The organism is Bartonella henselae str. Houston-1 (genome assembly GCF_000046705.1).
GTDB classification, from domain to species: domain Bacteria; phylum Pseudomonadota; class Alphaproteobacteria; order Rhizobiales; family Rhizobiaceae; genus Bartonella; species Bartonella henselae.
The window spans coordinates 748,286-978,971 of sequence record NC_005956.1 but is presented as its reverse complement, the minus strand read 5'-3'; the positions used below and the strand labels follow the sequence as shown (position 1 = coordinate 978,971).

Here is a 230,686-nt window from a genome sequence, read left to right as displayed (position 1 = left end):
ATTATGTTTTTCAATATTCCAAACAAATATCCAAGCTGCGGACGCCCTGGAACTTGTCAATTTGCGAACCATTGGTGATAGTAAGCGCACGCGTATTATTGCAGTTTTTAATGCTGAACCAAATGTTTTTTTGCAGATTTTTGATAATCCTGCACGTTTGGTTATCAATTTACCTATTGTTGATTTTTCAGTGCAAAACACATCTTTAAAGAAACAGAATAAATTATCGAGTATGCTCTCAGATGTGCGTTATAGTTTTTCTGATGTAAAAACTTCACGTATTATTTTGATAAGCAAAACAGCGTTTGTTGTTGAAAAAAGTACAGTACAAAAATTAGAGAATGGTTCATGGCAACTTTTGATTGATATTACCCAAAGCACACAAAAAAAGTTTGATGAGGTATTGAAAAAACAACAAAAAGCTGATTTCAATACGAAAATACAGAGAGATCTCCCCCGTAGTTTTCGTGTTGTACTTGATCCTGGACATGGTGGTATTGACGGTGGTGCACGGGGAGTTACTGGAATTTTAGAAAAAGATGTAACACTAGCCTTTGCACGTGCATTGCGAGATGAATTACAAAAAGGTTCCCACACCATTGTTGCGTTAACACGGGATTCTGATATCTTTCTAAGATTAAGCGAAAGAGTTAAAAAGGCACAGGAATTTGATGCTGATCTTTTTATATCTATTCATGCCGATACAATTGATGTACATTCTCTACGTGGTGCTACAGTATATACCATATCGGACGAGGCATCTGATGCAATTGCGAAGTCTTTAGCTGAAAGTGAAAATAAGGTTGATCTACTTGACGGTTTACCGAAAGAAGAATCGCTTGAATTAACAGATATTTTGCTCGATCTGACCCGACGTGAAACGCATGCATTTTCGATTAATTTTGCTAATAATGTTGTCTCAAATTTATCAAAGAGTCACATCAATTTGATAAATAATCCTCATCGATATGCTGATTTTCAAGTTTTAAAAGCTCCAGATGTTCCCTCTGTCTTGATAGAGATAGGTTATTTATCAAATAAAGAGGATGAAAAATTATTAAATAATCCCCAATGGAGAAAACAAATGGCTGCTTCTATCGCTTATTCTATTCGTCAATTCGCTGAGTATAGACAGAAAATTATGCAGCCTCTTTAAATGGGGGGGGAAATAGAGTATTAATATAATTTTATAGTATAAATATAGAGATGAAAAACAGTTTTTTCTCGCAGTAGTATTTCATGTCGCCTTTTTGTTGGTGAGGTGATGTGTTTTTTTTTCTCATTCTAAAGAAAGCGATAGCCGTTTTGATGATGATTTTTTTTAGATATCTTCTGAGTTTTGTTGTTATAATTGGGTTTTGGAGAGTAATGACGCAGGGAGCGATAGCAAAAAGTCAGACGAGTCCGCTTCCTGACTATGAAGTTCTTTCGCTCTATGAGCCACCTGTGATGACTCGCGTTCATGCTTCTGATGGAAGCCTTATGGCAGAATTTGCCACAAAACGTCGCCTCTATTTACCAATTCAGTCAATCCCAAAACTTCTTAAAGACGCTTTTATTTCAGCTGAAGACAAAAATTTTTATCATCATTTTGGTTTAGATCCCGAAGGGCTCGCTAGAGCTTTAATCAATAATATCCGCAATATTGGTTCTGGAAAACGTCCGGAGGGGGCATCAACCATTACACAACAAGTCGCTAAAAACTTTCTTTTAAGCTCAGACGCAACGTTGGAGCGTAAATTAAAGGAAGCTATCCTGGCAATGCGTATTGAGAAGACTTACTCGAAAGATCATATTCTCGAACTTTATCTCAATGAAATTTATCTTGGTCGTAGTACTTATGGTATCGCAGCAGCATCTTTGACCTATTTCAATAAATCCGTAAATGATCTTACCTTAGAGCAGTGCGCTTATTTGGCTGCTCTTCCCAAAGGTCCAGCAAATTATGATCCATTTAAGAATACACAACGGGCTATTAATCGGCGCAATTGGGTTATAGATAGGATGGTTGCAAATGGATATGTAACACATGAACAAGGTGAAGAAGCTAAAGCAAAACCGTTAGGGGTCACAATACGGGGAAGCGATAATTACGTTTTTGCTGCTGACTATTTTACTGAAGAAGTGCGACGTCGTCTAATGCACCGCTATGGAGCAAAAACACTTTACGAAGGTGGACTTTCAATTCGTACAACACTTGATCCGCATTTGCAACTTATTGCTAGGCGTGCTTTGCACAATGGATTAATTAAATTTGATCATTCACAAGGATGGCGCGGAGCTTATGGACATATTGATAAGAAAGATGATTGGGGTGTAGAACTTGCAAATATAGCTGGATTAAGTGACGTTCCTGAATGGCGTTTAGCTGTTGTTCTTTCTGCTAACGCTCATAAAGTAGAGATTGGTTTACAGCCACAGCGCGAAGCTTCAGGTTTATTATCAACAAAGCGGGAAATTGCTGTTTTGTCTGAAACCGATTCAAAATGGGCATTACATATTATTAAAGAAAATGGCTATCGAAAAACTGTTCGGGATTTATCTCATGTTCTGCAAGTTGGAGATGTTGTTTTTGTCGAAAAAACCTCAAATACAGACAATATTTATCGTTTACAACAAATCCCAAAGGTTGAGGGTGCAATTGTTGCTATGGAACCTCATACAGGGCGTGTTCTTGCGATGGTAGGAGGGTTTTCTTTTGCAGCATCTGAATTTAATCGTGCAACACAAGCCTATCGTCAGCCTGGTTCTGCTTTCAAGCCTTTTGTATATGCAGCCGCACTTGATAATGGATATACACCAGCATCCGTTGTTTTAGATGGTCCTATTGAAATTCGCCAATATAATGGTGAGGTTTGGCAACCTAAAAACTATGGTGGCACTTTTGCAGGACCTTCGACGTTGCGTTATGGCATTGAATATTCTCGTAATCTTATGACGATACGGCTTGCCAATGATATGGGAATGCCTCTTGTTGCTGAATATGCAGAGCGTTTTGGTATTGTAGATGAATTACAACCTTATCTTCCCATGGCTTTAGGGGCTGCTGAAACAACAGTTCTACGGATGGTTACAGCTTATTCAGTGATAGCCAATGGGGGACGCTCTATTAATCCTTCTTTAATAGACAGAATTCAAGATCGTTATGGGAAAACAATTTACCGTCATGATGATCGTTTTTGTGAAAATTGTAATGCTCAGTCATGGGATAATCAAAGTGAACCCACATTGATTGATGAGCGAGATCAAGTTCTTGATCCTATGACAGCTTATCAGATTACATCAATGATGGAAGGGGTTATTCAGCGCGGTACAGCTGGGCATTTGCGTTATCTCAATCGACATATTGCTGCTAAAACAGGAACAACGAATGACTCCAAAGATGTATGGTTTATGGGATTTACCCCTGATCTTGTTGTTGGTATTTTTGTCGGTTACGATCAACCAGCACCTTTAGGATACAATGGAACGGGAAGTTCATTGGCCGCGCCTATTTTTGGTGAGTTTATGGCAGCGGCTTTGAAAGGAAAGCCAGATGTACCATTTAAAATGCCGGAAGGTATGATTTTAATGCCTATTAATCGTAAGACGGGTATGCTTGCAGAAAGAGGAGAGCAAGATGTTATTATAGAAGCCTTTAAACCAGGAACTGGACCTGCTGATATATATCAGGTCATTGGAAGTACGAACTCTTTTCAAGAAGGTGTTCCTGTAATAACGACTTCTCCACAAGTCAACAAGGCTCTTGAAAGTGGTACAGGTGGGTTGTATTAATCGGTAAGAATCTTTTTTAGGTAACTGGCAGAGAGAAAGAATTTTTCTCTGTTTTTTGCAGTATAGCTACAGTCAAAGAGCTTAAGGAAGCTATGCTGGCTTCTTATTATGACCCTTGAATTTGTAAAAATGCTAAAATGCATAACTCTAAAGAATTTTAAAAAATAAAAATGATGGTGTTAAATTATGCGAGCGGAAATAGAAACATTAGTCGAGGAAATCCAACAAGCAATTAAGTTGCTAAGGGGGCATCTTTGACTGGGATCAATCACTCAAACGTCTCGAATATCTCAATCAAAAAGCAGAAGATCCAACACTTTGGGATAATGCACAACAAGCGCAAGATATGATGCGTGAGCGTCAGCGTCTTGATGATTCCATTAATGGCATTCGATCATTTACAAAAACACTTGAAGAGTGCATTGAGTTAATCGCAATGGGTGAAGAAGAAAGTGATATCGAAATTATCACGGATGCAGAAAATTCAATACGCAATCTTAAGAGTGAAATAGATAAAAGACAAATTGATGCGCTTCTTTCAGGAGAAGCCGACCAGAATGATACTTATCTAGAAGTGCATGCTGGTGCAGGAGGTACGGAAAGCCAAGATTGGGCTTCTATGCTGTTACGCATGTATATGCGCTGGGCTGAACAGCATAAAATGAAGGTTGAAATCTTAGAAATTCACGATGGAGAAGAAGCCGGAATAAAATCAGCGACTCTTCTTGTAAAAGGGCATAATGCGTATGGTATGTTGAAGACGGAATCAGGTGTGCATCGTTTGGTACGCATTTCGCCGTTTGATTCAAATGCAAAACGTCATACTTCTTTTGCAAGCATTTGGGTCTACCCAGTTATTGACGATAATATTGAAGTTGATGTTTCAGAAGCAGATGTGCGTATTGATACATATCGTGCGTCAGGAGCTGGAGGACAACATGTCAATACGACAGATTCTGCAGTGCGCATCACACATATAAAAACAGGTATTGTTGTTCAATGTCAAACAGAGCGTTCTCAGCATAAAAATCGAGCAATTGCCTGGTCTATGTTGCGTGCAAGACTTTATGAAGAAGAGCTCAAAAAGAGAGAAGAAGAAACAAATGCTGTTGAAGCTTCTAAAACAGAAATCGGATGGGGACATCAAATTAGATCATATGTTCTTCAGCCCTATCAACTTGTCAAAGATTTACGCACAGGTGTTGAAAATACGGATCCCCAATCCGTACTTAATGGCAATTTAGATTCCTTTATAGAAGCTGCACTTGCTCGACGCATCTACGGAAAAGACCCAGAAATTGAGGATATTGATTAATCAGATATAATCTTTTCAACTTTTATAGTGTGTTTGCTTAATCGGTTGTTCATTCCGTTCAACCAGTTTTTACCAATTAAAAACCAATTAGAGGAAGAGTGGCTTTCGTTTTTTATAGGAGGCATTGCGTTATTAAATTGATAAGCTTTTACGATATAAAAATGTAGCAGCAGCTAAAACATTTTCGGCGTGTCCAGATACGCTAACTTTGCGCCACTCTTCCACTATTGTTCCAGTTGGATCAATCAAAAAAGTGCTTCGTTCAACGCCCATATATTTGCGTCCATACATGCTTTTTTCAACCCAAACGCCATAAGCCTCAAGCGTTGTTTTTTCTTCATCAGAAACAAGGATGATATCAAGCGCGTGTTTTATTTTAAATTTTTCATGTTTTTTAACATTGTCTGGAGATATCCCAATAATAACAACCCCGATTTCATCAAACTTTGTCTTTAGTCGGGTAAAGTCAAGGGCTTCATTTGTGCAGCCACTGGTATCATCTTTCGGATAAAAATATAAAACAACCATTTTTCCTTGAAGATCAGAAAGACATAATTTATCCCCACCATCGCGCGGCAAATTGAAATCAGGTGCTGGAGTGCCTTTCATTTGTTTTGTCATTGTTGTGCCTTTCTTTTTTGTGTAAGCATTGCCTATGAGAATACATAGGACCATGGAGTATAGAGAATAAATCATAGACATCATTCTTCAACTCTCTCTAGAATATATAATTATTTTGGAGAATTGTTATCTATCGTAAAGAGCGCATTATAGCATAACGATTGAATTAAGAAAATGAGGTTAGCCATTAGAAGCACAAGCCTTGCGCATCAAACCAACGTAAAAAGTTATAAAATAAGATCAGAAAATCATAAAGAAAGAGATTAGAGTGGTTTTATCAAAACATGTTTTTTCTTACCGAAAGAAAGTTTAATGATTCCTTGTGCATTGATATCTTCTTCGCGAATAAGATGTGTTTCATCCTCAATAATGTGATCATTGACACGAACTCCTCCACCTTGAATATGTCGGCGTGCTTCACTGTTCGATTTAGAAAGTCCTGCTTGTACTAAAAGAATCAGCAATCCAGTACCCATTTTTAAATCATTGGCGTTAATTTCAAAAGTTGGAAGATTTTCTCCGAGAGTTCTTTCTTCAAAAGTTTTACGGGCAGTTTCTGCTACTGCATTTGCAAGATCGCGTCCGTGTAACATTGCTGTAATTTCTGTTGCAAGAATTTTCTTTGCTTCATTAATTTCAGTCCCTTGTAATGCAGAAAGTTTAAGAATCTCGTCCATTGGCAATGGTGTATAAAGCTTTAAAAATCGTGTAACATCAGCATCTTCTGTGTTTCGCCAATATTGCCAAAATTGATAAGGTGACAGCATATCAGCATTAAGCCAGACAGCTCCATTTAATGACTTACCCATTTTTGCACCGGAAGACGTTGTCAGTAATGGTGAAGTGAGAGCATATAATTGTGGTGTTCCTAAGCGATGTCCTAGTTCAATTCCGTTAATAATATTGCCCCATTGATCAGAGCCACCCATTTGCATACGGAGCCCATAACGCTTATAAAGTTCAACAAAATCATAAGCTTGTAGGATCATATAATTAAACTCTAAGAATGATAAAGAATGCTCGCGTTCAAGTCTGAGTCTGACAGAATCAAATGACAACATACGATTAACGGAAAAATGCTTTCCTATATCACGCAAAAATTCTAAGTAGTTTAAGGTGCACAGCCATTCAGCATTATTGACTATGCATGAATCGGTTTCTCTCTCACCGAATGTTAAATATCGAGCAAATACCTTTTTAATATCAGCAATGTTTGCAGCAATATCATCTTGTGTCAGAAGACGTCTCGCTTCATCCTTAAAGGAAGGATCACCGATTAATCCTGTTCCTCCTCCCATCAAAACAATGGGTCGATGACCGGTTTTTTGTAACCAATAAAGCATCATAATTTGAAGAAGACTGCCAGCATGGAGACTTGATGCTGTAGGATCAAATCCAATATAAGCGCTCACAACTTCTTTTGAAAAAAGAGCATCTAAGCCTTTTTCATCGGAAATTTGGTGGATAAAACCACGTTCGCTCATAATGTTTAAAAAATCAGATTTAAAGGCAAGCACAGATTTTATTTCCTGATGAATATCGCATTATTTATAGAATAAATCGTTTATGCACCTTTTCTAGCATAGATAATGCATATCTCACAAGAGAATGAAAAATATTACTGATAACACAGAGCCTATCTTGCTTTTATATTTTAGGGAGAAACAGTTTTCATTGAAAAAAAACGCATTCTTTTACCTTTAGAGACAAATAAAATAGGAAGAAAGCTTTGAAAAAACGCAACAAATAAACAGCATATCTGTTATCAGAATGTTTTTTTATTTCCAACATTTCTAAGTAAGTGAAAGTACTTCAGGTGGAGAAGTAAGGAGCTCACTTGCAATATGATTATCCAAATATTGTGCGCATTTTTCAATAAGTTCCTGATTGCACCCGCTAAAAAAGTGGTTAGCACCTTCCAGTATTTCTTGTGTAATAGTGATGCCTTTTTGCGTTTTTAATTTATCGACAAGTGTTTGAACATCTTTTGGGGGTGCGACCTTATCAATGTCACCGTGAATGATAAGCCCAGAGGAGGGACAAGGAGCAAGAAATGAAAAGTCGTAAATATTAGGTTGAGGAGCAACAGATATAAAGCTCTCTATTTCTGGTCTGCGCATTAAAAGTTGCATACCAATCCATGCACCAAATGAATATCCAGCGACCCAACAATTTTTAGAATCAGGATGTTGTGTTTGCACCCAATCAAGTGCAGCAGCGGCATCTGAAAGTTCTCCTATTCCATAATCAAATTCGCCCTGACTGCGACCAATACCACGAAAATTAAAACGCAACGTAGTAAAACCACGTTGTTGAAACATATAGAAGAGATCATAAACAATTTTATGATTCATTGTCCCACCAAATTGAGGATGAGGATGCAAAACAATCGCAATCGGTGCATTTTTTTGTTGTGAAGGTTGATAACGTCCTTCAAGCCGACCTGCGGGACCATTAAAAATAATTTCTGGCATTAAATGCTCCTTAAATGCTATAAAGGCTCTCATTGACCTTGGCTTGTTATTACTCTTCGTCTACTTTATATAATCATTTTATTTTCATGAACCGTTAGATATTCTGTTTTGGGTGTGTTTTTCAAGAAAATTGCGCCACTTTTTAAAAATCAATTCTTAAAGATTAATGATTACGATATAAAATGGTTGTAAAACGTCGATATTTTGATCATAACGCGACAACACCGCTTAAGAAGGCGGCAGAGGTAGCGTTACTGGAATCTTTAGAGATCTTTGGTAATCCCTCATCCGTTCATACGGAAGGACGTGCTGCTAAAGCTTTATTACAAAAGGCACGTCGACAAATTGCTAAAAGTCTTAACGCAAATCCAGATCATGTTGTATTCACGTCTGGTGCAAGTGAAGCAGCCATGACTTTATTAACACCCTTTTATAATATGGGAAGCTCTAAAGTTCAATTTTCCCATCTTTACATTGGGGCAACTGAACATCCATCTGTTGCAGAAGGTGGACGTTTTCCTAAAGAATTCATTAGTACAATTGCTGTTGATCAAGATGGACTTATTCAACAAGATAAATTGCTCTCTCTCTTAAGCTTTCATGATAAAACAAAGGGACTTCCTCTTGTTGCTATTCAAGCCGCAAATGGTGAAACGGGTGTTATGCAACAAATAAAAGAAATAGCCGCTATTGTTAGGAACTGTGGAGGTACTCTTATTGTTGATTTGACACAGTATATAGATAAAAATTTTGTTGATGTTCATCAGATGGAAGGAGATTTTTTTATATTGTCTGCGCATAAAATTGGTGGTCCTAAAGGGATTGGTGCTTTTGTTTCATGCGGAAACCTTTTGATGCCGTATCCTCTTATTGTTGGAGGAGGGCAAGAAAAAGGTTTGCGTGGAGGAACAGAAGCATTGCCACTTATTGCTGCTTTTGGGGCAGCAATGGCTGATTGCTATAACCAAGAAGAAATAAAGCAATTACTCTATTTACGCCATAAATTAGAAGATGGAATACAGAAAATATGTCATGATGTTGAAATCTTTGGCAAAAAAGTTCAGCGTTTACCAAACACAACTTATTTCACTGTGCGCAACATAAAAGCTGAAACTTTACAAATTAGTTTTGATTTGGCAGGATTTTCGGTATCAGCAGGCTCTGCTTGCTCTTCAGGAAAAGTAAAACAAAGCCGTGTTTTGGAGGCAATGGGATATGATGTTCCAAATGGTGCAATTCGTATTTCAACAGGACGGTGCACGACTTCCAAAGATATTGATGATTTTTTATTGTTTTTTTCTCAAATTATAAATAAGAAAAAAGCTGGAACTTTATAAAAACTAGAATTATTTTAAAAAATAAAATAAGCTTGATTGAAAATTTCCCACTTTGCATATAACCTAGTAAATGAATTGCTTTCTTCATTCTTTTAAAAGACAAGACCTTTAATCATCGATTCTTGATGCCCTCAAATGGAGAAGATTTATGCCGGCAGTACAAGAAACAATACGTCAAGTACGTGAAATAGATGTTGATCAATATAAATACGGCTTTGAAACCAAAATTAAAACAGATAAAGCTCCAAAGGGTTTAAATGAAGATATTATCAGATTTATTTCTGCTAAAAAATGTGAACCTGAATGGATGCTAAAATGGCGTTTACAAGCTTTTCGCCGTTGGCTGACAATGCAAGAGCCTGATTGGGCGCGTATTGAATATCCCAAAATTGATTTTCAGGAGCTTCATTATTATGCCGCTCCTAAAAATCATACAGGACCAAAATCTTTGGAAGAAGTGGATCCTGAGTTGTTGGCAACTTATGAAAAACTTGGCATTCCACTTAAGGAGCAAGAAATTTTAGCAGGAGTAAGAAAACAATCTGATCCTTCTACTTTTGATGAGAGTGTTTATGCGTCAGGGCAGGTAGCTGTTGATGCAGTCTTCGATTCTGTTTCTGTTGTGACGACATTTAAAAAAGAATTAGCGCGTGCTGGTGTTATTTTTTGCTCTATTTCAGAAGCAATTATCGAACATCCTGCTCTTATTAATCAATATTTAGGAACAGTTGTACCTGTAGGAGACAATTATTATGCTGCTTTAAATGCAGCTGTTTTTACAGATGGTTCATTTGTTTATATTCCCAAAGGAGTTCGTTGTCCTATGGAACTTTCAACTTATTTCAGGATTAATGAACGCAATACAGGACAATTTGAGAGAACATTGATTATTGCTGATGAAGATTCTTACGTTTCTTATCTTGAAGGATGTACGGCACCCCAACGTGATGAAAATCAACTCCATGCTGCTGTTGTTGAACTCGTTGCGCTCAAAAATGCAGAAATTAAATATTCTACAGTACAAAATTGGTATCCTGGCGATAAAGAGGGCAATGGTGGTATTTATAATTTTGTGACAAAGCGCGGAGACTGTCGGGGTGATAATTCCAAAATCTCATGGACACAAATCGAAACGGGTTCTGCAATTACTTGGAAATATCCCTCTTGCTTACTTCGTGGAGACAATTCACGTGGAGAATTTTATTCTATTGCTGTAGCAAATGGTCATCAACAAATTGATTCCGGTACAAAAATGATTCACTTGGGAAAAAATACATCCAGCCGTATTGTTTCCAAAGGTATTTCTGCTGGTTTTTCAAATAACACTTATCGAGGACAAGTCACCGCACATCGAAAAGCGCACAATGCACGTAATTTTACGCAATGTGATAGTTTGTTAATTGGAAATGATTGTGGTGCTCATACAGTACCTTATATTGAAGCAAAAAATGCGACAGCACAATTTGAACATGAAGCAACAACATCAAAAATTTCTGATGATCAGCTTTTTTATGTTATGCAGCGGGGAATTCCTGAAGAAGAAGCAATCGCATTAATTGTGAATGGTTTTGTAAAAGAAGTTATTCAGAAACTTCCTATGGAATTTGCTGTCGAAGCACAGAAGCTTATTGGTATCAGTCTTGAGGGTAGTGTGGGATAATTGTTTTAAGTAAAGAAGCACACTTTTAACATACAACAGCCAGAACAGGAATTAAATGATGTTAGAGATAAAAGGTTTACGTGCCCGTATTGTTGGGACCAATACAGAAGTTATTCGTGGTTTAAACTTGACTGTTGCAGATGGTGAAGTTGCTGCTATCATGGGACAGAATGGGGCTGGAAAGTCTACCTTGTCTTATTTACTTGCTGGTCGTGATGATTATGAAGTGATAGATGGCGATATTCTTTATAATGGACAATCACTTTTAGAAATGGATCCAGCAGAGCGTGCTGCATACGGTGTTTTTCTTGCATTTCAATATCCAATGGAAATACCTGGAGTAGCAACGATGGAATTTTTAAAAGTTGCGATGAATTCTCAACGCAAAGCGCGTGGTGATCAAGAACTCAAAATTCCTGAATTTATAAAATGTGTTAAGGAAATTTCTTCCAAACTTGAAATAAATATGGATATGCTCAAACGTCCGTTAAATGTAGGTTTTTCAGGTGGAGAAAAAAAACGTGCTGAAATTTTACAAATGGCGCTTCTTGAACCTAAACTTTGTATTTTAGATGAAACGGACTCTGGTTTAGATATTGATGCACTAAAAATTGTTGCAGATGGTGTCAATAAGCTCCGTGATCCAAAGCGTTCATTTTTGGTTATTACTCATTATCAACGCCTGCTTAATTATATTATTCCTGATACGGTACATGTTCTTTATAAAGGACGTATTATTAAAAGCGGAGATAAATCATTAGCGCTTTATCTAGAACAGAACGGATATGCTGATCTTATCAGAGAAGCAGCTTGAGGTCATCAAATATGAATGTAAATTCGCAGCAAGAATTGTTAACGGTTGAAGAAGATATACTCAAGAATTTCAATCAGTATGTGAGCAATTTACCTGGTGATAAGACGGTGCAAGTAATCCGCAAAAGAGCTATTGAATTGTTTAAAACCACAAGACTTCCTTCACGTAAAATTGAAAGTTGGCACTATACTAATTTGCGCACATTATTAAAATCTGTGAGTCATTTTTCACCAGAAAATAATGGACAATTGGTTGGCGGATTACTTTCAGAAAGTCAGGTATTTTCCATTGAAAACGGCAAAACACTTACACACCCAGAAATATCAGATGTTACAATAAAACGTCTTGCAGAGGAACTGGAAAAAGAAAGTGCAAAAATAGACTTCGTCACTTCTGATGAAGATTTTATTGGACAATTAAATATAGCTTTTGTTACGGATGGTTGGCTTTTTCATATTCCTGAAAATACAAAATTAAATGTTCCTATTGAGTTGCAAAATATTCAAATGGGTGGGCAATCTCATACTTTTTCAGATATAAAAATGGATAAAAACAGTCAAGCTGTGTTTGTTGAACATCAGACTGGCGATGATAAAGAGACCTTCATCAGTTCGATATTTTCATTAAATGTTGCAGCTTATGGTGAGGTTACATGGATTCTTATTCGCAATCGCGGTTTTAATTCTACACAGTTTGGTAAATTTCGCGCTGTCCTTGGACAAGGCGCTAAATTATCGCTTTATGTGATTAATATAGGCAGTCAACTTAATCGTCAGGAAATTGATGTTGAATTACAGGGGGAAGAGTCTGATTTTCAATTACGGGTTATAAATTTGCTCTCTGGACAAACACACAGCGATCTTACGATGACTGTTCGTCACATTGAAGAAAAATCAACCTCGACAGAAATTGTACGTAATGTAGTTACGGATAAGGCGGTTGGTGTATTTCAAGGGATAATACGTGTTGCTCAAAAAGCTCAAAAAACAGATGCTCGCATGGCTTGTAATAGTCTCATTCTTTCAGATGATGCAGAATTTAATGCAAAACCTGAACTGGAAATTTTCGCTGATGATGTTGTATGTGGCCATGGTGCGACGGTTGCTAATATTAATTGTGATCATCTTTTTTATCTCATGGCGCGCGGTATTCCTTTTAAAACTGCTCGTGCCCTTTTAATTAAAGGATTCGTTTCCGAACTCATTGATGATATCAAACAAGAGAATATCCAGACTATTTTGGAAAATATCACTGGCAAATGGTTAGAAAAAAATGTTTAAGGTAGAGAAGAAATGGAAAATAACGTACAAACATTAAGTTATAATGTAGAAGAAATTCGACGTGATTTTCCCCTTTTGCACCGTGATGTTTATGGAAAGCGATTAGCTTATCTTGACAGTGGTGCTTCTGCTCAAAAACCACAATCAGTGCTCAATGCAATGCATAATTGTTATCGACACAGTTACGCTAATGTGCATAGAGGAATATATTTTTTAGCGAATGCAGCAACACAATCTTATGAAAATGCCCGTGAAACAGTTCGTATTTTTTTAAATGCTCAAACAGCTAAAGAAATTGTTTTTACAAAAAATGCAACAGAAGCCATTAATACTGTTGCTTATGGTTGGGCTATGTCCAAATTAAAGGAAGGTGATGAGATTGTTTTGACTATCATGGAACATCATTCAAATATTATTCCTTGGCATTTTCTTCGTGAACAAAAAGGTGTTAAGCTTGTTTTTGTCCCTGTTGATGAAAATGGTGTTCTCCATATTGAAGATTTTGAAAAGGCTTTCAGCGAAAGAACGCGGCTTGTTACTCTTACTCATATGTCAAATATATTGGGAACTGTACCTCCTGTTAAAGAGATTATTAAACAAGCGCATCAAAATGGTATTCCTGTTCTTGTTGATGGTTCCCAAGGAGCTATACATTTAACAGTTGATGTGCAAGATCTTGATTGTGATTGGTATGTGTTTACTGGTCATAAGCTTTATGGTCCTACGGGTATTGGTGTTCTTTATGGTAAGGAACATAGGCTAGAAGAAATGCATCCTTTTCAAGGGGGAGGGGAAATGATCGAGGATGTGACAATTGATAAAGTTTCTTATAATGCTCCTCCTTACCGCTTTGAAGCGGGAACTCCTCCTATAGTTGAAGCTATTGGATTGGCCGCTGCTATTGATTATATGCAAAAGAAGGATCGAAAAGCAATTCATGCCCATGAAATGGCACTTTTAACTTATGCGCATGAAAAACTAAAAACGGTTGATTCATTACGTATTTATGGTCATTCTCCTCATAAAGGAGCAATTATATCATTTGCAATTGAAGGTATTCATGCACATGATATTGCGATGTTTTTGGATAGAAAAGGGGTTGCTATACGGGCAGGAACCCATTGTGCACAGCCTTTATTACAACGCTTTGGTTTAACATCTATTTGTCGTGCATCATTAGCTATGTATAATACTTGTGAAGATATTGATCAGTTAGTGGAAGCATTGAAAGAAACAAGGACATTTTTTAATGGCTGAACCAATTGAAGAGCGTCATTCTACAGAACCTGTTGAAACTGTAAGAGAAAATAAAAAATCTTACATATCAGCAATTCCGGCAGATGAAATTGATCGTATGACGAATGATATTATCGCTGCTCTCAAAACAGTTTATGATCCGGAGATTCCTGCTGATATTTATGAGTTAGGGTTGATTTATCGTATTGATATTGAAGATGATCGTTCGGTAAAAATTGAAATGACGCTCACTGCACCCGGATGTCCTGTTGCAGGTGAAATGCCGGGTTGGGTAGAAAATGCTGTAAGTGCAGTTGAGGGGGTCTTGCATGTTGAGGTCACTATGACATTTGATCCGCCATGGACACCTGATTGTATGTCAGAAGAAGCGCAAATTGCTGTCGGATGGTATTAAATGTTGTTTGGAGAGTTTAATTCAATGTATTTATGAATGCGTTTATTGAGTTTTTGTAAGCATTTAAATTTAAGAACATTAAATGGGTTATAATAAACAAAAATTAGAAACTCACTTGGATAGGAAAAGAAAGACGCCCAGACGCCCAAAACTTGAGCCCTGTATTTTATTGGAAGATCTTGAAAAATCTTATCATGCTCCGCATCAATTTTCTGTGAGCGATATTTTTGATAATAAACTCATTTTTTGTGATAATTTGCTTGCATTCAAAGCGCTTGAACAAAAATATACAGGTACGGTAAAGTGTTATCTATATTGATCCACCTTATAAATGGTTAATTTAAGTCTTATGAGAGATAGGCTAGAACTCCTCCATCATTTTCTTGTGGATGATGGAAGTATCTAGCTGATAGTAAATCACATTACGCTAAGGTTATATGCAATGAATTCTCTTCTACGCAGTGTTAAAAGAATTCCGAATGCTTTCAAATTTACATGGAATTGGATTTATAAGACTTGATAGGAAAAACTTTTCCGAGAGTCAGATTATGATTCCTACGAAAGAGCGTAATGAAATTGATTGGAATACCGTTAATAGATTATCAGAGAAAAAAAGACTTTTTTATTATTTAAACTCATCCGTCAATTTTATCAAACTGGCGAATTTCACCAGTTTGATTGGGATTATTTCTCAGAAGAATTTATTGTTTCAGGTTTCTCTCACTCTCAAACTTTTTAATTTATCTCTCACCACTCTTAATCGTACATTTTTCAGAGCAATAAAAATTAACATCTGAAGGGAAGAGCTTTTGGCTTTACTACCAAACATATTTTGTCTACAGTAAAGGATTATTAAAAACTTTGATTGCTTAAATAGAAACAAAATCTCTCATCGTTTAAAAAATATCAATAACTTTAAATAGCTTCTGATAGACTTACTCTTCAATAATACCACATGCTAAACGTGCACCACCCCCGCCAAGCGGTAATGGCTTATCTGACTGATTATCGCCTCCTATATGAATTATTACTGAATGGCCTTTAACTTCGGAAAGCTTTTTGAGTCGTGGAGCGATAACACTCATCGTCGCTCTTCCTTGTTCATCGACATACAGTGCTGGTAAGTCACCAAGATGACCGTTAATATTATAAGGTCCGAGATGTTTGTTGGTTTGGTAAGGATCATAATGACCACCTGCGGCACCACCAATTACACCATCTTTTGTATCACATGAAGGATTTACATGTACATGAAAACCATGAAAACCCTCTGGCAAGCTAGACAAATTCGGTGCAAAAATCAAACCGTATATATTTTCTTCAATTTCAATTGTACCAATAGGATTTTTCAGGTTATTTTCTTTTAGTTCATAAATCTTTACTTGCGTAGAATCTGCTAATACATTAGATATACAATTAAAAAATGCAACTTGAGCTAAAAATAAAAATATAAGTTTATTCATACAGCACCTTTTTTTGTAATTATATTAATAAATTTTATATTTCATAATAAAAAATATTCTTTAGATAATGATTTTCTACTTATTACGAAATTTGTAAGAAAAATAATTATTTATGATGTATATAAGTTTCCAATAAAATACAAAATATACCGACAAAAACACCCATTATTGATCCTATCATTGCACCAATTATCGTTCCGGCGAAAAGTGCTATACCTGTACTCATTGCGATAATTGGACCAAAGCCTGGAAGAGCAATATAACCACATGCTGCTAGGATTGCTGCGATTGCTCCTGATACGCTACCATTTAAACTTCCAATGAAAGCAGACCCTTTAATAGAATGATAAATCTTTTTTAAAAAATTTCTTTTCTCACTGTTATGAGAATCAATGTTGCTATAAGCTCTAAAATCAGTCACATTTCTTTCTTTCATTTTGAATGCTAACTATTCCAGAATAATCGACAGATACAAAAAAATGGCACTTTTTAAATTCTACTAAAGCGCGCCAAATACCTTTGTCATCTAAACGCAATCGTTTAATATTCCTAAAGCCATTTTGCAAGAGGCAATTTTTAATTTGCGAGGCAGTAAATGAATTTTGGCCTGGTTTAGTAATGTCTTTTTGAGAATCATATGCAAAGATTTGACAATAGGGGGCATGGAAAACTTCACTTATTGAAACTGTAACTATAGATGAGATACATATAATCAGCATAAAAAAAATACTTAATCTCAAATTTTTACTTAATCTCATCTTGTCACCATCTATTGAAACAATACTTTAATAACTTTTTTATTGATGACAGGTTCCAGAGAATAGCTTATTTTCAATTTTATATTTTTATATTTAATGACGTAAAATTTTTAAAATTTACGTTGATTAATTAAAAACGTTTTTCTTTTTTATACGACCGTGTATTTCTCTTTTCTTATTCAAACAGGCATTTTTATAGAATTCATATATTTAAGTAACTGATATAACTAAAAGTGTATTATAATAGATTCACGTCTACTTTTTATTGTGTGATTTACGCTTTGCTTCAGCAAACTGTTTTATCACTTTTGATTCCTATATATTCATATATTTGCCGCTTTGTTTTGATTATTGTTTTTTTGATGAAAATAGAATAGAGTAAGAATATAAAAATAAAGTTTGCGATTTTTATCGTCGATAAATCTGACTTTTCTGATTCACATTCATTGATAGGAGATGCCTGATTAACTTTTCATACCCCGAATTTTCCGAAAGCTTTTTTAAATGTAGCTTGTGAAAAAATTTTAGAATAAGCTACTCTTTGATATCATTTCACTGTCCCGATCTTTGACTAATACTGAAAAGAAAATGGAACTTTCCTGTTTATGTGATTTGATTGGAAATGTTTGCATAATTTTTTTAAATCCGTAACCGGGATATATTCCTTCTCTTGTAAATAAATTACGTAAAGGTGAGCAATTACGTAATAATCCAAGCCCAAAGCTTCGTATGATATGAACAGGTAACATATTAGAAAGTAAAGCAGAGTTGAACATATGAACAGATCCACTTCTGATCAATATATCAGGTTTCCGGCATTTGTTATAATGTGCAACGATCTTTTTAGAATTAAAATCAGATATTTTGTTGGGTAAAATATCGATCAAAGTTTGAATATCACGAAAACCTAAATTCAATCCTTGCGCTCCAATAGGAGGGAAAACATGGGCTGCTTCACCTACTAAAATCGTCCGATTAGCAGCAAAACGTTGAGAAATAAGTCCTGAAAGCGGCCATGCTTGAATTGGTGTTTCTAGTGTCAGCTTTCCAAGCATTGACTGCATCTGCTCTTCTATCACTTTTGCAATTACTTTTGATTCTAGACGCAATAACTCTTCAGCACGAGAAGGATTAACAACCCATACAAGACTGGATCTGTGTCCTGGTAGTGGAACCTGTGTAAAGGGACCACTTTCTGTATGAAATTCAGTCGATGTATTTTGGTGAGATAAATCATGAGAAAAATTAAGGACAAGTGCCGTTTGCGGATAATTCCATTTTTTAACACTTATATCTGCTGCCTCTCGTGTTCGAGAGTCCCGTCCATCAGCCGCAACAATAAGTGAGGCTTGAACAACTCCACCATCTGCAAGAGTAACGTGTATATGATTTGGTTGGTGATGAAAAAAATGTGCTGAAGAAAAAAATCGTTTGATATTAGGCGTATGTGCAACAGAAGCAACTAAAGCATTGTTTAACTCTACATTAGGGATGTTATAACCAAAAGCCTCTTCACCAATTTCAGCGGAAGAGAAATTTACAGTAGGAGCACGTATAATCCTAGAGGTTATATCTATGATTCTAATGAAAGATAAAGCTGCTGCATGACTTTTGACAATATTCCAAATATTGAGTTTTTGAAGCATATGAATTGCTGGCATCATAAGAGCTGTCGTGCGTAATTCATCTGTATCAACAGGTGGACCAATAAGACAAACAGAATAACCCTTATGTGCAAGGTTCAGTGCTGCTAACATACCAACCGGGCCTGCACCAATGACAGCAATATCTTTATGCTCGTTTTTTTCAAATGTCACAATTATTTGAGCCTTTCTTCATTTACCAAATATTTTAACCTTTCTAAATGAACAATCTCTTTTTATTTATAAAACATCACTATTATATTATGTAATAAAGAATGAAGTATAAAAAAGTAACCTTTTTATGTTTTTTTTACGATAAATCATAGCATAGAAAAAATACCGTGTTGGTAGATGAATGAAGATTTTAGAAACGAGGATAAGAAAACCTTGAAACGGAAGCTAACAAAAAAAATCAAAACGAATGCAGATCTTTTGCGCCATAAAAAAGTAACAATGCCACAAGCAAAGGCTTTTTCTGTTCATTTATTAACAGCTTCGGGTTCGTTTTTAGCATTTCTTTCTCTTATATCGGCCTCTCAAAAAGAATGGACTGCTATGTTTTGTTGGCTCGGACTTGCACTTCTCGTTGACGGTATCGATGGGCCAATTGCGCGCAAACTTGATGTTAAATATGTACTTCCAACATGGTCTGGAGAACTCCTGGATAATATCATTGATTATGTGACTTATGTCTTAATTCCAGCTTTTGCGCTTTATCAAAGTGGTTTTATGGGATCAGGATTATCATTTTTATTAAGTGCGATTATTGTCATTTCATCAGCGATTTATTACGCAGATACTGGAATGAAAACCAAAGAAAACTTTTTTAAAGGATTTCCTGTCGTTTGGAATATGATGGGTTTTACGCTTTTTGTCGTAAGACCAGGGGAGTGGATCACTTTTACCATTATTGTCTTATCAGCAATCATATCTTTTTTACCCATTTATTTCATCCATCCAGTAAGGGTCATCCGTTTGCGTAAGCTTAATTTTCCAATTTTTCTTTTATGGTGTTCCTTTGGTGTTGCTGCATTTTTTTACCAACTGAATGCCCCATTTTGGGTTAAGATGGGAATTTCAGTAACAGGTATTTATATGTATTCTATTGGTGCTATCATGCAAATATTTCCTCAATTAGGAATAAAAAAACAATTAGATAGATAGTTTTAGGAAGAGTATGAGATGCGAATTGACTTTGGGGCAGGTGATGAGATTTCTTTTATAAAAAAAGGGCATGCTGGTGTTATAAAGCTCGCACGCTCTTCAGCGTTAAACGCTCTTAATGGGCGAATGGTTTCAGCTTTAAAAAAAGCTCTGAGTGTATGGGAAACAGATGATGATGTTTCTTGTGTTTTAATTGAAGGGGAGGGACGTGCTTTTTGTGCTGGTGGGGATGTTGTAGAAATCTACCATATGGAAGAAAAGATTTCTTCTTACCAATATTTTAATGATGAATATCGCTTAAATGCTTATATTAAACATTTCCGAAAACCTTACATTTCTTTTTTAAATGGTATTTGGATGGGGGGAGGGGTAGGTATTTCTATATATGGTTCACACCGAATTGTGACAGAAAATACACTCTTTGCTATGCCAGAAAGTGCCATTGGATTTTTTCCAGATGTTGGTGCAAGCTTTTTCTTACCATCTCTTCCCGATCACTTTGGCATTTATCTTGCATTGACCGGCGCGCGCATAAAATGGGGAGATTGCTTAAACTTAGGGTTAGCAACACATGCTGTTCCTGAAATTGAATTAGAATGCATTAGAAAAGCTATTATTGAGCAGGGAAATCCTCAATTAGCTTTAGAAGAGCACGCCATCACAAAAGATTATGAAACAAGTCATGAGATACGCAGTGTTATAAATGCTTGTTTTGGTACACATACATTAGAAGAATGTATGGAACTCCTTTATAAAAAAAGTAATGAAGGACTTTTTTTTGCTAGAGAATGTTATGATATTTTGCAATCACGTTCTCCGACAAGTTTAAAAGTTATTTGGAAACAAATGAAACAAAATTCATCTCAAACTTTAGAAGAGTGTATGAAAATTGAAAACCGCATTGCACATCATATGATTAATTCACATGATTTTCGTGAAGGTGTACGTGCAATGTTAATTGATAAGGACAAAACACCAAAATGGCAGCCAGATAAACTGTCGAATATAACAGATGAAATGATAGATGCTTACTTCCAACCTGTTGAAAAAGAATTATTATTTTGACCAATAACTCCCAAAAAAAGATTTCAAAAATCAATTTAATTTATAACTGTTATTTAAGATTTTTGGCGCTTATCTGCTTAGGTTTAGGTGTTTTTTACTGGATACGTCTTGTTGGTGTATTTCCAGGAATTCTATGGCGTTTTGATCTTATGCCATGGCAATGGCAGTGTTTATCAGCTACATTAGCTATTGTTTATCCTATCGCATTGATTGGGCTTTGGATGTATTCGCCTTGGGGGATTGTTTTATGGTGCATTGCAGCCTGTAGCGAAACTTTAGCGATGATTTATTATTCTGACCATCAGCTATTTTTACCAATGTTTCATGGAATATTATTCTTAACTTTCATTACACTACAAATTATAAGACAGATACTTGGGCAAGCCAAGTAAAAAGGCATTACTCATTTTTAAGTTCCATAATATATATTATGCGATAAATGGTAATTTACACGCTTCATATGTGTGAGATAACTCAAACCTGTTGCCGCTAAAGCTACGTTTTTCTTCAGGAAATATTTGGTTCCCAGATCTCTTATGCATCTGCTTCAAAAATAAGCCCTTGATAAGCGGGTTTAACGTGCGGTGGGAGATAATTTATAACTTCGTTGTAGTCAAGCGATCTATCCATATGTGTGAGTATGGCTTGTTTTGGCTGTAAATATTTTATCCATTGTAATGCTTGATCAACGGAAAGATGACTTGGGTGAGATTTAAACTGAAGAGCTTCAATAATTAAAACATTCAAATTCATTAACTTTGGTAATGTTTTTTTAGGAAATTGACTAACATCTGTACAATAAGCAACGTTACCAATACGAAAACCTAAAGAATGGATACTGCCATGCAATTGTAAGTGCGTATTGACATGTATTGCTCCACCCTGCCCTTGGATTATAAATTGGCTATCTTCATTGATAAGATGTGCTTTTAAAATAGGTAAATAAGATGAACCTTTTGGTGTTTGAAAACAATATCCGAAAGCATTTTTCAAATGTCTTAGTGTAAAAGAATCAGCATAAATATCTATCAGACTTTTTTGTGCAAGTGCATAACTGCGTAAATCATCAATACCATGAATATGATCTGCGTGAGAATGTGTATAAAGTGCAGCATCAAGATGGTTTACGCATGCATCGATCATTTGTGATCGAAAATCTGGACCAGTATCAATAACGATCGTTGTTTTTTTTCCTGATTTATGAATACGTTCGACTAATAAAGAACTTCTATAGCGTTTATTTTTAGGATTATTGGGATTACACGCTCCCCAATCACCATTAGGACGTGGGACTCCGGGAGAGGAACCACATCCTAATATTGTAAAGCGGTATCGATCAGACATATCTTTTCCCTTATTTCATTTTGCTAAATAAACGAAAAGCATTTTGCGTTGTTATCTGCGTTATTTCTTCAATAGTTAAGCCAATTGTTTCAGCCAAAACAGCTGCTGTATAGCGCACAAAAGATGGCTCATTTGTTTTTCCTCGATGAGGAACAGGTGCTAAAAATGGTGCATCCGTTTCTATCAATAAATATTTATGAGGCACAATTTTTGCTATCTCACGGATTTCAAACGCATTTTTAAAAGTGAGAATACCTGAAAAAGAAATATATCCACCAAGCTCAATGCCAGCACGAGCAAGTTGCATCCCAGACGAATAACAATGCATTACAAATGGAAAAGTATTTTCTTTTATCTGTTTGCGTAATATTTTCTCCATATCTCCATCAGCATTGCGGGAATGTATAACAAGAGGGAGTTGTGTTTCTTGAGAAGCGATAATATGTTCTTGAAAAACTTTCTTTTGCTCTTCTGGTGAGGAATAATCATAATGATAATCAAGACCAACCTCCCCAAATGCAACAATTTTAGGGTGTTTTGAAAGATCAATGAGCTCTTTAGCTGTAATATTCTGTTCTTCATGAGCATGATTGGGATGCGTGCCAACAGAACAAAAAACTTGAGGATAGGCTTGTGTAATTGTTAAAAGTTTATCCAACTTACGAACATGCGTTGAAATCGTTATCATACGTTTAACATTAGCATCTAGCGCTCTTTGGATAACATCATCTAAATCTTGAGAAAAATCCTCAAAATCAAGATGACAATGCGTATCAATCAACATGGTGAATATCGTCTTTCTTAAGAATATAACGGGGAAAGATTGGTTCTGGTGGTGGAAGATCAAGACCTTCTTGAATTTTTGAATTGCTTATATGCTGCAATAATCGATCTTCTTGAGAAATCTTAAGGCTATCAAGAAGTTTTGCTGCTGATTGTGGCATAAAAGGCAACAGCATTATTCCTATTCGCCGTAAGATTTCTAAAGTTATGTAAAGAACTGTAGAAAACCTTTCTGGATTATTTTTCCTTAAACTCCAAGGTTGTTCGTTTGCAAAATAGCGGTTAGCATCTGCAACGACTGAAAAAATAGCTGAAAGTGCTAAATGTATTTCTTGAGAAGACATGGCTTTGCGCATAGTGTCAAGGGTTTGAAGAGATTTTTCCAAAAGTTGTTCATCTTGAACTAAAAATGCAGCTGGTAAAGGGACTTTTGCATCACAGTTTTTGGCAATCATAGATAAAGAGCGTTGCGCTAAATTACCAAGGTCATTGGCAAGATCTGCATTAATGCGATTCACAAAACTATCATGGCTATAACTACCATCTTGTCCAAACGGCACTTCACGAAGAAGAAAATAACGTACCTGATCAAGACCATAGTGATCAATCATTTCAAAAGGATCAACGACATTTCCAATGGACTTTGACATTTTTACACCATTATTGAGTAAAAAACCATGTGCAAAAATACGCTTAGGCAATGCAATGCCAGCAGACATTAAAAATGCTGGCCAATAAATTGCGTGAAAACGAATAATATCTTTACCAATGATATGAACACTTGCAGGCCAAAAAGCACGTTTTTTTGAATTTTCATCAAAAAAGCCAATAGCTGAAAGATAGTTCGTGAGTGCATCAACCCAGACATACATTACATGTTTTGAATCATTTGGAACACAAATTCCCCAATTAAAACTTGCACGTGAAATGGAAATATCTTTTAAACCCGACTTTATAAAACTTATAACTTCATTACGTCGTTCAGGTGGAGCAATAAAATCAGGATGTTTTTCATAATGTTCAAGAAGAGCTTTTTCATAACGGGAAAGTTTAAAAAAATAACTTTCTTCTTCGTTCCATTCAACTGGAGAACCTAATTCCTTTTCGCGACGGATATTATCTTCTCCAACTTCAGTATCCTTCTCTTCATAATAAGCTTCTTGGCGGACTGAATACCAACCCGTATACCGACTAAGATAAATATCACCATTTGCTTTCATTTTTTTCCAAATTTCTTGACAAGCTTGATAATGGCGCTTTTCTGTTGTACGAATAAAATCATTGTTAGAACAATTTAATGCTGCAAGCATTTTTTGAAATACAGCACTGTTGCGGTCTGTAAGTTGCTTAGGTGTAATGCCCAACGCTACGGCTGTTTGTTGCATCTTTAAACCGTGCTCATCCGTACCAGAGAGAAAAAATACATTTTTACCATCTAAGCGTTGAAAACGGGCCAAAACGTCACTTGCAATTGCACTATAGGCGTGTCCAATGTGTGGAGCACCATTAGGATAAAAAATTGGAGTTGTTATATAATATGTGTCAGGCATGTCATACTCGTTGTAAAACACAATAAAAGATACAATGACATAACGCCTGTTAATCAGATTGTCACGGAAAAAGCTCACTCTCACAAATGATCTTATGAACTCTAAAAAGCAAGTTGATAATGAATTGCTTTTTATCAAGATTAAATGATTGGATTTCTCCTATTTCTTGATGAATCTCCTGCCAGGCTTGTGCACATTTTTTTGAAAGAGCCAAATTCCCCCTTTCAGCAAGCATGATAGCTTTTTTTTGAATTTTATCAAGAATTTCATCACAAAATTGTTGAAATTGGATAACTGAAGAAAGAGAGGAAAGTGTTTGTGCAAGATTATGTACGATAGTTGGGTTGCAAACAGATTGCCCTAAAAGAGTATCAATGGTTTTAATAATTTCAAACCCTCCATGAATAAGTAAGGCTGCTTTTCGAGGATTTCCATTGGATTTTTGAATAATCATTCCAATATTTTCTTCATCAATCACATTTTGATTGGAAAACATATGTATAATGATTTTTTTCATCTCATCGTTATGCAATGGACGTAAAGAAATTTGTTGACACCTTGAGCGAATTGTTGGGAGTAATTTTCCTGAAAAGTGTGTGATAATGATGAATAACGTCTTTGCAGGAGGCTCTTCGAGTGTTTTGAGAATTGCATTCGCTGCATTTCTATTCATATCATCAGCAGGATCAATGATAACAATACGCCACCCACTATCTTTTGATGTTCGGTTTAAAAAATGTATAATATCGCGAATATCGTCAAAGAGTATACCTGTTTTAAACTTTTGCGTTTTTACATCAAAGCGACGTGAAATGTGCAAAAGACCAGGATGACTTCCCTGTGTGATTTGACGCCATATAACAGAATTATGCTCTGGTTGCTTGAAGCCATCCTTTTGAGAGCTTAAAATATTCCAAGCAAGGTGAAACGCTAATGTGGCCTTTCCAATCCCGTAGTCCCCTTCAAATAATATGGCATGAGGTAAACGTTCTTCCTTAAGAATTTGTGCTAAAAAATGACGAGCAGCTTCATGACCAAAGATAATATTATTCTGTGAAGGTGATGAAACTATATCGATATCATCATATTGGCGCAAAAAAATTACATCACTCATGGAAGTTGATCCAACATTACTTGATCACAAATATCTCTTATTTGTTGTGCAATAACTTCCACTGTATCTGTTCCATCAATCACACGAAACCGATGAGGTTCCTGTTTTGCCAATTGGAGAAAAGCCTGGCGCCTTTGTTCTTGAATCTTGAGTTCATCTTTTTCAAAATAATCAATTGTTTCTGCTTTTTCTCTTCGCAAATTTGCACGCTTCATACTACACCTTGCTGGTATATCTAACAAAAATGTTATCTGAGGCTTTATTTTATTGAGTGCAAGACATTCTAAAACAGCAAGAGTAGAGGAACTCACTTTATCATTAAGTCCTTGATAAACACGTGTAGAATCAATAAAACGGTCACATAAAACAACTTTACCTTTTTGCAAAGAAGGCATAATAACTTCACTAACATGATCGATACGCGCTGCTGTAAACAAAATCGCTTCAATCAAAGGTCCATAGTGTTGTTGTACCTGACCTGACAATAAAATATGGCGTATGACTTCTGCACCTGCCGTTCCTCCTGGTTCTCTTGTTGTAAGGACATCATAGCCTTTGCCGTAGAGATGCTGAGCAAGCAAAAAAATTTGCGTTGTTTTTCCTACGCCCTCCCCTCCCTCGAATGTAATAAAATAACCAGACACGTATGAACCTTAACTCTTAATTATTAGCATGTACTTATAGATATTTCCGTAACCATCCAATTGTTATTTCATAGAACGCATTTTTTATTTTTGCAAAAAAACTTCCTTCCTGAACATTGTTTCCAGCAAAAACCGGTTTTTCGAGAAGAACCTTTTTATCTTGTAAAATTTGAATGACACCAACTGGTTGCCCTAAAATAATGGGAGCTTTCAAGGGACCACGATATTTAATTTTTGCTTTAACATCCACTTTTTTTTCATTGGAAAGCATAAACCGTATCGGCCCTTTAACAATCAGTGGCACAGAGTTTTGCTCCCCACCATAAACAGAAGCATGACCAACCGTTTCTCCTTTTGTGAAAATTGTTTTAAGATCAAAAGCTGTCATTCCCCATTGAAGAATTCGTTCTATTTCTTTTGTGTGTCCTTTACCATTTTGCAAACCATTTATTGCTAAAAAAAGATGTCGATGATTTTTATAGGCGGCAACAACCATTGAAAAACCTTCTTCTTCACTGTAGCCAAAGCCGAAACCTTCTACACCAATTTCCTTAGAAATAAGAGGATTTTTGTTACGTTGAAAAATCTTATTCCAAGTAAAGTGAGGTTCACGGTAAAGTATATAATAATTGGGATAGGCACGAGCAATATGACGCGTTAATGTCATCATATCGCGTAATGTCACAAACTGTTCCTCTTCAGGAAGCCCGGTTGGATTAACAAAATAGCTATGTTCTAATCCAAGTGCTTTGGCTCGCTGATTCATCAATTTTGCGAAATCAGCCTCACTTCCCGATACTCCTTCAGCAAGGGTAATGGCAGCATCATTTCCATTAACAATAATTAAACCACGCAAAAGATCAGAAACACTGATTTCTGTCTTCACTTTTGCAAACATAGTGGTGGTACCGGAAGGCGCTCCACCCTTGCGCCAAGCATTCTCACTCACCTTAAATGTTTGTGTATTACTTAACAATCCTTCTTTTAATTGATGAAATATAACTTCTGCTGTCATCAGTTTTGCTAATGACGCAGGAAAAAAAGGAATATCACTTTGTTTTTCAAAAAGTACGGTATCTGTGTCATCATCTACTAACAGTAATTGCTGTGCAGAAGTTTGAAAATCTTCCGCTTTTCCCCTCCCATCCAATGTTAACATCCAAAATAAGGTAAAAAAAATCCTTAATACCGTACGCATAACTACCCCTCCCGTATCTCAAGAATCAGTATAGAGAATACTCTTGTACAAGAAAAGCTTTGTTCTTTTCTACAGATGAAAAATCACTTGCAAAAGAAGAAAAGATTTCACTATTTATTTAGCGTTACCAAAGCAAAATAAAAGCAAGATAATAGATTTATTTCTGGCTTAAGGACTTTAAACTTTTAAAGGCATGTGAAGCATAAATTTTTCACAGAATAATATTATTTATCTATGAGAAGAATTCATCACTTTGAAGCACAAATGGGTAAGGAGAAGCGTTTACATCATATATTAATTATTTAAAAGAGATTGTAGGATTGTAAAGACTAGATATTAGCATTTGCCTTTTTATGAACAACACACAATCTCATTTTTAGTGACAATCCTACTATACTCAACTTTTTTGATTATTTGCCGTTTAGAAGTTCTGCACGATCAAATTTTGCTCGACTTATTTTGGACTTATGAGAAAAAGACTATTTTATAGAAGCTATCTGATCGAACATCAGCGGTTTATTAACCAGCACAGGACCAATCTCTGGCAATTTTATTGAAACAGTTTTACTGAGTTGCTTTTGTTCAACAACAGCTTTGGTTAATTGTTTTTTGCTGTCTATATTTCTCTTCTCTAAAATAATGTTTTCTCTTTTTTGAAGAGTATCTGCTAATGCTAAAGAATATGAACCGATATTTCCAGGTATATAAGAAGCCATTAAATAAGCACCATCATAGTGGCCAACCGGTGCTTCAGCGATATACTCCACTTGAACATTTGTTACACCGGCATTTTCATAACCAAGTATTGCTGCGGCTTGTTTTGATAAATCAATGATTCTATCCTTCATAAAAGGACCACGATCATTTACTCTAACAATGAGCGAAGAACCGTTTTTCAAATTCGTAACACGAGCATAACTGGGTAAAGGCATTGTGGGGTGAGCAGCAGTCAAGAGATTCATATCATAGATTTCACCATTTGCTGTTAAACGCCCATGAAAGTCTGAACCATACCATGAGGCTTGTCCAACACGTTTATAGGTTGGATCATGTTGAGGATAATACCACTTTCCTTTTATTTTATAAGGCTTACCGACGATTGCCCGCCCACTTCTCTTTTCTTTCGATTGATTTTGTTTACTTGAAAATTTTTTAGGCAGAATAACAGTCTTTGCATCAGCTTTTTTATTATTACAGAAACTTTTTAATGTAAAATGCGATGTTTCGTTTGCACAGCAAGATACCAATAACTGAGAAACAGCCACTACAGAAACAAATTGAAACGTTGATTTAACAACGAAGGAAAAATTTTTTTTTCTGTTTAAAAGCATCTGAAAACCCGCTTATTTTTCAATATACTTATCGCAAAAAATACGTCACGCCTTTTGTATGCGATGGGAAAATTTATATAGTATAGGATGATTCCCCTCGCGCAGCGCATGATAGACTTAAAGTTTAGTTTTAATCAAGAAATTAATGTATTGTTAATTTTTTGTTATTTACCACAAAAAAAATAAAGGCACTTTTAAAGACATTAGAATGAATAAAAGTAATAAAAATCAATATAGTAAATGAAACATATACTCTCATAATATAAACTGTGAATAAATAGGGTTACTCTGTATAAAGAACAGTCAACCGCTAGAAAATAACCGTAAATACAGAAAAAACTGTAAATTAATAATTCAGTAATAACTTAAGAACGCTAACAGTCATACCTGTAATCAATGTAAATGTAAGAGTTATGATATCATAACTTAAAGCGCTTTTTGGCTGTATTAAAGACATCAGTGTTATCACTTTATACAAATTAGATCTTAATACCTAACAGTTTTCAGTGGGGAAAAGGGCAAGAAAACGACTGATAGAAGGAAAACTTGTAATAGAATCAATAAAAGAGCCTAAAAAGAACTAAAGAAATGATAATTCCCGAACTTTTGTAAATCTATTAACCCTATGCAATATGGTGAGCGCGCAGGGATTCGAACCCTGGACCTACTGATTAAAAGTCAGTTGCTCTACCAGCTGAGCTACGCGCTCCCAAACAAGCCCTCTTACTTGTCGAAAGTGAATGGAACATACGGTTGACTTTTGATTTGGTCAACACCTTTTGAAAAAAAAATTATTCTTTATTTTAGTTATCAATATTTTTCTGCTTTTTCTTCTTTTCTCATCGTTGTATAAAAAACCACTTTTCTCTTTTGAGATAGCTTAAAAAGTAATAATTGAAACATAAAATTCCTTATAGCTTCTAAAATGTAAAAGAGTGAAGATTTCGAAATTATAAGGAAGGGAATATACAGAAATACGATAAACTGGGTTAAATAAATAACCAAAATGAATAAGAAGAAAACCAACGATACACACTGTTGTTCATATCTGATAGAAAACGAAAAAAAACATCTTTATCAAAAATTATAAGTGTTGTTTTTTCTCATAAAGGTTCGCTATCCTATTTTCTTATATCTTTAATAACACATCCATAGGCGTGCGGTAATATTTTCTCTCGCTCCTTAATGTTGAGTAAAACTTCGGGTAATGCACGATATCTGTACACCGAAAGTCCATTAATATGCGGATGTGAATCAGAAACCTAGAATGGGTTGAAAAGATCTTTAAAAATACCGCTTATGAACATAAAAAATGATGTGTTCAAATATATTTCAACTGTAGAGAATTTTATTAAAAATAAAACAGCAAAAATAAAGTGAACTGATTCCAAATGTGCATTGAGTTATCATCCGTGCTAAATTGCAAGATATGCAAATATCTTCTATTTCTTTCTTATATCTTGCCAAAAATGTTTTAAAAAAATTATATTAATATAATTTTCTATTTAAAATAATAAAAATACAATTATATTAAATATATAATTTAATGTTAAATAAATTATATAATAATATCAAATATTAATTTCAATTATAAACTCAAAAATAGATATTATTCTTTTATAAAGATAAAAATTTTAGAATAATTACTTAAAATTATATTTTTTATTCTCTCTTTTTTAATTCTTTTGATTGGAACTTTAATGCTGACTTGTAAACAATATGAGCTACTTTTGTTTATTCATAATCATATGAAAGAAACAGGCGTCCCACCCTCCTTTGATGAAATGAAAACTGCATTGGAGCTTACTTCAAAATCTGGCATCCATAGACTTATTACAGCCTTAGAAGAGCGAGGCTTTATACGCCGTTTGCCAAATCGCGCCCGTGCAGTGGAAGTTATCCGACTTCCCGAAAAAATAACATTTAACCTTTCTTCAGCACGTAAAATTTCCCCTAGTGTAATAGAGAATAATAAAAGAAAAATATCAAAAAACTCTGACAATTTTGATTTGGAAGAAAAAAAAAACATTATTATTCCCATTATGGGCCGCATTGCTGCTGCTGTACCTATTTCCGCTATACAGCAACAAATAAATACGCTTTGTTTGCCACAAGATATGATTAGCTTGGGTGAACATTATGCCCTAGAGGTCAAAGATGATTCTATGATTGAGGCTGGAATTCTTGATAAAGATATTATAATTGTTAGACGTCAAAATACTGCAACATCAGGCGAAATTATTATTGCACTTATCGATAAAGAAGAAGTAACCTTTAAACGTTATCGACGCAAAGGAAACTCTATTACATTGGAAGCTGCAAATCCTCACTATGAAACACGTATATACAGACCAGAGCGTGTGCAGATACAAGGTAAGCTTATCGGACTTATTCGCAAATATTAAAAAACAAAAAAGTTACTGAAAAAAACCCTCTATTCAATGAATAGAGGGTTTAAGTATTTTTTTAGCATGTTATCTGCTACGCAGATCCATAAAATTTTGTAGAAAATCAAATAAGCTTATAATAAACGATGTTGCGTATGTAAAAAAATCAAGAGCATTTTTGTTTTTAATGAAATAAAAGTAGCATAAAATTCGATTGTTATAAATGTTACAAAGTTGCAGGAATTATCATGGCAGCACCTCGTATTAGTTTTGTTTCTCTTGGATGCCCCAAAGCACTTGTAGATTCTGAACGAATTATTACAAGCCTTCGATCCGAAGGGTATGAAATTTCGCGCAAACATCAAGGTGCTGATCTCGTTATTGTGAATACCTGTGGTTTTCTTGATTCTGCCCGAAATGAATCACTCGCCAATATTGATGAAGCCCTTAAAAAAAATGGAAAAGTTATTGTAACTGGGTGTCTTGGTGCTGATCCTGATGTTATTCGCCAAGTATATCCTAATGTATTGGCCATTACAGGACCACAAGCCTATGAAAGTGTTATACAAGCAGTTCATACGGCAATTCCTCCAGTTCATGATCCTTTTATAGATTTAGTTCCCCCTCAAGGGATTCGCTTAACACCTCGCCATTATGCTTATTTAAAGATTTCTGAAGGATGCTCTAATCGGTGTAGCTTTTGTATTATCCCTACTCTGCGCGGTAATCTTATGTCACGTCCTATCAGTGATGTTCTTCGTGAAGCTGAAAAACTTGTACAAGCAGGGGTAAAAGAGCTTTTGGTTATTTCACAAGATACAAGTGCTTACGGCATTGATCTTAAATATCTAGAAACGCCTTGGAAAGATCGCACAGTAAAAACGAAGTTTTTCGATCTTTGTCGCGAATTAGGCAATATGGGCATTTGGATACGCATGCACTATGTCTATCCTTATCCCCATGTCGATGACGTTATTGAATTTATGGCGGAAAAGAAAATTCTCCCTTATCTGGATATCCCTTTTCAGCATGCATCACCAACTGTTTTGCGCAACATGAAACGCCCTGCTCTTGTAAAAAAAATAAATCGTAGAATTGAAAAATGGCGAATAATTTGTCCAGATCTCACTTTGCGATCCACATTTATTGTTGGCTTTCCAGGTGAAACTCATGAAGATTTTAACATACTTCTTGAATGGTTAGACGAAGTAAAAATTGAACGCGCTGGCTGCTTTAAATATGAAGCAGTAAAAGGTGCTGTTGCAAATGATTTGGGATTAGAAAGTATTCCTGAAGAAGTGAAGGAAAACCGCTGGCATCGCTTTATGGCAAAACAACAAAAAATTTCTACTCATCTTTTAAAGAAAAAAGTTGGAAAAAGACTTCAAGTTCTTATCGATGAAAGTCAAGGCAAAATAGCTAAAGGTCGTAGTCAATATGATGCTCCAGAAATAGACGGCGTTGTGCATATATCGTCACGACGCCCTTTACGTGTTGGTGAATTTGTCACTGTTAAAATCGAACGATCAGATGCTTATGATCTCTATGGTATCGCAATTTGAAATTATCAATTTATGAAGATCGCGGTCAATATGATGAAAATAAACATTATTGCGTATATATCGTCACGACTGTCGTTTACATGAATATTTAATCTTTAGAATAAATTTTTAAAATCAAAAAATTTTTTATCAAGCAAATGGCTTGGACGGACATTTGTTAAAGCACGAATCATAGTGTCTTTACGACCCGGCATTTTTCTTTCAATATCTTTTAGCATTTCCTTCATTGCATTACGTTGTAAACCATCCTGGCTACCGCAAAGATTACAAGGAATAATAGGAAATTGCATTGCTTGAGAAAATTTTTCCATATCTTCCTCGGCAGCATAAACAAGAGGGCGCAAAACGAAAAGATCTCCTTCGTCGTTTATAAGCTTTCCTGGCATAGCTGCTAATCGACCACCATGAAACAAATTCATAAAAAATGTTTCTAAAACATCATCACGGTGATGCCCCAGAACTAATGCTGAACACCCCTCTTCACGTGCAATACGATATAAATTGCCACGTCGTAATCGAGAACAAAGAGAACAATATGTTTGCGTATGTACCAATTTATCTGTAACAATTGAGTAAGTATCCTGATATTCAATGCGATGTGGAATTTGATAAGAATTTAAAAAATCTGGAAGAATATGTTTTGGGAATCCTGGTTGTCCTTGATCAAGATTACAGGCCAAAATTTCAACAGGTAAAAGACCACGCCACTTTAAATCTAGAAGAAGTGCTAGTAAACCGTAAGAGTCCTTTCCGCCTGATAAAGCAACAAGCCACTTTTTCCCCGAGGAAAGCATAGAAAAATCATCAAATGCTTGCCTTATATGACGCAAAAGCCGTTTGCGTAATTTATTAAACTCTACAGTTGAAGGAGCAATCCGAAATATTGGATGGCAATCATCAGCTTCCCTAGCCAAAGACTCAGTTCTCTCTAAATTCTCTTCCATTTCCTGATATTCAACTGAAACATTATCGATAATACCATATTTTGCACAATAAGCGGTTTATTACACGAGAGTGACAGAGACAATAACAGATGTAAGGTAGCTTAAACTTATGCGTATTTGAGCTATAAGATGAGATATGCAAAAAAAGAAATGAGACTATACAAGTTTATTGCTATAAGAATAACAATAAACTTGATATAATACTACTCACAAAAACCACTCATCCACTTTAAAGCTTATAAAGCAACATAATATTTTTGAGCATGTAAAAAACAAAGAGAGCAATACTCCAGAGTAAACATTTATCGAGAATAAAACTCAACAACCAAATTGGGTTCCATTTGCACAGCATAAGGAACATCTGCAAAAGCAGGAATACGCGTAAATGTTGCTTTCATCTGATTATGATCAGCTTCAATATATTCAGGCACGTCACGTTCTACCAATTGAACAGATTCCAAAACCAAAACAAGCTGTTTTGATTTTTCACGAATCTCAATAACATCACCTGGTTTACAACGATATGATTGAATATTTGTACGCCGCCCATTCACATTGACATGACCATGATTGATAAATTGGCGAGAAGCAAAAATTGTCGGTACAAATTTTGCACGGTAGATGACGGCATCCAAACGCGATTCCAAAAGGCCGATAAGATTTTCACCCGTATCACCACGTCGACGAGCAGCTTCTTCATAAGTTTTACGGAATTGCTTTTCTGAAATGTCACCATAAAACCCTTTTAATTTCTGCTTAGCGCGTAATTGCACACCATAATCAGAAAGTTTACCTTTACGGCGTTGTCCATGCTGACCTGGACCATAGTCACGACGATTAACAGGAGATTTAGGACGACCCCAAATATTTTCTCCCATACGGCGGTCAATTTTATATTTCGTTGTTTCGCGTTTACTCATCGCATTTCCTTTAAATAAAACACAAGATCTCACGGTGAAATCTCAAGGAAACGCGCCCTCCTCTGCCTTAAAAAATAAAGACTGACAGAATATCTTAACACATAATATGCAAAGTTACCCACGGGACACGTCAATTAATGCCATTTTCTTAAAAGAAAAAGCTGAAATGACTGTATTGATCTCATACCTTAAAGTCAACTCCTTTTGTGATATTTAAGCTAAACTCTTTTAACAAACGCTTCGTTGAGGAAGTTATATTTTGCGATGTAAATAATGCAAAATCTTCATACTTCTTTACAGTTTGGTGATGTATTCTTTGCGGTAATAATGATCTTGTGCGTTTGGCTATAGCCTTTGAAGGGTCAATCCATTGGACGTGCCATAAGGCTTGTTCACGAAAGAAGTGAAGCAAAAAAGGATAATGTGTACATGCTAACACAATAATATCAGTGTGTTTGCCATTTTTCTTAACAAAGCATGGAAGGATTTCATTACGCAATTCTTCCAAATCAACAGATTGTCCACGCAAATAATTTTCAGCAAATCCAGCAAGTTTTTCACTTCCAACAAGCTGAACATGGCACTGACCTGCAAAGGAATTGATTAATTCATGTGTATATGTACGTTTAACAGTTCCAGGAGTAGCTAACACTGAAATAAAACCAGATTTCGTTTGTTCAGCTGCTAATTTAATTGCAGGAACCGTTCCTACAAAAAGAATATGGGGAAATCTCTCTCGTAAATCTGCTATCATCAGTGTAGAAACAGTATTGCAAGCGATTACACATAAAGCGGGATTATAAACTGTTAAAAGATTTGTAAAAATCTTTAAAATACGGTTTTTTAGAACATTTTCTTCCCAATTTCCATAAGGAAACCCAACATCATCAGCAACATAAATAAATTGCTTTTCAGGAATAAGAGAGCGCACTTCCCTCAACACTGTTAAACCACCAATGCCACTATCAAAAAAAAGAACAGGTCTTTCATCCATCAGTTTTCACACTTGTTTTTAATTTTTTACGATCACGATCTGCAGGAGCACCGCTTCCTCGCGGAAATTTAGGCGAAAAATGATCTAGTGAAGATATAATTCCCCGTAGAAAACGCACCTCAGATTCGCTAAAATTAGCACGCGTAAAAACAGAGCGCAGATTCGCAAGCATCACCTCTTTGCGTTCTCGGGGTCTAAAATATCCACGAATATCTAAAGCATCTTCTAACTGAGATAAAAAACCATGAAACGTTGCTTTATTCGCTGGTTCCATTTGTACTGCACGAAAAGCCGTATCGTTTGCATCTTCTAAACCTGATTTCATCCATTCATAAGACATAAGCAAAACCGCTTGTGCAATATTAAGTGAAGCAAAAGCAGGGTTCACTGGAAAAGTGATAATTTCATCAACAAGACTAATCTCATCATTTTCTAATCCCCACCGTTCTCTTCCAAAGACAATGCCTGTCCTCTGCTTAATATTCTCACGCTGACGTAATATAATCGCTGCTTCAACAGCACTTTTTACCGTTTTAAAACCACATCTTTCACGTGCTGTTGTGGCAAAAACGTAGTGCAAATCTGCGATCGCATCACGTAATGTATCAAAAATTACTGCATCGTTAATAACATGATCTGCTTTACTTGCTGCAGCTCTGGCTTTTTCATTTGGAAATTCTTCTCGAGGTTTGACTAACCGAAGCTTAGAGAGTCCAAAATTTGCCATCGCTCTTGCTACCATACCAATATTTTCAGGCAGCTGCGGCTCGACTAAAATAATAATTGGCCCATTTGTTAAATTTTTACGATTCTTATTGGTTCCAGCCATTATAATTATGGTCCTATCGCTGATTTTTTTAAACGCAACCTTCTTAAAATAACATATTCCATGAAATAATCTTTTAAAGAACAAATTATAGTCAATATTATCTTTTCACTCAAAAATTGCGAATTTAAAGAAATTAATAATAAATTGTAAAAGCAAAGAGTAAATTTTGCTTCTTGTAGCAGTTGAAATAAGTGTTTTCGCAACACTTTTGCACCAATATTGCTTTATTTAAACATGTTATAATAGTTACACTGATTATTTGAGTTGAATTATAAAATTATGCCTTTTAAGTTAAGGAATATGTTCTTTATTCATAAACTTTTTCCCGCAAAGCTTATTCGTCGTTATAAACGTTTTCTTGCTGATGTTAAACGTGAAGATCAACACATCTTCACCGTATCGGTTCCCAATACAGGATCGATGCTTGGATTAACAACTCCAAATTCTAATATTTGGCTTTCATATCACAATAATCCCAAACGAAGATACGCATATCAATTAGAGATTGTCGAAGCAAATAATACCTTAGTTGGAATCAATACAACTTTACCCAACAAACTTGCATTAGAAGCAATTCAAAATAATTTACTACCAGAATTAAACGGATACAAAACAATCTTGAAAGAACAACGTTATGGTATTCAATCACGAATTGACTTTCTTTTACGTGATGACATCCTACCTGACTGTTATCTAGAAATTAAAAATGTTCATTTTATTCGCCAAAAAGGACTAGCAGAATTTCCTGATACTGAGACAAAACGTGGCACACGTCATCTTGAAGAGCTTATAAAAATCGTGCAACAAGGAAAACGAGCTGTTATGCTTTATATAATTCAACGGGAAGATTGTTCAGCTTTTACAATCTGCCGTGATCTTGATCCAACCTATGGACGTAAATTTGATTTAGCATTAGAATCAGGGGTAGAATTTTATGCTATAAAATGTCAAGTAAGTGTAGAAGGTATTTTCCCAATTCAGCAAGTGAAAATAGAAAACAGAAAATGACTGATTATATTGAATATTATAAAATACCCTTGAAATTTAACGGACAAATCCGCATTTTTGATGATTACGCTTTTGATAAAATGCGGAAAGTTGGTCGTATTGCTGCGGAATGTCTCGATGCACTTACGGATATTATTAAACCTGGTATTACTACGCAAGAAATTGATGATTTTGTGTTTACTTTTGGTGCTGAGCGAGGAGCACTCCCTGCTGATCTGAATTATCATGGATATGGGCACTCATGCTGTACATCCATCAATCACGTTGTTTGTCATGGTATCCCCAATAAGAGACCCTTGCAAGAAGGCGATATTGTCAATGTTGATGTAACCTTTATTCTGGATGGCTGGCATGGTGATTCAAGCCGCATGTATCCTGTTGGAAAAATCAGACGTGCTGCAGAACGCTTGCTAAAGATAACCTATGAAAGCCTTATGAGAGGAATTGCCGCAGTCAAACCCGGAGCAACCACAGGTGATATTGGTGCAGCAATTCAGCGCTATGCGGAATCTGAACGGTGCTCAATTGTGAGAGACTTTTGTGGACATGGAATCGGTCAGCTTTTTCATGATGCTCCGAATATTCTGCATTATGGAAACCCTGGAGAAGGAATAGAACTCAAACAAGGTATGATGTTTACAATTGAACCGATGATTAATCTTGGTAAACCACAAGTTAAGATTTTATCTGATGGCTGGACTGCCGTTACACGTGATAGATCTCTTACTGCACAGTATGAACATACAATTGGTGTAACAAACGAAGGTTGCGAAATATTTACGCAATCTCCTAAAAATATTTTTTATATTTCAAATTCATATGTCTAAATAAATGTAGAAATGTCATGGCTAAAAAGTTAAGTAAAAAGGGAGATATTCAAAGAGATCATTTTGCATTAATCTCAAGTTTCCCACTTAATCAAACACCAGAAACAAAAAGTGAAAAACTTCAGAAAAATTTACTGCTTCATAAGTATTACCAGGGACATCGTGAACGTCTGCGTAGACGTTATTTAAAGTCAAAAGGAAATGCAATTGAAGATTATGAATATCTTGAATTATTGCTTTTTCGCACGATACCCAGAGCAAATACAAAACCAATAGCTAAGAGCTTAATAGCACATTTTGGCTCATTAGCCGATGTGTTGGGTGCTGATATTCATAGACTTCAAGAAGTCCAAGGGTGTGGTCCGGCAACTGCACTCGATTTAAAAATTATTTCAGATGTTGCAGGACGTCTTGCCCGTGCGCAATTATTTAAACGCGATATTTTTTCATCATGGGATCAAGTATTAGCTTATTGTAAAGCTGTCATGGCACACGAAACACGAGAACAATTTCGTGTGTTGTTTCTTGATAAGAAAAATGGTTTGCTTGCTGATGAAGTGCAACAAACTGGAACAATCGACCATACCCCTGTTTATCCTCGTGAAGTAATTTCTCGAGCTTTGCAATTGTCTGCATCGGGACTTATTTTGGTTCACAACCACCCTTCTGGCGATGCAACACCTTCTAAAGCAGATGTAACAATGACTTATAGATTAAAAGATGCGGCAAATGCATTAGGAATTACTGTTCATGACCACCTTATTATAGCACGAAATAATTACACAAGCTTTAAAGAATTAAAGTTCATATGAACCTCTTTGGATAAAGAAAAATTCATAAAATTAATGGTAACAAATCAATTTTCTAAATCAATATCTAATATGGCCATCGAGAAATTATAGGATAATTCATTCTCCTCTTCATCTCGATAGATAACACCTAAAAATTCATCCCCGATATAAACTTCACAAGAATCACCCTTTTTAGGCCGAGCTCTCACCTGTAATGCTGAATTTTGGAATGTGTTTTTTAAATAATTATCAAGTTTTTTTATTTCATCAGCATTCACTATGCTCTCCTGTCTTTCTAAATGATTCATTTAATTCTTTATAAGCAAATAAGATACTCCTAAGATTCTATAAAGATGGTAAAAAATCCTAGTCTTGATCTTTGGTTTGACCTATATTCAAAACACCATTATTTTTAACTTTTGCTTAATATCCTTTATTAAAAGGGTTTATCATTGTTAAATATACTCGTATAGATTACAAAAGTAAAAAAATAGGTAGAGAAAAGCGTAAATTTTTAATAGTTTTTACTTTATCCTCAATTTCAGTATCTGCGTTTACAAACATATTGGGGCAAAACATCGATCAACTAGTGTAATTTTTTCCCTTTTTACACAAAACAGAGCTTCATTAAACAAAAGCATTCTCTTTTTTTACAACTATTTTGTTTACCACAAAATCTTGTTGTATAATTAAAGAATAATTTTCTTTAACTACTTTCAGTAACGTACTCAATTTAATATATAAAAAAGAAATCATTCTTATAATAAATGATTTTTCAGAATTTTTATTGCTATTCTCTTTACCATTGCATAAAAACCTTCCCCCACAATAGCTAGATATTCTAAAATCTGTTGTTACCTTAAAGAGAGCATGCGAATAAATGATGTTGTAGGCTTTTAAACAGTGAATGATTCTCATACGATAGGATAACGAGAAAGAAAATCGATAACGCCTCTTTTATAGATCTTATCTCCCACAGCAAGCATATGATCTCGTCCAGGAATTTGCAATACTTCCCCAAGTGGCAACAAGGCTGCTAATGGCTCTGCTTCACCGCCAATTTCGTCTAATGAACCAACAGCGACAAGTGCAGGTTGCTTAATTTTGTAAACTTCAGCTGCTGTTAACTCTTGTTTTGATGTGATAATACAAGCAGCAAGAGCACGTCTATCACTTTTCGTTTGGTCTGCAAATTTACGAAACATTAAACCGCGTGGATTGGTAATAGTAGAAATGTCTTCTGCTAAAAGGGCCTCAGCAACAGGTTCCCAATTCCCTGCTCCTGTTACCATACCAATGCCTAAACCACCAAAAATGACACTGTGTACATATGTTGGATACAAAAGAGCCATAAATGCGCTAATTCTAGCCCCCATAGAATATCCCATGACATGCGCTTTAGATAATTCTAAATGCTGCAACAATCGCATCGCATCGCTAGCCATAGCTTGAGGTGTATAAAAAGAAGGATCGTAACTTTTAACAGAATCTCCATGTCCGCGGTTATCAAGAGCAATAACACGATATCCTGCTTCAGTAAGGGTACGAAACCAACCCGTTGCATACCAATTCACACGTGCAGAAGACCCAAAACCATGAACCAACAAAATAGGTGTACCCTGCCCTTCTTCTCTATAAGAAAAGCGCAAACCATCATATTCAAAAAAACGAATATTCTCCGCTATCATTTTTATCACCGTCACATTTGCCACAAATAGCGGGATGAATAACACGTTGTCCCTTTTTTATTTGTTTTTCAGAAACTTCACCAGCATTAACTTCAAGTGCAAAAGTTGCAGGCACTCCCGATGAAATAATATCTGTTGAAAATGGAGAAGTTCTTTCGACAATTGATACGATAATCCCTTCAGCGTTTAAGAAAATCATATCTAAGGGTAAAGGTGTATTTGCCATCCACATAAAAAGCTGTTGCTTATCCTTTAACTCCCTACTTCCATGTTGTCTAAAGAGCATTGCACGATCACGTGGAAAATCAGTGCGATACATTAAACCAGCTACCCCCTGGGACTGCGTAAAAGCAATCTCTACCTTGTAAGAAATTGTCCCTTGCTTTGTTTGTATCTCTAAAGGAATCGGATCAACTGGGAGTTCCAACGGCTTCTTAGCTATAGCTGAACTTATTGCTAATATAAAAGATACTGCCAACAGAACAGTACGTCCTCTTTTAAAAAAAATTAACATTTTTATCTTTTCACTCAAACAAATCTCTCGCTTTTTCATATAAAATAAAAAGCATCAGAATTAAAAAAATAAAAGAAAAATAAGACATTTACCTTCTTATCGCTCTCAATAAGCTATGAACAACCAGCTTCTTTTGATTGACAGTTTCATGAATATGTCTTCTCTCACACATATTCGTTTTAGAGCTATTTGCACTCACATACTACTGTCCTCTTAAAAAAGAGAGTATGTGGCTTCACTAGTGAAACTCAATGTGTAGCAAACGGAATATTTATATCTGGATAAATTTCTGCTGTCATCAAGCCTTTTTCCCCTTTACCAAAACGTACAAGAACAACTTGACCAGAACGAAGCTCTGCTAAACCGAAACGACGCAATGTTTCCATATGAACAAAAATATCTTCTGTTCCCTGTCCACGACTCAGAAAACCAAACCCCTTATCACGATTAAACCACTTAACAATTGCGCGCTCTAAACCACTTTCTGGAGTAACAACGACATGCGTTCGGGCTGGAGATTCTGCTGGGTGAATCGCTGATGAACAATCTATAGATTTTATCTGAACGCACTTCAATCCTCGTTCAGTTTTTTCTACCGCACAAACAACTTTAGCACCCTCCAAAACTGTTTGAAAGCCATCCCTGCGCATCACTGTAACGTGCAGTAATATATCGGGACAATTAGGTAAATCAGGCACAATAAATCCATACCCTTTACTCCCATCAAACCACTTAATGACACCACTGATCTCAATAATCTCACCACAAGCACCTATACTGTCTTTAGATAGGGAATAATCCTTTAATGCATCCTTACTCGCCATAATAAAACGTGATCCTGTAGGTATAAATTGCATGACATTGATTCTTTATGTTAAGTAAACATTGCGATTGTATCAACACGCAAGCCCCAAGATAAGATTTCCCCATATTGTCGTATTTTCTATGTTAACATCAACCCATAAATCCAAAAAATGTTTGATCATATGCTTAACGTATCTTAAGAGACATCTTTCACGAAAGAGAGATCATACAAAAGATTTTTCAAACAATGGTATTTTCATTAATGTGTAACTTGCATGATGAAAAAGTTCACGATAAAGTGTAAAAACTACAACTAATTAAGGAAGTTGCCCAATGCAATTGAGGAAAATTCTTGCTATAGTCACCGCTGTCATGACACTTACAGTAAATGTTTATGCGAATGAGCCCATTAAAATTGGTGTTTACCTTCCGTTAAGTGGTCAAAATGCATTTGGAGGCCAGCTTGAAATTAGAGGTATAGAATTGGCACATAAAAAAATCCCAGAAATATTGGGACGTAAGGTAGAACTTATTGTTGTTGATAATAAATCTGATAAAGTAGAAGCTGCCAATGCTGTTATGCGCTTAACCGCAAGTGATAAAGTAAATGGAATCATCGGGAGTTATGGCTCTTCACTCTCATTGGCTGGTGGAGAAATATCTGAAAAAGCGAAAACGCCAACTATTGCAACTTCCTCAACAAGTCCGCTTGTTACACAAGGCAAGAAATATTACTTTCGCGCTTGCTTCGTTGATTCTTACCAAGGTATAGGAGTTGCAACTTACGCAATTCAAACTTTACATGCAAAAAAAGCTGCTATACTCAAAGATATATCAAATGATTACGCCATTGGTCTTGCCAGTTATTTTGCGCGCTCTTTTAAAAAACTAGGTGGTGAGATTATCTCAAATTTAAACTATAATTCTGGAGATCAGGACTTTTCAGCTGTTCTCACACAGATTATAGCACAAAATCCCGATATCTTATTTATTCCGTCCTATTTTTCTGAAGGTGCCATCATCATGAAACAAGCGCGTGAATTAGGTGCAAAGTTCCGAATTATGGGCGGAGATGCCATGGATAATCCAGAAACCATTACAATTGCAGGAAAGGCTGCAGAAGGCTTTTTACATACAACACTCCCTTACAGCGAGGATATGCCAAATATGTCAGAAGCTGCAAAAGAATTCACAAAAGAATGGAAAGCAGCTTATCCTGACAAAGAACCCAATATCAATTCTGTTTTGGGATACACAAGTTATATGATGTTTATGAAAGCTATTGAAAATGCTGGCAGTGCCGATCGTGAAAAAATTACTATAGAACTTAGCAAATTAAAAGACTTTCAAACACCCTTTGGGGATATGTCTATGGATGAAAACCATAATCCTACGATTCCTATCGGTGTTATTGAAATAAAGGATGGAAAACGTATCTATTTAGATGAAGTCAAACCTGCTTTTTAAAAAAATAGAAAGTCTTACTAATCAAAATACGGGAATCGGTTGAGGATTGAGGTTCAATCAAATCGTCTTGTGGTTACTTCTTTCATTCTATATGAATTAATAAATGCGGAAGGATAAGAGATGAGCACTGAAATGTTCATCCAGTATTTTTTTAATGCACTTGCATTGGGGGCTCTTTATGGGCTTATCGCAATTGGTTACACCATGGTCTATGGTATTCTAAGACTCATTAATTTCGCTCATGGTGATATCTTTATGCTAGGGGCGTATTTTGTTTTCTTTTCCACAATCAGCTTTATGCCTGCTTGGGCTGCTGTTCTTCTTATATTATTGGCTCTTTTCATTTATTATTCAGTATTTATAGGGTTTAAAAAACGCCCTAAAATTTATTGGGTTGCTGTTTTTTTTGCTTTTATTTTAACGTTCATTTATTATTTTAAAATTGCTCCACAAGATTTTACACCGATTTGGATTTTAGCTCTCTGTTTTTCAATTTTTATCACAAGTGCAGTGGGTATTACTATTGACCAGTTTGCCTATAAACCACTGCGTCATGCTCCACGTATTTCAGCGCTTATTGGTGCAATAGGAGTTTCCTTTTTTATTGAAAATCTTGCTACTGTAATCTTTAGTGGTGTCCCAAAGGGTGTAAAACAGCCAGATTTTCTTGTCACACCATTCCTATGGCATTTAGGATCAGGGGAAAATGGAATTATTAGAATTGCTCCCATGTCTCTGATCGTTCCCATTGTTTCATTTATTCTTATCGTGTTATTGCTATGGATTATCCATAAGACAAAACCTGGTCTTGCTATGCGTGCAATTTCCCACGATATTGAAACGACTCGTTTGATGGGTGTTTCTGTCAATAAAGTCATCGCACTTACCTTTGGGATAGGCTCAGCACTTGCTGCTATTGCAGGCATCATGTGGGCTTTACGCTATCCTCAAGTTCAACCTTATATGGGTATTCTTCCTGGACTCAAAGCATTTATAGCAGCCGTTATCGGAGGCATTGGTTCAATTCCAGGAGCAATGTTGGGGGGGCTGTTACTAGGATTTATTGAAATTATGATTGTCGCATTCTTTCCTGCTCTATCCGGATATAGAGATGCTTTTGCCTTTATTTTATTAATTCTGATTTTATTAGTAATGCCCACTGGTTTAATGGGCAAAAAAAATCAGGAGAAAATCTAATGGCAAAATCAGCTTCAACTTTTTTATCATGTATCAGTATTCTTTTTTTTATCGGTTTTTTATTTTATGCTGATAACCATTTTAATGAGTACACACTTCGTGTCATCAACCTTATTGCTATCAATGCGATATTGGCAATTTCGCTTAATTTGATTTACGGTTTCACCGGGATGTTTTCTCTTGGACATGCTGGATTCATGGCTATTGGTGCTTATGTATGCGCGATTTTACTTCTTTCTCCTGAACAAAAAGAAATGATGTGGATTCTTGAACCTATAGCTGAGCCATTGCATGATCTACAGTTACCTTTTTTTGTAACTGTTGTTGTAAGTGGTCTGTGTGCTGCAGTTGTAGGTTTATTAATTGCTCTTCCTATCTTACGTCTTGGCGGAGATTATCTTGGAATTGCAACGTTGGGTTTTGCAGAAATTATTCGCATTGTTATTACAAACGCGACATCCGTAACAAATGGTTCTTTAGGAATCAAAGGAATACCTCAAAATGCGACATTATGGTGGAACTATAGTTGGTTAGTATTTACGGTTACCTTCATTATTCTCTTACTGCGAAGCAATACTGGTAATGTACTGCGCGCTATTCGTGATGATGAAATCGCTGCGAAAACAATGGGGATTAACGCTTTTTTCTACCGTAGCTTTTCCTTTACTGCAGGTGCATTCTTTGCAGGTGTCGGAGGAGCATTAATGGCCGCTCTTATTTCAACAATCGATCCAAAAATGTTCAACTTCCTTCTAACTTTTAATATTTTGATGATTGTTGTTGCTGGTGGTCTTGGTTCGATTACAGGTAGCATTATTGGCAGCATTATTATTACGGTCATGCTTGAATGGCTTCGCATTATCGAGAGTCCATTTGACTTAGGTTTTATACATATTCCAGAGACACCAGGGCTTAGGATGGTTATTTTTTCTCTTTTATTGCTCGTCATTATCTTATTTTGGAGAAGAGGTTTATTGGGACAACGTGAATTCTCATGGAGCGGGATTTATAGCTTTTTTACACGCAAAAAGTTCTCTAATACTGAGGAAAAGCTATGAACGACACTATTCTTTTACTCAATGATATCGTGATGCGTTTTGGCGGATTGGTTGCTGTCAATAATATTAATATGGCAATCAAGCGAGGAAAAATTACTGGATTAATTGGTCCTAATGGTGCTGGAAAAACAACCATTTTTAATATGATCTCCGGGTTTTATGCCCCCACAAGTGGAACCATTCTTTTTGATGGGAAAAAAGTTTCTGGAGCTCCTCCTTATATTATCTGTAGATACCATATTGCACGAACATTCCAAAATATTCGTCTTTTTTCAGGGTTAACAGTCTTGCAAAATGTTATGGTGGGGGCTCATGTTCGACAAAAGCATCCATGGTTTTCTTCAGCTTTGTTTTTTCCAAAAGCAATGAAAGAGAAAAGAGAAATTCATAAAAATGCGATGAAACTTCTTGAACAGCTACAACTTGATCACCTTGCCAATCAATCTGCAACGACTCTGCCCTATGGTGTACAAAGACGTTTAGAAATTGCGCGCGCTTTAGCAACAAAGCCAAAATTACTTCTTCTTGATGAACCTGTTGCCGGTATGGATCCACAGGAAAGTGAAGATCTTAGAAAATTCATAGCAAAAGTGCAAAAAGACTTTGATCTTACAATTCTGCTTATCGAACACGATATGAAAGTTGTTATGGGGCTTTGCCAATATATTTTGGTAATGGAGCATGGCTGCTGCATTGCCAATGGCACACCAGATGAAATTCGTAATAACCCTAAAGTTATTGAAGCTTATCTTGGCGGAGATGTTTATGGATATTCTTAAAATCAAAAATCTTCACGTTCATTATGGCGCCATTAAAGCTATCCAAAATCTTTCTATGTCTATAAAAAAAGGGAGTATAGTTACTTTAATAGGTGCCAATGGAGCAGGAAAAAGCAGCATTGTACGCTCTATTACAGGACTTAATAGATCTGTTTATGGAGAGATTAACTATAAAGGCGAATCAATTATTAAAAAATCACCAGAAAAAATTTTGCGATTAGGTATTGCTCTCAGTCCTGAAGGACGGCGCATTATGCCTCATCTCACTGTTTTAGAAAATCTTCATTTAGGTGCTTATATCCGCCATGATAAGTCAGGAATTTCTCGTGATATCGAATGGATATTTGATCTCTTTCCGCGTCTACGTGAAAGAGCAAAGCAGTTAGGAGGAACAATGTCAGGTGGTGAACAACAAATGCTCGCTGTGGGTCGTGCACTCATGAGTAATCCTGACATGGTAATATTAGATGAACCCTCGCTAGGGTTAGCACCGCTTCTTATTCGGGAAATTTTTTCGATTATCCGAAAAATTAATGATATGGGAAAAACTGTTCTTCTTATTGAACAAAACGCATTTGCAGCGCTTTCCATTGCGGACTATGCTTATATTCTGGAAGTTGGGCATGTTTTGTTTCATGGTGAAGGCAAAGCTATGCTTTCTGATCCCCGTGTTAAAGAAGCTTATCTTGGCGGATAGAAAATTACACGCAGTGATTAAGAAGAGAGAGTTTATTTTCTCGCGTATCTACTATGTTAAGAGAGATATCTTGTGGTTTTCAATTTTCACACACTCTTCTAAAGTTCGAAAGATTTTGTTTCATTTTTTTCTAAATAACTTTTAAACCTGTCGGAAAACGTGATTACAAAATACCACAACATTCTCTTTAGAAAACAAAAGTTATTCATAAATTCTTTATAAAGGAGATCTATACATTCCTCTAATGTATGTTTACCAATACAATCATTTATAACACATTGTATTTCATGGCTTATTTCATAATCTTTTATGATTGTTCGTTCTTTTAAAGCTAACCGATTGGTTTTCTTGCTCAATAATAGATTTTCTAGTGAAATCTTCATTCAACTTTAAAAATAGCATGGGTTGCTAATTCTAAATATAACTAAGTTGAAAGAAAATCTTTTTTCATAAAAAATTGAACTTTTTTATTATTATGTCCACCATTTTTCAGCACTAAACATTCCAGCTGCTTGTTCTATAATGTGAGCTATCTGAAAAATGACTTCTTCAGCAAAAGGTTTACCAATCAATTGCAATCCTAACGGTAAACCATTCGATGAGAGACCAGAAGGAACAGAAATTCCTGGTAAACCAGCCATATTAACCGGTACAGTAAAAATATCATTGAGATACATTGCCACAGTATCGTTTTTTATTTTTTCATCAGCGATACCAAAAGCTGGTGTTGGTGTTGCTGGCGTGAGAATAGCATCAACCCCAGAAGAAAAACATTGATCAAAATCACGCTTTACTAATGTTCGTACTTTCTGAGCTTTAAGATAATAGGCATCATAATAGCCCGATGAAAGAACATAAGTGCCAATCAAAATACGTCGTTTCACTTCATTACCAAAACCAACTGAGCGAGTATTTTCATACATTTCAATAACGTCTTTTCCCGGTATACGAAGACCAAAACGAACACCATCATAACGAGCCAAATTAGAAGATGCTTCTGCAGGAGCCACAATGTAGTAAGCAGGCAAAGCGTATTTTGTATGGGGTAATGAAATATTTTTTATTTCAGCCCCTGCTTCTTTTAGCCAATTTATTCCTTTTTGCCAAAGTTCAACGATTTCAGGAGACATTCCCTCAAGGTAATATTCTTTTGGAATACCAATTTTCATTCCTTTGATGGATTGACCAATATAACTTTCATAATCAGGCACTGGTAAATTAACTGAAGTAGAATCTTTTTCATCAAAGGAAGCCATTGATTTAAGTAAAATAGCACAATCTCGAACATTTCGCCCTATAGGTCCTGCTTGATCAAGTGATGAGGCAAAAGCGATGGTTCCCCACCGTGAACAACGTCCATAAGTTGGTTTTATCCCTACAGTACCAGTAAATGCTGCTGGCTGACGTATTGAGCCACCTGTATCTGTTGCGGTTGCACCCACACAAAGCCCTGCTGCAACAGCGGCCGCAGAACCACCTGAAGAACCACCTGGTACGAGTTTTTCATTAGAGTCTTTTTTTCGCCATGGACTAATAACTGGACCATAATATGACGTTTCATTAGAGGACCCCATAGCAAACTCATCCATATTAAGCTTCCCTAACATGACGGCTCCATCTCGCCATAAATTAGCAGTCACTGTTGATTCATAGTGCGGTTTAAAACCATCAAGAATATAGGAACAGGCTTGTGTATGAACATCTTGTGTCGCAAAAAGATCCTTAATTCCCAATGGAATTCCCTCTAAAATTCCTCCATGCCCTTTAGCCAAGCGGCTGTCTGATTTAGCAGCCATTTTCATTGCTTGTTCTGCTGTTATTGCAACATAAGTATTCAAGATTGGATTGGCCAATTCAATTGCCTTTAAATAAGCTTCTGTTAGTTCAGTTGCTTTAAGCTCTCTTTTTTTTAAAGCATCACGGGCTTGTGCAATTGTGAGGGTTGTTAAATCAGTCATATTGGTTCTCAAATTTTAAAAATATAAAAAGTTATTCGACGACTTTTGAGACAAGAAAAAAATTTTCTTCTGTAACAGGTGCATTTGCTACAATATCTGCTACTTTATCACCATCTGTGACACTATCTTCACGCATTCTTAAAGTCATTGGCATCACTGATGTTAATGGCTCAACTCCACTGACATCAACTTCACTCAATTGTTCCACAAAACCTAAAATGACATTAAGTTCTTTTGTCATAAGTTCTACTTCATCGTTATGAAGAGCAATGCGCGCTAAATGTGATACCCGCTTGACTGTTTCCTGATCAACAGACATATTACGCCTTTCTGCTTTTTTATTTTGATATTCATTTATTCATATTCTGGCTATACAAGTCTGCGTTTGCAAGCGCAAGAATATTGATAATCCAAATAAAGAATATAAGTATAAATCTAAAACAATAAAGAACTTAAATTATAAAGCATATGGCCATTATTAACATAAATGAAGTTATGATACATCTTTTGCCCGGGCAAATAATAGCAGGGTTGGATTTGGGTACGAAAACTATCGGAATTGCGGTTTCTGATAGAGGGCTAATTTTTTCAAATCCGCGTTCTGTACTCCAACGACAAAAATTTACGGTAGATGCTCAAACACTTATAAAAATTTTTGACCATGAAAATGTGGGCGTTATTATTATTGGGTTACCTCTTAACATGAATGGAAGCAGTGGCCCTCGTGCTCAAGCAACTAGAACTTTTGTCAGAAATATGGAAGCATATACAGAAATTCCATTTGTTTTTTGGGACGAACGCTTATCGACGATTGCTGCAGAACGCTCTCTTCTCGAAATGGATGTATCACGCGCTAAAAGAGCAACTCGGATTGATTCTGCTGCCGCCGCATTCATATTACAAGGTGCTCTCAATAGAATCCACAACCTTCATCATATAGAAGGATAAAGAACATTTAACAAAAGTCCTGCATTATATCGTGCAATCAGCATACCATAGGAAGATCTCCATTGTCCCCCAAGACGGCTTTCCATATAAGCACTTGCAACATGCTCTATATCTGTAGATCGTAACGATGCCGCTGCAACTGCATATGCCACTTGTTCAACAAAAAATCTCCCAGCTCCTTCATTTGCCGATGCCATTTCTGCAGCAGATTTAATAATCTCAATTGCTCTTGGCCCTGCTGGACCAATATCAAGAGCAGTTTTTTCTAACAATTTCTGAAATAATCCCGGTGCTTTTTCAGCTATGAGAATTGCATCTTTTACCAATTGATTAGCAGAAGTATTTCTCACAATCCGTGCAGGTCCATTACACAACATTTGCGATAGTGGATTGTCCTCTATAAAGCTTTCGATGCCAAGCTGGGCAATAATTTCACCAATAATAGGAACAACTAATTGGCTCACATGATAAGCAATAATAGGTGTCATAATTCGTGCAAAAGCTGCTTCAGAGCGATCATTTGCAGCATTGTCAAATGCTCGCGCTAGACGCAAAACCAATGCTTGTGCGGCAGCAATATCAAGTGCAATATCTGCAAAAATACGTTCTGTCAGTGGAGACAAAGGTTGATTTGGCATCTTTTGCCGAAAGAAATCTATAGCAAATTGAAGAGCAGCCCGCAGAACACCTGCTGATACGACAGATTGATCGAAACGCATCATCGTTTCGATATCCTTAATAACCTTAATGCCTTCTCCAGCATTTCCCAAAAGCCAACCACAACTGCCTTGAAACTCAACAATACCCTCTGGCGTTGAGGTTTCTCCGGAACGGAGTATCAAATGACGAATCGATATAGACCCATTTAATGCACCATTTTCCTGCATGCGTGGAACTAAAAAGCAACTTAAATGACCATCTAATTCTGCACTAACAAGATATCCATCAACTATAGGATTAATAACATTGGTTTTTACAACATTTAAACGATAGAGATCACGTCCCATTTTTTCATCAAAAGAAATTTTTTTAACACTTGGAAAATTGAAAGAGTGTTTTTCGTGTTTCTCAAAATCGTCAAAAGCACAAGTTAATGAAGCTGCTTTTTTACTATTAACAGGCTTGGATGACAAATCATATTGACGCGATAAGAGTGCATTTTGCCATTTTTTAAAAAGCTCAACATCACTAATTAAAACTGCAATAGCGGCACTTGTAATAATAACTTCATTCAAATGCCCCGTTTCTAGGCTGGCAGATAAGGCCAAGCGAATAGCACGTGCTTGATAGCGTATCCCATTTTCTGAACTGGTGTTTTCCCAAAGTGAAGTGACCAAACCAGCTTGTCTGGAATATTGTTGAAGAGCTTTGTAAGAAGAGTGTATCTCTAATTTTTCTGTTGGTTTCCCCCATTCGTCGTTATAACGTAACATTGGCCGATAACGATTCGCCAAAGAGGCAAGCTCCCATGCTTTACGGCTGGCTACAAAATCTCCTATTTCTTCAAAACTTGCTAACAAAAATGTAGGCAAAGTGGACGCAATGCGAAACATCAGCGTATCACTGAGAAATGCATTTTTTCGGCGGGAGTTTTGCGCAAGTACACCACTCATAGGCATATTCCTATTATTCAAATCATTCATATCATAGACTATTTGTTTTTTTGCAGTTAAAAAATATTTATCATATCCAAACAAATGCTTGTTTAATCTCTTTAGAGAGAGATAGAAAAGAATGCTATGACTCAAAATACTTTTTTTTCCCTTTTCCCCCACCAACATCTGTTAGGTATTAAAGATCTAAGTGTGCAAGACCTTACCATATTGCTTGATCGAGCAAATGCGAATGTTCCTTTCTTAAAAAAAAGTGATAAAAAACAATCCATATTGCATGGGCGTACGCAAATTAATCTCTTCTTTGAAGCTTCTACACGAACACAATCTTCATTTGAATTGGCCGGCAAACGGTTAGGAGCAGACGTGATGAGTATGGCTATTGGCAATTCATCTGTAAAAAAGGGGGAAACATTGGTTGATACAGCCACAACCCTCAATGCGATGAAGCCAGATATATTGGTCATTCGTCATAGTTGTGCCGGAGCAGCTGCTTTGTTAGCGCAAAAAGTTGACTGTTGTGTCATTAATGCAGGTGATGGTGCACATGAACATCCAACGCAGGCTTTATTAGATGCTCTGACCATTCAAAGAACAAAAGGCCGTATTGAAGGATTAACTGTTGCAATTTGTGGTGATATCTTGCATTCACGTGTCGCACGTTCCAACATCCTCAGTCTCAACGCTTTAGGAGCATGTGTTCGTGTTATCGCTCCTTCAACACTTTTACCAGCAAGCATCGCAGATATGAGCGTTGAAGTTTATAACACCATGAAAGAAGGTCTTAAAGGTGCTGATGTCATCATGATGCTGCGCTTACAACAAGAACGTATGACAGGTTCCTTTATTCCCTCCATTCGTGAATATTTTCATTATTTCGGCTTACATAAAGAGAATTTAGCTTATGCTAAAAGTGATTGTATTATTCTACATCCTGGCCCAATAAACCGTGGTGTAGAAATCGCATCTGATATCGCAGATGGACCACAAAGCATGATTCATACACAAGTCGAAATGGGCATTGCTGTGCGTATGGCTGTCATGGAAGCTTTATTAGATTCACGCCTTAAGGCAAGTGGAGAAAAAAAATGACAAAGCCAATTGTTTTTCAAAACGCTCGTATTATTGATCCTTCCCGTACAATCGATGAAATTGGTACCGTTATTGTTGAAAATGGACTGATTATAGCCGCTGGAAAAGAAGCCCTTAATCAAGGAATCCCCGAAGGGGCAGAAATTATTAATGCGCAAAATAAAGCAATTCTCCCTGGACTTGTTGATGCCCGCGTTTTTGTTGGAGAACCAGGAAATGAAAGCCGGGAAACGCTAGCTTCAGCAAGCCAATCTGCAGCAGCAGGAGGCATTACTTCCTTTCTTATGATGCCAAATACGAATCCAGTCATCGATAATATAGCGCTTGTTAAATTTATTACGCATACAGCACAGGAAATTTCATCAGTTAATATTTATCCCGTTGCTGCCATTACTCAAGGTTTCAACGGACAGGAAATAGCCGAATTTGGCTTGCTAAAGGATGCAGGAGCAGTTGCTTTTAGTGAAGGAAAAAAAACACTTCAAAATTCATCTGTTATGCGGCGTGCAATGACTTATGCACGCGACTTCGATGTCCCATTGATGCACGAAACACAAGACAAGGATCTCATAGGACAAGGCGTTATGAACGAAGGTCTTCTAGCCAGTTGGCTTGGACTTTCTGGAATACCGCGCGAAGCAGAAGTTATTCCACTCGAAAGAGATTTGCGCTTAGCAGCATTAACACAAACACGCTATCATGCCGCACAAATATCAACAGCACTGTCTGCTGACGCACTTCGTTTAAGCAAGCAACGGAGTGAGAAAATTTCAGCCGGTGTATCTATTAATCACTTATCTTTCAATGAAAATGATATTGGTGAATATCGCACCTCTTTTCGCCTCATACCTCCATTGCGTACAGAAGAAGATCGTATAGCAATGATTGAAGCAATAAAAGATGGAACAGTGGATATTATCGTTTCTTCTCATGATCCTCAAAGTCTTGATAAAAAAAATCTACCATTTAGTGAGGCAGCCATAGGTGCCATTGGCATGGAAACTTTATTGAGTGCAGCTTTACGCCTTTATCATAACGGAACCATTTCTCTTCTCCGATTAACTGAACTTTTGTCAACAACACCTGCAAAACTCTTTGATCTCAATGCGGGAACACTTAGAAAAGGCACTCATGCAGACCTTATTTTAGTTGACCTTGATGAACCATGGATAGTTTCTCCAGAGAAGCTGTATTCACGTTCAAAAAATACACCTTTTGAGAAGGCACACTTCCAAGGACGTGTTCTCCAAACCTTTGTTAAAGGACAATCAATTTTTAAACTTGATCAATAAACTTCATGGGGGTTTTTAATGAATGAAGGTGAAATACTTTTTCAATTTACTACATGGCTTATCTTTCTGATATCTTATCTCATTGGGTCTATCCCATTTGGCTTGCTTCTTACAAAATTAGCAAAACTTGGCGATGTAAGAACAATTGGTTCAGGAAATATTGGAGCTACAAATGTTTTACGAACAGGAAATAAAAAAGTTGCTGCTCTGACACTTCTTTGTGACATATTAAAAGGGACTCTTGTTATTCTTGTTATAAAATTTTTAACTGATCCGATAGAAAATAATATCTTTATTTCTCTTGCTGGTTTTTTTGCTTTTTTAGGACATCTTTTCCCTGTATGGCTTAAATTTAAAGGTGGTAAGGGTGTTGCTACCTATCTAGGTGTTTGCTTAGGATTATATTGGCCAGCAGCAATTGTTTTTATCACTGCGTGGATAGTGCTTTTTCTCATTACACGTTACTCTTCATTATCCGCACTCATTGCTGTTATTATCACTCCAATATTTGTTCATTTTTCCTATCCTTATCTCTATGCTCATTGTATACTAGTAATTATGAGCCTATTGGTGATGATAAAACATCATGCAAATATTGGTAGATTGTTAGTTGGGAAAGAAAGCAAAATTGGGACACAAAACGGGGGTAAATAAAGGAATCCTGCTCACTGATCGTCAACGTCTAAACTGGTTACGATTGTTGCGTAGCGAAAATATTGGAGCAGTGAGTTTTCGCAATCTCATTGATCATTATAAAACAGCAGAAAATGCTTTGGCAGCACTTCCTGAGCTTAGTAGAAAAGGTGGTCTTGCTACATCCATCCGAATAGCAACATTAGAAGACGCTGAAAAAGAAATGCAAGAAGCCGAAAAATTAGGTATTCGGTTTGTTGGTATAGGAGAACCGGATTATCCAACCTTTCTTAAAGTTACAGAAGCATCACCGCCGCTTATTGCTATCAAAGGCAATGTTTCAGTTTTTGAGAAAGCTTCTGTTGGAATTGTGGGATCTCGAAATGCTTCGGCGGCAGGCAAAAAACTGGCTGCTCAATTTGCTCATTTTCTTGGAAACGCCGATTTTACAATTATTTCCGGATTAGCACGTGGAATTGATAGCATTGCACATCAAGCGAGTCTACAAACGGGGACAGTTGCAGTAATGGCTGGTGGAATTGATCACATCTATCCCCCTGAAAACAAAAAGCTGCACGAAGATATTATCGCAAATGGTGGAGCAATTATCAGTGAAATGCCCATTGGATGGAAACCACGCGCTATCGATTTTCCAAGAAGAAACCGTATTATTGCAGGTCTCTCACTTGGATTATTGGTTGTAGAGGCTGCACTACAGTCAGGATCCCTTATTACTGCGCGTCAAGCTGCCGAAATGGGACGACTGACTTTTGCCATTCCCGGTTCTCCACTTGATCCAAGATCCGTTGGTACAAACAACCTCCTAAAGGATGGAGCCTTGCTAACCACACACCCTTCTGACATTATAGAAACACTGACACCATTAATTCCAACGCCTACAAATCACCAACTTAACTTCTTTGAAGAATTACCTTCTCTGCAACTTGAAAAGGACTGTTTTAATTCATCTGATAAAAAAACAAAGATTACCTCTTTTGTTGGAGATGAGAGAGAACGTCGTGCTGTTCTCTCTGCTCTCTCAACAACACCCATTGACTTAGACACACTGAGCACCAATTCAGGTGTCTCCCTCTCAAACCTCTACCTTTTATTGGTTGAACTCGAACTTGCTGGAAAGCTTATTCGACACTCTGGTGGTTATGTGTCATTGTCGAATTTTGATCTTCTCCAAGAGCCTCCGCACTATTAATAATACTCTGCCCTTCTTTAGCTGCCATATCCAAAAGTAATGCTAAAAGAGGACTTCGCGCTTGACGCGCCATCTGGTTCATTTGTTTTGACATATCTGTAATATATTGGATAATTTTTAAATGATTTATAAACATAATCTTCTATCCTTGAGTATTCTCCCCACCTCTCAATAGACGTTATCTTAGTATTTCGTCTTATGTTTTTATATTAACCGTGGAAATAAATCGTGTAATTCCATATAGGGTGTATTTTAACAATAACAATCACAAGCTGTATAATATTAATGTTTTTTTATGTGTTCTTAACCAATTGCCATTGGCTATTCCTGGAAAAGAAGTTTATAAAAAAATTTTTTATTTCAACATTCGGGTAAAATTATGAATATCGTTATCGTTGAATCTCCAGCAAAAGCAAAAACAATTAATAAATATCTTGGATCTCAATATAAAGTAGTAGCATCATTTGGACATGTTCGTGATTTGCCCGCAAAAGACGGCTCCGTTCTACCTGATCAAGATTTTTCTATGAAATGGGATGTAGATTCTGCTGCCGCTAAACGTTTAAATGAAATAGCAAAAGCAGTTAAAGAAGCCGATAGTCTTATCTTAGCGACAGACCCTGATCGTGAAGGGGAAGCTATTTCATGGCATATTCTAGATGTTCTTCGTCAAAAAAAAGTTTTAAAAGATAAACCTGTTAAGCGGGTTGTATTCAATGCCATTACCAAAAAGTCTGTACTTGATGCAATGAATAATCCACGTGATATTGATACATCACTTGTAAATGCTTATCTTGCACGTCGTGCTCTCGATTATCTTGTTGGTTTTACACTCTCACCTGTTTTATGGCGTAAACTCCCCGGAGCACGTTCGGCTGGTCGGGTTCAATCTGTTGCTCTGCGTATTATTTGTGATCGTGAATCAGAAATAGAACATTTTATCAAAGAGGATTATTGGTCTATTACAACAGACTTAAAAACCATCCGCAATGACGGCTTTCAAGCAAGATTAACAATGTTTAATCAAAAAAAGATTGGCAAGCTTGACATTCAATCTCAAGAACAAGCAGATCAAATTCGCCTTATGTTAGAGAAGGCAAAATATCATGCACTCAGTGTTGAAGCAAAGCCTACAAAGAGAAATCCTTTTCCTCCGTTTACAACATCTACTTTACAACAAGCGGCTTCTTCAAAACTGGGCTTTTCAGCTTCTCGTACCATGCAAATTGCTCAAAAGCTCTATGAAGGGATTGAAATTAATGGTGAAATGGCTGGGCTTATTACCTATATGCGTACTGATGGTGTACAAATAGCACCAGAAGCCATAGATTCAGCACGAAAAGTAATTCATGAATCTTTTGGTAGTGATTATATTCCTGAAAAACCACGTTTTTATTCAACAAAAGCAAAAAATGCACAGGAAGCACATGAAGCCATCCGTCCAACCGATTTTCAACGTATTCCTAATCAAGTACGGAATTTCCTCGATAGCGATCAGGCAAAACTCTATGAACTGATATGGAAACGCGCTGTTGCTAGCCAAATGCGTTCTGCTGAAATTGAACGCACAACTGTTGAAATTGAAGCACAGCAAGGGGAAAATTACGCAAATTTACGCGCAACAGGTTCTGTTATTCGTTTTGATGGCTTTCTTTCTCTCTACACTGATCAACGAGATGAAGAAAACAATGAAGAAAACGAAACAACACGTTTGCCACAAATTAATACTGGTGAAGAACTTACTAAAGAAAAGGTTGACGCCATACAACATACCACTGAACCCCCTCCTCGTTATTCTGAAGCTTCCCTAATTAAAAAGCTTGAAGAGCTAGGAATAGGTCGTCCTTCAACCTATGCATCCACATTGGCTACACTATCTGATCGTGGATATATCATAATTGATAAACGAAAGCTTATTCCCGATGTTAAAGGACGTATTGTTACAGCCTTTCTTGAAAATTTCTTTAATCGCTATGTAGAATACGGTTTCACGGCAGATCTTGAGGAAAAACTGGATCTTATATCGGATGGAAAGCTTTCTTGGAAAGATGTATTGCGCGATTTTTGGGATGGATTTAATGCTTCTATTACCAATATCCAAGAATTACGTATAACAAATGTTCTTGATGTTTTAAATGTAACATTAGCACCCCTTGCTTTTCCTGTGCGTGAAGATGGAAGTGATGTTCGTTCCTGTCCCTTATGTACAAACGGCCAGTTATCATTAAAACTCGGTCGTTATGGTGCATTTGTTGGCTGTTCTAATTATCCCGAATGCAAATATACACGCCAACTTGGCACAGATCCAGGAGAAGAGAATGAAGCCATACGGAATGATGAACCCGTTATACTTGGAGTTGACCCTAAAACAGGAAAAGATGTCACTCTTCGCAATGGTCGTTTTGGGCCCTATATTCAACTTGGTGAAAGCAAAGAAGCTAAGCGTGCAGGGTTACCAAAAGAATGGCAAGCAGAAAAAATCACTCTTGAAAAAGCTTTGTCTTTAATATCCTTGCCCCGTGAAATTGGTATTCATCCTGAAACCGGCAAAACAATCACTGCAACAATTGGCCGGTATGGCCCATACCTTACGCATGATGGAAAATATGCTCCCCTTCTCAATGTAGATGAAGTTTTTGATATTGGCATCAATCGCGCTGTTACAGTACTTGCCGAAAAACAAGAAAATAAAACAAAGCGAAGTAGAACAACAACTGCAGCGTTGGCAACATTAGGGAACCACCCAGATGGGGGAGTTGTCACCGTGCGCAACGGGCGTTATGGTCCCTATGTTAATTGGGGTAAAGTTAATGCAACATTGCCAAAAGATAAAGATCCAATTAATGTGACACTTTCAGAAGCATTAGAACTTATATCGGTTAAAGCATCCGGTAAAAAAACAACCTTAAAAAGAGCTTCTACTAAAACAAAAGAGACATAAATTTTGGCTAAAGGTGAAAAAAAAACACAATATTTTCAACCGCTGAACTTGGGACGGCTGCCTAATAAAGCAGAAATTCTCTCCTTTATTAATGAGAATCCTGGTCGATCAAGTAAACGTGAAATAGCAAAAGCTTTTAATTTAAAAAATGATTCTCGTATTTGGTTACGAGATATATTGCGTGATCTGAAAAATCAGAGCTTAGGAGCAAAGGAGCGTAAAAAGGCAAGAAATAAAGGACAATTACCAGCGGTTGCTATTTTAAAAATTACTGCACGTGATGAAGACGGTAGTTTTATTGCACAACCTCTTGAGTGGGAAGATGGTCCAAAACCAAAGATTGAAATACTCCCTTTTCATCGTACAAAAGGAATAAATGTTGGTGTTGGAGACCATATTCTTGTAAAAATTTTTCGAAATAAAGTGCCTCAAAGCCTCCCTTATACAGGGAAAATTATTCGTAAAATTGATGTATCACCAAAGAGCACATTTGGCATTGTACGAAAATTAGAAAATGGTCAATGGCGTCTTGATTCTGTTGAGCGCAAAACAAGCGAATTGATTATTGATACATCTTCAGAAATTCATGTACAATCCGGCGATTTTGTTGAAGTCGAAATTAAAAAAAATACTGGTTATGGGCTAAAGAGTGCACAAATAAAAAATGTTTTAGGACATATTGAGAGTGAAAAAACACTTTCAATGATTGCTCTTCTGTCAAAAGGAATTCCTTATATTTTTCCTGAAGATGTTCTTAAACAAGTCAAAAATGTAAAACCTGCCAGCATAGAAAATCGTGAAGATTGGCGGCAATTGCCACTCATTACGATTGATCCACCAGATGCAAAAGATCGTGATGATGCAGTTTATGCAACAAAAGACAAAGATCCTACAAATAGTGGCGGTTGGATTATTGTTGTCGCAATCGCAGATGTTTCTTACTATGTCAAAACCGGAAGTGCTATAGATAAAGAAGCATTGAAGCGAGGAAATTCTGTTTATTTTCCTGATACCGTTGTGCCTATGCTTCCAGAACGTATTTCTAATAATTTATGTTCTCTGCATGAAGGAAAAGAGAAACCCGCTTTAGCAGTTCGTATGATTTTTGATGCAAACGGTAATAAACGAAAACATAGTTTTCATCGTGTTATGGTACGTATAAGAGCTAACCTCTCTTATCAAGAAGTTCAGTCAGCAATTGAGGGAAATATAAATGAAAAAATAGCTCCTCTTTTCGAAAATGTCTTACAACCATTGTGGAAAGCTTATGAATGCCTTAAAATTACACGGGATCGTCGACAACCACTAGAATTAGAAATAGCAGAAAAAAAAATTATTCTTGATCAAAATGGATGCATTAAAGATGTTGAAATACAAACATACCTAGAAGCACATCGTTTGATTGAAGAACTCATGATACAAGCTAATATTGCAGCATCTGAAACATTAAAAGAACATCACCAGCCCCTCATCTATCGAATTCATGATAAACCCTCTCTTGCAAAACAAGAAATACTGCGGAGTTTTCTTCAAAGTTTGGGTTTATCACTCTCTCGAGGCGCAGAACTGACATCAGCCCGTCTTAATAGAATTTTAGAAAAGGTTATGAATACCCAGCAACAAGAATTAGTGAATCAGGTTATTTTGCGCACACAATCTCAAGCAGAATATAACCCCCAAAATATCGGCCATTTTGGTTTAAACTTACATAACTATACACATTTTACATCACCAATTCGTCGTTATGCTGATCTGGTTATTCATCGAGCACTCATTAAAGCTCTAAAGTTAGGGAATGACCAATTAACAGAGACACAAGAAAAAAATCTTGCAGAAATCGCCACACAAATTTCTCTCTATGAACGCCGAGCAATGATGGCTGAAAGAGAAACGATTGATAGGCTTGTCGCACATTATTTAACCAATAAAATCGGCTGCACTTTTACAGGTCGTGTTTCTGGAGTTACAAAAGCAGGTCTTTTTATTTCACTTGACACACTCAATATAGATGGTTTTGTGCATATTTCTACACTTAAAAATGATTATTATTATTTCGATGAAGTGCAACATACCCTTGTAGGAAAGCGTAGTCATAAAGGCTATCAACTCACTGATATAGTAAAAGTGAAGCTTATAAAAGTACAGCCCTTTGCTGGTGCTTTATGTTTTGAACTTTTAACAGATCCTCGCCCAATAGCTTTTTCATCTGCGTCCTACCATAAAAACAAATTTATAGCGAAAAAACAAAAGCGATATGCAAGAAACAATATCAGATAAAAACCAAGAAAATAGGTAAAAACGAAAATCATCACGATAATTTTATTATACTCTCAAAAGATAAAAAATCTTATGAGAGATAATTAGAGTGTTATTAATTTAAATAAAATATTATTATAAAATAATAAGATAGACATATTTTTAAAACTGAAATGTTATGTAAGATTCGTTGCATTGTATGATTTTCATTATGCTAATATCTCTCTTCCTTATGTGTGACCGTATATTTATTTCTGCTCAATAACAATCCTGTAAGAAATTGAAATAATTTCGAATATTAAGGGGTTAAAAAAATCTGCAATGGAGAAATTCACTTTCTCTTAACTTTAAAGTCAGCTTTTCTTAAGCTTCATGAAAAAAGTAAAATAAGCCATTCTCATAATAAAAAACTTTAGAAATCAAAACATTCTTTACGGAAATCATTGCGTTATTGGCTTTTTAAGTTTTCTAGGATCTATTTTTTCAAGCAATATGGGTTTGGTTTATTGTAAAATTTATATTGCATTTTACAATGATAATCTTGTTTATTCTGTCAAAATTTTAAATCAACAGTTGCGCATCACTTTAAAAATGTAGTCTGTTAATTGGTATTTGTGTTCTTATAGGAGCGCTTATGATTTGCGATAGATGCAATACTATACTGCTCGCAAAAATAAGAACCAAGAATTTAGAGATTTTTTCTCCTATACGTCTTTATTATGTTTGCTATCATGCCAATTTTGATGACTTGAAAATTAATCCTCAAATTAAAAAACAGCTCATATGTGCTATTTATCTTTATGTTTTCATTCCTATCTCAACCGATGGCAATATTTTTTTGTATCTGTCAATGGGAGCATTCACTGTTAATAATTCATTTTAATCCATTGCATATAATAAAAACAAGCCAGCCTTATTTTTGTGGCAACATCTGTGCTTGGTAATATTTATTCTTAATCTCTAACAGCAATGAATGATTACACAAAGGATCAGCACTCTTCCCATATGAGGTGCGTATTTTAAGCTTTACAAGAATGCAGAAAAAGGAATTTAAAACTTTTATAATACCATGACATTCAAACAGCAATGGATTTTGATTCTTCCTCTTTTTCTCCTCGCTCGCGTTTTTACTGACCGTTGTAGAATCAAGCTTGCAGCATGAGAAACGTAACCTTAAGAGTAAGAACTTTTTCCTGCTAATTCTGCTTTTATTTTTTTCTAGCAAATCAATGTGCTTGTTAGGAGAAGTACTATCAGCCAAACATGGATATCTTGAAACCAATTTTTTAACTGCAATAGCTTGTTTTTTTAGTTTATATATCATTTTGATACTTATTCAACACATGAGAAAATTAATCAAGCTCTTGACTTTTTGGACAACATCCGTAGTGTTGCCAAAAGTCTGATTGTATCAGAAATAGACTTTAATAGAGAAATGATATAATTTTCAATAAATAGGACTCTTAATTATGGCCAAGGCAGCAACCATTAAGATCAAGCTTTTATCAACTGCAGATACTGGCTTTTTCTATGTAACGAAGAAAAATAGCCGTACAATGACAGATAAAATGAGCAAGCGTAAATATGATCCAGTTGTAAAAAAGCACGTTGAATTTAAAGAAACGAAAATTAAATAACTAATTTACACTATTTCTCTTGTGAGTGCTGCAATCGAAAGCAGCGCAGTTTTAAATGCTGCTTATCGGGGGAAAAATAGAGTGAAGTGTGCCTGTTTGTTTCTATGTTTTTAGCTTAGAGCGCCATATATCCTTAAATGAGGTTGATTTATTTTTTTAATTCCTCTTCTGTATTTTGAGTAGTATCTTTGTGGTATTGGATCTGATTTTCTACGTAACCCAAGATGGGAAGTATGTTTAATAGAGCATTGAGTAATATACTTAATTTTATCGAAATAATTGGATTTTGTTGAAGACGTATAAGTCAATCCTTTCTAAATTAAGCTTGTTGTAATCATAGTTTTTTGATTTCATGAAAAAAAAAGTTCTCATTTTGGCCTAAACAGTTTCAATCTAAAGATTATGAGTTCCAGCATTTTTATTGCTGTTAGCATTTTTATCATTGTGATAGTTTACATTGAATATACTAAAAAATACCCTCAGAAGGCATCTTTAATTTCCAAACTCCCTATCGAGGGAAATGCATTAATTATTGATGGCGATTCACTTATGGTTTCCTCTATTATGATCCGGCTTGCAGGAATTGATGCTCCTGAGATGAAACAATTTTGTGGTACAAAGAAAGTACTCTATGCATGCGGACTTGAAGCAAAAAAATACTTAGAAAAACTCATAGCAAATCAGCCTGTTATATGTCATTGGTATAAAAAGGATAAATATGGCCGCATTCTTGCGACATGTAAAACAAAGCAAGTCAGGAACATCAATGCAACGATGGTACAGAATGGTTGGGCTGTAAGTTATTATGACTACCCTCAAGAGGAACAAGAAGCCAGAAAGAAAAGAAAAGGAATATGGCAATCAAATTTTCAATATCCGAGAAAATGGCGAAAAACGCATCCTCGAACAGAATAAAGAAAATATTTTTCTTTCCGTATAGTATTCTTTAATTTCTTATTTTCCAATGAAAAAACAACCAGATAATCAAATTACCAAACTTGAAAAAAAAATTTACTCCTGTCGTGTTTGTATCAAATATCCTCGTTATCTTCCTCCCCTTCCTCATGAACCAAAACCCGTAGTTTATTTATCTAATAGGGCTTTAATTGCAATTGCAGGGCAAGCACCAGGGCTACGTGTCCATGAAAGTTCTATTCCTTTTAATGATCGCTCTGGCGAAAGACTACGCAATTGGCTCGATGTCACAAGAGATGAATTTTATAATAGATCTCTCTTTGCTATTGTTCCTATGGGATTTTGTTTTCCAGGGTATGATCAAAACAAATCTGATTTACCGCCAAGGCGTGAATGTCAAGAAATATGGCATGAAAAGGTATTTCAAGCTATGCCACAAATAAAACTTGTCCTTGCTATTGGAAGTTATGCGCAAAAATGGCATATTGCAAAACTAAAACATAAAACTGTCTCAGCAACCGTTAGTGATTGGAAAAACATTCTTTCCATACGTCAACCTCGAGGCTATAATGTCATGCCTTTACCACATCCATCATGGCGAAATACTTCTTGGTTACAAAAAAATCCATGGTTTAATGATGAGCTTATTGTATCCTTACGCAGTTTAGTGCGTAAATTTTTATAAACTGAATACTGAGAAAAATATGGATCGTCTTGATCGAAAAATTTTATATCTTTTGCAAGAAAATGCGACACTCTCTGTCGCTGATATCGCTAAAAAAGTAGGACTTTCTACCACTCCTTGTTGGCGTAGAATTCAAAAACTTGAAGAAGATGGTGTTATTCAACGTCGTGTTGCTGTCCTCTCTCCAGAAAAAGTAAATGCACACGTCACTGTTTTTGTTTCTATTCGTACGAACACACACAGCCAAGAATGGCTTAAGCGCTTTTCAAAAATTGTGCAAGAATTTCGTGAAGTGATTGAATTTTATCGAATGAGTGGAGATATTGACTATTTATTGCGTGTCGTCGTTCCCAATATTGAAGCTTATGATCTTTTTTACAAAAAATTAATTGCTAAAATTGACATCCGTGATGTTTCATCTTCTTTCGCAATGGAACAAATTAAATACACCACGGAATTGCCACTCAATTATATAAAACTACACGACAAAACAAGTGAACAAAATTCTTAAAGATTTTTTGATCTTGATAAGATCACTATTATTCTTAAATGGTAAAATGCTCTTGTTCGCACACTACCATTTGGGCATGGGTTAAAACAGCAGCCTTAACAATACCAGCTGCCATAGCCGCACCTGTTCCTTCGCCAAGACGCATCCCTAGATCTAAGAGCGGCTCTTTGTCAATTTTTTGTAAAAGCCTGCGATGTGCTGGCTCAGAGGAAGCGTGCCCAACAAGGGTATGATCAAGAGCTCTTGGATTCATTTTATAAAGCACTGCTGCTGCTGCCGTTACCACAAAACCATCCAAAATAACCGGTATCTTTTCCATTCTAGCAGCTAAAATGGCACCTACGATCGCGGCAATTTCACGTCCTCCTAGACAACGCATTATTTCAAAAGGATCACTAAAACGATGCTTGTGTAAAGAAACAGCGGTTTCCACTGCGGCTATTTTTCGTTGATAAAATCTCTCATCAATTCCTGTGCTGTTCCCTGTCCATTCCTCCACTTCTCCACCAAACAATGCTAAACATAAAGCTGAAGCTATTGTTGTATTGCCAACTCCCATTTCACCGATACACAAGAGATCTGTTCCACCAGCGATGGATTCCATTCCAAATGCCATTGTAGCAGCAGCACTGCGCTCATCCATTGCTGCATCTTTGGTAATATTCATTGTTGGATATTCCAATGCTAGATCAAATATCTTCAATCCAAGATCATAAGCTATGCAAATTTGATTAATAGCACCACCACCAGCCGCAAAGTTTTGTACCATCTTTTGTGTCATAGATTGCGGAAATGGTGTAACGTTCTCCTCTATAACGCCATGATTCCCAGAAAAAATAGCCACTAAAGGTTGCGTTACGATAGGTTTCTCTGCCCCTCTCCATCCGGCATACCAAACCGCTATTTCTCCTAATTTTCCTAGCGCCTCTTGCTTCTTTATTAAACTTTTTTGCCGTTTTTTTGCCAAAATTATAGAAAACTCATCAGCAACTGGTAAACTTGTGAGTAAAGCACGAAAATTATCAAACGGACTAACAGTCATGAAGAAAGACACCTTTTCAAATTTATAATGTGTAATTTAAAATCTTGTCATATAAACAGGATGTGAATAATTTATTGTTTTTTTAAAGCTTTTTAAACATGTTAAATATTATGAACGAAACTTTTTGCACTAACTAACTGTTTTTGTTGATCTACAGATGTATAATCTTATTTTTATATGAGGACTTTAGCCTGTTTTTATATTGAGTGAACATTTTGGTCAGCATATAGTTTTTTCTAAAAAAGATCATAAGCTTCAAGCTTGGTAACAAAAACAGGAAATAGCCAAGATCTTCCCTCATCGGATAAAGTTCGATCACCTTACAAAATTTTTGCATAATGTTGAAAAGAGCTTAAATTATTGGTAGCTATGCGTATTCGTACGAATAGAAACAAAAACAACGAAGGGTAAACAGCTTTCTCTTTCAGTTGAGAATGGCATTAAAGTTCTCTCCACAATAAAGAAGATTAGCTTTCTGAAATCACAAGTTTGGAAGGAAAACTTTAGCAAATTTAAGCTTTGATATCTGTTTATCTGATAAAACTGTTGTTAAATAAGAGCAGAAAAAGCTTCTTTCAAAACATGGATGCCTGCATCTCTTCCTCTTGCATTATTTGATAATATTTGCCTCCATCGACGTGCGCCATTCCGACCATGAAATAAACCAATCATATGACGTGTTACATGAGAAAGTAGCCCCCCTGATGCGATATGTTGAGCAGCATAATCACACATGGCCTCAATGAGATCACTATCGCTAAGATTATTCTGCTGTTCACCATATATTTCAGAATCAATATACTTTAGTAAAGTTGGATCATGATAGACTTGTCGACCAACCATAGCAGCATCACACAGAATCAAATGCTCTTTTATCTCATAAATTGATTTAATTCCACCATTTATTCCAATGAATTTATTATGATATTTTCTTTTTAATTTATAAACTCTGTTATAATTAAGTGGAGGAATATCACGGTTTTCCTTTGGACTTAGTCCTTTTAACCATGCTTTACGTGCATGCACCCAGAGTGCATCACATCCAGCATTCCAAACTTTATCAGCTAAAAGATCTAAAGCTAATTCTTCATCCTGGTCATCTACCCCAACTCGACATTTGACAGTTACAGAGAGTGTAACCACTTTTTTTATTGCTTCTACAGCACTTGCCACAATGTCAGGATATAACATCAAACAAGCACCAAATGCACCAGATTGAACGCGATTTGATGGACAACCAACATTGAGATTTATCTCATCATAACCAAAATCTTCTGCAATTCGCGCAGCTTCTGCTAACTTTTGAGGATCTGATCCCCCTAATTGCAACGCAATTGGATGTTCTTTATGATTCAAAGCCAAAAGTTGTTCACGAACACCATGGATTACAGCATCAGCTACGATCATTTCTGTATAAAGGAGTGCCTTTTTGGTTAAAAGACGGTAAAAAAATCTGCAATGTCGATCTGTCCATCCCAACATTGGTGCTATTGCAAATTTTATTGATGAGGGAAAACTGTAAAATATCACAGCAGCACCCCTTTTCTCTTTTTTAAGAGTTCGCATTTGTACATATCAATATCTGCTTTTTTCTATTTTACAGAAAATTTTATTATCTTTTTGCCATCAATTGAAGGTAAAAAATGCTTTCTCCAATTGTTCTTTTCAATTGATCTAAAATCTTCTCAAAAACAATAAAAAAATTCTCTGAATGGTATTCCTCTCCACTCATCCTGTCTTTTTATTATTCAGCCCATTATCTAAGATATTTTTAATTTAAAGTGCCTCACAATTGATATCATCATAGTTTATAATGCGTAAGCGTTTTTGAATTTAATGCGCAAACAAATGCCACAATAAAACTCAATAAACTTTCTAAAGGCTACGTAATCATGAATTTTGTTCATTGTCTTGTATTTTTTGCATATAAGCAGTAAGAGCATTAATCTCTTTTTTATTAAATAAAAGACCAAGTTTTGAGCGGCGCCATAAAACATCTTCGCACGTTTTAGCCCATTCCTTTTCCATGAGCCATTTTACTTCTACTTCATAAAGTCCATGTCCAAAATTCTTTCCCTTGTCGGCTTTACCATTTGCAAATATCATCAACGCCTCGCAACCATAAGACCTTGCAAGTCTGCGATATGTAAAAGCATCTAAATCTGGAACTAAAAGAGCAATCTTATTTTCTATTGTATCCAGCTTATTATGTGGAAAATCGCCTCCAGGAAGCGTTGAGTTGATTGTCCATGGTTTTCCCTTTTTACCAAGCGCTTTTTCAACAAATTTCATCGCATCTTCAGCTAATTTGCGATAAGTTGTAATCTTACCACCATAAAGATTAAGGATTCTTGGTGTACTTTCTGTACCCATTTCCTTCAAAACATAATCACGCGTGATCTCTTGTGCTTTTGAAGCACCATCGTCATAGAGAGGACGGACACCAGAGTAAGTCCAGACAATGCTTTCACGCAATACCGGTTGCACAAAATATTCACTCGCTGCTGTGCAGATATAGTCAATCTCTGTATCGGTAATATGAACATCAGCTGGATCACCCTGATAACCACAATCTGTTGTTCCAAGCAATGTAAACTCTTCCTGATATGGAATGGAAAACAGAATACGCCCATCTCCGTTTTGGAAAATATAAGCACGATCATGAGCATAAAGCTTTGGAACTAGAATATGAGAACCTCTGACAAGTCGTACCGGTGGATTCTCTTTACAGTCTAATACATTTGACAAAATATGATTAATCCAAGGACCCGTCATATTTGCAACATAAGAAGCCGTAACGCAGGATTCTTTACCGCTTAATTTATCTCGAAGAATCACAACCCATTTTTTTTCTTCACTTTTTAAAGACAGAACTTCCGTTCGTACTTTTATTACAGCCCCCCACTTTTCTGCATCACGAGCATTTGCAATCACTAAACGAGCATCATCTACTCTTGCATCAGAATATTCAAAACCTTTATGATATTCTTCCTTAAGTATAGAGCAAAAACTCTTTGAAAAATTAACCGTTTTACTACGCCACAATTTTTGATTCCAGTTACCAAGATAATCATAAATGAAGAGCCCAAAACGCAACATCCAAGCAGGACGTAATTTTTTATGATAAGGGAGAAGAAAACGCAAAGGACGCACAATATGCGGAGCCATACGCCAAATGATCTCGCGTTCTTTCAGTGCTTCACGAACAAGTCTGAATTCATAATATTCAAGATAACGAAGACCGCCATGAATGAGCTTTGTTGATGCACTTGATGTACCGGATGCAAGATCATTCATTTCAGCCAATCCCACTTTAAATCCACGTCCTGCTGCGTCTCTTGCTAAGCCACATCCATTTATCCCTCCACCAATAATAAAAAGGTCATAATGCGTTGCAGTTTCCATAATTTCACTTTTCATCATTTAATTTAGTTTGTTCCACTGTGCTCAATAAAAGAATAGAAAAAAGTTAACACGAATGCTCTCAATTGAATTATTAAGGTACTTTTTTACAGTCAATATGCAAAAGATATCTCTGATAGCATCAAAGATGAAAACAACATTTAATAACAAAGAAGAAATTCAACTCTTCAAAAACATAATCATCGCAAAATATGCGTTACATAAAATCTTCTTACAGAAAAAACTGCTGTTTTATCAATAACCGATTAGATTTCCACTGTAGTTAAATGCTTTGTTGCACATAGGGAATATTTTTCATATAGTTCAAATAATGTCACAAGAGAAATATGAAGCCATATAGATGATCACTCAACCTCAATACCTAAAAACAAAGCGCATTACAAAATTTTTAATAACAGTTACATTGAGTATTTTGCTTTGTTCACCTTCTCTCTCGAACGAAAGATCAAGCGAAAAAACACTCCAAAACCTTAAAACACAACTTCTGGAAGATTCTAGCTTTTTATCTAAACTTAGAGAAAAAATTACACCACATATTGATGATCACGATATTCAAAAGATTATAAGAGATTATCTCCTTACTAATCCAGAAATTATAATTGAGATGCAGCTTATTCTTCAAGACAAGCTAGAAAAACAAAGTGCGCAAAATACCCAAAAACAAGCTTCAATTATCAACTCATTGAAAAAGCAAATTTTTCAGTCCCCTTATGATGCTGTTTTGGGAAATCCAAATGGTAAAAGAGTGCTAGTTGATTTTTTTGATTATAATTGTGGATATTGTAAAATTTCTTATCCATACATAGAAAACTTAATAAAAGAATACCCAGACCTACGGGTTATTATCAAAGATTTACCAATTTTGGGATCTGATTCCATGGCAGCACATATTGTTGCTTATGCTTTTCGAAAACAATTTCCAGAAAAATATCCTCAGTTTTATAAAGAGCTTTTAACGCATCAGAGTCGCGCAAACGAAATCAAAGCTATAAAAATAGCAGTTTCATTAGGAGCAGATGAAAAGAAACTGCGCAATGCAATCAAAGATTCTAGCTTGCAAAACGCCTTTAAAAAAAATATTCAAATTGCCTCTAGACTGAATATTACGGGAACACCTTCTTATATAATTGGTGATAAATTACTCATCGGAGCTGTGAGTGAAGAAATCCTCAAAGAAGCCATAGAAAATATGCAATGAATATTCTTTCTTTACTTCGTTATCTTTTAAAATACCCTAAATTAGATGATTTTATGCTTTCTCTTTTTTAACAACAGGCTTATAAGTGCAATTTTGCATAGCACACACAGGTATTAAATTACATAGAATGCTCAAAAAGGTCATCCGTAGTCTAGAGATATTCAGTCATAATTAAATAATGACGATCTTCATTGATCAAGGAGTTAGAAAAAAAATGGCAACAAAAAAAATGGACGCTGTAAAACAGACCGCAATTGATACAAAAATTATCCGTGACCTTGCTGAAATTTTGAATGATACCAATTTAACCAATATTGAGCTTGAACAGGGCGGACTGCGTATTTGTGTATCACGTCAAAACATCACAGCCGTTCCCGAACAAACGATTTATGCTCCTGTTTCTACTCCTACTGTTTCTGTAGCTTCTCCTCCAACACCAACAATTGAAACTCCTAAGCCAGAAGATAGATCAAAGAATGCAATAACATCTCCAATGGTTGGTACAGCCTATCTTGCACCTTCACCGGGTGCACAACCTTTTGTAGAGATAGGGCAAAATGTTTCTGAAGGACAAACTCTACTTATCATTGAAGCGATGAAAACAATGAATCAAATTCCGTCCCCACGTTCAGGCAAAGTGACTACTATTTTTGTTAAAGATGGCCAACCCGTTGAGTTTGGTGAACCGCTTATTGTTGTTGAATAAAGTGAGAAGTAGCTATGATTCGAAAAATCCTCATTGCTAATCGGGGAGAAATTGCTCTTCGCGTTTTGCGAGCCTGCAAAGAACTTGGAATAAAAACCGTAGCCGTTCACTCAACTGCTGACGCTGATGCAATGCACGTTCGTCTTGCTGACGAAAGTGTCTGTATTGGACCTCCCCCAGTTCGCGATTCTTATTTAAGTATTCAACAAATTATTGCTGCCTGTGAGATCACAGGTGCTGATGCGGTTCATCCGGGCTATGGTTTTCTTTCTGAGAATGCAAAATTTGCAGATGTTCTAGAAGCCCATAAGATTACATTCATTGGCCCAACGGCTGCGCATATTCGCATCATGGGTGATAAAATTGAAGCAAAAAAAACCGCTAAAAAACTTGGAATTCCTGTAGTCCCTGGTTCAGATGGGGCAATTACTGAAGAAGCAGAGGCTCTGCGTATTGCCCATGAAATTGGTTATCCCGTTATTATTAAAGCTTCTGCCGGCGGTGGCGGACGCGGTATGAAAGTGGTTCGTTCTGAACAAGAGTTTGCTATAGCTCTTGAAACAACACGTTCAGAAGCAGCAGCAGCTTTTGGTGATGATGCAGTTTATATCGAAAAATATTTAGAAAAGCCACGTCATATTGAAATTCAAGTTATAGGTGATGGAGCTGGGAATGCTATTCACTTAGGGGAACGCGATTGTTCACTTCAACGGCGTCATCAAAAAATATGGGAAGAAGCAACTTCACCTGCACTTAATGAAATTGAACGGAAAAAAATTGGCGATATTGTCGCAAATGCTTGTGCACAACTAGGATATCGTGGAGCGGGTACTATTGAATTTCTTTATGAAAATGGCAAATTCTATTTTATTGAAATGAATACGCGTTTACAAGTTGAACACCCTGTAACTGAAGCGATTACGGGCATAGATTTAGTCCATGAGCAAATTCATATTGCATCAGGTTGTAGGCTTTCAGTTGTACAAGAGGATATCTGCTTCTCTGGTCATGCTATTGAATGTCGTATTAATGCGGAAGATCCTATTAACTTTACACCATCACCGGGAACTATTACACATTTTCATACACCTGGAGGTTTAGGAATACGTGTCGATTCAGGTGCTTATTCAGGTTACTGTATTCCTCCTTATTACGATAGTATGATTGGAAAGCTTATTGTTCATGGACGTACCCGTTTAGAATGCATGATGCGTTTACGGCGTGCTTTAGATGAGTTTGTAGTTGATGGGATAAAAACTACATTACCTCTCTTTCGCGATCTCATTAACAATCAAGATATTGCAGATGGTAATTATAATATTCATTGGCTAGAAAAATATCTTTCTAGCCAATCAACTTCTTCAGACTCGTGATTCAGTAACAAAATGATGTGCTTTCATCAGCGGCTTCTATGAAGTGGTAATGTGGAAATAATATAAAACGTTGCTGTAAAAAATAGTAAGAAAGATGATTTTATAATTTGTGGTATAAGTTTTTTAAAAATATGTACAAAAACTAATAATTTTCTATTTTCCTTTTTATGAGTTTGTGCTAGTTCCTGTGTGGTTGTGCCCTTATAGCTCAGTTGGTAGAGCACCTGATTTGTAATCAGGGGGTCGGGAGTTCGAGTCTCTCTGGGGGCACCATATGTGCTTTTATTTCTCATGTGTCCTATTGATTTTATATACTTTTTTCAAGATAAGGGATGCATAAATAAAAAGTGAGGGAATAGGATTTCCCAACACAGATTTAAAAAGTGTATCCTTTTTTGCAAACTTTTTCTAACAATTCTTTGGATTTTGCTAAGTTCTGTTGTAAAAATTCTCTAAACTTCTAACGAACATGCCAACAATTTCATGGCTAAAGGAATCACAAGGCTTTACTGTAAAAACTATACGGCCGACATCAGCATTCCTTCTTAAATGATCTGCTGCTTCTCAGTTTAAAGCTTAGAGTTCAATGATCTTTTCTTCCATGCCAACGGGTACAGATTTTTTGCCAATTTCTACAGAAGATAAAAATGCTATAGAGATATCTAATTGCCATATCTAAGAGGTGTTCTGAGTGATCAATGCGAAGCTTGCGTAAGATTTTACCAAATGATGTAAGCATCTAAAAAGCCCTGTTAGAAGAAGAAATATTCTTGTGATTCTAACACAACTTTTCAGTTTCTCCTCTGCAATGATTACGAATAGCGCTATAATACTCTTCACTTATCTAAATAAGTCTGAATGTGCATCTGTCCTATCAAAATGGACACGCTCTTGGTCAAATATATAAACTAATAACCAATCTGGTTCTATATGAAGATCTCTACGAGGCTTCCAGTTTCCTTATAATGCATGATTATTTAATACAGCAGGCAATTGCTTTTTGTTAAGCAGAAAAAGTGTGTCTTTCTATCTCTCCTGTTTCTCTGAATTACGTTTATAATCGAACACTGTTTCTTCTCTTAACTCTTTGTGAACCACTTTTTTAGATGTGAGAAGATATTGTCGAGTGCGTCCATAAGGCGGGCAAAATCGATAACAAACATAAAGATGATGAATGCTACCCACTTCATACAACGAGACATCATCCTCACACCTTGGTAGGGTTTAATCATCTCGTGAAGCAGCTATTGTTCTGTTTTGGTGAGAGCTTTCTCTTGATACCTTCGCTTTCTTGTCATTTCTCCAACCACACAAGCGTTCACCCTGTTTGTTATGCTTCAAAATATCTCTTGCTAGATTCTGGCTAATCACACTAACATCTTGCCTATCCAAATAAATGGGTAACCAACCAATACAAGAAACAGGTTCATTTGTTGCGCAACCAGTTAAAGAGATCAGTACGCACATCAACATCACTTTTCTGATTAATCTCATTTTCTACCTCAAGCCGTGTTGTGGCTGTCTTTAAAGCATACTCTGTTTTCTTGTACTGTTCAGATTTCTTGCCAAGCTGAAAGGCTCTTGCTAAAACCATAAAAAAAACGGCTAAAGCCATCATCACAAGAAACAGATGTCATTATTTTATCTCTGATTTTCAAGACCGTTCACAACTGAAAGAATTAAATAGAAAAAACAATCCTACACAAGCATGGGAACACATGAATGTGGGGATTGTAGTTTCCACAAACAGCAATATTTAAGGTTGGCATTCATATTGTTCTGGATGCTTTTTACAAAAAGGGCTGTTTAAGCGCTTCTTGACACTGCGCTGTGGAATGACAGCGCCAGGACGACAAATCGGAAGGTTTTCGGCTTTATGGTTTCCACACCATCCCCCCCCCACATCATATTTATAGCGGAACCCTGCTTGAAGCATGCAAGCATCAATGGTTGCCATTTGATTGAAACTGCGATTATCGTTTTCTGGATCGCGATCATAAGGGGTTGGCATGCCACATTCTAACAAGGCTTTTCCTATCTCAGTAAAATCTGCTCCTGGCTTCTCCCATGCTCCTATAGATGATACGGGAGGTTGATTAAACTGACATCCGGTTATACCTAATAAAGTTACCGCACCTAATAGTCTTAGAGTTTGTTTCATTTTTTACTCCATGATTTAATTCAAGGTTTTTGTTTTAAATGAGATGAGCCATAAAGTGTGTTGCAAATAGCATTCGCATCTCCAAGGCAAGTATGGGGATTGTCAGGATCTGTAAACATTCTCCACCATTCTTTCCAAGCATTACTGTCTGAAGGAATTGTCTTGTAAGTATAGCTATTACCGCCAATCCATCGGCTGACAAAATCATATCTATGCCCATCAAAACCAACAGTGGTTTGTTTGCCGTCACTCACATAGCCTAACAGATCGGATGCAACTAAAACATTAAAGGCTGGTCCATAGAGATTGATAGTCGTGTTTTCGTTAGCTATCCCGTGCACACCTTGTTGTTGAAAAGAATACAGCATATTCCCCAATGTCATGCTACCGCGACTATGGGCATAAAGTTCTAACCCTGTATTACCATAGCGAGACATCAGATCTTTTGCTTCTTGTGTTGAATTGGTCAAACCCCAAAAGTTATTTTCCAGTAACTTCTGATACCCCGCTACCAGAAGTTCTGAGAGAGCCGTATCGGCTTGTGGAAACACCACAAAATAAAGCGGTTCATTTTTATTAACAGCATGTTGCTCGGCATAAACAGCAGCTTCCTCTGGGGGTGTAAACAGGCTCAAATTCCCAAGTAAATGCCTTATAGACTGATCCATCTTTTAAAGTTGCCGTACCATACGTTCCTTCTTTGCTATTCCAAAGTGGAGTATCTAAGAAAATTTTTACGTGCCCTTTAAAAGGTCCCGTATGACTTTGATGTTCGTGCCCCTTTCCCCAAAGATTGGGCCCATCTTGATATAACATCCCATCACTGAGTTGATCAGCCCCCTCTGGTCTTTGAAATGAAAGATCGCTATATTCCTTTTTTTCCTTCATTTCCGGTATGCTATCGGCTTCATTTTGCAATGTTTTGGTTTGGATGTTTAAGTTTTCACCTGCCTGAATCAAACCTGCTTTGTTGACAAGAGAAAGGCTCTTTCCTGTGCCCCCCAAATTGGTGAAAGATAAATCACCCTCTGCCACAATGGCACCCAAATCATTCAACAAAGCCCCATCAACTTTGAGCGCACCATTGCCCTTCACATAGATTAAACCCGTTTTGCTGTTGGTCGCATCACCTGTCACACTGAAGGCTAAATTCTGCCCCGCTGCCAATTGACCACTATTGTGAAGCTTCCCTGTTTTGATGGTAAAATCTCGTGCCGCTAAAACCGATGTTTCCTTATCCGTCATAATCCCTGGAGCTCTAAAAATAATATCTCCACTCCCCCCCTTATCTGTCACAGATTGCAACCGTGCATGCTGAATATCAAGGGCATTGGTGCTTTGAAAGTCTAAACCGCCATAAGTCAATTCGCTCCCCGAAACATCAATATGATCCCCCTTTAAATACAGCGTTTGAGGCGTGTAAATATGAGAACAATTCTTGCTTAAATCGAGAGTGTTTGCTGTCAACCTCACATCCCCCATGGCAGACAGCACATTCTCAACACTAATCCCTCCAGATCCCGATGTCAGTGTTGTGCTGCCATAGCCAATAACCTGATCATAATAAATGTCGTTGCCAGCAAAAAGGGCAATATTTTCACCACTGATAATATGTCCAACCTTTATCCCCCTTTGTGCCGTAATCGAAAGCGAGCCCTTCTCATGCAAAATAAGTTTGCCAAAAACACTCGATTGGACAAAATCTCCCCCTGTCATCAGTGTGCCAGCCTCAAGGTTCCTGACCTTTAAAACAGCATCTCCACCCGTCATCAGAGAAGAAAAATCAACCGCTCCACCATCAATATCTGCCCTTCCATAAGCAATCAGTTGTCCAAAATGAACTCCAGCATCCGGTTGGGTATGAATAGCAACATTATCATGAGATTGAAGAAATTGAGAAACCGAAATCCCCTGAGGAGAAACCAGAGTGATCTCTCCCGCTCCATAAATGCTTTCCGCAGCTATCACACCTCCCACACTTTGGAGATCAACACCCCCATGGCTGCCCAAAACAAGCTTCCCAGCAGCCCCCGTTGCTGCCATATCAACCCCACCGGCTAAAAGATGCGCCCTGATATCACCACCAGCATGTGCTTTTAAATTGCCCCCAGACAAAATAGTGCCACCAATGGTCAGATCACCGCCCGTTGCAAACGCTATATCAGCCCCTGCCCCTAGCCCAGAGACTTTGATGGCTTCGCGCGAAGACAGCTGCATGTTGCCTCCAGAGGTCGCTTGCCCGGCAATGGTTAAAAGCCCTTCTTGTGCCTCTGCTATAAAATGACCATCTGCCCCAATGGTTTCTAACGTCACATCTTTTTTTGCCGCAATCTCAATATGCTTTTTGGATGCAATGTGTTTTGCCAACACACTCTGGCTTTTTGATTTCAGAACAACACCCCTATGACCAAAGGCATTCTGTAGTGAGATTTTTCCATCCGCAGAAAGATGTAACTGCCCCGCATTGGCCGCCATATCATGGCGCATGCGAACCCCAACACCTTTTTCTGTCGCAACAAGTTTAATCTGATCCGCCTGGAGAGCCCCCAAAGCAGAACCATCTATCGCATATTCCGGCTTACCAGTAATATCGGTAAGTGCCTTCATTTGGCGAGAAGCATAATCAAAATTTCCCGTACCAGCCGCAACTCCAATTTCCCTGCCCGCAACAGGACCTTCAAAATGCACAGTGCGTGAAACAATATCGACAACATCAACCACCCCTTTGCCTGAAAAAAATTCCCAAAATGCACAGTGCGTGAAACAATATCGACAACATCAACCACCCCTTTGCCTGAAAAAAAATTCGCACCCCTTGCACCAAAAGTGATCTCCCCACCTTTCACCACAAAACCTTTCAAAAAACCAGAAACATCAATTTCTGGAACACCGGTGGTTAATGTCGCATGGGGCGTATTGATAAACCCACAACCATCACAGCTTATGCCATTGGGGTTGGCTATAATCACATCGGCTTGTTTTCCAAAAACTTCTCCTGGGCCATTCAACGCACTGCGTTTTCCGCTTGTTACTTCATTTAAAATAACCTTCGCTGAACCAGAAAAACGCAAATGTGGATTGCCAGGCATAATGCCCCCCAATTGCGATTGTCCCACTTCTTGCGCATGATTGTTCCAAATCACACCTACATGGCCAATATTAAAATCATCATATTTATTGTGCGATAAACCGCTGCTGTTGGGGGTAACAATATCAATGGAAGGAACCCCATTGGGGGCTGCCACAATATCTGGACGATGGGCAGAATTCGCCTTCGCATCAACAGAAATTTGCGCCTGTAACGCTGAAGGTGCTAACAAACAAGAAAAACCAAGCCCCCAAAATAAAACCTTCTTGAGCATCGTACTAGAGACTAAAACACCTAATAAAGTCGCTCTTTGTTCTCTCTTCTCATATCTCATGCTTGTATTCGCCATCACTATCCTTAAAGATCCATTGTTAATGTCATTAAAAACGTGCCTGACTTCTTGTGCTTAATCGTGCTCCAGAAAATACTGGAATAACTAGCATCAAGAGAAACCATCCCCCCTGAAAGCTTGACACCTGCTGTCCAACCAGCAAGCTGTTCATGCGTAAAACCATACAAAGCTTGCGGAAAAACACGACCATAGTCCAAACCAACAAAGGGGCGAAGTTCACCAAAAACCTTTTTGAGCGTCGCGTTATTGCTCCACCAAATGGTGCGCAGAAACAGCTCATTACGGATAAAAAAACCGTTATTGCCAAAAATCAAACTCTCGCGCATGCCTCGAACATTGGAAGCACCTCCCAACGAAATCTGCTCTGCACCCAATAAATTATGCGGTGAATATTGACCACTCAAAAGATTGCTCAATAGAAAATTCCACTCACCAACCTTAAAGGGTGTCATAACGCTGAGTGTGCCGGTAAATTTTGCAAATTGAGGCTCCGCATCCCCCGCTCCTGGAACATGTTTCTTTACAGATTGAAATAAAGGAAGTCCTTGCAAATAACTCACATCAAAGCTCCATGTGCCCCCAAACATCTGGCGAGTATGCAAAATGCCAAAATTAGCTACACTATATTGACGGCTCCCAACCTCTATCTTATTGCCAAGAAGGTAGTTGTTGCTCCTTTTATAGGAAAGACCCACATTCAAAATTGTCAGGGAAACACTATCACGATGAAAAACCCTGCTTGTACTGGCATGTAATTCACTCGAATCCCCCGTCGTCTCAATATCGGTAAAATTGCCAGGAAGAATACTTTGATAATTATAAGCATAGCCATTTAAACCAAAGCTCCAATAACCATAGGGAATGCTCACACTCGCTGAAATGTTATTGCTATGGCCCTCTTGTGTGCTCCCACCCCAATAATCTGATTGACTGCGTTGATAGCTAAAATTCCACGCATCATTGAAACCTAAAATATTTTCTAACGTTAAGCCCGCTTTATAACGCGCATAACCCGTGGAGGATTGTCCCATATTGTCATGAGAAATACCAACCTTGAAAGCTTTACTAGGCCGATTGTTAATATTCACAATGGTGCTACCATCTTCACGACCCGGGAGAAGTTCGCTTTGAGCGTGCCCCGAAAAAAGCCTGTTGATTTGATCAAGCCCCTGTTCAATATCGCGCATATTCAGAATATGCCCTTTCAAACCCGGAAAAGCACTCCAGACAACATAATTATGAGAAGAAGCTGGTAAACCATTGTAATAAATATCCGAAAGCTTGCCCTCAACCACAACAAGTTTGAGCGCCTTGCTGCTTTTGATATCCTGATCTGGGATATAAAAACGCGCCGTGATATAGCCTTGATCCAAATAAATCTTGGTTAACTGCTTGATTAAAAACTGGATATCAGAAAGACCTATACATCTTCCAACATAAGGACCTGTTACAGCTGCTATAGAACTCTTCTTGAGATGATAAACCCCATCAACAATAATATCATGAATTGGAAAGCAGTACCCACTCCCCCAAAGTGCTCTCGGCTTTCCTTCAAAAGGCCTTGTCATGCCTTTAGGCGTTAAAGCACGTAAATTCTCAATGCTTTCTAATTGCTGCTTCTCTGAATATCCGCGAGAAAAATTCTCCGTTGGAGAATGTGGGGATAAAACAGAAAAAGACCGACCATAAACCATTACGCCATGAAACAAGTCATATAACACTAAAATGGCAAGAAAAATTCTCAAAAGAGAACTTTGGCGTAAAAAGATGAATAACAATACAAATTGCCCCCGCTTTGCACCATTCATGAAGCATTGTTTAAAAGAACTTCATGAACCTCTAACAATACCACTCAAAACAGCCACGACCCTATGACGCTTTTAACAAAAGCACATGCCGTAACCAAAGAAAAGTGATACCCAAAAACTGCTTTATTTAAATTGCTGAAAGTTTCTCCCCCACATTCATATAAAAAGACCCCTAACCAAAACTGTTTAGCTCGTCAATGCTTAATACCTCAATATTCCCATAAATATAAAGGATAAATTTGCTAAATCATGTCCCCTTATTCATAGAGTGAACCTTCAAAGTACGCCTCATCTATGAGTTTTGAGGATTCCCTTTACCCCCCTTTATATATTTTTTTTCAATCAAAAAATAAAAGTCATTATATTTCAATAAGTTAATTTTTAAATAAACAACCTATATTAAAATGCAATCTGCAAATACAACTCATAGTATATTTTTGAAGGTATTTTGGAGGTTTGAGAAACCTTCAAAACCTAGCTGTAAAATGCTTCAAAATACTCATTCTGATATTAAAAAATACACACCGCATTTGTCTTGATTAACCCGTCAAACGAATAGCAAATTTCACTACTTTGCTGATTTGGAGCTCGATCATGGGCTGTCGATAAATAGCCTAAAAACCTTTTGAAAAAATTCTATCGGCTTTATTTGCTTTTTTCTGCATTTTTCACACTATTTATTCAAAATGGATTTAATAAGCTTCATTTGGATTCTTTTGAAGAGAATTAATCAGTAGAATATATTGTCATGGAGTTTATTTTATGCTTCGCCCTCATCATTCTGATAATGAACAAATCACTTTACGCTCTCTCTTACAATCCTATCGTGATCAAACAACCTCAAATGTTGTATGGGGAAAAATTTTTGAAGATTTTGTTACCAAATATCTTATGCATGACCCTCTGCATTATGGACGTTATGAAAAGGTTGAGAGCTATTATGAATGGGCAAAAGAGCGTAAGGATTGGAATAAAAATGATATCGGCATTGATCTGGTTGCCAAGCTTCGTCATCAAGAGAGCTATGTGGCTATTCAATGTAAGTTTTATAAAGCAGATCATCAGATCAGTAAAAAGGATATTGATAGCTTTATCGCAGAATCTGGAAAAAAGATCTTTAAATATCGCCTTCTCGTTGATAGCACTGAAGTGGAATTAAGTGATAATGTGAATGCAATGATTAAAGGACAAGCGATACCCATTTATCGTATTGACCTTCGTCATATGGAAAACAGTCGTATAGACTGGCAAACCTATGCAACAAAAAAAGAAGTTGTTCTTAAATCGATAAAAAAACCTCTTCCCCATCAAGAGCCCACCATGCGCCCACGCGCATGGATAAAAGCATTTTCTGCATTGGCTGTTGCTTCCTTCAAGTGATCAGGGGCAAACCACCCTTTAAAATGCTTTCGTGTTTGTTGTTGGAAATGCGCAACATCGCTACTGAAAACTTTTAAGTCTCGCTTGGCAGAAGCGATCCCCTCTTGCAGATGATTCACAAAACGCACAACAAGGGAAACATCCATGATCACATCTTATCCTAATTGGCTTTCATATTCTTGTTGTTTGAGGCGCGCTAATTCTTCCCGATAGGCAATCACATCAAGCCAATCCATCTGATTGATCTCTAAAGGAGACCAGTGGTAATAAAGGGCTAGCTCTGCTCCAAGTTGTCCAGTTGAGAGGATTGGCGTTGCGTAAAAAAGCAAAAAAAGCCTTAAACACTGCAACCATATCGATAACATCAAGACGATTAATCAATTCAACAGATTCACGAGACATATTGGCTAAAAGCACGGCTATTCCCTCCATAGCCTCATGGGTGAGCAATACCTCACAAAGCTTAAGAAAAAGAACATCATTGCACAGTGTTGTTGTATCCTCTCCTAAGGTAGGCAAAACAAAACGAGCTTTGCCAGCTGCAGTCTAATCAACACGGCTAATTGGTGTGCCTGCTTGAAGTTTGGACGATAAAAGGTCAATTTTTGCCGTGTCAACTCTTTGCCATCACTCTCCTTATAAACAGGGGAACTTGGAGCTCTACATCAAGGCTGGTTTGTAAACTTGTCATGATCAATTCCTATAAATTGAGAATAGAGCGGCGCCGTTCACCGATCTCTTGTCCATTGCGCACGAGCCAACCGCCTCGTTTAAAGAAAAAGCGGTGTAAAACAGAACCATCCGAAAATTCCGTATAGTCCCAAATATTTTTGATCTCGCAATCATAGCCTGTGGCCTTTCCAGCCGTTAAGCCTTCGCTATCGACTTTGACTAAGCACCCTGTGACATCAATGGAATGCTCAGCTCGCGCCCATCTTCTTCAGACACCACATGCTTTTTGCCGGTAAATTTATGACGAAGACCAGGAGGACCACCAAAAATACCGATGACCTCAGAGGTGTGACTGCGGATTTTCATTTGCAAATTTAATGCTTTGACACCAAGACCACTCACATCAATTTGCATATCAGAGCCCCCTGGTTGATAGGTTTCTGTGATTTCTTCTAACGTAGGCAATTTGAGGGTTTCAAGATCAAGATGGAGATTGACATCATCATCAACAATCAGGGTAAAACCACGAACAATTCTTAAAGTCATACATCACTCCTTGTTGCTTTGCGATAACCCTCAAGCGTATCGCCAAAAGTATGCGTCATTTTCTTTTAGATATCTTGCACCAGCCGATTAAAGTAAGCTCCATTGCGCCGGCTGCCAAAGCTTAAGTCTTCTAGAGGGAGCACTTCTTCTGCATCAAATTCCACCCGCAACTTGCCCAGTTGTAAATTACCGTTGGAATTCAAATCACGGTCAAACCAAATGCGTCCTCCCCAAACACAACTGAATTTAGTGGACCTAAATATCCTTCATTATAAGAGTAGATTGAAATAAAGAGAGTAGAAAATTATTTTCCTCTCATTGCATACACACTTATCAACAAAACTTTGTTTTTGTGTGACGAAAATTACTTAAGCTAATATATTGTTTTCTCAAAGAAAATCATTTATTTTTTTAGAATGTTGTTCTTATTTATATTTTAAAAATGTTAGAATAAAATTTTCAAATGCTTATCTCCAAGGTCATCTAAAACTTTCTCTCTCTCCATTGTTACCTCCAAAAAACAAGAGATTTCTAACTCAAAAGGCAGAAAGAGCTTACTCTGTTGCAATAATAATCAATATTTATATTACACAGTATAATTTATTATTTTATAAATGGGTATTTACAGAGGTATTTTTATTTAAATAGCAAGCAATCATTTAAGAATGATAAAAACTTATAAAGGTATAAATTTCTTCATGAAATATCTTTTACAAAATTCAAAATACTTTTTATAAAAAAGATACATCCTATATAATATATTGAAATAGTCGCGGAGATAGCTTTATGTTAAATGTACGAAATGCTTCAATTATATTTACTTATCCTATGCTTAAAATGTTAAGACGATTCTCAATCCCTATCCTCTTAGCGTTTTTAATACCATTTTTAAGTGGCTGTGGATTTAATACGATCCCAACCAATGAAGAAAAAGCACATGCAGCATGGAGTGAAGTGCTTAACCAATATCAACGCCGTGCAGACCTCATTCCTAATCTCGTGGAAACTGTCAAAGCCTATGCTACCCATGAACAAGCTGTTTTTACTAATGTTGTTGAAGCACGTGCAAAAGCAACACAAATAAACATTAATGCCGATATGTTGAATAACCCAGAAATTATGCAACAATATCTCAACGATCAAGCAAATTTATCAAGTGCACTTTCACGTCTTATGGCTGTTGTTGAAAATTATCCTGATCTTAAAGCAAATCAGAATTTCCTTGCTCTTCAATCACAATTAGAAGGAACTGAAAACAGGATTTCTGTTGCACGCCGTGATTATATTGAAACAGTACGTATCTACAATACTGCACTAAAAACAATGCCAACAATGCTTTGGGCAAAATTATGGTTTCGTGATGCTAAACCTATGCCAACATTCACGATTGATGACAATAGCCAACAAACACCGAAGGTTAATTTTAATTAATGAAATTCTTTCAATATTTTATGCAACGTAGTGTTTTTCAATATTTATTGGCTTTTATTGGATTTCTGTATTTGCTTACGGTATTGGGAGGGGGAGCTTGTTCGCAAATCAAGTTTCCTCCCTTAACTGGCTATGTTAACGATGTAGCTCATTTGCTCGATAATGCAACAAAGCAGAATTTAACAGAAAAATTGGCTGAACTCGAAGAGAAAACTGGAGATCAAATTGCTATTGTAACTCTTCCTACCCTTTCAGGGAACGATATAGAAACATATAGCAATTCTCTTTTCCGTAAATGGGGATTAGGTCAAAAACAGATCAATAATGGTGTATTACTTGTCATTGCACCGAATGAACGTGAAATGCGTATTGAAGTTGGCTACGGTTTGGAAGGAGTGCTAACAGACGCTCTTTCCGCAGTTATTATTAATAGCTTTGTTCTTCCTAATTTTCGTGAAGGCAATTATCAAAAAGGAATCGTTGAAGCAGTTCATGCAATTATCAACGTTATTACAGAAAGTGATTCTGATTTTTCTTTTCGAATCAAGGAAAAAGCTAAAATTGTTGAAGAACAACGTAAACAAGTTGAAAAAGAAGAAATGATAGCAAATACAATCGTATTTTTAATCTTTTTTATCATGTTTGTCCTGCCCATTCTTGCAATGATTTTTGGAAAAAAAGTAGGTCCCAAAAAATATCTCTGGATGGGGATCATTTTTACACCTTGGTTTTTAAATTTAAATGCCGGCAATAGACATTCTGGTGGAATCTATGGTAGTCATTCAGGAAGAGGAGAATTTAGAGGTGGTGGAGGATCATCTGGTGGTGGTGGTGCCACAGGACGATGGTAAAATGGGTATAAATTTTACAAGATAGCGAATTTTCTTAATAAAATTTATTACCGTATTACCCAATTTTAATGAAGAATTTCATATCTTACTCTATAATTCTTTTACTGATTACAAACACAAACTTGAACACCAATATAAATATTACTTATGACATTTGAATTGAAATATACTGACCGTAGTTATTTACCAGATCAGTTTAAAGCAATATCTGGAAATCCACCCGTTGAATGGAAAGTAACTAATAACTTGGTCGAATATCCCGAAGCGTTGCGTTATATGCAAGAGCGTGTAGAGAATATTTTGGCACAAAATGCACATGAACAAGTTTGGCTTCTTGAGCATCCTTCCCTTTATACAGCTGGTACAAGTGCGAAGAAAAAAGATCTTTTAACACCTCATTTATTTCCTGTTTATGAGGCAGGACGTGGTGGTGAATTTACATATCATGGTCCAGGACAACGTATTGCTTATATCATGCTTGATCTAAAACGCCGAAGACAAGACATTCGTGCTTTTATTAGTGCATTAGAAGAATGGATCATACAAATGCTTGCAAAATTTAATATTAAAGGTGAACGCCGCGAAGATCGCGTTGGGGTCTGGGTTCAAAGGCACAGTTGCCAATCAACACAAAACAGCCTTTATTCAGAAGATAAAATTGCAGCTATTGGTATTCGAGTGCGCAAATGGGTGAGTTTTCATGGCGTTTCTATCAATGTTGATCCTAATTTAGCCCATTATTCAGGAATTGTTCCCTGTGGTATCACAAATCACGGTGTAACAAGCTTTCTTGATCTAGGTTTACCTACAAAAATGCACGATATTGATATTGCTCTAAAACAATCCTTTGAACAAATTTTTGGACCAATAATTGATATTTCCTAAATGCATTGATTTTTAAATAAAAAACAGGCATAAAATTCACTTTTATTGAGATTTTATTTTCATGAGGTATATAATCAAACGCCATGAGCGATAAAAACAAAGATCTTTTTAGTATTTTAAATAATGCTCAGTTTAGCATAAATATAAAAGAAAAAAATCTTTCCCCCTCGCTGAGTTCAGAAGCAGCGAATTCGAGAAAAGATACGCAAGAAAACGACTATAACGCGCTATCTATTCGTGTGCTTGAGGGGCTAGAGCCCGTGCGTTTACGTCCTGGAATGTATATTGGTGGGACAGACAGCAAAGCACTTCATCATTTATTTGCCGAAATCATTGACAATGCAATGGATGAAGCAGTTGCTGGTTATGCGGACTTCATTGATGTGTCCTTAGAGAAAAACGGCTATTTAACAGTTACAGATAATGGACGCGGTATTCCTGTCGAAAATCATCCTCAAATGCCGGGAAAATCAACTCTTGAAGTCATTATGACACAACTCCATTCAGGTGGTAAATTTGATGGCAAAGCTTATCAAACAGCTGGTGGACTTCATGGTGTAGGAATTTCTGTTGTCAATGCTCTCTCTGACTATATGGAAGTTGAAGTAGCACGAGAACGCAAACTTTACCGACAACGCTTCTCGCGCGGTATTCCTCAATCTGGATTGGAAGATTTGGGTGATGTCTATAATCGTCGCGGCACGCGTGTTCGTTTTCACCCTGATAGTAAAATTTTTGGTGAAAAAGCAGCTTTCGATCCAGAAAAAATTTATAAAATGGCACGCTCCAAGGCTTATCTTTTTGGTGGTGTAAAAATTCGTTGGAATTGTGATCCTGTCTTACTTGAAAATACAAAAAATATTCCCGAAAAAGCTGTTTTTCATTTCCCAGATGGACTTAAAGATTATTTACTCTCATCATTGAAAGATGAATATCGGGTAACATCAGAAATTTTTTCTGGCAAAACAAAACACTCTAATGGTCATGGCTCTGTTGAATGGGCTATCGCCTGGCATGGTGGCGATTCCCATGTACAGTCTTACTGCAATACTATTCCCACCGGAGAAGGTGGAACACACGAAATGGGACTGCGTCAAGCTCTTTTGCGCGGATTGAAATCTTACGCTGAATTAATAGGAAATAAGCGCGCTGCTATCATTACGTCTGATGACGTTATGATTTCAACTTCTGCAATACTTTCAGTGTTTATTAAAGATCCCGAATTTGTCGGACAAACCAAAGATCGATTAGCGACAATCGAAGCTCAGCGTATCGTTGAGAATGCAATACGCGATCCTTTCGATCATTGGCTGACAAATTCTCCACAAGAATCAACAAAACTTCTTGATTGGGTTGTTGAACGTGCTGAGGAACGCGTTAGACGGCGCCAAGACAGAGAAATAAATCGAAAAACAGCTGTACGTAAATTACGTCTCCCCGGTAAACTAGCAGATTGTAGCCAAAACTGTGCTGCTGGTGCTGAATTATTCATTGTTGAAGGTGACTCTGCTGGTGGTTCGGCTAAACAAGCGCGCAATAGAGCAAACCAAGCAATTTTACCTCTTCGTGGAAAAATTTTAAATGTAGCCAGTGCTGCACACGAAAAAATGAACTCAAGCCAAACAATTGGTGATCTTATACTTGCTCTTGGATGTGGAACGCGCTCCAAATATCGCGAAAAAGATCTCAGATATGAACGTATTATCATTATGACAGATGCAGATGTTGATGGCGCTCATATTGCCTCACTGCTCATCACCTTCTTCTTTCAAGAGATGCCCGATCTTATTCGTCAGGGACATTTATACCTTGCTGTGCCTCCCCTTTACAGAATATCGCAAGGAGGGAAAGTCGCTTACGCACGTGATGACACTCATAAAGATGAATTATTAAAAACTGAATTCACTGGAAAAGCTAAAATTGAAATTGGACGTTTCAAAGGACTTGGTGAAATGCGTGCTGAACAGCTTAAAGAAACCACCATGCATCCTCAAAAACGTACACTGCTACGCGTCTCTATTAATGCAGAAGAAGTGCAAGAAACCAAAAACACTGTAGAAAGCTTAATGGGAACAAAACCAGAAGCACGGTTTCGATTCATACAGGAAAACTCTACTTTTGCTTCAAATCTAGATATCTGATAATTTCAGAAAATATTCTTCTCATATCACTGCAGCTGCATCAATAACGCGAAGTTGTGGACTGATATTTCCATTCCAATAATTTAAACTAATATTACCGGCCACATGGATCATTTCACCAACATTTCCAGAAAGAAAATAACCAAGCGATGTCCCTACAGCACGGAAAGCTATTCCTTGCAGCTTTTTTCCTTCCATATTAGACATAATAAAGCGGAGATGCCCTTTACCAACCTCACACAGATTCATTAATCGGTGAGAAGGCAGAACAAAAACAGGTGTCGTATTCCCCGAACCAAATGGTCCTGCTTTTTCAATCATATCAAAAAGCGCTTTATTGGCCCCAGAAGCAGAAAGGCAACCATCTATATTAAGAGACTTTTCAGCATGCAACTGTGAAACATTTAAAGAGACTCTCTCTTCCAGCCATTTTCGAAAAATTTCAATTTTTGTCGATTGGATTGTGATCCCTGCTGCCATACTATGCCCCCCCCCTTTTTCTAATAAATTTAACGTAACAGCTTCACGAACAAGTGCTCCTAAATCTATGCCACTAATTGAGCGTCCTGATCCTATGCCGCTTCCATTTTCTTTCAAAGCAATGGCAAAAACAGGACAAAAAAAACGCTCTTTTAAACGGGATGCAAGAAGACCAATGATTCCTGGATGCCATTCTTGATGGGCAATTACAAGCGATAGCGGTTTTTCTCGATCTTGATAAAGAGAATCAATATAAGATTCTGCTTGTGCTAATTGAATGGCCTCCATTTCCTGACGTTCTTGATTCAGTTGATTCAATTGTTCTGCTATTCTGTCAGCTTCCCCTTTATCCTCACAGCTCAACAAACGTGCTCCCAAAGCCTGATCGCCAATACGCCCTCCCGCATTAATTCTAGGACCTAACAAAAAACCTAAATGAAAACTATTAAGTGGCTCACCTATACGTGCAACCTTTGTTAAAGCCGCTATTCCAGGATTATGCATAGAATGCGCAACTTGGAGCCCTTTTACCACAAAAGCACGATTAACTCCTTGTAATGGAACGACATCACATATGGTCGCCAATGCAACAAGATCAAGCATACTGAGAAGATCAGGAAGTTCTTCTACAAATTTCTTCTTTCGCAATAAATGATGAACCCATGCTAACGTGACAAAGACAACGCCAGCAGCACACAAATGCCCCTGTCCAGAAAAATCATCTGGGCGATTAGGATTAACAAGAGCAACAGCTTCTTGATGAACCTCTGACATTTGATGATGATCTAAAACGACAACATCAGCACCTGCAAGCCTCGCTGCTTTTACTGCATCTGGACTGTTCGCACCACAATCAACTGTAATAATCAAATGAGCGCCTTGTTGTACCAACATCCTCATTGCTTGCTCATTCGGGCCATATCCTTCAACAATACGATCAGGAATATAAATTTTTACTTCGACACCAAAATAACGCAAAAAGCGCGCTATGAGTGCCGATGAACAAGCACCATCAACATCATAATCACCAAAAACTGCAACTTTCTCTTGCTTCAGAATAGCTTTCACGATGCGCTCTGCTGCGTATTGCATATCCGTAAAACTTTTTGGATCAGGCATAAGTGTGCGCAATGTTGGATTGATAAAAGCAACAGCTTCAGATTCATCCACATCTCTTGCCGAGAGAACACGGGCTAATTGATCTGGAAAACCAAATTTTTGAGAAATGGCGCGCGCATTATTTATCCCTTGAATATCAAGGGCATCTAACCAAGCCTGACCACACGCAGAAGACTGAACGTTGAGAAAATAACGAGACCGATGCATTAGTGCTCATTTTATAATGAAGGCAAATAAAATACAATCACGCATTCAAGATAAAATCGTCTTTTGCAGTATTCATTCTAACTTAAAATATACATAAGCACCTCCTAATATATGGTATCAAAATACCTCATTCATAAAGTGCTGTTTTATAAGTTTTTATTTTTCCTTGACGTAAATCAAAAGACATTATATCAGAACAGACAATATGCGTTAAATATTTCGCTATGATAACAATTTTCAACGCAAAACAACAAAAATGCCCTCGTTTAAAGGGCCCAATAAAGGATACTTCTATGGCAACTTTTTCACAAAAGCCAACTGAAGTGGTGAAAAAATGGGTTATTATTGACGCAGAGAACCTCGTTTTAGGTCGTCTTGCCGCATTTGTTGCTAACCGCTTACGTGGCAAACATAAAGCTACATTTACTCCACATGTTGATGATGGTGACAATGTTATTGTGATCAATGCAGACAAAATATCTCTCACCGGAAAGAAATATACAGATAAAAAATATTATTGGCATACAGGTTATATTGGTGGAATTAAGAAGCGTACAGCGCGGCAAATTCTTGAAGGACGTTTTCCTGAACGTGTTGTTGAAAAGGCTGTGGAACGTATGATTCCTCGTGGGCCTCTCGGTCGTCGCCAATTGAAGAATCTCCGTGTTTACGCTGGAAGCCAGCACCCGCATGCGGCACAACAACCCGAAGCTCTTGACGTTGGTGCTTTAAATCGCAAAAACAAAAGGATTGCTTGATTATGGCTGAAATTAATTCCCTTACTGAGCTTAGTGTCGTAACAAATACTGCAGAAACTCATGAAAATATCGCTCCTGTCCATGTGCAAAAGCTTGATTCACAAGGGCGTGCCTATGCAACAGGAAAACGTAAAGATGCTGTTGCGCGCGTATGGATCAAACCTGGCTCTGGAAAAATCACCATTAACAATAAAGAATTTGACAAATATTTTGCGCGTCCTGTTCTTAGGATGATTCTTCGTCAGCCAATTGTTGCAACAAACAGAGATACTCAATTTGATATTATTGCAACCGTTGCAGGCGGTGGTCTTTCTGGACAAGCCGGTGCAGTGCGCCATGGCATTTCCAAAGCTTTAACCTATTACGAACCAGAACTTCGCACAATCTTGAAAAAGGGGGGCTTTCTTACTCGTGATAGCCGTGTTGTTGAACGTAAAAAATACGGTAAAGCAAAAGCGCGTCGTTCTTTCCAATTCTCAAAGCGCTGATTTTAATTTTTGTGCAATTCATAAAGCCTCATTTCAACGGGGCTTTTTTTATCTGTTAAAACAGTTTTTTCGGAAACATAGTGATCAGTTTGTATCCATCAGGAGAAAATAAGAATGTTAAACGATTAATTTCTTTTTAGATAAAAAATAAGAATAAATCGACCAGAAAAACCCTAAAATCTCGACTTCAATTTTAGAATTTGCACTCTGGTAATTCAGACATATCTTCGTATTCGTTCACCAAAACATTTGTAATATAGCTTCAGTTATCTCACGAGATTCTCAGTATCTTTTCCATCATCATTTAACAAAATTTCATTCCAAAAAATTCTTTACCATTGTAATAAAATGAGGAACGGAAATAGGCTTTGACATATATTCCTCACATCCACTGGCACGAATTCTCTCTTCATCCCCTTTCATAGCAAAGGCTGTTACAGCAACAACGGGGATAGCTCTCAGTTCCTCATCTTTTTTTAATTGTTTAATAACGTCTATCCCTGATACCTCTGGTAACTGTATATCTACAAGGATAAGAGATGGCATTGATGAACGAGCCAAATCTAATGCCATAAGACCGTTACGTGTCTCAACGGTTTCATAGCCACTCGCTTCTACAAGATCACGGAATAACTTCATATTAAGTTCGTTATCTTCAACGATCATGACTTTTTTTGACATTAATATAACTCCACCCTTTTGAAATAAAATAGATAAAGAGAAGTTCATAAACACTCCCTTTTGGTCAAGATAAAATGATAAAAAAAATTGTAAACCACAAAGAAACGAAATGATGCCTGATAAAAGTATTTTTTCCCAAATATCTGTAATATTCATCAGTATGCTTCTTCAGTTCATAAAAATGAAATCACAATAACTATAAAATTATCGTGTATTTTTTGAATTGATATGCAAAGTTTATGAATACCAAATATGCTCGTACATCTTTTCATCGTAGAAAAAATACCAACTACAAAACTTAACTCAAATGCGTGTGTTAGATAGGAAAAATTTAAGTAACGTTGATATGAATAAATTGCGCGCTCAATAAGCAGTTATATTTTCTCTATTAAATCAGAGCATTCACTTATGATATTTATTATCTTAGGCACTCTTATGATCCATCAATACAAGGATTCAATAACAGCTTAAATATAGTTTCATTATAAGTTTTAAATGGAAATTTTAGAATTGATCATATATACGATAACTGAACTGTGAAATACAAAAGTAATTATAACACTAGAAAATGAAAAAATTATCACAAATGTTCACTATTCCTTCCACACTCATTTTTTCTCTGTATTATTTGTAAAGTCTTGTAAAAAGATACAATTTGCAGACAAAAATTCTTTCAGTCTTTTATAATCTATATATTATCAATCTCATTTTTTATCGCACATAACCGATAAGATCTGTATAATTCTAAGCTTATTGTGCAACGTCAAATTAAAATATCATTTTTGTTTATTGAAAGAAAAGCTGTGTGGTTTCTTTTAATTTTTGCTTTTGGGATGAAAAAAGCCTCGTCCAAGGCAATTTAATTGACATGCCTAATCTCCTTCCCTTTCATTACGTGTAAAGTTGCCAAAGCATCGGCTTCATTGTCATCACAAGACGCATGCCCTTTTGCACACACCACTTTAATTATTTCTTCTTTCGAGGCATTCCCCTTCCCTGTCATCTTTTTCTTAATCGTACCAACTGGAATGCCTTCATAAGGAATTTGGTGATATTCATACAAAGCTGTTAAGGTTGCTAACAAGCCGCCATACACATGCGCTGCATCGATCCTAATATGACGTCTCACCTCCTCAAAATACACCACGTCAATTGAGCCTGCTGTTATCTGTATTTCTGAAAGTCATTGTTTAAAGAGTAAATAATGCATCTCACCATCTTCAAAGCGGCGAGGTTGAAAATTAACGGTACCACTCATGATATGACCATCCACACCATATATCACCCAGCCTGTTTTCGTGCCTAGATCAAAACAAAGAATCGTGTCAGTCATCAAATCGTCCCCAATAACGATGAAGTCTGTTTTTGGAACACATTGCATCAGTCATTTTTCTTCCTAAGCGCATCTTCTAAATCCCATATCTTCTGGTTCTTTCTACTTACCTCGTCCCTAAGCTATTGTGTTAGTGTAAAAAAGTAACAAACTTGGTAGAGAAAATATAAATTGCTAGCTCTGAAAATAGCTGTAGAAACCATTTCCATCTTTACTATTCACCACTACCTTACTAATTTTTCTTCATATGATATGAGAATTTGCTTTTGCCTCTTCCTCGAGACGCTTAAGATCTTGTTGTAGTTTTTCAATTTCCTCGTCACGCACTTTAATCTCCGCATCATATCTTTTAAGATCCGCGGCACATTGATCAATAATCGCCTTAGTTTCTATTAAAACCTCACGTTTTCTCTCTTCGAGTTCATCTTTAAGATTTTTAGCCTGATGGCGATAATACAAAGCAAACAACATGACCCCGCTAAAAAGCAACAATACGACAAAAACTACCAATAAAGCTTCATTCCAACTCATTTAATTTGAATCTCCATTCATTATTCTGAGGACAATCATCACAACCTATCTTTTTAGCTTCGCACTCTATCAAAAAAAGAAGGCAACAAGCCGTATGTGCCAAATATGATAAATCACTCTCAACATCTTTATCTTCTCCACCAGCCTGATAATAAATGGCGCAAAGCAGCTACAATCCATCCCTTTACCCGAATTATTTGCACCAAACTCTAGAACACAACCAATTTCAATTAAGGCTAATGGCGGGATCAGATCACCACGGACTTCGCCTGCATCATTCTTGCTTGCTTCTTTTGCACCATCTTGTAATTTCCTATTTAAATGATCATTTCTCTTAATTCTCTTAAGGCTGTAAAGTTTCAGTATGCACACACGCCGCATGAACACCGGAACTTTCTAATAAGCACAACGTTGGAGGTGTTTGTTTCTCTTGCATCAATAATTGTAAGCGATCAGGATAAAAGAAATCATCAGGACGTAAATCTATGCCGTGTTCACGTGCATAGTTTAATATGCTAGCTTGGTGCTTTGCCGGTATACGATCATGCCACCTATAAATAGACGACACATCCCTTTCAACTATGGTTGCTACCATTTTGAAACCACCTAAATATTTTATAATCAATCTCGAAGGCATATCTATCTCCATAATGTTGTATAATTAATTGCACTTTTAGCATTTTTGCATTTTACGTATTTTTAGGGATAATGCTTAGATTATGAGTAACGATATTGAAAAAAGCATCCAACAATGGTTAGAGAAAAAACTGGAAGAACGTGGGCACGGTGCTCAAATAGAATTAGCCGCTTACTTAGGAATTCATCCATCTACTATAAGCAGAATGCTTAATCCTTACAAAAATGGGAAATCAAGAAGTATAAGTATTGGAGAATTAGTTAAAATAGCAGAGTTTTTTAAAGTTTCCCCCCCCCAAATTTCTTCACTGATGTTGATCAAGAATTCATGAGTTTTTATCGTGATCTCTCTGAAGAAAACAAGAGATCTGTGGTTTCATATATTGAGTTTTTAAAACAATCAAAAGATAAGTAATAATTTCTTTTTCTTCCTGGGAAAATCCTTCTAAAATACCGCAACACGATCGTAGTTTTTATTACGATAAGCTGTCCAGTCCATCATTTTAAATTTTCAGAAACTGTATAAAGAGAGCCAAATCTTGCAAACCAATACGGTGCTATCTCTCACTCCTTTAAAATCGTCAGATTTTTTTCAGCAAATTGAACGGTATGGTTAATATATTTTCTATCTTTGAAATCATACTTGAAATGCCCTATTATATTGTTAAGAATCCTAAAAAAGAAAAATAACTGCAATCTAAGTGCACTGTTTGCTATTAAACGGAAAATATTTTTATCAATGTGCCTGATTCAGAAAATCTTTTGTTTTTCGCTTTAGCATTCTTTTTCAAAGAGATGCGGACTTTCAACAATAAGCTTCTCTCTTGCCTTTTGTAACTGTTTAATAACTTCATCAATTTTTGACGGAGAATAAGAAGATTCTTGCTCACTTAATAAATATTGCCTCTCCTTACCTTCGTAAAAACACTGCATTTGAGATTGAAGCATTCTAATCTCTTGAAAGAAAAGGCGTCCAGTTTCTTTGAAACCATTATTAAGTGAGAAAAGTTGATCGGAAATTGATAGCAAAATTTGTTTTAAAAAACGCTCATTTTCTTGGCGTTTGCGGTATTCTAAAATAAGAGCATGACTTATCTCATCCAGCTGTTTTTTTGTGGAATCAATTTGACGTAATAAATTTGGTTCTCCCCCCATAGCCTCTTCTCTCACCTTTAATAGTATTGAATGAATATCTAACAACTTAATTGCGGAACGAGATAAATAATCAATTAATGTAGGCGTACTAACATAGGCCTTTTGTGCAACCATCATAAGCTCACCTAAGCAATGTTTTTTACATCATCCCACTATTTATTTTTGATTCTACAAAGCCATTCTAAAGAAAGTGCTAAAAAATATTATTCCCAATTTATTTATATTTTAGGGAAAACCTCCCTCTTTTTACACTTACTGTCGAGTTAGTGGAGATAAAAGACGTAAAGGTGTATAAAGAATAAGGTGCGTTGTTTTCTCCAATACACTGCTGCTATCAGCAAGAAGCGCCTGACTAGGCGATAGTTCTGTACCCTGCATAATTGTTGAAGCCAAAGACCCTTCTCGAGCAAGAGCCATCAACGTTGGTGAAGAAGCAAATACATTGTGTGCTCCTCCATCAACATTAGAGAAATCAAGAACAGCTATTCCATTTTTACGCAACATTTCAATATCTGAACCATCTCCCACACGATGATGTCCACCCGTAAGACGTCCCGAAACAGCGAGAGCTTTATCTGCACGAGATACCAAAATAGCCGTTGGTTGAGGTAATTTCTTAATATCATTGAGTTGACGTTCAAACACATCAATATCAATGTCTGGCGCTGCCATTAAAAAACTTGTAATACGTTGGATAGGTTTATATTTTCCTTGCAATGCTAGAGTTCTAAATGCTTCCATTATGACAAAATTGCCCATAGAATGTGCAATAACGGAAATCTGATCAGCTTTTGTTTCACTGATAAGTGTCAAGAGCTCTATCAATCCATCACGTGCAAAATTGGCACTATCACGGTCATAAATATAAAGAGGGACTGATCCTGCCGATGGCCACGAATAGTGCACAGTAACCACATTTAAGGAATAATCGTATGTAAACTGAGCTGTACGAAATGTGCCATCTGCAAAATTATTATTATAACCATGAATAAAAAGAAAAATTTCTCTTTTTCCTGGTGTTTTTTTTTCTAAATCCGCATTTAATTGCTGTTTAAACTGTTCCTTATTATCGTATTTTTGCAACGCTACTGCTGCAAAATACTTATCATGTGTGGGTTTATACGCGTTTGTTTCGACAACACCCTTTACGTGTTTTTGAGGAATTCCTACGTCTACGCGATTATAGTGCACTTTATTTGATCGTTCTGCCCCATAAGGTTGAGAATAGTTGTTTTGTATCATACGACTTGTTGCAACATACACTGGAACAATAGCTTTTGGAGGTATCGATCTACTTTCCACCGCCCTTTGCACTGCAATCATAGATGGTGTTGCGTGAATCCCATGCCAAAGTACAGCCCGCGATGTACTACATGCTGTTAATAAAGAAACGCAAATAAAGAGTTTTAAATACTTGAAAAATATTTTGATTCTCACTTCAACTCCAACCCGTCCTCTTTTAAAAGATCAATATTTCAAATTTATAGCTAAAAGGACAACACCTCCACGGACTTGAAATGAAATTATTATTAAAAATGTAATAAATAATACGCTAAAGAATCCCTCTCTAATACGTACTATTTTCTCCTTTATTCATCTGTAGCAACAACTGAAAACACAAAATGGTGCGGTCGAGAAGACTCGAACTTCCACGGGGTGCCCCACAGCGACCTCAACGCTGCGCGTCTACCAATTCCGCCACGACCGCACGTGGTGAGCCAAAATATCCACTTCGCTGGATTTAACAAATCACAAAGCAAGGTACAAGCCCATTTTTACTTTCTGATGATTTATTTTATCCGAACTAGTTATAAGCAGATCTAAATTATGAGAACAACAGGTTTTAAGATGATCTACGCACTATCATCATAAAATGAGCCTGTGCAACTTGATCCTTTTCATAAGAGCCATGAAAACTTGTCGTAATCGTTTTAGCTCCTTGTTTTTGTACTCCTCTCATAGTCATACACATGTGTTCAGCCTCAATTAACACTGCAACACCACGAGGTTTTAGATGTGTTTCCAAAGCATTAGCTATTTGAGCTGTCATAGCTTCTTGTGTCTGTAACCGACGCGAAAAAACGTTTACCACCCGTGCAATTTTTGAAAGACCAACAATCTTTTCATCAGGAAAATAAGCGATATGAGCTTTACCAACAATTGGGATCATATGATGTTCACAATGTGAATAAAAAGAGAGATCTTTCATGATTACTGGTTCATTGTAGCCTGAAACCTCTTCAAAAACCGTTCCCAAGATTTCTTCAACCGACTCGTCATACCCGGTAAAAAGATCACGATATGCCTTAGCGACCCGCCCTGGAGTGTCTAAAAGCCCTTCTCGGTTTGGATTTTCCCCTATCCATAACAAAAATGTACGAATCGCCGCTTCCACTTCTTCAAAAGGAGGGCGCTTCCTCCCAGATAAAAAAGGGTTTTTAGTACCTACTTTAATATTATGCATTTAAAAACTCCAAGCCTACCATTTACAAAGCGTTTGCTCTATATCCATTTCATCCTGTATAATCTCTATATAATCGAATTAAAAGCTTAAACAATCACGGCTTTCGAAATTTCAGGCAATAGGTCATGATTGATAATATCTACAGTGATAAAATACTTGAATATGCTGCCAATATAAGCAAAATTGGACGTCTTAATAAACCGGATGCAACATCAAAAAAACATGCACGACTTTGCGGCTCAACAATCACTGTAGATCTAAAAATAGAAAATGATATTGTTACAGATTTTGCTCATGAAGTACGTGCATGTGTACTAGGACAAGCTGCTGCTTCACTTTTAGCATATCATATCATCGGCCAAACAACACAAAATCTTAAAATGTTACGTGAAATTATCTATCATATGCTGACAGAAGATGGACCTCCTCCTCCAGCTCCATTTGAAGCATTTTCCTGTTTGCAGCCCATTAAAAACTATAAAGCACGCCACACATCAACGTTGCTCATTTTTGATGCCGTTATAGATTGTATTCAACAAATTGAAGAAAAATAAATGTTTAATCCATATCCTCAGAAAAAAAAGAGACAAACTCGCAATTATACAGGCCCTTGGCGAAAAACACCAGGACGATTACTTGGTCTTCTATTGATACGTTTTTATCAAATAACACTTTCCGGTTTTATAGGAAATCAGTGTCGTCACCTACCAACCTGTTCAGAATATACTTATGAGGCAATCGCACGCCATGGATTGTGGGCTGGAGCATGGATGGGATTTTTTCGTATCATACGCTGCGGTCCATTTGGAACACATGGATTTGAACCAGTACCCACATCTCTTGGAAACTCTTACTGTTTTTATAAACCTTGGTGCTACTGGAAAATTTCTACCAAACACAATAAATAATTCTTTCCTTTTTTCATACGTATTGCTAAAAAATGAGCCTAATTGGCCTTAATTGCTTATTACTAAGTTTTCACGAAGCCATCCGCAATCGTTCGCGGAATTGGATTAAAGGGGTGTGTTTTATGTCTTGCTCTGTTTCTCTTTCTTTTCCCGATGGTTCGAAGCGTGATTACCACTCCGAAATGACTGGTTTAGAATTGGCTGAATCTATTTCTAAATCACTTGCAAAAAAAGCACTCGCCTATAGCCTTAACGGAATCATCCGCGATCTATCCGATCCAATAAAACAATCTGGTCAGATAGAAATCATTACCCGCGAAGATACACGTGCTCTTGAGCTCATACGCCATGATTGTGCGCATGTCCTAGCCGAAGCAGTACAGGAGCTCTTTCCTGGAACGCAAGTGACAATTGGCCCTGTTATTGAAAATGGTTTTTATTATGATTTTGCACGTCAACAACCTTTTACATTGGATGATCTTACTATCATTGAAAAGAAAATGCGTGAAATTATCCAACGCAATAAACCTTTTAGAAAAGAAGTTTGGTCTCGTAAAAAAGCCAGAGAAATTTTTTCTGAAAAAGGTGAACTTTATAAGGTTGAGCTTATCGATAGCATCCCCGATAATCAAGATTTGAAAGTCTATTATCAAGGTGATTGGTTTGATCTTTGCCGTGGTCCACATATGCAATCTACTGGACAAATTGGGAATGCTTTCAAACTGATGAAAGTTGCAGGAGCTTATTGGCGTGGAGATGCCAATAATCCAATGCTAACGAGAATTTATGGTACAGCATTTGCAAACGAAAATGATTTAAAAGCCTATCTACACATGCTAGAAGAAGCTGAAAAACGTGATCATCGGCGCTTGGGACGTGAAATGAACTTATTTCATTTTCAAGAAGAAGGACCAGGCATGATTTTTTGGCACAAAAAAGGCTGGAAAATGTTTCAAAATTTGATCAACTATATGCGAAGACGTCTCGATGATCATCAATATGCCGAAGTTAATGCACCGCAAGTTCTCGATAGATCACTATGGGAAATATCTGGTCATTGGGAATGGTACAAGGAAAATATGTTCAAAGCAATTCCCGCAGCTGAAGATTGGGATAATGAAAATGTTTACGCTCTTAAACCAATGAATTGTCCTGGTCATGTGCAGATTTTTAAACATGGTTTAAAATCTTACCGCGATTTGCCAACAAGAATCGCTGAATTTGGTGTTGTTCATCGTTATGAACCCTCAGGTTCTCTTCATGGTCTTATGCGTGTACGGTGCTTTACACAAGATGATGCGCATATTTTTTGTACTGATGAACAATTAGCTGATGAATGTCTTAATATTAATGATCTGATCTTATCAACTTATGCTGATTTTGGTTTTAAAGAAATCAGTCTTAAACTTTCAACACGCCCAGAAAAGCGTGTCGGATCTGACGCATTATGGGATCATGCAGAAAATATTATGGAATCTGTTCTTAAAACTATTGAGACAAAATCCGCAGGGCAAATCAAAACAAGTATTCTTCCAGGTGAAGGTGCATTTTATGGACCAAAGTTCGAATATACATTGAAAGATGCTATCGGTCGTGAATGGCAATGTGGAACAACGCAACTAGATTTTAATCTTCCCGAACGCTTCAATGCATTTTATATTGATAAAGACTCAGAAAAGCGTCAGCCAGTTATGATTCATCGTGCCATTTTTGGATCAATGGAGCGTTTTCTTGGTATATTAATCGAAAATTTTTCTGGACATATGCCGCTTTGGTTTGCACCTGAACAAATTGTTGTAGCAACAATTACATCCGAAGCAAATGAATATGCAAAAAAATTAACAGCAAAGCTTAAATCCGTTGGATTATCTACAACATTAGATCTTCGCAATGAAAAAATTAACTATAAAATACGTGAGCACTCTTTACAAAAAGTTCCTGTAATTTTGGTATGTGGTAAACGTGAATCTGAAACCAATAGCGTGAATATGCGCCGTTTAGGAAGTACAGAGCAAATCTTCTTGTCTGTAGAAGAAGTGATTGAGCAACTTAAGAATGAGGCAACCCCTCCGGATTTGCGCCGCGTAATAAATGCCTAAATGTTCTAAAAAATGAAAAAAACGATAAAGAGAGAAGAGAGACGTCGTTATCGTGCTCTGTCAAGTACGCGCTTGCATTCAATTAACTCAAATAGTATTTCTTGCAACAATGCTTTATCGGTTTTATCTTTATAAACATTAACAGAACCGATAGATGTTTCCACCTCATTCCTCATAAAACTCAAAAGTCCAAAAGAAGACTTTTTAGGCTTACTGCTGGTGACTTCAGAAGTTTGTTCTCCATGTTTTTTTTCTATTACAACATTCATGGCATCAAGATCACCATTACCAAATGCAGTAACAAAAGCAACACCGTTCTCTTTCAAAAGACGTTGTACACCTTTTATTGTATAACCCTGATCATACAGTAATTGTTTAATACCATTAAGCAAATCAATATCAACCGGGCGGTAATAGCGCCTTCCACCACCACGCTTCATAGGTTTAATTTGCTTAAAACGCGTTTCCCAGAACCTTAAGACATGTTGTGGAAGCTCCAATAACTCGGCTACTTCGCTAATTGTGCGAAAAGCATCAGAGCTTTTATCCATTTTGCAACACCTTATCTCAAACTCTACAAATGATTCTATAACAACTCAATAATCTTTAGTTTTTCAACCAGATTGGTCAAAAATAGGATCATACTTGATTATATTTAGACTAATAAAGCTTTTTCCTTAAAACAGAAAGAAAAATTCTATTTTATAAAATTTAAAAAAAATACCAACCATTGTAACAGCGTTTATTCATGTGATATTATTTTTTGTCTTGCACGATGCGAATCTAGAATTCTTTGTTTAAGTACATTTGCAGCCTTAAATGTTACTACACGTCGCGGTAGGATAGGCGCTTCAACACCAGTTTTTGGATTACGTCCAACCCGTTCATTTTTCTTGCGAACTTGAAAAGTCGCAAAAGAGGATAACTTAACAGCTTCACCTCTTACAAGTGAATTACAAATTTCATTCAAAACCAATTCAACCAAAGCTGCCGATTCCGTATGTGACAAGCCCACTTTTCTACAAACTACGCTTGCTAAATCTGCGCGCGTTACTGTCTTACTTGTCATTCTAACCACCTATTCAAATATTAAAAATTACAAAATGATTTATACGTTTTATTCAAATATGGTCAAGCGACTATAATCTACCAACGAATAAGAATTGCACCCCATGTAAACCCTCCTCCCATAGCTTCTAACATGACAAGATCTCCTTTTTTAATTTTTCCATCGCAAATAGCCATTGTTAAAGCCAATGGCACAGATGCTGCAGACGTATTACCGTGTCGATCAACGGTGATTACCACTTTATCTATAGAAATTCCTAGTTTTTTAGCTGACGCTTCAATAATACGTTTATTGGCCTGATGAGGTACAAACCAATCTAATTGTGAAGAATCCATACCTGCAGCTGCAAAACACTCATCAACTACATCGGTTATCATACCAACTGCATATTTAAAAACTTCTCGTCCTTCCATACGTAAATAGCCAGTTTTTTGCGTTGTTGAAGGACCACCATCAACATAAAGTTTATCCATATACGCACCATTAGAGCGCAATTTTGTAGATAAAATGCCATGATCAGAAGCAACGCCTCTCTCAATTTCTTGTGCTTCTAAAACAGCAGCACCCGCACCATCACCGAACAAAACACATGTCGTACGATCTTGCCAATCTAAAATTCGAGAAAATGTGTCAGATCCGATAACCAAAATCCTTTTGGCTGTTCCACAGCGTAAATAAGCATCTCCTGTTGTTAAAGCAAAAATAAAACCCGAGCAAACAGCCTGAATATCAAACGCAAATCCATGGCTCATTCCCAAAGCATGTTGAATTTCGACAGCAGAAGCGGGAAAAGTGTGATTTGGTGTTGATGTCGCCAAAATAATACAATCAATATCTTTAATTGTTAAACCAGCATTTATAAGTGCAGCTTGTGCAGCTTCTACTCCCAAAGAAACTGTTGTTTCCTTTTCATTGGCAATGTAGCGTTGGCGTATTCCCGTACGCTGAACAATCCAAGAATCTGATGTTTCAACAAACTTCGCAATATCATCATTCGATAAGCTTTTTTTGGGTAAGGCACCTCCTATACCACGCACAACAGATCGAATCATTCGCCGCTAACCTTTTCCTGAAACTTTTCATTTATATTAGCAATTTTTATCATATAATCTTCTCATTCTCCGTAGCTTTATCTTCTTTATAAAAAAGTGTTTGCTTATTCTGATGAAAACGGCGCAAATCAGCAGTTATTTTTTTCAAAAGTCCATTATGAACCATTGTATAACCAATGCGGATAGCAGAAGCAAAACCATCAGCATTAGCGCTCCCATGACTTTTTATAACAATACCATTCAAACCTAAAAGCACTCCACCATTCACCCTATCTGGATCCATTTTGTGCTTCAATGTACGAAAAGCACCTCGTGACAAAAAATAACCAAGGGATGAGAAAAAAGAGCTGCGCATAGCGCTGTTTAAGATCTCGCCTATCTGCCGTGCAGTCCCTTCTGCGGTTTTTAAAGCAATATTACCAGAAAATCCTTCCGTTACAACAACATCTACTGTTCCCTTTCCAATATCATTGCCTTCAACAAATCCTTTATACTCTAGCCCCTCTAATTGCACTTCACGTAATATCATTCCAGCTTTTTTGATTGCATAGAGACCTTTAACCTCTTCAACACCCACATTTAAAAGCCCAACACTTGGTTTTTCAGTGTGATAGAGGGCGCGAAACATCCCCGCTCCCATAACGGCAAAATCAACCAATTGGTTAGCAGATGCACCAATTGTTGCACCAATGTCTAAAACAATACTCTCGCTACGAAGTGTTGGCCAAATACCCGCAATTCCAGGACGTTCAGCTTCTGCCATCATTTTTAAACAAAAATAAGACATTGCCATGAGTGCACCAGTATTACCAGCAGAAATGCAAACATCAGCTTCACCATTTTTTACTGCTTCAATTGCGTGCCACATTGATGATTTGCCGCGCCCATTGCGAAGTGCTTGGCTTGGCTTTTCATCCATACGTGTATAACTTTCTGTGGGACAAAAGCACGATATAGAAGCTAAACAAGGGTATTTTTTTAAAACTGGCTTAACAGTTTCCTCTAGCCCATAAAACAAAAAATAAATATTTGGCAAATATTCTGTTACCCTTGCTGCTCCTGCAATAGTTGCTTCCGGACCATAATCACCACCCATGACATCTATAGAAATTCTAATCACGCCTGCCTATCCCACATTTTTTCATTCACGCTTTTAAACTTATATTGCAATTTTTTGCTACTACCCCGCCCCGAAGCATATTGGGCAAAATAGCTTCGCAGAAAATACCGTTTTTATAATAGTATACAATAGATATTTTTTTTACGTTTTTACAATCACTTCTAACTTTTCAAAACAGAAAATGGCGATAATTTTTGCTCATCTTCTTCTAAATTTTCAATCACACTCATGTGTGCTCCTTCTTTGCGCGGATAATGATTAATGGACAACTCAAAAAATTCTTCCATAACTGCACCAATATCAATTTTATCGCCATAAAACACTTCTGGTGTATCTAGTCCCTCTGCATCTAAAAACAATTCACCTGTATCCTCTGATGTTTTTGGCTTCATCAAATTTGAATCTTCAGGAACAAAAACAATCTCAATATTTTCATGGAGAGTATTTTCTAGTGGTTCTAATGTAATAACGCATAATTGAACTATACGCGCCTGCAATAAACCTTTTACGCGTACCCCGCGCTTTTTCCACGGTAAAACATGGAATTCTCCCTCACAAAATTTTACTTCAATTAAATCATGATTCTTAGCTAAATGTGCGCACTCTTGCTGATCTGCACAGATATGAATTCTTATACCTTTATTAGGTAATGACCGTACTGAAATTGGATAAGCCAAAGCAAATGTCATTCGAAAATTATTTTGAACATTCATTGGCAACTCTCAAATATGAAGGGATATAAATATTGTGTTTTCATTTAACCAAAATACACTTCATTCATTTTTTTCTTTTCTAAAGAAATTCTATATGGCATAATTTACTTTATAACAGGCAAACTCAATGTAAGCTATGGTAGATTAAGCTAAAATAAGAAAAAACTTGAGGTTGCCTTCTTGTTATACGTCTAACTATAAACTTATACCTAAGTATAAAAGGGAGATATCGTTGTTGCAAGTGTCCCACAGAATACCTTTAATCAAACATAAGTTATTGATTGGTCTGTTAATAGCAAGCATAGTAGCAATTGGCGGTTGTAGTCTTGTTGATTCCTCAGGCTCAAGCCAAATATATAAAGAAGGTTATATTCTTGATAAAAATGCTCTTGATTCCATTTCTATTGGATCAAGTCAGGAGCAAGTTATTTTAGCTTTAGGAACCCCATCTCTAAAAACAAAATATGATAATGAGGTCTTTTATTATATCTCACAAACTCGTTACCGTGGGATGCAGTTTATGAAAACAAAAATTATTGATCGTAAAGTTTTAGCCATTTATTTCAATAAAAATGATCAGGTTACTAAAATAGCTAACTATGGACTACAAGATGGTCAAGTGTTTGATTTTATCGCGCAAACAACTCCAACTGCGACTAAGGAACAACCTCTCTTGATCCAGATTATTAAAGGTCCTGCAAATCTACCGGCCCATGACTAAGTTTATAACAGTCTACATGAAGTAGTGATAATGTCAGGCCTGCTAATGTTGGGCCTAAGAATTTCGCAATTTTAACGCTATTTTAAAAGGCGAATTTTTTTTGCCATACTATCAAGAATCGCATTGACAAGTTTTGGCTCATCACCTTCAAAAAATGCCTTTGCTATATCAACATATTCACTCATCACAACAGCAATAGGAACATCTTGACGGTTAATTAACTCCCATAAACCTGCACGTAAAATTGCACGCAGTATAGAATCAAGACGTGAAAGTGACCACTCTGCAGAAAGCTGTTGATTCAGCATAGGATCAAGCTGTTTTTGATCTTTTACAACACCAGTTATAATAGCCAAAAACCATTGAAAATCAGCATCAAGATACTGATCTCCATCAATATCTTTTCCTAAACGATAAGCCTCATATTCAGCTGCCGTTTCCATCACTCCAGAACCAACTATATCCATTTGATAAAGCGCTTGAACTGCAGCGAGTCTTGCTGCTCCGCGTTTATTGGCTAAACGGGGAGAATATTTGCCTTCTACATCAACCATATTTAATGATTTCCCCAAATCTCTTTTTTAGAGCGATCATACATAAAGCAGCCTGAGCAGCAAAACCACCTTTATTTTTTTCATCCTGTTTTGCACGTGCCCATGCTTGTTTTTCATTTTCAACGGTCAAAATGCCATTTCCAATAGCCAAATGCTTATGGATTGTTAAATCCATCAAGGCACGACAAGAATCATTTGCAACAATTTCAAAATGATAAGTTTCACCCCGAATAACACAACCAAGTGCTACATAACCATCATAATATATCTTACTATTTTTTTCGGCAAAAGCTATTGCACCTGGTATTTCTAATGCTCCTGGAACTGTCACAATATCGTAGGTTGCTTCAGCTTTTTGCAAAGTACTTACTGCACCTGTAAGAAGCGCATCGGAAATCCCATCATAAAAACGCGCTTCAACAATCAATACATGCAGTTTTTTACATATTTCTATTGTCATAATGGGAATCCCATAAAAAATTAATGAAAGAATTTAAAATTATAAAATACAAAATTTAAAAAAATATAAGTAACTTTTAGCTTATTCATCTTTTATTCTAAAGCCAGAAAGTTTTGCAACATAACGGGCAAGTTGATCAATTTCTAAATTGACCAGATCTCCAATTTTAGCTTGTCTCCAGGTTGTCATTTCAAGTGTATGGCGAATAATAAGAACATCGAAAATATGCTCTTCAACACAATTAACGGTCAAAGATGTTCCATTAAGTGCGATAGAACCTTTATTTACAATAAAAGGTATAAAACGCTTTGGTACTTGTAGGAAAAAACGAACTGCATCACCTTCGCTTTTCTGATCAATAATCTCAGCCAAACCATCAATATGACCAGAAACCAAATGCCCACCCATTTCATCACCCAATCGTAGCGAACGTTCTAAATTAATAAATGTTCCTTTCGTCCATTGTGTAAGATTAGTCAAACGCAACGCTTCTTCCCACGCTTCTACAGCAAACCAATTGATCTTCGCTTGTTGTTTTGATCCTCGCTCAACAATTGTTAGACAAACTCCTGAACACGCAATTGATGCACCAATTTCTAAGTTTTCGATACTATAACGTGTAGAAATATTAAATCGCATCCCCTGCTTTAAGGATTGAATATCTTCAACACAACCGATATCCGTTACAATTCCTGTGAACATAATGTCTTACGCCTCCATTTATAAAAACGGTCTTTCCCAAACATTCTTGTCTCCACTTCATGAAATTGCGAGAGATAATTCCCAAAATGAGGGGCTTTAATACGGTCTTTTCCTAAAATAACGGGTGCATAAAAGCATATCAAATGATCTACACAACCAGCATTTAAAAAAATTTCTCCCGTCTTTACGCCTCCCTCAAGTAAAACGCTATTGATTCCGCGTTGATAAAGCAGCTGTAAAATAGTAAGGGGCGGCATGTAACCATTGCTCACTTCTACCGAATAAACAGACACTCCATACTGTTCCAGAGCGATTTTTTTGCTTTTCTTTGAAAAGTTTACATCACAAATAACCCATGTAGGAATTATTTTTGCTGTTTGAACAACTTTTGCATTGAGTGGAATGCATAAATTTGCATCCAAAATAATACGTATAGGCGAATGCATTTCCATTCCTGGCAAACGGCAATTTAATTGTGGATCATCCGCTAATATAGTACCAATACCAACAAGAATAGCATTGTTTTGAGCACGGAGAATATGAGTCTGGGCATGAGAAGTCGTTCCACTAATTTTTATTCCGCCTTGCCCCTTTTTCCCAACACCATTATCAGCAGAAATTGCCATTTTTAAAGTGACTGCACAACGTTGCTGCTTCCTTATACACCAGTAGTTACACAAGGATTCAAAAGCTTCTTTAGCCAAAACCCCCTCAATAACCTCAATCCCAGCCGCACGCAAAAGGGCAATACCGCGACCATTAACCCTCTTGTCTAAATCAGTAAGAGCAATAACAACCCGCGAAATACCGGATTTGAGGAGAGTATTTACACACGGCGAAGTTTTGCCATAATGCGAACAAGGTTCTAAAGTAACATAAGCAGTGGCACCGTGGGCCAAAGAGCCAGCCATTTGTAGAGCTTGCACCTCAGCATGAGGCCTTCCCTGAATGGCTGTTACACCATAACCAACAATATATACTCCAACATTTTCGTCGTTTCGTGCGATTATTGTACCAACAGATGGGTTTTCACCAGTAAGTCCGACATGACGTTCTGCCAAACGGATAGCTGCAGCCATAAACCTCTCATCTTGCGCCTTTTTATTCATCAAAACAAGATTCTGTATCCGTTATACCCTTTGACAACTCTTCTATAACATCGTGAAAATCACTTGCGTTACGAAAATCTCGATAGACGGAAGCAAAACGAATATAGGCAATATCATCAATGCTTTTCAACGCTTTCATCACAAGAAGCCCAATTTTTTCAGAACTAATCTCTGGTTCTCCTAAGCTCTCGAGTTGACGTACAATACCAGAAATAACGCGTTCAATATAGTCAGGATCAATACCGCGTTTACGCACAGCTATCTCAACTGATCGCATCAACTTATCACGGTCAAATGGCTCATATCGACCACTTTTTTTTAAAACCAAAAGCTCACGCAACTGAACACGTTCAAAAGTTGTAAAACGACCACCGCACACGGAACATATACGCCGACGACGAATGACTGTTCCTTCTTCTGAAGGACGCGAATCCTTAACCTGTGTATCTTCGTATTGGCAATAAGGACAGCGCATCTTTTTATATCCCTAACAAGTGTGAAGGTAAGAGTAAAGAGGAAATTTATTTGTCATATCTTCCACCTTTTTCCTAACAACCATTTCAACGGCACTATTGTCTTCATCACTTTTTGCCATACCGAGATTATCAAGAATCTCCGAAATCATATGAGCAATTTCAATAAATTCATTTTCTGCAAAACCACGTGTCGTCGCAGCAGGTGAACCAAGACGAATTCCAGATGTTATAAATGGTGTTTCAAGATCAAAAGGAATACTATTTTTATTGCAGGTAATATGAGCACGCCCTAAAGCCAATTCGGCACATTTTCCTGTCACTTTTTTTGAACGCAAATCAACCAACAATAAATGATTGTCCGTACCGCCAGAAACAATATCAAAACCGTTGCTCTGTAGTGTTTTTGCTAAGGTTTTTGCATTAGCAACAACATTGGCACTATAATCTTTGAAAACAGGTTGCAAAGCTTCCTCAAATGCAACAGCTTTAGCTGCAATCACGTGCATTAAAGGACCACCCTGAAGACCAGGGAAAATCGCTGAGTTAATTTTTTTGGCTAAAATTTCATCATTTGTTAAAATTAAACCACCACGAGGACCTCTCAGTGATTTATGCGTTGTCGTTGTCACAATGTGCGCATGTGGAACAGGTGAAGGATGAACACCACCAGCAACTAAACCAGCAATATGAGACATATCAACGAGGAGATAAGCACCAATCTCATCTGCAATTTCACGAAATTTTTTCCAATCCCATAAGCGAGAATAAGCCGATCCACCTGCTATAATAAGTTTGGGTTTATGTTCCTTTGCAAGGCGTTCAACAGCCTCCATATCAAGAAGCTGATCTTCTTTACGTACACCATAGGAAATAGATTTAAACCATTTTCCTGACATATTAACGGATGAACCATGTGTAAGATGACCCCCGGAATTTAAATCCAACCCCATAAATGTATCACCCGGCTTTAGTAAAGCTAAAAACACAGCCTGATTCATTTGGCTACCAGAATTAGCCTGAACGTTTGCAAAATCAGCACCAAAAAGCTTTTTAGCTCGTTCAATTGCTAAATTTTCAATCACATCAACAAATTGACAACCTCCATAATAGCGCTTTCCTGGATAACCTTCTGCATATTTATTGGTCAAAACTGATCCTTGAGCTTCAAGGACTGCCCTTGAAACAATATTCTCTGACGCAATCAACTCAATTTCATGTTGTTGACGCTCAAACTCTCCCCTGATCGCATCAAAGATTGCAACATCAACTGTTTGTAAATTATCATTAAAAAAACGCTTTTGTGTATCATTTCCTTGCTTGGTCATAAAATACGTTCCTAAAATTAAAAAATAAAGTAACGAACGATAACATAGCAAGCCATGCAGACCAAATATTTTAAATTTTTTTTATTTAAAATATAGCAAATATTAGCCTTATTTTTTTGCAATCTGCTCGTTTTTTCGCCGTTTAAAAATAAAATTCTAGTTTTGAAAAAATAAATAATGCAAGATAGATTCGACGTTTATCTTAACATATTCTTATTACAGAATTTTTTACAAGAAAGAAACCGCCACCTTAAGAAATTCAATCGTCTATGCTGATTTATAACGCAACAAGCTATATAAGACAGAAAAATTAATTCAAGGCAAAAAGAATGGCAACGAAAGTTTTTATTGATGGTGAACATGGAACAACTGGTTTACAGATACAAAAGCGACTAGCGAAGCGTTCAGATGTAGAATTACTCTCTCTTCCTCATAGAGATCGGTATAATATTGATATTCGAAAAGATTATTTTAATCAAACTGATATTGCTATTTTGTGTCTTCCAGATGAAGCCGCGCGCGAAACAGTTCACTGGCTTAAAAAAAATAAAAAAATTAGAATTATTGATAGCTCAACAGCCCACCGTGTTGCACCAAACTGGGTCTATGGTTTTCCTGAAATGACAGCTGGCCAAAAAGAACGTATCCAAGCAGCACACTACGTAACCAATCCCGGATGTTACCCTACCGGTGCAATTAGCTTGATTCGCCCCCTACGTGAAGCAGGCCTGCTAGACGCTTATTATCCAATATCAATTAACGCAATATCTGGTTATACTGGTGGCGGTAGAAAATTAATTGCACAAATGGAAAATCAATCTCGACAAGATGACGTTCGAGAAAATTATTTCATCTATGGCCTCAACCTTAAACACAAACATGTGCCAGAAATTAAAATCCATGGGCAAATCAGCCACACACCCATTTTTGTACCAAGTGTTGGTCGTTTTCCTCAAGGAATGATTGTAAATATTCCACTGCATCGCCATTTATTTACAAAATCAGCAAATTCTTCTGATATACACGAAATTCTTGCAAATCATTACGATGGACAAAACATGATTTCAATTGCGTCACAAAAAGAAACTGATTCGCTTAATAAACTCAATCCAGAATGCTTAGCGCATAAAGATGGTATGAAACTGTTTGTTTTTGGCAATGACAGCGAAGGAATTTTCAATCTCTGTGCCATATTCGACAATTTAGGGAAAGGTGCCTCAGCAGCTGCAATCCAAAATCTCGATTTAATGCTGTCACAGAGCTAAACTTCTCTAAGTTTAGACTTTTATTCAATAGCACGATACGCCCCTTTTGTTGCTCGCCAGTGTGCAACCGAAAAACACAATATCGCTAACGCAACACTTTGATGAATGAGCCCCAAACTTATTGGGACTTCCTGTAAAAGCGTAATAATACCTAAAAGTGCCTGAACAGCTATCATAACACATATAAAAAATGCACGGCGAGCATGGATCGAGTGTGGAATATTCTTTTGTACATAGAAAGCGTGAATGATCGCTACAAAAAACAAAATATAAGCAAAAAAACGGTGAACAAATTGAACCGTCAAAGGATTTTCAAATAAGTTGAGCCAAATAGGATCATGCTGTAACAATCCATCTGGTATGAACTGACCATCCATAAGTGGCCATGTATTATAAACTTTCCCGGCATGCAGCCCTGCAACCAAAGCACCAAAATAAACCTCAATCAAAATTAAAACAACAAGCCAACCCGCAAAATACTGAACCCTGTGACTTGCTGGTTTTTCAGAATATTCTGCAAGCCCTTGAGATAAATAAGTAACAAAAATAATAACAAAACATGCTGTTATAAGATGAAATGCCAAACGATATTGGCTCACGCTTGTCAAATTACTTTGGCCAATACCTGAAGCCACCATCCACCAACCAACAACCCCTTGAAATGCGATAAGAATGGGTACAATGATAAGTTGGAGCAAAACATTTTTTTCAATATGTTTGATTGCCCAAAACCAAATTAAACCTAATAAAGCAACAAGCCCAACAAGACGTCCGAGAACACGATGCGCCCATTCCCACCAGAAGATGACCTTAAATGCGCTTAACGTCATATCACGATTAAGCATCTTGTATTGTGCTATCTGTTGATATTTTAAAAATTCCTCTTGCCATTGTTCCACACCAATCGGTGGAATGACACCGTGAATTGGCTTCCATTCGGTTATCGATAAACCTGATCCCGTCAAGCGAGTAGCTCCTCCTACTAAAACAATTGCTAAACAAAGCAATAAAATAGAATAAAGCCATACTTGAATTTGTTTTCGATTTTTCTTTTGTAATGGTGTTAAAATGCTATTACTCAAACTCTTTACCGCCATATCTCTGATTGCCCCACGTCTCTCTCCAATCACAACTCATTTGAAAATTTAAACGCTAAATCTTAGCTCTTTATAAGATGTACTGCAACTTTAATACAAAGCAAACATACAGCTATAACATGCAATAAACATTCCTATTTTATGACATTTATGATGCAACCACACGGTAAACAATCTTGGGAAACTTGTTCACCATCTGCAGCATCCAATCCTGTTTGTTAAGAACAATACTACAAATGTAATAATCTGTTAGCTCTGCAAATTGCTCAAATCCATATTTAGGTTCATTCGCCATTTCTAAAATGATAAAATCATACTCTTTTTTTAATTCTTGTAATAAATGAGAGATATTATTTGAAAAATCTTGTGCATAAACGGCATTTGTTAACCCCTGCGGAAGAATATCAACGCCCGTGTCATAATCATGATAAATAACATCATGTAACTGAGCACTCCCTATCAAAATATCACTCAAGCCCCGATGTGGACCAATGACTTTCTCTATTTGTTCACCAGAAATATCCACTAACAAAATTGTTTTGCGCTCTTTTATGAGATGAAGAGAGAGTTTTGCTGCCGTCCGCGCAGCCTCTGGACCAATGATTGAAATAATTGTTGAAGCGCGGCCTTTTAAAAAATCAGATAATCCCTCTATTGTAATACAAGCCTCAAGATTTCTTATTTTCTTAGATAATAAAAAGCTCTCATCCTTTTTTAAACCCTCTTCTTCCAGTTTGTCTTTTTTGCTTCCAAAGCAGTGATAAAACAAAAAGACCCCTCCCAAAAGAGTCATCAAGCTTGCAAATACACTAACAAGAACATTTTTTCCGTAAAGAGTCATAAAAGAAATTGGCGCTAACGTTGTTGGTACGACCACATGAACTTTTGTATTTTGTAAGAGAGAAGTATCCTTTCTCATCTCTTTGTTTTGCGCATCTACCTCTGCTCTTATTTTATTTTCTAGCTCGTCAAACATTTGATTCAAAGATCGGGATTGATCTTTTGCAAAGGAGCTAATCTTTTTTTTGAGCTGTCCTTCAAAGTCCCTTGCAATAACCTCATCTGAATGAATTTGATGAGCAATCTGCAGAATTTTATTTTCTAATTGATGAGAAAGCGCCTCTAATTCTGCGGTCATTGCCTTAATTTGAGGATGCGTCCAGCCTAATTGTGTAACCATATGCGCTCTTTGCGTTTCCAAAAGATTACGCTTGGATTCTAATGCAGCAATCACTGGATTGTTTGCAATAAATGATAAAGATAGTAAAGACCGTCCATTTTCGCGCATCATTTTAATGGTTGCATTCAAACTCGTTAAATGAATACGCTTTAAAGTTGCTTGCGTTAATTGAACAGAAAGATCATTAAGCTCTGTTTGTTTTGCATTGTGGTGAAGAAAAGAATTAATAGATGAACGAAATCGCTGCACTATATTGAGTACCGCATGAGCATCATATTGTTGCTCAAATTGCTGCTCCGTTAATAATAATTTTTGTTTCTGTTTTACAATCGCTTCTGAAAATACCGAAAACCAGGTTTCCAATCCTTGTTGAGCAGCTTCAAGTGTTGCAGCTTCAAAAGTAAGTTTGATGAGATCACCATCGCGGGATAAACGAATATTTTCATGAAACTCTTTCTTGAAAAAAGGATTAGAAGAAAAATTTTGCAAGCTTGAATCATTTAAAAAGGCGGTCTGTGAAAATAAAAAAGTGATAACATTCTTTTGTTTATCGACTGGTAGAGATTTTCCTACAGAATCAGATAAAGAAAATGTTAAAGTTGCCTGATAGCCGCGCGGCTGAAAAAAATAATATAACCAAATAAAAAATGCACAGAACACTGCTAACAAAAAAACAAGCAAAACGTTTTGCATTACTGTGCATACCAACAGTTTTTTATTGCATTTAAGATTCATCTTGATTTAAACCGGCAAAATACTTCATACTTTTTTATTAAGAGAAAGTAGTAACTATCCTCTTAACTTGGATTCATATTATTTTGAGATAAGAAAAAACTAAAATTTAAGTAAAAATATTTAAAAATAGATTTTTAAAACTTTAATTCATAGTTTGTTTGATATGATCTAGTCGTTTTTTTGCTTCAGAAGTAAGCATAGCTCGAATGGTAACAGAACCATCATTATGCCCTTCTTGCATTATTTCACCAGAATTTTCATAAAACCAACTAATAAGTGACATTTCATGAGGCCTTAAAAGACATTCAATGCTTTGCATTTCTCCAAAAACTCGCTTTTCAATTGCTGTTAATAATTGATCTAGTCCATCGCTCATGAGTGCTGATACCATTACTGCGGGATTTAACCTTGTTCTGGCGCTTGTTTGCAAAACATTCAATGCATGTTCATCCAATATATCGATTTTATTCCAAACTTCTATGATATGCTCTGTATCATCAATATCGATACCAAGATCTGCAAGCACTTCTAAAACGTCTTGCCCATGCGCACGATGATCAAGATCTGACATATCTCTCACATGAAGAATCAAATCAGCTTCAACCACTTCTTCAAGAGTTGCTCTAAAAGCTGCAATCAAATGCGTTGGTAAGTGAGAGATAAAACCGACAGTATCAGATAAAAGGATAGTCTTTCCATGGGGAAGAACCACTTTGCGCAAAGTTGGATCAAGTGTAGCAAACAACATATCCTTTGCTAATACATTTGCACCGCTTAAACGGTTAAAAAGAGTTGACTTTCCTGTATTAGTATATCCTACCAAAGCAACAATAGGATGGGATGTTTTTTTTCTTTTGGCTCTATGAAGAGCCCGTGTTTTAATGACCTTTTCTAATTCGCGGCGAATACGTATAATTTTCTCTTGCAAAAGGCGCCTATCCGCTTCAATCTGGGTTTCACCAGGTCCACCTAAAAAACCATGACCACCACGTTGTCTTTCCAAATGTGTCCAGCTACGTACAAGCCTACTTTTTTGATAAGATAAATGCGCCAATTCGACTTGTAAAACTCCTTCTTTCGTTCGTGCACGATCTCCAAAAATTTCAAGAATCAAAGCTGTTCTATCGATAACTTTGCAATTCCATAATTTTTCTAAATTACGCTGCTGTACTGGTGTCAAAAAATGATCTACAATTACAAGCTCGATATCATATTCACTTATATAATGAGTAAGTGCTTTTACTTTACCCGTTCCAAATAAAGTCGCAGGACGTGGTATATTGATATTAACCGTTTCATAATAAACGACTTCTAATCTTATAGCCTGAGCCAGCCCCAATACCTCCTGGACCCGAGAAGAGACTGAACATACAGGTGAAGCATTTTCACTTTTATTTTCTTGGCAAATTGGCACCAAAACAAGTGTACGCACCTGCTCTACAACACGTGAAAAAAATCCCTCAAATCTCTCATTCTCATTGTTCATAGTAATTAAAGCATTTTAAAACGGGATAAGAGATCTATAATATAAAGTAGCTTGTTTATTCAGAGCTTTCACCTTCAAACATTTGTACAGGTTGTCCCGGCATAATTGTAGAAATAGCATGTTTATAAACCAATTGCGCATGTCCATCACGACGCAAAAGGACACAAAAATTATCAAATGAAGTTACAATACCTGTTAGTTTAACGCCATTTACAAGAAAAATTGTAAGAGAAATTTTTTGCTTGCGCACTGTATTTAAAAATACATCTTGCAGGTGTTGTGATCTTTCTACCATTATTCTTACACCTTCGTCTCAAATTGTATAAAATATTTGTGGACGCATATCGACTGAAAAATACTAAATTGTCAACGCAGAAGCTTTAAAATTTAGAAAAAGTTAATTTGAATCTCTATACCGTTAGTGAAGAGTGAAAAAACACTCTTTGTAAGGCAATGAACATCATAAACCATAAGAACCAATCACCCAAATGTTTATTTTTTATAAATTACTTTATAAAGAGAGCTTTTTATTTTACTAAAAAACATTGCACAATAAGATAAATGCTGCAATGGCATAATTCATCAATTTGTCATCGATAAAAGCACTCTAACAAACTGCATAGATACAAACTTAAACTCAAAACACAGATATCTTTAACACACTGTGCATAACTATTATTAAATTACCCTTAATTGAAATAAAGCAATCTCATAATTTTGCTTATAATCTAACATTGTAAATATTATAAGCTAAAGTTTTAAACAGTATTTTTATTCTGTTTGTAATTAAATAATAATTTGTTTTTATTAAATTTTTTATCATTTTCAAATAGGATAAAAGAGCTACGTTAACTTTATCTTGATAAGTTTTCAAAATTTTGCCCTGAACATATTCCTTTCTAAATAATTAACGGCTAGTATGCTGAAATATTATGAGGAGGACATATCCCTTTTCCATCTGTAAGAGTACGAGGCGAGTATGGCACGCAGAACAAAATTACAAACATTTGAAGTTGAAGTTGAAGAAGCTCTCACAAAAGCTATGAACTTTAACTTTGATGACACTGCAATTGAAATGATATCCTCCAATAATTCTGAAAATGTTGTTAATGTAGATGATTTGATTCAAAAGATTGCAATAGCAGAAGAAGAAACTCTCGCTGAAAATGGTACTTCGATTCTTGCTTCGAATATTCACGATAATGCTGTTGTTGATGAATCCGTTGTTGAACAACTTTTTGCCCCAAAACCAACGCGTGAACTTTCAGGTGGAACTGTTCATAACACAGTATTGTCTACAAAACTTCTTCCTGCTAATGATGATATAACAACCCCTTTAAATTTTGAATTATTAAAGCAGAATTCTGTCTCTCGAATCTATTGGTGTACGACGGCGCTCAGTGCACTATGGGCAGCAGGAGGTGCTTTTATTGCTCATAGGTTAGCTCCTTTTGAACTAAGTTCCTTATCAAATATTACGACTTTTTTTACATCGCCAACTGGATTAGCTGTAGCAGCGGGAACAACAATTCCTATTCTTATGTCTTGGGGATTTGCTCAATTAACAAAACGCTCAAATGAATTGCACAATATTGCCGTTCTTATGACAAATGCTGCACAGCGCCTCAGTGAACCACAACATATCTCTGAAAAACAAGCTGTCGCTATAGGACAAACCATTCGTGAAGAAGTAGCAGCAATGAACGAGGGAATTGAACGTACCCTTGAACGCGCTGTTGAGCTTGAAGCTATTATCCAAGGTGAAGTTTATCATCTAGAACAAGCCTATGCTGAAAATGAATCGCGCATTCATACATTAATTAAAGAATTGAGTAATGAACGCATAGCCATTTTGAATCATGCGGACCGTGTACAATCAACAATTAAAGGAACACAGGAACAACTCAGTGATGAATTTGGCTTGGCTACCTCCAACATTGTCAGGAATGTTGAAAAGCTTGCACAAACTCTTTCGCAGACTTTACAAAAACAGGGTGAAGATCTTGTTGCAAAACTTTCCCATACAGGTGATGGTGTAACAAATCAGCTTATTGAAAAATTTAGTGAAACGACAAAACAGATTCAGCAAAAAAACACGGAATTTTTCCACGAATTGGGAGAAAACTTTGATGATTTCTCAAAACGTTTTGATAATAATGAAAAACAAATAGAGAAAACCTTTAATGAAGCAGCTTCTAAAGCTGAAATGCATATTGCTAAAATTACAACACATATACAAGCAGCAACAGATCAGACTCTATACAATATTGATGAAAAATTTAAAACACTGGATGAAACAATTACTAATCGCAATAAGCAATCTCTCCAGAATTTTGATGAAAAAATCATGCAATTCGATGAGCAAGCAGACAAACTCTCTTCTAAATTTGATAACGTAACTTCAGAAGCAATTGAAACTTTTGAAAACCGTTTAGCAACTGTTGATCTGTCTCTAAAAGAATATAGTGATTCCATTATTGAATCCTTTATTTCTCGCAGTCAAACTCTAGAAGATAATGCAAAAAAGCTTGGTGAATTCTTAGAAACGCATGTCTTAAAAATTAATGAAGGTCTCCAAGAAAGAACAGCTGATATCACCAACGCATTCACAAATGGACATGAAATTATTCTTTCAGCAATCGACAAAAGCAAAGAAAGTCTAAGAGAAGAAATTCAACATGTCGATAGTGCAATTTTTGATATTATACAAGAACGTTCGCAGGATTTTAAATTACAACTTTCTGATCAAAGAGCTTTAATGGCAGATATGCTGGATAACGAAAAGAATAAAATCGCTGATACCTTAAAAAATCAGACTGATATCTTAGCTCAAAATGCTTCAAATATTGAAAAGGTTTTGATTGATAATATTCAAATCGTTGATCAACATGCTGAAAATCATGTTGCCAATATGGTTCAATGCACAGAGAAATTACAAGAAGTCATCGCGCAGAGCTGCAATACAACGAAAGATGCTTTAGAAGCGCAGGCTAGAAATATTGATATACGCGCTGATGCTCTGCGCGACTCTTTGGCTATTAATAGTTTTTCTCTTAATGAAGTTCTTGCAGATCAGGCACGCACGCTTGAACAACGGATGGAAACAATCTATAATCTCATCGCAAAAAGTGATATACACGTTGATGTTGCTTTAAAGAAACAGATAGATCTAGTTGAGAACGCAATTATTGCTAATAATAAGAGCATAACTGAAACTGTGCAAGGCCATATCAAAAATCTTGAAGGCCATACCGAAATTCTAAAGAATACTCTCTCTCAATCCAACGGTAAATTTTTTGAAAACCTTGAAACACAAATGGGTTCGTTCGACGCAAATTTAGAAGTTCGTGCACGTAAGATTTTTGAATGTGCAGCTACACTAGAGGAAAAATTATCCGAAAAAATTGGAGAAGTATGTGAAACTATCCAAACACAAACCTCTGCTTTTGCAGAACGTTCTGATACATTACAAACATCTATCATCCTGAATAATCAACAAAGCCAAGCAATGCAACAGGCATTGGAAACAAGCGTAGATAATATACGCGCCACATTAGAGGATTCTGTTAACACAGTTACAAATAACCTACACGATAAAATTATAAAAGCTTCTGATGTTCTTTCTTCTACGGGTGAACAGATATTTTCGTCTGTTTCCAACGTTGCTGTACAAGCAGAAAATATTCTCTTGGAGTCTGGTAATCGTATTGTATCAAACGTTAAACAAACAGTTTATGATACCAGTGAAAAAGTTCTTTCTGCTCTGTCTGAGCAAACAGCTCATACTATGGAAGCCTTCACAACGGCGAGTTATAATGCACAAACATTGTTAAATGAAACAATCCATACTTCAGCAACAGCGATTGAAGAAGTCCTCAATAAACGCTGCAATATTCTTCATGACTCTATGCAAAACCTTAAAACTAAGCTAGGAGATCAACTTTCTAACGTAAGTAATCATTTGGAAGAAGCAAGCAATCAAACAGCCACTCAAATTTCAGGTCATGTTGGAAAACTCACAGAGTTGACAAATCATTTAAACCAAGCTGCGCAGAATACAACTGATTCAATTAATCATTTAACACAGCATATCAGTGAGCAACTCTCTCTCTCAACACAAGATGCTGAACAAAGAATTTATGCGCAAAATGAATCTTTGGTGAATAGCTTAACACAAACTAACTCTGAAACTCTTCAAACTGTAACTGTTATGAAAGAAGATCTTGTCAAAAATATCTCCTCCATCGTTGCACAATTAAATCAATCAATTTATAATTTCTCTGAAAACAATAATATTTTACTCTCAGCAGTTCAAAATATTGATGGTAAGTTTAGTGAGACTGCGAATAATTTTTTCCGCAAGACTCATCAAGCAGCAGAGCATTTATCAGCTTCTCATCAAGCGCTTAATAGCAGTGTGGAAGTTTTAGAAGGACTTTCACAAAACACATTTGAAAAAATTAGTCATATAACAAGCAGTTTTAGTGAACATGCTAAAACTCTTTCTGAAACAATTCACGTTCTCGAACAGTCTGAAAACTCATTCAATACAACACTTGAAGAAAAACACAACACGCTCTCTGCATTAAGCAATGCTCTTATTTTAAAATCTAATGAAATCAATCAACTAATTGAACATTATGAAAACACTCTCAGTTTGGCATTTAAACGTGCTGACGAAAATACGCGTAATTCCACATATTCATTCCAACAATCACTTAATCATCTTATTAATGAAGCCTCAACACGTTTTTTAGGAGCAACAGAAGATATACGTCGTTCGGCTGATGAAATTCGTTCAGAACTTTCAAAAATTAATAATGATCTTAATGAGAGTGTTCAAAAATTGCCAGAAAAGACAAAAGAAACAACGCAAACAATCCGCCATGCTTTGAATGAACAGATTACAGCATTAAAGGATTTAGTAAGCGTTATACAAAAAAATGATCAAAAGAATGTAAAGGAACAGTTAATACCGACAATTTCGTCATCATCAACGCTTAATAAACCTGATATTGCCTCTCCTGAAGTCATCAAGAAGATAGTGCCACCTAAACCTATTTTGCAACAAGACCAAAGCAAAAAAAGGCAAAATAAATGGGTATCGAATCTTTTAGAAAGAGCTTCGCGTGAAGAGGCCTTGTATGATGAAATGCATAATGATGCTGTTTTTACATCAGTACAAACAAAATCGCGTCCTGTAAGCAGCTCTCTTAACTCATTAGCAGCTGGTATAGTACAGGCCATTAAACACAATGCTATCGTTGAGCTTTGGGATCATTATCGGCATGGACAAGAAAATATTGTGATAGACCACCTTTATACTATGAATGGGAGAGCAATATTTGAAACAATTAAGAAAAAATATATAAGCGATGTGAATTTTAAAAATTCCGTTAATCAGTATATTGTGGATTTTGAAAAACTCTTACGTGATGTATCCCGCAATTCTGGTTCCTCCAATTCAGTTCGAAAATATCTGATATCAGACACTGGAAAAGTCTATACTATGCTTGCTCATGCAAGTGGTCGCATCCAATAGACAACAAAAAAGTGGAAAAGAATTTTTTCCACTTTTTCTTTTTCCGATTATATTCATCGCTCATCTTTATGATAAAATGCGCTGATTAAAAATATATTTACATCAAAGGTTGAATAGAGGGTTGAATTCGGTTTTAAATAGTGTGATCAATTGCCAAACAGCATAGCATTTCATAGGATAAGCACTACTCTCGCCATATTTCTCACGTCAGCTCCCTTTTTTATCTCACATCTCGTATAAAGATTCTGTAAAAATTAACTTCATTTATAAAATGCTCACTCGCAGTTTTTTTCACTAAATCTTTGTTCATTGAAACACACACATATTGCTGACATACCTACAATACAACTCATTTCAACCGTATCAAATTTCGTTTTATGAGCATATTTTATAACATTGAATACAAGCTTCAATCCTAAAGAAATTCCTTTTCCCTCTATTCAATAATAAAAAATAAAACTTCCACTCTTCAGTTTGCAAAGCCTCTTTAAAAAAGATACGAACAGTTTAAGATATTGCAAGTGTTGGTTTCAATTCTTAAAATCACTTATAAAAGTATAAATAAAGCATATATTTAAAGAAAACAGGTTAAATTAATAGAAAACTCTTCTGTTTTTCCTTTTTGCGAGCATTGCAAAAAAAATAACCGCTTGGTAATGTGATTATCAGTAATATTTTACTTGTTTTTTTAATGACTAACTTCTGTGATTTTTTAAGGGGAGAAGACTGATTATGCTGATGTCAATAAAATTGTTAACGAGTGCAAACGAAAAGAATCAGCAAACTAATTTAATGTTCTAGAAGAGTTTGCTCATACCTGTAGATTTTTGTATTCAGAGAAATTAGAATCTATCAGTGTACAAGGCCTTATGGTAGATGGATCCCCATATATAAACATATACTAACCTGGATATCATAAAAATGTCTACAGAACGAAATAATGATTTCAGTTCACAAAAAACTGAACTTGACAGTGCCGCACTTTTTTATCATCAACATCCAAAGCCTGGAAAATTAGAAATCCAAGCTACAACACCTCTTGATAATCAACGTGATTTAGCTCTTGCTTATTCTCCAGGTGTTGCTGCACCATGTCTTGCAATTCATAAAGATCCAAATCTTGCTGCACAATATACTTCTCGTTCTAATTTAGTTGCCGTTATATCAAATGGAACTGCTGTTCTTGGATTAGGAAATATTGGTCCCCTCGCCTCAAAACCGGTTATGGAAGGAAAAGCCGTTTTATTCAAAAAATTTGCGAATATCGATGTTTTTGATATTGAAATTGATGCATCTGATATTGAACAAATGGTAAAAACCGTATCTGCCTTAGAACCTACATTTGGTGGTATAAATCTTGAAGATATTAAGGCTCCTGAATGTTTCGAAATCGAAGAAAAACTTCGCACTAAGATGAATATTCCAGTTTTCCATGATGACCAACATGGAACTGCTATTATTGTTTCTGCAGCGGTATTAAATGCATTAAGTCTTGCAGGAAAAAAAATTGAAAATGTAAAAATAGTTTCTTCAGGCGCGGGGGCAGCAGCTCTCGCTTGTATCAACCTTTTGGTCCGTCTTGGAGCAAAAGTTGAAAATATTTGGCTTAGTGACTTAGAGGGGGTTGTTTATGAAGGTCGCAAGACACTTATGGATCGTTGGAAAATCAGTTATGCACAAAAAACTGATGCACGCACTTTATCTGAAATTATTGATGATGCAGATATCTTTTTAGGTGTTTCAGCAGGTGGCGTTTTAAAACCTGAATATCTGAAAAAAATGGCTCAAAATCCCTTAATTTTGGCCCTTGCTAATCCAACACCAGAAATTATGCCAGAAGAAGCACGTTCTGTGCGACCAGATGCAATGATCTGCACAGGACGCTCTGATTATCCCAATCAAGTAAACAATGTCCTTTGTTTTCCTTATATCTTCCGTGGTGCATTAGATGTTGGTGCAACCGCAATCAATGAAGAAATGAAAATAGCCGCAGTTCATGCAATTGCTGCCCTCGCCCGCGAAGAAACTTCAGATATTGCAGCACGTGCATATTCAAAGAAACCACCTAGTTTTGGTCCAGATTATCTTATTCCCTCTCCCTTCGATCCACGCTTAATACTACGCATTGCTCCTGCCGTGGCTAAAGCAGCAATGGAAACAGAGGTAGCGATTCGGCCAATTGAAGATATGGAAGCTTATCATGATATCCTTAACCGATTCGTATTTCGTTCTGGATTAACAATGAAGCCCGTTTTTGCAGCAGCAAAAACAGCAAAACGTAAACGCGTCATTTATGCCAATGGTGAAGATGAACGCGTTCTTCGAGCAGCGCAAATTGTGCTTGAAGAACAAACAGCAATTCCACTCCTCATCGGCCGTCCTCATGTAGTGGAGACGAGACTAAAACGCTTTGGTTTAAAAATTCGCCCTGGCATAGATTTTGAACTTACAAATCCAGAAGATGATCCACGTTTTCGTGATTATGTTAGCTTATTTCTCCGTTATACAGGAAGACGTGGTGTTTCACCCGAAGTTGCAAAAACAATCGTGAGAACCTCAACAACAGCGATTGCTGCCCTCGCAGTTATGCGTGAAGAAGCTGATGCAATGATTTGCGGTTTAGAAGGACGTTTTGAACGTCACCTTGAATTAATTGAACAAGTTATTGGACTTGATTCAAATACTCGTCATTTTTCTGCTGTGAGTTTGCTTATTTCTCCACGCCGCACCCTTTTTTTAACAGATACTTATGTTAATGAAGATCCTTCTGCAGAAGAAATAGCAGAAATGACAGTACTGGCTGCAAAAGAAATTGAAGCATTTGGTATAACACCCAAAGCAGCATTATTATCACACTCAAACTTTGGCTCCAAAAATACAGAAAGTGCGCGTAAAATGCGCCGTGCAACTGAAATTCTTGCTCAATTATACCCAAATTTAGAAGCCGATGGAGAAATGCACGGAGATGCTGCTCTTTCTAAAGTTTTTCGTGATCGTGTTTTTCCTGATTCACGTCTTAAAGGTGAAGCAAATTTGCTTGTCTTCCCAACACTTGATGCCGCTAATATAACACTCAATCTCGTAAAAAATCTCACCAATGCACTTCATGTAGGACCTATTTTAATCGGAGCCTCACGTCCTGCACACATCTTAACACCTTCAGTAACTTCACGAGGAGTGGTTAATATGACAGCTCTTGCTGTGCTTGCTGCAAATAGAAAAAAATTGCATAATGAAAATAAATAAAGTCACAATAAAACATCAATTTTTTTCAAAACCTTGATGTATGATATTTCATGTCCTATAAACTTATTTTCCATAGTTAAGTCTTTTGTTAAAAACTAAAAGAATTTATACTAAATAATACTTAAATTATCTTCTGAAGCCATCAAACATAATAAGGAATTATACATTGTCCTCTACATTTGATAAAGTTGCTGATATTATCGCAGAAATCAGTGAAGTTGATCGCAATATGATTACATATGAAAGTCATACAATCGATGATTTAGGGATTGATAGTCTTGACTTTCTTGATATTGTTTTTGCCATTGACAAGACTTTTGGAATTAAAATTCCGCTAGAACAATGGACACAAGAAGTTAATGAAGGTACAGTTGCAACTGAAGAATACTTTGTTCTTAAAAATCTTTGCGCAAAAATTGATGAACTCGTTGCTTTAAAACAAGAGAATTAATTTCTTTTATCATGCATGATCAAACAGTATTCATCACTGGTATAGGATTGATAACCTCTTTGGGTGAAGGGGTTGAGCATCATTGGGATATATTGAATAACACAACCCTTACACCAAATCTTGATTGTACAACTTTCTCCCCCTACACTATCCATAAATTGCCCGAAATCAACTGGGGTTTGCAAATTCCAAAACGAAGCGATCAACGGCAAATGGGAACGTGGCAACGTCTTGGGACTTATGCAGCGGGCCTTGCTCTTGATGATGCAGGTATAAAGAATAATGAACAATTAACGTCAACAATGGATATGATTGTTGCAGCAGGTGGAGGAGAACGTGACATTGATGTTGACACACAAATTCTTTCCAAAGCACGTATAGGAGCTGATCATGCTTCTATGTTAAATTCAATCCTTTCAACTGAACTTCGTCCAACTCTGTTTTTAGCACAACTTTCAAATCTTTTAGCTGGAAATATTTCAATTGTTCATAAAGTAACCGGATCTTCTCGTACCTTCATGGGAGAAGAAGGGTGTGGGCTTTCTGCATTTCAAATTGCTGTAGCTCGTATTCGATCAGGACAAAGTACACATGTATTGGTAGGAAGCTCTTATAATGCACAAGGCTATGATATGCTGTTAGCGCATGAACTTGGAGGTCTCTTATCACGCAGTGGATGGTCGCCAGTATGGGATCGTAAAAATTGCCTTGGTGGTGGTATTATAACGGGTTCTGGTGGTATCTTTCTAGTCCTTGAAAATGGGAAACATGCGAAAAAACGTAATGCACGTGCTTATGCTGAAATTAGCCAGATCATCACGGATCAAACAGACAGAACAAATATTCCACTTGAAAAATCCATTGCAACACTGTTGAAAACAGTAGGAGCTAAAAATTCTTTAGTCATTTCAGCGGCTTCAGGATTTCATGAAGTGACCAAAGCAGAACAAAATGCTCTTGAGGCTAATGATATGTTTTACCGCGGTATCACAACATTATTTGGTTATATGCGGGAAGCACAATTTCCTTTAGCTCTCGCACTTGCTGCACTTTCTATTGAAAAAAAACGCTGTTTTCCAGCATTCAGTGCTCATGAAAAACCTTTTCCTAAAGAAATACGTGAAGCATTTGTTACAACCATTGGTATCAAAAGAGCTGAAGGTATAGCACAGCTAACTGCTGTATAAGGGGATTTCTACAATGCAATATAACGATCATTTTGGACGTCCAATTGTAGCAATAACTGGAGCAGGAATTGTAACATCACTGGGGAAAGGTAAACACGAAAATTGGCAAAAATTAACAAGTGGTGTTAGCGGTATCCATAAAATAACGCGCTTTCCTGTTGATGAATTAAAAACACGTATTGCTGGAACAGTCGATTTTCTTAAAGAAAGCACGTATGGTGCTTCTGCTCTTTCTGAAAAACTTGCTAATCTTGCAGCAGAGGAAGCTTTAGAGCAAGCAGATCTTGGTAAAACGAATTTTAATGGACCACTCTTTTTAGCAGCTCCTCCTGTTGAGCTTGAATGGAAAGCGCGTCTTACTCTTGATCAAGAAGGAGAATTAAATAGTGCGCCTTCCTATGTGCATCTTCTTGAAATCTGCAGCCATAAACTCCACGAGACGCTGTTTGAAACCACACAATTTGGTGCAATTGCAGAAAATCTTCAGAAAAAATTTGGCACAAAAGGACTTCCTATTACACTTTCCACTGCTTGTGCATCTGGTGCAACAGCCATTCAATTAGGTGTTGAAGCTATTCGACGGGGAGAAACAAATCGTGCACTCACAATTGCTACAGATGGTTCAGTTTCAGCAGAATCCCTTATACGCTTTTCATTATTATCTGCTCTTTCAACCCAAAATGATCCTGCAGAAAAAGCAGCAAAACCCTTTAGCCGTGACCGAGATGGTTTTGTTATGGCAGAAGGATCAGGTGCTCTTGTTCTTGAATCCCTCAAAAGCGCACTAGATCGTAATGCGATAATTTTAGGAATTTTAGCTGGCTGTGGAGAAACAGCAGATGATTTTCACCGTACGCGTTCAAAACCTGATGCATCTCCAGCAATTGAAGCCGTTCGCAAAGCTTTAGAGGATGCGAATATAACCATCAATGAAATTGATTATATTAATGCACATGGCACCTCAACACCCGAAAATGAAAAGATGGAGTATCTCGCATTATCAACAGTCTTCGGTGATAGACTAGAACATATTCCTGTTTCTTCTAATAAATCAATGATTGGCCACACATTAACTGCTGCCGGTGCAATAGAGGCTGTTTTTTCGCTTTTAACGATTCAATCGGGAATACTTCCTCCTACAATCAATTATGATGATCCTGATCCTGCTATCCCTTTAGATGTTGTTCCTAACCATAGCCGTAAGGCCTGTGTCAATGCGGTTTTGTCCAACTCATTTGGATTCGGCGGTCAAAATATGAGTCTTGTTATCACAGCCTATAAAGGATAATCCTTTTAATACTGATCAAATTTTGTCATACTTAATCTAAAAGTCATATATTTGAGGGGGAATAATAATGCGTGCACTGCAACTATTCAATGAACGCCAACTTGAAATCACCACTATTGCCCCACCACCACCACCTAACCCCGATGAAGTAACAGTACGTATAAAAGCTGTTGCTCTTAATCATCTTGATGTATGGGGCTGGCGTGGTATGGCCTTTGCTAAAAGAAAAATGCCCCTTGTCATTGGCGCAGAAGCTTCCGGTGAAGTTACTCAGCTGGGAAGTAACGTTAAAAATTTACAACTTGGACAAATTGTCTCAATTTATGGTGCACAAACCTGCGGAATATGCCAAGCTTGCCGTGAAGGACGTGATAATCTTTGCAATGATGTAAAGGGCGTCTACGGTTTTCATCTTGACGGTTTTGCCCGCGAACTTGTTAATTTGCCAGTACGTCTATTGGTCTCCGCCCCTGCAAAATGTGATGAACTGCAAGCAGCTGTTGCTCCAATCACTTTTGGTACTGTAGAACATATGCTTTTCGATAATGCAAAACTACAAACAGGCGAAACAATCCTGATACAGGCAGGTGGTTCCGGTATTGGCTCAGCAGCCATTCAACTCGCAAAACAAAAAGGGTGTACAGTTATCACGACTGTCGGTTCAGATGAAAAAATTGCAAAAGCACAATCTCTTGGTGCGGATCATGTTATTAATTACCGTAAAGATCGTTTTGAAGGTGTTGTGCGCAAATTAACCAAAAAAAAAGGTGTCGATGTTGTTTTTGAACACGTAGGTGCAGAGACATGGAGCGGTTCTCTGTTGTGTATGAAACCAGGAGCACGCTTGGTAACTTGTGGTTCTACCTCTGGTATTTCAACATCATTCAATCTCATGCAATTGTTTCAGCAACAACTTAAGATATTCGGTTCATTTGGCTGCCGTATAGAAAATATGCAAAACGCCATGCAGAAAATGGCACAAGGCGTTGTACACCCTGTCATTGATACAATTGTTCAATTTAATGAAATTGATACAGCTTTAAAGCGAATGGAAAGTCGTGACGTTTTTGGTAAAATTATTCTTAAAATCGATTAAATTATGATGAAATTCTATATTAAAAATTTTGTATATCATATTAAAATTATAGCAAAAAAATCATTTCACTTTTTATGGGGATATCTGCTCATTAGTTCTTTACTTATTTTAAAATATTTTCCTGCCAACATTGGATTTGTTTTTTTTTCCTGGTTAGCAAAAACATTTGGTCCCCTTGTAAACCGTCATCAAATAGCTCTTGCAAATCTTAGAGCAGCCTATCCAGAAAAAACAGAAGAAGAGCTCCGTGCAATTGCAGTAGAAATGTGGGAGAATATAGGACAGTTTTTGGCTGAATATATTTTTCTTGATAAAATTTTTGATTTTGATCCTCATGCGGATCAGCCAGGTCTTATTGAAGTTAAAGGTGCAGAAATATTTGAGCGATTAAAAAATGAAAAAAAACCGCATATTTTTTTCACAGCGCATACCGGAAATTTCGAACTTCTTCCTATATGCGCACAAAGTTTTGGTCTGAATGTTACAGTGTTATTTAGACCACCAAATAATCCCTATATTGCAAAACGAGTCCTTAAAGCCAGACAAACTTCCATGGGACACCTTGTTCCCTCCAAGGCTGGTGCTGCTTGGGCATTAGCAGCCAAATTAGCAGAGGGAGAGAATGTTGGCATGCTTGTTGATCAAAAATTTCGCCGAGGTGTTTGGGGAACATTTTTCAACAGACCACTTAAAACGAACCCCTTAATTATAAAACTTGCTCGCCAATATGATTGTGATATCTATCCAGCACGCTGTATCCGTCTAGCTGGAAGGCGACATCGTTTAGAGTTGTATGAACGTGTAAAACTTCCACTTGATGAAAAAAATGAAATTGATATAGCTGCTTCCACGCAGAAATTAAACGATATTGTTGAAAGTTGGGTACGTGAATATCCAGGGCAATGGACTTGGTTACACAGACGTTGGGATAGTTGACTATATCCATAACATTTATAGGAGAGATATAAGTGTTTGCGTCAAAAGATATCAATGATCTTATCGCAATTGTTGCAGGATTACGAAATCGTGAGAGCGGCTGTATCTGGAATATAAAACAAACATTTGAATCCCTCATACCTTATATGCTTGAAGAAGTTTACGAAGTTATTGATGCTATTGAACGGAAAAACCGAACAGATCTTTGTGACGAACTCGGTGATCTTCTTTTACAGGTCGTCTATCATGCTACAATTGCTCAAGAAGAAGGTAGCTTTACTTTTGAAGATGTTGTTTACGCGATTACCTCAAAAATGATTCGTCGCCATCCTCACGTTTTTGGCAATGCAGAACAGAAAAAACGCGGTTTTATAGAAGATGAATGGGAGCGAATCAAAAAAACAGAACGGGCTGAACAAAATAAGTGCTACGAGGCAGTAAATTTACCAACTAATTCCACAACAAGTATTCTTGAAAAAATAAAAAAGCTTCAACCAGCACACCAAGAAGCACTTGCTTTACAAAAAGCAGCGGCTACAGTGGGATTTAATTGGCATGAAAGCCATAAATTTTTTGCAAAAATTGAAGAAGAAATTAATGAACTCAAAGATGCAATAAAAAATGACAAAACATCAGATATAGAAGCAGAATTCGGTGATCTTTATTTTTCTCTGCTGAATCTCGCGCTTCACTTGAATATTGATTCACAAAAAGCATTAAAAAAAACAAATACAAAATTTCGAAATCGTTTTACCTATATTGAAGAAAGCCTATACACACAATCTAAAACACTAGCTAATACATCCTTGAAAGAAATGGAATCTCTTTGGAATAAGGCTAAGAATAAAAAGTAAGAAAAATATTAGATTTTATCAATCTAAAAAAGCTCCCCACCTCACTCAGTTCAACTAGCTTGGTACGTTTCATTTAGTTGAGTTTGCGAAGCGGGACGAAGTTCTACCGATTCACCACATCCACATGCTGAAACTTGATTAGGATTTTTAAATACAAAACCGGAACGAAGTGTTGTCACTTCATAATCTACCTGCGTTCCTAATAAAAATAAGACTGCATCATGTGCTATAAAAACACGGGCACCATTAAATTCAACAACATCTGCATCCAAAATTTCTTCTTTGACAAGAGTAATGGTATATTCCATCCCTGCGCAGCCGCCTTTTTTGATACCAATAAGAATACCCCGCGCATCTTTTGTATTCATAATCTCTTTAACACGATCCACTGCGGCTTCTGTCAAATTTACTACCGAAAAACGACTCATCGTTTACTCTTTTCTTGTTAAATAAAGACTTTAATATTTTATCTATGACATTTTATTTATCTGGTATATACTAAACAATAAGACATAAATTGAAATGTTTTGATCTTTTCTCATCGCGATAAAAATCTCATATCCAACAATTTCCTATTTTTGATTTTGCAATCTAGAGTTTCTATTTTTGCTGTTTCTGCTGTTTATATGAAATATCCCTTCTCCAAAAGTAAAAAACAGAGCAAAAGCCCTTCAACACCATGCATCCTTTATGATATTTGTATAAACATTCACCCTTTTGTCAAATTCTCGATGAGTAAATAGAAATATGAAACGAATATTATTTTTCTCTCGTATTTATCAGGTTTACCCCCCCAAATACATGGCATTTAGAAACACAAAAATCTTATCTCACTTTAAATATGTACTTATAATCAACAACAATCAAGAGTTTGACAATTTAATTATTTCTCCTAGAATAGTAAGGGAACCTCAAAGTTCAGAATTTCACTTTTATTGGAATAAGCTCTTTTTAAAATGGGAAAGATACTTTAGGTTTTGTTCTTCTTATTTTTCTCTTGCCTTTAAAGAAACAGTCGTTTAGTCGTTTTTCACGGTTCGGAGCGTAGCGCAGCCTGGTAGCGCACTTGACTGGGGGTCAAGGGGTCGTGGGTTCGAATCCCGCCGCTCCGACCATTTTCTTCCCCCAAATATATTAAGTTTAGCTGTAGTGTAGCTTGTCAGCAGATTTTGTATATTTTGACACCAGGTTTATTTTTTTTTAATGATTTTTAAGGGGTTCTCAAAGGGTCTTCAAAGCTAGTTTTCTGGGCTTTCACAAACTTTTTAAAAATCTTTAAAGGATTTTTAAAGACCTTTCAAAGTTTTCTGTCATCTTTATCATTGAGCCGCACTTTTTTCCGATTTTCGCTCTTTTTTGCAATTTCAGGTGTCAAAATCCAATTTGAAAAAATTCGCATTTAATGATAGAAATTATACATAAAAACAATAAATTATCACGTATTCCTATCTAACCCCACCTCTTCCCACTTATTACAAAACCTATTGTACAACTACACTCAAAGGGTCTTCACAAACCTTTCAAAGGTCATTTAAAGTTCCTTTAATAAATCTTTTTATCTTCTCTTAAAAGTCGCAATTGGTAATGATCAGTTCCTTTGCCGGAATCACGTTATTTGATGAATTATAAGAAGAAGTTGTTCTCACCTCTTTTCGGGTAAACTGGCTGAAAATTTTTCGTATCTCTGGCACATCATTGAAAGAAAGAAGAAACTTCCCCTTTAATTGCGCAAGCAGCGCAAATATCGTCTGGTAATCTTCCTGCTTAAACAAGTCCTTTCCATAGTAATCCTCAACACCAAAATAAGGGGGATCAAGATAAAACAAAGTATTTGGACGGACTTTTCTTTATTTGCAAAAACCGCAACCCTGTAAATTTTATGCTGTATATGACTAAAAGTTTTTTTAATATATCAATTAGTTTTCAATAATTTTTGAGCTTTCTACTGATTTTATCTATGAGAAATTTATAGTTGATAACAATCTTGGGGGCCGCACCACCAGAAATCCACGCTTTCACGTGTAGTTTGATATTGAAGTCGACATTCTCAGGTATGTCATGGTATTGACCTCCATTGAACGTTTCATATTCTCTCTTAACATCCTGATATTCATAAAGGTTATGAAAATACTAAACTATCCCTACCCCCATGAAGCAGCCTCACCGCCGTTGCAACAAAATTTTTTGCACTAGTTGTTTACGGTTTATTAAGAATAGATATTTTAGTATCGCTACATTAATCCATAATTTTACCTATGGGATTTTTCCCTAGATTTAACCGTACAGAGCACTTTTTAACTAACGTGTGGAAGATTTCATCAAAAACACCAAAGCGCTCTGTACGGTGCTTTTTTTATGGATTTAAATGTATATCTTATCCACAAATTCACTATCTTTCTACCTTTTAATGTTTTTCATTACTCCTTGTGTGAACTGAAATATGTGAGTTTGAAAAACCACTGGCTAACTTTGACATTAAGTTTTATTTCTTTAATTCTTTAAATGAAGACGATTTTCCTGACAAAATTCTAAAAGAGATTGATGCCCTATTAAGCTGGCATGCAAAAGTAACAGAGAAAACAGCCCACAAATTGCGTAATTATAAAATAGCAGTACAATTTTTGTATCGATTATGAACAGGTAGACCATGAAGCGCTTAGAAAGCATGGTGCCAAATTTTCTCATAACTCTTCTTATTGTAAAGTGGCTGATACTGCATTAACCATAATTTTGGAGGTTTGCAAGCAAGGATCCAGACAGAATGATTTAACAAAAAAATATGATGAAACATAGTAAGAAAATAATCCTAAAACATTCCATCCAAAACATAAAAACATTGAATTGATAGACCTAGGTAAAATAGAAAAAGCAACGCTAGAAAGATTAAGACCTTTTGGATTCAAACTACTTGTCTATGATCCATATATTAATAAAAATCTAGCAAAATCACTCAAATTCAAACTTCTAGAAAGACATGAATTATCTTCTAGAAGAGTCTGATGTGCTATCACTGCACTAGCCATCTTACAAAAAAACATAGAAATAATTAATTCAGAATTCTTCAAAAAGATGAAGAAAAACGGTATCTTAGTGAACACAGCAAGAAGTAAACTTGAGTGATTCTGGTTGTTTAGAAAAGCATCTAAGAAAAAATCGTGAGTTTTACGTGCTCCTTATGTTTTACCTGTGGAGGCCACCACATCGCCCCCTCTCATGAGAGCTTGGAAAGGTAATGCTAACTGACTGGCTATTATCAAGATTAAGTTATTAATCCATGCAATGCATATTTTTTAGAAAGCTCACATATTGAAATGTTGTTTCCACAGTTATATCTTGCTTGTACAAAAAGAAAATGAAAAACTTAGTGGCCCCCTATGATGAATGATATTTATTGTATTGGACGCAATTATGTGGAGCACGCACATGAACTTGGCAATGTTGTTGAAGATAAATCCTTTATATTCAGCAAGCCGAACAATTCACTCATGTTAGGAAATCAAATTTTTCTTCCTGACTTTTCTTAAGAAATACATTTTAAAACTGAAATTGTGCTGAGAGTCTCAAAGGACACTTTTATAGTCTATGAAGTAGAAGCTGAAGAATATTACGATGCAGTGGTAGTGGGGCTTGATCTAATAGCTAGAGATTTACAAACAAAACTGAAAGAAAAAAAGCTTCCTTGGCTTTTGTCTAAAGGACTTAAAGAATCCGCATACGTCTCTGACTTCATAAGCAAGGAAAAAATAAACCACTCAATAACTTTTTAAATGAAGCTAAATGGTGAAACGAAGCAACTTGGTAATACCAGAGATATGATTTTTAGCTTTGAAAAATAATATCATTCTTAAGTCGCTACATTCAGTTAAAAAAGTGATGATATATATACAGGTACTCCACAAGGAGTAGGTAAAATTTCCTCATTTGATGAAATAGACTTATATCTTGAAGATAAATTAATTTCAGAGATAAAGGTCAAATGAATCATCAAATATAGTCTCATTTTTTTAGTGATATCTCCTGATCCAAACATGGCTCTTATCATCGGTAATGCTAAGAGACTGGGAAAAAAGAATGCGCTCGCTAATGTTGTTGGCGTGTGTACAGCAACATATGCACATGGAGCGTTTTCCATATTAGGGTGTATCAGCGATTATTCTCAACAATAAAACGCTCTTTTTTAGTAAAACTCATGGGTGGATGCTATTTATTATATATGAGAGTTAAATCACTTAAATCTGGCATCGATAGCTTAAATTCAAAAGCCCCCATATCAAAGAATGAAAATAATACTAAGGGTCAAGTAAAGATTTTTACCAGCTAAATGGATGATTTTATGACACAAATACTAAACCCCAAAGCATCAATATTCTATATATCGCAGCCTTTCCAAAATTCTTGTCTTCTGGGGGTGGCATTAAAAAAGGATTTGAACGTGTAACCATACATTCTTTTAACATATTTGCATAGTTTACTCTGATGGCTATTTTTATATCGTTTGCTAATGCGACTTAAAAAAAACAAAAAATAAGAAGCTCTATTAATATAGCAACAGGAACGGTTTTATCTCTTGCTACTAATATCGATATTTAGATCCCCACTAAAGCTTATAGTATTATCAATTTTCCCTCGTTTTTTCTGTAGAGTAAAACTATAAGTTAACCGATAAAGTGCACTTCGAATTTTAATAAATTAAAATTAAGGATGGTCTCTTTAGCAAAAGTTTTAGCTATTCCCTTGACCTCACTATCAGAGATACCACAAATCACAAGTTATAGAATCTGAAAAGCTCATTGCAGACTTGCAGTGCTGCTATATTAAGCCATCCTTGGCGAATAACCTGTAAACACCCATTTGCGGATTTTTTGAACAGAGTGTATTTACGGCTTAAGCTATAGTCAGTCGACACAAATTTCTTTGTTTTCTCAGTGTTCAGATTGACAGAATCTGCTAATCAGTCCAACGTTTAGACTTTTAGCTACCAGCCAACAATTTTCCAATGACTATGATTTTATTTTTGCAGATTAGACCTAAAAAACCTAAAATCGAATTAGCAAAACGCTAAAAAGAAATAAAAATTTCTCTTAGCTTCAAGGAATGTAAACAATTTGCAAAACATTTTGATATTCCTGAAACAACTATTTGCAATTACAAAAGAGGTTTGCAAAAATCCCCCTGCATCTATGCTACGGACATATATCGTTTCGAAATATCTATAGATTGGTTTTTCACTAGTAAAGATAAAATATTTACAAACGCAGCAAAAGCGAAAGCAGAAAATTTTAAGGTGCCTATTATTCCTGCTAAACTGATAAAAAGCTTGGACGGATAGCCTACACGACCTATCGTGATGCAAAAATAAAATTCCTCTCTGAACATATAGTAGCGGAAGCAGCTGCAAAGCTTTATGAAAAACTGCAAGAACTTATTTAAAATACCAACGATAGCGAAGAAGTTGCAGCGACTTTACTCTTTTTTAAACTTCACTTAAGGCGTCAAATCAAAACTAAAAAACCCACTTAAAAACGATACAAAATGCAACTTAACATTTATCTAAAATGAATTGTCACCTATTCCTAGCTTTTCCTATTTAGTACAAAATCTAGTATTAAACTACAATACCTGTTTTTTTTAATCAAATAATTGTTCTACAATATATACAAAACATTTTTAAAATTCACTCCATTTCCCTCAATGTAGAGCCATATACGAAACTTCACCACCTGAGTTTGGAACAAATAGTTTTTATTCAAACAGCCTATTATTTAATAAAACATAAAAACGCGAGACTTTTGTCTCGCGTTTTTCTATTTTTTAAAAAAGTTTTAATTATTCAGTTCTCTCATTTTCTAAACTTACTTTACGCACAGCATGATCGTTACCATTTTTTACAGCAGATGATGATGCTTGCACAACTATCTTTTTTGGCTTTAGTTCAGCCGGCATTTCTCTTTTAAGCTGAATATGAAGAAGACCATCGCCAAGTTCTGCTCCAATAACCTTAACATGATCAGCTAAATGAAAACGCCGTTCAAAAGCACGCGAAGCAATACCTCGGTAAAGAAACTCTCGTTCTTCATCGTCATTTTCAGGTTTTCTCTCACCCCTAACGATCAGCTGATTGCAATGTGTTTCAATATCAATCTCATCCTGAGAAAAACCAGCAACAGCCATAGAAATTCTATAAGAATCCTCACTTAAACGCTCAATATTGTATGGTGGATAAGAAGAAACATCGTCAGGTTGTGTTCTGGAATCAAACCAATTAAAAAGGTGATCAAAACCTACAGTTGAACGATAAAATGGTGAAAAATCTACTTGACGCATAATATTGCCCTCCTTTAGAGCGACTATAATTGATTCACAAAGTTCCCAAATGGCAAACCTGCCCGCGAACCAACGGTCCCAGAGTGGCGACCGCACTATTTATCTGGTAATTGTTCCATTCTATTTCAACTCTTTTGTGCTTCAATTCGTAAAAATATACAAAAACAATATAACCGTTTCTTAACCCTTCATCATCATTATATTAAAAATATAAGAATATGCGTTCTCTTCTCATCTAACTTTGCAGTAAATTGCAACAATACACCACAAAGGATGTCAATTGGAAAGATCTCTTTATTCCCCAGACTTGAGAATTCCTCCTGCCAATATCCATAATAACCACCTTAAAATAGACACTGATCGCAAAATTCGTTTTGCGATAACACATCCCGAAATAAAAAAAGCCAAAGGAACAATTGTTATTCTTGAAAGCTATGCAAATGCTTTAGAAGAATATTTTTTACCAATGAATGAAATTTCCAACCGCGGTTTTTACACAGCAATATTTGATTGGTTTGGTCGAGAAGAATCGCAACCCGATAAACAAAAACAGAGTCGATATAATTATTTTAATATTAACAATGATATTAATGACTTAAATGAGTTTCTTAAAAATATTGTTTATTGTAATTGTCCACCACCTTACTACATGCTAACTTATGGCATGGGGGGACTGATAGCACTTAGCGGATTGGATCTCATTAACCATAAGTTTAATAAAATGCTCTGCATTTCTCCCCTTTTTGCTCCATTTGGCAATAAAACAAATAGCTTTCAACATAAATTAACACAACTTCTTTCTGATATCGGTCTTGGATTTTTACCAGCGAAAGGTGGGGAAAAATTAAAACAAAAAAGTACGCAATTTATGCGCATCAATGAAGCAGCTTTATCCTCTGATTTTCTTATAAAACGTCCGACATCTCGATGGATGGCATCAGTACTCAATGCAATTGATAGCGTGAAAAAAAATATCCTTAATGGGCATTTAGAAATTCCAACATTGTTTATTCTTGCCAACCAAAACAATATAGCCAATAACATTGAAATACGACAATTATGCCAATATACGCATCTGACAGACAGTATTACAATTACAGGTGCCGAACTTGATACCATCATGCATGAAGAAAGTTACCAAAAACAATTTTGGATTGCATTTGATGCATTTATTCGTGGATGAAATGCCCATAAGATCACACCTTTTAACAAGACCGTAATTTAGGACCATAAAGGGAAATAGAAAAATACATGAAAAAAATCTTAAAATAATTAAGCGTTATAAGCCTATTAATTATAAAAAGATGTTATTTAGAGACATGCTCCCTGAACGGCTAAACGAAAAAGTTAGGCATAAAATATAATTTTGATAAGAAAAGATCTCTTAGAATCTGGAATACCAATTCCTTATGATATTGCCTCAAAATCAAACATCTAAGCTTAACTAAATATTTCCTATTGAATCTTGTAGAACTCAGGTGATTTCCTATGATAAAAAGGGCGAATTGATAAAATCAAAAAATTTCCTTTTTATCAGCCTAATGCTTTCATTCCCAGATGGAAGTACCAAAAAGCGCTTAATAAGCTTTTATAAGAAAGAAAGTAACCTAAATGCTGATTTTAGGATTTTATGCTGATCATCAAACAACAATCTTCATATTCTGTTTTCTTTTGCATAATCGTGCGAGATTATTTTATAGTGTAAAATAAAGGACTTACCTCAATTTAAAGTAAAAATACACATACAATCTTTTATTTGATAGCAGCTGTACAACTCTTATATTCATGGAAAATCTTTTCACGAAACGTCAATCACGTTTTCAAAAACTCAAGAATAGCTCACTTCAATTTTAAAAAATCAACCGATTACCTATTTCAAAACGCAAATGTAATAGTTCGATAAAGTTAATCTCCATTTGCAAAAATAACAATGATCGATAGAGCAATCTTAATACAACATAATACAGCTATCCAAATCAAAAGAGAAAAAACTCTATTCCTGATCTATTACAAAAAAATTATGTTATCTCATAGAAAAACTATAGTTTAACAGACGGACCTGTAAACTAAACTCATTATGTTTACAATATAGATTGACAAAAATATATAAAAAATGAACAGCTATAAAAACTCCGTCTTGCTTATTAACTTCTCAAAAACAGCAAATCAATATAGCACCATCCTAATTTTCCATAGAGACAATCTCTAAAACGAAGATTTCTAAAAGGTGTTTCGTGGAATGCTGGTCAGAATGAAAGAAACCTAAAAGAAACAGAGCGGAGATTAAGATGCTTATACATTAGCCTTTGATTTCAACATCAAATACATTTCGAATTTAACTAATAAACAACTAATATTGTGTATTACTAGACAAATAGATAAGAATTAACCATTTTGCCATTCATTCCAATTATGAGCATTTTATCACTTTTTTTATAAATACTCTATATTGTATAATCAATGAGGCAAAAACTCTGACGAATGGAGTAATTGGAACATAATCATGAAAAGAATCCTGCTCGCAGAAGATGATAACGATATGCGCCGTTTTCTAGCAAAAGCTCTAGAACGTGCCGGCTACGAAGTGGCCGATTTCGATAATGGTGCTAGCGCCTATGAACGTTTACAAGAAGAAGCATTTTCTCTTCTCCTTACTGATATTGTGATGCCAGAAATGGATGGAATCGAACTAGCACGACGCGCTACTGAAATTGATCCTGATTTACGAGTAATGTTCATTACAGGCTTTGCAGCAGTTGCACTCAATTCAAATAGCGATGCCCCTCCAGATGCAAAAGTGCTTTCTAAACCCTTTCACTTACGTGATCTTGTGAATGAGGTTGAAAAAATACTTATAGCTGCTTAGAGGCGATATTTTTCTAAATTATTCGTGACTGATTAAAGAAAAAATTAAATTAGGCATTGACGTTTGTAATTCTATGTGGTGTATGCAACTTCATTGAGTGGGCGTGTAGCTCAGCGGGAGAGCACTACGTTGACATCGTAGGGGTCACAGGTTCAATCCCTGTCACGCCCACCATATGCTTTTATTTCTCTTGTAACTTTTTGATTTTATGTATGTTTTTTTAAGGTGCGGGATGTATAAATAAAGGTGCGGGAATAGGATTTTCCAACATGCCTGTAGCTTGTCATCGGGTTTTGCACAATTTGACAGCAGGTTTTGCAGCAATTTATTTTTTTTCAAAGGGTTTTTAAGGGGTTCTCAAAAGGTCTTCAAAGACCTTTCAAAGGCTGTTTTAAGATTCGTAATTTTGAATGTGAATCTATTGGATTTTGCTCCTCTACATCTTTTATCCTACAAAGCATGATAATCACTCCTATTCTCTGAGACGTTCCCATTGTCTGCTAGATCGCTAAAGCGTGTAAAATCGGATTGAAAGGCAAGAAAAACTATTCCTGTTGGACCATGGCGTTGTTTGGCTATAATAACCACAGCTTTGCCCTTGGCTTTCTCCATTGTCTCTTGCCATTTTCTATACTTGGCGCTACTTCCTTTTTGAGATAATATTCTTCGCGATAAACAAACAGCACAATATCGGCATCTTGTTCAATGGAACCTGATTCTCGTAGATCTGCAAGCTGTGGACGTTTATCTGTTTGGTTTTCAACTTGGTGTGAGAATTGTGAAAGAGCAATGATGGGAATATTAAGTTCTTTTGCCAAAGCTTTAAGACCTATGGTAATCGCTGTCATTTCTTGAATGTGGTTTTCTGAAGAACGTTTTGAATGGGTTGTCATGAGTTGGATATAATCAATCATCAAGACATCCAAACCATGTTGACGTTTGAAGCGCCTTGCACGGGCGGCTAATAGTGACGCGGCATAAAAAAACTTGTCACGTAAGGACGGACAAGGCTTTCTCAAACTCATCACCCTAAAGATAGCAAAATCCATCCTATGACGCAAATTAACAGGATTACGAAGTGTATTCCCTACGTTAACTGCTTCACATACAGTGTTGAGACGATTGGTTGAGGGAACAATCCACCATTCCAAGCGCAAGCAAGGATGGTGTAGTGTTGATTATCAGAAACAGCAATATTTAAAATATTTAAGGTTGGCATTTACGGCTATTTTTATATTTTTTACAAAAAGGGCTGTTCAAGCGCTTCTTGACACTGCGCTGTGGGATGACAGCGCCAGGACGACAAATCGGAAGGTTTTCGGCTCTAAAAGTGTAACACCACCCACCCTCATGTTCATTTTCATAATGAAAACCTGATTGAACCATACAAGCATAAACTGTTGCCATTTGATTGAAACTGCGATTATCGTTTTCTGGATCGCGATCATAAGGGGTTGGCATGCCACATTCTAACAAGGCTTTTCCTATCTCAGTAAAATCTGCTCCTGGCTTCTCCCACATCCCTATAGATGATGTAGGAGGTCCTCCTAAATGACATCCGGCTATACCGAACAAAGTTACCGCACCTAATAGTCTTAGAGTTTGTTTCATTTTTTACTCCATGATTTAATTCAAGGTTTTTGTTTTAAATGAGATGAACCATACATACTAATACAATTAAGATTTGCATCTCCAAGACAAGTATGAGGATTGTCAGGATCTGTAAACATTCTCCACCATTCTTTCCAAGCATTACTGTCTGAAGGAATTGTCTTGTAAGTATAGCTATTACCGCCAATCCATCGGCTGACAAAATCATATCTATGCCCATCAAAACCAACAGTGGTTTGTTTGCCGTCACTCACATAGCCTAACAGATCGGATGCAACTAAAACATTAAAGGCTGGTCCATAGAGATTGATAGTCGTGTTTTTGTTAGCTATCCCGTGCACACCTTGTTGTTGAAAAGAATACAGCATATTCCCCAATGTCATGCTACCGCGACTATGGGCATAAAGTTCTAACCCTGTATTACCATAGCGAGACATCAGATCTTTTGCTTCTTGTGTTGAATTGGTCAAACCCCAAAAGTTATTTTCCAGTAACTTCTGATACCCCGCTACCAGAAGTTCTGAGAGAGCCGTATCGGCTTGTGGAAACACCACAAAATAAAGCGGTTCATTTTTATTAACAGCATGTTGCTCGGCATAAACAGCAGCTTCCTCTGGGGGTGTAAAGATGCCATTGAACGACACATGCACCTTGCCATCAGAACCGGCTTGCAAATGTTCCTTCTCCTCAGCCGTTAAAGAATGAGATTTCGGAATATTTTGTCCACGAGCGTTTTCTATAGGCTCCCCATTTGCATCTGTTTCATAGATGATATGTCCCTGTTCATCACGGTCGACCACGGCGATGGGATGTTCTTTGATAAACATGGTTTTGTAAGCTTCATTGCTAACTTTAAACCCTTCTTCCAGCAATTGTGTCGCCATTTCACGGTTTTCATGGACAATTTGTTCCAGCTTGGCAACATCAAGCTGTTGTACCCCCTTATGGGCGTTGGCAGTATCGCGGTTAAGGGAGGCGATTGCTTGTTCCACATCTTGCCCTGTCAATGCCTTTTGCTCAACCTCATCTGTCAGGATGATGGTGCCATTGCTGATAGCAGCTTTGGTTTGCCCTTCCTGTGAATCTTTGGCTTTTGCATGATCTAAGACATTTTTGGCGATGTTTTTCGCAAGACCGTATTTGCCCTGAGACATGGGACCACCCGTAGCAAGGCTTAAACCCTGGCTGCTGGCTTGCGCTTTAGCACTGTTGGCAATATCACTCGTGGTGATGGTTCCGGTGGTCAGTTTGTTTTTGTCGGCTGATGCGCTGCTGTCGATAATCCCCCCGGTCAGGGTTGTTGCACCTGCCACTGTAATATCAAAGCCGCCATCACCCGCTTTGATGCCGGAGTGTTCCACAACACTGTGATAATCGCTAAAGGTTTTATCCTTGTTCAAGGCAAGATTGGTTGTCGCCGCATCATCCTTTTTTCCACCATTAAAGCCAACAGAAACAGAGTTTTGCTTGCTGGAACTTTGTCCCGTATCACTGTGGCTTGTAATGGTGAAATCACCACCAACACCCATCTCTACACGGTTTGCAGAAACCACACCCCCCGCTAGTGTGGTGTTTCCCCCACTGTTGCTATGAACAGTGCCCGTGCCTATAATATGGCTGTTCTTCTGGTGTACCTGTTCACTGGAGCCTCTTCCTTTTCCAAAAGAAGCATTGCCCCTCCAGCCTGAACCGCCACTCCCATAACCGTAGCCAACACTCATTGAAGCACTTTGCAAATGCTGTTGGTTGTTAGGGTTGGCACTCTGGTTTATTTTTATATTTTTGACAATAAGCGCTCTTTAAACGTCTCTCAACACTTCGCTTCGGAATAACAGAACCAGGAACACATATAGGAAGATCTTCGGCATTATAATTATGACACCTGTCTCGCAATCCAACCTTAAAAAGTTTATGATAAAATCCTGCTTTCACAAGACACATATTAACCGCAGCATTTGCATTCATGCTTAAATCTTTTGAGTTCATACTATCATTGTAAGGGCTTGGCATGCCACATTCCAAAAGGGCTTTTTTGACCTCAAGTTGATCTGCTCCTGGCTTTGCCCACATATCCAAAGCCAATTGCTCATCGAACATATTACATCCCGCCACAATAAGCAAAGCTATACAGCTCAATAATTGTAAAGTTTTCTTCATTTTTTCCCCTCTTTGAATGGATTTCTTTTTAATGAAATGGCTTGAAAGCCTGTTGATATTTTCTGTCACCGCTGTTTAAAATAACGGTGAACAATATTGAGATGATTGATCAAGAAAACACCCCCGCCATCCCAAACAAAAAGAGATGGCGGAGTGTTAATGGTTATCGTTGTAAAGATTTTTTTGTTTTCTGGCGTTTCTTCTCCTTTTCAATACGAAGCATAAGCTCTCTTTCATGTTTCGTTGAATTGCTCACACCAAAGCTGTCATTCTCCATAAACTGCTGATATCCTGCTACCATTAAATTGCTGAGGAACGAGCCACTTTTCGCAGACGGTGAAAAATAGATCCCTTTTGAATCTTGCAATTTATACCGAAAACCGGCTTTTTTCATGCACTCATAAACGGAGGCAAATTCGCTGGCATAGGAATTCATGTCGTCAGAAGAAGCATAGACTGGTTTCCAACCACATTTTGTCAAGGCTTGTTGGGTCATCGCTTTATCGGCACCTGGTTTTTCCCACAATGCTAAAGTAGATGGAGGTGGTTGATTAAGACATCCAGCTATAGTTAAGACAACTACACAGCTTAATAGTTTCAAGATTTTTTTCATTCTTTCTCCTCTTTGAATGGACTTCTTTTTAATGCAATGGCTTGAAAGCCTGTTGATATTTTCTGCCATCGCTGTTTAAAACAACGGTGAACAATATTGAGATGGTGGATGAAGAGAACAATCCCACACAGGCATGGGAACACATGAATGTGGGGATTGTAGTTTCCACAAACAGCAATATTTAAGGATAGCATTCATATTGTTCTGGATGCTTTTTACAAAAAGGGCTGTTCAAGCGCTTTTTGACACTGCGCTTTGGGATGACAGCGCCAGGACGACAAATCGGAAGATTTTCGACTTTATGATTCTCACACCAACTCCCCCCTCCCACTTTATCACGAAAACCAGCTTGAACCATACAGGCATCAATAGTTGCCCATGCATTGTAGCTGAGTTTTCTGTTTTCTGAATCGGCATCAATAAGGCTTGGCATGCCACATTCTAACAAGGCTTTTCCTACCTCAGTAAAATCAGTAACACCATTTTTCTCCCACGTAGCCACCTCTCCTAGAGGAGGTTTGTTAAATTGACATCCTGTTATGATAAACAAAATTACCGCACCTAATAGCTTTAGAGTTTTCTTCATTTTTCCCCTCTTTGAATGGACTTCTTTTTAATGCAATGGCTTGAAAGCCTGTTGATATTTTCTGCCACCGCTGTTTCAAACAACGGTGAACAATATTGAGATGGTGGATGAAGAGAACAATCCCACACAAGCATGGGAACACATGAATGTGGGGATTGTAGTTTCCACAAACAGAAAAATTTAAGGTTGGCATTCAGGTGCATTTTTATATTTTTTACAAAAAGGGCTGTTCAAGCGCTTTTTGACACTGCGCTTTGGGATGACAGCGCCAGGACGACAAATCGGAAGATTTTCGGCTCTAAAAGTGTAACATGGCCCTCCCGCTCTTGCTACCTCTTCATCTTTATAGCGGAATCCTGCTTGAACCATGCAAGCATCAATGGAGACCATATCATTAGGACTTAGCTTTTGGTTTTCTGGATCGGTATAATAAGGGGTTGGCATGCCACATTCTAACAAGGCTTTTCCTACCTCAGTAAAATCTGCTCCTGGCTTCTCCCATGCTCCTATAGATGATGTGGGAGTTTTATTAAACTGACATCCTGCAATACCTAATAAAGTTACAGCACCTAATAGTCTTAGAGTTTGTTTCATTTTTCCCCTCTTTGAATGGATTTCTTTTTAATGCAATGGCTTGAAAGCCTGTTGATATTTTCTGCCACCGCTGTTTCAAACAACGGTGAACAATATTGAGATGGTGGATGAAGAGAACAATCCCACACAAGCATGGGAACACATGAATGTGGGGATTGTAGTTTCCACAAACAGCAATATTTAAGGTTGGCATTCAGGTGCATTTTTATATTTTTTACAAAAAGGGCTGTTCAAGCGCTTCTTGACACTGCGCTTTGGGATGACAGCGCCAGGACGACAAATCGGAAGATTTTCGGCTCTAAAAGTGTAACATGGCCCTCCCGCTCTTGCTACCTCTTCATCTTTATAGCGGAATCCTGATTGGATCATGCAAGCATAAATTGTTGCTTTTGCATTAATGCTATTCTTTATGTTTTCTGAATCGGCATCAATAAGGCTTGGCATGCCACATTCTAACAAGGCTTTTCCTACCTCAGTAAAATCAGTAACACCATTTTTCTCCCACGCAGTCAAGTATCCTGGAGGAGGTTTATTAAACTGACATCCTGCAATACTTAACAGAGCTAAGCCACCTAATAGTCTTAGAGTTTGTTTCATTTTTTCCCCTCTTTGAATGGATTTCTTTTTAATGCAATGGCTTGAAAGCCTGTTGATATTTTCTGCCACCGCTGTTTCAAACAACGGTGAACAATATTGAGATGGTGGATGAAGAGAACAATCCCACACAGGCATGGGAACACATGAATGTGGGGATTGTAGTTTCCACAAACAGCAATATTTAAGGTTGGCATTCAGGTGCATTTTTATATTTTTTACAAAAAGGGCTGTTCAAGCGCTTTTTGACACTGCGCTGTGGGAAGACAACGCCAGGACGACAATTTGGAAGGTTTTCGGCTCTAAAAGTATAACACCACCCTCCCGCTCTTTCTACCTCTTCATCTTTATAGCGGAATCCTGATTGAACCATGCAAGCATCAATGGAGACCATATCATTAGGACTTAGCTTTTGGTTTTCTGGATCGCGATCATAAGGGGTTGGCATGCCACATTCTAACAAGGCTTTTCCTACCTCAGTAAAATCAGTAACACCATTTTTCTCCCACATAGCGATGTACCCTGGAGGAGGTTTGTTAAACTGACATCCTGTTATGATAAACAAAATTACCGCACCTAATAGCTTTAGAGTTTTTTTCATTTTTTACTCCTTGTTTTACTTAAAGGAAATTGTTCACGATGAGATGAGCCATAGCGCTTTTTACACGCGTCACTCGCATCTCCAAGACAGGTATGGGAACTTATGGGATTTGTAACCACTCTCCACCATTCTTTCCAAGCATTACTGTCTGCAAGAATTGTCTTGTAAGTATAGCTATTACCGCCAATCCATCGGCTGACAAAATCATATCTATGCCCATCAAAACCAACAGTGGTTTGTTTGCCGTCACTCACATAGCCTAACAGATCGGATGCAACTAAAACATTAAAGGCTGGTCCATAGAGATTGATAGTCGTGTTTTTGTTAGCTATCCCGTGCACACCTTGTTGTTGAAAAGAATACAGCATATTCCCCAATGTCATGCTACCGCGACTATGGGCATAAAGTTCTAACCCTGTATTACCATAGCGAGACATCAGATCTTTTGCTTCTTGTGTTGAATTGGTCAAACCCCAAAAGTTATTTTCCAGAAACTTCTGATACCCCGCTACCAGAAGTTCTGAGAGAGCCGTATCGGCTTGTGGAAACACCACAAAATAAAGCGGTTCATTTTTATTAACAGCATGTTGCTCGGCATAAACAGCAGCTTCCTCTGGTGGTATAAAGATACCATTGAACGACACATGCACCTTGCCATCAGAACCAGCTTGCAAATGTTCCTTCTCCTCAGCCGTTAAAGAATGAGATTTCGGAATTTTTTGTCCACGAGCGTCTCTTATAGGTACCCCATTTTCATCTGTCTTATAGATGATATGTCCCTGTTCATCACGCTCCACCACGGCGATGGGATGTTCTTTGATAAACATGGTTTTGTAAGCTTCATTGCTAACTTTAAACCCTTCTTCCAGCAATTGTGTCGCCATTTCACGGTTTTCATGGACAATTTGTTCCAGCTTGGTAACATCAAGCTGTTGTACCCCCTTATGGGCGTTGGCAGTATCGCGGTTAAGGGAGGCGATTACTTGTTCCACATCTTGTCCTGTCAATGCCTTTTGCTCAACCTCATCTGTCAGGATGATGGTGCCATTGCTGATAGCAGCTTTGGTTTGCCCTTCCTGTGAATCTTTGGCTTTTGCATGATCTAAGACATTTTTGGCGATGTTTTTCGCAAGACCGTATTTGCCCTGAGACATGGGACCACCCGTAGCAAGGCTTAAACCCTGGCTGCTGGCTTGCGCTTTAGCACTGTTGGCAATATCACTCGTGGTGATGGTTCCGGTGGTCAGTTTGTTTTTGTCGGCTGATGCACTGCTGTCGATAATCCCCCCGGTCAGGGTTGTTGTATCTTTAACGTTGATCTCAAAACCGCCATCACCCGCTTTGATGCCGGAGTGTTCCACAACACTGTGATAATCGCTAGAGGTTTTATCCTTGTTCAAGGCAAGATTGGTTGTCGCCGCATCATCCTTTTTTCCACCATTAAAGCCAACAGAAACAGAGTTTTGCTTGCTGGAACTTTGTCCCGTATCACTGTGGCTTGTAATGGTGAAATCACCACCAACACCCATCTCTACACGGTTTGCAGAAACCACACCCCCCGCTAGTGTGGTGTTTCCCCCACTGTTGCTATGAACAGTGCCCGTGCCTATAATATGGCTGTTCTTCTGGTGTACCTGTTCACTGGAGCCTTTTCCTTTTCCAAAAGAAGCATTGCCCCTCCAGCCTGAACCGCCACTCCCATAACCGTAGCCAACACCAACATTTACAGAAATATTTTGCGAATGGTTTTGCGTGTTTTGCCTATTTTGCGCACTTTCAAAGGTGATATCTTGTCCTGCTTCCAAATTAATATTTCCGCTCTGTTCATCATTGTTCAGAGAGTTTGTGCCAGCGATAAGATCAGCACCAATACCATGGATGCTGCCTTTGTTGGCATGTATGTTAATGGCACGCCCTGCTTCTATGCTATCTGTTACTGCGGTGAAGGTGTGAGAAAATGCCTCTGCCTTTTCAGCTTTAAAGTCTACCGTAATGCTGGTTGAAACATCCGCCATATTAAGAAGGTCATCTTTGGTTGCTCCACCCTGCATCCCATTGTAAAGACCTTTGCCTTTGTTATAGAGATCATAACCTTTTAAACCGCCAAGCAAACCATTAATAATGTGGTGTTTGTTATCCTTATTTTTAGCTCGCTTTACTGCATCCCTTATATCTTGTACCGTACCAAGAATACCAACATTGACAGAACCTGTCACACCAGCAAAGGATTTTTCATGCTTTTCTTCTGCCTTAGAGATATCATAGCTTGTCTCAAGCGTGATATTATTGCCAGCATCAATGTTGACATCACGATTTGCCGAAACATTTGTCGCTTGTAAATTCACATCATTGCCGGCATTGATCTGCACATCTCTGCCCGCTTTGAAATTGGATGGTGTATTGGACTTTTCCCATTGATCGCCCGTATCTTTGGCGCTCGCAACCCCCACACCCACAGAGGCACCACTGCGGTTCTTTTCAAACTGAAAGCCAAAACCTGAGCGTTCTTCCTGTGTGCTCGCGCTATGACTCTTATGACCAGGCAAAACATTCACATTATGGACTGCCGAAAGCTTAATATCTTCCCCTGCGCTAAAGTCAGAACCCACCACATTCACATCTTCTTTTTTGGCGGTGATGGTGATATTTTTCCCATTGAGCGAAGAGCCTTGATGTTCAAAACTTTCTTCATTCTCTGTCTTTGATTCACTCCCGTAGATCGAAACAAAACCCTTGCCTGATCCCACACCAAAACCCGTTTCATGGGTTTCTGAATGGCTGCTATGGTGATCTGTCATGCCATCAATCGTCACGCTTTGTCCTGCCACGTTAATATCTTCATTGGCAATCATATGAGAAGCCGTGAGGGTGGCATCCCCTTGTGCGTCTAACACAATATTGCCCGTCGCTCCAAGGATAGAGGAAACCGTTGTAGTGTGCGCTTCAGAATTATCGGAAGATTTCTCATGCAAAACACTGCTTGTCGACGATTGTTGTTGCTGGTTGTATTTTTCTTGCGCCCCTTTGATGAGAATATTTCCACCAGAGTGAATGGTCATATCAGCTTTGGCCTGCTCTTCTGGCGTTTTCTCCCCTGGCTTACCGGCTGTGAATATCGAGGCTACAATCTCCGTGTTGTTTGCTGAGTCAAGAGCAACACCTTTGCCCCCAGATATGAGTGAGCCCACAACTTGAGCCGCATCAATCTTGTTATGCTGGGATTTGCTGCTACTGAACACCCCACCCTTTTTATGATACGACATCTCATACTGTAAGCTATTTTCCGCATTGGTGATGAGAATAGCATTGCTGGCTTTCAGCTCTACCTTGCCATCAGCCGTAACAGCACTGCCCGTGATGGTGAGATCATGTGGTGTGCCATCTTGGCCTGCAATAGCAGTAAAATCACCCCCAGCATTGATCGAAGAGCCAACGGCTCGCGAGGCTTGCATATCCACTTTAAGATTTGTACCCTGAAGATGATACTCCATCTCATCAGATTTGGTATCTATCGTGATATTCCCTTGAGCACCAAGAGCAACATTGCCCTTCGCATCGATATCGGACGCAAAAACACGGATATCTTTTCCAGAGAGAACAGTGGTCTCTTTTCCAGAACTTAAATAAGAGCCATTATGCACAGCAACATGGGAGGTGTGATCCCCCCGATAGCTATTGGCACTGTTGCGCGTGGCATCAAGCGAAACAGTGTCTTTTGCTTGTAAGAAAAGATTATCCTTCGTTTGAACTTCAGAGCCCAGAATATTCAGATCCTTTCCAGAGGAAAGCGTTGTTGAGCCTCCAGAATTAACTTCTGATTGTTGATGCATGGATGCATTACCCTGCGCATCATGGTCGGTAGTTTTTATGGCACCGATTGTCAAATTGCCCTGCTCTGTGGCCATGGCAAGATCACCCCCTGTGCTGATCTTTACCCCAGAGGCTGTCATATCTTTCTTAGCAAGAACTGTCGCATTGCCCCCAGCAGAAAGCGCATTGGTGTTTAAAACAGTTTCCACACCGTCAACCATTGTGCGCCCTGCATCCAAATGAATATTGTTCTCCGCAAGCAAAACAGCATCACTCCCCGCAGCAAAATGCCCTCCTTGACTGAGAATATCCCCGCCATGCACATGCAACTGGTGATTTGCTGCAATACGCCCTGAATTGGTAACCGTTGAAGTGCTTGTATTTTGGCTGGTGATATTGACATCATCGCCCATGATCAAAGCCCCAGCAGAAACAAAGGAGGCGCTATCTTTTTCAGGGATGTAAAGAACGGGAGCATAAACATCCATGCCCTTTATTCTTTGACGCACATAAATCACCATGGGCGCTTCTAAACTTGCCAATTGTTCTTCACTTAAAGCTTCTCCAAAGACAAGATTGTTGGCTTTTACATAGTCTGCCCCTACATCTAGCAAGGTTTTGACTTGTTCAATGGCATCACTTCCTGGAATAAAGGAGCCTTTGCCTAAACCTTGACCCACAAGATCACGCATTTGTTTTTCTACCAATTGCTTTTCAAAATAAGCATCCCCTAAGAAAAAAATCTCCCTATCAGGATTGTAGCCAATTCTGTTCAAGAAATAGGCTGATCCATAAAATTTACCAACATCAAGGAATTCCGCCCGCGTTTCATAAAGGAAATTCTGTTGAGGTAGCGTGCCCCCAACACCGCCCGATTGGGGCTTTGGCAAAGGAAGCCCCTCAGAAGGTTCCCCTGAATTATTGAGATCCACTTTTGGTGTAAAGAGAGCACCAGCCCCGGTCAAACCACTCAGCGCCTCCAGCGGATTACCTCCAACCGCTTTGGCTTCAAAATGCGCATCTCCCGTAATGGACCCTTCGGCTGCCGTATTGTTGAGGGTATTGACCACTAGATTTAAAGTGCCACCCGCTTGAACAAGACCAGAAACCGTATCGAGAACTTCTGAGCCAGTCTGACGAAACGTGCCATTGGCTATATCTAAAGAAACATCACGGCTACCATCGGCTTTATAGCCATAACAATAAGCATCCGTATGGACCTTACAACCAAGATAAGTATTTTTATAGGCTGTTGCCCCTACATTGGTCAGCACACTCACATAGATATCCGCATTGCCCCCAGCTCTCATGATGCTATAGTTATTCTCAATGTTATCAGCGTGAATAATAAGATCACCCGTAGACTGAATCATCCCCTGAACCGCCGGTTTATGCGAAAACGCCTGCGTGACAGTCTCCTCTGTCATATGCGACCAGTTATCCCATCGATACCGTTTTACAGACTTTTGATCATAGACAGGCTCAAATTCCCAAGTAAATGCCTTATAGACTGATCCATCTTTTAAAGTTGCCGTACCATACGTTCCTTCTTTGCTATTCCAAAGTGGAGTATCTAAGAAAATTTTTACGTGCCCTTTAAAAGGTCCCGTATGACTTTGATGTTCGTGCCCCTTTCCCCAAAGATTGGGCCCATCTTGATATAACATCCCATCACTGAGTTGATCAGCCCCCTCTGGTCTTTGAAATGAAAGATCGCTATATTCCTTTTTTTCCTTCATTTCCGGTATGCTATCGGCTTCATTTTGCAATGTTTTGGTTTGGATGTTTAAGTTTCCACCTGCCTGAATCAAACCTGCTTTGTTGACAAGAGAAAGGCTCTTTCCTGTGCCCCCCAAATTGGTGAAAGATAAATCACCCTCTGCCACAATGGCACCAAAATCATTCAACAAAGCCCCATCAACTTTGAGCGCACCATTGCCCTTCACATAGACTAAACCCGTTTTGCTGTTGGTCGCATCACCTGTCACACTGAAGGCTAAATTCTGCCCCGCTGCCAATTGACCACTATTGTGAAGCTTCCCTGTTTTGATGGTAAAATCTCGTGCCGCTAAAACCGATGTTTCCTTATCCGTCATAATCCCTGGAGCTCTAAAAACAATATCTCCACTCCCCCCCTTATCTGTCACTGCTTGCAGCCGTGCATGCTGAATATCAAGGGCATTGGTGCTTTGAAAGTCTAAACCGCCATAAGTCAATTCGCTCCCCGAAACATCAATATGATCCCCCTTTAAATACAGCGTTTGAGGCGTGTAAATATGAGAACAATTCTTGCTTAAATCGAGAGTGTTTGCTGTCAACCTCACATCCCCCATGGCAGACAGCACATTCTCAACACTAATCCCTCCAGATCCCGATGTCAGTGTTGTGCTGCCATAGCCGATAACCTGATCATAATAAATGTCGTTGCCAGCAAAAAGGGCAATATTTTCACCACTGATAATATGTCCAACCTTTATCCCCCTTTGTGCCGTAATCGAAAGCGAGCCCTTCTCATGCAAAATAAGTTTGCCAAAAACACTCGATTGGACAAAATCTCCCCCTGTCATCAGTGTGCCAGCCTCAAGGTTCCTGACCTTTAAAACAGCATCTCCACCCGTCATCAGAGAAGAAAAATCAACCGCTCCACCATCAATGTCTGCCCTTCCATAAGCAATCAGTTGTCCAAAATGAACTCCAGCATCCGGTTGGGTATGAATAGCAACATTATCATGAGATTGAAGAAATTGAGAAACCGAAACCCCGTTATGAGAAACCAGGGTGATCTCTCCCGCTCCATAAATGCTTTCCGCATCAATAATGCCTCCCACACTTTGGAGATCAACACCCCCATGGCTGCCCAAAACAAGCTTCCCAGCAGCCCCCGTTGCTGCCATATCAACCCCACCGGCTAAAAGATGCGCCCTGATATCACCACCAGCATGTGCTTTTAAATTGCCCCCAGACAAAATAGTGCCACCAATGGTCAGATCACCGCCCGTTGCAAACGCTATATCAGCCCCTGCCCCTAGCCCAGAGACTTTGATGGCTTCGCGCGAAGACAGCTGCATATTGCCTCCAGAGGTCGCTTGCCCGGCAATGGTTAAAAGCCCTTCTTGTGCCTCTGCTATAAAATGACCATCTGCCCCAATGGTTTCTAACGTCACATCTTTTTTTGCCGCAATCTCAATATGCTTTTTGGATGCAATGTGTTTTGCCAACACACTCTGGCTTTTTGATTTCAGAACAACACCCCTATGACCAAAGGCATTCTGTAGTGAGATTTTTCCATCCGCAGAAAGATGTAACTGCCCCGCATTGGCCGCCATATCATGGCGCATGCGAACCCCAACACCTTTTTCTGTCGCAACAAGTTTAATCTGATCCGCCTGGAGAGCCCCCAAAGCAGAACCATCTATCGCATATTCCGGCTTACCAGTAATATCGGTAAGTGCCTTCATTTGGCGAGAAGCATAATCAAAATTTCCCGTACCAGCCGCAACTCCAATTTCCCTGCCCGCAACAGGACCTTCAAAATGCACAGTGCGTGAAACAATATCGACAACATCAACCACCCCTTTGCCTGAAAAAAAATTCGCACCCCTTGCACCAAAAGTGATCTCCCCACCTTTCACCACAAAACCTTTCAAAAAACCAGAAACATCAATTTCTGGAACACCGGTGGTTAATGTCGCATGGGGCGTATTGATAAACCCACAACCATCACAGCTTATGCCATTGGGGTTGGCTATAATCACATCGGCTTGTTTTCCAAAAACTTCTCCTGGGCCATTCAACGCACTGCGTTTTCCGCTTGTTACTTCATTTAAAATAACCTTCGCTGAACCAGAAAAACGCAAATGTGGATTGCCAGGCATAATGCCCCCCAATTGCGATTGTCCCACTTCTTGCGCATGATTGTTCCAAATCACACCTACATGGCCAATATTAAAATCATCATATTTATTGTGCGATAAACCGCTGCTGTTGGGGGTAACAATATCAATGGAAGGAACCCCATTGGGGGCTGCCACAATATCTGGACGATGGGCAGAATTCGCCTTCGCATCAACAGAAATTTGCGCCTGTAACGCTGAAGGTGCTAACAAACAAGAAAAACCAAGCCCCCAAAATAAAACCTTCTTGAGCATCGTACTAGAGACTAAAACACCTAATAAAGTCGCTCTTTGTTCTCTCTTCTCATATCTCATGCTTGTATTCGCCATCACTATCCTTAAAGATCCATTGTTAATGTCATTAAAAACGTGCCTGACTTCTTGTGCTTAATCGTGCTCCAGAAAATACTGGAATAACTAGCATCAAGAGAAACCATCCCCCCTGAAAGCTTGACACCTGCTGTCCAACCAGCAAGCTGTTCATGCGTAAAACCATACAAAGCTTGCGGAAAAACACGACCATAGTCCAAACCAACAAAGGGGCGAAGTTCACCAAAAACCTTTTTGAGCGTCGCGTTATTGCTCCACCAAATGGTGCGCAGAAACAGCTCATTACGGATAAAAAAACCGTTATTGCCAAAAATCAAACTCTCGCGCGTGCCTCGAACATTGGAAGCACCTCCCAACGAAATCTGCTCTGCACCCAATAAATTATGCGGTGAATATTGACCACTCAAAAGATTGCTCAATAGAAAATTCCACTCACCAACCTTAAAGGGTGTCATAACGCTGAGTGTGCCGGTAAATTTTGCAAATTGAGGCTCCGCATCCCCCGCTCCTGGAACATGTTTCTTTACAGATTGAAATAAAGGAAGTCCTTGCAAATAACTCACATCAAAGCTCCATGTGCCCCCAAACATCTGGCGAGTATGCAAAATGCCAAAATTAGCTACACTATATTGACGGCTCCCAACCTCTATCTTATTGCCAAGAAGGTAGTTGTTGCTCCTTTTATAGGAAAGACCCACATTCAAAATTGTCAGGGAAACACTATCACGATGAAAAACCCTGCTTGTACTGGCATGTAATTCACTCGAATCCCCCGTCGTCTCAATATCGGTAAAATTGCCAGGAAGAATACTTTGATAATTATAAGCATAGCCATTTAAACCAAAGCTCCAATAACCATAGGGAATGCTCACACTCGCTGAAATGTTATTGCTATGGCCCTCTTGTGTGCTCCCACCCCAATAATCTGATTGACTGCGTTGATAGCTAAAATTCCACGCATCATTGAAACCTAAAATATTTTCTAACGTTAAGCCCGCTTTATAACGCGCATAACCCGTGGAGGATTGTCCCATATTGTCATGAGAAACACCAACCTTGAAAGCTTTACTAGGCCGATTGTTAATATTCACAATGGTGCTACCATCTTCACGACCCGGGAGAAGTTCGCTTTGAGCGTGCCCCGAAAAAAGCCTGTTGATTTGATCAAGCCCCTGTTCAATATCGCGCATATTCAGAATATGCCCTTCCAAACCCGGAAAAGCACTCCAGACAACATAATTATGAGAAGAAGCTGGTAAACCATTGTAATAAATATCCGAAAGCTTGCCCTCAACCACAACAAGTTTGAGCGCCTTGCTGCTTTTGATATCCTGATCTGGGATATAAAAACGCGCCGTGATATAGCCTTGATCCAAATAAATCTGGGTTAACTGCTTGATTAAAAACTGGATATCAGAAAGACCTATACATCTTCCAACATAAGGACCTGTTACAGCTGCTATAGAACTCTTCTTGAGATGATAAACCCCATCAACAATAATATCATGAATTGGAAAGCAGTACCCACTCCCCCAAAGTGCTCTCGGCTTTCCTTCAAAAGGCCTTGTCATGCCTTTAGGCGTTAAAGCACGTAAATTCTCAATGCTTTCCAATTGCTGCTTCTCTGAATATCCGCGAGAAAAATTCTCCGTTGGAGAATGTGGGGATAAAACAGAAAAAGACCGACCATAAACCATTACGCCATGAAACAAGTCAAATAACACTAAAATGGCAAGAAAAATTCTCAAAAGAGAACTTTGGCGTAAAAAGATGAATAACAATACAAATTGCCCCCGCTTTGCACCATTCATGAAGCATTGTTTAAAAGAACTTCATGAACCTCTAACAATACCACTCAAAACAGCCACGACCCTATGACGCTTTTAACAAAAGCACATGCCGTAACCAAAGAAAAGTGATACCCAAAAACTGCTTTATTTAAATTGCTGAAAGTTTCTCCCCCACATTCATATAAAAGACCCCTAACCAAAACTGTTTAGCTCGTTAATGCTTAATACCTCAATATTCCCATAAATATAAAGGATAAATTTGCTAAATCATGTCCCCTTATTCATAGAGTGAACCTTCAAAGTACGCCTCATCTATGAGTTTTGAGGATTCCCTTTATCCCCCTTTATATATTTTTTTCAATCAAAAAATAAAAGTCATTATATTTCAATAAGTTAATTTTTAAATAAACAACCTATATTAAAATGCAATCTGCAAATACAACTCATAGTATATTTTGAAGGTATTTTGGAGGTTTGAGAAACCTTCAAAACCTATCTGTAAAATGCTTCAAAATACTCATTCTGATATTAAAAAATACACACCGCATTTGTCTTGATTAACCCGTCAAACGAATAGCAAATTTCACTACTTTGCTGATTTGGAACTCGATCATGGGCTGTCGATAAATAGCCTAAAAACCTTTTGAAAAAATTCTATCGGCTTTATTTGCTTTTTATGGTCTATTCATACATGCCAATCTTATATAAAAAATGGTCAAATGAATCATGCATAAAAGGATGGATTCTTAAGTGGATCCATATAAAATAATTAAATACAAGCTATTGACTTTATTAGTTTTTTATGCATAATACGGTCGTCTCTTCATGAAACCAAACAGAGGGTAAAATACGCCGCACCGCCTCGATCCGCATCTTGACAGCACCAGCCCCTTGATGAGGGATCACTTGCGTTTCAAAGCCCGCATCATTTAACGCACTCTCAAAACTCACATTATGTACACGGTCCTTTGTTGCGCCATCATGGGGAAGAACCATCAATGCCTTCTCATAGCCATTGCGACGTAACCAGCCTATATGCTCGGATAACGGCTGCCCTTGTGCTTCGTAATAATCCAAAACACGGATCTCTCTGCCAACAAATTGCGCTATCCATATCGCCGTCGCATCTGCCTTGGCACCCGTGCCCCCAATATCCCAAAAGGCACGCATCTGCATTAAAGGATCACGTGCAACACGCCCTATCCGTCCCTCCTGCTCGGCTGCTAACATTTCCTTTTGATAGTAAGCGCCTTGAATAGCGGTAAGATAAGCCCCCTCCCATATATGTTTATAGGTCTCTGGACGATTCTTCAGATCATCAAGCCGCGCTTCATTCAAGATCTTGGGAAATTTCGGATTGTCTGACCAGTTGATCTCTACACGCTTAATGGCTTCATTGTTTGAAAAGCGAAACCGCCTTTCAACCGGTGCATTATCTCGTAAGGGGTTCCACGTTACCCATAACTCTGCTCTCCACCCCTCACCTTCTTCACGTAAAGTCGGTATAAGCGTTTGCCAAGCTGTCTCTGTCACAGGCTCTGCCTCATCAACCCAACAGAGCAAAATGCGCCCCATGGATTTGATACTGGCTATATTACGATCTAGTCCCGAAAACTGAAAAGCAATACGACCATCAATCGACTTAATCGAAGATTCTCCAACCTTATAGTAGTCCTTTAAAAAGTCATGACCTTCAATGGCCCGTTTAATCTCCTCTAAAGAACTCTCTGCGAGAGAATTTTGAAACTGACGTGCGCAAAGGATAGTGCCTGATATTCCTCCCATGCCAAATTGATAGCCTTTTAAAGCCGCCATCAAAGCAAAGGATCTTGTCTTTCCAGACCCTCGTCCTCCCCAAGCAGCACGCACCGCCGCCTTACCTGTAAAAATCGCTATAAGCTTTGGGACAATCTTAATCTGTCGTGTTGTCATGACCCAAAGGCGCGATTTCCACGCGCCCTATCATCTTAATCGCCCCGCCATCCTCCCCTGTCACTTGCAATGGCAACACCTTACCAAGCAACGCTAAATAAGCGGCGGGGCATTTAAGTGCCTGTTTTTCCAGATAAGAGATTAATCCTTCTTTACCATATTTACTGCCTGCTCGTTTAGCAGCTTCAATGACTGACTCTTTCAAAAGGCTCGTTGTTTTATTGGGTACGCCTTTTACCCGCCCTTTTCCTGCATTGGGTGGCAATTTTTTTGGGTGCAAAGTCATCTCTGTATTTTCTGCTGTCATAAAATACTTTCTCCCAATAACAAAAAGCCCCGCAAAACACAGGGCTCTCAGTAATCATGTCAATTTAATAAAAGAAGTTGAGGGGGAATTATCTACTGTAATTTTAGACGCAATTCGACCACTACAGCAGCTCTATAAAACACCATTATTCACGCCATGTCAACAAAAAAATCACGATATTGTATATTTTTTATTTTCTTGCCTAAATATAGTGTCTTTAGCACCAAGCAACACCTCACAATTGTATCCTCTAAAAGAATCAATTATATGACTGATAATTAATAAATGGGGGGAAACAATGCGTGATATTGTCATAGTAATAGTGGGTATACTCATACTATGGAGTATAGTCTCTGACATGTGGGAAGAAGCAGAAAATGGTCGGAATACAGAATTTCAAGGTACTCTTTTATTAGTCATAGTACTCGGTGTGCTTTGGTATCTTGAATTTTCAAGAAACTTTTTATTAATAGTGGCAATTTTGCTGTTTGCTTGGAGAAATTACCTAGGAATAATAGCAAATTCTGAACATGATCGCTTAGTCGAATACTCTCAGATGGCATTTGATTATGAGAATGAAAAAATTAATAAAGCGATTATACAACGAAACGAAGCGGTTAAGGAAAATAGTAGGATGGTCGATAGACACTACAAAGCGATTAAGGAGCGAGACAAAACAATTGAAGAATTATCCGAAAAGCTTTGGCAACAACAAAAACAGATAATGATAATGGAGAAACAAAATGAATCTGGTTGAGAAAAAAATCAATTAAAGGTTCAATACTATGACTGATAATTAATAAAAAGGAGAAATTTTAGTGTTATTTTTCAAAATAAGCAGCTCTATTAGCCATAGTGATCAATGGGCTTTTTCTTTCTGATTATACCAATAGTGAACTCCCTATTCATTATCAATCTGCTAATATTGATCAAAGTTTATATGAAAGAATTAAAGTTTTACAAAAGCAGTACAAAGCAGAACAGCATCCAAAAAAGATTTTATCAGATAGTGGAATTAATCAATATAACATTTCGTTTTCCACTGTCTCTGATTATGAAAAACCTCAACGACGTATAACATTCGATGATTTAATAATTGTAATAGAAGTACTCGTATTTATTAGTATAATGTCCATCATCATTAACTTACTTTGGCGCTTTAAATTGAAAATTCCTGCTTATTTCTTTTTATTAACAACCGCTCTAATTAGTTGCGCCGTATTACTCCTTTTAATCTTTGATTAAAGATCAAAATATTTTATAAAAGATTTACCTTAACCTTTATATATATTTTTTCTATGTCCAACAGCCAAAACTAATACGACAAGCTCCTTATCATAGAGTTCACAAAGTATCCTGTAATCTCCTACACGATATCTCCATAAACCTGAGAATTGTCCTTTTAAGGGCTTACCTATTACACGCACATCTTCAAGAGGAGCAACGTGTTGATCTAAAAAATCAACAATCCGCCGTGCTTCTTTTTTATCGCATTTTTTTAAAAAACTAAGAGCTTTTTTTTCATATCTAATCGTCCAAGCCAAGCTCTTTCCTCACCTCTTCAGAGCTATAAAAAGTACCCTCTCCCCTTCGAACGCGCTCTCTTACTTGTGAGGCTAAATAATAATCCTCTGCTTCCTCTATGCCACGTTCAATAATCTCGCGTAAATAAAAAGACTTTGTACGTCCTGTCTTAGCAGCTAAATTATTCAAACGTGTTTCGAGATCACTTGGCAACCGAATAGATATCGTCATGATGGAATCCTCATATTTGTATTCACTGTAATACAAATACAACGCATTGTACAGAAAAACGTTTCATCTCATGTTGCTTACTTTAACATCCTTCAAGTGCGAAGAAACTATGTGAGAAATGTTGATAGCTTAGCAAGAACTTCATTCATAATTATGGGGGGAACTGTTTCCATTTTCTTACCCTGACGCGCTGCTATATCCAGAGCACGTGGCTGGTCACAACGTATCACACCTGTTGTATGCAATCCTGTTCCTACCAATGAGACAGCGAAACCTGCGGTTCGAGAAAAATTTCCTCCACTTGTAATGGGTAAGACAATGGGTGTTTTCGTGACACGATTAAACGCCTCTGGTGATACAATCAATACAGGACGCGTTCCTTTTTGTTCATAGCCTGAAGTTGGGTCAAGAGATACAAGCCAAATTTCGCCCCGCTTCATCACAAGAGCTCTCTACCAACAGGTTTAGCATCAAACCACTCCATATCCTCATTCGCAAAAACATCTGAAGGATTACATTGAGCTAACAATTCATCAAAAGTGTAAACTTGAAATTGTCTGTGGCTTCACAACCAATTGTCCATTATCAACAGCCAAACCAACTTGCGTGTTCTCAGTAAGATGAAGAACATCAAGCAATGCCGGCGGTATAGAGAGCATAACAGACCCTCCAACTTTACGTAATTTTGTTGTGTGCATTAAACGCCCTTTCCAATATTATATAAAAATATAATATTTTATCATCTATTCTTCAAGAGCTTTTCATAACAATAAAACATTTCCCATTTACTTTTTGGGTCAAAATATTTCTGGAGAGTATTCAGAGCGATACGCAATGCATTCACAAGATGTGGCAATTCTTGATCTTCCATAACAAGGTACTGTAACGCAGCATAAAGGTTATGCTGTCTATAAAGGCACTGTGCTTCTTTAAGGACCTTTTGCGTATTACAAAACTGTTCTGTTGCACGTTCAACCCACTTCTCTCTTGCTTTGTCATCAGAAGATGATGGTTTTTCATCATAAACAGCGCTTGGTAAACCTTTTGCACACGAATAGTCATTTCTCACTTCAAGATATTTTTGCGTAGCGTCATACTGGTCTTGAGTAAGCACGCCTTGCAAACAAAGCCGCCCAACATAAGACCCCGCAAGTGGATTTTTAGCCTCTTCTATGGTCAAACCAAAGCGTTTAGCACGCATTTCAACTGCCAATTGATTAACAGGGTCTTGACGTACTTTCACTTGTGAAATGTAGGCATCTTTCTTTCTCATACATCCCCCGTATCTGTGGAAATCCACATTCTTATTTTTGCTCTATTTTTTAATCAAAATGGCATGCTGTCATGAGCAGATATGCCATAATCATCAGCACCTGAAGCGATAGCATAACTTTGAGAAGTGACAGACGAAGAGGACGCAGATTGCTCTTTCTTTGCATCAAGTAAATGCAACTCGCCTTTATATTGTGGCAGGACAATTTCTGTTGTGTAACGGTCATGTCCATTTTTATCTTGCCATTTACGGGTTTGTAATTTGCCTTCTATGTAAACCTTTGAACCTTTGTGTAGATACTGAAGTGCTATTTTTGCAAAATGCGGATTAAAAACCACTACGGAATGCCATTCTGTTTTTTCTACTTTTTGGTGCGTATTTTTATTCATATAGCTTTCAAAGGTTGCCATACGAAAATTGACCACCTCAGCACCAGAAGTCATCGTTTTGCTCTCAGGATCATCTCCTAAATAGCCAATTAACATCACTTTATTGAGCATGTTTTCACTTACCTTATATTTGCGCTATCTATAATAGATATTTTATAATATTTATTTTTTATTTTCAATAAGATAATATTATTTATTAAAGTATATAATTAAGAATTTAAAATGGTAAGATATTCATAGCTTTTGTTTCTAACTACTACTATTGTACATGCACTAAAATGTGTTATATTATAATTACATTGTAACATATTAATGGTGTAAAATGGCTGAAACAACATTTACCTTTCGCGTTGATGATGCATTAAAAAGTGAATTTTCTCAGGCTGCAAAAGCATGTGATCGATCTGCTGCACAGCTCTTACGGGATTACATGCGTGATATTGTAAAAGAACAAAAAGAAAAGATAGCGCATGAATTATGGTTTCAGGAACAAGTCCAACTTGGATTAAATTCTGCCAACGCAGGTGATGTAATACCTTTTGAAGAAATTGAAACAGAAGCACAAGCATGGCGCTTTGAAATACAACGCAAGCTGAAGACATCAGATTCATGAAGCTCGTTTGGACACGGATAGCGCATTACGATCGTCAAAAGATACGGGAATATATCGCGCAAGAAAATCCTTCTGCTGCATTAGTATTCGACAAGCTTTTATCTAAAAAAGTAGAAAGACTCATTAGCTTTCCTAATCTTGGTCGTGTTGGCCGAATTAGGAATACGCGCGAGCTTATTGTGCGTAAGAATTATATTATGATTTATGATGTTTCTAATGGCACTATACGGGTTTTGCGCATACTTCACGCAAAACAAAAGTGGCCATAGCAAACTATATTTTTTGGTTTATCCGACATGCTGTTACGCTGTAAATTTCCTCTCCGTCTAAAAACAGGGCAGATGAGTCATGTTTTAAGTTAAGCTGCTTCCGATAGTTTTTGATCTTTTTGTTATTTTTGTATCTGCCTAACTGCTTATCAAGCGCTTCTTCTAGCTGTCTGTCTATCTCACCACCAGCTTGTGAACGCTGTTTGATATTTTCATTCATCTCGTCTATTAAAGCCTCATAACTCAAAACACTTTTAGGTACCGCACCCCCATAAATCCACGCTTTTACTTGCGCTTTGGTGCTAAAGTCCGCATTCTCAGGTATTTTGTAATACTGACCGCCATCAAATTTTTCACACTCTCTTGTACCGTCTTCATATTCGTAGAGATTATAAAAATACTCAGCGGCTCCATCTCCCCACGGCACATATCCAACAGCGGTTGCAACAAATTTTTTTTGCATGGGCTGTTTACGGTTTTTTAAGAGCAAATGTTTTAAAATGGGCATGTTTTCATCCTATATTTTACCAATAGCGTTATTTGTCTCAAATTTGACCGTATGGTGCGTTTTATGTTCCTAATGTGGTTTGTATCAAAAAAGTTCTAAATCGCGCTGTACGGTGCCTTTTTGTCGATTTAAATGCATGTCTAATCCAAAAGATCAGCACTTCTCACTATTTTGCTGTTTTTAGGCTGCTTTTGAACTCAAGTTGCCATGAAGCTCTTCACAAGGCTTTCCTATTCTCATAAATGAGATGCGCTTGCCTCCTAAGGCTAGGTTACGACTATTTTCAACAGCTATAAACACTTTCTCAGCAGTTCCAGAAAGCCTGTTTTCTAAATCGCGACAATACTGCGCAAGATCAGCACAAGAGGGCACAAAGGTTGTTGACATGCCTTTGGCTTCTCCACGCACAAGATTTTTAACAGCCTGCAACAAAGCCCATAGCGAAATGCCGTTAAGAGCTGTGATATAAGCCTTTGCACGTGCCTCTGCATTCGAAACTTTTTGCATTGTCAAACCACCTTCAAGCACATCAAGAGCCTCTGCAATATCTTCAACAGACGCTTTCAAGGTAAGTAAGTTTTGGACTGTTTGATAAGTTGCAAAAGCTTGTTCCTCTAGAGCTGGTGTCAATTTCACGCCATCGATTAAGGTCAATGGATACTCCCTTGTGACGTATTGCGCCATCTGTTGTGCAATGTCTTGAAGTGGATTCACTAAATCCTGCTTTACGGATAAGATTACGGATTGTCTCTCCGGTACCACCACAAGTTCTTTGATCTTTTGAAAAGTTTCCATTGTTTCCACCATTGTTGTTCGTGTTTTTTGTTTTTTCTAAATCCTCGATAGCCTTTCGCACCCAGTTACGCCAGGTTGCTTGCCAATCGATTTTGGTAGCGTTTGCTCCAGATTTTGAACGCCAGTAATCTCGAAATTTTGCGATTTCAACTTTCACACGCTCTGAAGGCAAGCCCTCTGCAATGGCAAAATCGTAATCGGGTTCAAAATCCTCAGGCAATCGACAACCGCGATTAGCTTTCGCTCGTTTTGCTTTTTTCGGAATGCTTTCTTGCTCGTGACGGGGTGATTGATCTTGGGATGCGGTTTCGATTGGCTCTGATTGGCTCTCGAGATCATGAACCTCGATTGGCTCTTCAACCAAATCGTTCGTTTCTAAATTTTCAAAATCAGTTTCTTTTTTTGCTAATACGATAGTATTAGTTTTTTTATTATTACTGTTAATGTTAGTGTTATTGTTTATGTTATATATATAGGCATCATTAAGCATGTCGTAAGCATCATGCTTAGCATCCTTAAGCATACTGTTAGCATCATGCTTAACCGTTTTAGCATCATTAAGCATTGCTTTAGCATCGTTTTTATCATTGTTTTCAGTGAGTTGAGCATCATCACAAGCATCATTTGTATGTTTATCCCATCTTGCCTGCGCTGCTTTCTTTGCTCTCTCCGATAATTTCTTTGACCGAGATGCCTTCGATACCTTATCTAAGCTTTCATTAGAGTTATTGAGTTCTTCTTCAACTTTTAAACTCCATAAGCGACCATCTGCTAAACGTGTAATATGATCAGTACTCTGTAAAACATCTAATGCTTTCATAAACGTTTTTACTGAACAGCCCGTGTAATTAGCCCAGACCTTAAGATTATTCAAAAGGGGCTTTCCAGTGTAAAGCATTTGCAAACGTAACTTGATATAAACATTGCATTCAATGGGAGATAAACAAGCAAGATCAATAATCCATCTATCTGCAAACAGTCTCGTCCATGGTAATTTACTGGACATACACACCCCCTTCTTTCATTAGATATAAAATTGCCAAAGCATCTGCTTCGTTGTCATCTTTAGGTGCGTGCCCTTTTGCACACACCGCTTTAATCATCTCTTCTTTTGAGGCATTTCCTTTTCCTGTCGTTTCTTTCTTAATCGTCCCAACGGGAATGCCTTCATAAGGAATTTGGTGATGTTCACACCACGCCGTTAAGGTTGCTAACAAGCCGCCATAAACATGCGCTGCATCCGTCCCTACATGACGGCGCACTTCTTCAAAATACACCGCATCAATTCTCCTTGCTGTCATCTTCATTTCAGTAAGCCATTGTTTAAAACGTAAATAACGCATCCCACCGCCTTCAAAACGACGGGGCTGAAAATTCATGACGCCACTGAATATATGACCATCCGCACCACATATCGCCCAGCCCGTCTTGCTTCCTAGATCAAGACAGAGAATAGTTTGTGCATGAGTGATCATAATCCCCCCTTAAGGCTCTACGTATTTATATGTGTGCTATGACAGAGCGTGTAGTCATAAGTTTAAAAAAGTGGACTAACTTAATTCAGAAATACACCGCATACTTCAAACTTCACAAAACTAAGAGAAACAAATCTCACTTACTTTTTTTCTGATTTGTAGATCGCATGCATTTCTGCAAACTATCTACGAAATGTTTTTTGAAACCGTATGCATTGCTATATGCCTTTATAGACAGTGATGGTCCTAAAGCACTTTGAATTATCAAATTATCATTTTCATCAAGAGAAAAATTCCAATCAGAATTATTAAAGACAACTGTGCTGCCGTCTGGAAAATGCATTTCTTTTGTTGAATCTTCTAAAATATGAAAAGTATAATATGAACTTTGCAACACCTTTGTAGAGCTTTGTATTTTTTTATAAGAGACATAAAAACAAAGAAACATGATTATATTGGCAATAAAAAGCACAATAATCATTGCGAAATTGTCCATCTTTATTTTCTTTCTTCATATTGAGACTGCAACATTTCATTTTGTTCGCACGATTTCACCCGAAAAGTAGAACCGTTGACAAAAGAAGACGGTGGAGATAATTTTTCTTTACTCATCAAATTTTGCAAACGTTCAGAATAGAAAAAATCTTCGGGGCGCAAATCAATGTTGTGTTTACGAGCATAGTTTAAAAGCATCACTTGATATTTAGCCGGAATGATTCCGCCCTTACCTTCACGTTTTTCAAGAGAATAAGCCCATTTTCTAACCACAATAACATTACGATTAATGATATTTGCAACCTTATGATGTCCACCAAGATATGTAATTATAAGTTTCGCTGTTTCTGTATATGCTTTTATCATAGCCAATAAAATACGATATAAGGAATATTTAGTCAATACGATAAACGTATTTTTATGTTTTTTAATATTGTAAGGTTTTAAAAAATGATAAATAACTCAAGTATGGTTAAACAAAGAGAGCTAAAAATTTGGATAAAGCAAGAACTCGATAAAATGGGCCGTGGCAGTCAAGCAAAACTTGCGGCCCATCTTGGAGTACGCAGACCAGCTATATCTAATATTGTCAATCTTGATCCTAATAAGGAAATGAGAGATGTTAAAGCTGATGAGCTTGTGAAAATTATGGATTTTTTTAAAGATTCTTCACCTTTTTCCGGATTTTGTTCTGATGATTTCCTTTATTTGTATTCTCAAGCAAATGATTCTGAAAAAAAGATTGTCGAGGATCTTTTAAAATCTCTGCTCGCAGCACGAAATCTATAAAAGCTATTTTTTCACTTTCAGTTAATTTATTTAGCATTACAGTTAGTTGTTTGTTTCTTTCACGATCCAACATAAATTCCCCATTTAAATTTTAAGATAATAAATAATTATGTGGATTATAAATACACATAAATACGTTTATCGTAATTTTTTTCTTGACAATTAATTACGATAAACGTATTTTATTTTTATAAACCACAAACACACAATCGCCAAGAGGCGTTAGGGAGGGGAAATCATGGAAAAGCCAATTTTTATTCATTCCGATGAAATTTTATTAGTTGTGTATGATGATGATCAACACATTGGTCAGTCAGGACCACTTGATGCAAGCCAAGTTCAAGCAATTATTGATGAGGCAGATGATGCAATCCAAATCCTTCGCGTAAATCCTTCTGAGAAGAGTTGTGAAGATATCTCTGAAGAGATCGCAGAAGCATATGTAGAAGAAAATATTGAACGTCTCAATGAGGATAGTGAAGTCCATTACTTTATACGTGAAAGTGATGCCTACAATAGACTTTTAGATGATTTAGCAAAAGAAAAATATAATGATGAGGTCTACGGTACTTACGAACAACAACACCGTTTGCGTCCTTGTGATGTACTTTAAAATTCTTAAGGGCGTTTGAAAAAGCGCCCCCTTTTCCCATCAATAATTGATTAGAGTAATCTTATGAACACACATGATAATGATAGTGAAGGATATCTCATACCTGAAAACGAGGCAGACAACAAAATCGGTTATGCCAAAATGGTCAAAGCCCATGTAATGCATAGGCACTTACATTTGAAACAAGATTTTTCCACTTGGTTTAACGATTGTGTTGAAAAGTTTGATCTAAAAGAAGGCGTGGATTTTGTTTTTACAAAACAAGAATGGAACAGACAGAAGATTTGTCCAAAATCTGAAATAGAAACAGATAAAACCGATAATCATTACTTCAAAATTCACGTAGCAAAGAAAATCGCTCAAGCAGAGCGCCATAGAAACTATGGCAGAATATTATACCAAGACTTGTGTTTTCATTAATTTAGGAAGTGATGATGCGAAACTTTATTACAACATCTGAAAACAATTTTCAAAACACAACAGTCCAAACTATGTCTAGCCGTGAAATTGCAGAGTTATGCGGTAAAAGACATGACCATGTTATGCGTGATATCAAGAAAATGCTTGAAGAACTTAACGCCCCCAAATTTGGGGTGGTTGATTTTAGTGGTTATTATCTTGATAGCAAAGGTGAAAGCCGCCCTTGTTATAACCTCCCCAAACGTGAATGTTTAATTCTCGTATCTGGTTACAGCACTGCTTTACGCGCAAAAATAATTGACCGCTGGCAAGAATTGGAAAAGCAAGCAATAACACCACAAATCGACTATTCAAGTCCAAAAGCTATGATTGGCTTTTTGAATTACCTACAAGGTCAAATAGATCAAAAAGACACCATCATTGAAGATTTAACACCAAAAGCCATGGCTCTTGAAAGCTTACAGCGCCATGATGGGCTCTTCGGTCTTACAGAAGCTGCTAAAATACTCGAGATGCAACCAAAACAATTCATTCAATTTTTACAGCAAAAAGGTTGGGTTTACAGACGTGCAGCAGGTGGAAATTTGCTTCCGTATCAAGACAAAATCCAAAAGCAACTGATGGATTGTCCAACCATCACGCTTCAAACCGCAAGTGGAATAGAAAAAGTCATTCCTTGCGCAAAAATCACCACAAAAGGCATTGGTGTGTTGTCTGAAGAAATCAAAAAACAAAGCATGCATTAAAAGGCAATAAGCATGGAAAAGAAATACGAACTGACTGATGAAACCACCGATATTGTAAGTTGCCATACATTGTACCGCATTCGTGCTTTAAGAGATTTTGATGATGTTAAGGCTGGCGACCTTGGGGGCTTTATAGAAAATGAAAGCAATCTCTCTCATGATGGCAATTGCTGGGTCTATGATAATGCTTGTGTTACTTGGGGTTCAAAAATTTATGACAATGCAAAAATTTATAATAACGCCCGAGTATATGGTGGTGGTCGCATTTTTGAAAACGCACAGATTTACGGAAATGCAATTGTTTATCCCAATGCAAGAATTTATGGCGACGCAAAAATTTACGGAGATTCAGAGATCTGCGGAGAAAGTCGTATCACAACAAACGAGAAAAAATAAATCATGTATAAATATGAAATTAAACCTACCTTATGTGCACAGTTAGTTGTGAGAAATACTCACAATCTAGGTGAACTTTGTATCACTATCTCTGGGTATAAAGACGAGCCTTATGTAGATACCATAATTTCTGAAGACATAATGCATGATTTTTTAGGTGAGGATAATTTTAAAACAATGATGTCATCAAATGGCTTATTGGGATTTACATATTCATATGAATGCATAGCATTTATGTGTACTGGATTTAAAATGGTCCCCCCCTATGCTAACAAAATCCTTATTTCACTTATGTATCATAACTTACGCGCACATACAGCAATATTACAAACTGATGACATCATACAGCCTATAAAATCCAAACTCTAACAACCAAACCAACTTTTAACAGATGCGTGATTCACGCCACGGGGGAATTGCGCTTCAATGGAGGAAATCAAGATGAGTGAACTCAGTATCACGCAAACTGAATTAGTGGAAAAAACAAAAGATTGTGCAATCAAAGCAACGGCTATGGATCGCATTTTAACCAGAGCTTTAGAAAACGATGTCGATATGGACCGTCTCGAGCGTCTGATCGCATTGCGGGAAAAGGAAATAGAACGACAAAACTATCAAAGCTTTGTTGCTGACCTTTCCGCTATGCAAAGGGAATATCAAAAAATACAAAAAAACGCTACAAATACCCATACCAATAGCCAATATGCTACGCTTGATCAGTACATTGATGCCATCAAGGAGACCCTTTCAAAATACCACTTTGCTTTGTTTTCTCGTATCAAGGAACAGAGTTCAGACAGCATAAGCGTAGAAATGACTTTGACGCATCCGTCTGGAAATAAAATAGCAACAGAAGGAAAATTTCCTCATGATACGAAAGGATGTAAATCAAACATACAAGCGGTTGGCTCTGCTATCACCTATGCACGCAGATATCTTTTAGGCATGCTTCTTAATGTTGTAAGTGCAGATGATGATACGGATGGGAACGTGCCTCTCACAAGTGCATTTCCGCAGCAGATCAGTGAGATCAGAACACTCATGGCACAAACCCAAACAGAAGAAACCAAGATACTTGCTTATGCCAAAGTCAACAATCTTGCCGATATGTCTGATGGACAGGCTCAAACGGTATTGCATCTTTTGAAAGATAAACGAAACAAACAAATAGCAAAAGCAGAGCAATCTCTCTCACAACAAGAACAGCAAACGGCGGTGTAACATGGAGCAAAGAACAGCAGAGTGGTTTCAAGCAAGATTAGGCAAAGTCACTGCTTCAAACATTTACAATGTGCTCAGTAAAACAGCCAAAGGAACACCTACTAGCAAATATGAGGAGTACAAAATCAAACTCATGACAGAGCGATTAACAGAGGAAATAAGCCAATCTTATCTAACACCAGCTATGCAATGGGGCATTGAGCATGAAGAGGATGCACTAAAAGAATATGCCATCATTTATGACACAGAGGTCATAAAATGTGGTTTCATTCAACATCCCACCATAGAAATGGCTGGAGCAAGCCCTGATGGATTGATTGGGGAGGAGGGTTTAGTTGAAGTCAAATGCCCACACTCCACCAAGCATCTACGCTTTTATATGGATGGCACTATCAAGCCTGAATATAAGGCACAAATGCAATTCCAAATGGCATGTACAGGACGTCAATGGTGTGATTTTGTCAGCTATGATCCGCATTTTGTAGGCAGATCCCTTCGTTTGCGCATGAAAATTAAACGTATCCACCGTGATGAGAAACAAATTGAACAGATCAATCAAGCAGTTGAGATATTCTTAGAGGAAATAGAGCAAGAGATGAAACAGATCTTGACACAAGCCGCTTGACGTTATGGGGGTGCTCTCTCCTCCCAGCACCCCCACCTTTCCTAACAACTTTTAATAAATGCGTAATTCACGCCATAGGTGAATTGCATCCAAATATAAGGAGAATAGACATGGCACATCATCCACCTACCATAACCCAACCAACCATTGCACGTGCTTTAAGAGAAGCGAAAAAACAAGGATGTGAACTCATAGAAATTAAGCCCACAGGAGAATTATTTATTCATATCAATAAAAGCATAGCATCAACAACGATAGGGAATGTTTATAGCATTGAAGATTTTCCACCGCTTGAAGATGAGAAAGAAGAATATACTACTAACCACTCCTGCCCTTCTGTTGATGGCATAAAGTTTTAGCCATGCCAAAGCGCCGTCCCCCTCATCTTGTCAAAGAAACAACACGCCATGGTAAAGTTGTGTGGTATGTCCGGATTGGTCATGGACCACGGTATCGAATTGAAGGAACCTATGGAACACAAGAGTTTGTTGACAGTTACACACTTGCCATTAAACAAGCGCAAAATGGCACCCCAAAAAGAATGACACAAACACGACTTACAGAAGGCTCGTTTGATTGGTTATTGCATCAGTATTTACAAAGCATGCAATGGCATAATCAATCAGAATCTACTAAAAAAGTGAAGTATAGAATTTTAAATAATGTATCCAAACATATAGGTAATCACGCTTATAAAAGCATAGAAAAGCGCCATATTCTTGATGCTGTAGACAGAAGGCGCGCTACTCCCGCAGCAGCAAAACATTTTTTAACTTCTTTAAACGGTCTCTTTAATTGGGCAGTTGATAATGCTCTTTTAAATAGAAATCCTGCCCTTAATATAAAAGCACCAAAATCTCTTAACAGTGAGGGGTTACAACCATGGCTAGAAGAGGACATAGATAAATACTACCATCATTGGTCACATGGTAGCCATGAACGCGTCTGGATTGATGTTCTTCTTTACACGGGGTTGCGCCGTGGTGACGCAGTTCGTATCGGCTGGAAAGACGTTAAAGATAATATCATCCATCTTAAAACAGAAAAGAGCCAATTTAAAACGGATGTTTTTCTCCCTATTTTACCAGAACTTACAGAAACTCTTCAAATTGGTCCTATAGGAGATGAAACATTCATTTGTGGTAAAAGTGGAAATAAGCTCGTGAAAGAAAGTTTTGGCAACCTATTTCGTGAAGCCTGTAATGCTGCAGGTATAAAAAAGTCAGCACATGGCTTGCGAAAATTAGCAGCAACACGTGCCGCCAATGCTGGTGCTACAGTTTCACAAATGAAAGCGCTTTTTGGCTGGACAGAAGATAAAATGGCATCTCTTTATACCAAAACAGCCGATCGGAAACGCTTAGCTATCGAAGCAATTAAAAAACTACAAAAAGGTTAGAGCAATGTGCGGCGACTAAAAAACTAACCAAAGCACCAAAAAAATTATGAACGAAATCAAAGCGACGTTTGTGGTGAATCAGAAACCAGAGGAGAAATAGGTGGTTGTGCCTGTTGCATTGTTTTCCATAAATTGTAGTTTGTTTGCATATCCAACCAAAATTTCGCTTTACTAAAACCAGCCAATTCTAATTTAATAGCAAGCTCGGTACTCATAGAAGCATGTCCGTTAATCACTCTTGAGAGAGAAGCTCTTGTCATATGGAGATGATCAGCTAACTTTTGTATTGTGAGTCCCATTTCTTCCAAGAAAGCTACTTTTAGAACTTCGCCCGGATGTGCAGGATTATGCATCATTTGTTTTCGTTCCTTTCATCAATGGTAGTCTTGATAATCAACAAGCTCCACATCTGTTCCTATAAAGCGAAAAGTAACACGCCAATTTCCATTCACCCATATAGAATAGTATCCTGTAAGTTCACCTTTAAGAGGATGCATTTTAAAGGCAGGTGCTTTTAACATTTCAGGGCATGTAGCACTCGTTAAAGCTGTTAAGATAACGCGTAATTTTTTTACGTGATCTGGTCGAATAGCTTTTGTAGAACCCGTTGTATAAAATAATTTTAAGCCCTTATGTTTGAAACTCACAATTGCCATTCGCATCCCTTATCGTATACTATTACCATACGGTCAATAAAAATAAGTGTCAAGCGTCATACTGGAAAATCTGGTTATATATTTGGTAAAATGATTGAGAATAAGCTTTTAAAAAAGTTTGGCATAAACAGAAAATAAGTTAATAAAATCACCGGAATCAAAATTCCCTCACCTTTATATAATTTATTGGTTTTATATAAGTATAACGCCCCCACCCCCTCCGCCACAGCACTTTTATCACGCTATAACTTATTGATTTTATGTATGTTTTTTTAAGGTGCGGGATGTATAAATAAAGGTGCGGGAATAGGATTTTCCAACATGCCTGTAGTTTGACAGTAGGTTTTGCAGCAATTTATTTTTTTTCAAAGGGTTTTTAAGGGGTTCTCAAAAGGTCTTCAAAGACCTTTCAAAGGCTGTTTTAAGATTCGTAATTTTGAATGTGAATCTATTGGATTTTTCTCCTCTACATTTTTTATCCTACAAAGCATGATAATCACTCCTATTCTCTGAGACGTTCCCATTGTCTGCTAGATCGCTAAAGCGTGTAAAATCGGATTGAAAGGCAAGAGAAACTATTCCTGTTGGACCATGGCGTTGTTTGGCTATAATAACCACAGCTTTGCCCTTGGCTTTCTCCATTGTCTCTTGCCATTTTCTATACTTGGCGCTACTTCCTTTTTGAGATAATATTCTTCGCGATAAACAAACAGCACAATATCGGCATCTTGTTCAATGGAACCTGATTCTCGTAGATCTGCAAGCTGTGGACGTTTATCTGTTTGGTTTTCAACTTGGTGTGAGAATTGTGAAAGAGCAATGAGGGGAATATTAAGTTCTTTTGCCAAAGCTTTAAGACCTATGGTAATCGCTGTCATTTCTTGAACGCGGTTTTCTGAAGAACGTTTTGAATGGGTTGTCATGAGTTGAATATAATCAATCATCAAGACATCCAAACCATGTTGACGTTTGAAGCGCCTTGCACGGGCGGCTAATAGTGACGCGGCATAAAAAAACTTGTCACGTAAGGACGGACAAGGCTTTCTCAAACTCATCACCCTAAAGATAGCAAAATCTATCCTATGACGTAAATAACAGGATTACAAAGTGTATTCCCTACGTTAACTGCTTCACATACAGTGTTGAGACGATTGGTTGAGGGAACAATCCACCATTCCAAGCGCAAGCAAGGATGGTGTAGTGTTGATTATCAGAAACAGCAATATTTAAAATATTTAAGGTTGGCATTTACGGCTATTTTTATATTTTTTACAAAAAGGGCTGTTCAAGCGCTTCTTGACACTGCGCTTTGGGATGACAGCGCCAGGACGACAAATCGGAAGATTTTCGGCTTTATGATTTCCACACCATCCCCCCCCCCACATCATATTTATAGCGGAACCCTGCTTGAAGCATGCAAGCATCAATGGTTGCCATTTGATTGAAACTGCGATTATCGTTTTCTGGATCGCGATCATAAGGGGTTGGCATGCCACATTCTAACAAGGCTTTTCCTATCTCAGTAAAATCTGCTCCTGGCTTCTCCCATGCTCCTATAGATGATACGGGAGGTTGATTAAACTGACATCCGGTTATACCTAATAAAGTTACCGCACCTAATAGTCTTAGAGTTTGTTTCATTTTTTCTCCTCTTTGAATGGACTTCTTTTTAATGCAATGGCTTGAAAGCCTGTTGATATTTTCTGCCACCGCTGTTTCAAACAACGGTGAACAATATTGAGATGGTGGATGAAGAGAACAATTCCACACAAGCATGGGAACACATGAATGTGGGGATTGTAGTTTCCACAAACAGCAATATTTAAGGTTGGCATTCAGGTGCATTTTTATATTTTTTACAAAAAGGGCTGTTCAAGCGCTTCTTGACACTGCGCTGTGGAATGACAGCGCCAGGACGACAAATCGGAAGGTTTTCGGCTTTATGGTTTCCACACCATCCCCCCCCACATCATATTTATAGCGGAACCCTGCTTGAAGCATGCAAGCATCAATGGTTGCATTTGCATTGTAGCTGAGATTTCTATTTTCTGTATCAGCATCAATAAGGCTTGGCAGACCACATTCTAACAAGGCTTTTCCTACCTCAGTAAAATCAGTAACACCATTTTTCTCCCACGCAGCCACATCTCCTGGAGGAAGTTTGTTAAACTGACATCCTGTTATGATAAACAAAATTACCGCACCTAATAGCTTTAGAGTTTGTTTCATTTTTTCCCCTCTTTGAATGGATTTCTTTTTAATGCAATGGCTTGAAAGCCTGTTGATATTTTCTGCCACCGCTGTTTCAAACAACGGTGAACAATATTGAGATGGTGGATGAAGAGAACAATCCCACACAGGCATGGGAACACATGAATGTGGGGATTGTAGTTTCCACAAACAGCAATATTTAAGGTTGGCATTCATATTGTTCTGGATGCTTTTTACAAAAAGGGCTGTTTAAGCGCTTCTTGACACTGCGCTGTGGAATGACAGCGCCAGGACGACAAATCGGAAGGTTTTCGACTTTATGATTCTCACACCAAGTCCCCCCTCCCACTTTATCACGAAAACCAGCTTGAATCATACAAGCTTCTATGGTTGCCCATGCATTGTTGCTTAAATTTCTGTTTTCTGGAAATACATCATAAGGGGTTGGCATGCCACATTCTAATAAGGCTTTTCCTACCTCAGTAAAATCAGTAACACCATTTTTCTCCCACGCAGTCAAGTATCCTGCAGGAGGTTTATTAAACTGACACCCTGCAATACTTAACAGAGCTAAGCCACCTAATAGTCTTAGAGTTTGTTTCATTTTTTCTCCTCTTTGAATGGACTTCTTTTTAATGCAATGGCTTGAAAGCCTGTTGATATTTTCTGCCACCGCTGTTTCAAACAACGGTGAACAATATTGAGATGGTGGATGAAGAGAACAATCCCACACAAGCATGGGAACACATGAATGTGGGGATTGTAGTTTCCACAAACAGCAATATTTAAGGTTGGCATTTACGGCTATTTTTATATTTTTTACAAAAAGGGCTGTTCAAGCGCTTTTTGACACTGCGCTGTGGGAAGACAACGCCAGGACGACAATTTGGAAGGTTTTCGGCTCTAAAAGTATAACACCACCCTCCCGCTCTTTCTACCTCTTCATCTTTATAGCGGAATCCTGATTGAACCATGCAAGCATCAATGGAGACCATATCATTAGGACTTAGCTTTTGGTTTTCTGGATCGCGATCATAAGGGGTTGGCATGCCACATTCTAACAAGGCTTTTCCTATCTCAGTAAAATCTGCTCCTGGCTTCTCCCACATCCCTATAGATGATGTAGGAGGTCCTCCTAAATGACATCCGGCTATACCGAACAAAGTTACAGCACCTAATAGTCTTAGAGTTTGTTTCATTTTTTACTCCATGATTTAATTCAAGGTTTTTGTTTTAAATGAGATGAACCATACATACTAATACAATTAAGATTTGCATCTCCAAGACAAGTATGAGGATTGTCAGGATCTGTAACCACTCTCCACCATTCTTTCCAAGCATTACTGTCTGAAGGAATTGTCTTGTAAGTATAGCTATTACCGCCAATCCATCGGCTGACAAAATCATATCTATGCCCATCAAAACCAACAGTGGTTTGTTTGCCGTCACTCACATAGCCTAACAGATCGGATGCAACTAAAACATTAAAGGCTGGTCCATAGAGATTGATAGTCGTGTTTTTGTTAGCTATCCCGTGCACACCTTGTTGTTGAAAAGAATACAGCATATTCCCCAATGTCATGCTACCGCGACTATGGGCATAAAGTTCTAACCCTGTATTACCATAGCGAGACATCAGATCTTTTGCTTCTTGTGTTGAATTGGTCAAACCCCAAAAGTTATTTTCCAGTAACTTCTGATACCCCGCTACCAGAAGTTCTGAGAGAGCCGTATCGGCTTGTGGAAACACCACAAAATAAAGCGGTTCATTTTTATTAACAGCATGTTGCTCGGCATAAACAGCAGCTTCCTCTGGGGGTGTAAAGATACCATTGAACGACACATGCACCTTGCCATCAGAACCAGCTTGCAAATGTTCCTTCTCCTCAGCCGTTAAAGAATGAAACTTAGGGATTGGTTGTCCACGAGCGTTTTCTATAGGCTCCCCATTTGCATCTGTTTCATAGATGATATGTCCCTGTTCATCACGGTCGACCACGGCGATGGGGTGTTCTTTGATAAACATGGTTTTGTAAGCTTCATTGCTAACTTTAAACCCTTCTTCCAGCAATTGTGTCGCCATTTCACGGTTTTCATGGACGATTTGTTCCAGCTTGGCAACATCAAGCTGTTGTACCCCCTTATGGGCGTTGGCAGTATCACGGTTAAGGGAGGCGATTGCTTGTTCCACATCTTGCCCTGTCAATGCCTTTTGCTCAACCTCATCTGTCAGGATGATGGTGCCATTGCTGATAGCAGCTTTGGTTTGCCCTTCCTGTGAATCTTTGGCTTTTGTATGATCTAAGACATTTTTGGCGATGTTTTTCGCAAGACCGTATTTGCCCTGAGACATGGGACCACCCGTAGCAAGGCTTAAACCCTGGCTGCTGGCTTGAGCTTTAGCACTGTTGGCAATATCACTCATGATAATGGTTCCGGTGGTCAGTTTATTTTTGTCGGCTGATGCACTGCTGTCGATAATCCCCCCGGTCAGGGTTGTTGTATCTTTAACGTTGATCTCAAAGCCGCCATCACCCGCTTTGATGCCGGAGTGTTCCACAACACTGTGATAATCGCTAGAGGTTTTATCCTTGTTCAAGGCAAGATTGGTTGTCGCCGCATCATCCTTTTTTCCACCATTAAAGCCAACAGAAACAGAGTTTTGCTTGCTGGAACTTTGTCCCGTATCACTGTGGCTTGTAATGGTGAAATCACCACCAACACCCATCTCTACACGGTTTGCAGAAACCACACCCCCCGCTAGTGTGGTGTTTCCCCCACTGTTGCTATGAACAGTGCCCGTGCCTATAATATGGCTGTTCTTCTGGTGTACCTGTTCACTGGAGCCTCTTCCTTTTCCAAAAGAAGCATTGCCCCTCCAGCCTGAACCGCCACTCCCATAACCGTAGCCAACACTCATTGAAGCACTTTGCAAATGCTGTTGGTTGTTAGGGTTGGCACTCTGGTTTATTTCTATATTTTTGACAATAAGCGCTCTTTAAACGTCTCTCAACACTTCGCTTCGGAATAACAGAACCAGGAACACATATAGGAAGATCTTCGGCATTATAATTATGACACCTGTCTCGCAATCCAACCTTAAAAAGTTTATGATAAAATCCTGCTTTCACAAGACACATATTAACCGCAGCATTTGCATTCATGCTTAAATCTTTTGAGTTCATACTATCATTGTAAGGGCTTGGCATGCCACATTCCAAAAGGGCTTTTTTGACCTCAAGTTGATCTGCTCCTGGCTTTGCCCACATATCCAAAGCCAATTGCTCATCGAACATATTACATCCCGCCACAATAAGCAAAGCTATACAGCTCAATAATTGTAAAGTTTTCTTCATTTTTTCCCCTCTTTGAATGGATTTCTTTTTAATGCAATGGCTTGAAAGCCTGTTGATATTTTCTGTCACCGCTGTTTCAAACAACGGTGAACAATATTGAGATGATTGATCAAGAAAACACCCCCGCCATCCCAAACGAAAAGAGATGGCGGAGTGTTAATGATTATCGTTGTAAAGATTTTTTTGTTTTCTGGCGTTTCTTCTCCTTTTCAATACGAAGCATAAGCTCTCTTTCATGTTTCGTTGAATTGCTCACACCAAAGCTTTCATTCTCCATAAACTGCTGATATCCTGCTACCATTAAATTGCTGAGGAACGAGCTACTTTTCGCAGGCGGTGAAAAATAGATCCCTTTTGAATCTTGCAATTTATACCGAAAACCGGCTTTTTTCATGCACTCATAAACGGAGGCAAATTCGCTGGCATAGGAATTCATGTCGTCAGGAGAAGCATAGACTGGTTTCCAACCACATTTTGTCAAGGCTTGTTGGGTCATCGCTTTATCGGCACCTGGTTTTTCCCACAATGCTAAAGTAGATGGAGGTGGTTGATTAAGACATCCAGCTATAGTTAAGACAACTATACAGCTTAATAGTTTCAAGATTTTTTTCATTTTTTCTCCTCTTTGAATGGACTTCTTTTTAATGCAATGGCTTGAAAGCCTGTTGATATTTTCTGCCACCGCTGTTTCAAACAACGGTGAACAATATTGAGATGGTGGATGAAGAGAACAATCCCACACAAGCATGGGAACACATGAATGTGGGGATTGTAGTTTCCACAAACAGCAATATTTAAGGTTGGCATTTACGGCTATTTTTATATTTTTTACAAAAAGGGCTGTTCAAGCGCTTCTTGACACTGCGCTGTGGGATGACAGCGCCAGGACGACAAATCGGAAGGTTTTCGACTTTATGATTCTCACACATAGTCCCCCCCCCTACTTTATCACGAAATCCCGATTGAAGCATGCAAGCTTCTATGCTTCCTATTGCATTGTTGCTTAACTTTCTATTTTCTGGATCGCGATCATAAGGGGTTGGCATGCCACATTCTAACAAGGCTTTTCCTACCTCAGTAAAATCAGTAACACCATTTTTCTCCCACACACTCAAATATCCGCCAGGAGGTTTATTAAACTGACACCCTGCAATACCTAATAAAGTTACCGCACCTAATAGCTTTAGAGTTTGTTTCATTTTTCCCCTCTTTGAATGGACTTCTTTTTAATGCAATGGCTTGAAAGCCTGTTGATATTTTCTGCCACCGCTGTTTCAAACAACGGTGAACAATATTGAGATGGTGGATGAAGAGAACAATCCCACACAGGCATGGGAACACATGAATGTGGGGATTGTAGTTTCCACAAACAGCAGTGTTTAAGGTTTGCATTCATATTGTTCTGGATGCTTTTTACAAAAAGGGCTGTTCAAGCGCTTTTTGACACTGCGCTGTGGAATGACAGCGCCAGGACGACAAATCGGAAGATTTTCGACTTTATGATTCTCACACCAAGTCCCCCCTCCCACTTTATCACGAAAACCAGCTTGAACCATACAAGCATAAACTGTTGCCTTTTGATTGAAGCTACGATTATCGTTTTCTGAATCGGCATCAATAAGGCTTGGCATGCCACATTCTAACAAGGCTTTTCCTACCTCAGTAAAATCAGTAACACCATTTTTCTCCCACGTAGCCACCTCTCCTAGAGGAGGTTTGTTAAATTGACATCCTGCAATACCTAATAAAGTTACAACACCTAATAGCTTTAGAGTTTGTTTCATTTTTCCCCTCTTTGAATGGATTTCTTTTTAATGCAATGGCTTGAAAGCCTGTTGATATTTTCTGCCACCGCTGTTTCAAACAACGGTGAACAATATTGAGATGGTGGATGAAGAGAACAATCCCACACAAGCATGGGAACACATGAATGTGGGGATTGTAGTTTCCACAAACAGCAATATTTAAGGATAGCATTCATATTGTTCTGGATGCTTTTTACAAAAAGGGCTGTTCAAGCGCTTTTTGACACTGCGCTGTGGGAAGACAACGCCAGGACGACAATTTGGAAGGTTTTCGGCTCTAAAAGTATAACACCACCCTCCCGCTCTTTCTACCTCTTCATCTTTATAGCGGAATCCTGCTTGAACCATGCAAGCATCAATGGAGACCATATCATTAGGACTTAGCTTTTGGTTTTCTGGATCGCGATCATAAGGGGTTGGCATGCCACATTCTAACAAGGCTTTTCCTACCTCAGTAAAATCAGTAACACCATTTTTCTCCCACGCAGTCAAGTATCCTGCAGGAGGTTTATTAAACTGACACCCTGCAATACCTAATAAAGTTACCGCACTGAATAATTTTAGAGTTTGTTTCATTTTTTCTCCATGATCTAATTCAAGGTTTTTGTTTTAAATGAGATGAACCATACCGCTTTTGGCATTTTGGACCCGCATCTCCAAGGCAAGTATGAGGATTGTCAGGATCTGTAAACATTCTCCACCATTCTTTCCAAGCATTACTGTCTGAAAGAATTGTCTTGTAAGTATAGCTATTACCGCCAATCCATCGGCTGACAAAATCATATCTATGCCCATCAAAACCAACAGTGGTTTGTTTGCCGTCACTCACATAGCCTAACAGATCGGATGCAACTAAAACATTAAAGGCTGGTCCATAGAGATTGATAGTCGTGTTTTCGTTAGCTATCCCGTGCACACCTTGTTGTTGAAAAGAATACAGCATATTCCCCAATGTCATGCTACCGCGACTATGGGCATAAAGTTCTAACCCTGTATTACCATAGCGAGACATCAGATCTTTTGCTTCTTGTGTTGAATTGGTCAAACCCCAAAAGTTATTTTCCAGTAACTTCTGATACCCCGCTACCAGAAGTTCTGAGAGAGCCGTATCGGCTTGTGGAAACACCACAAAATAAAGCGGTTCATTTTTATTAACAGCATGTTGCTCGGCATAAACAGCAGCTTCCTCTGGGGGTGTAAAGATACCATTGAACGACACATGCACCTTGCCATCAGAACCGGCTTGCAAATGTTCCTTCTCCTCAGCCGTTAAAGAATGAGATTTCGGAATTTTTTGTCCACGAGCGTTTTTGATATACTGTCCATTTTTATCTGTCTTATAGATGATATGTCCCTGTTCATCACGCTCCACCACGGCGATGGGATGTTTTTTGATAAACATGGTTTTGTAAGCTTCATTGCTAACTTTAAACCCTTCTTCCAGCAATTGTGTCGCCATTTCACGGTTTTCATGGACAATTTGTTCCAGCTTGGCAACATCAAGCTGTTGTACCCCCTTATGGGCGTTGGCAGTATCGCGGTTAAGGGAGGCGATTACTTGTTCCACATCTTGCCCTGTCAATGCCTTTTGCTCAACCTCATCTGTCAGGATGATGGTGCCATTGCTGATAGCAGCTTTGGTTTGCCCTTCCTGTGAATCTTTGGCTTTTGCATGATCTAAGACATTTTTGGCGATGTTTTTCGCAAGACCGTATTTGCCCTGAGACATGGGACCACCCGTAGCAAGGCTTAAACCCTGGCTGCTGGCTTGCGCTTTAGCACTGTTGGCAATATCACTCGTGGTGATGGTTCCGGTGGTCAGTTTGTTTTTGTCGGCTGATGCGCTGCTGTCGATAATCCCCCCGGTCAGGGTTGTTGCACCTGCCACTGTAATATCAAAGCCGCCATCACCCGCTTTGATGCCGGAGTGTTCCACAACACTGTGATAATCGCTAAAGGTTTTATCCTTGTTCAAGGCAAGATTGGTTGTCGCCGCATCATCCTTTTTTCCACCATTAAAGCCAACAGAAACAGAGTTTTGCTTGCTGGAACTTTGTCCCGTATCACTGTGGCTTGTAATGGTGAAATCACCACCAACACCCATCTCTACACGGTTTGCAGAAACCACACCCCCCGCTAGTGTGGTGTTTCCCCCACTGTTGCTATGAACAGTGCCCGTGCCTATAATATGGCTGTTCTTCTGGTGTACCTGTTCACTGGAGCCTTTTCCTTTTCCAAAAGAAGCATTGCCCCTCCAGCCTGAACCGCCACTCCCATAACCGTAGCCAACACCAACATTTACAGAAATATTTTGCGAATGGTTTTGCGTGTTTTGCCTATTTTGCGCACTTTCAAAGGTGATATCTTGTCCTGCTTCCAAATTAATATTTCCGCTCTGTTCATCATTGTTCAGAGAGTTTGTGCCAGCGATAAGATCAGCACCAATACCATGGATGCTGCCTTTGTTGGCATGCATGTTAATGGCACGCCCTGCTTCTATGCTATCTGTTACTGCGGTGGAGGTGTGAGAAAATGCCTCTGCCTTTTCAGCTTTAAAGTCTACCGTAATGCTGGTTGAAACATCCGCCATATTAAGAAGGTCATCTTTGGTTGCTCCACCCTGCATCCCATTGTAAAGACCTTTGCCTTTGTTATAGAGATCATAACCTTTTAAACCGCCAAGCAAACCATTAATAATGTGGTGTTTGTTATCCTTATTTTTAGCTCGCTTTACTGCATCCCTTATATCTTGTACCGTACCAAGAATACCAACATTGACAGAACCTGTCACACCAGCAAAGGATTTTTCATGCTTTTCTTCTGCCTTAGAGATATCATAGCTTGTCTCAAGCGTGATATTATTGCCAGCATCAATGTTGACATCACGATTTGCCGAAACATTTGTCGCTTGTAAATTCACATCATTGCCGGCATTGATCTGCACATCTCTGCCCGCTTTGAAATTGGATGGTGTATTGGACTTTTCCCATTGATCGCCCGTATCTTTGGCGCTCGCAACCCCCACACCCACAGAGGCACCACTGCGGTTCTTTTCAAACTGAAAGCCAAAACCTGAGCGTTCTTCCTGTGTGCTCGCGCTATGACTCTTATGACCAGGCAAAACATTCACATTATGGACTGCCGAAAGCTTAATATCTTCCCCTGCGCTAAAGTCAGAACCCACCACATTCACATCTTCTTTTTTGGCGGTGATGGTGATATTTTTCCCATTGAGCGAAGAGCCTTGATGTTCAAAACTTTCTTCATTCTCTGTCTTTGATTCACTCCCGTAGATCGAAACAAAACCCTTGCCTGATCCCACACCAAAACCCGTTTCATGGGTTTCTGAATGGCTGCTATGGTGATCTGTCATGCCATCAATCGTCACGCTTTGTCCTGCCACATTGATATCTTCATTGGCAATCATATGAGAAGCCGTGAGGGTGGCATCCCCTTGTGCGTCTAACACAATATTGCCCGTCGCTCCAAGGATAGAGGAAACCGTTGTAGTGTGCGCTTCAGAATTATCGGAAGATTTCTCATGCAAAACACTGCTTGTCGACGATTGTTGTTGCTGGTTGTATTTTTCTTGCGCCCCTTTGATGAGAATATTTCCACCAGAGTGAATGGTCATATCGGCTTTGGCCTGCTCTTCTGGCGTTTTCTCCCCTGGCTTACCGGCTGTGAGTATCGAGGCTACAATCTCCGTGTTGTTTGCTGAGTCAAGAGCAACACCTTTGCCCCCAGATATGAGTGAGCCCACAACTTGAGCCGCATCAATCTTGTTATGCTGGGATTTGCTGCTACTGAACACCTCACCCTTTTTATGATACGACATCTCATACTGTAAGCTATTTTCCGCATTGGTGATGAGAATAGCATTGCTGGCTTTCAGCTCTACCTTGCCATCAGCCGTAACAGCACTGCCCGTGATGATGAGATCATGTGGTTTGCCATCTTGGCCTGCAATAGCAGTAAAATCACCCCCAGCATTGATCGAAGAGCCAACGGCTCGCGAGGCTTGCATATCCACTTTAAGATTTGTACCCTGAAGATGATACTCCATCTCATCAGATTTGGTATCTATCGTGATATTCCCTTGAGCACCAAGAGCAACATTGCCCTTCGCATCGATATCGGACGCAAAAACACGGATATCTTTTCCAGAGAGAACAGTGGTCTCTTTTCCAGAACTTAAATAAGAGCCATTATGCACAGCAACATGGGAGGTGTGATCCCCCCGATAGCTATTGGCACTGTTGCGCGTGGCATCAAGCGAAACAGTGTCTTTTGCTTGTAAGAAAAGATTATCCTTCGTTTGAACTTCAGAGCCCAGAATATTCAGATCCTTTCCAGAGGAAAGCGTTGTTGAGCCTCCAGAATTAACTTCTGATTGTTGATGCATGGATGCATTACCCTGCGCATCATGGTCGGTAGTTTTTATGGCACCGATTGTCAAATTGCCCTGCTCTGTGGCCATGGCAAGATCACCCCCTGTGCTGATCTTTACCCCAGAGGCTGTCATATCTTTCTTAGCAAGAACTGTCGCATTGCCCCCAGCAGAAAGCGCATTGGTGTTTAAAACAGTTTCCACACCGTCAACCATTGTGCGCCCTGCATCCAAATGAATATTGTTCTCCGCAAGCAAAACAGCATCACTCCCCGCAGCAAAATGCCCTCCTTGACTGAGAATATCCCCGCCATGCACATGCAACTGGTGATTTGCTGCAATACGCCCTGAATTGGTAACCGTTGAAGTGCTTGTATTTTGGCTGGTGATATTGACATCATCGCCCATGATCAAAGCCCCAGCAGAAACAAAGGAGGCTCTATCTTTTTCAGGGATGTAAAGAACGGGAGCATAAACATCCATGCCCTTTATTCTTTGACGCACATAAATCACCATGGGCGCTTCTAAACTTGCCAATTGTTCTTCACTTAAAGCTTCTCCAAAGACAAGATTGTTGGCTTTTACATAGTCTGCCCCTACATCTAGCAAGGTTTTGACTTGTTCAATGGCATCACTTCCTGGAATAAAGGAGCCTTTGCCTAAACCTTGACCCACAAGATCACGCATTTGTTTTTCTACCAATTGCTTTTCAAAATAAGCATCCCCTAAGAAAAAAATCTCCCTATCAGGATTGTAGCCAATTCTGTTCAAGAAATAGGCTGATCCATAAAATTTACCAACATCAAGGAATTCCGCCCGCGTTTCATAAAGGAAATTCTGTTGAGGTAGCGTGCCCCCAACACCGCCCGATTGGGGCTTTGGCAAAGGAAGCCCCTCAGAAGGTTCCCCTGAATTATTGAGATCCACTTTTGGTGTAAAGAGAGCACCAGCCCCGGTCAAACCACTCAGCGCCTCCAGCGGATTACCTCCAGCCGCTTTGGCTTCAAAATGCGCATCCCCCGTAATGGACCCTTCGGCTGCCGTATTGTTGAGGGTATTGACCACTAGATTTAAAGTGCCACCCGCTTGAACAAGACCAGAAACCGTATCGAGAACTTCTGAGCCAGTCTGACGAAACGTGCCATTGGCTATATCTAAAGAAACATCACGGCTGCCATCGGCTTTATAGCCATAACAATAAGCATCCGTATGGACCTTACAACCAAGATAAGTATTTTTATAGGCTGTTGCCCCTACATTGGTCAGCACACTCACATAGATATCCGCATTGCCCCCAGCTCTCATGATGCTATAATGATTCTCAATGTTATCAGCGTGAATAATAAGATCACCCGTAGACTGAATCATCCCCTGAACCGCCGGTTTATAAGAAAACGCCTGCGTGACAGTCTTCTCTGTCATATAAGACTGATCATTCCATATATACGTCTGTGTGCGATCTTTGCCATTTTCAGCTGCGATTTGCCACGTAAATGCTTTGTAGACTATTCCACTGTTCAAGGTTATTTTGCCATAGGTTTTTTCTTTGCTATCCCAAAGCTCTTTTTCCAAAATAAATTCTCTGTGCTCAAGAAAAGGGGTATCAATGTACCCTTTGCTCCAGCGATTGGATGTTATTTTGTTCAATAAACCTTCTTTGTAGAGCAAATCGTAATTGTCTGGTCTTTGAAATGAAAGATCGCTATATTCCTTTTTTTCCTTCATTTCCGGTATGCTATCGGCTTCATTTTGCAATGTTTTGGTTTGGATGCTTAAGTTTCCACCTGCCTGAATCAAACCTGCTTTGTTGACAAGAGAAAGGCTCTTTCCTGTGCCCCCCAAATTGGTGAAAGATAAATCACCCTCTGCCACAATGGCACCCAAATCATTCAACAGAGCCCCATCAACTTTGAGCGCACCATTGCCCTTCACATAGACTAAACCCGTTTTGCTGTTGGTCGCATCACCTGTCACACTGAAGGCTAAATTCTGCCCCGCTGCCAATTGACCACTATTGTGAAGCTTCCCTGTTTTGATGGTAAAATCTCGTGCCGCTAAAACCGATGTTTCCTTATCCGTCATAATCCCTGGAGCTCTAAAAACAATATCTCCACTCCCCCCCTTATCTGTCACTGCTTGCAGCCGTGCATGCTGAATATCAAGGGCATTGGTGCTTTGAAAGTCTAAACCGCCATAAGTCAATTCGCTCCCCGAAACATCAATATGATCCCCCTTTAAATACAGCGTTTGAGGCGTGTAAATATGAGAACAATTCTTGCTTAAATCGAGAGTGTTTGCTGTCAACCTCACATCCCCCATGGCAGACAGCACATTCTCAACACTAATCCCTCCAGATCCCGATGTCAGTGTTGTGCTGCCATAGCCGATAACCTGATCATAATAAATGTCGTTGCCAGCAAAAAGGGCAATATTTTCACCACTGATAATATGTCCAACCTTTATCCCCCTTTGTGCCGTAATCGAAAGCGAGCCCTTCTCATGCAAAATAAGTTTGCCAAAAACACTCGATTGGACAAAATCTCCCCCTGTCATCAGTGTGCCAGCCTCAAGGTTCCTGACCTTTAAAACAGCATCTCCACCCGTCATCAGAGAAGAAAAATCAACCGCTCCACCATCAATGTCTGCCCTTCCATAAGCAATCAGTTGTCCAAAATGAACTCCAGCATCCGGTTGGGTATGAATAGCAACATTATCATGAGATTGAAGAAATTGAGAAACCGAAACCCCGTTATGAGAAACCAGGGTGATCTCTCCCGCTCCATAAATGCTTTCCGCATCAATAATGCCTCCCACACTTTGGAGATCAACACCCCCATGGCTGCCCAAAACAAGCTTCCCAGCAGCCCCCGTTGCTGCCATATCAACCCCACCGGCTAAAAGATGCGCCCTGATATCACCACCAGCATGTGCTTTTAAATTGCCCCCAGACAAAATAGTGCCACCAATGGTCAGATCACCGCCCGTTGCAAACGCTATATCAGCCCCTGCCCCTAGCCCAGAGACTTTGATGGCTTCGCGCGAAGACAGCTGCATATTGCCTCCAGAGGTCGCTTGCCCGGCAATGGTTAAAAGCCCTTCTTGTGCCTCTGCTATAAAATGACCATCTGCCCCAATGGTTTCTAACGTCACATTTTTTTTTGCCGCAATCTCAATATGCTTTTTGGATGCAATGTGTTTTGCCAACACACTCTGGCTTTTTGATTTCAGAACAACACCCCTATGACCAAAGGCATTCTGTAGTGAGATTTTTCCATCCGCAGAAAGATGTAACTGCCCCGCATTGGCCGCCATATCATGGCGCATGCGAACCCCAACACCTTTTTCTGTCGCAACAAGTTTAATCTGATCCGCCTGGAGAGCCCCCAAAGCAGAACCATCTATCGCATATTCCGGCTTACCAGTAATATCGGTAAGTGCCTTCATTTGGCGAGAAGCATAATCAAAATTTCCCGTACCAGCCGCAACTCCAATTTCCCTGCCCGCAACAGGACCTTCAAAATGCACAGTGCGTGAAACAATATCGACAACATCAACCACCCCTTTGCCTGAAAAAAAATTCGCACCCCTTGCACCAAAAGTGATCTCCCCACCTTTCACCACAAAACCTTTCAAAAAACCAGAAACATCAATTTCTGGAACACCGGTGGTTAATGTCGCATGGGGCGTATTGATAAACCCACAACCATCACAGCTTATGCCATTGGGGTTGGCTATAATCACATCGGCTTGTTTTCCAAAAACTTCTCCTGGGCCATTCAACGCACTGCGTTTTCCGCTTGTTACTTCATTTAAAATAACCTTCGCTGAACCAGAAAAACGCAAATGTGGATTGCCAGGTATAATGCCCCCCAATTGCGATTGTCCCACTTCTTGCGCATGATTGTTCCAAATCACACCTACATGGCCAATATTAAAATCATCATATTTATTGTGCGATAAACCGCTGCTGTTGGGGGTAACAATATCAATGGAAGGAACCCCATTGGGGGCTGCCACAATATCTGGACGATGGGCAGAATTCGCCTTCGCATCAACAGAAATTTGCGCCTGTAACGCTGAAGGTGCTAACAAACAAGAAAAACCAAGCCCCCAAAATAAAACCTTCTTGAGCATCGTACTAGAGACTAAAACACCTAATAAAGTCGCTCTTTGGTCTCTCTTCTCATATCTCATGCTTGTATTCGCCATCACTATCCTTAAAGATCCATTGTTAATGTCATTAAAAACGTGCCTGACTTCTTGTGCTTAATCGTGCTCCAGAAAATACTGGAATAACTAGCATCAAGAGAAACCATCCCCCCTGAAAGCTTGACACCTGCTGTCCAACCAGCAAGCTGTTCATGCGTAAAACCATACAAAGCTTGCGGAAAAACACGACCATAGTCCAAACCAACAAAGGGGCGAAGTTCACCAAAAACCTTTTTGAGCGTCGCGTTATTGCTCCACCAAATGGTGCGCAGAAACAGCTCATTACGGATAAAAAAACCGTTATTGCCAAAAATCAAACTCTCGCGCATGCCTCGAACATTGGAAGCACCTCCCAACGAAATCTGCTCTGCACCCAATAAATTATGCGGTGAATATTGACCACTCAAAAGATTGCTCAATAGAAAATTCCACTCACCAACCTTAAAGGGTGTCATAACGCTGAGTGTGCCGGTAAATTTTGCAAATTGAGGCTCCGCATCCCCCGCTCCTGGAACATGTTTCTTTACAGATTGAAATAAAGGAAGTCCTTGCAAATAACTCACATCAAAGCTCCATGTGCCCCCAAACATCTGGCGAGTATGCAAAATGCCAAAATTAGCTACACTATATTGACGGCTCCCAACCTCTATCTTATTGCCAAGAAGGTAGTTGTTGCTCCTTTTATAGGAAAGACCCACATTCAAAATTGTCAGGGAAACACTATCACGATGAAAAACCCTGCTTGTACTGGCATGTAATTCACTCGAATCCCCCGTCGTCTCAATATCGGTAAAATTGCCAGGAAGAATACTTTGATAATTATAAGCATAGCCATTTAAACCAAAGCTCCAATAACCATAGGGAATGCTCACACTCGCTGAAATGTTATTGCTATGGCCCTCTTGTGTGCTCCCACCCCAATAATCTGATTGACTGCGTTGATAGCTAAAATTCCACGCATCATTGAAACCTAAAATATTTTCTAACGTTAAGCCCGCTTTATAACGCGCATAACCCGTGGAGGATTGTCCCATATTGTCATGAGAAACACCAACCTTGAAAGCTTTACTAGGCCGATTGTTAATATTCACAATGGTGCTACCATCTTCACGACCCGGGAGAAGTTCGCTTTGAGCGTGCCCCGAAAAAAGCCTGTTGATTTGATCAAGCCCCTGTTCAATATCGCGCATATTCAGAATATGCCCTTCCAAACCCGGAAAAGCACTCCAGACAACATAATTATGAGAAGAAGCTGGTAAACCATTGTAATAAATATCCGAAAGCTTGCCCTCAACCACAACAAGTTTGAGCGCCTTGCTGCTTTTGATATCCTGATCTGGGATATAAAAACGCGCCGTGATATAGCCTTGATCCAAATAAATCTGGGTTAACTGCTTGATTAAAAACTGGATATCAGAAAGACCTATACATCTTCCAACATAAGGACCTGTTACAGCTGCTATAGAACTCTTCTTGAGATGATAAACCCCATCAACAATAATATCATGAATTGGAAAGCAGTACCCACTCCCCCAAAGTGCTCTCGGCTTTCCTTCAAAAGGCCTTGTCATGCCTTTAGGCGTTAAAGCACGTAAATTCTCAATGCTTTCCAATTGCTGCTTCTCTGAATATCCGCGAGAAAAATTCTCCGTTGGAGAATGTGGGGATAAAACAGAAAAAGACCGACCATAAACCATTACGCCATGAAACAAGTCAAATAACACTAAAATGGCAAGAAAAATTCTCAAAAGAGAACTTTGGCGTAAAAAGATGAATAACAATACAAATTGCCCCCGCTTTGCACCATTCATGAAGCATTGTTTAAAAGAACTTCATGAACCTCTAACAATACCACTCAAAACAGCCACGACCCTATGACGCTTTTAACAAAAGCACATGCCGTAACCAAAGAAAAGTGATACCCAAAAACTGCTTTATTTAAATTGCTGAAAGTTTCTCCCCCACATTCATATAAAAGACCCCTAACCAAAACTGTTTAGCTCGTTAATGCTTAATACCTCAATATTCCCATAAATATAAAGGATAAATTTGCTAAATCATGTCCCCTTATTCATAGAGTGAACCTTCAAAGTACGCCTCATCTATGAGTTTTGAGGATTCCCTTTATCCCCCTTTATATATTTTTTTCAATCAAAAAATAAAAGTCATTATATTTCAATAAGTTAATTTTTAAATAAACAACCTATATTAAAATGCAATCTGCAAATACAACTCATAGTATATTTTGAAGGTATTTTGGAGGTTTGAGAAACCTTCAAAACCTATCTGTAAAATGCTTCAAAATACTCATTCTGATATTAAAAAATACACACCGCATTTGTCTTGATTAACCCGTCAAACGAATAGCAAATTTCACTACTTTGCTGATTTGGAACTCGATCATGGGCTGTCGATAAATAGCCTAAAAACCTTTTGAAAAAATTCTATCGGCTTTATTTGCTTTTTATGGGCTATTCATACATGCCAATCTTATATAAAAAATGGTCAAATGAATCATGCATAAAAGGATGGATTCTTAAGTGGATCCATATAAAATAATTAAATACAAGCTATTGACTTTATTAGTTTTTTATGCATAATACGGTCGTCTCTTCATGAAACCAAACAGAGGGTAAAATACGCCGCACCGCCTCGATCCGCATCTTGACAGCACCAGCCCCTTGATGAGGGATCACTTGCGTTTCAAAGCCCGCATCATTTAACGCACTCTCAAAACTCACATTATGTACACGGTCCTTTGTTGCGCCATCATGGGGAAGAACCATCAATGCCTTCTCATAGCCATTGCGACGTAACCAGCCTATATGCTCGGATAACGGCTGCCCTTGTGCTTCGTAATAATCCAAAACACGGATCTCTCTGCCAACAAATTGCGCTATCCATATCGCCGTCGCATCTGCCTTGGCACCCGTGCCCCCAATATCCCAAAAGGCACGCATCTGCATTAAAGGATCACGTGCAACACGCCCTATCCGTCCCTCCTGCTCGGCTGCTAACATTTCCTTTTGATAGTAAGCGCCTTGAATAGCGGTAAGATAAGCCCCCTCCCATATATGTTTATAGGTCTCTGGACGATTCTTCAGATCATCAAGCCGCGCTTCATTCAAGATCTTGGGAAATTTCGGATTGTCTGACCAGTTGATCTCTACACGCTTAATGGCTTCATTGTTTGAAAAGCGAAACCGCCTTTCAACCGGTGCATTATCTCGTAAGGGGTTCCACGTTACCCATAACTCTGCTCTCCACCCCTCACCTTCTTCACGTAAAGTCGGTATAAGCGTTTGCCAAGCTGTCTCTGTCACAGGCTCTGCCTCATCAACCCAACAGAGCAAAATGCGCCCCATGGATTTGATACTGGCTATATTACGATCTAGTCCCGAAAACTGAAAAGCAATACGACCATCAATCGACTTAATCGAAGATTCTCCAACCTTATAGTAGTCCTTTAAAAAGTCATGACCTTCAATGGCCCGTTTAATCTCCTCTAAAGAACTCTCTGCGAGAGAATTTTGAAACTGACGTGCGCAAAGGATAGTGCCTGATATTCCTCCCATGCCAAATTGATAGCCTTTTAAAGCCGCCATCAAAGCAAAGGATCTTGTCTTTCCAGACCCTCGTCCTCCCCAAGCAGCACGCACCGCCGCCTTACCTGTAAAAATCGCTATAAGCTTTGGGACAATCTTAATCTGTCGTGTTGTCATGACCCAAAGGCGCGATTTCCACGCGCCCTATCATCTTAATCGCCCCGCCATCCTCCCCTGTCACTTGCAATGGCAACACCTTACCAAGCAACGCTAAATAAGCGGCGGGGCATTTAAGTGCCTGTTTTTCCAGATAAGAGATTAATCCTTCTTTACCATATTTACTGCCTGCTCGTTTAGCAGCTTCAATGACTGACTCTTTCAAAAGGCTCGTTGTTTTATTGGGTACGCCTTTTACCCGCCCTTTTCCTGCATTGGGTGGCAATTTTTTTGGGTGCAAAGTCATCTCTGTATTTTCTGCTGTCATAAAATACTTTCTCCCAATAACAAAAAGCCCCGTAAATCCGGGGTTTTTAAACTCCACAACGCCATATTCAGATACAATGCGACCAACTACAGTAATATTATTAAATACGGTTTGCTACACAGTGTCAATAAGAAAATAGCAAATATTGATTTTATGTAAACTGTTTATTGACATATAGAGCTTCCTATATTAGATAGCATATTATATGATTAAGACGTTTAAAAGCAAAGCATTAGCCGAATTATATGAAACAGGAAGTTCATCCAAAACTGATAAAAAGCTTTTTAAGCGGATCATTGTTCGTCTTGATCGTTTAAATGTTGCGGAAAAACCAGAAGAAATGAACCTTCCAGGATTTAATTTTCATGCTTTGATAGGCTTCCATCCCATCCGTTACACCGTACATATAAATGGACCATGGTGCATTACATTTGAATTTGACTCATGTAACGCTTATCGGGTTGACCTTGAACAATACCACTAAGGATAAAATCATGAATGATATTCCAGTTCAACACAATAAAAACCGCTGTCCTTCTCATCCAGGCGATCTATTAGCAGAAATCATTCCAGCAACTGGCAAAACAAAATTAGAAATTGCACAGATGCTTGGTATATCAAGACAACATCTTTATGCGATCTTAAGAGCGAAAAAGCCAATTTCCCCTTCTGTTTCCGCGCGTTTAGGCAAATTATTTGGAGATGGAGCCGCTGTTTGGTTACGTATGCAAGCAGCCTATGACGCTTGGCATGCCGAGCATGAAACAGATGTTAGTCAAATTCCAACTCTCCATGTTGTCTAAAAACGATATTATCAACACAAAAATCTATACTGTATCTTATATTTTTCTTGTTTTGTATCAATATTTTATAATAACCAAAATCTTCACAAAGAGTATTCAGCATAAAAAAATTAGAGGCTTTGAGTTCACTCTCCATATTTTTGGAAAAGCTGTTACAATTGGCATTAAAGATGACGCTTGAAACTTATACATTGTATACGCTTTTGTGAAAAATGCTTCTGGAGAACATCAAGAACGGCACATAATGAATTCACAAGATAGGATAGAGAGCCGTCTTCTAAAAAAGCGAAAGAAGCAGCAAGTGACCCCTTCGCACCTGATCCCTTTACAAAAAGAGAGCGATCACTGCTTTATTCACAGCGCCATGTCTAATGTAAATAGACATCCTTTAAACGTTGTTTCCAAACTCTGGTAATTGAGTATCTTTTGGAAAATCACACCAAAGGATTTGTTGAATACGCGGAGCTGATTTTAAGCGTGGTTTCAAATGTGGTGGTTGTATCCCTTGCATAACTGATTTTCATTCATTATCAAAAAATCTTATATTCCTATGACGCCAATATTCACCAAGAGCATTTAGAATAATACGTAAAGAATCAATGAGATATGATAATGACTGATCTTCCACAACAAGATATTATAATGCAGCATAAAGATTATGCTGTCTATAAAGACAGTGTGCTTCTTTTATAACCTCTTGCATGTTCAAAAACTGTTCCGTTGCAAACGCAACCCACTTCTCTCTTGCAACTTCATCAGAAGATGAGGGCATTTCATCATAAACAGCACTAGGCAATCCCTTTGCACATGAGTAGTTGTTTCTTCTCTGGAGATACTGTTGCGCAGCATCATATTGCTCTTGAGTAAGTTTGCTTTGCAAAAAAAAACCGTCCAATATAAGTACCGGAAAGCGGGTTTTTTGCCTCTTGTACGGTTAAGCCAAAGCGGTTGGTACGTATTTCTATGGCCACTACATGGGCTTTTTTAGATGAAAAAATCATCAATCTATGCTTGAAACGGGAGAACTTTTGCCAAATGCCGATTGGAAGAAAGGAAAATATATGTTGGCTCATCGATTTTGTAGCACCCTATGGGTATGTTGTTTGTATTATACACAATATGCAGTGGTATGTATTTCTTCATCAGTATTATTGTTATGCTATACGACGAAATCAAGATGGAGGGATACGAAAAATCGCTTGCTGGTGTTGTTATAGAGCACAAAACCCATCTGAAGAGCTTTTGTAAACCAAGTGATCTATAAATCATTTAAGAACTCTCCCCGCACATGCTCTCATAATAGATTTGCTTAGATTTAACTTTTTTCCAAGCTCATTTTAAAAACGATAACGCAATCCACCAGAAAAATGAATTCCGCTAAAACCAGCTTTGGTAAGCTTATGCTGATACATCAGATCACTGTGCAATATAAGCTTTGAAGACAACTGCGAATAAACACCCACTCCAGCTTCTAGGGAAGAACCAAAAGCACTCAACTGAAAGGCATCTTTAAAATACACAGATTGTTTCCCTCTAAAACCATGAGAAACATGAAGCTTGCCATAAAAAGAAACGATACGATCCTTTTCAAATGCCGCAAGCATCTTAGTCAGACGCCCACCAATACGCATTGCCCATTGATCCAATTTTCCCATCTCAACATCAAATCTGTCAATATCGTGTGCTTTATGAAACTGAAGATGTTGATAAATAAGCTGAATCTGTGGATCAAAAATAAAACCTTCATCCCCTGTTGTAAATGCTTTACCAGCAGACAACGAAACGTTCAGAGGATTTCCTTTTAATGTTGCTGTCTTGCCCCGTACAAAAGTGAGAACATCACCTTCAAACAAACCATAGGATAAAAGACCATCTACATAAAAACCAGCGTTACTTTCCAAACTACCATATGCTGTCACTAACCATTTATGAAATATACTTTTTTGACTGTTTTCAACATCCTGAGGTCGCAAAGAAAGTCTCCCGTAGGTTGCCATAATCCCAAAAGACGTTGTACTGTGTGTCCCCTCAATTGTTTTGAGCAAAATATCTACCTCTAGAGCCTTATAACCAAGGTCACCTCCATAACCATATTCAAGTTTAGAAAGATCTGAGACATAACGATAGTTTCCGCTATAACCATGGACAGATAAAACAGGACTTCCTTCGACTTTTAAAAGTTTACTGGAAACAGATCGCATAACTTTTAACTGCTTGTTTTGACTTTCGATATCCATCAATCCAACATGAAACAAAGCATTTGGTAAAAAAAGATAAGTTGGAACTTGTGGAACAACATTCCTCACCATTAGTTGAGAATCAGGTACTATGGATATATTGGGAGTAAGCTGAACATATTTACTTTCAAGGCGAAAATCCCAAAAGTCCCCATCCCCTTTAACTAACCTTTGAGAAATTTTTGCTTTTCCAAGAGAAGAACTTGGACCATATGCATGGAGATAATATTGATAAGGCAAGCCTTCCAAAACAATATAAGCACTACTCAACTGAAAAGAATCTTCTGCTGCTTTTCCAGAAACTTGAACAATGGAAATGCTTTTAGCATTTCCATTGCCCAATGCCTCAGCCTGATTTCCTGCAATAAATTGCACATGAACTGTCGTTTTTCCAGCTACATCACCATCAATCAAAAGGCGGTCAGTTTTTTGATTATTCAATAATCCATCACCATTGAGATGCGTATTAAGGTAAATATGTGCATTACCCTGCGCACTATAAACTTCTTCCCCTCCCTTTCCAATATAAAGTGTCTGATATTCTTGAAGAGTTGGAGTTTCGAAGATAAGAGAACTATCAGAAAGTTTTACAAATGAAATGGATGAAACGAGGTTCGAGACTTGTTGATTTATTTCTTTACTTTTTGTCAAAACCCATTTTGATCCTCCTGTCAAATACAGCTCAGCAATAGAATCATCAGCAACGCGGGTGCCCCCTGTAAGGGAAGAAGAATCCACCAAAATTGCCACAGAAGACTCCTTCTCAGCTGTTAATAATAAATCACCGGAGATTTTTGTGCCTTCTGTTACACCAATATAACCACTACTCTTATAGCTATGAATAGCCGTACCATCTGGAACTTCAAAAGTCGTTTTCTTCAAAAAGACAAAACCCTTTTGGTATTCATTGTCTTCTTTGTCCATATCAAAGTGCATACCATGTTTGTTACCTGATACTATAATTTTTGAATCTTCAATATTCACCCGAGAAACTGAAATATTCGCTTCCTGGCCCATACTTGATTGTGCATTAGCATCTAATCCAATCCACAAAGCACGAACACCGGTAGCAATAACATTGGTATTCTTTAAAGAAATAGCACCATGCTGATTCACATTTAAAACTGCATAAGCAACACCATCTTCTTTATTTGCATTTTCTTTATCCATCTCTTGCTGGCTTTTTGAAGTAATGGTAACGCCATCTAAAGTTGCACTCCCCCTTACCCCTAAATAAAGAGCTGCTGCATCCGTAACATCAATTGATCCGCCCTTCATCTTAATAACCGCATCGTTACCACTGAAAAGGGCTGCTTTTTGACCGATATCCTGACTTTCCACTTTAATTTCTGCATTCGTTAAAAGTACAGATGTTCCCTGCTTCTCTGCATAAATACCTACCTGAGTAGCTTTAACCAATCCACGATTTACCTCAATCGTTCCACTCTCAGCTCTAAGACCTGTTGAGACATCCTTCAAAGTTGAATCGCTCAAAACAACTTTTCCCCCTTGCGATGCAATGACACCATAAGTATCTTCTACACCCTCAATACCACTGATTTGCACACGATTTGCTTGAATAATTGTATTTGACTGCTGTGCCACTATGACAGCAGATGATGTAAGAGAAATGTCTTGTCCATTTTCTTCCTTAGAGGATTTAACAAGCTGATATACTTTATCACTAATTGTATGTTTTGCACCATCACTGCATTTATAAGGTAATTTGCTCTCATCACACGAAAGTGACACAGATGAACGAGAACGCGCCTCAACATCTATGTTTGATAAAAAAGAAAAAATAGCTGCTGTAAAAACCCACGAATATAAGCAATTTTTGAACAATCTGACCACCCTTCTTCTTCAAATTTTCTTTTTCTCAGCAAAAACAAAATACAACTTAAAGAACAATAAGTATAAAATAAACAGGAATAAATCACTTCTTATCTAACTAACTATAGCAAGTATAATTCGTTTTGTATTTTATGTAAAGCGAGAATGAAAAATAAAAACCATAATTTATACCTGCAACCCTTTATAAAATTGTGCTCCTAAACACTGTTGAAATCATAACGAAAAACACAAAAAAAGAAAATATATAAATTGTTTTTATATAAAACTACAAAAAGATAAAATGCATGAGAAATCGGCTACCAAGCCTCTCTTTTACAGCCACAAAAAACCTAGATAAATTGTTACTAATATACAGCAACTGATGTATCTATTTTAATTCTGATATCAAAACTATCAATACTTAAAATAAAAATTCCGATCAATAAACAAAACCTTGAATCAAAAAAGGCTTCCTAACGCGCTATCATAGATGCTTCACCATTGGTCAAAGGGTTTCAGAAGATTCTTCTTTAAAATTGCAATTTTGCCTTATCCAAAAATGAAGATATTATTCTAAATAGATTACAAGGTAAAAGATTATTAAGGTAAAAATTACTTACCTAAAACTATGAATATTCAGAGAGAAACATAAGATAAAATGGGAATTATTCACCATTCTAAACTTAAAAGGTCATCAAAGTAAAATATCTCACTAAAATCAATTTTACTGATGACAAATCATCGTGATTTAGTAAAAGTATTTTTATATCGAATAAGTTTTAATAAACAATAACAAACGAGAATATCTATACAGTTTAGACCATATTCATGATACCACTGCCGGTTTATATCCTACTCAGCGTCAACTGTATTGTGGTTAAAGGAACTATTTTTTGGCTTCCTTTCCTGTTAGTGTGTTTTAGCTAATTATTTCTTTAAGGATTCATGCGTCGATGATGACTGCTTTTTTAAAGTTTTTTCATTTTCTGATGTTTTCTTTCATTCTCAAAACGCGTTCTTTTTTTGTTGCATTCGTCACAAAAAAGGTTTCATTATCCATAAACTGCTGAGATATCCCGCTATCATGAGATTGGCTAAAAATGAGTTGCTCCGAGGTGCTTATGAAACGTAAATTCCATTGGAAGCCTGCAACTTATACCGATATCCTGCTTTGCTTATGCATTCATAAATTCATGCAAACTCACTCATACGTGAATCCATATCTTCAGGGGGAAAATAGACTGGTTTCCAACCACATTTTGTCAAGGCTTGTTGGGTCATCACTTTATCGGCACCTGGTTTTTCCCACAATGCTAAAGTAGATGGAGGTGGTTGATTAAGACATCCAGCTATAGTTAAGACAACTATACAGCTTAATAGTTTCAAGATTTTTTTCATTTTTCCCCTCTTTGAATGGATTTCTTTTTAATGAAATGGCTTGAAAGCCTGTTGATATTTTCTGCCACCGCTGTTTAAAACAACGGTGAACAATATTGAGATGGTGGATGAAGAGAACAATCCCACACAGGCATGGGAACATATGAATGTGGGGATTGTAGTTTCCACAAACAGAAAAATTTAAGGTTGGCATTTACGGCTATTTTTGTACTTTTTACAAAAAGGGCTGTTCAAGCGCTTTTTGACACTGCGCTGTGGGAAGACAACGCCAGGACGACAATTTGGAAGATTGTCTTCTTTAAAAGTATAACACCAATTACTTCTCCCTTTATAACGAAAACCTGCTTGAACCATGCAAGCATCAATGGAGACCATATCATTAGGACTTAGCTTTTGGTTTTCTGGATCGACATCATAAGGGGTTGGCATGCCACATTCTAACAAGGCTTTTCCTACCTCAGTAAAATCAGTAACACTATTTTTCTCCCACATAGCGATGTACCCTGGAGGAGGTTTACCTAAGTTACATCCAACCATGCTTAACAAAACGAACCCGCTTAATAGTTTTAAAATTTGTTTCATTTTTTACTCCATGATTTACTTGAAGGAATTTGTATACTGTGAGGTAGCCCATAATCGTTTTGACATGCTAGATCCGCATGTCCATAACAAGCATGAACATTGGGATAACTCAAAAACATTTTCCATGCTTCTTTCCAAGCATTGCTACCAGGGGGTCTCTTATAAAAAGTAGCAGGATTGCCACCAATCATAATACCAACAAAATCATCTGCATGGTTTTCCAACTCAATAGTAGTTTGTTTGCCATCACTCGCATAACCTAACAGACCAGCTGTAGCTGAAGCATTAGCCGCTGGACCAAAAAATTTGATATTTGTGTTTTTGGCTACCCCATGGACACCTTGTTGTTTAAAAGAATTCAGCGCATTAAAGCCTGTCATACTGCCACGACTATGCGCATCAATATGCAATCCTGTATTACCATAGCGAGACATCAGATCTTTTGCTTCTTGTGTTGAATTGGTCAAACCCCAAAAGTTATTTTCCAGTAACTTCTGATACCCCGCTACCAGAAGTTCTGAGAGAGCCGTATCGGCTTGTGGAAACACCACAAAATAAAGCGGTTCATTTTTATTAACAGCATGTTGCTCGGCATAAACAGCAGCTTCCTCTGGGGGTGTAAAGATACCATTGAACGACACATGCACCTTGCCATCAGAACCAGCTTGCAAATGTTCCTTCTCCTCAGCCGTTAAAGAATGAGATTTCGGAATTTTTTGTCCACGGCTGTCTCTTATAAGATTTCCATTTTCATCTTTGAGATAAATAATATTGCCCTTTTCATCACGCTCCACCACAGCGATGGGATGTTCTTTGATAAACATAGTTTTATAGGCTTCATCACTATACTTAAACCCCTCTTCCAGTAATTGTGTTGCCATTTCACGGTTTTCATGGACTATACGTTCCAACTTTTCTATATCTATTTTTGATACAGCATGATGGGCTGTGGCAGTATCACGATTAAGAGAAGCGATGGTTTGTTCCACATCTTGTCCTGTCAACGCCTTTTGCCCAACCTCATCTGTCAGGATGATGGTGCCATTGCTGATAGCAGCTTTGGTTTGCCCTTCCGCTGAATCCTGCTCTTTTGCGTGATCCAAAACATTTTTAGCGATGTTTTTCGCAAGACCGTATTTGCCCTGATACATTGGGCCACCCGTAGCAAGGCTTAAACCCTGGCTGCTGGCTTGAGCTTTAGCATTGTTGACAATATCACTCGTGGTGATGGTTCCTGTAGTCAAGCTGTTTTTCTCTGCCAAGGCACTACTTTCAATGATGCCATCGGTCAGCGTTGTTTTGTCTTTTACAGTGATCTCAAAGCCTTGCTCATCGGCTTTGATGCCTGATTGTTCTACAACGCTCTTATAATCGCTAGAGGATTTATTCTTTTGGAAAGACATATTGTTTGTAGCTGCATCAGTCTTTTCTTCACCATTATAACCGATAGAAAGGGATTGCTGCTTGCTAGAAATTTGTTCCCTATCACTGCGGCTGGCAATGGTGAGATCACTGCCTACATCCATTTTGGCATGTTTTCCAGAAATCACAGCACCTTCTAGTGCGGTGTTTGCCCCACTGCTGATCTGAACATCGCTTGTACTCACAACATGGCTGTTCTTCTGCTTTACCTCATCACTGGAACCTTTTCCTTTCCTAACAGAAGCATTTCCTATCCACCCTGAGTCATTGGAACTAAAGTTGTAACCAACACTCACCGAACTATTTTGCGAGTTTCTTTGTGTTTTTTTTGTGTTTTGCGCACTTTCAAGCTTGATATCTTGACCCGCTTTTAAGGTGATATTCTCGCTCTGTTCATTATTACTGAGTTGGTAAACTGGATTACTGCCAGCGATGATATCAGCTCCAATACCATAGATACTTCCTTTATCCGCTTGCATGTTCACAGCACGCCCTGCTTTTATGGTATCTGTTACTGCGGTGGAGGTGTGAGAAGAGGCCTCTGCCTTCTTAGAATTAAAGACGGCTGTAATGCTAGTGGAAACATCGGCACCTTGAAGAAGGGCATCTTTTGTTGCTCCACCCTTTACCCCATTGTAAGAATCTTTACCTTTGTTATCGAGATCATAAGTTTTCTTTTCAGCAACAATGCTGTTGCTAACTTTATGTTTTCTATCCCCATTTGTGAAGCATTTTGTTGCATCATTCACGTTCTCTACCGTGCCAACATCAAAAGAAGTTTTAACATTTGCAAAAGACTTTTGATGCATTTCATCTGCCTTGGAGACATCATGACTTTCTGAGATTTTTACATCATGACCAGCATGAATGTTCACATCATGCTCTGCTAAAACATCTGCCGCTTGCACACGCACATCATGATCCGCACTGATCTGCACATCTCTTCCCCCCATGAGATGGGACTGAACCGTGGAATTTTCTCCTTGATTCTTCTTGTCTTTTGCGTAGACAATACCCAAAGTAGGGTCGTTGTGTTTTTTAGTCAACTGAATGGCAAGACCGAAACGTTTTTCTTGAGAATTCGATGAATGATTATTACGGCCATCTTTAACATTGACATTATGGGAAGCTGAAAGGTGCAGTTCCTCACGTGCTGTAAGGTCAGAGCCCATTACATGTACATTGGATTTTTTAGCAGCGATTTTTATATTGCCATCAGCATTCAGAGAAGATCCTTTATATTCAATTATTTCATCGCTTTTTGTTTTGGATTCTTTTCCCCCGATAAACATGAAATTAGAAGTTGAGCCTACACCAAAACCAGACTCATGCTCTTGTGAATGGCTGTTATGATGTTCGCTCATACCATCAATAGAAACACTCTCTCCTATCACACTCACGCCTTTTTTAGTGAATAGTTGAGAGCCTGAAATCACTATATTACCTTGTGATTCAATTACAATGTCACCCTCTGCCTCAAAAGTGGACGAGATGGGTGTTTTATGCACATCAGATTTATGTGAGCGTTTTTTATTTAAAAATGCTTTTTTTATCCACTGTTGTTGTTGATTAAACTTCTCTTCGGCTCCTTTTATGATAATATTATCACCAGATTTAAGAAAAATATTTGCTTTTACCTGATCTTTTGTTTCATGTGCTATATTAGCAAGGAGGGTTGATTCAACAATTTGTATATTTTTTCCAGATTCAAGAGCAACCCCTTCGCCCCCAGATATGTTTGAACCCATAACGTCGCTAACTTCAATATTGTTATGAACTGATTTATCACTACCAAAAAAACCACCCTTTGTGTGGCCTGATATCTTAATTCGTAAACTATTTTCTATATTGGTGATCAGGATATCGTTGCTGGCTTTCATCCCCACCTTACCATCAACGGTAATGGAGCTACCAAGTATGCTAAGGTTATGCGGCTTTCCATCCTGTCCTGCAAAAGCAATGAAATCCCCTTCGCCCTTAATAGATGCCCCAACAGAAACTGATACATGCCTGTCGATTTGAGTGCCTTTACTCTGCAAATGGTATTCCACTTTATCAGCTTTTGCTATTACATTTATTGCCCCTTGTGCACCAAGAGCAATATTACCCTTTGCTTCCATATCGGAAGCAGAAACACGAATATCGCGCCCCGATGTGATAGCCATGCCTTTTCCAGCACTTAAATGAGAGCATTTATGCAACATGAAGCGTGATGTTTGACCATGAGTATAATGATTGATGCTATTGTACGTTGCATCTATAGAAACGTTTCTCTCGGTTTTTAAATAAAGATTATCGTGGGCTTGAACACGAGAGCCTGCAACATTCAAATCTTTAGCTGCTGAAAACGTTATAGAGCCACCAGAGTGTACTTCCGATTGATGCTGTATGACGAAGATATTTTGTCCCATAGAGTTTGTATTAGCAGCAGATACTATAGACAAAATGCCCTCCACTGCTGACAATACCAATGCTCTTCCTGTTGTAATCCGCACCCCGGAGGCTATGACATCTTGCTTGGCTATAACAGCCGCATTGCCACCAACAGAAAGCGCATGAGTGTTTAATACTGTCTCCACGCCTTCAACACTCGTCCGTCCTGATTCAAAACAAATATTGTTATCCGCAAGCAAAACAGCATCATTACCAGCAACAAAATGCCCCCCTTGACCTAGAAGTTGGCTGCTCTTCATCTGCAAGTGATGTGTGGCATTTATCCGCCCTGAATTGGTGATATTTTTAGCAGTGATATTGACATTCTCACCCATGATTAAAGCACTTGCAAAAACAAAGGAAGCTCTGTCTTTTTCGGGGATGTAAAGAACGGGAGCATAAACATCCATGCCCTTTACGCTTTGGCGCACATAAATCACCATGGGTGTTTCGAGAGAAGCCAATTTTTGTTCGCTCAAAGCTTCTCCAAAGGGAAGATTGTTGGCTTTTACATAGTCTGCCCCTACATCTAGCAAGGTTTTCATTTGTTCAACAGCATCCTTACCAGGAATTAAGACCCCTCCTTTGCCTAAACCTTGACCAACCAGATCACGCAATTGCTCTTCAACCAATTGCTTTTCAAAATAAGCATCCCCTAAGAAAAAAATCTCCCTATCAGGATTGTAGCCAATTCTGTTCAAGAAATAGGCTGATCCATAAAATTTACCAACATCAAGGAATTCCGCCCGAGTTTTATAAAGGAAATTTTGTTTGGGCAAGATGTCACCAACACTATCCAATTGAGGTTTTGACAAAGGCAAAGCGCTCCCCTCAGAAAGCTCTCCTGCACCATTGATATCTACTTTCTGGCTAAACAAAGACCCCGCCCCGGTCAAACCATTCAGTATATCCAGTGGATTACCTCCAATCGCTTTTGCTCCAAAATGCGCTCCCCCTGTAATGGAACCTTCGGCTGCCGTATTGTTGAGGGTATTGACCACTAGATTTAAAGTGCCACCCGCTTGAACAAGACCAGAAACCGTATCGAGAACTTCTGAGCCAGTCTGACGAAACGTGCCATTGGCTATATCTAAAGAAACATCACGGCTGCCATCGGAATTATAGGCATAACAATTATCCGTACCTGCCTTACAGCTTAGATAGGTGTTTTTATAAGCTGTTGCCCCTACATTGGTCAGCACACTCGCATAGATATCCGCATTGCCCCCAGCTCTCATGATGCTATAATGATTCTCAATGTTATCAGCGTGAATAATAAGATCACCCGTAGACTGAATCATCCCCTGAACCGCCGGTTTATAAGAAAACGCCTGCGTGACAGTCTTCTCTGTCATATAAGACTGATCATTCCATATATACGTCTGTGTGCGATCTTTGCCATTTTCAGCTGCGATTTGCCACGTAAATGCTTTGTAGACTATTCCACTGTTCAAGGTTATTTTGCCATAGGTTTTTTCTTTGCTATCCCAAAGCTCTTTTTCCAAAATAAATTCTCTGTGCTCAAGAAAAGGGGTATCAATGTACCCTTTGCTCCAGCGATTGGATGTTATTTTGTTCAATAAACCTTCTTTGTAGAGCAAATCGTAATTGTCTGGTCTTTGAAATGAAAGATCGCTATATTCCTTTTTTTCCTTCATTTCCGGTATGCTATCGGCTTCATTTTGCAATGTTTTGGTTTGGATGCTTAAGTTTCCACCTGCCTGAATCAAACCTGCTTTGTTGACAAGAGAAAGGCTCTTTCCTGTGCCCCCCAAATTGGTGAAAGATAAATCACCCTCTGCCACAATGGCACCCAAATCATTCAACAAAGCCCCATCAACTTTGAGCGCACCATTGCCCTTCACATAGATTAAACCCGTTTTGCTGTTGGTCGCATCACCTGTCACGCTGAAGGCTAAATTCTGCCCCGCTGCCAATTGACCACTATTGTGAAGCTTCCCTGTTTTGATGGTAAAATCTCGTGCCGCTAAAACCGATGTTTCCTTATCCGTCATAATCCCTGGAGCTCTAAAAATAATATCTCCACTCCCCCCCTTATCTGTCACAGATTGCAACCGTGCATGCTGAATATCAAGGGCATTGGTGCTTTGAAAGTCTAAACCGCCATAAGTCAATTCGCTCCCCGAAACATCAATATGATCCCCCTTTAAATACAGCGTTTGAGGCGTGTAAATATGAGAACAATTCTTGCTTAAATCGAGAGTGTTTGCTGTCAACCTCACATCCCCCATGGCAGACAGCACATTCTCAACACTAATCCCTCCAGATCCCGATGTCAGTGTTGTGCTGCCATAGCCGATAATCTGATCATAATAAATGTCGTTGCCAGCAAAAAGGGCAATATTTTCACCACTGATAATATGTCCAACCTTTATCCCCCTTTGTGCCCTAATCGAAAGCGAGCCCTTCTCATGCAAAATAAGTTTGCCAAAAACACTCGATTGGACAAAATCTCCCCCTGTCATCAGTGTGCCAGCCTCAAGGTTCCTGACCTTTAAAACAGCATCTTCACCCGTCATCAGAGAAGAAAAATCAACCGCTCCACCATCAATATCTGCCCTTCCATAAGCAATCAGTTGTCCAAAATGAACTCCAGCATCCGGTTGGGTATGAATAGCAACATTATCATGAGATTGAAGAAATTGAGAAACCGAAACCCCGTTATGAGAAACCAGAGTGATCTCTCCCGCTCCATAAATGCTTTCCGCAGCTATCGCACCTCCCACACTTTGGAGATCAACACCCCCATGGCTGCCCAAAACAAGCTTCCCAGCAGCCCCCGTTGCTGCCATATCAACCCCACCGGCTAAAAGATGCGCCCTGATATCACCACCAGCATGTGCTTTTAAATTGCCCCCAGACAAAATAGTGCCACCAATGGTCAGATCACCGCCCGTTGCAAACGCTATATCAGCCCCTGCCCCTAGCCCAGAGACTTTGATGGCTTCGCGCGAAGACAGCTGCATATTGCCTCCAGAGGTCGCTTGCCCGGCAATGGTTAAAAGCCCTTCTTGTGCCTCTGCTATAAAATGACCATCTGCCCCAATGGTTTCTAACGTCACATCTTTTTTTGCCGCAATCTCAATATGCTTTTTGGATGCAATGTGTTTTGCCAACACACTCTGGCTTTTTGATTTCAGAACAACACCCCTATGACCAAAGGCATTCTGTAGTGAGATTTTTCCATCCGCAGAAAGATGTAACTGCCCCGCATTGGCCGCCATATCATGGCGCATGCGAACCCCAACACCTTTTTCTGTCGCAACAAGTTTAATCTGATCCGCCTGGAGAGCCCCCAAAGCAGAACCATCTATCGCATATTCCGGCTTACCAGTAATATCGGTAAGTGCCTTCATTTGGCGAGAAGCATAATCAAAATTTCCCGTACCAGCCGCAACTCCAATTTCCCTGCCCGCAACAGGACCTTCAAAATGCACAGTGCGTGAAACAATATCGACAACATCAACCACCCCTTTGCCTGAAAAAAAATTCGCACCCCTTGCACCAAAAGTGATCTCCCCACCTTTCACCACAAAACCTTTCAAAAAACCAGAAACATCAATTTCTGGAACACCGGTGGTTAATGTCGCATGGGGCGTATTGATAAACCCACAACCATCACAGCTTATGCCATTGGGGTTGGCTATAATCACATCGGCTTGTTTTCCAAAAACTTCTCCTGGACCATTCAACGCACTGCGTTTTCCGCTTGTTACTTCATTTAAAATAACCTTCGCTGAACCAGAAAAACGCAAATGTGGATTGCCAGGTATAATGCCCCCCAATTGCGATTGTCCCACTTCTTGCGCATGATTGTTCCAAATCACACCTACATGGCCAATATTAAAATCATCATATTTATTGTGCGATAAACCGCTGCTGTTGGGGGTAACAATATCAATGGAAGGAACCCCATTGGGGGCTGCCACAATATCTGGACGATGGGCAGAATTCGCCTTCGCATCAACAGAAATTTGCGCCTGTAACGCTGAAGGTGCTAACAAACAAGAAAAACCAAGCCCCCAAAATAAAACCTTCTTGAGCATCGTACTAGAGACTAAAACACCTAATAAAGTCGCTCTTTGGTCTCTCTTCTCATATCTCATGCTTGTACTCGCCATCACTATCCTTAAAGATCCATTGTTAATGTCATTAAAAACGTGCCTGACTTCTTGTGCTTAATCGTGCTCCAGAAAATACTGGAATAACTAGCATCAAGAGAAACCATCCCCCCTGAAAGCTTGACACCTGCTGTCCAACCAGCAAGCTGTTCACCCGTCAAACCATACAAAGCTTGCGAAAAAACACGACCATAGTCCAAACCAACAAAGGGGCGAAGTTCACCAAAAACCTTTTTGAGCGTCGCGTTATTGCTCCACCAAATGGTGCGCAGAAACAGCTCATTACGGATAAAAAAACCGTTATTGCCAAAAATCAAACTCTCGCGCGTGCCTCGAACATTGGAAGCACCTCCCAACGAAATCTGCTCTGCACCCAATAAATTATGCGGTGAATATTGACCACTCAAAAGATTGCTCAATAGAAAATTCCACTCACCAACCTTAAAGGGTGTCATAACGCTGAGTGTGCCGGTAAATTTTGCAAATTGAGGCTCCGCATCCCCCGCTCCTGGAACATGTTTCTTTACAGATTGAAATAAAGGAAGTCCTTGCAAATAACTCACATCAAAGCTCCATGTGCCCCCAAACATCTGGCGAGTATGCAAAATGCCAAAATTAGCTACACTATATTGACGGCTCCCAACCTCTATCTTATTGCCAAGAAGGTAGTTGTTGCTCCTTTTATAGGAAAGACCCACATTCAAAATTGTCAGGGAAACACTATCACGATGAAAAACCCTGCTTGTACTGGCATGTAATTCACTCGAATCCCCCGTCGTCTCAATATCGGTAAAATTGCCAGGAAGAATACTTTGATAATTATAAGCATAGCCATTTAAACCAAAGCTCCAATAACCATAGGGAATGCTCACACTCGCTGAAATGTTATTGCTATGGCCCTCTTGTGTGCTCCCACCCCAATAATCTGATTGACTGCGTTGATAGCTAAAATTCCACGCATCATTGAAACCTAAAATATTTTCTAACGTTAAGCCCGCTTTATAACGCGCATAACCCGTGGAGGATTGTCCCATATTGTCATGAGAAACACCAACCTTGAAAGCTTTACTAGGCCGATTGTTAATATTCACAATGGTGCTACCATCTTCACGACCCGGGAGAAGTTCGCTTTGAGCGTGCCCCGAAAAAAGCCTGTTGATTTGATCAAGCCCCTGTTCAATATCGCGCATATTCAGAATATGCTCTTCCAAACCCGGAAAAGCACTCCAGACAACATAATTATGAGAAGAAGCTGGTAAACCATTGTAATAAATATCCGAAAGCTTGCCCTCAACCACAACAAGTTTGAGCGCCTTGCTGCTTTTGATATCCTGATCTGGGATATAAAAACGCGCCGTGATATAGCCTTGATCCAAATAAATCTTGGTTAACTGCTTGATTAAAAACTGGATATCAGAAAGACCTATACATCTTCCAACATAAGGACCTGTTACAGCTGCTATAGAACTCTTCTTGAGATGATAAACCCCATCAACAATAATATCATGAATTGGAAAGCAGTACCCACTCCCCCAAAGTGCTCTCGGCTTTCCTTCAAAAGGCCTTGTCATGCCTTTAGGCGTTAAAGCACGTAAATTCTCAATGCTTTCCAATTGCTGCTTCTCTGAATATCCGCGAGAAAAATTCTCCGTTGGAGAATGTGGGGATAAAACAGAAAAAGACCGACCATAAACCATTACGCCATGAAACAAGTCAAATAATACAAGGATGGAAAAAAGAATTCTTAAGACCCACTTCTGACCTAACGAGAGAAAAAACATCACAAAATTCCCCTACATTTTATGTTTCATTAAGCATTCCTAAAAAATTGCCATCGCCTAAAAAATTAAATTCCAACAGAAGCCTCTTAAAAATAAAAATGATCACTCCTATATTCACCGCTTTTAAAAGCATGCACACAATCGCATCCCCAATATGAAATATCAGAACGTCCATACCTTGCTTTTCTAATAACTGTAGTAAGATTTGTTCGCTTATATCTTTTACCCTAAATGCTGTTACAAAACCGTCCAGCAAAGCAACATTCAGGCAACTATAAGCACCCTAAAAGAGGCGATTTATTCTTTATCTCCTCTGGAATAATGAATGTGATAGCTATAGAAAAAACCATTATACATTTATTGCCATTTCGTATTTGCTAGTTTTTGTAAAATTTTGCATTGTTTCACTCTTTTCCCTCCTTATTCAAAGTCAGCAAACTTACAATAATCAAATTCATCCTAAAATCGTTTATTAAAAACCTCATTTCCGGTTGCTATCAATATAATTTTACATATTAAAATATATATAAATATACATAACGAATAAATTAAACATATCTATTAACATTTTTAAATATAAAAAATTAAACTTAAAAATTAAAAATATTTATTTTATAAATTCATTATAATATACAATTTATATTTTATTATCTAATTTAAAAAATATCAACATCTAAAAAATTGTTTTTAAAAATTTGATTTTTTAAGTTAAAAATAATAATCTATTTAATAAATAATGTTAAAAATAAAATAAAAAATAAATCAATAAGTTCAATATAGTTATAATAAAAATGCTGCATCTTTGTAAATTTATTTCAAAATGAAAATAATATTGATAATAAATATTTCAGTGCGCTTTCCCTATGAAACAATAGTTTCATCAATATAGATGAAGAAAGACCATCCACTTTTTACAAAACCCTGAAATCTGATAAAAGCTCTTATCCTGCACTGGTATAGTAGAAATTAGGAAGACAAATTTATAACCTGGCTGATTATCGAGAATTACTTGTCGATTTTATCAATATCATTGCTTTATAAGATATTAATAACTTGATTTATAAAGATAATTTATTTCTTTGCATATTGAATGAGAGACCTGAATATTATAAGATTCTCTCATTTCAAATTTATGCATGTTGAATCAATAAAAACCATTCGCTTACGCATCACAAGCCCGATTGTTGTGTGGAGAAAAACTGTCAAAGGCAAGGAATAAAAATCCCTCTCATGAATCATCTCAATGAAAGGACTATAGCAACATTTTGAGCTAGAAAATAGTATGATGATGCCTGCTTGCTGCTTCATTAAGCGTAAAGATAGTAGTGCTCAATGGATTTACCATTATACTATCTAAGGGCGTCATTGCGAAATGGGTTTTTGGGTGCACTAAGAGATGTTTCTTTAAAAAGACATGTGAATTGCCACTCCAATAGCGTTTTGTTTTACATGAAAGATGTGCCCCCCCTAAAAAGAACCCTATAAAAAAAGCGTGAAGTAATGCGTAAACTCCATTATTTAAAAGGCATTGCCGTGAATGCTTTTGAAAGTCGTAAAATAGAATTAAAAATGACGGTAAAGATGGGAATTGTTTTTCACCTTATATCTTTTTATATCTTTTATGCGCTCCCCCAATTAGGCTGTCTTCCTGTTTCAGAAATTACTCAAACAGATAGACGCAATATGATTAAGCAGCCATCATCAGCCAATGACATAATAGATATATCTTCCAAATAAAATGGGGATTAGCAGATTGTTCCTAATCTTGGCTGAACATTATTAAGGTTTTTTCTAACACAATCACTAACCTTTTTTCTTGGCTTAATCCTTATTCATACTCTGGTATTGCTTTTTTTTCCAAAAATTAAAAAGTTTAAGTGCATAAAAGCAAATAATAAGCCAAGAAATCCAACTAGCACCTACGATTAAAATGGGGCGCGTATCATCGAAAAACCATAGCAGAATAAAAATAAAAACCATGAATAAGATAGAAAAAATTGATCCTATTGGCCAAAATGGAATTGGAAATTTTAAACTACATTGCATCTCTTTAGACATTTTAAGTCGCATAAAAATTTGTGAAAGTAATATCATCACCCAAACAAAAACTGTTGCAAATGTTGCCATTGCTGCAATGAGAAAAAAAAGCCGATCATGATAAAAGTAATTCAGAATAACGCCAAGAAGAAAGATGATGAAAATCAGTAAAATAACAAAAATGGGTATACCGTTTTTTGATAAATATTGAAACTTCTTCAAAGCATAACTTTCTTGCGATAACCCATATATCATGCGACCAGCACCATACATTCCACTATTCATTGCTGAAATGGCAGCTGTAACAACAACAACATTCAGAATATTAGCTGCTGATGAAATTCCAAGACTTTCAAAAATTGAAACGAAAGGACTCTCCATAAGGCCAATTGCATTCCAAGGATAAAGTGCCATCAAAATGGTTAAAGTCATAATATAAAAGAGTAAAATCCGAATCGGAGTAGAATTAATAGCCTTTGAAATCGTTTGATGAGGATTTTGCACTTCCATCACCGCCATCCCGATGATTTCTATGCCACCAAAAGCAAAGATAACAACACTAAAGCAAGCAAAAAAACCAAACCAACCATTGGGAAAAATACCACCATTTTTCCATAAATTATCAACACTAACTGCAGAGGAAATTGTACTTGTACCCAACCCACAGAAGATAATCGCTATTCCTAAAATAATGATAGCAATGATAGCAATAATTTTGATGGAAGACAGCCAAAACTCTAGCTCACCATATACTTCTACTGCTGCCAAATTAATACCGGTAATGATTAATGTAATGCTAAGAGCCCATATCCAAGGCGCAACATCAGGATACCAAAATGCCATATAGGTCGCAAAAGCTGTGATATCAGCCAAACCAACAAGAATCATCTCAAAAACATATGTCCATCCTGTTAAAAAACCAGCCAACGGTGATATATAATTTGCAGCATAACGAGCAAAAGAGCCGGGTAGTGGATTATGAATAATCATCTCACCTAAAGCCCGCATAACCATAAAAACAGCTAAACCAGCAATACAATAAGCAATCAAAACACTTGGACCAGCAAGCTTGATGGCTTGTGCAGATCCATAAAAAAGACCCGTCCCAATAGCAGAACCAAGGGCTAAAAAGATAACCTGGCGCTTGCTCATACCTCGTTTCAGTTCATTTGTTACCATTTTTTCCCTTATTCACTGAAATTTTGATAAAATCCACACTTCAACACCAGCTCTATGATAAATAAAGCCTTATGTTTCTTTCACGAATATATTTAAAAATCATCGAATATCGGCCAATTAGACATTTTGTCCTAGGCAATGAAAATACTTTTATTGTGAATTATTTAGCTTTTTATAGCCTACAACTTTGTATCATTTTATTTAGATGAAAGTGGTAATAAAATTTTTTATAATCGTTATTTAATTCATTTCATATTCTCTATTTTTTGCAAAAAAATATTAGCTTTCATGCAATATTCATTCCCATACTTCTTTTTTGTGTACTGAAACAGAAATTCAAAAATTCGTAACGTACTAGTTGAGCATAAGTACACTAAAATTTAAGCAAACTCTCTCTTATTTTTTAACTCATAACAATAAAAAACTATACACGGTATCGTATAAAACAACTTCGAACACCAATGCAATAGCTTAATCAGTAATAAAGTGAATCTCTCCAATCTTCAAAGGCTTGAGAAAACCTAGTCCCTACCCATCTCTTAAAAACTCCAACCATCTTAAGTGCAAGTGTTCCAAGGAAAATAGCTATTGCAGTAAAAATAACCTTTTCAGCCTTTTGTTTGATAATAGATCTATCATTTTCTCTAGCATTTTGACTTGAAATACCAATGAACACTCTATTTGTCGCCTGAACAAGAATATCTTTCTCTTGTGCAACCATGATCATAAAAGTACTCTCTTGAGAACGACATCTCCAAAGATTTGCATTAACCTCTACAATTTGTGAAAAACAAAAAATAACTGCCATTAAAATACGTAATATGCTGTTCATAAACATGTATTTCCCTCTATTTTGATTTTTTAAACTACAAATAAATAATACGAAACTCATCAAGTATCTACAAAACAAGAATAATAGATAATAAAACTATTCTCTTTAATTAATGGAATACACATAATATAATTTTGTAAGGGTAAAGAAATACAGGATGAAAATCTATAATTTGTAGCTTTCTATCAAGTAGGCTAAAAAGGTTCGTAAAAACTCTTGGGAAAGCAGTCTTCCAAATATTAGCTTTCATAAACTAGTGCTTATAAATCATATCACCATGAAATATAATATTAGGAAGATAACTGAACACAAATACCCAACATATATCACCACTTAAATGAATATACATTCATTTAAGTATGCAAAATATCATTAATTCCACACATGTTGTATGAGCAAATCCAAAAATTAAATGCCTCTCCTTCCTGCTTGCCTCAAAATAAATATTATTTTGGTTTTAATTGTGGAAAAATTGTTTCTGATAAAACGGATAATAAACGCCCTTCACTCACAAGGATATGCGCTTTATGGAGATCTGATGCCAGATAACGATCTCCCTTCAAAGTATCAATATTTTTGCGGAGATATTCCATAACAGATTGCAATAAGGAGCTTGTTTTTAAAGGAGCCCGATATTCAATTCCTTGTGCTGCAACAAGCGTTTCAATACCAATAATAGTAAAAAGATTTTCACTCATTGCTAACAATCGACGAGCACCATGGCAAGCCATTGAAACATGATCTTCCTGATTTGCTGAAGTTGGAGTTGAATCAACCGAAGCAGGATGCGCCATTTGTTTATTTTCAGACATTAAAGCTGCTGCTGTTACTTCAGCAATCATAAAACCCGAATTAAGACCTGCATTTTTGGCTAAAAAAGCTGGAAGCCCATAAGAAACCGCTGGATCCACCATAAGAGCAATGCGCCTTTGAGAAATTGATCCTATTTCACATAATGCAAGAGCGATCTGATCAGCAGCAAATGCTACAGGTTCAGCATGAAAGTTTCCACCCGATACAACTGTATCGTCACTTAAAATCAATGGATTATCTGTGACTGCATTTGCTTCAATAATCAGTGTTTTTGCTGCGGCTATAAGAAGATCAAAACATGCACCCATAACTTGTGGTTGACAACGTATACAGTAAGGATCCTGTACACGGTCATCATCACGCAAATGTGCAGCGCGAATTCCTGAATCCTTTACGAGCTTTTCTAATGTTTCCGATACCACAATCTGTCCATAATGGCCCCGTAAAATATGGATATCAGGATGAAATGGTGCTGTTGATCCCATAAGAGCATCGGTTGTCAATGCTCCTGCAAGAAGTCCACCACATAATGCCCGATAACCTCGAAAAAGACCTGCAAGAGCAAGTGCTGTTGATGTTTGAGTGCCGTTAATAAGAGCCAAACCTTCTTTTGCCTCTAAAGTAATAGGACACAATCCTGCTTTCTCTAAAGCGGCAATCCCACTCATACGAATATTCTGAAAAAACGCTTCTCCCTCTCCCATCATAACAGCGGCCATATGAGCAAGTGGTGCAAGATCACCTGATGCACCAACAGACCCCTTTTCAGGGATGACAGGAATAACCCCATTTGCAAGCATATTTTCTAGCAATTGCACCAATTCTAGACGAACACCTGAAGCCCCTCGCCCTAACGAAATGAGCTTTAAAGTCATCATTAAACGCACAATATTTTCTGCTAAAGGCACCCCTACACCACAACAATGTGATAAAATAAGATTTCTTTGTAAAACAACCACATTGTCTGCATCGATTTTAATCGACGCCAATTTACCAAAACCGGTATTGATACCGTAAACTGGCTCACTTCCAGCAGCAATTTTTGCAATGCGTTCTGCTCCCTTCTTGATAGCAAAATGCGTATCATGATGAAGTTTGCTTACTTCACCATTCCAGTAAACAGCTTCAAGTTGGCTAAGTGTTACTTTGCCCGGATTTAGTACAATAGTCATAATTTTCCTTCTCGCTCATTTATAGACTTAATACTGCTGCTCATTTATTTATCAAACAAAAAAGTAACTTTGCTCTTTAACACTTATGCGACAATTAAAATTGCTTAGATGAACCAATTCTGCCCATCCTTTAAATCTGCTCAATAACGATATTCGTACATTTTTCTTTCTATAATTTCACGAAAAGTAAAAATATTAAGATATGTATGCATATCAATTCACGAATAATTTTTATGAAATTTTCAATGCAATATTATAAGAATACCCTCATCATGCTCATAATAAAGAAAGATATTGAAAACAAAATTCCTGAATTCCAATCTGCTTCCTAAAATAACTAAAAGAGCAGTTTTATCTCATAAATTAAAAAGCATTTTTATTCATACAGAATGTAATGTCTCTATAAAAATAACAAAAATTACAGCAATTTTTTTCATTAAGCCCCCCACTTTCTAGATTTTAATAATCAAAACAATTAACCATAATGGCTTTAGAAAAAGCAATAAGCTCTATCTTTTTAAAATAAAAACAATCTATTATCAAAAATCAAGACCCATTACAAAAATGATAAAAAATGAAATGAAAAAGCTTGGTGCACCCGACAGAATTCGAATCTGTGACCTCTGCCTTCGGAGGGCAGCGCTCTATCCAACTGAGCTACGGGTGCTTATCACTGGCTACTAAAATCATTTTTAGCCTTTTAACTGATCATACTCTCTGCTTCAATGATGAATTATCATTCTGATAAAAATACTTGTTTATGTTTTATGCAAACTGCGCAGTCTTCTTCCTCTTTTCTGCAATAATCTTTTCTCTTCAAATAGCTTCCCTTTTATACAAAATTCTCTTCTTTTTATAAAAACAGCTTTTATTACAACTTCAAAACTCTCAAAAAGTAAGCTACAAAATAAATTGCAAATATCAGGATAACTTTTAATGACTCAATTACCAAGCCGCTTTCATTTTATTTCTGCGGAAACTGAGAACGCTATTAAAGCGACCAATAAATTAATTTCCGTTTACGGTCACTATTCTTTGGAAGAAACTGATGTCGTTGTTGCAATTGGTGGCGATGGAACAATGTTACAAACAGTACACAATGTTATGAACACTGGAAAACCTATTTATGGCATGAATCAAGGCGCTGTAGGATTTCTTATGAATGAATTTCATGAAGAAAAATTGCCAAATCGCATTGCTGTCGCACATAAAAAGGAGATTCATCCCCTGCGTATGATTGCAAAAGCTGAGTGTCAAGGAACTATTGAAGCACTCGCCATCAATGAAGTATCTCTCTTTCGTCAATCTTACCAGGCAGCAAAAATTCGTATCAGCATTGATAACAACGTGCGTATGGAACAATTAAGTTGCGATGGTATCCTCGTTGCCACACCAGCAGGATCTACCGCATATAATTTATCAGCGCAAGGACCTATTTTGCCTCTCATGGCTCCCCTTATGGCGCTTACTCCCGTTAGTCCTTTTCGTCCTCGTCGCTGGCATGGAGCATTGCTTCCTAACACGGCAATAGTACGCTTTGATATGCTCGAATCTGACAAACGTCCTGTAAATGCAGCAGCCGATAATGTTGAAGTTAAATCTGTCTATTCAGTTACTATTTCAACGGCAAAAGAAGTAACAGTCTCAATCCTTTTTGACTCTAACCATTCATGGGATGAACGTATTTTATCAGAACAATTCCTCTATTAATTATTGTATTATGCTCTCTATGCGTGTATGTCCGTTATAGTTGACTTTTTTATGAAGGCATCTTACCCCTCTCTATAATGTAGGATACTTAATTTACTAAGAATTTGAAAAGCGAAGTTAAAATCGCAGAGCAATTGATAGAAAAATGACACCACCTTTAAATAATTTTGATGATTTAGGTCTTTCTGCAAAGGTTATCAAGGCAGTAAAGTCAGTTGGATACACTGTTCCAACACCTATTCAGAGTGGTACAATTCCACATGTACTACAGAGAAGAGACGTTTTAGGAATAGCCCAAACAGGAACTGGAAAAACAGCCTCTTTCGTTTTGCCTATGCTAACTCTCCTTGAAAAAGGCCGTGCAAGAGCGCGTATGCCCCGTACTCTCATACTAGAACCAACACGGGAACTTGCAGCCCAAGTTGAAGAAAATTTCGATAAATACGGAATAAATCATCGTTTAAATGTTGCTCTGCTCATCGGTGGCGTGTCTTTTGAACAGCAAGATCGTAAACTTGAAAGGGGAGTTGATGTTCTTATAGCAACACCAGGACGTCTTCTTGACCATTTCGAACGCGGTAAATTGCTCTTAATGGGTGTTGAAATTCTTGTTATTGATGAAGCTGATCGTATGTTGGATATGGGTTTTATTCCTGAGATTGAACGCATCTGTAAGCTAACCCCCTTTACGCGTCAAACTTTGTTCTTCTCCGCAACAATGGCGCCAGAAATCACAAAACTAACAAAGCAATTTTTACATTCTCCTGTGACTGTTGAAGTTACAAAAGCATCCTCGACAGCTAGCACAATTACACAACGGCTCGTCAAATCTGGAAATAAGGCATGGGATAAAAGAGCTGTTTTGCGAGAACTTATCCACAATGAAGGTGATAAACTTAAAAATGCTATTATTTTTTGTAACCGAAAGAGAGATATCTCTGAACTTTTGAGATCGCTCATTAGACATAATTTTAGTGTAGGGGCACTTCATGGCGATATGGACCAATATTCTCGTATGAGTACATTGGCTGACTTTAAAGACAACAAAATCACACTTCTTGTCGCCTCTGATGTGGCTGCACGAGGACTTGATATTCCAGCCGTAAGCCATGTCTTCAATTATGATGTTCCTACACACGCTGAAGACTACATTCATAGAATTGGTCGTACAGGACGTGCAAATCGTAGCGGAAAAGCTTTTACGATTGTCACAAAAACTGATCAAAAATATATAAATGCCATTGAAGAAATAAGCAACGAAAAAATTGAATGGCTTACTGGAGATCTCTCTACTTTAACAACCACTGATCAAAAAGATGATATCATTTTAAAGAGAAAATCTCCAACATCGTCAAAGAAAACTGCTCAAAAAGAGCGTTCTGTTCATACCCAAAAGTCCTTGAAAGATGATAAAGTTGGTTATATGAAAGCCACGAATAATAAAGTCAATCTCCTTCAAAAATGTCATTCTCGAAAAAATAAAAATCATACTCCCTCTGGATTTGGTGATGATATACCGGCATTTATGCTCATAAAAATCCGCACTTAAAATAGAAATTTGCTTCTTTGAATAGAGAAAATCACCTACAAAACCCTCAAACCAATACAATAAGGGGTATTCGTTTTTATTCCCCTTGTATAATCAGTCTTTCTATTACTTTTTCACGCCCTAAGAGCTGTAAAATTTTTCCCATTTCAGGTCCATGATCCATTCCAGTAAGTGCCTGACGTAAGGGCATAAATAAAGCTTTTCCTCTACGACCTGTTTTTTCTTTTAATGCCACCGTCCAAACTTTCCAACTTTCCTCATTCAATGTACCTTCGGGCAATAAATTAAGTGACTGACGAACGAATGCGCGATCCTCAAGTGCCACTGTATCAAAGTTCTGTTCATCATGAAGCATTTTCCACCACAAAACAGCATCATTCACTTTATTAATATTGCTTCTTATTGCGTTCCAAAAACACTCCACCTTTTCTCCATTAATAGAAAGATTTTCAAGACGCTTTTTAACTTCTTCATAGGTTAACTCATGGACAAAATGACTATTCAAAGTAAGAAGATCAGCAATATCAAATTTTGCAACCGATCTTGACGTATCTTGCAGATTGAAATGCTCTAAAAGAACTGCTTGATTAGGATAAGGATGAACATTTTGTGATGTTCCAATCAAAACAGCAAGACACTGAACAGCTATAGATTCAAATCCATCTGCCCGTAGAGAGTGGATAGAAAGATCATTGTTTCGTTTTGAGAGCCCTTTTCCTAAAAGCGTAGTCAATAAATTGATATGACCAAAAGTTGGTAATTTGGCATTGAGGGCTTCAAAAAGAGCAATCTGCGCACCTGTATTTGTAATATGATCATCCCCACGAATAATATGCGTAATAGCCATATCTATATCATCAACCACAGAAGGCAGTGTATAAAGGTAGCTTCCATCTTCACGAATGAGAACAGGATCTGAAAGAGAAGCCAAATCTATTGTCTGCTTTCCCTTTACTGCATCGTTCCAGCAAACTTCTGTTCGCTTTTTTTGTAAAGGATCATTTTCAAAATTAGGAAGAAGAAAACGCCAATGCGGTTTACGACCTTGTGTTTCAAATTCTCTTTTCTTTTCTGGTGTCAATTTCAATGCAGCGCGGTCATAGACAGGAGGCAATTTGCGTGAAAGCTGGATTTTGCGACGTCGATCTAATTCTTCTGCTGTCTCATAACAGGGATAAAGAAGACCACGTTGTTTGAGAATTTCTGCAACTTCATCATATCGATTAAATCTCTTAGATTGATAATAAATCTCATCTGGTTGAATACCAAGCCATTCAAGATCAACAGCAATAGCATCAATATATTCCTGTTTAGAACGTTCAACATCCGTATTATCATAGCGCAAAATAAATGTTCCATTATGCGCTTGCGCATAAAGCCAGTTGAACAAGGCAATACGGATATTGCCAATGTGAATATAACCTGTTGGAGAAGGTGCAAAACGAACTTTTATCATAAAAATGCTCAATTTTTATTATTGCGAAAACGATTGACAATGGGATAACGGCGATCGCGTCCAAAGTTCTTGTAACTGATTTTTACGCCAGGGGCGGATTGTCGCCTTTTGTATTCGGCACCATAAATAAGATGTTCAATTTTCTCAACTGTTTCTCGTAAATACCCACGTTTAATAATATCACAAACACTCATGTCATCTTCTATAAGAGATTGCAAAATATCATCCAGAATAGGATAAGGTGGAAGGGAATCTTCATCTTTTTGATTTTCTCGAAGCTCTGCGGAGGGTGCTTTTGCTATAATATTGGGGGGAATTACAACTCCCTCTGGTCCCTTCAAATTTTGCAAGTGATTTTGATTGCGCCACTGAGCTAATGCATAAACCTGCGTTTTATAAACATCTTTAAGAGGATTAAAACCTCCATTCATATCACCATAAAGTGTTGCATATCCCACAGCCATTTCCGATTTATTGCCTGTTGTTACCACCATTGAGCCAAATTTATTCGAAAGCGCCATCAAGATAACGCCGCGTACACGACTTTGAAGATTCTCTTCTGTTACATCAGATGGCAACCCTAAAAAAACAGGTGCCATCGTCTTCAAAAAAACTTCAACAGGTTGAACAATCGGTATTATTTCATAACGACATCCTAAAAGATGTGCACATTCTTTAGCATCTTTTAATGATTCTTGTGAAGTATAATGATAAGGCATCATTACAGTGCGGACCTTCTCAGCGCCAAGAGCATCAACCGCCATTGTCGTACACAGAGCTGAATCAATTCCTCCTGAAAGACCAAGAATAACATTCTGAAAGCGGTTTTTATTGACGTAATCTCTCAAACCCAAAACACAAGCTTGATAATCAGCAGCTAACCCATTGAGAAGAGTTTCATTTGGACCAGAAACACATTGCCATCCAGCCGTTTTTTTTTGCCAATGACTCAAAGCAATATGATTTTCAAAATGTTTCATTTGAAACACCATTTTGCCTTGTCCATTCAACGCAAAAGAGCCTCCATCAAAAACCAGCTCATCTTGACCACCAACTTGATTAGCATAAACAATTGACAGACCGGATTGAAGAGCTTGCGCACGAACAACTTCTATCCTTTTTAGTATTTTATTACGATGGTAAGGAGATCCATTAAGGACGAGAATAATCTCAGCTCCTTTATTGGCAAGTTCTGCACACAGAGAGAAATCATTCCAAATATCTTCACAAATCACTATTCCTAGTTTTAACCCATGATAGACAATAGGCTCAGGGCGTGGACCAGAAGAAAATACACGCTTTTCGTCAAATTCAGCATAATTAGGTAGATCAAATTTTAAGCTTTCGGTAACTATCCGTCCTTCATCAAGAAGCACAACGCCATTGTAAATGTTATCACTATGCCTTAAAGGAAGACCAATGACTATTCCTGGCCCTCCTTTTGTTAGCTTTGCTAATTTTTTAACAGCATCTTCACATGCTTTAGTAAAAGCAGGTTTCAAAACGAGATCTTCCGGTGGATAAGCACTTATAAAAAGCTCAGTGAATAATACAAGGTTAGCACCTTCTTCTTTAGCCTTTTGATGCGCCATTACGGCAAGAGAAAAGTTTCCCTCAATATCACCAACTATAGGATTTAATTGGGCAACTGCTACCCGAAAATCATTTTTCATAAGCCTTTGTACCATTTCATCCGTTTGGTAACCACAACTCTGTTTTACTTATTGAAAACATTCCTTTTTCAAAAAAACTCTGCTCTTATAAAAATCTACATAAAAATGTTATGCCATTTTCTATCTAACCGTTTGCGGCAAACACTAATGGTTCCGTATCACGATTTTTCTTCAGGAGTTCAGCTACAAGAAAAGCTAATTCCAACGCTTGATCTGCATTTAATCGTGGATCACACTGCGTATGATAACGATCAGATAAATCTTCTACAGAAATAGCACGTGCACCACCTGTACATTCAGTTACATCACGACCAGTCATTTCAATATGAATGCCCCCTGGATAAGTTCCCTCTCCATAATGCACTGAAAAAAAACTCTCCACCTCTTTCAAAACATAATCAAAGGGGCGTGTTTTGTAGCCATTGACAGTAACTGTATTACCATGCATTGGATCGCATGACCATATCACCTTACGCTTCTCACGTTCAACTGCGCGGATCAATTTAGGCAGATAATTCTCAACCTTATCATAACCAAAACGTGTAATGAGTGTTAATCGCCCCGGTTCATTTTCAGGATTTAGAATATCAATCAATCTCAAAAGCTCATCAGATTCAATGGAAGGACCACATTTTAATCCAAGTGGATTTTTAATACCGCGGCAATATTCAACGTGAGCATGATCAATCTGACGTGTACGATCGCCAATCCATAACATATGGCCAGACGTTGCATACCAATCTCCAGAAGTCGAATCAATCCGTGTTAAAGCCTCTTCATAACTAAGCAAAAGTGCTTCGTGACTGGTATAAAAAGATGTTTCACGTAATGAAGAATTCGTTTTGGAACTAATTCCTATGGAACGCATAAAATCAATCGCCTCAGAAATACGCTCTGCTAGCATTTCATAACGTTCCCCCTGTGGGCTATTAAAAACGAAACTCAACATCCATGCGTGAACATTTTCTAAATTAGCATAGCCCCCTTGTGAAAAAGCACGCAATAAATTAAGTGTTGCAGCAGATTGACGATAAGCCATAGACATTCTTTGCGGATCAGGAATACGAGAATTCATATCAAACTCAATGTCATTAATAATATCCCCTCGATAAGAAGGAAGCTCAACACCTTCTTTACTTTCCATTTCTGAAGAGCGTGGCTTTGCAAACTGACCGGCAATACGACCGATTTTAACAACTGGCTTAGAACTGCCAAAAGTTAAAACAATCGCCATTTGCAAAAATACACGAAAAAAGTCACGGATATTATCAGCTTCGTGCTCTGCAAAGCTTTCTGCACAATCTCCACCTTGCAATAAAAAAGCCTGACCTCTTGCAACGGTTGCTAATTCATTTTTCAAATCACGAGCCTCACCCGCAAAAACCAAAGGAGGATAACTTCTTAGCTTTCGTTCAACATCTGCTAAAACAGATTTATCAGGATAAGTCGGAACTTGTTTAACTGGCCTTGCTCTCCAGGAGTCTGGCGTCCATTTTTTTATCATTATATTCTCTCCAGAGGCTTAAGCTTACAACTCGTCACGCCAAAATGCTTTACGCTCTACCGCAATATACACTGCTGTTCAATTGTCCAGTTTTTCCCCATTTTCATACACATAACTTGGTTTATACATCGTTACCAATTCTTCTGACATCGTTGGATGCACTGCCATAGTTTTATCGAAAATATCCTTCGTTAGTTTTCCCTTGAGAGATATGCCAATAAGCTGTGCTATCTCACCAGCATTTTCCCCTAAAACATGGGCTCCCACAACAATACGGCTTTCACCATCAACAACAAGCTTCATAAACATTTTTTCCGGACTCCCGGAAAGAACATTGCGCATAGGACGAAAAACTGTACGATAAATCTCGACACGCTTATAACGATGGAGTGCATCTTCTTCTGAAAGACCAACCGTTCCAATTTCGGGCTGTGAAAAAACCGCTGTTGTGATTAGATCATAATCAGGTGTCGTGGATGTATTCTCAAATGCATTCTTAACGAAACACATTGCATCATGAATAGCAACAGGTGTCAATTGAATATGACCTGTTACATCACCAACAGCCCAAATATGAGATACATTTGTCGTCATTTTTTCATCAACAACAACTGCACCAAATTCATTCACTTTAACGCCTGCGCGCTCAAGTCCTAAACCCGTTGTATTCGGCACACGCCCCGTAGCCAACATAACTCGATCGGCACAAATCGTTTGTCCATTTGTTAAAACAACATTATAACAATTCTCTGTAGACTGAACTTGAGAAACAGTTGCTTCATAGATAATAGAAATCCCTTTTGCAACCATTGCATCATTAAGCAACTGACGCAAATCATAATCAAAATTACGAAGAATTAAATCACCACGATGGAGGAGCGTTGTTTTTACACCTAATCCATGAAAAATGTTAGCAAATTCAACGCCAATATACCCTCCCCCAACAATGACTATTGATTTTGGTAGTTTTTCAAGATCAAAAATTTCATTGGAAGTAAGACATAAATCACTCCCTTTTATGGCAGAGTTTGATACAATTTTTGCCCCCGTGGCAATTAAAATTTTTTCTGCGCTTATCCGTTCACCTGTCACAGAGAGTTCTAATGTATGCTCATCCACAAAAACAGCACGACTTTCATAAATATGAACATTGCTATTTTGTAGCCCCTCGCGATAAAGTCCTTCTAATCTTGATATTTCTTTATTTTTAGCCGCAACCAATTTTTCCCAGTTAAAAATTGGATCAGCGTATTTCCATCCAAAACCAATACTTTTACTAAACTCTTGTGCATATTGTGATGCATAAAAATAGAGTTTTTTGGGGACGCAACCACGAATAACGCAAGTTCCTCCTATACGATACTCTTCTGCTATTGCAACACGCTTGCCGAGTGCTCCAGCAAGGCGTGCAGCACGCACTCCACCAGAACCACTTCCAATAACAAACAAATCAAAGTCAAAAGATCCCACAAACTATTCCTTCTTATATGTCCTCAAACAAGAGGCTCTTGTCATTTATATTAAATGAAAATCCTTTTTTATTTTCCAGTATCATTTTTTTCTATAAAGCAACATTCTAAAAAGATTTACTTTTATTAAAAACGGCGGAAAAAATTGCCACTTAAAAAAATAAATAAAGAAGCATTCATATTATAAATGATACCACTTAAGCTATTTGGGATTTACTGAAGAGCTCGATTTTGTAGGCGTAATGGAATTTTCCAAATGAAGTGTTTCAGACATCTCTTTTTTTACATTTTTTACAAGATCCTGCATAATACTAGAACGCCATGCATCAAATGTGGAATAAGCATCACGTGCGATACTCGGAACTTCTGTCAAAAATTTTTTACCAGTATCAGAACTATAGAATGCCGTGATTGCATCAAGCTCTTCTTGAGTAAAATATTTTGCATATACTTGAGCAATTTCTTTTTCTAAATCAGAGCGCCGCTTCACCAAAGCAAGTGCCTGCTTATCAACAATCTCAGAAATAGCCGTTGCCAAATTCGGATCATCGCCTATTAGTTCATTTTTGAGATCACGTGCTGCAGTTGGTAAAAAGCTATCAAATTGATCAGTGGCATGAATAGCATTGATAGCCTTTCTCGCTGAAATTAAATGCTTGGCACTCACACCTTGTGCATGAACTATTCCAATATTCATAAACATAATAGCAACTGCACCAAAATATCCTATAAAACGCTGAAAAGAAAATATTTTTTCCATTTAATGATTACCCCGATAATTAATTGCAATTCAAATTTATTATTTTACCCAAAGCCTTAAACTTCCCTTTATATTACGCTGACCTAGAGACATGTAAACTGTCTTACCTAAAAATCAAACGGTTCTAAAACTTTTATCTGACTATCCGCCATCGCTACAATTGCACGTGAAGCCAATCCCAAAAAAAGACCATGCTCAACAACACCAGGAATTGCAAGAAGTGCCTCCGATAATAATTTTGGCTGTAAAATGCGTCCCCAAAATGCATCAAAAATGAAATGACCACCATCTGTTTTAAAAGGATCGTCGCCATTCATTCGTAATGTAATTTCCCCCGAAAGTCCTAAATTATCAGCTGCTTTTTCAATGGCGATGCGTGTAGCATGTATACCAAACGGATTAACTTCAATCGGCAATGCAAAAGCACCAAGCGTTTTTACCATTTTTGTTTCATCCGCGATGACAAACATTGCACGAGAAGCCGATGCTACAATTTTTTCATGCAACAATGCTCCACCCCCTCCTTTAATAAGAGTCATCTCTGGACCAATTTCATCCGCCCCATCAATATCAAGGTCTAGTTCAGGTATTTTTTCTAAGGTGCTGATAGGCACGCCAAATTTATGACAGAGTTGTTCAGAATACTGCGAGGTTGCAACACAAGTCACGCGCAGACCATTCGCAACACGCTCACCAAGAAGAGGGATAAACTCATTTACTGTCGAACCAGATCCGATACCAAGCCGCATATCATCTTCAACAAATTCAAGTGCTTTTAAAGCCGCCATTTTTTTTAATTGCTGAACATTCATGAATTATTTTACCTTTTACCAAAGCAGTGACATTTACTACAATTCGATAACAAAAAGTAACCTCTTGCCTCACTCTGCCATATAATTTATTCGTCACCTTTTGGTTGAAGAAATATTAATTGTTATAAAAAATTATTATAATAATAAAATAGAATAATTAACAATTTTATCTTTTGATAAAATTTATTGACATTTTTCATATTCAATAAAAATTGTTAGCTGAGTTCTCACTATTGATAAGATGCACACATAAAATGTTTCTACAAAATTATAAATTATTCAGATCTCAAAAAAAATGTTTATTTTTTGAGAAACTGTGAACAATTGAGCAGCTCTAATACAATTGATAATCCCATAAAAAATAACAAAGCCTCAATAAAAATGTGTCTATTATTTCCTATTCTATTTTTTTCTAGACGTGAGAAAGGATGGAGAATGCAATAGGTTGTAAGATTTTTGTGAATACTGCCTGTGATTATTCCACGGTCTATAAAACCCAACCGAGGACCAAATGATCTCTCCACTTTTAGTCATCATAACACTCCCTCGTGATAACAATTGTTGGGGAGTGAATATTATTTTCATCTTCTTGTTGCATGTTGGATCACTCATTGAAAATGTCTTAATTATGATGTCTGCTTCTACACATTGATCTATTTCTCCACGCAACACTATTACTTTTAACCCATTTGCTAACAAGGATACACACGCATGATTATCACACACAAACTGTTCATTAAACGAAGGGCCATATTTCGTTGGCTTGATTATTTCATTCACACGAAATGATTTTTTCCATATAGATGTCGTAAATTTAGAAATACGGTAATGATCAATATATAATTTCCTTTCACTGATAACACCTACGACCCTCATATTTTCTGCTATAATGAGTTGTACAGGTGAATACACTAAGCAAACATAAATACCAACCAAAATAAAAAAACTAAAAAAAAACCTGAGAGATGTTTTGCAAAAAATCAATCCAACCAAACCTATACTGAATAAAACCAAAGCGGATAATGGCATAAATCCAGGATTCAAATCAGGAGAAATAGATGTGACAGCATGAGCAATTTTTATCACAAAACCAACACCAAAACCCATAATTTGAAGCGGAAACCATTCAAGCCCCCAACACATTGCAAAGGCTGCAATTAATCCAAAAGGTATGATGAGGATTGATACTATCGGCAAAGCTAAAGCATTGCTTATGATGCTAAAAAATGCAATATTGGAAAAATGATAAACAGCATAAATTCCGCTGGCAATCCCTGCTACAAATGAAGATGCACATATTGAAAGTATCGATAAAAACGCAAAATAAATCACTCCAGCTCCAACATAAGAAGATGTTGTTTTTCTTTTACGAAAAAATGATCTCCCATTCCACCAATCAAAAAATGCAATCAAAGCCGCGGTTGCTGAAAAAGACATTTGAAAGCTGGGGCCTAATATTTCGTGTGGCATAATAGCCAGAGTTATCAAACCCGCAATAGAAAAATTACGCATTGTTACAGCAGAACGATTAAACAGTACGGCAATCAACATAACCGCAATCATCACAAAACTTCTCTGTGCTGATACAGCTATACCAGAGAGTAGCAAATAAAAAGCTGTGATCATTAATGCTATAATGGCAGCGAATTTTTTAGCGGAATAATAGGATGAGAAAACTGGAAAAAGTGCTAAAAAACTACGGATGATCATAAAAACTATGCCACTTAACAGAGTCATATGCAAACCTGATATTGATAAAATGTGCGCTAATCCAGCTGTCCGCAATGCTTCATTTATGTCATTTGAAATACCACCCCGCTGTCCCGTTATAAGTGCAGCCGCAACGCTACCCTTTTCCCCATCAATTGTCATACGGATTCTTTGTGTCATGTTCGTCCGTAAATTTTCAATTTTCTGTAAGACTATAGCTAATATGCTATCGGGCTGCGAAACTGATATTTTGATTGGTTTTCCAAGATAGATCCCCTGCGCACCAATTCCTTTAAAATAATTATGGAAACTAAAGTCGTAACCTCCTGGATGTACCGGCCCAGATAATGCACGGATCTTGACTTTCCCATATAACCCATCTCCAATTGCCAATCCATGCGGTAAACGCCTTGCTGATAAACGAACACGATGAGGTTCATGATGTAATACTGGCTTTTCTGTACTTAAAACATCTAGAACTAAACGAAATTGCTCTCTTTTCCTTTTTTCAATAGAAACAATTCTTCCTGTTAACGTAGTAACTATGTCACCACTCAACATTGGTGTAGAGATACGCCACGTTTCTATTTTTGCAGCCAAAGTGCCTAAGACAATACAAAACAAATATCCTGTGGTGATCCATATTCTCCGATAAAAGCGTAAAATATAGAGTATTCCAAGTAAAATACCAACCAATACACCCAATTGCTCCCAACTTGGCTCTCGCTCTAACCTAAAATAAAAAATGATGCCTATGGAAAAAAAGACTAAAATCAACGAAAAAAGAAGCCCAGAAGAGATTTCTTTGTTTATGCAATCTATCAACCACCTCCCAAAAAAAGTTATTGCTTTTTTTAAGGGTGTAAATAAAAAAATCTTTTGTTTGTTACAATTGTCGTTCTTTACATCATAAAAGGTAGACAAAATATCATGCAATATCAGACGTAATTTTTTTCTTTCTGATACATTCCTTATGGACAAACCATCCTTAACTTCACCTCGATGAAACATCCGCAAATCCCCAATCCCCACTTTACTTGCAATACGGCTATTGCACACCCTATCACCTATGCTAACATAACCTCTCCATAAAGTTCTATAAATAACATCTTAATTTTAAAGGAAGATATCCGTGCCTGTTATTACCCGCTTTGCCCCTTCACCAACAGGATTCCTCCATATCGGAGGCGCCCGTACTGCTCTCTTTAATTGGCTTTATGCAAAACATACTGGTGGAAAAATGCTCCTACGAATTGAAGATACAGATCGAGAGCGCTCAACAGAAGCAGCTGTAAAAGCTATTATAGATGGTCTCCACTGGATGGGACTTAGCTATGATGGTGATCCTATCTCGCAATTTGAACGAGCAGAACGCCACCGCCAAGTCGCTGAACAACTGGTAAAAGATGGAAAAGCTTATTATTGCTATGCCTCTCCTGAAGAATTAGCTGAAATACGTGAAAATGCCCGAGCAGAAGGCCGCCCCCCGCGTTATGATGGACGTTGGAGAGAGCGTGATATATCGAAAGCTCCTAAAGATATAAAACCTGTTATTCGCATCAAAGCACCACAAGACGGCGAAACAATTGTGCATGATCGCGTTCAAGGTGATGTTCGCTTTCCTAATAAAGATCTGGATGACTTTATTATCTTACGTTCCGATGGTTCACCCACTTATATGCATGCCGTCGTCGTTGATGATCATGATATGGGTGTAACACATATCATACGTGGTGATGACCATCTCACAAATGCAGCCCGCCAGACAATCATCTTCAATGCAATGGGATGGGATATTCCTGTTATGGCACATATTCCACTTATCCATGGTGAAAATGGCGCAAAATTATCAAAACGGCATGGCGCACTAGGTGTCGCTGCTTATCGAAAAATGGGATACCTTCCTGCTGCTTTGCGCAATTATTTAGTCCGTCTGGGATGGAGTCATGGTGATGACGAACTTATGTCAATCGAAGATATGATTTCCTGGTTTGATATCGATGATATTAACAAAGGCGCAGCACGTTTTGATCTCAAAAAGCTCGACGCCATCAATGGACATTATATACGCATGAGTAATAATCAAGACCTTTTTGATGCTGCTCTTCATATTTTAAAAGAAATTGAAGGTGGATTACAAATTATGGAAAGGCTTGATGAACAACGTCGTGCTCAATTTCTAAAAGCTATACCAAATTTGAAAGAACGTTCAAA

The 230,686-nt window shown here is 37.9% G+C and carries 196 protein-coding genes, 6 tRNA genes and 15 pseudogenes (2 of these 217 cut by a window edge); 83 read left to right on the top strand and 134 right to left on the bottom strand.

Annotation, left to right across the window (positions count from 1 at the left end):
* The 3 genes from AYT27_RS04475 to prfB all read left to right on the top strand — a co-directional run.
* Nucleotides 1–1,156, top strand: the 3' portion of a protein-coding gene (locus tag AYT27_RS04475; protein ID WP_011180764.1) for an N-acetylmuramoyl-L-alanine amidase family protein. Its footprint begins 74 nt before the window's first position; the window shows 1,156 of its 1,230 coding nt (coding positions 75–1,230); the start codon falls outside the window, past its left edge; it ends in the stop codon at nt 1,154–1,156.
* 152 nt (nt 1,157–1,308) lie between these two features.
* Nucleotides 1,309–3,774 (top strand): penicillin-binding protein 1A, encoded by a 2,466-nt coding sequence (locus tag AYT27_RS04470; RefSeq protein ID WP_034447809.1) that lies wholly within the window; start codon nt 1,309–1,311, stop codon nt 3,772–3,774.
* A 186-nt stretch (nt 3,775–3,960) separates the two neighbouring features.
* Nucleotides 3,961–5,089 (top strand): peptide chain release factor 2 gene (prfB, locus tag AYT27_RS04465; protein WP_099358243.1). Its coding sequence is split into 2 segments (ribosomal slippage): nt 3,961–4,029 and nt 4,031–5,089, totalling 1,128 coding nucleotides; the frame shifts between segments, so codons are not numbered across the junction.
* A 132-nt stretch (nt 5,090–5,221) separates the two neighbouring features.
* Here prfB and AYT27_RS04460 read toward each other — a convergent pair.
* The 3 genes from AYT27_RS04460 to AYT27_RS04450 form a co-directional block, all read right to left on the bottom strand.
* On the bottom strand, nt 5,222–5,710 hold the full coding sequence (locus tag AYT27_RS04460) for a peroxiredoxin (protein WP_011180761.1): 489 nt from the start codon (nt 5,708–5,710) through the stop codon (nt 5,222–5,224).
* Nucleotides 5,711–5,973: 263 nt separating this feature from the next.
* Nucleotides 5,974–7,227 carry a tyrosine--tRNA ligase gene (gene tyrS / locus AYT27_RS04455; protein WP_011180760.1) on the bottom strand — a complete coding sequence of 418 codons (1,254 nt, stop codon included), beginning with the start codon at nt 7,225–7,227 and terminating at the stop codon, nt 5,974–5,976.
* Between the two features lie 276 nt (nt 7,228–7,503).
* Complete coding sequence (locus AYT27_RS04450; protein WP_011180759.1) at nt 7,504–8,184, bottom strand: alpha/beta hydrolase; 681 nt, start codon at nt 8,182–8,184, stop codon at nt 7,504–7,506.
* 182 nt (nt 8,185–8,366) lie between these two features.
* Between AYT27_RS04450 and AYT27_RS04445 the strand changes: the two genes are divergently transcribed.
* From AYT27_RS04445 to AYT27_RS04420, 6 genes are all read left to right on the top strand, one after another.
* Nucleotides 8,367–9,521 carry a cysteine desulfurase family protein gene (locus tag AYT27_RS04445; RefSeq protein WP_011180758.1) on the top strand — a complete coding sequence of 385 codons (1,155 nt, stop codon included), beginning with the start codon at nt 8,367–8,369 and terminating at the stop codon, nt 9,519–9,521.
* 148 nt (nt 9,522–9,669) lie between these two features.
* Nucleotides 9,670–11,181 (top strand): Fe-S cluster assembly protein SufB, encoded by a 1,512-nt coding sequence (gene sufB, locus AYT27_RS04440; RefSeq protein WP_011180757.1) that lies wholly within the window; start codon nt 9,670–9,672, stop codon nt 11,179–11,181.
* 58 nt (nt 11,182–11,239) lie between these two features.
* Nucleotides 11,240–11,995: a Fe-S cluster assembly ATPase SufC gene (gene sufC, locus AYT27_RS04435; protein ID WP_011180756.1), complete on the top strand. Its 756-nt coding sequence runs from the start codon at nt 11,240–11,242 to the stop codon at nt 11,993–11,995.
* An 11-nt stretch (nt 11,996–12,006) separates the two neighbouring features.
* Nucleotides 12,007–13,275 (top strand): Fe-S cluster assembly protein SufD, encoded by a 1,269-nt coding sequence (gene sufD / locus AYT27_RS04430; RefSeq protein WP_011180755.1) that lies wholly within the window; start codon nt 12,007–12,009, stop codon nt 13,273–13,275.
* Nucleotides 13,276–13,287: 12 nt separating this feature from the next.
* Nucleotides 13,288–14,532, top strand: coding sequence for a cysteine desulfurase (locus AYT27_RS04425; RefSeq protein WP_011180754.1), 1,245 nt, complete (start codon nt 13,288–13,290; stop codon nt 14,530–14,532).
* On the top strand, nt 14,525–14,926 hold the full coding sequence (locus AYT27_RS04420; RefSeq protein WP_011180753.1) for an SUF system Fe-S cluster assembly protein: 402 nt from the start codon (nt 14,525–14,527) through the stop codon (nt 14,924–14,926). The genes AYT27_RS04425 and AYT27_RS04420 overlap by 8 nt, the downstream gene beginning before the upstream one ends.
* A 935-nt stretch (nt 14,927–15,861) precedes the next feature.
* On the opposite strand, the gene sodC is transcribed toward AYT27_RS04420, so the two are convergent.
* The 4 genes from sodC to AYT27_RS04390 all read right to left on the bottom strand — a co-directional run bounded on the left by sodC (nt 15,862) and on the right by AYT27_RS04390 (nt 18,964).
* Nucleotides 15,862–16,389 carry a superoxide dismutase family protein gene (sodC, locus tag AYT27_RS04405; RefSeq protein WP_011180750.1) on the bottom strand — a complete coding sequence of 176 codons (528 nt, stop codon included), beginning with the start codon at nt 16,387–16,389 and terminating at the stop codon, nt 15,862–15,864.
* Between the two features lie 106 nt (nt 16,390–16,495).
* Nucleotides 16,496–16,810, bottom strand: coding sequence for a hypothetical protein (locus tag AYT27_RS04400; protein WP_395948339.1), 315 nt, complete (start codon nt 16,808–16,810; stop codon nt 16,496–16,498).
* Nucleotides 16,803–17,147 (bottom strand): hypothetical protein, encoded by a 345-nt coding sequence (locus tag AYT27_RS04395; protein WP_034447805.1) that lies wholly within the window; start codon nt 17,145–17,147, stop codon nt 16,803–16,805. Before AYT27_RS04395 ends, AYT27_RS04400 begins: the two co-directional genes overlap by 8 nt.
* Nucleotides 17,148–17,671: 524 nt before the next feature.
* Nucleotides 17,672–18,964, bottom strand: a complete 1,293-nt coding sequence (locus AYT27_RS04390) for a UbiH/UbiF family hydroxylase (protein ID WP_011180748.1) — start codon at nt 18,962–18,964, stop codon at nt 17,672–17,674.
* Between the two features lie 177 nt (nt 18,965–19,141).
* Between AYT27_RS04390 and pcsA the strand changes: the two genes are divergently transcribed.
* The 3 genes from pcsA to AYT27_RS04375 are packed head-to-tail and all read left to right on the top strand — an operon-like array spanning nt 19,142 to nt 21,411.
* Complete coding sequence (pcsA, locus tag AYT27_RS04385) at nt 19,142–19,954, top strand: phosphatidylcholine synthase (RefSeq protein ID WP_041583393.1); 813 nt, start codon at nt 19,142–19,144, stop codon at nt 19,952–19,954.
* An 18-nt stretch (nt 19,955–19,972) separates the two neighbouring features.
* Nucleotides 19,973–21,019, top strand: coding sequence for an enoyl-CoA hydratase/isomerase family protein (locus AYT27_RS04380; RefSeq protein ID WP_011180746.1), 1,047 nt, complete (start codon nt 19,973–19,975; stop codon nt 21,017–21,019).
* Nucleotides 21,016–21,411 (top strand): DUF6163 family protein, encoded by a 396-nt coding sequence (locus AYT27_RS04375; protein WP_011180745.1) that lies wholly within the window; start codon nt 21,016–21,018, stop codon nt 21,409–21,411. Before AYT27_RS04380 ends, AYT27_RS04375 begins: the two co-directional genes overlap by 4 nt.
* 142 nt (nt 21,412–21,553) lie before the next feature.
* Here the strand turns inward: AYT27_RS04375 and AYT27_RS04370 are convergent, their stop codons facing one another.
* The 8 genes from AYT27_RS04370 to AYT27_RS04335 form a co-directional block, all read right to left on the bottom strand.
* Nucleotides 21,554–22,363 carry an MBL fold metallo-hydrolase gene (locus AYT27_RS04370; RefSeq protein ID WP_011180744.1) on the bottom strand — a complete coding sequence of 270 codons (810 nt, stop codon included), beginning with the start codon at nt 22,361–22,363 and terminating at the stop codon, nt 21,554–21,556.
* A gap of 10 nt (nt 22,364–22,373) precedes the next feature.
* The gene (locus AYT27_RS04365) at nt 22,374–23,147 is read right to left on the bottom strand and encodes a TatD family hydrolase (protein WP_011180743.1); all 774 of its coding nucleotides are present in this window, start codon (nt 23,145–23,147) and stop codon (nt 22,374–22,376) included.
* The gene (metG, locus tag AYT27_RS04360; RefSeq protein ID WP_011180742.1) at nt 23,137–24,696 is read right to left on the bottom strand and encodes a methionine--tRNA ligase; all 1,560 of its coding nucleotides are present in this window, start codon (nt 24,694–24,696) and stop codon (nt 23,137–23,139) included. Before metG ends, AYT27_RS04365 begins: the two co-directional genes overlap by 11 nt.
* A gap of 61 nt (nt 24,697–24,757) precedes the next feature.
* Nucleotides 24,758–25,810, bottom strand: coding sequence for a DNA polymerase III subunit delta' (locus AYT27_RS04355; RefSeq protein WP_011180741.1), 1,053 nt, complete (start codon nt 25,808–25,810; stop codon nt 24,758–24,760).
* Nucleotides 25,807–26,454 carry a dTMP kinase gene (gene tmk, locus AYT27_RS04350; protein WP_011180740.1) on the bottom strand — a complete coding sequence of 216 codons (648 nt, stop codon included), beginning with the start codon at nt 26,452–26,454 and terminating at the stop codon, nt 25,807–25,809. The genes AYT27_RS04355 and tmk overlap by 4 nt, the downstream gene beginning before the upstream one ends.
* A gap of 34 nt (nt 26,455–26,488) precedes the next feature.
* The gene (locus AYT27_RS04345) at nt 26,489–27,652 is read right to left on the bottom strand and encodes a D-alanyl-D-alanine carboxypeptidase family protein (RefSeq protein WP_011180739.1); all 1,164 of its coding nucleotides are present in this window, start codon (nt 27,650–27,652) and stop codon (nt 26,489–26,491) included.
* Between the two features lie 479 nt (nt 27,653–28,131).
* Entirely contained in the window at nt 28,132–28,983 is an 852-nt protein-coding gene (locus tag AYT27_RS04340) for a septal ring lytic transglycosylase RlpA family protein (RefSeq protein WP_011180738.1), read from the bottom strand.
* 633 nt (nt 28,984–29,616) lie between these two features.
* Nucleotides 29,617–29,692: transfer RNA gene (locus AYT27_RS04335), tRNA-Lys, on the bottom strand.
* 991 nt (nt 29,693–30,683) lie between these two features.
* On the opposite strand from AYT27_RS04335, the gene lexA reads away from it, so the two are divergent.
* Both lexA and rimO read left to right on the top strand, forming a co-directional pair.
* Nucleotides 30,684–31,388 (top strand): transcriptional repressor LexA, encoded by a 705-nt coding sequence (lexA, locus tag AYT27_RS04330; RefSeq protein ID WP_011180737.1) that lies wholly within the window; start codon nt 30,684–30,686, stop codon nt 31,386–31,388.
* Between the two features lie 230 nt (nt 31,389–31,618).
* Nucleotides 31,619–32,932, top strand: coding sequence for a 30S ribosomal protein S12 methylthiotransferase RimO (gene rimO / locus AYT27_RS04325; protein WP_011180736.1), 1,314 nt, complete (start codon nt 31,619–31,621; stop codon nt 32,930–32,932).
* 95 nt (nt 32,933–33,027) lie between these two features.
* Here rimO and ttcA read toward each other — a convergent pair whose 3' ends face one another.
* The 4 genes from ttcA to AYT27_RS04305 all read right to left on the bottom strand — a co-directional run bounded on the left by ttcA (nt 33,028) and on the right by AYT27_RS04305 (nt 36,619).
* A complete protein-coding gene (ttcA, locus tag AYT27_RS04320; RefSeq protein WP_011180735.1) occupies nt 33,028–33,876 on the bottom strand; it encodes a tRNA 2-thiocytidine(32) synthetase TtcA in 849 nt (282 codons plus the stop codon).
* Between the two features lie 302 nt (nt 33,877–34,178).
* Complete coding sequence (gene rpsD, locus AYT27_RS04315; RefSeq protein ID WP_011180734.1) at nt 34,179–34,796, bottom strand: 30S ribosomal protein S4; 618 nt, start codon at nt 34,794–34,796, stop codon at nt 34,179–34,181.
* A 181-nt stretch (nt 34,797–34,977) separates the two neighbouring features.
* A complete protein-coding gene (gene murI / locus AYT27_RS04310; RefSeq protein WP_011180733.1) occupies nt 34,978–35,790 on the bottom strand; it encodes a glutamate racemase in 813 nt (270 codons plus the stop codon).
* Nucleotides 35,783–36,619 (bottom strand): RNA methyltransferase, encoded by an 837-nt coding sequence (locus AYT27_RS04305; protein ID WP_011180732.1) that lies wholly within the window; start codon nt 36,617–36,619, stop codon nt 35,783–35,785. Before AYT27_RS04305 ends, murI begins: the two co-directional genes overlap by 8 nt.
* Nucleotides 36,620–36,919: 300 nt before the next feature.
* Here AYT27_RS04305 and sfsA point away from each other — a divergent pair, with 300 nt between their 5' ends.
* Genes sfsA through radC form a run of 3 tightly spaced genes read left to right on the top strand, consistent with a single transcriptional unit; the run spans nt 36,920 to nt 39,266 of the window.
* Nucleotides 36,920–37,627 (top strand): DNA/RNA nuclease SfsA, encoded by a 708-nt coding sequence (gene sfsA, locus AYT27_RS04300; RefSeq protein WP_011180731.1) that lies wholly within the window; start codon nt 36,920–36,922, stop codon nt 37,625–37,627.
* A complete protein-coding gene (gene map / locus AYT27_RS04295) occupies nt 37,624–38,454 on the top strand; it encodes a type I methionyl aminopeptidase (RefSeq protein ID WP_011180730.1) in 831 nt (276 codons plus the stop codon). The genes sfsA and map overlap by 4 nt, the downstream gene beginning before the upstream one ends.
* Nucleotides 38,455–38,471: 17 nt before the next feature.
* Nucleotides 38,472–39,266 (top strand): RadC family protein, encoded by a 795-nt coding sequence (gene radC / locus AYT27_RS04290; RefSeq protein ID WP_011180729.1) that lies wholly within the window; start codon nt 38,472–38,474, stop codon nt 39,264–39,266.
* A 44-nt stretch (nt 39,267–39,310) separates the two neighbouring features.
* Here radC and AYT27_RS04285 read toward each other — a convergent pair whose 3' ends face one another.
* The 4 genes from AYT27_RS04285 to AYT27_RS04265 all read right to left on the bottom strand — a co-directional run bounded on the left by AYT27_RS04285 (nt 39,311) and on the right by AYT27_RS04265 (nt 42,271).
* Nucleotides 39,311–39,523: a DUF3126 family protein gene (locus AYT27_RS04285; protein ID WP_034448130.1), complete on the bottom strand. Its 213-nt coding sequence runs from the start codon at nt 39,521–39,523 to the stop codon at nt 39,311–39,313.
* Between the two features lie 636 nt (nt 39,524–40,159).
* Nucleotides 40,160–40,933: an alpha/beta fold hydrolase gene (locus AYT27_RS04275; RefSeq protein ID WP_011180727.1), complete on the bottom strand. Its 774-nt coding sequence runs from the start codon at nt 40,931–40,933 to the stop codon at nt 40,160–40,162.
* Nucleotides 40,905–41,447: a DUF192 domain-containing protein gene (locus tag AYT27_RS04270; RefSeq protein WP_011180726.1), complete on the bottom strand. Its 543-nt coding sequence runs from the start codon at nt 41,445–41,447 to the stop codon at nt 40,905–40,907. The genes AYT27_RS04275 and AYT27_RS04270 overlap by 29 nt, the downstream gene beginning before the upstream one ends.
* Nucleotides 41,448–41,695: 248 nt before the next feature.
* The gene (locus AYT27_RS04265; protein WP_011180725.1) at nt 41,696–42,271 is read right to left on the bottom strand and encodes a cold-shock protein; all 576 of its coding nucleotides are present in this window, start codon (nt 42,269–42,271) and stop codon (nt 41,696–41,698) included.
* Between the two features lie 313 nt (nt 42,272–42,584).
* On the opposite strand from AYT27_RS04265, the gene AYT27_RS04260 reads away from it, so the two are divergent.
* The 5 genes from AYT27_RS04260 (at nt 42,585) to AYT27_RS04240 (ending at nt 47,449) form a co-directional block, all read left to right on the top strand.
* Nucleotides 42,585–43,718, top strand: coding sequence for an ABC transporter substrate-binding protein (locus tag AYT27_RS04260; RefSeq protein WP_011180724.1), 1,134 nt, complete (start codon nt 42,585–42,587; stop codon nt 43,716–43,718).
* A 120-nt stretch (nt 43,719–43,838) separates the two neighbouring features.
* Nucleotides 43,839–44,915 (top strand): branched-chain amino acid ABC transporter permease, encoded by a 1,077-nt coding sequence (locus AYT27_RS04255; protein WP_034447792.1) that lies wholly within the window; start codon nt 43,839–43,841, stop codon nt 44,913–44,915.
* Nucleotides 44,915–45,973, top strand: a complete 1,059-nt coding sequence (locus AYT27_RS04250; protein ID WP_011180722.1) for a branched-chain amino acid ABC transporter permease — start codon at nt 44,915–44,917, stop codon at nt 45,971–45,973. Before AYT27_RS04255 ends, AYT27_RS04250 begins: the two co-directional genes overlap by 1 nt.
* Nucleotides 45,970–46,752, top strand: a complete 783-nt coding sequence (locus AYT27_RS04245) for an ABC transporter ATP-binding protein (protein WP_011180721.1) — start codon at nt 45,970–45,972, stop codon at nt 46,750–46,752. The genes AYT27_RS04250 and AYT27_RS04245 overlap by 4 nt, the downstream gene beginning before the upstream one ends.
* Complete coding sequence (locus tag AYT27_RS04240) at nt 46,739–47,449, top strand: ABC transporter ATP-binding protein (RefSeq protein WP_011180720.1); 711 nt, start codon at nt 46,739–46,741, stop codon at nt 47,447–47,449. The genes AYT27_RS04245 and AYT27_RS04240 overlap by 14 nt, the downstream gene beginning before the upstream one ends.
* Nucleotides 47,450–47,922: 473 nt before the next feature.
* Here AYT27_RS04240 and gatA read toward each other — a convergent pair whose 3' ends face one another.
* Both gatA and gatC read right to left on the bottom strand, forming a co-directional pair.
* Nucleotides 47,923–49,407 (bottom strand): Asp-tRNA(Asn)/Glu-tRNA(Gln) amidotransferase subunit GatA, encoded by a 1,485-nt coding sequence (gene gatA / locus AYT27_RS04230; RefSeq protein ID WP_011180719.1) that lies wholly within the window; start codon nt 49,405–49,407, stop codon nt 47,923–47,925.
* A 31-nt stretch (nt 49,408–49,438) separates the two neighbouring features.
* Entirely contained in the window at nt 49,439–49,726 is a 288-nt protein-coding gene (gatC, locus tag AYT27_RS04225; RefSeq protein ID WP_011180718.1) for an Asp-tRNA(Asn)/Glu-tRNA(Gln) amidotransferase subunit GatC, read from the bottom strand.
* Nucleotides 49,727–49,875: 149 nt separating this feature from the next.
* Between gatC and ruvX the strand changes: the two genes are divergently transcribed.
* Nucleotides 49,876–50,355, top strand: a complete 480-nt coding sequence (gene ruvX / locus AYT27_RS04220; protein WP_011180717.1) for a Holliday junction resolvase RuvX — start codon at nt 49,876–49,878, stop codon at nt 50,353–50,355.
* Here ruvX and AYT27_RS04215 read toward each other — a convergent pair.
* A complete protein-coding gene (locus tag AYT27_RS04215) occupies nt 50,340–51,968 on the bottom strand; it encodes an acyl-CoA dehydrogenase family protein (RefSeq protein ID WP_034448127.1) in 1,629 nt (542 codons plus the stop codon). The two genes, ruvX and AYT27_RS04215, sit on opposite strands and share 16 nt — an antisense overlap.
* Before the next feature lie 126 nt (nt 51,969–52,094).
* Between AYT27_RS04215 and AYT27_RS04210 the strand changes: the two genes are divergently transcribed.
* The 4 genes from AYT27_RS04210 to dprA are packed head-to-tail and all read left to right on the top strand — an operon-like array spanning nt 52,095 to nt 56,195.
* Nucleotides 52,095–53,060, top strand: coding sequence for an aspartate carbamoyltransferase catalytic subunit (locus AYT27_RS04210; RefSeq protein ID WP_011180715.1), 966 nt, complete (start codon nt 52,095–52,097; stop codon nt 53,058–53,060).
* Nucleotides 53,057–54,352, top strand: a complete 1,296-nt coding sequence (locus AYT27_RS04205) for a dihydroorotase (protein WP_011180714.1) — start codon at nt 53,057–53,059, stop codon at nt 54,350–54,352. Before AYT27_RS04210 ends, AYT27_RS04205 begins: the two co-directional genes overlap by 4 nt.
* A gap of 18 nt (nt 54,353–54,370) precedes the next feature.
* Entirely contained in the window at nt 54,371–55,006 is a 636-nt protein-coding gene (plsY, locus tag AYT27_RS04200) for a glycerol-3-phosphate 1-O-acyltransferase PlsY (protein ID WP_011180713.1), read from the top strand.
* Nucleotides 54,981–56,195 (top strand): DNA-processing protein DprA, encoded by a 1,215-nt coding sequence (gene dprA, locus AYT27_RS04195; RefSeq protein ID WP_034447784.1) that lies wholly within the window; start codon nt 54,981–54,983, stop codon nt 56,193–56,195. Before plsY ends, dprA begins: the two co-directional genes overlap by 26 nt.
* On the opposite strand, the gene AYT27_RS04190 is transcribed toward dprA, so the two are convergent.
* Nucleotides 56,125–56,331, bottom strand: coding sequence for a hypothetical protein (locus tag AYT27_RS04190; RefSeq protein ID WP_075320684.1), 207 nt, complete (start codon nt 56,329–56,331; stop codon nt 56,125–56,127). The two genes, dprA and AYT27_RS04190, sit on opposite strands and share 71 nt — an antisense overlap.
* 243 nt (nt 56,332–56,574) lie before the next feature.
* Here AYT27_RS04190 and topA point away from each other — a divergent pair, with 243 nt between their 5' ends.
* Both topA and rnr read left to right on the top strand, forming a co-directional pair.
* On the top strand, nt 56,575–59,136 hold the full coding sequence (gene topA / locus AYT27_RS04185) for a type I DNA topoisomerase (protein WP_011180711.1): 2,562 nt from the start codon (nt 56,575–56,577) through the stop codon (nt 59,134–59,136).
* Between the two features lie 3 nt (nt 59,137–59,139).
* Entirely contained in the window at nt 59,140–61,413 is a 2,274-nt protein-coding gene (rnr, locus tag AYT27_RS04180; protein ID WP_011180710.1) for a ribonuclease R, read from the top strand.
* A gap of 892 nt (nt 61,414–62,305) precedes the next feature.
* Here the strand turns inward: rnr and AYT27_RS04170 are convergent.
* Nucleotides 62,306–62,716 carry a hypothetical protein gene (locus AYT27_RS04170; protein ID WP_034447777.1) on the bottom strand — a complete coding sequence of 137 codons (411 nt, stop codon included), beginning with the start codon at nt 62,714–62,716 and terminating at the stop codon, nt 62,306–62,308.
* A gap of 145 nt (nt 62,717–62,861) precedes the next feature.
* Between AYT27_RS04170 and rpmG the strand changes: the two genes are divergently transcribed.
* From rpmG to AYT27_RS04150, 4 genes are all read left to right on the top strand, one after another.
* Nucleotides 62,862–63,029, top strand: coding sequence for a 50S ribosomal protein L33 (gene rpmG, locus AYT27_RS04165; RefSeq protein ID WP_004864083.1), 168 nt, complete (start codon nt 62,862–62,864; stop codon nt 63,027–63,029).
* A 402-nt stretch (nt 63,030–63,431) separates the two neighbouring features.
* Complete coding sequence (locus AYT27_RS04160; protein WP_011180709.1) at nt 63,432–63,944, top strand: thermonuclease family protein; 513 nt, start codon at nt 63,432–63,434, stop codon at nt 63,942–63,944.
* Nucleotides 63,945–63,993: 49 nt separating this feature from the next.
* The gene (locus AYT27_RS04155; RefSeq protein WP_011180708.1) at nt 63,994–64,629 is read left to right on the top strand and encodes a uracil-DNA glycosylase family protein; all 636 of its coding nucleotides are present in this window, start codon (nt 63,994–63,996) and stop codon (nt 64,627–64,629) included.
* A gap of 19 nt (nt 64,630–64,648) precedes the next feature.
* Nucleotides 64,649–65,140, top strand: a complete 492-nt coding sequence (locus AYT27_RS04150) for an Lrp/AsnC family transcriptional regulator (RefSeq protein ID WP_011180707.1) — start codon at nt 64,649–64,651, stop codon at nt 65,138–65,140.
* Between the two features lie 34 nt (nt 65,141–65,174).
* On the opposite strand, the gene cobT is transcribed toward AYT27_RS04150, so the two are convergent.
* The 3 genes from cobT to glpD all read right to left on the bottom strand — a co-directional run bounded on the left by cobT (nt 65,175) and on the right by glpD (nt 69,605).
* Entirely contained in the window at nt 65,175–66,182 is a 1,008-nt protein-coding gene (gene cobT / locus AYT27_RS04145; RefSeq protein WP_011180706.1) for a nicotinate-nucleotide--dimethylbenzimidazole phosphoribosyltransferase, read from the bottom strand.
* Between the two features lie 549 nt (nt 66,183–66,731).
* Nucleotides 66,732–67,712 (bottom strand): tRNA dihydrouridine(20/20a) synthase DusA, encoded by a 981-nt coding sequence (gene dusA / locus AYT27_RS04140; RefSeq protein ID WP_011180705.1) that lies wholly within the window; start codon nt 67,710–67,712, stop codon nt 66,732–66,734.
* A 360-nt stretch (nt 67,713–68,072) separates the two neighbouring features.
* On the bottom strand, nt 68,073–69,605 hold the full coding sequence (gene glpD / locus AYT27_RS04135; protein ID WP_034447770.1) for a glycerol-3-phosphate dehydrogenase: 1,533 nt from the start codon (nt 69,603–69,605) through the stop codon (nt 68,073–68,075).
* Nucleotides 69,606–69,945: 340 nt separating this feature from the next.
* Here glpD and AYT27_RS04125 point away from each other — a divergent pair, with 340 nt between their 5' ends.
* The 4 genes from AYT27_RS04125 to AYT27_RS04110 all read left to right on the top strand — a co-directional run bounded on the left by AYT27_RS04125 (nt 69,946) and on the right by AYT27_RS04110 (nt 73,155).
* On the top strand, nt 69,946–70,803 hold the full coding sequence (locus tag AYT27_RS04125) for a DsbA family protein (protein ID WP_011180703.1): 858 nt from the start codon (nt 69,946–69,948) through the stop codon (nt 70,801–70,803).
* 214 nt (nt 70,804–71,017) lie between these two features.
* A complete protein-coding gene (gene accB / locus AYT27_RS04120; RefSeq protein ID WP_011180702.1) occupies nt 71,018–71,509 on the top strand; it encodes an acetyl-CoA carboxylase biotin carboxyl carrier protein in 492 nt (163 codons plus the stop codon).
* Nucleotides 71,510–71,523: 14 nt separating this feature from the next.
* Nucleotides 71,524–72,882: an acetyl-CoA carboxylase biotin carboxylase subunit gene (accC, locus tag AYT27_RS04115; protein WP_011180701.1), complete on the top strand. Its 1,359-nt coding sequence runs from the start codon at nt 71,524–71,526 to the stop codon at nt 72,880–72,882.
* A gap of 197 nt (nt 72,883–73,079) precedes the next feature.
* A tRNA-Thr gene (locus tag AYT27_RS04110) sits at nt 73,080–73,155 on the top strand.
* 103 nt (nt 73,156–73,258) lie between these two features.
* Here the strand turns inward: AYT27_RS04110 and AYT27_RS09225 are convergent.
* From AYT27_RS09225 to AYT27_RS04070, 7 genes and pseudogenes are all read right to left on the bottom strand, one after another.
* A pseudogene (locus AYT27_RS09225) lies at nt 73,259–73,621 on the bottom strand (XRE family transcriptional regulator).
* Nucleotides 73,622–73,722: 101 nt separating this feature from the next.
* Nucleotides 73,723–73,830 (bottom strand): annotated as a pseudogene (locus AYT27_RS09560) (type II toxin-antitoxin system YafQ family toxin); the annotation flags it as partial.
* A 478-nt stretch (nt 73,831–74,308) separates the two neighbouring features.
* Nucleotides 74,309–74,500 (bottom strand): hypothetical protein, encoded by a 192-nt coding sequence (locus tag AYT27_RS04090; protein ID WP_049784547.1) that lies wholly within the window; start codon nt 74,498–74,500, stop codon nt 74,309–74,311.
* Between the two features lie 138 nt (nt 74,501–74,638).
* On the bottom strand, nt 74,639–75,043 hold the full coding sequence (locus AYT27_RS04085; protein ID WP_011180696.1) for a hypothetical protein: 405 nt from the start codon (nt 75,041–75,043) through the stop codon (nt 74,639–74,641).
* 20 nt (nt 75,044–75,063) lie between these two features.
* On the bottom strand, nt 75,064–75,678 hold the full coding sequence (locus AYT27_RS04080) for a hypothetical protein (RefSeq protein ID WP_034447765.1): 615 nt from the start codon (nt 75,676–75,678) through the stop codon (nt 75,064–75,066).
* A pseudogene (locus AYT27_RS04075) lies at nt 75,668–78,465 on the bottom strand (two-partner secretion domain-containing protein); the annotation flags it as partial. The gene AYT27_RS04080 and the pseudogene AYT27_RS04075, both read right to left, overlap by 11 nt.
* A gap of 23 nt (nt 78,466–78,488) precedes the next feature.
* Nucleotides 78,489–80,291, bottom strand: coding sequence for a ShlB/FhaC/HecB family hemolysin secretion/activation protein (locus AYT27_RS04070; protein ID WP_011180692.1), 1,803 nt, complete (start codon nt 80,289–80,291; stop codon nt 78,489–78,491).
* 762 nt (nt 80,292–81,053) lie between these two features.
* Here AYT27_RS04070 and AYT27_RS04065 point away from each other — a divergent pair.
* Nucleotides 81,054–81,671, top strand: a complete 618-nt coding sequence (locus AYT27_RS04065) for a restriction endonuclease (protein WP_011180691.1) — start codon at nt 81,054–81,056, stop codon at nt 81,669–81,671.
* On the opposite strand, the pseudogene AYT27_RS09635 reads toward AYT27_RS04065, so the two are convergent.
* The 4 pseudogenes from AYT27_RS09635 to AYT27_RS09205 form a co-directional block, all read right to left on the bottom strand.
* Nucleotides 81,602–81,817 (bottom strand): annotated as a pseudogene (locus tag AYT27_RS09635) (hypothetical protein); the annotation flags it as partial. The gene AYT27_RS04065 and the pseudogene AYT27_RS09635 overlap by 70 nt on opposite strands.
* Nucleotides 81,818–81,945: 128 nt before the next feature.
* A pseudogene (locus AYT27_RS04060) lies at nt 81,946–82,362 on the bottom strand (hypothetical protein).
* Nucleotides 82,363–82,371: 9 nt separating this feature from the next.
* Nucleotides 82,372–82,889 (bottom strand): annotated as a pseudogene (locus AYT27_RS09630) (phage major tail tube protein).
* Nucleotides 82,886–83,119: pseudogene (locus AYT27_RS09205) on the bottom strand (phage tail protein); the annotation flags it as partial. The pseudogenes AYT27_RS09630 and AYT27_RS09205, both read right to left, overlap by 4 nt.
* A 556-nt stretch (nt 83,120–83,675) precedes the next feature.
* Here AYT27_RS09205 and AYT27_RS04045 point away from each other — a divergent pair.
* From AYT27_RS04045 to parE, 4 genes are all read left to right on the top strand, one after another.
* Nucleotides 83,676–84,320 (top strand): LemA family protein, encoded by a 645-nt coding sequence (locus AYT27_RS04045; RefSeq protein WP_011180688.1) that lies wholly within the window; start codon nt 83,676–83,678, stop codon nt 84,318–84,320.
* Nucleotides 84,320–85,171: a TPM domain-containing protein gene (locus tag AYT27_RS04040; protein WP_011180687.1), complete on the top strand. Its 852-nt coding sequence runs from the start codon at nt 84,320–84,322 to the stop codon at nt 85,169–85,171. Before AYT27_RS04045 ends, AYT27_RS04040 begins: the two co-directional genes overlap by 1 nt.
* 147 nt (nt 85,172–85,318) lie before the next feature.
* On the top strand, nt 85,319–86,056 hold the full coding sequence (gene lipB / locus AYT27_RS04035) for a lipoyl(octanoyl) transferase LipB (RefSeq protein WP_011180686.1): 738 nt from the start codon (nt 85,319–85,321) through the stop codon (nt 86,054–86,056).
* Between the two features lie 83 nt (nt 86,057–86,139).
* Nucleotides 86,140–88,197 (top strand): DNA topoisomerase IV subunit B, encoded by a 2,058-nt coding sequence (gene parE / locus AYT27_RS04030; protein ID WP_011180685.1) that lies wholly within the window; start codon nt 86,140–86,142, stop codon nt 88,195–88,197.
* 21 nt (nt 88,198–88,218) lie between these two features.
* On the opposite strand, the gene recJ is transcribed toward parE, so the two are convergent.
* A complete protein-coding gene (recJ, locus tag AYT27_RS04025; protein ID WP_011180684.1) occupies nt 88,219–90,003 on the bottom strand; it encodes a single-stranded-DNA-specific exonuclease RecJ in 1,785 nt (594 codons plus the stop codon).
* A 293-nt stretch (nt 90,004–90,296) separates the two neighbouring features.
* On the opposite strand from recJ, the gene rplM reads away from it, so the two are divergent.
* Complete coding sequence (gene rplM / locus AYT27_RS04020) at nt 90,297–90,761, top strand: 50S ribosomal protein L13 (protein WP_011180683.1); 465 nt, start codon at nt 90,297–90,299, stop codon at nt 90,759–90,761.
* A 2-nt stretch (nt 90,762–90,763) separates the two neighbouring features.
* Nucleotides 90,764–91,249, top strand: a complete 486-nt coding sequence (gene rpsI / locus AYT27_RS04015; protein WP_011180682.1) for a 30S ribosomal protein S9 — start codon at nt 90,764–90,766, stop codon at nt 91,247–91,249.
* 315 nt (nt 91,250–91,564) lie between these two features.
* Here rpsI and AYT27_RS04010 read toward each other — a convergent pair whose 3' ends face one another.
* From AYT27_RS04010 to AYT27_RS03990, 5 genes and pseudogenes are all read right to left on the bottom strand, one after another.
* Nucleotides 91,565–91,930: a response regulator gene (locus tag AYT27_RS04010; protein WP_011180681.1), complete on the bottom strand. Its 366-nt coding sequence runs from the start codon at nt 91,928–91,930 to the stop codon at nt 91,565–91,567.
* A gap of 859 nt (nt 91,931–92,789) precedes the next feature.
* Nucleotides 92,790–93,263: pseudogene (locus AYT27_RS09200) on the bottom strand (hypothetical protein).
* A gap of 243 nt (nt 93,264–93,506) precedes the next feature.
* Nucleotides 93,507–93,794 (bottom strand): hypothetical protein, encoded by a 288-nt coding sequence (locus AYT27_RS04000; RefSeq protein ID WP_011180678.1) that lies wholly within the window; start codon nt 93,792–93,794, stop codon nt 93,507–93,509.
* Between the two features lie 69 nt (nt 93,795–93,863).
* Nucleotides 93,864–94,175 carry a hypothetical protein gene (locus AYT27_RS03995; RefSeq protein ID WP_011180676.1) on the bottom strand — a complete coding sequence of 104 codons (312 nt, stop codon included), beginning with the start codon at nt 94,173–94,175 and terminating at the stop codon, nt 93,864–93,866.
* Nucleotides 94,138–94,431: a hypothetical protein gene (locus AYT27_RS03990; RefSeq protein ID WP_011180675.1), complete on the bottom strand. Its 294-nt coding sequence runs from the start codon at nt 94,429–94,431 to the stop codon at nt 94,138–94,140. Before AYT27_RS03990 ends, AYT27_RS03995 begins: the two co-directional genes overlap by 38 nt.
* Before the next feature lie 82 nt (nt 94,432–94,513).
* Between AYT27_RS03990 and AYT27_RS03985 the strand changes: the two genes are divergently transcribed.
* Nucleotides 94,514–94,762, top strand: coding sequence for a helix-turn-helix domain-containing protein (locus AYT27_RS03985; RefSeq protein ID WP_011180674.1), 249 nt, complete (start codon nt 94,514–94,516; stop codon nt 94,760–94,762).
* A gap of 442 nt (nt 94,763–95,204) precedes the next feature.
* Here the strand turns inward: AYT27_RS03985 and AYT27_RS03980 are convergent, their stop codons facing one another.
* The 4 genes from AYT27_RS03980 to folE all read right to left on the bottom strand — a co-directional run bounded on the left by AYT27_RS03980 (nt 95,205) and on the right by folE (nt 98,049).
* The gene (locus AYT27_RS03980) at nt 95,205–95,699 is read right to left on the bottom strand and encodes a hypothetical protein (protein ID WP_011180673.1); all 495 of its coding nucleotides are present in this window, start codon (nt 95,697–95,699) and stop codon (nt 95,205–95,207) included.
* A gap of 138 nt (nt 95,700–95,837) precedes the next feature.
* On the bottom strand, nt 95,838–97,022 hold the full coding sequence (locus tag AYT27_RS03975; protein WP_034447759.1) for an alpha/beta hydrolase: 1,185 nt from the start codon (nt 97,020–97,022) through the stop codon (nt 95,838–95,840).
* A 186-nt stretch (nt 97,023–97,208) separates the two neighbouring features.
* A tRNA-Leu gene (locus tag AYT27_RS03970) sits at nt 97,209–97,293 on the bottom strand.
* Nucleotides 97,294–97,428: 135 nt separating this feature from the next.
* Entirely contained in the window at nt 97,429–98,049 is a 621-nt protein-coding gene (folE, locus tag AYT27_RS03965) for a GTP cyclohydrolase I FolE (protein ID WP_011180671.1), read from the bottom strand.
* Between the two features lie 125 nt (nt 98,050–98,174).
* On the opposite strand from folE, the gene AYT27_RS03960 reads away from it, so the two are divergent.
* The 3 genes from AYT27_RS03960 to thrS all read left to right on the top strand — a co-directional run bounded on the left by AYT27_RS03960 (nt 98,175) and on the right by thrS (nt 101,056).
* A complete protein-coding gene (locus tag AYT27_RS03960; RefSeq protein WP_011180670.1) occupies nt 98,175–98,603 on the top strand; it encodes an iron-sulfur cluster assembly scaffold protein in 429 nt (142 codons plus the stop codon).
* Nucleotides 98,604–98,957 carry a membrane protein insertion efficiency factor YidD gene (gene yidD, locus AYT27_RS03955; protein WP_011180669.1) on the top strand — a complete coding sequence of 118 codons (354 nt, stop codon included), beginning with the start codon at nt 98,604–98,606 and terminating at the stop codon, nt 98,955–98,957.
* A gap of 122 nt (nt 98,958–99,079) precedes the next feature.
* Nucleotides 99,080–101,056 carry a threonine--tRNA ligase gene (gene thrS / locus AYT27_RS03950; RefSeq protein WP_011180668.1) on the top strand — a complete coding sequence of 659 codons (1,977 nt, stop codon included), beginning with the start codon at nt 99,080–99,082 and terminating at the stop codon, nt 101,054–101,056.
* Between the two features lie 47 nt (nt 101,057–101,103).
* Here the strand turns inward: thrS and AYT27_RS03945 are convergent, their stop codons facing one another.
* From AYT27_RS03945 to AYT27_RS03925, 5 genes are all read right to left on the bottom strand, one after another.
* On the bottom strand, nt 101,104–101,607 hold the full coding sequence (locus tag AYT27_RS03945) for a MerR family transcriptional regulator (RefSeq protein ID WP_011180667.1): 504 nt from the start codon (nt 101,605–101,607) through the stop codon (nt 101,104–101,106).
* A gap of 191 nt (nt 101,608–101,798) precedes the next feature.
* Nucleotides 101,799–102,125: an integration host factor subunit alpha gene (locus tag AYT27_RS03940; RefSeq protein ID WP_011180666.1), complete on the bottom strand. Its 327-nt coding sequence runs from the start codon at nt 102,123–102,125 to the stop codon at nt 101,799–101,801.
* 77 nt (nt 102,126–102,202) lie between these two features.
* A complete protein-coding gene (locus tag AYT27_RS03935; RefSeq protein ID WP_011180665.1) occupies nt 102,203–103,177 on the bottom strand; it encodes a beta-ketoacyl-ACP synthase III in 975 nt (324 codons plus the stop codon).
* 49 nt (nt 103,178–103,226) lie between these two features.
* Nucleotides 103,227–104,297, bottom strand: coding sequence for a phosphate acyltransferase PlsX (plsX, locus tag AYT27_RS03930; protein WP_011180664.1), 1,071 nt, complete (start codon nt 104,295–104,297; stop codon nt 103,227–103,229).
* Nucleotides 104,298–104,458: 161 nt separating this feature from the next.
* The gene (locus AYT27_RS03925; protein ID WP_011180663.1) at nt 104,459–105,010 is read right to left on the bottom strand and encodes a YceD family protein; all 552 of its coding nucleotides are present in this window, start codon (nt 105,008–105,010) and stop codon (nt 104,459–104,461) included.
* Between the two features lie 241 nt (nt 105,011–105,251).
* On the opposite strand from AYT27_RS03925, the gene AYT27_RS03920 reads away from it, so the two are divergent.
* Nucleotides 105,252–105,731: an outer membrane protein assembly factor BamE gene (locus AYT27_RS03920; protein WP_011180662.1), complete on the top strand. Its 480-nt coding sequence runs from the start codon at nt 105,252–105,254 to the stop codon at nt 105,729–105,731.
* A gap of 77 nt (nt 105,732–105,808) precedes the next feature.
* On the opposite strand, the gene nusB is transcribed toward AYT27_RS03920, so the two are convergent.
* The 6 genes from nusB to glyA form a co-directional block, all read right to left on the bottom strand.
* Entirely contained in the window at nt 105,809–106,285 is a 477-nt protein-coding gene (gene nusB / locus AYT27_RS03915) for a transcription antitermination factor NusB (RefSeq protein ID WP_011180661.1), read from the bottom strand.
* Complete coding sequence (locus AYT27_RS03910) at nt 106,278–106,745, bottom strand: 6,7-dimethyl-8-ribityllumazine synthase (RefSeq protein ID WP_011180660.1); 468 nt, start codon at nt 106,743–106,745, stop codon at nt 106,278–106,280. The genes nusB and AYT27_RS03910 overlap by 8 nt, the downstream gene beginning before the upstream one ends.
* An 81-nt stretch (nt 106,746–106,826) precedes the next feature.
* On the bottom strand, nt 106,827–107,447 hold the full coding sequence (locus AYT27_RS03905) for a riboflavin synthase (protein WP_011180659.1): 621 nt from the start codon (nt 107,445–107,447) through the stop codon (nt 106,827–106,829).
* Complete coding sequence (gene ribD, locus AYT27_RS03900; RefSeq protein ID WP_034447750.1) at nt 107,429–108,556, bottom strand: bifunctional diaminohydroxyphosphoribosylaminopyrimidine deaminase/5-amino-6-(5-phosphoribosylamino)uracil reductase RibD; 1,128 nt, start codon at nt 108,554–108,556, stop codon at nt 107,429–107,431. Before ribD ends, AYT27_RS03905 begins: the two co-directional genes overlap by 19 nt.
* Entirely contained in the window at nt 108,549–109,031 is a 483-nt protein-coding gene (nrdR, locus tag AYT27_RS03895) for a transcriptional regulator NrdR (RefSeq protein ID WP_011180657.1), read from the bottom strand. The genes ribD and nrdR overlap by 8 nt, the downstream gene beginning before the upstream one ends.
* Nucleotides 109,032–109,043: 12 nt before the next feature.
* Nucleotides 109,044–110,357 (bottom strand): serine hydroxymethyltransferase, encoded by a 1,314-nt coding sequence (glyA, locus tag AYT27_RS03890; RefSeq protein ID WP_011180656.1) that lies wholly within the window; start codon nt 110,355–110,357, stop codon nt 109,044–109,046.
* Between the two features lie 329 nt (nt 110,358–110,686).
* On the opposite strand from glyA, the gene argC reads away from it, so the two are divergent.
* On the top strand, nt 110,687–111,622 hold the full coding sequence (argC, locus tag AYT27_RS03885) for an N-acetyl-gamma-glutamyl-phosphate reductase (RefSeq protein WP_011180655.1): 936 nt from the start codon (nt 110,687–110,689) through the stop codon (nt 111,620–111,622).
* A gap of 20 nt (nt 111,623–111,642) precedes the next feature.
* On the opposite strand, the gene AYT27_RS03880 is transcribed toward argC, so the two are convergent.
* From AYT27_RS03880 to hfq, 4 genes are all read right to left on the bottom strand, one after another.
* On the bottom strand, nt 111,643–112,719 hold the full coding sequence (locus tag AYT27_RS03880) for a COX15/CtaA family protein (RefSeq protein WP_011180654.1): 1,077 nt from the start codon (nt 112,717–112,719) through the stop codon (nt 111,643–111,645).
* 148 nt (nt 112,720–112,867) lie between these two features.
* Nucleotides 112,868–114,634 (bottom strand): membrane protein, encoded by a 1,767-nt coding sequence (locus AYT27_RS03875; RefSeq protein ID WP_011180653.1) that lies wholly within the window; start codon nt 114,632–114,634, stop codon nt 112,868–112,870.
* Between the two features lie 142 nt (nt 114,635–114,776).
* A complete protein-coding gene (hflX, locus tag AYT27_RS03870) occupies nt 114,777–116,120 on the bottom strand; it encodes a GTPase HflX (RefSeq protein ID WP_011180652.1) in 1,344 nt (447 codons plus the stop codon).
* Nucleotides 116,121–116,175: 55 nt separating this feature from the next.
* Nucleotides 116,176–116,415, bottom strand: a complete 240-nt coding sequence (gene hfq, locus AYT27_RS03865) for an RNA chaperone Hfq (protein ID WP_011180651.1) — start codon at nt 116,413–116,415, stop codon at nt 116,176–116,178.
* A 684-nt stretch (nt 116,416–117,099) separates the two neighbouring features.
* Here hfq and AYT27_RS03860 point away from each other — a divergent pair.
* The 8 genes from AYT27_RS03860 to mazG all read left to right on the top strand — a co-directional run bounded on the left by AYT27_RS03860 (nt 117,100) and on the right by mazG (nt 130,720).
* Entirely contained in the window at nt 117,100–121,662 is a 4,563-nt protein-coding gene (locus AYT27_RS03860) for a rhoptry family protein (protein WP_011180650.1), read from the top strand.
* A 921-nt stretch (nt 121,663–122,583) separates the two neighbouring features.
* Entirely contained in the window at nt 122,584–124,908 is a 2,325-nt protein-coding gene (locus AYT27_RS03855) for an NADP-dependent malic enzyme (RefSeq protein WP_011180649.1), read from the top strand.
* 166 nt (nt 124,909–125,074) lie between these two features.
* Nucleotides 125,075–125,359, top strand: a complete 285-nt coding sequence (locus AYT27_RS03850; RefSeq protein WP_011180648.1) for an acyl carrier protein — start codon at nt 125,075–125,077, stop codon at nt 125,357–125,359.
* Between the two features lie 11 nt (nt 125,360–125,370).
* On the top strand, nt 125,371–126,546 hold the full coding sequence (locus AYT27_RS03845; RefSeq protein WP_011180647.1) for a beta-ketoacyl-ACP synthase: 1,176 nt from the start codon (nt 125,371–125,373) through the stop codon (nt 126,544–126,546).
* Between the two features lie 13 nt (nt 126,547–126,559).
* A complete protein-coding gene (locus AYT27_RS03840; RefSeq protein ID WP_011180646.1) occupies nt 126,560–127,834 on the top strand; it encodes a beta-ketoacyl-ACP synthase in 1,275 nt (424 codons plus the stop codon).
* A 67-nt stretch (nt 127,835–127,901) separates the two neighbouring features.
* Nucleotides 127,902–128,930, top strand: coding sequence for a zinc-binding dehydrogenase (locus tag AYT27_RS03835; protein WP_011180645.1), 1,029 nt, complete (start codon nt 127,902–127,904; stop codon nt 128,928–128,930).
* A gap of 6 nt (nt 128,931–128,936) precedes the next feature.
* Nucleotides 128,937–129,866 (top strand): lipid A biosynthesis lauroyl acyltransferase, encoded by a 930-nt coding sequence (locus AYT27_RS03830; protein WP_011180644.1) that lies wholly within the window; start codon nt 128,937–128,939, stop codon nt 129,864–129,866.
* A 32-nt stretch (nt 129,867–129,898) separates the two neighbouring features.
* On the top strand, nt 129,899–130,720 hold the full coding sequence (gene mazG / locus AYT27_RS03825) for a nucleoside triphosphate pyrophosphohydrolase (RefSeq protein WP_011180643.1): 822 nt from the start codon (nt 129,899–129,901) through the stop codon (nt 130,718–130,720).
* 50 nt (nt 130,721–130,770) lie between these two features.
* Here the strand turns inward: mazG and AYT27_RS03820 are convergent, their stop codons facing one another.
* Nucleotides 130,771–131,148, bottom strand: a complete 378-nt coding sequence (locus AYT27_RS03820; protein ID WP_011180642.1) for an iron-sulfur cluster assembly accessory protein — start codon at nt 131,146–131,148, stop codon at nt 130,771–130,773.
* Nucleotides 131,149–131,758: 610 nt separating this feature from the next.
* Here AYT27_RS03820 and AYT27_RS03815 point away from each other — a divergent pair.
* Nucleotides 131,759–131,835, top strand: a tRNA-Pro gene (locus tag AYT27_RS03815).
* A 450-nt stretch (nt 131,836–132,285) separates the two neighbouring features.
* Here the strand turns inward: AYT27_RS03815 and AYT27_RS03810 are convergent.
* A pseudogene (locus AYT27_RS03810) lies at nt 132,286–132,558 on the bottom strand (DNA adenine methylase); the annotation flags it as partial.
* 1,168 nt (nt 132,559–133,726) lie between these two features.
* Between AYT27_RS03810 and AYT27_RS09685 the strand changes: the two are divergent.
* Together AYT27_RS09685 and AYT27_RS09625 are read left to right on the top strand one after the other, a co-directional pair.
* Nucleotides 133,727–133,840 (top strand): NAD(P)-dependent oxidoreductase, encoded by a 114-nt coding sequence (locus AYT27_RS09685; RefSeq protein ID WP_395948344.1) that lies wholly within the window; start codon nt 133,727–133,729, stop codon nt 133,838–133,840.
* Nucleotides 133,841–134,094: 254 nt separating this feature from the next.
* Nucleotides 134,095–134,700: pseudogene (locus AYT27_RS09625) on the top strand (fumarylacetoacetate hydrolase family protein).
* 1,846 nt (nt 134,701–136,546) lie between these two features.
* Here AYT27_RS09625 and AYT27_RS03775 read toward each other — a convergent pair.
* Entirely contained in the window at nt 136,547–137,044 is a 498-nt protein-coding gene (locus tag AYT27_RS03775) for an Hsp20 family protein (RefSeq protein WP_011180641.1), read from the bottom strand.
* 280 nt (nt 137,045–137,324) lie between these two features.
* Between AYT27_RS03775 and AYT27_RS03770 the strand changes: the two genes are divergently transcribed.
* The 3 genes from AYT27_RS03770 (at nt 137,325) to AYT27_RS03760 (ending at nt 140,084) form a co-directional block, all read left to right on the top strand.
* The gene (locus tag AYT27_RS03770; protein WP_011180640.1) at nt 137,325–138,227 is read left to right on the top strand and encodes a serine aminopeptidase domain-containing protein; all 903 of its coding nucleotides are present in this window, start codon (nt 137,325–137,327) and stop codon (nt 138,225–138,227) included.
* A 1,320-nt stretch (nt 138,228–139,547) separates the two neighbouring features.
* Nucleotides 139,548–139,910: a cell cycle two-component system response regulator CpdR gene (gene cpdR, locus AYT27_RS03765; RefSeq protein WP_011180639.1), complete on the top strand. Its 363-nt coding sequence runs from the start codon at nt 139,548–139,550 to the stop codon at nt 139,908–139,910.
* A gap of 99 nt (nt 139,911–140,009) precedes the next feature.
* Nucleotides 140,010–140,084 (top strand) — tRNA-Val (locus AYT27_RS03760).
* Between the two features lie 276 nt (nt 140,085–140,360).
* Here the strand turns inward: AYT27_RS03760 and AYT27_RS03755 are convergent.
* From AYT27_RS03755 to AYT27_RS03680, 15 genes and pseudogenes are all read right to left on the bottom strand, one after another.
* Nucleotides 140,361–140,878 (bottom strand): annotated as a pseudogene (locus tag AYT27_RS03755) (DnaB-like helicase C-terminal domain-containing protein); the annotation flags it as partial.
* Nucleotides 140,879–141,116: 238 nt separating this feature from the next.
* Complete coding sequence (locus tag AYT27_RS03750) at nt 141,117–141,521, bottom strand: hypothetical protein (protein ID WP_011180638.1); 405 nt, start codon at nt 141,519–141,521, stop codon at nt 141,117–141,119.
* Nucleotides 141,522–141,541: 20 nt separating this feature from the next.
* Nucleotides 141,542–143,257, bottom strand: coding sequence for a hemagglutinin repeat-containing protein (locus AYT27_RS03745; RefSeq protein WP_457911895.1), 1,716 nt, complete (start codon nt 143,255–143,257; stop codon nt 141,542–141,544).
* A gap of 13 nt (nt 143,258–143,270) precedes the next feature.
* A complete protein-coding gene (locus tag AYT27_RS03740; protein WP_011180636.1) occupies nt 143,271–143,678 on the bottom strand; it encodes a hypothetical protein in 408 nt (135 codons plus the stop codon).
* A 163-nt stretch (nt 143,679–143,841) separates the two neighbouring features.
* Nucleotides 143,842–144,291, bottom strand: coding sequence for a hypothetical protein (locus tag AYT27_RS03735; RefSeq protein ID WP_011180635.1), 450 nt, complete (start codon nt 144,289–144,291; stop codon nt 143,842–143,844).
* Between the two features lie 181 nt (nt 144,292–144,472).
* The gene (locus tag AYT27_RS03730) at nt 144,473–144,877 is read right to left on the bottom strand and encodes a hypothetical protein (protein WP_011180634.1); all 405 of its coding nucleotides are present in this window, start codon (nt 144,875–144,877) and stop codon (nt 144,473–144,475) included.
* Nucleotides 144,874–145,011 (bottom strand): hypothetical protein, encoded by a 138-nt coding sequence (locus tag AYT27_RS03725; RefSeq protein WP_155245611.1) that lies wholly within the window; start codon nt 145,009–145,011, stop codon nt 144,874–144,876. Before AYT27_RS03725 ends, AYT27_RS03730 begins: the two co-directional genes overlap by 4 nt.
* Nucleotides 145,012–145,057: 46 nt before the next feature.
* Nucleotides 145,058–145,471 (bottom strand): hypothetical protein, encoded by a 414-nt coding sequence (locus AYT27_RS03720; RefSeq protein ID WP_011180632.1) that lies wholly within the window; start codon nt 145,469–145,471, stop codon nt 145,058–145,060.
* Nucleotides 145,468–145,605, bottom strand: coding sequence for a hypothetical protein (locus AYT27_RS03715; protein WP_155245611.1), 138 nt, complete (start codon nt 145,603–145,605; stop codon nt 145,468–145,470). The genes AYT27_RS03720 and AYT27_RS03715 overlap by 4 nt, the downstream gene beginning before the upstream one ends.
* A gap of 46 nt (nt 145,606–145,651) precedes the next feature.
* A complete protein-coding gene (locus tag AYT27_RS03710) occupies nt 145,652–146,068 on the bottom strand; it encodes a hypothetical protein (RefSeq protein WP_041583392.1) in 417 nt (138 codons plus the stop codon).
* A gap of 181 nt (nt 146,069–146,249) precedes the next feature.
* Nucleotides 146,250–146,666 carry a hypothetical protein gene (locus AYT27_RS03700; protein ID WP_011180629.1) on the bottom strand — a complete coding sequence of 139 codons (417 nt, stop codon included), beginning with the start codon at nt 146,664–146,666 and terminating at the stop codon, nt 146,250–146,252.
* Complete coding sequence (locus AYT27_RS03695) at nt 146,663–154,684, bottom strand: hemagglutinin repeat-containing protein (protein ID WP_041583423.1); 8,022 nt, start codon at nt 154,682–154,684, stop codon at nt 146,663–146,665. The genes AYT27_RS03700 and AYT27_RS03695 overlap by 4 nt, the downstream gene beginning before the upstream one ends.
* Before the next feature lie 23 nt (nt 154,685–154,707).
* Nucleotides 154,708–156,510 carry a ShlB/FhaC/HecB family hemolysin secretion/activation protein gene (locus AYT27_RS03690; protein WP_011180627.1) on the bottom strand — a complete coding sequence of 601 codons (1,803 nt, stop codon included), beginning with the start codon at nt 156,508–156,510 and terminating at the stop codon, nt 154,708–154,710.
* A 771-nt stretch (nt 156,511–157,281) separates the two neighbouring features.
* On the bottom strand, nt 157,282–158,421 hold the full coding sequence (locus AYT27_RS03685) for a PBSX family phage terminase large subunit (protein WP_049784545.1): 1,140 nt from the start codon (nt 158,419–158,421) through the stop codon (nt 157,282–157,284).
* Nucleotides 158,402–158,728, bottom strand: a complete 327-nt coding sequence (locus AYT27_RS03680) for a hypothetical protein (RefSeq protein WP_011180626.1) — start codon at nt 158,726–158,728, stop codon at nt 158,402–158,404. Before AYT27_RS03680 ends, AYT27_RS03685 begins: the two co-directional genes overlap by 20 nt.
* A gap of 298 nt (nt 158,729–159,026) precedes the next feature.
* On the opposite strand from AYT27_RS03680, the gene AYT27_RS03670 reads away from it, so the two are divergent.
* Nucleotides 159,027–159,485: a hypothetical protein gene (locus AYT27_RS03670; RefSeq protein WP_011180624.1), complete on the top strand. Its 459-nt coding sequence runs from the start codon at nt 159,027–159,029 to the stop codon at nt 159,483–159,485.
* Between the two features lie 98 nt (nt 159,486–159,583).
* Nucleotides 159,584–159,973 carry a hypothetical protein gene (locus AYT27_RS03665; protein ID WP_011180623.1) on the top strand — a complete coding sequence of 130 codons (390 nt, stop codon included), beginning with the start codon at nt 159,584–159,586 and terminating at the stop codon, nt 159,971–159,973.
* Between the two features lie 29 nt (nt 159,974–160,002).
* Here the strand turns inward: AYT27_RS03665 and AYT27_RS03660 are convergent, their stop codons facing one another.
* The 6 genes from AYT27_RS03660 to ssb form a co-directional block, all read right to left on the bottom strand.
* Entirely contained in the window at nt 160,003–160,272 is a 270-nt protein-coding gene (locus AYT27_RS03660) for a type II toxin-antitoxin system RelE family toxin (RefSeq protein ID WP_011180622.1), read from the bottom strand.
* Nucleotides 160,256–160,483, bottom strand: a complete 228-nt coding sequence (gene relB / locus AYT27_RS03655) for a type II toxin-antitoxin system RelB family antitoxin (protein ID WP_007346764.1) — start codon at nt 160,481–160,483, stop codon at nt 160,256–160,258. The genes AYT27_RS03660 and relB overlap by 17 nt, the downstream gene beginning before the upstream one ends.
* 107 nt (nt 160,484–160,590) lie before the next feature.
* On the bottom strand, nt 160,591–160,923 hold the full coding sequence (locus AYT27_RS03650) for a type II toxin-antitoxin system PemK/MazF family toxin (protein ID WP_011180620.1): 333 nt from the start codon (nt 160,921–160,923) through the stop codon (nt 160,591–160,593).
* 93 nt (nt 160,924–161,016) lie between these two features.
* Nucleotides 161,017–161,181 carry an AbrB/MazE/SpoVT family DNA-binding domain-containing protein gene (locus AYT27_RS09745; protein ID WP_011180619.1) on the bottom strand — a complete coding sequence of 55 codons (165 nt, stop codon included), beginning with the start codon at nt 161,179–161,181 and terminating at the stop codon, nt 161,017–161,019.
* Between the two features lie 41 nt (nt 161,182–161,222).
* Nucleotides 161,223–161,756: a hypothetical protein gene (locus tag AYT27_RS03640; protein ID WP_011180618.1), complete on the bottom strand. Its 534-nt coding sequence runs from the start codon at nt 161,754–161,756 to the stop codon at nt 161,223–161,225.
* 53 nt (nt 161,757–161,809) lie between these two features.
* Nucleotides 161,810–162,256: a single-stranded DNA-binding protein gene (gene ssb, locus AYT27_RS03635; RefSeq protein WP_011180617.1), complete on the bottom strand. Its 447-nt coding sequence runs from the start codon at nt 162,254–162,256 to the stop codon at nt 161,810–161,812.
* Between the two features lie 211 nt (nt 162,257–162,467).
* On the opposite strand from ssb, the gene AYT27_RS03630 reads away from it, so the two are divergent.
* On the top strand, nt 162,468–162,758 hold the full coding sequence (locus AYT27_RS03630; protein ID WP_011180616.1) for a CopG family ribbon-helix-helix protein: 291 nt from the start codon (nt 162,468–162,470) through the stop codon (nt 162,756–162,758).
* Nucleotides 162,755–163,027 (top strand): type II toxin-antitoxin system RelE/ParE family toxin, encoded by a 273-nt coding sequence (locus AYT27_RS03625; RefSeq protein ID WP_011180615.1) that lies wholly within the window; start codon nt 162,755–162,757, stop codon nt 163,025–163,027. The genes AYT27_RS03630 and AYT27_RS03625 overlap by 4 nt, the downstream gene beginning before the upstream one ends.
* Nucleotides 163,028–163,031: 4 nt before the next feature.
* On the opposite strand, the gene AYT27_RS09680 is transcribed toward AYT27_RS03625, so the two are convergent.
* The 6 genes from AYT27_RS09680 to AYT27_RS09180 form a co-directional block, all read right to left on the bottom strand.
* Nucleotides 163,032–163,535: a hypothetical protein gene (locus AYT27_RS09680; protein ID WP_011180614.1), complete on the bottom strand. Its 504-nt coding sequence runs from the start codon at nt 163,533–163,535 to the stop codon at nt 163,032–163,034.
* A 180-nt stretch (nt 163,536–163,715) separates the two neighbouring features.
* On the bottom strand, nt 163,716–164,165 hold the full coding sequence (locus tag AYT27_RS03615; protein WP_223396434.1) for a hypothetical protein: 450 nt from the start codon (nt 164,163–164,165) through the stop codon (nt 163,716–163,718).
* Nucleotides 164,086–165,336 carry a DUF1376 domain-containing protein gene (locus AYT27_RS03610; protein ID WP_011180612.1) on the bottom strand — a complete coding sequence of 417 codons (1,251 nt, stop codon included), beginning with the start codon at nt 165,334–165,336 and terminating at the stop codon, nt 164,086–164,088. Before AYT27_RS03610 ends, AYT27_RS03615 begins: the two co-directional genes overlap by 80 nt.
* Nucleotides 165,326–165,805, bottom strand: coding sequence for a crossover junction endodeoxyribonuclease RuvC (locus AYT27_RS03605; protein WP_011180611.1), 480 nt, complete (start codon nt 165,803–165,805; stop codon nt 165,326–165,328). Before AYT27_RS03605 ends, AYT27_RS03610 begins: the two co-directional genes overlap by 11 nt.
* Nucleotides 165,806–165,941: 136 nt before the next feature.
* Nucleotides 165,942–166,301: a hypothetical protein gene (locus tag AYT27_RS03600; RefSeq protein WP_011180610.1), complete on the bottom strand. Its 360-nt coding sequence runs from the start codon at nt 166,299–166,301 to the stop codon at nt 165,942–165,944.
* 2 nt (nt 166,302–166,303) lie between these two features.
* Nucleotides 166,304–166,666, bottom strand: a complete 363-nt coding sequence (locus AYT27_RS09180) for a hypothetical protein (RefSeq protein WP_034459412.1) — start codon at nt 166,664–166,666, stop codon at nt 166,304–166,306.
* An 84-nt stretch (nt 166,667–166,750) separates the two neighbouring features.
* Between AYT27_RS09180 and AYT27_RS03590 the strand changes: the two genes are divergently transcribed.
* The 9 genes from AYT27_RS03590 (at nt 166,751) to AYT27_RS03545 (ending at nt 172,509) form a co-directional block, all read left to right on the top strand.
* Complete coding sequence (locus tag AYT27_RS03590; RefSeq protein ID WP_011180608.1) at nt 166,751–167,089, top strand: helix-turn-helix domain-containing protein; 339 nt, start codon at nt 166,751–166,753, stop codon at nt 167,087–167,089.
* Nucleotides 167,090–167,327: 238 nt separating this feature from the next.
* Nucleotides 167,328–167,702, top strand: a complete 375-nt coding sequence (locus tag AYT27_RS03585) for a hypothetical protein (protein ID WP_011180607.1) — start codon at nt 167,328–167,330, stop codon at nt 167,700–167,702.
* A 63-nt stretch (nt 167,703–167,765) separates the two neighbouring features.
* The gene (locus AYT27_RS03580) at nt 167,766–168,122 is read left to right on the top strand and encodes an antA/AntB antirepressor family protein (protein WP_011180606.1); all 357 of its coding nucleotides are present in this window, start codon (nt 167,766–167,768) and stop codon (nt 168,120–168,122) included.
* A gap of 14 nt (nt 168,123–168,136) precedes the next feature.
* Nucleotides 168,137–168,868, top strand: a complete 732-nt coding sequence (locus tag AYT27_RS03575; protein WP_011180605.1) for a Rha family transcriptional regulator — start codon at nt 168,137–168,139, stop codon at nt 168,866–168,868.
* A 12-nt stretch (nt 168,869–168,880) separates the two neighbouring features.
* Nucleotides 168,881–169,264, top strand: a complete 384-nt coding sequence (locus AYT27_RS03570; RefSeq protein ID WP_011180308.1) for a hypothetical protein — start codon at nt 168,881–168,883, stop codon at nt 169,262–169,264.
* Nucleotides 169,265–169,705: 441 nt separating this feature from the next.
* Entirely contained in the window at nt 169,706–170,485 is a 780-nt protein-coding gene (locus AYT27_RS03560) for an ERF family protein (RefSeq protein WP_011180311.1), read from the top strand.
* A gap of 1 nt (nt 170,486) precedes the next feature.
* Nucleotides 170,487–171,110, top strand: a complete 624-nt coding sequence (locus AYT27_RS03555) for a lambda exonuclease family protein (RefSeq protein WP_011180604.1) — start codon at nt 170,487–170,489, stop codon at nt 171,108–171,110.
* 110 nt (nt 171,111–171,220) lie between these two features.
* Nucleotides 171,221–171,469: a hypothetical protein gene (locus AYT27_RS03550; protein ID WP_034448587.1), complete on the top strand. Its 249-nt coding sequence runs from the start codon at nt 171,221–171,223 to the stop codon at nt 171,467–171,469.
* 2 nt (nt 171,470–171,471) lie between these two features.
* Nucleotides 171,472–172,509: a tyrosine-type recombinase/integrase gene (locus tag AYT27_RS03545; RefSeq protein ID WP_011180602.1), complete on the top strand. Its 1,038-nt coding sequence runs from the start codon at nt 171,472–171,474 to the stop codon at nt 172,507–172,509.
* A gap of 56 nt (nt 172,510–172,565) precedes the next feature.
* On the opposite strand, the gene AYT27_RS03540 is transcribed toward AYT27_RS03545, so the two are convergent.
* From AYT27_RS03540 to AYT27_RS03440, 20 genes and pseudogenes are all read right to left on the bottom strand, one after another.
* Complete coding sequence (locus AYT27_RS03540) at nt 172,566–172,865, bottom strand: HigA family addiction module antitoxin (protein ID WP_011180601.1); 300 nt, start codon at nt 172,863–172,865, stop codon at nt 172,566–172,568.
* 18 nt (nt 172,866–172,883) lie between these two features.
* Nucleotides 172,884–173,165 carry a type II toxin-antitoxin system RelE/ParE family toxin gene (locus tag AYT27_RS03535; RefSeq protein ID WP_011180600.1) on the bottom strand — a complete coding sequence of 94 codons (282 nt, stop codon included), beginning with the start codon at nt 173,163–173,165 and terminating at the stop codon, nt 172,884–172,886.
* A gap of 480 nt (nt 173,166–173,645) precedes the next feature.
* Nucleotides 173,646–174,160: pseudogene (locus tag AYT27_RS03530) on the bottom strand (DnaB-like helicase C-terminal domain-containing protein); the annotation flags it as partial.
* A 121-nt stretch (nt 174,161–174,281) separates the two neighbouring features.
* Nucleotides 174,282–174,413 carry a hypothetical protein gene (locus tag AYT27_RS09555; RefSeq protein WP_268885533.1) on the bottom strand — a complete coding sequence of 44 codons (132 nt, stop codon included), beginning with the start codon at nt 174,411–174,413 and terminating at the stop codon, nt 174,282–174,284.
* Nucleotides 174,401–174,806: pseudogene (locus AYT27_RS03525) on the bottom strand (hypothetical protein). Before AYT27_RS03525 ends, AYT27_RS09555 begins: the two are co-directional and overlap by 13 nt.
* A gap of 181 nt (nt 174,807–174,987) precedes the next feature.
* Nucleotides 174,988–175,394, bottom strand: a pseudogene (locus tag AYT27_RS03515) (hypothetical protein).
* Nucleotides 175,395–175,575: 181 nt separating this feature from the next.
* Nucleotides 175,576–175,980 carry a hypothetical protein gene (locus AYT27_RS03505; protein ID WP_011180597.1) on the bottom strand — a complete coding sequence of 135 codons (405 nt, stop codon included), beginning with the start codon at nt 175,978–175,980 and terminating at the stop codon, nt 175,576–175,578.
* A 181-nt stretch (nt 175,981–176,161) separates the two neighbouring features.
* Nucleotides 176,162–176,575, bottom strand: a complete 414-nt coding sequence (locus AYT27_RS03500; RefSeq protein ID WP_011180596.1) for a hypothetical protein — start codon at nt 176,573–176,575, stop codon at nt 176,162–176,164.
* Nucleotides 176,576–176,595: 20 nt separating this feature from the next.
* Nucleotides 176,596–178,311, bottom strand: coding sequence for a hemagglutinin repeat-containing protein (locus AYT27_RS03495; RefSeq protein ID WP_457911894.1), 1,716 nt, complete (start codon nt 178,309–178,311; stop codon nt 176,596–176,598).
* A 13-nt stretch (nt 178,312–178,324) separates the two neighbouring features.
* Nucleotides 178,325–178,732: a hypothetical protein gene (locus tag AYT27_RS03490; protein WP_011180594.1), complete on the bottom strand. Its 408-nt coding sequence runs from the start codon at nt 178,730–178,732 to the stop codon at nt 178,325–178,327.
* Between the two features lie 163 nt (nt 178,733–178,895).
* Nucleotides 178,896–179,345, bottom strand: a complete 450-nt coding sequence (locus AYT27_RS03485) for a hypothetical protein (protein ID WP_034448583.1) — start codon at nt 179,343–179,345, stop codon at nt 178,896–178,898.
* Between the two features lie 181 nt (nt 179,346–179,526).
* Complete coding sequence (locus tag AYT27_RS03475) at nt 179,527–179,931, bottom strand: hypothetical protein (protein ID WP_011180592.1); 405 nt, start codon at nt 179,929–179,931, stop codon at nt 179,527–179,529.
* Complete coding sequence (locus AYT27_RS08775) at nt 179,928–180,065, bottom strand: hypothetical protein (protein WP_155245610.1); 138 nt, start codon at nt 180,063–180,065, stop codon at nt 179,928–179,930. Before AYT27_RS08775 ends, AYT27_RS03475 begins: the two co-directional genes overlap by 4 nt.
* A 46-nt stretch (nt 180,066–180,111) precedes the next feature.
* Nucleotides 180,112–180,516: a hypothetical protein gene (locus tag AYT27_RS03470; protein WP_011180590.1), complete on the bottom strand. Its 405-nt coding sequence runs from the start codon at nt 180,514–180,516 to the stop codon at nt 180,112–180,114.
* Nucleotides 180,513–180,650: a hypothetical protein gene (locus tag AYT27_RS03465; RefSeq protein ID WP_155245611.1), complete on the bottom strand. Its 138-nt coding sequence runs from the start codon at nt 180,648–180,650 to the stop codon at nt 180,513–180,515. Before AYT27_RS03465 ends, AYT27_RS03470 begins: the two co-directional genes overlap by 4 nt.
* Before the next feature lie 46 nt (nt 180,651–180,696).
* Nucleotides 180,697–181,113 (bottom strand): hypothetical protein, encoded by a 417-nt coding sequence (locus AYT27_RS03460; protein ID WP_011180588.1) that lies wholly within the window; start codon nt 181,111–181,113, stop codon nt 180,697–180,699.
* Nucleotides 181,114–181,132: 19 nt separating this feature from the next.
* Nucleotides 181,133–189,121, bottom strand: a complete 7,989-nt coding sequence (locus AYT27_RS03455) for a hemagglutinin repeat-containing protein (protein ID WP_041583421.1) — start codon at nt 189,119–189,121, stop codon at nt 181,133–181,135.
* 23 nt (nt 189,122–189,144) lie between these two features.
* Nucleotides 189,145–190,947, bottom strand: a complete 1,803-nt coding sequence (locus tag AYT27_RS03450) for a ShlB/FhaC/HecB family hemolysin secretion/activation protein (protein ID WP_011180586.1) — start codon at nt 190,945–190,947, stop codon at nt 189,145–189,147.
* 771 nt (nt 190,948–191,718) lie between these two features.
* On the bottom strand, nt 191,719–192,858 hold the full coding sequence (locus AYT27_RS03445; RefSeq protein WP_049784545.1) for a PBSX family phage terminase large subunit: 1,140 nt from the start codon (nt 192,856–192,858) through the stop codon (nt 191,719–191,721).
* Nucleotides 192,839–193,165, bottom strand: coding sequence for a hypothetical protein (locus tag AYT27_RS03440; protein ID WP_011180626.1), 327 nt, complete (start codon nt 193,163–193,165; stop codon nt 192,839–192,841). Before AYT27_RS03440 ends, AYT27_RS03445 begins: the two co-directional genes overlap by 20 nt.
* Nucleotides 193,166–193,370: 205 nt before the next feature.
* Between AYT27_RS03440 and AYT27_RS03435 the strand changes: the two genes are divergently transcribed.
* Nucleotides 193,371–193,649, top strand: coding sequence for a type II toxin-antitoxin system RelE/ParE family toxin (locus AYT27_RS03435; protein ID WP_011180583.1), 279 nt, complete (start codon nt 193,371–193,373; stop codon nt 193,647–193,649).
* A 10-nt stretch (nt 193,650–193,659) separates the two neighbouring features.
* A complete protein-coding gene (locus AYT27_RS03430; protein ID WP_011180582.1) occupies nt 193,660–193,968 on the top strand; it encodes a HigA family addiction module antitoxin in 309 nt (102 codons plus the stop codon).
* A gap of 520 nt (nt 193,969–194,488) precedes the next feature.
* On the opposite strand, the pseudogene AYT27_RS03420 reads toward AYT27_RS03430, so the two are convergent.
* From AYT27_RS03420 to AYT27_RS03385, 6 genes and pseudogenes are all read right to left on the bottom strand, one after another.
* Nucleotides 194,489–194,969, bottom strand: a pseudogene (locus AYT27_RS03420) (hypothetical protein).
* A gap of 336 nt (nt 194,970–195,305) precedes the next feature.
* On the bottom strand, nt 195,306–198,059 hold the full coding sequence (locus tag AYT27_RS03410; RefSeq protein WP_034447383.1) for an autotransporter outer membrane beta-barrel domain-containing protein: 2,754 nt from the start codon (nt 198,057–198,059) through the stop codon (nt 195,306–195,308).
* Nucleotides 198,060–199,229: 1,170 nt separating this feature from the next.
* Entirely contained in the window at nt 199,230–199,436 is a 207-nt protein-coding gene (locus AYT27_RS09170) for a hypothetical protein (RefSeq protein WP_244393751.1), read from the bottom strand.
* Nucleotides 199,437–199,616: 180 nt separating this feature from the next.
* Nucleotides 199,617–200,018 (bottom strand): hypothetical protein, encoded by a 402-nt coding sequence (locus AYT27_RS03395; RefSeq protein ID WP_011180578.1) that lies wholly within the window; start codon nt 200,016–200,018, stop codon nt 199,617–199,619.
* Nucleotides 200,015–208,000, bottom strand: coding sequence for a hemagglutinin repeat-containing protein (locus AYT27_RS03390; RefSeq protein ID WP_041583391.1), 7,986 nt, complete (start codon nt 207,998–208,000; stop codon nt 200,015–200,017). The genes AYT27_RS03395 and AYT27_RS03390 overlap by 4 nt, the downstream gene beginning before the upstream one ends.
* A gap of 23 nt (nt 208,001–208,023) precedes the next feature.
* Nucleotides 208,024–209,796 (bottom strand): ShlB/FhaC/HecB family hemolysin secretion/activation protein, encoded by a 1,773-nt coding sequence (locus AYT27_RS03385; protein ID WP_041583390.1) that lies wholly within the window; start codon nt 209,794–209,796, stop codon nt 208,024–208,026.
* 1,500 nt (nt 209,797–211,296) lie between these two features.
* Here AYT27_RS03385 and AYT27_RS03375 point away from each other — a divergent pair.
* Nucleotides 211,297–211,533 carry a hypothetical protein gene (locus AYT27_RS03375; RefSeq protein ID WP_049784544.1) on the top strand — a complete coding sequence of 79 codons (237 nt, stop codon included), beginning with the start codon at nt 211,297–211,299 and terminating at the stop codon, nt 211,531–211,533.
* A gap of 84 nt (nt 211,534–211,617) precedes the next feature.
* Here AYT27_RS03375 and AYT27_RS03370 read toward each other — a convergent pair whose 3' ends face one another.
* From AYT27_RS03370 to AYT27_RS03355, 4 genes are all read right to left on the bottom strand, one after another.
* Nucleotides 211,618–213,012, bottom strand: coding sequence for an amino acid permease (locus AYT27_RS03370; RefSeq protein WP_011180575.1), 1,395 nt, complete (start codon nt 213,010–213,012; stop codon nt 211,618–211,620).
* 475 nt (nt 213,013–213,487) lie between these two features.
* Nucleotides 213,488–213,850, bottom strand: coding sequence for a hypothetical protein (locus tag AYT27_RS03365; protein WP_011180574.1), 363 nt, complete (start codon nt 213,848–213,850; stop codon nt 213,488–213,490).
* Between the two features lie 440 nt (nt 213,851–214,290).
* Nucleotides 214,291–215,829 carry a histidine ammonia-lyase gene (gene hutH, locus AYT27_RS03360; protein WP_011180573.1) on the bottom strand — a complete coding sequence of 513 codons (1,539 nt, stop codon included), beginning with the start codon at nt 215,827–215,829 and terminating at the stop codon, nt 214,291–214,293.
* Between the two features lie 590 nt (nt 215,830–216,419).
* A tRNA-Arg gene (locus AYT27_RS03355) sits at nt 216,420–216,496 on the bottom strand.
* Between the two features lie 269 nt (nt 216,497–216,765).
* On the opposite strand from AYT27_RS03355, the gene AYT27_RS03350 reads away from it, so the two are divergent.
* Both AYT27_RS03350 and AYT27_RS03345 read left to right on the top strand, forming a co-directional pair.
* A complete protein-coding gene (locus AYT27_RS03350) occupies nt 216,766–217,539 on the top strand; it encodes an NAD kinase (protein WP_011180572.1) in 774 nt (257 codons plus the stop codon).
* A gap of 145 nt (nt 217,540–217,684) precedes the next feature.
* A complete protein-coding gene (locus AYT27_RS03345) occupies nt 217,685–219,088 on the top strand; it encodes a DEAD/DEAH box helicase (protein ID WP_011180571.1) in 1,404 nt (467 codons plus the stop codon).
* A gap of 76 nt (nt 219,089–219,164) precedes the next feature.
* Here AYT27_RS03345 and gltX (AYT27_RS03340) read toward each other — a convergent pair whose 3' ends face one another.
* The 7 genes from gltX (AYT27_RS03340) to AYT27_RS03310 all read right to left on the bottom strand — a co-directional run bounded on the left by gltX (AYT27_RS03340) (nt 219,165) and on the right by AYT27_RS03310 (nt 229,483).
* Nucleotides 219,165–220,544 (bottom strand): glutamate--tRNA ligase, encoded by a 1,380-nt coding sequence (gene gltX, locus AYT27_RS03340; protein ID WP_011180570.1) that lies wholly within the window; start codon nt 220,542–220,544, stop codon nt 219,165–219,167.
* A gap of 8 nt (nt 220,545–220,552) precedes the next feature.
* Nucleotides 220,553–222,217, bottom strand: a complete 1,665-nt coding sequence (locus AYT27_RS03335) for an NAD+ synthase (RefSeq protein ID WP_075320631.1) — start codon at nt 222,215–222,217, stop codon at nt 220,553–220,555.
* Nucleotides 222,218–222,341: 124 nt separating this feature from the next.
* Nucleotides 222,342–223,721 (bottom strand): class II 3-deoxy-7-phosphoheptulonate synthase, encoded by a 1,380-nt coding sequence (locus AYT27_RS03330; RefSeq protein ID WP_011180568.1) that lies wholly within the window; start codon nt 223,719–223,721, stop codon nt 222,342–222,344.
* Nucleotides 223,722–223,799: 78 nt separating this feature from the next.
* A complete protein-coding gene (gor, locus tag AYT27_RS03325; RefSeq protein ID WP_011180567.1) occupies nt 223,800–225,191 on the bottom strand; it encodes a glutathione-disulfide reductase in 1,392 nt (463 codons plus the stop codon).
* Between the two features lie 201 nt (nt 225,192–225,392).
* Nucleotides 225,393–225,950, bottom strand: a complete 558-nt coding sequence (locus AYT27_RS03320) for a DUF2059 domain-containing protein (protein ID WP_011180566.1) — start codon at nt 225,948–225,950, stop codon at nt 225,393–225,395.
* Between the two features lie 107 nt (nt 225,951–226,057).
* Entirely contained in the window at nt 226,058–226,762 is a 705-nt protein-coding gene (gene rpiA / locus AYT27_RS03315) for a ribose-5-phosphate isomerase RpiA (protein WP_011180565.1), read from the bottom strand.
* A gap of 402 nt (nt 226,763–227,164) precedes the next feature.
* Nucleotides 227,165–229,483 (bottom strand): ComEC/Rec2 family competence protein, encoded by a 2,319-nt coding sequence (locus AYT27_RS03310; RefSeq protein WP_011180564.1) that lies wholly within the window; start codon nt 229,481–229,483, stop codon nt 227,165–227,167.
* A gap of 121 nt (nt 229,484–229,604) precedes the next feature.
* On the opposite strand from AYT27_RS03310, the gene gltX (AYT27_RS03305) reads away from it, so the two are divergent.
* Nucleotides 229,605–230,686: the 5' portion of a glutamate--tRNA ligase gene (gltX, locus tag AYT27_RS03305; protein ID WP_011180563.1), read on the top strand. Its footprint extends 370 nt past the window's final position; 1,082 of the gene's 1,452 nt are visible here — the first part of the coding sequence; its start codon is at nt 229,605–229,607; its stop codon lies beyond the right edge, outside the window.

What these genes read in the sequence shown, in the direction of transcription:
- AYT27_RS04470 (WP_034447809.1), top strand. Translation starts at nt 1,309, where the DNA reads ATGATGATTTTTTTTAGATATCTTCTGAGTTTTGTTGTTATAATTGGG.
- AYT27_RS04460 (WP_011180761.1), bottom strand. Translation starts at nt 5,710, where the DNA reads ATGACAAAACAAATGAAAGGCACTCCAGCACCTGATTTCAATTTGCCG.
- AYT27_RS04450 (WP_011180759.1), bottom strand. Translation starts at nt 8,184, where the DNA reads ATGCCAGAAATTATTTTTAATGGTCCCGCAGGTCGGCTTGAAGGACGT.
- AYT27_RS04445 (WP_011180758.1), top strand. Translation starts at nt 8,367, where the DNA reads ATGGTTGTAAAACGTCGATATTTTGATCATAACGCGACAACACCGCTT.
- sufB (WP_011180757.1), top strand. Translation starts at nt 9,670, where the DNA reads ATGCCGGCAGTACAAGAAACAATACGTCAAGTACGTGAAATAGATGTT.
- sufC (WP_011180756.1), top strand. Translation starts at nt 11,240, where the DNA reads ATGTTAGAGATAAAAGGTTTACGTGCCCGTATTGTTGGGACCAATACA.
- sufD (WP_011180755.1), top strand. Translation starts at nt 12,007, where the DNA reads ATGAATGTAAATTCGCAGCAAGAATTGTTAACGGTTGAAGAAGATATA.
- AYT27_RS04425 (WP_011180754.1), top strand. Translation starts at nt 13,288, where the DNA reads ATGGAAAATAACGTACAAACATTAAGTTATAATGTAGAAGAAATTCGA.
- AYT27_RS04420 (WP_011180753.1), top strand. Translation starts at nt 14,525, where the DNA reads ATGGCTGAACCAATTGAAGAGCGTCATTCTACAGAACCTGTTGAAACT.
- sodC (WP_011180750.1), bottom strand. Translation starts at nt 16,389, where the DNA reads ATGAATAAACTTATATTTTTATTTTTAGCTCAAGTTGCATTTTTTAAT.
- AYT27_RS04395 (WP_034447805.1), bottom strand. Translation starts at nt 17,147, where the DNA reads ATGAGATTAAGTAAAAATTTGAGATTAAGTATTTTTTTTATGCTGATT.
- pcsA (WP_041583393.1), top strand. Translation starts at nt 19,142, where the DNA reads ATGAATGAAGATTTTAGAAACGAGGATAAGAAAACCTTGAAACGGAAG.
- AYT27_RS04380 (WP_011180746.1), top strand. Translation starts at nt 19,973, where the DNA reads ATGCGAATTGACTTTGGGGCAGGTGATGAGATTTCTTTTATAAAAAAA.
- AYT27_RS04370 (WP_011180744.1), bottom strand. Translation starts at nt 22,363, where the DNA reads ATGTCTGATCGATACCGCTTTACAATATTAGGATGTGGTTCCTCTCCC.
- AYT27_RS04365 (WP_011180743.1), bottom strand. Translation starts at nt 23,147, where the DNA reads ATGTTGATTGATACGCATTGTCATCTTGATTTTGAGGATTTTTCTCAA.
- metG (WP_011180742.1), bottom strand. Translation starts at nt 24,696, where the DNA reads ATGCCTGACACATATTATATAACAACTCCAATTTTTTATCCTAATGGT.
- AYT27_RS04355 (WP_011180741.1), bottom strand. Translation starts at nt 25,810, where the DNA reads ATGAGTGATGTAATTTTTTTGCGCCAATATGATGATATCGATATAGTT.
- AYT27_RS04345 (WP_011180739.1), bottom strand. Translation starts at nt 27,652, where the DNA reads ATGCGTACGGTATTAAGGATTTTTTTTACCTTATTTTGGATGTTAACA.
- AYT27_RS04340 (WP_011180738.1), bottom strand. Translation starts at nt 28,983, where the DNA reads ATGCTTTTAAACAGAAAAAAAAATTTTTCCTTCGTTGTTAAATCAACG.
- lexA (WP_011180737.1), top strand. Translation starts at nt 30,684, where the DNA reads ATGCTGACTTGTAAACAATATGAGCTACTTTTGTTTATTCATAATCAT.
- rimO (WP_011180736.1), top strand. Translation starts at nt 31,619, where the DNA reads ATGGCAGCACCTCGTATTAGTTTTGTTTCTCTTGGATGCCCCAAAGCA.
- ttcA (WP_011180735.1), bottom strand. Translation starts at nt 33,876, where the DNA reads ATGGAAGAGAATTTAGAGAGAACTGAGTCTTTGGCTAGGGAAGCTGAT.
- rpsD (WP_011180734.1), bottom strand. Translation starts at nt 34,796, where the DNA reads ATGAGTAAACGCGAAACAACGAAATATAAAATTGACCGCCGTATGGGA.
- murI (WP_011180733.1), bottom strand. Translation starts at nt 35,790, where the DNA reads ATGGATGAAAGACCTGTTCTTTTTTTTGATAGTGGCATTGGTGGTTTA.
- AYT27_RS04305 (WP_011180732.1), bottom strand. Translation starts at nt 36,619, where the DNA reads ATGGCTGGAACCAATAAGAATCGTAAAAATTTAACAAATGGGCCAATT.
- sfsA (WP_011180731.1), top strand. Translation starts at nt 36,920, where the DNA reads ATGTTCTTTATTCATAAACTTTTTCCCGCAAAGCTTATTCGTCGTTAT.
- map (WP_011180730.1), top strand. Translation starts at nt 37,624, where the DNA reads ATGACTGATTATATTGAATATTATAAAATACCCTTGAAATTTAACGGA.
- radC (WP_011180729.1), top strand. Translation starts at nt 38,472, where the DNA reads ATGGCTAAAAAGTTAAGTAAAAAGGGAGATATTCAAAGAGATCATTTT.
- AYT27_RS04275 (WP_011180727.1), bottom strand. Translation starts at nt 40,933, where the DNA reads ATGATAGCGGAGAATATTCGTTTTTTTGAATATGATGGTTTGCGCTTT.
- AYT27_RS04270 (WP_011180726.1), bottom strand. Translation starts at nt 41,447, where the DNA reads ATGTTAATTTTTTTTAAAAGAGGACGTACTGTTCTGTTGGCAGTATCT.
- AYT27_RS04265 (WP_011180725.1), bottom strand. Translation starts at nt 42,271, where the DNA reads ATGGCGAGTAAGGATGCATTAAAGGATTATTCCCTATCTAAAGACAGT.
- AYT27_RS04260 (WP_011180724.1), top strand. Translation starts at nt 42,585, where the DNA reads ATGCAATTGAGGAAAATTCTTGCTATAGTCACCGCTGTCATGACACTT.
- AYT27_RS04255 (WP_034447792.1), top strand. Translation starts at nt 43,839, where the DNA reads ATGAGCACTGAAATGTTCATCCAGTATTTTTTTAATGCACTTGCATTG.
- AYT27_RS04250 (WP_011180722.1), top strand. Translation starts at nt 44,915, where the DNA reads ATGGCAAAATCAGCTTCAACTTTTTTATCATGTATCAGTATTCTTTTT.
- AYT27_RS04245 (WP_011180721.1), top strand. Translation starts at nt 45,970, where the DNA reads ATGAACGACACTATTCTTTTACTCAATGATATCGTGATGCGTTTTGGC.
- AYT27_RS04240 (WP_011180720.1), top strand. Translation starts at nt 46,739, where the DNA reads ATGGATATTCTTAAAATCAAAAATCTTCACGTTCATTATGGCGCCATT.
- gatA (WP_011180719.1), bottom strand. Translation starts at nt 49,407, where the DNA reads ATGACTGATTTAACAACCCTCACAATTGCACAAGCCCGTGATGCTTTA.
- gatC (WP_011180718.1), bottom strand. Translation starts at nt 49,726, where the DNA reads ATGTCTGTTGATCAGGAAACAGTCAAGCGGGTATCACATTTAGCGCGC.
- ruvX (WP_011180717.1), top strand. Translation starts at nt 49,876, where the DNA reads ATGGCCATTATTAACATAAATGAAGTTATGATACATCTTTTGCCCGGG.
- AYT27_RS04215 (WP_034448127.1), bottom strand. Translation starts at nt 51,968, where the DNA reads ATGAGTGGTGTACTTGCGCAAAACTCCCGCCGAAAAAATGCATTTCTC.
- AYT27_RS04210 (WP_011180715.1), top strand. Translation starts at nt 52,095, where the DNA reads ATGACTCAAAATACTTTTTTTTCCCTTTTCCCCCACCAACATCTGTTA.
- AYT27_RS04205 (WP_011180714.1), top strand. Translation starts at nt 53,057, where the DNA reads ATGACAAAGCCAATTGTTTTTCAAAACGCTCGTATTATTGATCCTTCC.
- plsY (WP_011180713.1), top strand. Translation starts at nt 54,371, where the DNA reads ATGAATGAAGGTGAAATACTTTTTCAATTTACTACATGGCTTATCTTT.
- AYT27_RS04190 (WP_075320684.1), bottom strand. Translation starts at nt 56,331, where the DNA reads ATGTTTATAAATCATTTAAAAATTATCCAATATATTACAGATATGTCA.
- topA (WP_011180711.1), top strand. Translation starts at nt 56,575, where the DNA reads ATGAATATCGTTATCGTTGAATCTCCAGCAAAAGCAAAAACAATTAAT.
- AYT27_RS04170 (WP_034447777.1), bottom strand. Translation starts at nt 62,716, where the DNA reads ATGATATATAAACTAAAAAAACAAGCTATTGCAGTTAAAAAATTGGTT.
- rpmG (WP_004864083.1), top strand. Translation starts at nt 62,862, where the DNA reads ATGGCCAAGGCAGCAACCATTAAGATCAAGCTTTTATCAACTGCAGAT.
- AYT27_RS04160 (WP_011180709.1), top strand. Translation starts at nt 63,432, where the DNA reads ATGAGTTCCAGCATTTTTATTGCTGTTAGCATTTTTATCATTGTGATA.
- AYT27_RS04155 (WP_011180708.1), top strand. Translation starts at nt 63,994, where the DNA reads ATGAAAAAACAACCAGATAATCAAATTACCAAACTTGAAAAAAAAATT.
- AYT27_RS04150 (WP_011180707.1), top strand. Translation starts at nt 64,649, where the DNA reads ATGGATCGTCTTGATCGAAAAATTTTATATCTTTTGCAAGAAAATGCG.
- cobT (WP_011180706.1), bottom strand. Translation starts at nt 66,182, where the DNA reads ATGACTGTTAGTCCGTTTGATAATTTTCGTGCTTTACTCACAAGTTTA.
- glpD (WP_034447770.1), bottom strand. Translation starts at nt 69,605, where the DNA reads ATGATGAAAAGTGAAATTATGGAAACTGCAACGCATTATGACCTTTTT.
- AYT27_RS04125 (WP_011180703.1), top strand. Translation starts at nt 69,946, where the DNA reads ATGATCACTCAACCTCAATACCTAAAAACAAAGCGCATTACAAAATTT.
- accB (WP_011180702.1), top strand. Translation starts at nt 71,018, where the DNA reads ATGGCAACAAAAAAAATGGACGCTGTAAAACAGACCGCAATTGATACA.
- accC (WP_011180701.1), top strand. Translation starts at nt 71,524, where the DNA reads ATGATTCGAAAAATCCTCATTGCTAATCGGGGAGAAATTGCTCTTCGC.
- AYT27_RS04090 (WP_049784547.1), bottom strand. Translation starts at nt 74,500, where the DNA reads ATGATGGCTTTAGCCGTTTTTTTTATGGTTTTAGCAAGAGCCTTTCAG.
- AYT27_RS04085 (WP_011180696.1), bottom strand. Translation starts at nt 75,043, where the DNA reads ATGAAACAAACTCTAAGACTATTAGGTGCGGTAACTTTATTAGGTATA.
- AYT27_RS04070 (WP_011180692.1), bottom strand. Translation starts at nt 80,291, where the DNA reads ATGAATGGTGCAAAGCGGGGGCAATTTGTATTGTTATTCATCTTTTTA.
- AYT27_RS04065 (WP_011180691.1), top strand. Translation starts at nt 81,054, where the DNA reads ATGCTTCGCCCTCATCATTCTGATAATGAACAAATCACTTTACGCTCT.
- AYT27_RS04045 (WP_011180688.1), top strand. Translation starts at nt 83,676, where the DNA reads ATGTTAAATGTACGAAATGCTTCAATTATATTTACTTATCCTATGCTT.
- AYT27_RS04040 (WP_011180687.1), top strand. Translation starts at nt 84,320, where the DNA reads ATGAAATTCTTTCAATATTTTATGCAACGTAGTGTTTTTCAATATTTA.
- lipB (WP_011180686.1), top strand. Translation starts at nt 85,319, where the DNA reads ATGACATTTGAATTGAAATATACTGACCGTAGTTATTTACCAGATCAG.
- parE (WP_011180685.1), top strand. Translation starts at nt 86,140, where the DNA reads ATGAGCGATAAAAACAAAGATCTTTTTAGTATTTTAAATAATGCTCAG.
- recJ (WP_011180684.1), bottom strand. Translation starts at nt 90,003, where the DNA reads ATGCATCGGTCTCGTTATTTTCTCAACGTTCAGTCTTCTGCGTGTGGT.
- rplM (WP_011180683.1), top strand. Translation starts at nt 90,297, where the DNA reads ATGGCAACTTTTTCACAAAAGCCAACTGAAGTGGTGAAAAAATGGGTT.
- rpsI (WP_011180682.1), top strand. Translation starts at nt 90,764, where the DNA reads ATGGCTGAAATTAATTCCCTTACTGAGCTTAGTGTCGTAACAAATACT.
- AYT27_RS04010 (WP_011180681.1), bottom strand. Translation starts at nt 91,930, where the DNA reads ATGTCAAAAAAAGTCATGATCGTTGAAGATAACGAACTTAATATGAAG.
- AYT27_RS04000 (WP_011180678.1), bottom strand. Translation starts at nt 93,794, where the DNA reads ATGAGTTGGAATGAAGCTTTATTGGTAGTTTTTGTCGTATTGTTGCTT.
- AYT27_RS03995 (WP_011180676.1), bottom strand. Translation starts at nt 94,175, where the DNA reads ATGCGGCGTGTGTGCATACTGAAACTTTACAGCCTTAAGAGAATTAAG.
- AYT27_RS03990 (WP_011180675.1), bottom strand. Translation starts at nt 94,431, where the DNA reads ATGCCTTCGAGATTGATTATAAAATATTTAGGTGGTTTCAAAATGGTA.
- AYT27_RS03985 (WP_011180674.1), top strand. Translation starts at nt 94,514, where the DNA reads ATGAGTAACGATATTGAAAAAAGCATCCAACAATGGTTAGAGAAAAAA.
- AYT27_RS03980 (WP_011180673.1), bottom strand. Translation starts at nt 95,699, where the DNA reads ATGGTTGCACAAAAGGCCTATGTTAGTACGCCTACATTAATTGATTAT.
- folE (WP_011180671.1), bottom strand. Translation starts at nt 98,049, where the DNA reads ATGCATAATATTAAAGTAGGTACTAAAAACCCTTTTTTATCTGGGAGG.
- AYT27_RS03960 (WP_011180670.1), top strand. Translation starts at nt 98,175, where the DNA reads ATGATTGATAATATCTACAGTGATAAAATACTTGAATATGCTGCCAAT.
- yidD (WP_011180669.1), top strand. Translation starts at nt 98,604, where the DNA reads ATGTTTAATCCATATCCTCAGAAAAAAAAGAGACAAACTCGCAATTAT.
- thrS (WP_011180668.1), top strand. Translation starts at nt 99,080, where the DNA reads ATGTCTTGCTCTGTTTCTCTTTCTTTTCCCGATGGTTCGAAGCGTGAT.
- AYT27_RS03945 (WP_011180667.1), bottom strand. Translation starts at nt 101,607, where the DNA reads ATGGATAAAAGCTCTGATGCTTTTCGCACAATTAGCGAAGTAGCCGAG.
- AYT27_RS03940 (WP_011180666.1), bottom strand. Translation starts at nt 102,125, where the DNA reads ATGACAAGTAAGACAGTAACGCGCGCAGATTTAGCAAGCGTAGTTTGT.
- AYT27_RS03935 (WP_011180665.1), bottom strand. Translation starts at nt 103,177, where the DNA reads ATGATTCGATCTGTTGTGCGTGGTATAGGAGGTGCCTTACCCAAAAAA.
- AYT27_RS03925 (WP_011180663.1), bottom strand. Translation starts at nt 105,010, where the DNA reads ATGAATGTTCAAAATAATTTTCGAATGACATTTGCTTTGGCTTATCCA.
- nusB (WP_011180661.1), bottom strand. Translation starts at nt 106,285, where the DNA reads ATGGTTGATGTAGAAGGCAAATATTCTCCCCGTTTAGCCAATAAACGC.
- AYT27_RS03910 (WP_011180660.1), bottom strand. Translation starts at nt 106,745, where the DNA reads ATGACAATAGAAATATGTAAAAAACTGCATGTATTGATTGTTGAAGCG.
- AYT27_RS03905 (WP_011180659.1), bottom strand. Translation starts at nt 107,447, where the DNA reads ATGTTCACAGGAATTGTAACGGATATCGGTTGTGTTGAAGATATTCAA.
- ribD (WP_034447750.1), bottom strand. Translation starts at nt 108,556, where the DNA reads ATGAATAAAAAGGCGCAAGATGAGAGGTTTATGGCTGCAGCTATCCGT.
- nrdR (WP_011180657.1), bottom strand. Translation starts at nt 109,031, where the DNA reads ATGCGCTGTCCTTATTGCCAATACGAAGATACACAGGTTAAGGATTCG.
- glyA (WP_011180656.1), bottom strand. Translation starts at nt 110,357, where the DNA reads ATGACCAAGCAAGGAAATGATACACAAAAGCGTTTTTTTAATGATAAT.
- argC (WP_011180655.1), top strand. Translation starts at nt 110,687, where the DNA reads ATGGCAACGAAAGTTTTTATTGATGGTGAACATGGAACAACTGGTTTA.
- AYT27_RS03880 (WP_011180654.1), bottom strand. Translation starts at nt 112,719, where the DNA reads ATGGCGGTAAAGAGTTTGAGTAATAGCATTTTAACACCATTACAAAAG.
- AYT27_RS03875 (WP_011180653.1), bottom strand. Translation starts at nt 114,634, where the DNA reads ATGAATCTTAAATGCAATAAAAAACTGTTGGTATGCACAGTAATGCAA.
- hflX (WP_011180652.1), bottom strand. Translation starts at nt 116,120, where the DNA reads ATGAACAATGAGAATGAGAGATTTGAGGGATTTTTTTCACGTGTTGTA.
- hfq (WP_011180651.1), bottom strand. Translation starts at nt 116,415, where the DNA reads ATGGTAGAAAGATCACAACACCTGCAAGATGTATTTTTAAATACAGTG.
- AYT27_RS03860 (WP_011180650.1), top strand. Translation starts at nt 117,100, where the DNA reads ATGGCACGCAGAACAAAATTACAAACATTTGAAGTTGAAGTTGAAGAA.
- AYT27_RS03855 (WP_011180649.1), top strand. Translation starts at nt 122,584, where the DNA reads ATGTCTACAGAACGAAATAATGATTTCAGTTCACAAAAAACTGAACTT.
- AYT27_RS03845 (WP_011180647.1), top strand. Translation starts at nt 125,371, where the DNA reads ATGCATGATCAAACAGTATTCATCACTGGTATAGGATTGATAACCTCT.
- AYT27_RS03840 (WP_011180646.1), top strand. Translation starts at nt 126,560, where the DNA reads ATGCAATATAACGATCATTTTGGACGTCCAATTGTAGCAATAACTGGA.
- AYT27_RS03835 (WP_011180645.1), top strand. Translation starts at nt 127,902, where the DNA reads ATGCGTGCACTGCAACTATTCAATGAACGCCAACTTGAAATCACCACT.
- AYT27_RS03830 (WP_011180644.1), top strand. Translation starts at nt 128,937, where the DNA reads ATGAAATTCTATATTAAAAATTTTGTATATCATATTAAAATTATAGCA.
- AYT27_RS03820 (WP_011180642.1), bottom strand. Translation starts at nt 131,148, where the DNA reads ATGAGTCGTTTTTCGGTAGTAAATTTGACAGAAGCCGCAGTGGATCGT.
- AYT27_RS03775 (WP_011180641.1), bottom strand. Translation starts at nt 137,044, where the DNA reads ATGCGTCAAGTAGATTTTTCACCATTTTATCGTTCAACTGTAGGTTTT.
- cpdR (WP_011180639.1), top strand. Translation starts at nt 139,548, where the DNA reads ATGAAAAGAATCCTGCTCGCAGAAGATGATAACGATATGCGCCGTTTT.
- AYT27_RS03750 (WP_011180638.1), bottom strand. Translation starts at nt 141,521, where the DNA reads ATGAAACAAACTCTAAGACTATTAGGTGCGGTAACTTTGTTCGGTATA.
- AYT27_RS03740 (WP_011180636.1), bottom strand. Translation starts at nt 143,678, where the DNA reads ATGAAGAAAACTTTACAATTATTGAGCTGTATAGCTTTGCTTATTGTG.
- AYT27_RS03735 (WP_011180635.1), bottom strand. Translation starts at nt 144,291, where the DNA reads ATGAAAAAAATCTTGAAACTATTAAGCTGTGTAGTTGTCTTAACTATA.
- AYT27_RS03730 (WP_011180634.1), bottom strand. Translation starts at nt 144,877, where the DNA reads ATGAAGAAAACTCTAAAGCTATTAGGTGCGGTAATTTTGTTTATCATA.
- AYT27_RS03725 (WP_155245611.1), bottom strand. Translation starts at nt 145,011, where the DNA reads ATGCTTGTGTGGGATTGTTCTCTTCATCCACCATCTCAATATTGTTCA.
- AYT27_RS03720 (WP_011180632.1), bottom strand. Translation starts at nt 145,471, where the DNA reads ATGAAACAAACTCTAAGACTATTAGGTGCTGTAACTTTATTAGGTATT.
- AYT27_RS03715 (WP_155245611.1), bottom strand. Translation starts at nt 145,605, where the DNA reads ATGCTTGTGTGGGATTGTTCTCTTCATCCACCATCTCAATATTGTTCA.
- AYT27_RS03710 (WP_041583392.1), bottom strand. Translation starts at nt 146,068, where the DNA reads ATGAAACAAACTCTAAGACTATTAGGTGGCTTAGCTCTGTTAAGTATT.
- AYT27_RS03700 (WP_011180629.1), bottom strand. Translation starts at nt 146,666, where the DNA reads ATGAAAAAAACTCTAAAGCTATTAGGTGCGGTAATTTTGTTTATCATA.
- AYT27_RS03695 (WP_041583423.1), bottom strand. Translation starts at nt 154,684, where the DNA reads ATGAGATATGAGAAGAGAGAACAAAGAGCGACTTTATTAGGTGTTTTA.
- AYT27_RS03690 (WP_011180627.1), bottom strand. Translation starts at nt 156,510, where the DNA reads ATGAATGGTGCAAAGCGGGGGCAATTTGTATTGTTATTCATCTTTTTA.
- AYT27_RS03685 (WP_049784545.1), bottom strand. Translation starts at nt 158,421, where the DNA reads ATGACAACACGACAGATTAAGATTGTCCCAAAGCTTATAGCGATTTTT.
- AYT27_RS03680 (WP_011180626.1), bottom strand. Translation starts at nt 158,728, where the DNA reads ATGACAGCAGAAAATACAGAGATGACTTTGCACCCAAAAAAATTGCCA.
- AYT27_RS03670 (WP_011180624.1), top strand. Translation starts at nt 159,027, where the DNA reads ATGCGTGATATTGTCATAGTAATAGTGGGTATACTCATACTATGGAGT.
- relB (WP_007346764.1), bottom strand. Translation starts at nt 160,483, where the DNA reads ATGACGATATCTATTCGGTTGCCAAGTGATCTCGAAACACGTTTGAAT.
- AYT27_RS03650 (WP_011180620.1), bottom strand. Translation starts at nt 160,923, where the DNA reads ATGAAGCGGGGCGAAATTTGGCTTGTATCTCTTGACCCAACTTCAGGC.
- AYT27_RS09745 (WP_011180619.1), bottom strand. Translation starts at nt 161,181, where the DNA reads ATGCACACAACAAAATTACGTAAAGTTGGAGGGTCTGTTATGCTCTCT.
- AYT27_RS03640 (WP_011180618.1), bottom strand. Translation starts at nt 161,756, where the DNA reads ATGAGAAAGAAAGATGCCTACATTTCACAAGTGAAAGTACGTCAAGAC.
- ssb (WP_011180617.1), bottom strand. Translation starts at nt 162,256, where the DNA reads ATGCTCAATAAAGTGATGTTAATTGGCTATTTAGGAGATGATCCTGAG.
- AYT27_RS03630 (WP_011180616.1), top strand. Translation starts at nt 162,468, where the DNA reads ATGGCTGAAACAACATTTACCTTTCGCGTTGATGATGCATTAAAAAGT.
- AYT27_RS03625 (WP_011180615.1), top strand. Translation starts at nt 162,755, where the DNA reads ATGAAGCTCGTTTGGACACGGATAGCGCATTACGATCGTCAAAAGATA.
- AYT27_RS09680 (WP_011180614.1), bottom strand. Translation starts at nt 163,535, where the DNA reads ATGCCCATTTTAAAACATTTGCTCTTAAAAAACCGTAAACAGCCCATG.
- AYT27_RS03610 (WP_011180612.1), bottom strand. Translation starts at nt 165,336, where the DNA reads ATGTCCAGTAAATTACCATGGACGAGACTGTTTGCAGATAGATGGATT.
- AYT27_RS03605 (WP_011180611.1), bottom strand. Translation starts at nt 165,805, where the DNA reads ATGATCACTCATGCACAAACTATTCTCTGTCTTGATCTAGGAAGCAAG.
- AYT27_RS03600 (WP_011180610.1), bottom strand. Translation starts at nt 166,301, where the DNA reads ATGGACAATTTCGCAATGATTATTGTGCTTTTTATTGCCAATATAATC.
- AYT27_RS09180 (WP_034459412.1), bottom strand. Translation starts at nt 166,666, where the DNA reads ATGATAAAAGCATATACAGAAACAGCGAAACTTATAATTACATATCTT.
- AYT27_RS03590 (WP_011180608.1), top strand. Translation starts at nt 166,751, where the DNA reads ATGATAAATAACTCAAGTATGGTTAAACAAAGAGAGCTAAAAATTTGG.
- AYT27_RS03585 (WP_011180607.1), top strand. Translation starts at nt 167,328, where the DNA reads ATGGAAAAGCCAATTTTTATTCATTCCGATGAAATTTTATTAGTTGTG.
- AYT27_RS03580 (WP_011180606.1), top strand. Translation starts at nt 167,766, where the DNA reads ATGAACACACATGATAATGATAGTGAAGGATATCTCATACCTGAAAAC.
- AYT27_RS03575 (WP_011180605.1), top strand. Translation starts at nt 168,137, where the DNA reads ATGCGAAACTTTATTACAACATCTGAAAACAATTTTCAAAACACAACA.
- AYT27_RS03570 (WP_011180308.1), top strand. Translation starts at nt 168,881, where the DNA reads ATGGAAAAGAAATACGAACTGACTGATGAAACCACCGATATTGTAAGT.
- AYT27_RS03560 (WP_011180311.1), top strand. Translation starts at nt 169,706, where the DNA reads ATGAGTGAACTCAGTATCACGCAAACTGAATTAGTGGAAAAAACAAAA.
- AYT27_RS03555 (WP_011180604.1), top strand. Translation starts at nt 170,487, where the DNA reads ATGGAGCAAAGAACAGCAGAGTGGTTTCAAGCAAGATTAGGCAAAGTC.
- AYT27_RS03550 (WP_034448587.1), top strand. Translation starts at nt 171,221, where the DNA reads ATGGCACATCATCCACCTACCATAACCCAACCAACCATTGCACGTGCT.
- AYT27_RS03545 (WP_011180602.1), top strand. Translation starts at nt 171,472, where the DNA reads ATGCCAAAGCGCCGTCCCCCTCATCTTGTCAAAGAAACAACACGCCAT.
- AYT27_RS03540 (WP_011180601.1), bottom strand. Translation starts at nt 172,865, where the DNA reads ATGATGCATAATCCTGCACATCCGGGCGAAGTTCTAAAAGTAGCTTTC.
- AYT27_RS03535 (WP_011180600.1), bottom strand. Translation starts at nt 173,165, where the DNA reads ATGGCAATTGTGAGTTTCAAACATAAGGGCTTAAAATTATTTTATACA.
- AYT27_RS09555 (WP_268885533.1), bottom strand. Translation starts at nt 174,413, where the DNA reads ATGCCAACCTTAAATATTTTAAATATTGCTGTTTCTGATAATCAACAC.
- AYT27_RS03505 (WP_011180597.1), bottom strand. Translation starts at nt 175,980, where the DNA reads ATGAAACAAACTCTAAGACTATTAGGTGGCTTAGCTCTGTTAAGTATT.
- AYT27_RS03500 (WP_011180596.1), bottom strand. Translation starts at nt 176,575, where the DNA reads ATGAAACAAACTCTAAGACTATTAGGTGCTGTAACTTTGTTCGGTATA.
- AYT27_RS03490 (WP_011180594.1), bottom strand. Translation starts at nt 178,732, where the DNA reads ATGAAGAAAACTTTACAATTATTGAGCTGTATAGCTTTGCTTATTGTG.
- AYT27_RS03485 (WP_034448583.1), bottom strand. Translation starts at nt 179,345, where the DNA reads ATGAAAAAAATCTTGAAACTATTAAGCTGTATAGTTGTCTTAACTATA.
- AYT27_RS03475 (WP_011180592.1), bottom strand. Translation starts at nt 179,931, where the DNA reads ATGAAACAAACTCTAAAGCTATTAGGTGCGGTAACTTTATTAGGTATT.
- AYT27_RS08775 (WP_155245610.1), bottom strand. Translation starts at nt 180,065, where the DNA reads ATGCCTGTGTGGGATTGTTCTCTTCATCCACCATCTCAATATTGTTCA.
- AYT27_RS03470 (WP_011180590.1), bottom strand. Translation starts at nt 180,516, where the DNA reads ATGAAACAAACTCTAAAGCTATTAGGTGTTGTAACTTTATTAGGTATT.
- AYT27_RS03465 (WP_155245611.1), bottom strand. Translation starts at nt 180,650, where the DNA reads ATGCTTGTGTGGGATTGTTCTCTTCATCCACCATCTCAATATTGTTCA.
- AYT27_RS03460 (WP_011180588.1), bottom strand. Translation starts at nt 181,113, where the DNA reads ATGAAACAAACTCTAAAATTATTCAGTGCGGTAACTTTATTAGGTATT.
- AYT27_RS03455 (WP_041583421.1), bottom strand. Translation starts at nt 189,121, where the DNA reads ATGAGATATGAGAAGAGAGACCAAAGAGCGACTTTATTAGGTGTTTTA.
- AYT27_RS03450 (WP_011180586.1), bottom strand. Translation starts at nt 190,947, where the DNA reads ATGAATGGTGCAAAGCGGGGGCAATTTGTATTGTTATTCATCTTTTTA.
- AYT27_RS03445 (WP_049784545.1), bottom strand. Translation starts at nt 192,858, where the DNA reads ATGACAACACGACAGATTAAGATTGTCCCAAAGCTTATAGCGATTTTT.
- AYT27_RS03440 (WP_011180626.1), bottom strand. Translation starts at nt 193,165, where the DNA reads ATGACAGCAGAAAATACAGAGATGACTTTGCACCCAAAAAAATTGCCA.
- AYT27_RS03435 (WP_011180583.1), top strand. Translation starts at nt 193,371, where the DNA reads ATGATTAAGACGTTTAAAAGCAAAGCATTAGCCGAATTATATGAAACA.
- AYT27_RS03430 (WP_011180582.1), top strand. Translation starts at nt 193,660, where the DNA reads ATGAATGATATTCCAGTTCAACACAATAAAAACCGCTGTCCTTCTCAT.
- AYT27_RS09170 (WP_244393751.1), bottom strand. Translation starts at nt 199,436, where the DNA reads ATGAAAAAAATCTTGAAACTATTAAGCTGTATAGTTGTCTTAACTATA.
- AYT27_RS03395 (WP_011180578.1), bottom strand. Translation starts at nt 200,018, where the DNA reads ATGAAACAAATTTTAAAACTATTAAGCGGGTTCGTTTTGTTAAGCATG.
- AYT27_RS03390 (WP_041583391.1), bottom strand. Translation starts at nt 208,000, where the DNA reads ATGAGATATGAGAAGAGAGACCAAAGAGCGACTTTATTAGGTGTTTTA.
- AYT27_RS03385 (WP_041583390.1), bottom strand. Translation starts at nt 209,796, where the DNA reads ATGTTTTTTCTCTCGTTAGGTCAGAAGTGGGTCTTAAGAATTCTTTTT.
- AYT27_RS03375 (WP_049784544.1), top strand. Translation starts at nt 211,297, where the DNA reads ATGCGTAAACTCCATTATTTAAAAGGCATTGCCGTGAATGCTTTTGAA.
- AYT27_RS03370 (WP_011180575.1), bottom strand. Translation starts at nt 213,012, where the DNA reads ATGGTAACAAATGAACTGAAACGAGGTATGAGCAAGCGCCAGGTTATC.
- AYT27_RS03365 (WP_011180574.1), bottom strand. Translation starts at nt 213,850, where the DNA reads ATGTTTATGAACAGCATATTACGTATTTTAATGGCAGTTATTTTTTGT.
- hutH (WP_011180573.1), bottom strand. Translation starts at nt 215,829, where the DNA reads ATGACTATTGTACTAAATCCGGGCAAAGTAACACTTAGCCAACTTGAA.
- AYT27_RS03350 (WP_011180572.1), top strand. Translation starts at nt 216,766, where the DNA reads ATGACTCAATTACCAAGCCGCTTTCATTTTATTTCTGCGGAAACTGAG.
- AYT27_RS03345 (WP_011180571.1), top strand. Translation starts at nt 217,685, where the DNA reads ATGACACCACCTTTAAATAATTTTGATGATTTAGGTCTTTCTGCAAAG.
- gltX (WP_011180570.1), bottom strand. Translation starts at nt 220,544, where the DNA reads ATGATAAAAGTTCGTTTTGCACCTTCTCCAACAGGTTATATTCACATT.
- AYT27_RS03335 (WP_075320631.1), bottom strand. Translation starts at nt 222,217, where the DNA reads ATGAAAAATGATTTTCGGGTAGCAGTTGCCCAATTAAATCCTATAGTT.
- AYT27_RS03330 (WP_011180568.1), bottom strand. Translation starts at nt 223,721, where the DNA reads ATGATAAAAAAATGGACGCCAGACTCCTGGAGAGCAAGGCCAGTTAAA.
- AYT27_RS03320 (WP_011180566.1), bottom strand. Translation starts at nt 225,950, where the DNA reads ATGGAAAAAATATTTTCTTTTCAGCGTTTTATAGGATATTTTGGTGCA.
- rpiA (WP_011180565.1), bottom strand. Translation starts at nt 226,762, where the DNA reads ATGAATGTTCAGCAATTAAAAAAAATGGCGGCTTTAAAAGCACTTGAA.
- AYT27_RS03310 (WP_011180564.1), bottom strand. Translation starts at nt 229,483, where the DNA reads ATGTTTCATCGAGGTGAAGTTAAGGATGGTTTGTCCATAAGGAATGTA.